We start from the raw sequence: 230,686 nt of genomic DNA on the forward strand, positions 1-230,686 counted from the left end.
AAATCAGTGAAGAAGGAAGTAGCTCAGTTTTTAAAAACAAAACTCCGCCTCACTATCAATGAAGAAAAAGCGGCATCAAAAAACCCGTTCAATTTTCAATGCTTGGATTTCGTTTTGTACCAACTTACATCAAAGGCGACAAAGGTAAATATCAATTGACGGTAGATGAAAAAGCATGGATCAGACTTAAACAAAAACTAAAATCAATCACCCGAAAAACTTCACCACTCACATTTGCAGAACGCATTTCAAAAATAAATGAAGTACAACGAGGATGGCTCAATTATTTTCGAGGTACCAGTATTCATGGAAAATTGCGTGACGCTGATTCGTGGTTAAGAAATCGTCTTCGCTATTGCATTTGGCACGATTGGAAAAAACCTGAACGAAAGAGAAAGAATTTTATTCGTTTAGGAATTGACCACGATCACGCTTACGCGTGGAGCAGAACGAGAAAAGGTGGTTGGGCAGTTGCACAAAGCCCTATCTTGATCACTACAATTACGCTGAAACGCTTAAAACAGACAGTATCCCTAAAAGTGTGTAAGTAGTTCCGGCTACGGTTTAATTCTTTCTCCAAAAATAATCATAAATTGATTTAATATTTCACCCCAACTTCTGATGGGCATGGTCCATCGTTTTGTTGCTTCTCTTATTGCTAAAAAACGGATTTGATTACGGCATCGTCTGTCGGGTATGATAGTTTATTTTTAGTGTACTTTCTGATTTTTCCGTTCAGATTTTCAATAACATTGGTTGTATAAATAATTTTTCTGATTTCAACCGGGAAGTCAAGAAACGCAGTTAGTTCCTCCCAGTTGGCGCGCCAACTTTTAATAGCATAACCGTATTTACCGCCCCATTTTTTTTCAAGGTCATCTAGAGCGATAGCGGCAGCATCACGGTTTGGAGCATTGTAAATATGTTTCATATCAGCTGAGAACTCTTTCCTGTCTTTGTAGGAAACGTACTTGCAAGAGTTTCGTATTTGGTGTACCACGCAGATTTGTTTTGTTGATTCGGGAAAAATAGCACGGATAGTTTCTGTAAATCCTTGAGATTATCGGTAGCTGTGATGAGTATATCTCTTTACGCCTCTGGCTTTCAAGTCAGTCAGTACGGACATCCAAAAGGCAGCAGATTCATTTTTTTCCAAGCCACATTCCAAGCACCTCCTTTTTACCATCAATACTAAGTCCAATAGCAATGTAAACTGTTTTTTCAACCACTCTTGAGTTTTCTCGAACCTTGAAAACAATACCATCCATCCAAACTACGAGATAGACCGGATCAAGAGCACGATTTTGCTATAAGACTCACATCGCTCAATACACGCTCGGTAATGCGAGATATTGTAGATGTTGACACATCAAAATTGTAGAGCTCTCGAATCTGTTCTTCAATATCGCTCACGGACATTCCTTTGGCATACATTGAGACAATAATATTCTCTACACCCTCAACCATGCTCTTGCGTTTTGGAACCAGAATAGGGTTAAATTCTGACTGGCGATCGCGTGGCACTTTTACCTCTATTTCGCCTTCTTTGGTTTTGAGTCGCTTGGTTATGTGACCGTTTCTGGCATTTTTACCATCGGATCTTTCATGTTTTTCATAACCAAGGTGAGCATCCATTTCACCTTCTAATAACTGTTCTATGCCTCGTTTCTGAAGCTCTTCAATAAAACTATTCAAGGCATCTCCTGTCTTGAACTGCTTTAAAAATTCTTTAGTTAATAATTCCTCTTTTTTCATACATTATGTGTTAAAGCCACCCAAAAAGTTATTTCCGAAATTTTTTTTGACTGTTAAAGGTCAAAAAATTTCAGAATAACTTTTGGCCTTACACACTTTTTGAGATGCTACCTTAAAACAAAAAGGCTACGATTCTTTGTTGGATGTTTATTTTAATCTAAACCCATCTCTTTGCGAACCGCCGTATGCGAGACCCGCATCCCGATAGCTATCGGGAGTGGTGTGAGAGCCTAACCCTATTCCCATTTGGGAGTAGGGCGGGCTACTCGATTAGCGGTTCGGTGTTTTTTTCTGCCGCTTGATTGTCTGTCGTTTCGTCCGTGCGGTTGGGCAGGCATACTCTTTTGCAAGCTTTGGTCTGTGCGCTGGCTTGTGTGGCTTGCAAATGTGTATGACTGCGAAGGGTCGGCATAGTTGTCTGTTTATATTATTTTAAGCCATTGGTTTAATCATGCTTTCTATAAAACTAATTTCTTCCTTGGTCAAACGATACTTTTTATAAAGTTGCTTGTCAATTTCCTCGATTGACTTACTCCAATCAATATCTGATTTTGAAGTGAAGTTTTGAAGAGGAACAAATTGATAAGTTGTGGATGTACCATGTTGACTTATTTTTGCTAAACTATGCATGAATCTTGCAAATCTTGTTCTAAGATAGTTTGATAGGTTTTTGCTTGATATTTTATTTAAGCTTAATTCAGCACCTACAACTAAATATGTTTCTGTGCAAATTGTTTTAGGTTCACCAACAATAGAATTTTGGTTATCGTCATTTAACTCAGTACCAATATTATTTGATTCCGGCACATAAACTTTCCAAACGTCAATCCAATCTTTATGCGAATCGACTTCTGATTTATTAACATATCCTATTGCATTAGCTCGACCATAGCAGGCTATTGGTTCTTTAAGCCCCTTAGAACTGCTCCTAAACCTTTTATCTCGTATAAAGTATGTTCTAAAACCAAAAGCTTTTGCAGCAGACACATGCTTCGTTAGAGTTTCAAAATTTGGACTCTTGCTCAATTTTTCGATGATGGAAACTCCGATGCTATGACGGATTAGAATATCTGAATTTGGTGTTTTTAAGCTTCTTTGTTTAATGCTAGGAGTTAAATCATCTTTATATGTATGAACTTTTGTTAAATCATTTCTGTTATCATAATCCTTTTCCCACAAGAAATAACAAATCCCGCCTCTAAGATTTATGTTTTGAAAAATCAATTCAGGTTTAAGAAAATCGTGTAATTCTGAAATATGACTATCATTCAACATCTCATCTCTAAAATCATCTAATCCTCTTCCTCCTGCATACCATCTAGTAGGCATAATTAAAGATATAAAATCAGGATTATGTTTTCTAGCCACTTCCACAAAAAGATTGTAAATGGGTAAGGCTGTATTGCTATTTGCACCACCTTCTTTTTGCTGATAGGGTGGATTTCCGACTATTACATTGAACTTCATTTTCTTTTTATTTATTTTTATGTTTTCGCCTACATTCAATTTATTGTCTTTGATCAAATCATAGGAGGTGTAGTTTTTTTCAATAAGTTTAATATCTAATTCAAGTAAAGTGTAAACTTTTCTTGTAAACTCATAAGCTATTTTTGATGTAGGTATAGAGTAAAAATTGTTGGCTACATCCTTGCCATATTTTTTGTAAACAGCATAAACAAACTCCCCTTGTTTTGCTGCAATATCTAAAAGGATTGTAGAATTATTAATGACTTTGGCTGGCAATCCATTAATGATTTTGTCGGTTACAATTTCAGGGGTTACAATTTCAGAATCTGACAAGCGGCTAAACTTTTTCATAGCATTGCTTGCCCTTTCTATTGGAGTTATTGTTAAATCATTTGCTAATGAATTTATGTTTTGTATTTTATAATCAAGTTCACTTAATATAAATGGATTAAGATGTTTTTGAAATAATTCTAGAATAGCATTATCAAGATTTAAATTTGATGCAATTCGTAAATTATTTGTGTTGTCCTTAATTTGACTGATAACCTCTTGCAGTGATTTAACTCTTGAGTCCGTTAAAAATGAGAAGAATAAAATTCTTGCATAGAACATTGCAAATTGACCTTTATAGTCTACTTCTGCTTCATCCTCTGTGTCATTGGACTTCTTTGTACCTTCATCCGTTTCGTCATCTGTTTCAGTTCCTTCTTCAATATCTAACTCATCACCTTCGCCTAATGATGGCTTAATTTCAATACCTTGTCGAGAGCCAATTTGTCCTTGTTTTTCTATTTCAGCCTTGATTGCTTCAATATCCAATAAAGAATAATCAATTGATATAGTAGTTGCCTCATCAAACACGCTTCTACTACTTGAATATTCTCTAATTGCATCAAGAATGTCGGCTGGTTGTATTTGTACAATTTTATTGTTATTCAGAACAACAATGGGGGATATTTCAAGTTCTCTTTTTATTCTATCTTCTAATTTACTATTCCCGTTTGATTCGGTGTTCACATTATAAATCTGAGATTTATGTTCCTGCATTTGGAACATTCTGTTTGGGTTAAAATCAACCAACAAAGTTTGTGGCTTCATATTGTACTTAACAACATCACCACTTGGCTCCTTGAAAACTCTTATATATTGATTTTGTAAACGAAAAATAGCTTGGTCGTATTCTTGAGGGGATGCCGTGTCTTTGAGGTAAAGCATAGTATCCCATTCATGGACTGTACTACCTGTAAGCATCCTGTTTACTGTTAATGTTATAGTTTTTTTATTTTCACTTTCACATTTTTTTATTTTGGATTTTACAGATTGCGTGTCTTTAAAATTCTTTTCGTTCTCAACTCCTGAAATATTTATGATTTCGTAATTGCTAAGGTGCTTAAATTTTTGTTTCTTAATTAATGCTTCTAATGCATCACAAGATGCACGATAAGGCAAAACACAAACAATATGACGACACATTTTGCCATCTTTTATTTTGTCATAATCTAAGAAGCTTAATAAATTGGCATCTTTTTCAGATCCATCAATTACTTTGAATAAGTCAACTATTTCTTTCTCGTACTTGAATTTTTTATGTAGTTCTTTTTCTTTGTCTATGGTTATAGAATGAGGTTTGAATAGTTCTGAAAAAGCGTAGGTAACACCATTCTTTTTCATTTCTTCCATTTTCTTTCTCGAAGATTCATTAGGATTAAATGCAAATCGAATCATTTGAGGGAAACCATAATAGGGGTTATCCCATTCTTTAATTTCGTCTTTGTTTAAATTTTCTAAATCCCATTGTTCTTGGTCTTCGGCAATATTTGAAAACTGATAAAATGCAATGATATCATCGGCTGTAAACTCGCTATTCATCAATATGCGATAAGGAGTACCAGAAAGGTGAATGCGAATTTTAGCATTAAAAACCTTTGTATTGCTTTCTATATCATCTAAAGAATTGTCATTTAGTTTTAGTTCACTTTTAATTTCTTTTGCACTTAAATTTTCCTCCTTTAAAACTTTGCCATATTCAGTAGCTCTTGCTCCAAAGTGTGTTTCATCAATTAATAATAAGTCAACTTGGCTTTGAAATATTTTTTTATGCTTTGGTTTTATAATATCTCCTTGTAGGTCTTGTAAAGTAAGAAACAAAACAATTTTTTCATTTGCTTTTTGCTTATCAGCTATAATCGAATCGCTTACTAAAAGAGAATTACTATCGAGAAAACAATACCCATCAAATTTTAAATGACTTTCAGTTGTTCTTTTCCATTCTTCTTTAACATCCGCTTTAGCTGAAACAACTATTACAAGTTTTGCATTCATTTCAACCGCGCAGCACATAGAGGTAAATGATTTACCAAAACGCATAACCGCATACATTAAAAGGTTTTTTCTTCCCTTTTTTATCGCCTTCTTAAAATTATTTATTGTTTCTTGTTGGTTAGGTCTTGGGTTGTAATTTTCATTTCTGATGTATTTATGAGTAATTGGAATATGACTTTCATCAAAACGATAATATTGATATTTTGATTCGTTCTTCTTATGCCCAATCTTAATATCGTTTATCGCATCTTGCAGGTCTTTCTCTGTTGCGTTTTTGAAAAATTCATTTGAATAATAAGGGATATTTTTTAAAGCACCTTTTTCTAAACGGATTCTTTTTAATTCGGTTTCTAAAAAATAATGAACTGCATAATCTCTGAAAAACGTTTCATCATCAACCTTTGCCACATTACCAAACTTCTTTTCAAGGTTTGGGAAAAATTTTCTCCATTCATTTAACCTTGTTTCAACGGGACGATATGTGTCACCAACTTTAAGATAATTTGGTATTGTTTCCGTTGTAAATGCGTAAATCTGAGGTTCAACTCTTCCGATAATTAACTCATTAAGAATATCTACATTTATTTTTTTTTACTTCTGACATAGTTATTCTTGTTTATTTGTTAAGTAGGTCAATAAATCTTTTTGCTTTGCCAATTGATCCTGTTTCATTATCCTTTTCATCCCAATCCATAATTTTACAATATTTCCCATTGTGTGTTAAAATGTTTTGCGTTTTACACCCATTGCACTTAACAATTTCATTCACTGTATTTCCAAACAAATCGCTATGCTCTTTAATTACATCTGTGCAACTATTAGGCACAACTCCTTTCAATCCATCCATCTGCCAAACATTCCATGAAATAATATTAGCGATGTTCTGAATTGATTTTAATAATGGCTCTTTCTCGAATTTGTGAGTATAATTTTCAATAAATGTTATAAGCATCGCTTCACGTGCAAGTAGCAAACTATCACCTTGCCATTCAAAAGCGTAAGTGTTTTTATATGCAATTTGAGATGCTTTTAACCAATCTTCTCTTGAATAAACATTTTCATTAATTACTCTTAATTTTCTGTCCAAAATTCCAATTCGATTTTTAACTGGTATAAACTCTCCTGTTGTACTATCATATCTGCTTGTAATGTATGGTGCTTCTCCACAAGAAATTTCTAGACGAGTGTCAAGAACATAATCTTTCCAAGTCTTACCTTTTGGATATGTTATTTTCTCGCTGTTTGTTTCCCAAATTTTAGAACCATCTTTAGCTAATATTTCTGTATTGAATACATTTTCTCTGCCAAACCAAGTATTATCAATTAAGTTGTTTTGAGCATTACATATCCAGGAAGGAGTAAAAACTTCTGCCATTTCTTTGGATCTAGACAGTTGCAAAAGTTTGTCTTTATGCACTCTTGGCATTATAATACTTCCATAGTCACCTGAAATTAGATCGGGTAAAATTTGAGAATGGAAACTGTACTTCTCTCCAATGTGTTCGTAATTCTCGGTAGCCCAAAAGATGTTTTGCTGTGTGGTGTGGTCAAGCAGGAGTGTGTCGAGAACATGAGGATATTTCTCGATTAATTCATTTTCTAATATGTCGATTCCTGTCCGCACTTATATTTTTACTTTGTTAGATTTTAAAAGGTCTTTTACATCAATTTCAAGAATATTGGCTATTTCGTAAAGAATTTCTAGTCTTGGTTGCTGTCTGTTTTGAACATAGGCATTTACCATGTTGTAGCTTTTGCCTAATTGTTCAGCAAGCCAAGTCTGCTTAATACCTTTTTCGTCCAACACTTCTTTTATTCTATTCATTTGTCTAAATGATGTATAGTCGCAAATATAGTTTTTAATTATATGGTATCTCATTTTACAAGATAAAAAGTAATCAAATTATTTTCAACATTCTTGTCGGTGCGATGGGAAAAAAATGGCTCTTTTGGTTTTGCGAAGGGTCGGCTTGTGTGTCGGGCAAAACCAAATGTGCCCTTTTGTGCGGTTGGCTGTCTTTTTACACTGACCGCTAACGGTTTCCAAGCAGGCGTAGTTTTTTGCTAAGTCCAAGTTATACATTTGAGCTTTAATGCGCAAAAAATTACGCTTGCTTGGTGTTAGCGGTTCGTGCTATTTCTTCCATGTTGCAAGGTTTGTTGTCGTCTGTGGTAAACTTTGAATGAATGTGTCGTCAACCTGTCCAATGTTGTTTACTGCTTCGTCAAATTTTTGCTCAAGCCAAGCCGCTGAATTATGTGTCAGTTTAACATACGCCTTTCTCATTAGCGACTTTGTCGGTTTAATATTTTGCTCGCCTTTGTCAAACCTTCGTCTTGTTGAAGGAAAACTGTCATAGTCAAATTTGTGGATTAGGTCTGAAAGCAAAATACCGTCTGCCATTGTCCCGTTGATGAAAACAGGGTCTTTAACTCTAAGATAAATTGGCCAGTTCTTTTTCCATGACCGCTGAGCAATTTCTTGTTTTGAAGCTATGTCCCTTCCCTCTGTAAATTTCAGTGCGGTTGCTTTTCCAAAAATTGCATAGTCGTAAGGGCTCTCTGTCATACGAGCCATAAAAACAATGTCTCCTTCGTTGACTTGTTGCGGCTTTTTATTTAACGGAAAACCACAACCATAATGACAAAGTGCTCTGTCAATTTCCTCTTTTATTGAAAAATCCAATCCAACTCTGTTGTCAGCTTTGCCAAAGAACTTGATGTAATAATTTTTGGTATTGTCAAAACTTGTTGCCGATGCTCCGAAGTCGGGAAGTGTGCTTGCCTTACCTTTTTGAACAACAATCCCAGCAAGTTTTTGCTCCCAATTATCGCAATCCTGAACAGTCAATTTGTGTGACGCGATTTGTTTGAGTTGGATAAAATAATTATGGAGGTCATGAATAACTGTTTTGTCAGTCGTGAAAATGCCGCACTCATAATTGCTTACAAGTCCACCATTTGTCAAGTTGGCGGATGTAACGATGGCGGCTCTTTTGTCAAACAAGTAAACTTTGCTGTGAAGTTCTTTAATACCGTAAATGCTTGCCCCGCTCTCAACGGAAAACTTTAGTCCTGCTAAACTTGAAACTGTCATAGCGAAGTCCTGTAAGTTGTAACGAGTAATTAGTTCAAAGTCGTTGAAGTCAAACTGGCTTTGAACTTTACGTAATACCTGTTCCTTGACGAATGGAGAAATGATTTTCAGCTCCCTTGTACGAGGTAGCTCGTCAAGAAATTTTTTATACCAATTTTTTAAATATAATTCCATTTGTCAGTTCGTTTTTTGTACTCAGTTTGAAGTCGGTACTGTCGTCCAAGCATGACCGCTAACTAGTTTATACCCGAAACTCCATTTCGCTTATCCTGCTAATTTTGGAAGATTTGCGAAGGTTTGTTTCGTTTATTCAAATATATCACTTTTTATAAATCATCAAAGGGTGAATGTATGTTTTGTATGCTTTTCATTGAAACATGTGTGTAAATTTCGGTTGTCTTACTATGACTGTGTCCTAACAGTTCTTGAATAAATCTTAAATCTGTGCCTGACTCTAATAAATGTGTTGCATAACTGTGCCTGAGCCAATGCAGTGTAACGGGTTTATTAATTTTTGTTTTTTGTAATGCTTGTTTTAAAACCATCTGAGCACTTCGTGCGGTATATTGTTCGCCCTCATTTTGACCTTCAAATAAATATACTTTGGGCTTGAATGCAACATAATAATCTCTGAGCAGTTCAAGTATTTTTGAACTTAAGGGTATGACACGATCTTTTTTACCCTTCGATTGTTTAATCAACACAAGGTTTCGTTTACTATCGATATCAGAAGGTTTCAGCGCTAAAAGTTCGCTTATTCGCAAACCACAGCTATAAATTAATGACAACATTACCCGATGTTTTGTATTAACAGGTGCGCTCAAAATCGCTTTCACATCTTCTTTACTCAGTACATTGGGTAATTTTTTTTCACGCCGCGGACGATGAATTAAATCTACCTCAATCTGCTTATGCTCTATAGTTCCAAAAAATAATTTTACGGCATTCACAACCTGATTCTGATAAGCGTGTGACAATTTTTTTGCTAATACATATTTATTCACTATTGTCCGGGGAAAAAGTAAAATATTCAGATAAAGCTTTCCCGGCCATCAAAAAAGATAGGTGATAATTCGCGGCGAATTCTTAGTAAGGACGGGAAGCTCCGTACAGAGAACGTTCCTTCAATTACAAATGTTCCGGAGATCACCCGTCCGCACTTAGAATTTGCAAGAAGTATTGCCTGTCTTTTTTGCGGGCCTTGACTTTTTGCTTCTTTTGGGTCAAGCCAAAAGAAGAAAGAAACTAAATTGAAAAGCGGTAACCATAAGTAAGCCCCAAACGTGATTATGTGTTGGCATCACCTGATATTATTGAGATAACGGATGCTATCAAATGTTTTTATCGGACAGTAGTGATATTCATTGTTAAATGCAATAATATCTTGCTCATTAAAATTTTCTAATTTCTTATTTTCAAAATGAGCAAGAAATGTACGCACGCAATCAGTATAAGTTTTTATGGTAGTGCTTGCGTAACGTTTTGACTGCATGAATTTCACAAACGAGTCAATTGCAAGATTTTTTTCTTCACTCAACCTCAGGTAGGCAGGAATTTTTTCACGGCACAACCGCTTAATTTCAAGTTCCGGAAATTCAACTAGTAATTTCTGGCAATGCATTTCATTGCTTTCAATCAGCCAACAGCGCTGAGAGTAACTCCAGCGCACTCCTTCAATTTTTTTGATTCTCTGAATTAACTGATTGTTGTAAGGAAAATAAATTCCAATCACAGGTTTTCCTTTATGCAGAATTTCTTCTGCGCTCATCTGCTCCATAGCTCTCTCACATTAAATTTGAATTCAAAAGTAGAAAAAAAATGAATTGAAAGGCGTTGCATTAATTCAATGCACAAAATTTCAAATGTCTATTTTATGCCTTTAACAAGAGAAGGATTAAAAATCACCAAATTATTTTATACTACTGACAGCCTTTTTTTTTGATGTTCACCGTTCCATTTTCCCTAACCCCTAACCCCTAACCCCTAACCCCTAACCCCTAATCCCTAATCCCTAACCCCTAATCTCTAACCCCTAACCCCGAGCTGCTTCAAAAAATAATCAGATAATTGTTTAGCTAAAATGATACTGACACCCAATACATAATTCACATGCTCAGTTGATACAAAGCGGTTGAGAATAAAGCCGGTCAGCGCTAGAATAATGGCAGCAACAATTAAATGTTTGTACGTAGATTTTTCTGCCGATGCGGCGGTGTTTTTTTTAAACTCACCTGAAAAAATATAACTGATTAAAAAATCTATGGCGGTTATTGCTACAATGGTATAAAATATTTCTAGGGTGATGTATGCTTCCATCTCTTGCCTTGAGCCATCAAAGTTTTGTCCCATGGCTATCATAATAAGCAAAATGAAAATTGGAAAACAAAGTGTAAACCTGAGGGTGCTGCCTAATTTTGGCCAGAACCCTGACTGCCACGCAAGCCATATTTTTAGTATGGTTTCGGCTCCTGTTAATACCAAATCAATGCAATAATAAAGGAATAAATCACCAATACTCCAGCCAAAAACAAATACGCCAATTAGTGGCACTGCTAATTTAATGACAAGCAATATTTCATTTTTATAATGACTGATTAGTTTCATAAACAAGGTTTATATGCATCACTAGCCGGTGAGATAAATGTTGTACCTGACCATTGCAAATCAAAAACGCAAGATGATGAGTGTTGAATGCAACTGCCTTTATATTCAGAGATGATACACAAGTTGCCAATGTGTTCAATAGATGTTCCATCCAATGTTGTGGCGTTCAACTCATACTCATAAACTCCGTTGAGTGTTTTACTTTGATAGGTGCCATCCCACATAAAGGAAGAACTGTTGGTTGAATACAAAGTTTTTCCAAATTTATCTTTGACAATAAATTCAAAACCGGCAAGGCCTGAATCAATTGGGTAAAGCAGATCATTTGCCCCGTCACCGTCGGGCGTAAATATATTGGGTATGCCTAAATAGGCTGTTTCTGATGAGAAAATGAATGGCGGACTAGCACAGCAATTTTTATCAATATTTTGACGCTTGCATGAAAAAAATATCGGCATAAAAATTAAAAAACCTAAACAAGTTTTACTGAATATTTTTAGCGTGATTGCCGTCATACTTTACTTTATCTTTTTACAAAAATATTTTTTGATTCAGTAAAAAAACGAAGTGCTTCAAAACCACCTTCACGACCCACACCGGAAGATTTTACACCACCAAATGGCGTGCGCAAATCACGCACTAACCAGGCATTAATCCAAACTATTCCACTTTCAATTTGATCAGCCATGCGATGTGCTTTTTTGAGATCAGAGGTCCACAAGGTGGCAGCCAAACCGTATTGTGTTGAGTTAGCCATCATCAAAACTTCTTCTTCACTATCAAAAGGTGTGATGGTAACAACCGGACCAAAAATTTCTTCTTGATTCACGCGGCAATTATATGTTAATCCTTCAATTACGGTGGGTTGTAAATAATATCCATCTTGATATTCACCTTCAAGCAAAACTCTTTGGCCACCGGCAAGTACAGTGCCACCTTCTTGTTTAGCCAATTCAATGTATGACAATATTTTTTCCATGTGTGATTTAGAAACAACGGCACCTAATTTTGCCTTTGGATCAGTTGGATAAGATACCGTAGTTTGTTTTACTTTTTCAACAAATGCATTCTTGAATTTTTCATACAAAGGTCGCTCAATAAAAATGCGTGAACCGCAAAGACAAATTTGTCCCTGATTAGCAAATGATGAGCGCATGGTGGTTGACAGCATATCATCAAAATCACAATCAGCAAAAATGATGTTTGGATTTTTTCCACCCAATTCAAGAGATAATTTTTTAAACATGGGCGCAGCAATGGATGAAATCATTTCTCCTGTTTTTGTTCCACCGGTGAATGATATAGCTTTTATTTCAGGATGTCTGGTCATGGCATCACCAACCTTGTGTCCGAATCCATGTATAATATTTAATACCCCTGCCGGCATACCTGCTTCAATACAAATTTCAGATAATAAATAAGCGGTCATTGGGGTAACTTCAGATGGCTTTGCTATTACACAATTTCCGGCTGCCAATGCGGGTGCAATTTTCCACGTGAACAAATAGAGTGGGAGATTCCACGGAGAAATACATCCAACAATTCCAATTGGTTTGCGCGTGGTGTAATTAAATCCTTCAGATTCCATGTGATGTGATTCAGACGCAAAGTGCAAAATTGCCGTGGCAAAAAATTTAAAATTACTTACCGCACGCGGAATATCAACAGCGCGTGCAAGAGAAAGAGGCTTGCCGTTATCCAATGATTCTGCCTCAGCAAACTTTTCAAGATTTTGTTCAATGAGTGCAGAGACGCGCAGCATAATATCTGAACGCTTTTCTTTTGACATAGATGACCATTCAACAAAAGCTGATTTGGCTGCTTTCACGGCTTGTTCAACATCATCAGCACCTGAATCAGGAATCATTGAGTACACTTTACCACGAGATGGGTCTACGTTTTCTATGTATTGGTCGAAAACCGGATTTTGAAGTTGACCACCGATGTAATTTTTTATAACTTTAAGCATAGTTAGTAGTAAAAACGATACTGCAGGAAACTAAGCACCCAAATTAGCCCGGCGATTGAAGTTACAGGTAATCAGATTAATTCCGCTGCTGTGGGTATAAAGTTAAACATATTATTTATTGCGTTGCTCATTCACGCAGCTGGCTTTACTGAAGAAAAATTTCTCAGCATCAAGGGAGTGGTTTTGGAAGAGGAAACCAAAACAGAAATGACCGGTTATTCTATTAAACTGGTGCAAGATAAATTAGATTCCAATTCCGTTGATTTTTCAAAACCTGAATTTCAGGTATGGGCGCCGGCTAACAGACGTACTATCGTATATTTCAGCAAACCGGGTTACGTTACAAAACAGGTTTATATTGATGCCTCGTACATTCCCTCTATTGCCTTCAAAGAAAAACAGCAAATTGAGTTAGAAATATTTATGACACCCGTGGAGAAAACGGGTAAAAGAAATTTTTCAAAACCCATCATTACAGCTGCGTATGATGCAAGGTCAAATGCATTTACAGTTAAGGAAGAAGATGTTTCAACCAACGGAAATAACAGCGCAGCTAAATTAGATGCAAATTATTTACCCCCATTTCCTGCACCGGTTGACACATATAAAGCAGTGCAACCAACAGCAAATGATTTGGGATTAACCCAGAGTTTTAATAAAGAAAAAACCAAAGCAGGTGCTGAATTGACAAAATTTATTCAGGGAATTTTATTTGCTGATTTGAATTATTGCTTTTTCAATGAGCGTACGAATGATGCTAATGTGATATTGGCAACCCTTGCTGAAATTGACCCGGTAGTTTGGGGTGCACTCAAACCGTTTGATTCACCGGAGTATGGAAAAATTGTGATGCGCACCATGAATCGTGAACAGTCAGCAGATACTTTATTTGCGTTAGGTGCATGCATTGAAACCAGCCGATTGATTTTTTTAAATTTTACCAGTGAAACCAAAATCATTGTTCATTTAAAAAAGATGCGAGAAATAATTTCAAGTTGGCAACCAACGGACTTAACACAGAAACAAAGTGAAATGGTAGATGCTTTACGAAATTTAATTCCGCTTATTGAAGAATTAGAATCAAGATACACGGAGAATTTACGCAACAAAGTGGAGTTTGATTTGCAAACAGATGCATCGTTCCAATCTATTCAACAAGCCAATCAGACAATTTATCAATCATTGATTGAATAATCAAACTAGTATTTCCGTGCGTTTCAATCCGCTGTGGTTGTGCAGGTGCAGTTCTATTATTGCAGACTTCTATCTAAGCCTGAGTCCGTTGATTTTTGTGGAATTATAACCATATTCTGGATTATTCGTACATTTGCACCAGAATACACCAATAAATACGCCATAAAATGGAAAATTTAGCACGCGCCGGAATCATGGGACCATGGCAAATAGTCCTGATCATTGCAATTGTACTGCTCTTATTTGGCGGTAAAAAAATTCCGGAATTAATGCGTGGTATGGGTAAAGGAATCAGAGGTTTTAAAGAAGAGATGCGCGGTGAAGGAGAAGATCCGAAAAAATCAACCGGCGTAAAAACTGAAGAATAATTTCTATGTACCACAGCTTTGATGAGATCAGGGATGCCCTTGACCGTGGGACTTCTGTTGAATCAATTACCCGGTACTATCTGCAAAAAATTGAAGAGAAAAAACATCTCAACGCTTTTCTTGAGGTATTTACAGATACCGCATTAGCACAAGCAAAACTGGTAGACGAAAAATTGAAAACCAAAACAGCCGGTCGGTTGGCGGGTATGGTCATTGGTTTAAAAGATAATCTTGCGTATAAAGATCATAAAGTTTCTGCTGCATCAAAAATATTAGAAGGATTTGTATCTATCTATACTGCCACAGCCGTGCAACGTTTGCTTGATGAAGATGCAGTAATCATTGGACGTCTCAACTGCGATGAATTTGCAATGGGTAGTTCTAATGAAAATTCGGCTTTTGGAAATGTATTAAATCCACACAATGAAAAAACAGTACCCGGGGGCTCATCCGGAGGTTCTGCCGTTGCTGTTGCCGCCGGTTTGTGCACTGCTTCATTAGGCACTGATACCGGAGGATCAATTAGACAGCCTGCTTCATTCACCGGAACTATTGGGTTTAAACCAACCTATGGCAGAATTTCACGCTATGGATTATTGGCATACGCATCATCATTTGATCAAATTGGACCTTTTGCTAATAGTGTAAAAGATATTGCTTTGCTTACTGAAATCATGTCAGGCAAAGATGAGTTTGACAGTACGCTGCTGCAAGAAAATTCAGCCAACTTTTTACCCGAATTTAATGCAGATAAAAAATTGCGCATTGCCTACATCAAAGATTGTATTGACGCAGAAGGGATAGATACTGAAGTTAAAAACAGATTACTTCAACTCATTGATGAACTAAAAAAACAAGGGCATGTTGTTGACGCGGTTGATTTTCCATATCTCAACTACATGATTCCAACTTATTATGTACTAACAACAGCAGAAGCATCATCTAATTATGCGCGGTATGATGGCGTACATTTTGGGTATCATTCAAAAAATGCCATTGGGGTAGAAGACACCTATAAAAAATCACGCTCTGAAGGTTTTGGTGAAGAAGTGAAAAGACGCATTATGCTGGGCACATTTGTTTTGTCTCAGGGGTATTATGATGCATACTATACTAAAGGTCAAAAAGTGCGCAGGGTGATTCAAAATAAAACAAAAGAAATTTTTTCAAATCACGATTTTATTCTTTTGCCAACTACACCAAGCACAGCGTTTGAAGCCGGTGCTGTATCTGATCCAATTCAAATGTATTTGCAGGATATTTTTACTGTACAAGCAAATCTTTCAGGTAATCCGGCAATTTCATTACCTTTAGGCAATCACTCCAACGGTCTGCCGTTTGGAATTCAGGTAATGGGAAAACATTTTGATGAAGCCGGCTTGCTTTCATTCTCTGATTATCTGATGAAAAATTGCAGATAGGTAAAGAGATATCATGAAGCAGAAAGTTAGTTTTTTATTTTTCGTCCTATTTTCTTTTATCGGGTTTTCTCAACCTGATTCAACACGTGCGGTTAATCCTGATTCACTTACCTATCTGAGATTTATTGATGTGGTTGAATCATCCATTTTTGAACATTACAAAGAAGTGTGGGGATCAGAACAAGCATATCACATCATTGACTCTTTGGGTTATGAAGAGGATTACAAACCTACATTCCCTGACTCAGTTTACATTGCCCGACTTGAAGCGCTTGATAAAAAAACATTGATTGATATTGAAGCCAATGCTGTTGTCATTAGCACCATAAAATACTTTGTAAGCAAGCGCAGAAATTTTACAGCTGTTTGTCTGGGACGATCAAAATTATATTTCCCCATGTATGAAACTTATCTGTCTCATCATGGAATTCCAATGGAACTAAAATATTTATCTGTGATAGAAAGTGGATTGCGTCCTACAGTCAAATCTCGCGTTGGTGCTACCGGTTTATGGCAATTTATGTATGCAACCGGACGATCATACGGCCTTGAAAGTGATTCATACATTGATGAACGTATGAACCCTGAACTAGCTACTGATGCAGCTTGTCGGTATTTGAAATATCTCTATGGTTTATACGGTGATTGGAGTCTTGCACTTGCTGCCTATAACGCAGGGCCGGGCAATGTGAACAAAGCCATTCAGCGTTCAGGCGGTAAAATGACGTATTGGGAAATCAGACCTTTTTTACCGGAAGAAACTCAAATGTATGTGCCTAATTTTATTGCCATGTTGTACATGATGACCTATTATGCTGAACACAATATTGTGCCGCAAGAAGTCAAAGTTCATTTTTACGAAGTAGACACTGTTTGCCTGAAACATGCAGTAAGAATTTCTCATATTGATTCTGTTTTGGATATTACGTCAGAAGATTTTTTATATCTCAATCCGGTTTACAAAACTGATATTATTCCTAAAACAGAAGAGAAGCAATGTATTTCTTTGCCGCTTGAAAAAATCAGTTTGTTTTTGCAGTATGAAGATAGTTTGTATGCACTGGATGCAAAACTTGATTCTACCGGGTCACGTTTTGTTACCATGGAAAAAAAGAAAACTCATACCGTTCAACCTGATGAAACTATTGTCACCATTGCTGAAAAATATGGTGTAACCATGGTAGAAATAAAAACATGGAATGATATGAAAACGAGTACCGTTTTTCCGGGTCAGAAATTGACTATTATGGTAAAAGAAAAGAAATATATTGAAGGCGGTGGAGGTACAACAGGATCAACCGGAACAACCACTTCCTCAACAAACAGCACAAGTTCAAGTTCAACAAATTCTGGTTCAAGCACCACGCAAAACACCACTAGTGACGGAAACTATAAATATTATGCGCTCAAATCAGGAGAAAGTTTGTGGACCGTCAGCCAGAAATTTGGCATTCCGTTTGACGAATTACAGGAGATGAATAAAGGGCTTGATCCAAAAAAATTACAGCCCGGTCAGAAAATCATCATCGGTAAAAATTAGGACAAAAAAATTAGCAATGAGCAGGTATTTTTCTTTTTATCAAAGTCTTTCGGTACTTTTTATTTTTGTGTTTTTTTCTTGTGGACAGGATCTTACAAGAGAAGATCTTTTACCTAACGCAATGGGCGCTCATGGTAATATCATCTTATTGATGGAAGATAATATTTGGAATGGCCCACTGGGTGAAGCCGTGATGTATCATCTTGATCAAGACACCAAAGGCCCTGCACTGCGCTCTGAGCCTATGTTTACAGTGACCCATGTAAGACCGGAAGACTTGGATCATCTTGGACAAATGAATCGTCTGCTGCTAAAAGTTATGGTAGTAGATGATACCGTGTTTCAGGAAACTCAAGTATTGGAATTGAAAAATTATTATGCAAAGGGTCAACTTTTTGTTCTTGTAAAAGATTCTGACCCGGATAGATTGTACAGTTATATCGTAAACGAATTTGCTTATGTAACCAACATCATCAACAATTTTGAATTGAATGATTTAATTACTCATTATAAAAAAGATTACAACAAGGCTTTGCATGAACGTGCTCAAAAAAATTACGGCATATCAATTCATGTTCCATCTGATAGTCAAATACGGGTTGACTCTGCAAATTTTACCTGGGTAAAACGTGATCGTTCACGACACGTAATGGCAAACAGTGAACAAAAAAACGGTGCACAAACATACTGGATTCAACAGGGTATTTTGCTTTGGAAAAAACCATACACTGATCCTTCACAACTCACTGTAGATGGAGTTTTACGTGATCGTGATACGGTACTGAAATATCATATACCGGGCAAACTTGAGGGATCATACATGGCTACTGAAATGGATTCAGCCGTTTACCCGGTTGGTAAAATATTTACTTATGAATCTGCTTCGGCAGTTGAAATTAGAGGAATATGGAAACACGCCGGTAACCCCGCTGCGTTTGGCGGTGGACCGTTTGTGCAATATACCTTACATCATAGAGGAAGAAATGAAGTGGTTACCGTGTGCGTTTATATTTACGGACCTAATTTTGAAAAGCGTGAATATATTCGTGAAGCTGATGCCATGTTGCGCACTATTCAGTTTGTTGATTAATGATGAAGTCTGCATCTTCTCTCTTTAAATTTTCAATACTTTATTTTTCAACGATTGTTGTCTTTATAATCTGTTCTTGTAACGGAAATTCAAGCGATCAAAATTCTAACGAAGGTTCTGTGGATGATAGTATTAAAGTTGATACCTTGAATATATCATGGGATGACTTGAAATCAGATACCGCACAAGTTGGTGATGTGATCTGCATTAGAGGGTATATTGGAAACCCGGGGAACTATATCAATATCACCAACGGAAAAATGACCGTGCCTATTTTTGAACGACGCAATCAACAGGCCGGTTTCCGAATCCAACTTTCAATTCCAACGGGTACTGAACCCAATCACGTACATGATTTACCTGAAGAGTTTTTACCTGAAGATTTTAAAATTGTTTCTGCCTCAAATGAAATTCTCTCCATTGGAAATTATGTTTTTATCACCGCCCGAATTCAGTCAGATGATGTCACAAAATCTGCTTGCTATGCTGAAATTATTTCAATTGAAAAGGCAGATAATATAGATCAAATCCCCGCTCTTGACAAGGCAATTGAATTAACGGATGAAATACTATTTGACACTTCAGTGCATGCATTGTTTTGTTTTTTTGATGCGAAAATTGTTTTGCCCGAGTTGATTTTTTCTTACACAAATCAAATTACGCTTGAGCTAAAAGACTGTTCACTTGATTCTATTTCAACGTTAGCTATTCCAATTGGTGATAAACCGGGAACCATGCATGATTTGCCTGATAATTACACGGAGGATGATTTATATATTTTAGATATTCATGCAGTAAAATTGCCATACAATAAATTAATCAGAATTTACGGAACCTGGGAGCGTTTCACTTTTGACTCAAGTTTTCCGGGTTCGTTTTACGTTGAGGAATTTGAGGTTAGGATTTAGGGCTTAGCTCAGAGGGATTAAGGGAAAATAATACATTTTGCTCTAACACTCACACTGCCCTTCACAGCGGGTTCTTGGTAACAGTGCGCTTTTCAACAACTTTTTTGTAAATTTGAATCCGTTAGATAACAAAACAGATGGTTTTGCAGTATAAAGCAGATTGCTAAAGGTAAGAAGCTTGAATTTTGCACCGTCAAAAAAACAGCCCCAAAAAAAAGTAAAAAACATGAGAGTAGTTCAATTCAGAGAAGCCATACGAGAAGCCATGTCAGAAGAAATGCGCCGTGATGAACGCGTTTATCTTTTAGGAGAAGAAGTTGCCGAATATAATGGAGCTTATAAAGTGTCACAAGGCATGTTGGATGAATTTGGTGCTAAAAGAATTATTGATACGCCTATTGCTGAGCTTGGTTTTGCCGGAATTGCAGTAGGTTCTGCTATGAATGGTTTGCGTCCTATTGTGGAGTTTATGACATGGAATTTTGCCATACTTGCGGCAGATCAAATCATCAACAGCGCGGCAAAAATTTTGCAGATGTCAGGTGGTCAAATTGGTTGTCCTATCGTGTTTCGCGGTGGTAATGGAACAGCAGGACAACTTGGTGCTACGCACTCGCAGAGTTTTGAAGCCTTTTATGCTCATGTGCCTGGTTTGAAAGTTATCACTCCTTCAAATCCGTATGATGCCAAAGGTTTGATGAAGGCCGCTATTCGTGATAATGATCCGGTTGTTTTTCTTGAATCAGAAAAAATGTACGGTGACAAAGGTGAAATTCCTGACGGTGAATATATCATTCCAATTGGTGTTGCAGATATCAAACGCGCAGGAACAGATGTTACCATTGTAAGTTTTGGAAAAATTATCAAAGAGGCATATAAAGCAGCCGAGGAATTGGAGAAAGAAGGTATTTCATGTGAGATTATTGATTTGCGCACTATCCGTCCAATTGATTATGGTGCGGTGGTAAATTCAGTAAAGAAAACTAATCGCTGTGTTGTGGTTGAAGAATCATGGCCTATCGCATCAATCGCGTCTGAAATTGCTTATCATTTGCAAAATTATGCATTTGATTATTTAGATGCCCCTGTAAAAAGAGTGATGCAATCTGATACGCCATTTCCTTTTTCTCCAAGTCTGATGCCTGAAGCTTTGCCTAATCCTGCGCGGATTATTGCTGCTGTAAAATCAGTATGTTATAAATAATTTCTAATGGAAAACCGGTTGGCAAACCTGATTCAACACGCCACCGTTCCGCCGGAATCTGTCATTGAATTATTGAAGAATACACTCATTGGTACTGAGGGTTCCAAGTATCAGTTATTGGATACATCAAGTCGCATTCATCAATTGGATTGTCCGCATTTTTTTTATCTTGAAAGAAATAAAAAAGCGATTGGTACAGTCACTATTTGTGAGCGTCAGGTTACACTAGGCCAAACAACAAGAACTGCTTTATATTTGCGCTATTTTGCATTTGACAAAATAGTTCAGGGATCATCAGATAAAGTACGTGAACGCAATTCTGTTTTTGATCAATATTGGAAAAAATTATTTCAAACCGGTCAACTTGGCGATAGCGAAACAGAAGAAAAAAACACCTTTTTTTGGGGATACATTGATCCACAGAATCTCCGATCATTCCGCATGAATGAGCGTTTTGGGTTTGAATCTGCAGGTACATTTACCATCACCGCTTTTTCTAGATTTTACCCAAAAAAGTCAGATCAGGTGAGTAGAATTAAATCGGATGAAAAAGAAGAAGTTCTCAGGCATCTTCTAAATTTTTACAAGGGATTTAATTTCTTCAGTACTGCCCATTTATTTGAACAAGACAATTATTTTGTTCTGAAAGATCAAGGAAAAATTATAGCCGGAATTCAGATATTTCACGCCGGATATAAGGTAGTTTCATTACCCGGTCGTACGGGAAAATTATTGGTGAAAATTTTACCCCGCGTGCCATGGTTAAGGAAGATATTTAATCCTGAAAATTTTAGATTTTTAGCCACGGAGGGAATTTTCTGGTTACCGGGTCACGAAAAAAAAGTTGAAGTTTTACTTGAGGCTGTGCTTGCACAAAATGAGTTGAACACCTTACTCATGTATGAAGATCAACGCGCAGATAAAATTAAATCACTCAGACTAAGAACAGGACTACTTCAAAAACTAAAAAAAAATAATGAGATTCATATTGTAGTCCGTCCAGTTAATTTGAATGAATCAGAGTATCATCATCTCATGAATAATCCGGTTTACCTCAGTGGTTTTGACATGGTTTGAAGCAGGAAGATTATTTTACAGATTCATTTTACGCCATGGCTTTCCTCCCTCAAGGGAGAATTAAGGAGGGTGACAGCAATACTACATTAACAACAATGCTTCAGAGTTTATTCTGCGACATACGGTCACCCTCCTCTGTCCTCCCTCAAGGGAAGAAGAATTTGATTTTTATCTATGCAATTTCAGCGGTAAGGGCAATTTTTTTCAACCGATCGAAATCTTTTACAAGAATAGTTTTATTGTCGGTGTCAATGATACCTGAATGTTTTAAATCTGCAATTGCGCGTATGGTACTTTCATAAGTTGTTACGGCACGGTTGGCATAATCTTGTCGGCTGATGGTGTAATTTAGTTTGCCGGTTTTGTTATTCATACCAAACGCTTCACAATTCATCAAGATGGCATTTGCTACACGATTCACAACAGGAAGGTGCATGGTTTTTTCTTCAGAATGTCTGAGATCTTCTGCAAACAAAGTCATGAGCCGATAACTGAATTCAGGATTATTTTTTGCCATTAATTCAAAGGTGTATCTTGGAATAAAAAGCAATTTCGTGTCTTCAAGAGCGGTGGCAGTTACACGGTAAATCCAGTCTCCGCCAACACCACGATGTCCAAGAATATCATTGTCACCGGCCAGCCGCACGAGTGATTCAGTACCCGTTGAGTCTTTGGCGGTAACTTTAATTTTACCGGAAATAATTTCGTAAATACCTAAAGCCGTATCGCCGGCGTTGAAGATATTTTCTTTGGCCTTCACCGTAATTTTTTTACTCTCACGGTTCAAAAGCTCAAGCCATTGCCCGGTGCAGGTTTCTCTTATCAAACTTCTCATTGTTTAACTCGGATGTAGGGGGTTAACAATTCTATACGCTCTTCAAATTTAAGAAGTTGAGAAACCAAATAAACTGATTTAAATCATCATTCTACCTAACCAAAAATGAGATAGTAAAATTAATGTGACGCAAAAACATCAACCAAGTGCAAGGTTGCAAGTCAAAGAGAAGTAAATTATTTTCCTTCGGGTTAACCTCCAATGCTAGTCATTGTGCGGTTAGCTGAAAGTTTTTGAATGCTCTCAGGATTTTGAAAAGAATCAATTCCTCCTCTTTCTTTCTTTTTATTCAGGATAGCATCAACAATCATTGGCGTAATGTCTTGATTGGAACGCAATGCACTTAAAAGATCAGTTTCCGTTTGTGAGAAAAGACAATTTTTTATTCTTCCATCTGCCGTCAATCTGATGCGGTTGCATGAATCACAAAAAGGATTTGTTACACTGCTGATAACTCCAAATGAGCCGGCAAAATTTTTAATGCGGAAATTTTTTGTGGTATCATGATTTTTTGCGGGTAAGGCTTCAAGTTCTTCTATACCAAATTCAGTGCGCACGGCATCTAAAATTTCACGCAGAGATACCTTTTTTTCCCAGTTCCAATTGTTGCCGTCAAATGGCATAAACTCAATAAATCTAACCTGAACGGGAAAATCTTTGGTCCATTTAATAAAGTCAACAATTTCATCATCATTCACACCGCGCATCACCACGGCATTGATTTTTGTATTGAATCCTTCTCTCACCAGCAATTGAATATTTGACATGATGCGGTCATAATAATTTCTGCGGGATATTTTTTCAAATTTTTCGCGTTGCAAAGAATCCAAACTGACGTTCACATTTTTTAATCCGGCGGCTTTGAAATCATCTATGTATTCATCAACCAATATTCCGTTAGTTGTTATAGCTAATTCAATGGGCAGTTTAGAAAGATCAGCAAGAATAGATCTGAAATTCTTTTTTATTAATGGTTCTCCACCTGTGAGTCTGATTTTTTTCACTCCCATTTGAACAAAGCGTGTGGCAATGGCAACCGTTTCTTCAGCTGACATGAATTCACTTTTTTCACGCAGCGGAATGCCTTCTTCAGGCATACAATAGAAACAACGGAGATTACACCGCTCAGTGAGCGATATTCTCAAATAATCATGCACACGACCGAATTGATCAGTGATCGTGGTGATCGTGGTGATGTGTTTCGTCTGGTTCTGCATGTTTCATTTTTTCGTGAATGGCATTCAGTTCTTCTGTAGTAAATAATTTTTGAGCCATTGGCAATACCGTGTTGTCTTCTCTGAACACATGTAATTTAAGTAGCTCAACCAATTCTTTTCCGTTGTGGAATGCAATGTCAAGCACCAAGTAACGTGAGTGCCCATCCGGTAGTCGTGCGGCTAAACCAAGGAAATTAAAAATGAGCGAGCCCAATTGTATAAATTTCACGTGGTCATCTTCCATCAAATCTACTGCGGTGATATTGTCTATTCCATGTTCACCATCTTTAATCATACGCTCATTTAGTTCAGGGAACAAATAGCGCTCTTCTTTTTTATTGTGAGGTAAAATATGGCTGTCAAAATAATTGAAGAATTTATTAAACACCACGTTAGTTTCATTGCTAAGAATGTATTTAGATTCTTTGAAATGGTTGAGTGCAGCATCAAATTCGTTTAATATTTGAAGTAATTCTTTATGCTCATCAATAAACACGTTGATAACAGGGTTGAGGTTATTCATGTCAACTCCTTTAACTCTTACTCTTTCCAAATTATATGCATCAGGTGGATCCATTGGAGAAAATTCTTCCATGTTTTCATCCTTCACAGCGTTGCGTATGATTGGATCTTCTTCATTAAGTTTTTTCTTAATTTCTTTCTCAGTGGCTTTGCCGTCAATGCGTTTGCCGTCTTTATCAATAATTTTCATACTAAATAGTTGTCCTTAAAGCGTTATGTCCGGCTGTAAATATCGGTACTATTTTTTATATGAAATCATGATTTATATCAGAAAGCTTTTTCAAGGCAAAAAAAAAGGGCCGGCATAACCGACCCTCGTTTGCATCGTAATCTATCGTTAATCTAAGGTTTTTGTTCAAAAAGTACTGGTTTGAAGATTATTGAAACATAAGCCCAATTTGAAATTGCATCTAAATCACCTCCTTTTAAGGCTACCATAGTTTCAGTTCCCAACATATGTGAGTAACCAAAAGCACAACGCACGCCAGGTGTTAATTGTACATTTCCTGTAAAGTCTATTTCAGTTCCCAAATATGGACTCATAGCTGTGTAATTGTAATTACCCAAGGTATCAACATCATTTTTGTCTAATACATTTGACTGCGCCATGAAGATGTGACCGGCTAACTCAAAGCTATATTTCTCTTTTTTGAATTCAACTCCAAAATATGCATCATTCAAACCAACAGAACCAATGTGGTTACCTACATAAAAATAATCCATGAAACCGTTGAATTTGTGATTGGTTCCGAAATAAGGATTGAAAGCGTGTTGTACATTTTTATATGACGTGGTTGTATCAGTTTGGCTGTTTCCTGAAATCATTTCAAATCCAACAAAAGCTTTAATCGGATCTTTGATTTGATAAGCGAAATCAAGATTAGCCAAGTAACCGCTTATAGATTTTGCCGGCCAACCATTGGTACTTCCCATTTGATAATAAAGGTTAGAACTCAAACTGATTTTACCTTTTTTAAATACCGGACGTACCCCTGCTGTCAAAGAATAGTTGTCATGGCGATCAGCTTGACCAAGGGTATTGGTAAAGTTCACTTGCTGTCCAACACCTAACGCCAATACGCTGAAATTAAATGCATCGTTCACTTTATAATTTGCCCAACCATAAATCATAGATTTATAACTTTTTGCAACTGTATAGTTAGTTGTATTATTTTGTTGTGCATCTTGATTGTAGGCACCACCAAAATCAAATTTTAATTTTTCATTTTTAAACTGAATCAACAAAGCGTCATGACTACGTGCTTGTTGAGCCCATTCAACATTCCCTAAAATACGGTGATCATCATAGACTAATTCTTGACGCCCAAATTTTAATGCCCAATGATCATTTAAACGGGCTAAGCCCCATGCTTCATGAACTGACACTCCGTAGTCTTCATTGGTAACTAATTGACTTTGGCTACCCCAAACGCGCACATCTTGTAATGCAACTTTGAATTCAACTCTTTCAGCTTTGTAATCAAAGTTGATTCGTGTACGTTGGTCAACAAATGCCCCGGCATCCATTGCTGAATCTGACAGTGTTTGGAATCCATGTCTGTATTCAAAGCGTGGTCTTACTTCTCCAGAGATTTTAAATTGACCAAATGCTCCTGATGCAGACAAGGTCAGCCCGGCAACCATGGCAGCTATTCTGATTTTTGTTTTCATAGATGTAGATATTAATTGTGTATCGTTGGGACAAAGTTCAGTTGCATGAGTAGGGCAAAACATGAGGAGAAACAGTTTTTTTAAAACCTGATTTTGTTCAGTATTTTTTACTATTAATTCAACCTAATCAAACTCTTGTAATTCGTTGATTAGCGCGGATTGCGCTTTGTTAAACAAACAGATGTCATCTTTTTTTCTGAAAATTATCAGCATCAAGATTTTGTGTGTTGAATGCATTCAATAGCGTTGCATGCTGAACCTGTCATTTTGGGATTAAGGGATTAAGCGCTATCTTTGAAACAATTATTGAGACAACTATGAACAATCAACAAGTATTGACAGAGGGCACAGTTCAAAGCAGTGAACTAGTGAATGAAACATTTGAATTCTGGCTTCATGATCATGAACACATACGCAGTCCTTTTCCGGCATATATTCATAATGATTTGAGAAGAATAGCAACTGAGCGTTTTTTCAATTGGGCAAAAAATCTAAAAGATGCTGCAAAAGATGAAATGAACGATGAGATGATTGGTGAAAAATTTGAAGAAATTATTTTTGATGTTGCCACAGCACTTGTGCTTACTGAAGATGAAAAGGTCACTATTCTTTATCCGTTTCTTCCACGCACGGGTGATAAAATTATGGATGAAAATCAACGTGAGGGAATTGTAACTGACCGCGTAATTGAGCGCACCGGAGATAAATCTTTTTTACGCGTTAAATTAGTGCGTGATGATAATTCATCTTGGACAACCAGTTTTGAATTGCCATTGTAATTTTTTCAATTGTATTGCTGAAATAATAATTCTACACTTCGGCAGATATATTCCTTTTGCGTTATTGCGTGATACCGGTTACTGAAAAAACATCAGCGCCATTTGCACGCATTAATATTTGAGCATCATAATCTCCCATCAAACTATTACCCATGAAGTTGAGATCCCAGCTGGTTGGATTTTTAAACCATTCGGCTACATTCATTTCTAAACTGATTGTCGCATCTTTAGAAAGATCAAATGCTGTAACAGGAATTTTCACCCAAATATGATTTTCGTGAAAAATGGTATCGGTTACTGTAATTTCACGCACTGTACTTCCTGCATGATAGGCGTAAATAGTCGTGTCAGTGCTAGTTTCAATAAACCTTCCTTCTAATTGTAAGTGATGGTATCCACCGCCTAATGATTCTGGCCAGTTCCAGTTAAGTGCATTCAAATCACTATACGCACCTGAAACATTATCATCTTGTGTAAATCCAATATTAAAACCAATGGCATTATACGCATCAAACGGAATTTTTTCTGCAACATTCTGTGATAATGAAGATGTTGAACTGATGTCAACATAATGGTACGCATCAGTCATTACACTATCTCCGTTTGCTTTATAAAAACGCAGATCAGAAATATGATAAATCAGTTTGGTTATGCTCATCACATTGCCTTGTTCATTAGAATAAATCAAATCATCAAATAAAGATGAGTTGACTGCGCCTGCATCAAAAACATGAGAAAAATTCAACGTGATTACTGATCCTTCAGGATAAATACAAGAGCCATCATCTTTCTTTGCTTTTTCACTATAGTTCAGGGCATCAGTATCAGTGCACCCTTTGCGATTGCATGAAGCAGCAAGAATACCCACGATGGAGATTAAAAAAATTCGACGTAACATAAGCGAGTAGTTTTTGCTAAGTTACGAATACAAACGTCAGATTGCAATGATTATTATCAGCGGAGAGAAGGAGTGGTGTCCCAAACGGAGTTCATAAAAAAAAGAAGTTACCCCGTTAACTGCAGCAACCTAACCCCAATTGCTTACAGTGCAGGGTAACTTATCTCTTTTTAATTATATTATTCGTTTATGGTAACGTTGGTTTTATTTGCAGCCTGCAGAATTTGTTCACGGCGCAAAGTGGTTCCTTCGTTTTGTTTTTGCTGATCCAAATGGTAATGTCTGAGGTCATGCTCTTTTTGTCGTGCAGCACTGAAATTAGTTACGCGTTTCAGGTATCCGATTACACGGGTTGCATAGTCCACATCTTTTGAATTACATTTTGTGCAACGTTGTTTTGTTTCTTTATCAATGTGGTTACATGAATTACAGATCGTAATTTTAATGTTGAAGCAGAAATAATTACATCCGGTGCGTGCAGCAATTTCAAGTAATTTCTGAAACTGTTCTTGTGTACCGTATGATTCAAGATTCATGTGTAGTGCAGAACCTCCATCAAGATATTGAATAATTTCTTTACCGTGTAGAACAAATTTATCCAGCATGTTTGTATTATCATCTTCTACTACATAGAAATAGGAGTTGTAACAATCACGTGTCACTTTGTATCCATCTTTGCGATCCCAGGATGCATTTTTTACACCTAGGTTTTCAGCCGGCACAAATTCAGTATTGAACATGTAACCAAATTTTTGTTTAGCTTCTTTGTTACTGTCGTAAATTACTTTTAATTGAGAAGACACAAAGTGTTTGTACTCATCGTTGTTTGAGGCTTCAATTCCAAGACTTTCCGCAGCTTCAACCATTCCATTAATACCAATGGTAAGGAACTGTTTGTCCAGCGAAATTAATCCTGCTGAGTAAACAGGTAACATATTGGCAGCTTCATATTCACCCACCAGTTTTCTGAAGGCCACCTGGTATTTCTGAATTTTTTCAACTTCTTTTTTAAGGTCGCGTTTATCTTGCACCAGACGATTCATGTTGAGAGTAATCACATTGATTGATCCGGTAGAAACTCCACCTGCACCTAAACTATAGCTGAATGTATTGTCGGCAATTTCATTTCTCAAACGACAGCATGACGCTAAACTGTCTGCACTTTCAGACTGATAAACAAAAAACGCATTTCCTTCACTGAGTTCTTTGGCGCAGAACAATGAGAATTGTTTGTCTTTTGGTTTTCCTTCTGCTACCAACATGGCTGCCGTAACAACCGGAAAAGTAAGTACAGCTTTTGTACGTTCTTGATTGAACCAGTTCATGAAAAACTCTTGCAACCCACGCACACTTTCCCATTCTGGTTTAGTCATGTCAGGGAAAACAAAATTTCCAAACATGCTATCAAAATAGTATTGGTCGTAAATAGAGATATTCCAGAAAACAGATTGATAACCTCGGGCAGCCGCAGGTTGATTCACGGCGTACACTACGTGTTGCAAGTGATTTTTAATCTGTTTGCCGTGTGTGTTAATATAATCTGCTCCGTAATCTTTGCGTGCAAAATGATCAAAGTATAAGAGAAATTCAACCGTTGCAAGTGCACCAGCAAACTGAGAACTCACAGCAAAAACAAGGTTTACAAAAGAACCGCAAAAGCTTTCAAGATGTTCAGGTGCTTTGCTTTCACCACCAAGTTTTGTTAAACCATCAAGCAAAAAAGGATACATACTGATAGATGCACAATATGGTTTGAGTGATGTTTCATCATGAACATAAATTTCATGATCTTCAATCTGACGGAGGTATTCATCACCCAGTTCAGGGCCAAAAAGTTCAGTAATTTTATTGTAAACCAAGGTGCGGTTAACTTGCACGTTAATGTCTTTATTCAACTCAGCTTCCATCGTTGCAATATTTTTGGAAGACACGTTGGCATTTGCATCCATGGTAGAACCGGTCGCAGCGTTTTCAGCTTTGATATAGTTGTTGATGAAATTAATTTTGTCTTGAATCTGGTTAGGTGTTAATCGTATCATAGGTGCCTTTATAAAATAAATGATTTAGTTTTTTTCCGGTCTCAGTTTCAATAAACCGTTGGTTTGTGAACGGGTTATTCAAGCCGCCTGATTCTTCTATCCAAGGACCGGTTTTCAGGTAGGTGAGATGTTTTTTAATTCGTGCCGGCACATCATCAAGACCGGTGTACAAACAAGTTTTTAAACCGCGTTCACGTGCAAGCATCAGATATTCTGAAAGCAAATCCTCGTGCCATTCACCACCCATAAACAAAATGCAGGTGATCATTCCGTCATAGGTGTCTAATTTTTGCAGATAGGTTTCTCTGTCTAAAAAATTTCCGGCAGATTCTTTCCACAAAAAAGGTGAGTGACATCCTTCACAGCGCAGGGTACATCCACATATAGAGAAGCATAGGCTGATTTCATCAGGCACTTCTGTTAACACGATATCTGCTTTGTAGTAACGCACGGTTAAAAAATTGGGTTCTCCAAAAATAGATTACTCCTATACAGAAAAAACATGTCTGCATACTGCAATTCAACATTTGCCATGTGTACAAGTTTTGTTGATTTGGCTTATTCTCAGCACCAGCAAAAGAAAATGAGTAGGCCTGTTTTTGCAATCATCGCATGGTATGATTCAGATCATTGACTTGTGTTTTTTGCAGCATTCATAAGTCATGTAGACTGTGTGGTGGAGTACTTGCATTCAAATAAATTATTATCAACAAATGAAGGTTCGTCTGTTGAAATTGAAAGTTGGTAGTTTGGCATGATAGTTTCGGATAATTTATTAATGCGAGGTTAGGGCTTAGGGAATAGGATTTAGGATTTCAGGATTTTGGGAATTGGAATAGCTTTAATATCTATGGGGCATGGGGTACTACTTATGCTTAAAAAAAGGTTGATGAATCATCGCTTCAATTAGTGAAAAGTGAAAATGATGTTCTTTCCTCTCTTTTATAAAAAATCAAAATGTGTATATTCACTTCATGAATAGAGCGTATCAAAATATAGATGAAGGGAGAGCCATCTATAAACCACTAAAAAAATTTGAGAAATTAGATTTCTATTTTTTAGCAGCACTTCTGCTACTGATTTTATTAGGAACATTTAATATTCGTATTGCCGGAATGTTTATGCTGGTTTTTTGCGGCATGTTATCCTTGCTTTATTTTTTTACTTCGATGCTAAAACCTGAGCAGTCAGAGCATGAGAAGTTTGCATCATTCATTACTAAGTTGGGCGGTATGGCTTCAGCTATTTCACTTGTTGGTATACAGTTTGAATATATGTCTTGGGAAATGGCTGACCGCATCTTAATTGGAGGTGGTCTTGCTTTACTTGTGTGGTTAATTTTCAGATTGATGTTCAGAACAACCAATACCAATTTTCAGCAGTGGATGAATAGGGTGAGTCTTCGTGCTATTTTATTAATTGGTCTAACCGCTATGTATTATTTCGTTCCGGATGAAACACTGATTGAAGCCGGTTTGAAAAAAGAAAAAGTTGAGCGGGAAAATTTTTAGGAGCGTATCAAAACATTTCCGTCAGTCAATTCATCCCAAGTTTCCCTTTAATCAAACCGTGTGATGAGTTAACTTCATAAAAATAGACGCCTGCCGGAATGTTCAAATAAATTTTCTGTGTTCCGGTTTCAATTTGACCTTGGTAAATTAATTTGCCATGCATATTATAGAGCATAAGTGAAATTATTTCTTGCTCATCATTATTTACCGTGATTACCCCTGTTTGAAACGCATCTGCAAAAACATCCACTTTAGTTACGTTACTTTCTGAATCAAATCCAACTTGACCAACATAAACGGTATCAGTGATAATACACCCATGAGCATCTTCTGCGGTAATGAGATACAATCCGGTGGTTGATACATCAACAGAATCACCCGTGAAATTTGCCATGTCTCCAAGATAAGTCCATGTGTAATCGTACGGTGCAGTTCCGCCGGATACATTGCAGAAAACACTTGCGTTACCACCCGGCGAATAAGGTGTACTTCCTACCGACGTAAAATAAAATTCACCCGGAAAAAGTGCAATGTCAAATGTACGTGAACAGCCATTCATATCATTTATCGTAAGCGTGTAATCTCCGCCATTAATATTTAAATTTTCGTTTGCACCAATACCATTAATATTGTTCGGGTCAGGATTCCAGTAATAGCCAATACCCCCATAAAGTCCAAAATATCCTGCTACTGTGTCAATCACAATGTATCCATCACCATCATCCCAACAGTTAAGGTTTTGGGTTGAGTAGGTGATATCAATGATGTCCGGATCGTCAACATAAGCTGAGTCGTATCCAATGCATCCGTTATTATCGGTTAATTGAATAAAGTACCAACCTTGAGCAAGCATATGAATTTCAGTAATAATTGGAAGATTTATCTGTGCTCCAGATGCGTTGGTCATAATCACGCTGATTGGATTACTTGCACCTGGCCATGAATTTAAAATTACTGCACCATCACTAAATCCGTAACAGTTGGGATTTGTTACCGTGAAATTTAACTTGATAGGATCAGGCTCCACCACGACAAAATTTTGTGACCATGCACAACCTTCCTGATCTACAACAGCTACAACCCAATTGCCGCCGCTTAATCCTGAAACGGCATCTCCTTGTCCTGCATTAATTATTTCTTGCTCATAAATACCATCTGCATTATACCAGTATACGTCATAAGGTGGAGTGATGCCTCCGTTGGTATTTATAAATTCTGCCCCTGAAGTTGAATCACTAAAACAAGTCAATGTATCTACTGAAGTAAATATAAAATCTGCTGTAACGTTGTTTGTATTCAGTCCGACAAACACTGCAGTATCTAGCACACAACCATTCGTATTTTCTATGTGAACAAAATAATAAATACCTCCGCTTAAGTTTGAGAATGAATTTATACCGGATGGACCTGCAGAATAATCAGCTCCGGATAATGAATAAGTCCAAAGCGGGGAATCAGGTAAAATTTGAATCAATCCATTTGCCCCTGATACAGATGGACAATTTGTTGCATCGGTAATGTTAATTGAAGATGGTAAGATTTCATCTACTTCAATCAAACATGAATCAAGAACCGTGAAACATTCATCTGTTATTTCAAGATAACACCAGACTGTTGTATCCGTAGTCACTTCAATGTTATTATCAGCACCAGAAAAAGGGAACCAATTGTATGATACGTTTCCAACAGAACCAGATACAAACGCAATAGGAAATGCAGTTTCACCCGGGCATATCGTGTAGGTGTTTTGAGTGAATAAAATTACAGGTTCATCATCGCAGTTTTGTGCCAAAGAAAATGCAGAAAGAAAAATTACAACGGAGAATAGCGCAATGCTTTTTTTCATAAGAGGGATTTATTGCAAGACGCAGAATCAGATGAGTAAGTGACGTGAAGTGGTGTTTTTTTCCTCACTCCTCTTTCCTCTCTCCAAAGGAAAGAGGAAGTGACGTTAGTTCGCACTTTTCGGAAACTCGTGTGCAGTGGCCTTCCTCTCCTTTGGAGTGGACTGAGGAGAGGAAATGAAGTGACGTGAGTTCGCACTTTTCGGAAACTCGTGTGCATTGACCTTCCTCTCCTTGGAGAGGACTGAGGAGAGGAAATGAAGAGACGTTAGTTTACCCTTTTTGTAAACCCTTTTGAATTTTTCCTAAGTCCTCTGCCCTAAGCCCTAAGTCCTAACCCCTCAAGAAAGCTTATCACTCAACAAACGGATTTCAATAACAGGAGAAATTTTTTCGTAGATGATATTATTTACTGCCTCAAGAATGGGCATTTCAACAGAATATTCTTTGTTGATTTCAACTACACATTTTGTTGCATAATATCCTTCAGCAATCATATCCATTTCCATTTGTGCAATTTTTACAGAGTAACCTTTGCCCACCATCATACCAAAAGTACGATTGCGAGAAAACTTGGAATAGGCGGTTACCAGCAAGTCACCCAAATAGGCAGATGATTTTACGTCACGGTGAATTGGACTGACTTCATCAATGAAATTTTCAATTTCCTGAATGGCGTTTGCAATGAGAACTGAGATAAAATTGTCACCATAGCCAAGCCCCGAACAAATACCGGCAGCAATGGCATAGACATTTTTCAATACGGCTGAAAATTCGGTTCCAAAAATATCGTCAGACAAAGTGGTTTTGATAAACCGCGTTTCAAGACGGCTTGCCATGTATTTTGCGTGGCGTTCATCTTGACAGGCAATAGTTAGATAGGATAATCTTTCTAAAGCAACTTCTTCAGCATGACATGGTCCACAGATGATTCCAATTTTTTCATACGGCACGCCAAGATGCTCATGATAAAATTGTCCGGGAATTTTATTCAGTTCAGGAATGATACCTTTTACTGCAGAAAAAATGATTTTGTCTTTGAATAATTCTTTAGGCAAATCTTTCAGTGTATTGTAAAGAAAAGCAGATGGCGTGGCAATGATAATATAATCAGCCGGAAAAATTACTTCACGCAAGTCAGTTGAGATATTGATACGATCAACATCAAATTCTACTGATTGCAAATATTTAGGATTGTGTCGGTATTTTAGGATATGCGCTGCCGAACTTTCATTATGCATCCACCAATACACAGGTTGTTGCTGTGATGTAAGCATTTTCATAATGGCCGTTGCCCAGCTTCCGCCTCCTATGACTGCTATTTTCTTTTCCGGTGTGGTCATGTCTGGTAAACAAATTTAGAAAATTCTACCAATTCAGCTATTCTATCAGCCGTATTGATTGAGATATATGGGTTTCGACCTTAGAAACCAATTCTTTAATAAATAGTTAAAGTTCAGATATTTTTTTGCCGACTCAAGGTAGATAATACTTTTGTGCTCATAAAACTTTTACTGCATGAAATTTCTCACCTCATTGTGCCTGATTTTTTTTACTTCTGTCTTTGCTCAAAACATAACTCAAACTGTGCGCGGAACGGTGATTGACAAACAAACTATGCAACCGGTAATTGGCGCTAAGGTCATCGTTGTTGACTCTGACCCGCTGATTGGAAGCGTGACAGACCTTGACGGTGGCTTCAGATTACAAAATGTGCCATTAGGCAGACAAACGATCAGAATAAGTTTTGTTGGTTATGAAACCGTAACGCTAAGTAATTTGGATATATCAGGAAAAGAAATTGTCTTGCAAATTGAAATGATAGAGTCAGTAAATTCATTGAGTGAAGTTGAAGTAACAGCTGAGAAAGAAGGGGAGACTATTAATAAAATGGCCAATGTAAGTATTCGCTCTTTTAGTGTTGAAGAATCTAATCGGTTTGCCGGTGCGCATAATGATGTAGCACGTATGGCGCAAAACTACGCCGGTGTGCAAGGAACTAATGACTCACGAAATGATATTGTGATTCGCGGAAACTCACCTTCAGGTGTGCTTTTTAGAATGGAGGGTATTGATATTCCAAACCCCAATCACTTTGCACGCTTTGGTACAACCGGAGGTCCAATTAGTATGCTGAATAATAATGTGCTTTCAAATTCTGATTTTCTTACAGGGGCGTTTCCGGCTGAATATGGAAATGCTAACGCAGGTGTATTTGATTTGAAAATGAGAACAGGAAATAATGAGCAGCATGAATTTATGTTTCAATTTGGATTTAATGGTGCTGAACTCATGGCGGAAGGTCCTTTCTCTGACAGTAGCAAAGCATCTTATCTTTTCAGCTACCGATACTCAACACTTTTTATTTTTCAATACTTGGGAATAAATATTGGTACAACAGCTGCGCCCGATTATCAAGATTTGAGTTTTAAATTAAATTTTCCTTCAAAAAATGGAACAACAAGTATTTTTGGAATTGGCGGCATCAGCGTTGTGAGTCTTAAAGCTGAAGATGCTGCTGATAGTTCTGATTTATTTGCGCTTGATTACAGCAATACCTATTATAAATCAAACGTGGGTGCATTTGGTATCACACATAAACAACGCATTGGAAATTCCTCTTTTCTAAATATCTCTGCGGGCTTGCAAACAAGTTTGAATTTTATTTTAAATGATACTGTTGATTTGAATTACGAAAACCCGTTTCGCACGTTTGTTAGTAATTCTACCATTTCAAAACAAACCAGTGATATCTATTACAACAAAAAAATATCGTCACAACATACATTCAAAATTGGTTTGCATAATGATATTTATTTTCTGAATCTGAATGATTCAATTTACCGAACAAATGATAGTACCTATGAAGTTTTGCGTTCACATAAAGGAGAATTATTTTTAATTCAACCCTACGCTCAATATCAAATCAGACCCTCCCAGCGAATTACGATGAATATTGGTGTTCACGCACAAATTCTCACCTTGAATAATGAGGCAATCATTGAACCTCGTGCAGGTTTGTCATGGAATCTTTCAGAAAATGACCGACTGAGTTTTGGATATGGTTTGCACAGTCAAATGCAACCCATTGAAATGTACTTCAGACAAATTGAAGAAAATGGCGAAATGATAAACCCGAACAAGGATGTCAAATTTTCCAAAAGTCATCATATTGTAATAGGATATCAACGGAGTTTTCCGTTTGGGATTCAGGCAAAACTTGAAACCTATTATCAGCACTTGTATGATGTACCTGTGGACAGTGATTCATCTCAATTTTCAATTTTAAATTTTGGTGCAGATTTTAATACTGCACTTCCGCTCAATATGGTGAATAGCGGAAAAGGAAGAAATTACGGAATAGAATTAACCCTTGAAAAATTTCTGGATAAAGGGATTTATTTTCTAATTACCACATCGATTTATCAATCAAAATATACTCCTAGTGATGGTAAAGAATATAATACCGCATTCAACGGCAATTTTACTTTTAATGCCTTAGCCGGTTATGAATTGCGTTTTAAACCGGGAAAGAAAAAGCAATGTTCATTAACTTTTGATGTGAAATATACCTTGAATGGCGGCAAACGATACACTGAAATTTTGCTTGCAGAAAGTCAGTTACTCAATACTGAAATTCGTGATGTGCAACACACCAATGAAATGCGATACCCGAATTATACTCGCGGCGATTTGCGCATTGCATTTAAAATGGTAGGTAAAAAAGTTACGCAAGAGTGGGCGGCTGATTTTCAAAATATCACCAACTACAGAAATATTTTCTGGACACAGTATAACGTGAATACCATGCAAATTGAAACTACATATCAAACAGGATTTTTACCTATTGGACAATATCGGATTTATTTTTAGAAAAAGAGTTTAAACCGCTTTCATTTTCTGGTGAAGCAGAATAGAATGTTTGGGTTGATTCCTGACTGCGTACTGCGGAAAAAAGTTTCCAGAGCTTGCGTTGAAGTTACAGCACTTATTGCGAATAATAATCACTGCGCAGTCAACACAATTTTCACCAGTTTTCCGGGATATCCAACAGATTCTTCAGATTCAAACTGAAAACCATACCGGTTGTTTTCTATCACTTTATATTCACCGCTGAAATTTCTGCACTGTGAATAGGCCATGGTGCCGGTATCCGTTTCACCCGGATCAACGAAGAGAGAAAAATTTCCGCCGAGATTGTAAAATTTCCAGTAAAATGTTGTGGTACTTCCGCCTTGATGTTCCCAAATTGCAGTACAATATTCTTCTTGATTTTCACACGCACTGATTGACCATTTTGGCAACTTAGTGAAACTGGTTGTTCCGGCAGTTAATTCTGTTACGCACCAGCGCCCTTCTTTTATAAAACGCTTACCGGCAACGTGTGTTTTATCACATGAGGATACTATGAAAAACAATCCTGTAAGACATAGTAAAATATAATATTTCATCTTTTCCATCACCTCGCTTTTATACAATGTACGCATAACAAGCGTAAAAGGTTGTGTTTACTGCTTGAAAAACAAGGGTTTCTGATCAATATCAGTTGAGCTTTTGAAGTGAATTGTAGTTTCAAATCTGGTTTGAAGTGTGTTCCAAAAACGTATAAAACATAAGAATTTGCTATGAGTGGATTTTAAAATTAACTATTCCGAGTCTGACTTTCATCAATATCTTTGTCTTGTAGAATTTAACATAGAAACATGCCAAAAGAAATAGAATACAAGTACCTGATCAACTTGAACAAATGGAAAACGGTTCAACCTGAAAAATCAATTGAGATAAAGCAAGGTTACCTGAGTGATGATCCTGATAAAACTATTCGAATTCGCACCGCAGATGATAAAGCTTGGCTTACTATTAAGGGTAGAAACAAAGGTGCCGTGCGTGAAGAATTTGAACATGAAATTGAATTAGGTTTGGCTGAATCGTTGCTTGAAAAATTCTGTGACCAATTGATAGAAAAAACCAGACATCTTGTTCATAGCGGAAAACATCGTTGGGAAGTAGATGAATTTCATGGTGAGAATCAAGGTTTACTAGTTGCAGAAATTGAATTGCAACATGAAGATGAAGTGTACACAAAACCTGATTGGGTAGAAAAAAATGTTACGGATGATCCACGGTATTACAATTCAAATCTTGCAAAAAATCCATTTAAAAAGTGGCCTGATTAATCTTCACAACTACACAGCAACGCAGTGATACCATTAGGTGCAGTACCCACGTTGATAGTTTGAATCACGGTCAATGTTTCAGCAGAAATTACAGAAACCGTATTATCGGCCAAATTAGTAACAAAAATTTTCGTTCCGTCATTACTGGTGACTACCCCATGTGCGCCATTACCTACAGTAATAGTTGAGGTTACCGTGTTGGAATCTGTGTCAATTACATAAAGTTTATTGGAAGCAGGATTACCATTTACAATACCTTGATCACACACGTAGATTTTTTTATTGTCAGGCGAAGGATAAAGTTGAATCGGGCCTTGCGCATCTGTCGGTAATGGAATGCGTGTAGTATCTCCGTTGGTGATGTCATATTTAACCACCTCTTTCAAATCATAAATACTCACAAACGCGGCGTTGAGTGTTGGAAGAACAGCAGTTTGAACGGCAATGCCTCCCACATTAATTTTCTCCATTGTACCACTTGCCAGATCAATAATAGCCAGCTCAAATGAATTCATGCAGGCAACATAAAGTTTACCATCCATCATTCGCATGCCGTGTGGTCCGCTGTTTGCACCCAAATCAAAACTTTGTTTCAATTCCATTTTTTCAGCGTCAACCTGAAATACTTTTCCGCTCTCGTTAGCTGTCACATAGACAAATTCTCCGCTTTCATCAGTTACAACATGTGCCAAGTGTTGTTCTTCTCCCAAGCTTAAAGTTTGGACCACTTTTTCTCTGCGGCTATTCATTTTCATCAATAATTCGTCTCCGTGTCCGTGCATGGGAATTGCCGTGACCCATACAAATTCATGATCAGGATTTGATTGAATATTATGTGCCATGTACATCTCATTTTTTATCGTGAGATCTACCGTATTTAATACTTCTCCGTTATCTGCATCAAACACTGTAACCGAACCGGACTCTTCATTGGCAACAAATATTTTTTCTATAGTATCACCTTTGCAATGGTCTTTTTTATTGCATGAAAACGTGAGTGCAATGATGCCGATAAATAAAACAAGAAATCTTTTCATAACACAATAACAGTTTATTAATACAATTTATTGCACGAATAACAGAAAAGATTATCGTAAAAACAAGGATATTGTTCATGTCAGTTGGAAAGCTAACTAATTATTGGATGAAATAGAAACTACGGTAAATTTCCTCTCCCTTAATCCCCCTCAGTGAGGGGGAAAGCCGTAGCGCAAGGGTTTCCGAAGAGTGCGAACTCACGTCACTTCCTCTTTCCTTTGGAGAGAGGAAAGAGGAGTGAGGATAAAAACGTGAACTAACGTCACCTCTTTTCCCTCCCCCTTAATTCCCCTCAGCGAGGGAAAGCCATAGCGCAAGGGTTTTGAAAAAGTGCGAACTCACGTCACTTCCTCTTTCCTTTGGAGAGAGGAAAGAGGAGTGAGGATAAAAACGTGAACTAACGTCACCGCCTTTCCTTTCCTCAGTCCTAAATGCCTAACCCCTTGATCTCTTTGCAAGTTCAAAACAAAAAACCTGTATTGATGAAATTCAGTTAATTTTACACAAATCAATAAAATCTATCTTCATGAGAGCATACGTATTTCCAGGTCAGGGTTCACAGTTTGTAGGAATGGGAAAAGACCTTTATGAGAATTCTGTTTTAGCGAAAGAATTATTTGAAAAGGCAAACGATGTTTTAGGATTCAGAATTACCGATGTGATGTTTAATGGAACTGAAGAAGATTTGAAGCAAACAAAAATTACACAACCTGCTATATTTTTACATTCGGTTATTCTGGCGCATGCACTGCAAGATCGTTTTCAACCGCAAATGGTTGCAGGACATTCAGTAGGTGAATTGTCAGCTTTGGTTGCAAATAAAACTTTGCGTTTTGAAGATGGTTTACGTTTAGTGTCCATTCGCGCAATCGCCATGCAAAAAGCGTGTGAGGCAGTGCCTTCTACCATGGCAGCAATAATAGGATTGGAAGATGAAGTGATAGAAAAAATATGTTCAGAAATTGATGGGGTAGTGGTGCCTGCAAATTACAATTCACCAAGTCAGTTAGTTATTTCAGGCGCCGTTGATGCTGTGAATGCGGCATGCGCAAAACTAACTGAAGCCGGTGCTAAACGTGCAATGTTACTTCAGGTTGGTGGCGCTTTTCACTCGCCTCTCATGGAACCTGCAAAAGAAGAACTGTCAAAGGCTATTGCAGAGATCCAATTCTCAAATCCTATTTGTCCTATTTATCAAAACGTGAGTGCAAAAGCATGTATTGATCCTGTTGAAATAAAAAAGGATCTCGCTGCTCAGGTAACTGCGCCGGTGAAGTGGACACAAATAATGAATCAGATGCTCGCTGATGGTTGCACTTCTGTCACTGAAGTGGGGCCGGGTAAAGTGTTGCAAGGTCTCTTTAAAAAAGTGGATCGTCAATTGCCTTGTGAGAGTGCTTCAATTTAAAACTGATTTTTTGGAATGCATGTAATAAATTCTTGCGTTTCGGAGCAAAAAATTTCTCTGACTCGTACTCATTGGTTCGTGTTCCATTAGCCAACCTCTTCACTCGAAAATTAACGTGATTTCATTCAACCAATGATCTATTTCCTGCGTAAATGGAACATGAAGTCATCCATTCAATCATTTATTTTTAGCATTTTTTTCATGTGGATAGCACTGGCAGAAAATGTTGTTTTGTCGCAAGCTTATCCGCAGTTTGGTGATGAGAAAAAAGTGACTATCGTAGGCTTAACTCATGATGCAATGGAACCATTTCTATCGGCTGATGAGCAAATTTTATTTTTTAATTCACTGAATTCTGGTGGTAATACAAATCTCTATTATGCGACGCGTGTAAACGATACTACGTTTAATTATGTTGGATTGGTTGGCAATGCGTTTGATCCTTCTCCTTCTCATCTTGACGGAGTTCCATCCTTAGATATGAATAATCGTTTTTTCTGGGTTTCACTCAGGGATTATCCTACCATTTATGAAAATCTTCTCAACTCAAATTACAGTGGTGGATCAGTGTCTGACATTAAACATACGTATGGTGATTTTAATGTGTATCTGCCCGGCTGGTTGATTATGGATGCGGCTATTTCATACGATGGAAATTTTCTTTATTATGTCAACGCGTATTTTAATTCATGTGCTTTCGGTATGCCGTGTGAGGCTTCACTTGGTGTAGCTGAAAAAGTAAATGATACCACGTTTAACAAATTACCTAATACTGATGGAATTTTCTCACTCATCAATGATGCAAATTATATTGTTTATGCACCGCAATTAAGTGTTGATGGCAAAGAATTTTATTTTACTCGCATTGAAGACGGAACGGTTAATTCTGAAATTTGTGTTGCCGTAAGAAATTCACCTGCGGATACCTTTAGTTTGCCTATGGTAATTTATTCAAACAACGGTTACGTGCCTGAAGCTGCTACCATTTCAAATGACAAATCTAAATTGTATTATCATCAAAAAAATAGTGTGGGTGTTTTTGAAATTTATTTGCGATATCGCACCGGTACACTTGAAATTTCTCAACCAACAAATCAATTGACATGGAATGTGTTTCCTAATCCGGCGTATGACGTTGTTACGATAAATACATCTGAAATAAATTTTTCTGTCAAATTATTGAATACAACCGGTGAAGAATTAAAATCTTTCACAAATGAAAAAAATATTCCGGTGGCTGATCTCGCACCCGGAAATTATATCGTGCAAATCACTACAGAATTTTCTTGTGATGAAAAATTGATTACGGTGGTGAAATAGGGTGGTGCGTTTGTCATTTTTTATTTAATTCATCGATCACTGATCTGATTTCTAATGCCTTATTTAAAACGATAAAATTAATTAGTGAACCTGAGAATCTGATCTGGTTACAATCATTATCTTTAATCATAACACGGTTAATTTATTTACTGTGAAAAAACGCGAAAGGTATCGAATTCTTGTCATGATGTTCTGGCTGTTTTCAGCTTGGCAAACTTATGCCGGTGATAAACAATTCCAGATTGATTCTCTCAATCAAATTATTGAAACCACAACTAACGATACTGTTCTGGTGAAGGCCTATATGGATCTTGACAATATCATTTATGCCAGTGATCCAAAACTTGATAAGCAGATCAATATCACGGTACTTGGTATCTGCAATAAAAAGTTGGTTGAGACTTCTACGCTTTCAAAACATGAAATTTATTTTTATAAAAAACACAAAGGTGCCGCCCTCAATAATTTGGGTGTTATTGCAAAAACACAAGGCAACTTGGATTCTGCTTTATTTTACAACCAAGAAAGTTTGAAGTTGAAAGTTGAAATCAATGATAAAAAGGGAGTAGGGAATTCATACATCAATATCGGAAGTATATATCATCAAAAAGGTGATTTGGTTACCGCACTGAATTATTATTTTAAATGTCTTGAATTGCGTGAGAGTATTAAAGATGAAAAAGGCATTGCTACCCTGTTGATTAATATTGGCGCAATTTATCACTACCAAGATGATTATGCCAATGCATCAAAATACTATTTTGAAAGTATTGAGCGATTTAAACAATTGGGTGATTCGAAAGGAGTTGCTAACGCCTATTCCAATTTGGGTACTGTATATCTTGAACAAGGTGATTCATCAAAGAGAGCCGGTAATATGGAGTATGCAAATAAAAAATATGATCATGCATTAAGCAATTATGAGCTGGCCTTGCGAGTAGATTTGGAATTGGATTCAAAAATTGGAATTGCCAAAGATTATAATAACATGGGTTCAGCAAATTATAAAAAAGGAAATTTAGATACTGCCCTTGTTTACTTTTTTAAATGCGCTGAATTGCGAGATGCTTTGCAGATTAAATCAGGTTTGGCATCATGCTATTATAATATTGCCAATATTTATTACGATAAAGGAAACTATAACAAATCAAAACAATACGGTGAAAAATCATATGCATTGGCAAAAGAAGTGAATTCAATTCTTGAATTGAACGGAGCATCTGCTGTTTTGCACCGCACATATAAAAAATTGGGAAAATATAAAGAAGCCTTGCAAATGCATGAAGAATGGTATATGTCTGAAGATAGTCTTTCAAGTAAAGAAAGATCAGTGCAAACCATTCAACAGTATTATCGTTATGAATATGAGAAAAAATCTACCGCTGACAGTGTTCAAAATGCAAAAATGCAAGAGGTAAAAGATCTTCAGATTCAAAAACAAGACGCTGAACTTAATGCAAAGAGAAATCAACAAATTGCCTTGTTTGGAGGACTTTTACTCATGCTGGTTTTTGCTGTGATTATGTACAACCGGTTTCAAGTAACGCGAAAACAAAAACACATTATTGAATTGCAAAAAGAAATTGTTGAAGAGAAGCAAAAAGAAATTCTGGATTCCATTCTCTATGCAAAAAGAATTCAACAAGCCATTTTGCCTCCTGATAAAACCGTGAGAAAACACTTACCTGATCATTTTATTCTATACCTACCCAAAGATATTGTTGCAGGAGATTTTTACTGGCTTGAATCAAAACCTGATAAAATATTATTTGCTGCTGCTGACTGCACGGGGCATGGTGTGCCGGGCGCAATGGTAAGTGTAGTTTGCAACAATGGACTTAACCGCAGCGTGCGTGAATTAAATATTACCACGCCCGGAAAAATTCTTGACAAAACACGTGAAATTGTGATTCAGGAATTTGAGAAAAGTGAAGATGATGTGAAAGATGGAATGGACATTTCACTGTGCGCAATAACACCATCAAGTCAAATGCTTGAATGGGCAGGCGCAAATAATCCGCTTTGGATAATTAGAAATGATCAATTGATTGAATTCAAACCGGACAAACAACCAATTGGAAAAATTGAAAATGCGAAAGACTTTACCACCCAATCAATTCAACTTGAACAGGGTGATGTGATTTATGTTTTTACAGATGGTTTTCAAGATCAGTTTGGTGGTGAAAAAGGCAAAAAATTCAAAGCCTCACAATTAAAAGATTTGCTACTTTCAATTTCCAAAGAACCCATGGAGCAACAAAAACATATTTTGCAAAAATCTCTTCAAAGCTGGCGCGGCTCATTAGAACAGGTGGATGACGTTTGCCTTGTTGGGGTTCGGGTTTAGTTTTATGCACAAAACACAATGATTGAACCTATCTCGGTAGTTGCGCAATTTAATACTAAACCGCCTGTACAGATTTAATTTCAGGAATTGCATTTTTCACCGCTTCTTCTATTCCGGCTTTTAGAGTCATTGCACTCATTGAACATGATTCACAAGCACCAATCAAACGCACGCGAACGATGTTGTCTTTTGTTACTTCTACCAATTCTACATCACCACCATCTCTTTGTAAAAATGGGCGAATAGAGTTGAGTGCAATTTCTATTTTTTCAGTTTGATCCATTCAATCTGCAATGCAATGTTTTGACACCATGAAAGAAAAACCGAGTTAATCTTTTGGAAGTCCTTCTACAAATTTACGCACAAATTCTTCAAAAACCTTCGCTGACAAAGTATTATCCTGTAAAACCGCCGGACGGCCAACATCTCCGGCCTCACGCACGCTCTGAATTAGCGGAATCTGAGCCAGCAATGGAACATGCATAGCTGCCGCTAAATTGCTTGCTCCGTCTTTTCCAAAAATATAATATTTATTATCAGGCAGTTCTTCAGGCGTGAACCAGGCCATGTTTTCTACTATGCCAAGTACCGGAACTTTAAGTGAATCCATGCGGAACATATTAATTCCTTTGCGTGCATCAGCTAGTGCAACTTCTTGCGGTGTGCTGACCACAACCACGCCGGTAAGTGGAACATTTTGCACTAAAGTTAAATGTACATCACCTGTTCCCGGTGGTAAATCAACAATCATAAAATCCAAATCTCCCCAGTCAGCATCTTTGAACATCTGATTGAGCGCTTTAGTTGCCATTGGACCGCGCCATACAACTGCTTGTTCAGGGTCAGCGAAAAAACCAATAGATAATATTTTTACTCCGTATGATTCAATGGGCTGAATTAAAGTTTTTCCATCTTTTTCAATGCCAACCGGACGTTGCCCAACCAAATCAAACATGGTTGGCATAGAAGGGCCATAAATATCGGCATCTACTAAACCAACACGGTATCCCATTTTTGCCAAACCCGCAGCAAGATTTGCCGTAACGGTTGATTTTCCAACCCCCCCTTTACCGCTGGCTACAGCAATGATGTGTTTTACATTAGAAAGTATGGCGCGTATTTCAGGCTCTTTGTCTTTTGGTAAAGGAATGAGTGAAATTTTTGCGTTTACATCTTTTCCAAATGCTCTTTCAAGTTGAAATTGCAAGGCTTCTTCCATGCGTTTTTTTGCATGCAAAGCTGGATTATACATTTTAACCGTGAATGAAATTTCTTTATCTTGAATTGAAATATCTGAAACTAAATCTAGTGTTACTATATCTTTTTTCAGATCAGGCTCAATTACTTTAGCAAGTGCGTTGAGAATATTTTCTTTGGTGATTTCCATGTGAATGAATAGTCTGCAAAATTATATTTATTTTTTTGTCTGAGCGCTATTTTGATTTAAACTGATTGATGGCATTGCGCGTAAATTCTGACAATACCAATTCACCACTCATCCCCGCACGAACCTTTAACAAGTTGTCCCAGTTTTCTGTTCCCTCCCAGAATATTTTTTTGAGTTTTGCCATGGCTTCAGGATTTGATGCTGCCAATTTGTTGGCAAGCACGTCAATGGCTTTATCCATTTCTTCAACCGTGTCAAACACTTCTGCAAAGAGTCCTTTTTGTTTTGCCCATTCGGCTGATTGGAATTCAGTTGCATTAATTGTGAGTTGAGACATGGCACTCAAACCAACTTTTCTCTGCACGGCGGGTCCCACAACAAATGGTCCAATTCCAACTGCCAATTCTGAGAGTTTTACTTCAGCATTTTTTGTTGCAAAACAATAATCTGCAGTGGCTGCCAAACCAACTCCGCCGCCCACGGCTTTGCCTTGCACTCTTCCAATAATGAGTTTGGATGATTTTCTGCAGGCGTTGATTACCATGGCAAATCCTGAGAAAAACTGAGTACCGCTTTTTAAATCTTTGATGGAGATTAATTCATCAAAACTAGCTCCTGCGCAAAATGCTTTTTCACCGGCAGATTTTAATACTATTACTTTAACTGAATTCATGGCGCTCACATCAGAAATTGTTTTTGCCAATTGCGCCAGAATTTTTCCCGGCAGTGAATTACTCATTGGATGACCAAACTCAATCGTAGCGATTCCTTTTTCGTTGATGTCGTACTTGACGTGTCCTTGGTTTATTGCGTTCATAGTTTTTAGGTTTTGGGGATTAGGTTTTGGGGATTAGGTTTTGGGGATTAGGTTTTAGGGTTTAGGGGTGATTGTTATTTTAATTTTTTTATTCACAAACTGAGCATCTTTCCTATTTCTTCAAATTTAATTTTTATATCTCTCTTTTTTCCTCTTTCAAATAAATAAGCATCCAACAAATTTTAGAATTTCACCAACCCCTAACTTCTATTCCCTAACTCCTAATCCCATTTAGCTTTTAGAAATTAGGTTTTAGGGCTTAGCGGTGATGAGCAAATTATTATAATTCTCCCTAACTCCTAAACCCTAACTCCTAACTCCTAACTCCTAACTCCTAACCCCTAACTCCTATTAGGTTTTTGGCATTTGGGGTGGTTTTTTTTGTTCTAATTTTTTTATTAACGAACGGAGCATCTTTCCTATTTCTTCAAATTTAATTTTTATATCTCTCTTTTTTCCTCTTTCAAATAACTAAGCATCGAACAAATTTTAGAATTTCACCAACCCCTAACTTCTATTCCCTAACTCCTAATCCCATTTAGCTTTTAGAAATTAGGTTTTAGGGCTTAGCGGTGATGAGCAAATTATTATAATTCTCCCTAACTCCTAAACCCTAAACCCTAACTCCTATTAGGTTTTTGGCATTTGGGGTGGTTTTTTTTGTTCTAATTTTTTTATTAACGAACGGAGCATCTTTCCTATTTCTTCAAATTTAATTTTTATATCTCTCCCATTATCTTGATTAATGTATCCAAGCATTGAACAAATGGTTAATTGAGTTTCAGTTTCGCAAAGTGACCCATAAGCAATTCGCAGGAATTGAATATAGTTTCCGAGACTATTCCTGCCCCAGCCTTCAGCAATATTAGACGGAACCGATACAGCGGCTTTGCGTATTTGTGCTGATAATCCAAATTTTTCGTCCGGTGGTAGTTCATTCGTTAAGGCATAAATATCTATAACCAATTGCATTGATTTTTGCCAAACCAACAAATCACGATAAGATTTAATCTCTCCGTACTGAGTATAACTTTCTTCAACTATTTCAAAATCGCTATTCATTCTTTCAAACTAGATTTTTTTCCCTTCTAATAGAGGTTATGGTTTAGGTTTTCATTCGTTTAATTACTAAATTTTTCCCCCAACCCCTAACCCCTAACCCCTAACCCCTAACCCCTAACCCCTAACTCCTAACTCCTAACTCCTAACTCCTAACTCCTAACTCCTAACTCCTAACTCCTAACCCCTAACTCCTAACCCCTATCCCTGCTCCAACTTCTTCACCATCGTCAATATAGTTGCAATCCCTACCGTTTCTCCTGTCTCATCATAAATGTCTACCAAAAATTTTACAATGCCTTTTGCAACATCTGATTCATTGCGTTTTTCTTGATTTATTTTTTCTTTTACCGTAAATCTTACGCCAATAGTTGCGCCGGGATAAACCGGTTTTGTAAATCGTGCTTCATCAATTCCGTAATTCAAAAGTACCGGACCTTTTTTTGGGTCAACAAATAAACCTGCTGCTTTTGAGAGAATGAAATATCCGTGAGCAACTCTGCGTTCAAACAAAGTTCCTTCCAGAGATGTTGCATCCATGTGTGCATAAAAATTATCACCGCTTACATTGGCAAAATTTACAATATCTGCATCAGTCACTGTGTGCTTGTGTGTGAAAACAGTTTCTCCAACTTGTAATTCTTCAAAATGTTTTCTGAATACATGTGGAGTTGCTTCTGGCATATCTGCACCAATCTGAAACTGTTCAGTAATTTTTGTAATTGTTTGCGGATGCCCTTGAATGGCGGTGCGTTGTAAATAATGAAGCACGCCTCTTTTTCCTCCCATCTCTTCGCCACCGCCGGCACGCCCAGGGCCACCATGAGTTAGCATAGGCATGGGTGATCCATGTCCTGTACTTTCATCTGCACAACGACGATTTAATACATGTATTCTACCATGTGATGTTGATGCGCCTAATACATATTCTCTTGCAATTTCATCATCTGCAGTTATAATGGAAGAAACTAATGAACCTTTACCCATGCGCGCAATTTCAATAGCATCATCTAATGTTTTATAAGGCATAATGGTAGACACCGGTCCAAAACATTCTATATTATGTACTCCTTGATTTTTAAACGGATCATCATTTCTGAAAACGATTGCAGGAAAAAATGCTCCCTTATTTTTATCTGCACTAATCACATCAAAATTATCCAAATCACCAATGACAATTTTCTGCTCTTTCATTAATAATTCAACGTTGTGTTTTACACGCTCAACTTGTAATTTGGAAGCAAGAGAACCCATGCGAACATTCGCATCAGCAGGATCTCCCATGGTGTTTTTTGCAAGGCGAGATGCCAATGCTTTCTGTACATCATCAATTAAATTTTCAGGGACAATGATACGGCGTACGGATGTACATTTTTGTCCTGCTTTTATGGTGATTTCTTTTTGAACTTCTTTGACAAAAATATCAAACTCAGGCGTGCCGGGAACTGCGTCAGCACCAAGTATTGCAGCATTCAACGAATCAGCTTCAAGATTAAAAGGGACAGAATTTTCAACGATGTTTGGCGAAGCTTTTAATTTTTTTCCCGTTGCTGCTGAGCCGGTAAAAGTCACCACATCTTCATGTGTTACATGATCTAAAATACCACGCCCTAAACCGCAAACTAATTGCAGGGCGCCTTCAGGAACAATACCGCTGGCAACAATATCACGCACCACTACTTCAGTAAGATAACACGTAGATTCAGACGGTTTCACAATAGCCGGAACACCGGCAAGAAAATTGACAGCTATTTTTTCAAGCATTCCCCAAACCGGGAAATTAAACGCATTGATATGAATGGCAACCCCTTTTTTAGGCACCATGATGTGATGTCCAATAAATGAACCTGATTTAGAAAGATTCACTGCGGTTCCATCAACGTAATAAGGTAAATCAGGGAACTGTCTGCGCAGTGATGCATTGGCAAATAAATTTCCGCAACCACCTTCAATATCAATCCATGAATCAACACGCGTGGCGCCTGTCCAAGCACTTACTTCATAATATTTCTTTTTATTTTTCATCAGAAAAAGTGCCAGTTCTTTCAGCATTAAACCTCGCTGTTGAAATGTCATTTTACTGAGTACTTTACCGCCTGTTGATTTTGCATATTGCATCATGGCGGCATAATCTAATCCTGCTGATGAACAGGTACCAATTTGTTCTCCGGTTATGGCATGGAATAATTCGGTTTCTACACCATCACCATGTACCCATTTACCCTGGGCATAATTCTGATATACTTGCATGTGTTGTCCAATTAATGAGGGATAAAGTTAGGGAATTTTTCAGTTTCTGGTATGCAGTTCATATTGTTGTGAACGGCAGGTCATTTCTGCCTATTCCTCATTGTTATATGCGTGCTAAACAATAGAAGTTATTCTTATTCTGTCAATGAAAAATAAGTTATACCTTTTGCAATATACACCGATGTCGTATAGGTATTGACGTCCAATGGTAAGACGGTATAAATTAATTCGTGATCGAAAAAATGACAGCGGAGCTAATGACGAGTTAAGTTGAAATTTAACTTGATTTTTTCTTGTAAGAATTACGAACCTATATTAATTCTCCAAAATCCCTTTTTATCGCTTCCAGCTCGTTCAAGTTTAGCTTCACTTTTAAGTTCTCTTATTTTTCGTTTTATCGTGCTGGTACTTACATTTAACTTTGTGCTTAACATCTCGATAGTTATATTTTTATCAGCGAGAATTAATTTTATCATGGCAGTTTTTACTGGGTCATTTACAGGGTCATATACAGGGTCAATATCTTTTGTAACGGCTGCTACGTGAAGATTTCTATTTTTAAGCGTGTGATTTTTATTTTGAAGAAGGTTGTCGAAAAATAGGAGCAGAAATTTATTTGTTTTGTAAATTCCTTTTGAAAGATCTTCATAATTTGCGCGGACTAGTGCGTTTCTAAAGTACAGAGAATGGTTTTCGAACAAATCATTATTTACATCTTTAAAGCCAAGCTTTCTAAGATACTTGATTAAAAAAATTGCCGTCGTTCTTGTATTGCCTTCACCAAATAGGTGAATTTGCCACAAATTAGAAATAAAACTTGCAACGTGTTCAATGATATTATTCAAATTCATGCCTGAATAGTTGAATAATTTCTCTTCTTTGAAGTCAAATTCAATAGTTGATTTTAAGCTATTCGCACTGCCGTATAAAACAGTTTCTCCGTCAAGAACCCATTCTTGTTTTGTGATATTATATTTTCTAATTTGCCCGGCATGCTTATAAATTCCACTGAACAATCTGCGATGAATGGACATATATTCAACCGGTGAAAATGTGAAGGTTTTTTCACTTAGAATTTCTGTAATTCGTGCTGCAACTTTGTCCGCTTCTTCTGTGCGATCTTCATCACTTTTTGGAGGGTGTTGTTTGTAATAGTTATCAAGACGTTTTTTTACTTCCTCAATTGTGATGTCGCCCTCAATATTTTGACTGGCAGTTTGTAGTAAGTACTCAGAGGTTTTTAAACCATCAACTTGTTGCAAACCAATTGCAACTTTCCAAACTTTCGCTTTTTCTGCTTTGTTAGGTTCTCCCTGATGTAAATATTCTTCAAAATGATTCATTCAATGAATGATACTAGTGATGGTTTATTCCCATTTAATTCTTTGGTGCAAATAAAGATAATGCAATCAAATCATTCCGTCAATAAATACCCAACATTTAATCTGTACTCAGTACCTGACCAATCGTTTAATGAATCAAGCATGTGACTTATTTTTTGATCCCAAGTTGTTTGAATTTCTTTGTTTTTTGAATGATCTGTTTCTGCATCATATTTATCTTGCATCTTTTCACAGTCATCAAAATTAGTTTGAAAAAGTTTACTTATTTCGTCATCCAGAGTTTCGTATTTCGAGAAATTTTTTTCAAGCAGATCTTTGCGTAAAATGCGTGCAAAAACTTCTGTGATATCAAAATGCCTTTGTTCATGATTGAGTATATGATCATTCACATTTTTTGTTTTCCAGGATTGTTTTGGATCAAAAATAGTTTCTACGGTAATGTTCAATTCATCTCCAATTCCGCCGTATGAAAATCTAATGGCTGACCATGTGATTGCTTCATAAGGACTTGAAGAAGGAACCTTTCCTTTAAAATCATCCCAGCTTACTTGACGCTCATCCCAATAAACGTAATTTTTGTCTCGTTCAGTACCTTCATCTGTTTTTTTATTTATTGAAGATATCAACGCAACCGAGGTAATAATCAGAAGCGAAACAATTGGAAAAAACTTTTTCATGATCCATTGATTTGATGATACAAACCTAAACAAATTCCGTACCTGAATACATGAGGTTGTATATTTTATGCTACTCGTGTATGTATGCCAGAAAGATTCTGTGCGCTATTAACGGTTAACCATGTGGTTGGCCACAGCCGGAAAACAATTGTACAAGGCAATTTGTAACTGAGGGTCATCTACGCTTTGTTCAATGGCAGCCTTCATTAAACGCAACCATTCATCTCGTGCCTCAGTATTGATTGGGTGGGCTAAATGACGCTCACGCATGCGTGGATGACCATACTTTTCAGTGTACCGCAAAGGGCCTCCTAAAAATTGGGTAAGAAAACAATACTGCTTGTCTAATATCTCGTCTTTACTGGTTTTGGTGAACATGTGACCGATCACAGAACTAGTAAAAACCTTGTCGTAAAAATTACGTAAAAGTAGCATGAGAGTGTCATCTCCTAATTGTTGATAGATTGTTTGATGGTTTTCCATAAGCTCAATTTGGCATGAATTGTGAGGAATTTTGGTAAAATTAATGTAACTTTATCGGAAGTGTTGAAAAAGGTTTGCTCAATATTAATACTGCTCCAAGGATTTTTTGCTTTTGCACAAGGTTTCAAAATGCATTATTCCAGCTCGTTTGCTGATTGTTTTGGCGCGGTTGAAGTATATGACTATACCGTAGAATCGCAAATTCAGTTCCCGGGCAATTACGGGCAACGGGATGATTTTATTAATATGTATCCTGATTTTCATGAGGTGAATTCTGTTTGGCTGCGTCTTGAACCAAATGTTGACGGCAAGTTTGAATTTGAAATTTATACTGAAAATAATGTGGATTTCAGCTATCTCCTTTTTAGGGCAGATGACAATACCTTTTGTGAAAAACTTGAAGCCAATCAGGTGACCCCCATTCTCACAGACATGTCTATGTATTATGAAAAAGGTGCTGAAGATGAACCACGGCAAGAAAATTTCAAACCAAGTGTTGCCGCATCTATGGGTGATGTCTTTTATCTTTTGATTCATACCAACTCAACCTATACCGGAAAAGTGCGAGTAAAATTTAATCGCATTGGTCAGGTGGGTACCACAAAATCAAAAGTGCAGGATTTCAGAAAAGACAAATCAGATCATTTTGTCCGATTAAAAATTCGTGATAAAGACACCGGTGAGCCGGTAGAGGCAAATCTGATCATTAACGGCGTTAATCAAGATAATGCATTGTTCATGGGTACTGATTTTATTTTTAGTGCAACCTCTGCAAAAACCTTGCACATAGAATCTAACACGCAGGGATATTTTATTTATGTACGTGATATTACGATGGAAAAAGATCCGGATACGGATACAGAAATTGTAATTGAATTAGAACGATTGGCACCGGGTAAAAAACTCTTGTTAGAGGATATCAAGTTTTCTCAAGATTCAGATGAATTTTTACCCATATCAATGCCTGCGTTAAAACGACTACTTGATTTTTTAGCTCTAAATGAAACGGTGCGCATTGAAATACAAGGTCATGTGAATGATCCGGGAAATAAAGATCCAAAACATTCACAACAGCTTTCTGAGAATCGCGCAAAGGCGGTTAAAAAATGGTTGAAGGATAACGGAATTGATGAATCTCGTTTAGAAGCGGTTGGTTACGGCGCAACAGAAATGGTATACGAAAAACCAAAAAATGCCGAAGAAGAAGAGGCGAATAGAAGAGTAACAATTATGATCATTGAATAATGTCACTCATCTTACATCTTGAAACCGCTACCAAAACTTGTTCTGTTTGTCTTTCACAAAACGGTAATTTGCTTGCACTTAAAGAAGAAACTACCGTTGAGTTTTCTCATGCTGAAAATCTTAATGTTTTCATCGAAGAGGTTTTAAAACAAGCCGGAAAAAAATTGAATGATCTGAATGCTGTTGCCGTAAGTGAAGGACCCGGTTCATATACCGGTTTGCGTATTGGAACATCGTCTGCCAAAGGCCTTGCTTATGCATTGGATATTCCTGTCATTGCGGTGAATTCATTACTCTCTCTTGCTGCATTAGTTAAAACAGATAAAGATTTTATTTGTCCCATGTTTGATGCGCGGCGCATGGAAGTTTTTGCAGCGGTGTATGATTCGTCATTGAATGAAATAAAAGCTACAGAAGCTGTAATTCTGGATGAACATTCGTTTACTGATTTACTTGAAAATAAATCGGTGCTTTTTCTTGGACCTGGTGCAATGAAATGTAAAGATGTACTTCAACATGCTAACGCATTTTTTGATACCGATACGTTGGTCTCATCTCGCGGAATGGTGCAACGTGCAAATGAAAAATTCAGCCAAAAAGATTTTGTCAATTTGGCGTACTTTGAACCCTTTTATCTGAAAGATTTTGTAGCCGGAGAAAAGAAAAATAAGGCTTAATTAATAAGTACCTTACCGGTCATTTCAGCCGGAATTTCAAGACCCATCAAATGAAGAATTGTTGGCGCAACATCTGCTAAAATTCCGTTTTGTACTTTAGTTACACTGTTGTCAAGTACAATAACCGGTACCGGATTCAACGAATGGGCTGTGTTAGGGCTTCCATCCGGATTAATGCAAAAATCTGAATTACCATGATCAGCAATGATGATGAACGAATAACCAAGTGACTGTCCTTTTTCAACAACTTGTTTTACACAAGTATCAACACATTCTGCCGCTTGTAATATGGCAGCATAAACTCCGGTGTGACCAACCATGTCTGCATTGGCAAAATTCAGACAGATAAAATCAGGGGCATTTTTTTCCATGTCATAACAAACGGCATCAGCCACTTCGTGCGCACTCATGGATGGTTTTAAGTCGTACGTAGCTACTTTTGGTGACTGAATAAGAATGCGCCGCTCTCCTTCAAATTCTTTTTCACGTCCGCCTGAAAAGAAAAAACTTACATGCGGATATTTTTCAGTTTCTGCAATTCTTATTTGTGTTCGCTTATTTTTTGAAATGATTTCTCCCAACGTATTTTCCAAATTATCTTTTTCAAAAATTATCTGCACATTTTTAAATGTCTCATCATAATTTGTCATAGTGACATAATGAAGATTCATTTTTTTCATGTTGAATTCCGGAAAATCTTGTTGCGTTAATGCCATGGTGATTTCACGGCAGCGATCAGTTCTAAAATTGAATGAAATTACCACGTCACCTTCTGCAATTGTTGCAAGCGGCTTACCATCTGACACTATAACAAATGGTTTAATAAATTCGTCGGTGATATTTTGTGCGTATGATTTTTCAATTGCTTCAAGGGCAGTTTCAACTTTCTCACCTGTACCTGAAACTAGAAGATCATAAGCCAGTTTAATGCGCTCCCACCGTTTGTCACGATCCATTGCGTAGTAACGTCCGATAACTGATGCGATTTTTCCGGTTGAGTTGGCAAGACGTTTTTCAAGATCACGGATATGACCCATGCCGGTTGTTGGGTTGCAATCACGTCCATCAGTGAATGCGTGAATATATAAATCATTCACTCCCTTTTTTTTGGCCAGATCACTCAATGCATAAATATGATCTTGTGATGAGTGAACACCGCCGGTAGAAACAAGCCCGATGAGATGAATTTTTTTCTTGTTCTGAAGGGCATAATCAAATGCCTGATTCAAAATTTTATTTGTCTGAAATTCGCCGTCACGAATTGCTTTATTAATACGGGTGAGTTCTTGATACACTATTCTACCAGCACCAATGTTGAGGTGACCAACTTCTGAATTGCCCATTTGTCCGCTTGGCAAACCAACATGTTCACCGTCAGTTAAAAGTTCAGCATTTGGATAATTCTTTTCAAGTTGATCCATGTATGGGGTATTGGCATTGAAAATACCATCAGCTTTAGAGTGATCACCATGACCCCATCCGTCTAAAATGAGAAGTGCAAGTTTTTTGGCCATAAATCAGAATTATGGGTATAAAGGTAAGGCAAAATTTACATGTCTTTTAAAATGAATGAACCAATATGGTGTGCGGTTGTATTATACTTTGAAATTCGTCATGAAGTGTGAATAACCTGATGGGATTTGAGAATTAAAATAATAGATATGAATAAAATTTCAAGCCTAATTTTACTGCTTAGTCTGCACATGCATGTGCATATATTTTCACAAATAAAATCATTTGAATATACCGGAAGTTCACAAACCTATGTTGTACCCGATGGTGTGTACAGTTTGAAATTTGATGTGTACGGGGCAAGCGGAGGTTGGAATGATTACAGCGGTACACGATATGATAAATATGAGCCCGGCAATGGAGGGCATGTTCAGGCAGTATTATCTGTGCGTCCGGGTCAAACCATTTTTATATATGTTGGAGGCAGAGGAGAAGATGCCCTGTCAGGCACCGGTGGTAAAGGAGGTTACAATGGAGGCGGAGATGGAAATACTTCAGGTGTTTACAGTGGAGGAGGAGGTGGTGGCGCAACCGATATAAGAATTGACGGCACCACATTGAATCATCGTTTGCTGGTTGCAGGTGGTGGCGGAGGTGCAGCATATAATTATCCTGATGGTGGTGATGATGGCGGTCATGGTGGTGATTTAATTGGCGGTGATGGTTTTTCAAATTTCAAACAAGAAGATGAATCTCGTGGGCGCGGAGGTTCTCAAAATGAAGGTGGATTAGGTGGACAATGGCCATCTTATGAACGGGCAACCGATGGAACATTTGGTATTGGTGGATCAGGTCCTGCCGGAACGTGCGGTACCGGTGGCGGTGGTGGATACTACGGCGGTGGCGGCGGTTGCTGGTCTGGCGGTGGCGGTGGAAGCAGCTATACGCATCGTGATGCAAAACAAGTTAAACATGAACAAGGTGTGCACTCCGGAAATGGAAAAGTGATCATCACCATCGGTAATAATTTTACACAAGAGGAAGATTGTACGAAACCGCTCATTTATGTCAACGGCAACACAACACTGTGTGAAGGAGAGTATCTTTCTTTAAACGCTATTTCTAATTATCGCGCCAGCTTATCTTGGGATCATCAAATTTTGAATAATGTTTCTTTTTCTCCGCCGGTTGGTACTACAACCTATACTGTAACAAGTGATGATCGGCGTGAATGTGCTAATTCTATAACCATTACGGTTATTCCCGGCACAATCAAAGCAACTACCACAAACGGTATAATTTGTGAAGGAGAATCTACTACACTGATTGGGTATGGTGCTGATCAATATGTTTGGGATAAAGGGGTGCAGAATGATGTTCCGTTTAATCCGCCTGTTGGTGTAAATAATTACACGGTACACGCTGTAAGTGATGACCCAACCAGACAATGCGGGAATTCTGCATCGGTTTTTGTTGTGGTCAATAAAGTAGATGCTGTTGCACAAGTATCTGAGGGAAATTATATGAAACCCGCAGGTATTGATATTACACCAACCGGTGGAACATATCCATATAGATTCGTTTGGACAAAAGATGGAAATGAATTTGCAAAATCTGAAGATGTATTTAATCTTGCATCGGGTAATTATGAAGTGATGATTGTTGACGCAATTGGCTGTTCCGTAAAAAAATCTTTTCAAATAGGGTCGGTTCTTTATCAGCCTCAAACTAATAACCTAACTGCGCAGTTAAGTAGTGATCAACTCTTTTTACATGTTAAGTACAATGGAATTTTTGAATATAAAATTCTGAATGAATCAGGTGAAATTATGATTACCGGTACTGTACAAAATGAAGGAAATATTGATGTGTCAACTTTACCATCCGGCGCTTACCGAATTTGTTCTGTACATAATTACACATCTGATAATGTCAATTTTATTAAGTGGTAATCAAGTGATTTTTTTGGTCTGCAATTTTGCGAATCTGTTGTGTGATTATGTTCCCTGAAAAATTTCAGTGAGCATGATTACAAGCTCGTCTTGATGTCTTGTGTAAGGCGGCTGCAGCGTAATGTGAATTCTTTTTGATCTTACTTGTGCTTCAAAAACCGGACTTGATTTTTCAGCTAATTTGAAAATTAAATGTCCACCGTAGGGTTGTTGATAGTGTCCGGTATCATAGGTGTACAATTCATAATAAACTGACAAACCGCTTTCTGATGTTTTTTCAATTCGGGTAAAATCTTCATGCGTGTGAATACGATTTTCTGTTTTTCTGTCTTGATATCCAAATTCAGGAGACCTATTTTCAGTAATGAGTCTGCATGCTTTGTTCATGGCAGCAATAAATCGCTCTTCAAATTGATGTTCACTCTCAAATGAAATAGCATATTCAAAAGGATTGTTTGGATTGGCAGCAATTGCTTCAGCTGAATTTGAAATGGTCACAATGGGTGTTGCTGCTTGATCCTCTTGTTTTTCCAGTAATGGCTTAAACTGCATATCTATGAAAGCAGCCAATGTTTCAGATTTTTCATCAAGCCATTTTATTTGAAACTGATCTTGTAAATTGATGGTGATATGCAAAACCAATTCACCTGATTTGAAAAGTTTGTATTCAATTAAACTACTGTCTGAACTCAATGTGAAGCTAAAGACACTAGCTGATCCAATAGTTTTTTTGTGAAGATTTTTATAATCAATGGTAGAATCAATTTTAGGTCCTGCAAAGACAGAAATCACATCTGAAATTTCTTGAAAAATGCGAATGTGATCATCCTGCTTTTGTCTAAAAATTCCGGGTATTTGTTTTGATTTCTGAAGCATGATTTTAATGCCCGTAGAAAGGGGATATCATGATATAGACTGCCACACCTGAAATTGCAACATACAACCAAATGGGAAAAGTTTTACGCGCCCATTTTTTATGACTTGGGTAGTTGCCTGCAAATCCTTTTAAATAGGTAAACAAAACCAGCGGAATTACCACGATGCTCAGTACAATATGTGAAATCAACAATAAAAGATAGAGCAAGCGACTTGATTGAAATTGCGTTCGCTCATCAGGTTCTAGAAAATGATTGTGATTCAAGTCTCCGTATAAAACATGTTCAGAGGTAATGTGATAAGTAATGTATCCACATAAAAACAATACACTGCACAGCAAAGCAAGTTTGATTAAATTCTGATGCAGATTGCGATTTCCTTTTTTAATGGCAATCACTGCCGCAACTAAAATGATTGCGGTTAATGCATTAATGCTTGCGTAGATAGGTGGTAAAAATGAAAAATCATACCCTTTGATTTTCACTCCAAACAATGCAGCAACCACAAGTGGTATAACTACTGAAGCTACAAAAACCCAAGGGCGGTATTTTTTTTCAATATCAGTTTGCATACTCTTCTTTGAGTAGTTTGCGAATATCTTTTTCAAGTTGATCTACTTCTGCAACGTCAGTACCAACATACATTCCTCTGATATGACCTTCACGGTCTATCAGCACAAATTGTTCTGAATGTAAAAATCCGCCATCAGCTTTTTCATCTTCCATGGCGCTCAGCAAATAACCATCCATGCCTAAATCATAAACATATTGCTGTTCCCCGTAAAGAAAAAACCAATTGCGCGTATCCAATTGTCTATCGTTAATATATACCTGTAATTTTGGAACAGTGTCTCTTTTTGGATCAACAGTATGTGAGAGAAACATAATTTCTTCTATGTCTTTTGTGTTCTCTTGTAATCTTTTCATTTGCTCTATCATGGCGGGACAAATAGAAGGACATGTGGTAAAGAAAAAATGAACCACATGAATTTTGTTTGCCACGCGGTCATTCGTGAATGTTGTGCTGTCATGTGCAAGTAATTCGTATGAGGGCACGGTGTGGTAAATAGTGTCAGCACCTACAATTTCTGACTCACCTAAATAGGGCAGCGGAATTGGTTTGGGCTGTGTACTCACTTCAGTGTTTTCACTTCCTCCACAGGATAACATTGAACAACTCAATGCAAAAATTCCTGTAATTAATTTTAACGAACGCTTATTCTGCATGTTCTGAATTTTTTTCTGCTTTTAATAATGATACAATGATGCCGGTTATGAGTGAAACGGCAATAAATGGCAATGACATCCATTCCATAAAATGGAAAAACTCAATTTGGATCAGCAATAATTTCAGCGCTACAAATAATAGAATGGCAAAGACGCTGTACTTGAGAAATCTGAATTTTTTCAGCATGTTGGCAAGGAAAAAATACATTGAGCGTAAACCCAGTATGGCAAAAATATTAGAACTGAAAACAATGAATGGATCTTCAGTAATTGATATGATGGCGGGGATACTATCTAAAGCAAAAAGCAAGTCAGTCAACTCAATCATGATGAGCGCAGCAAATAACGGTGTTGCCATTTTTACACCATCTTCAATTATCCAGAATTTGTCACCGTCACTTTTAGTACTGATTTTAAAAATACGATGTAAACGACTCACGCCTTTTTTCTCTTCTTCCTCTTCTTCGTTTTCAGGTTTCAGCATTTTGAATGCGGTGTATAATAAAAATGCACCAAATATCCAGGTCATCCACTCAAAATTCTCTATCAGTTTTACACCAAGAATAATGGTAACCCCGCGCAAAACAATGGCACCAATAATACCCCAGAATAATGCTTTGTGTTGACTATCTTGTTTAATTTTAAAAGATCTGAATATCATAGCAATCACAAAAAGATTGTCTACACTGAGCGACAGTTCAATTAAATATCCGGTGATATAATTATACCATGCATGCAAAGGCCCTTTGGTGTGCTGATGCTGCATAATTTGTGCATCATATAACCAATACAATACTCCTGAAAAAATAATAGCGATACTTACCCAGAAAACCGTTTCAATGGCCGCTTTACGGTTAGAAACATGTTCTCCTTTTTTATTCAAAACAAAAAGATCAAACAATAATAAACCTAGAACTAAAGCAATCAGGAGAACCCAAACCATGGTATGAAAAATTTATGCGAAATTAATGCAATCACTTCAGACTGAGTGCACGAATTATTTATTTCTTTTTTGACGATTTGCGTCAAATTCTTCTTTTTTCAACAGCTTGAGAATGTCAAAAAAATTGCGCAAATGCGTATCGCTGCGCGCGTTGCTCACCCCACGAATATAACCTTCCTTATCAATCAATACCAAAGAATTTGTAAACGCATATTTACCAATTTCATAATCTTCAGGTGTTGATGGGTGATGATTAAATTGATCACCATAATAGTTGAATGAATAAAATGGTGATGGGTCACCGGTGGTCATCCACCACAATTTCTGATCATATTCTTTCATCTCTTCAACAAGTAGTTCTGATGCCGTTGAGTCAGCATTGCCGTCCTGATCTGTTAATATGGATAGCACGCGTACGTTGTGGTATCCATCAGGATGCTTCAACATCACTGAATAAATAATTTCATTGAACAAAACAACACCCAAGCCACATTCTTTTTGTGAAGGGCATTCATCTTGAAGTGTTGTTACAATGATAAACTTGTTGCGAATAGAATCACGATTGATGATTTTTCCATCAAAGGTAATTAGCTCAAAGTCAGGGATAGTGTATGCTGCAGAGTCTGTTATATTGCCGCTTTCATCACGTGTATACTCCCAACCCAAATAGGGCGGCTTTATAAAATGATTTGAAATGGTATTGGCAATCCACCAGATAACAAACCCGGGACCCAGAAAAACCAATAATACAACAAGTAGTTTACCTGTCCGGGACATCTCAGAAATTAAGTAAAAGTAATTACCTGATTATTTCAGGAATTGCCATGCTTCATTCACGTAAACACCCTCTAAGTAGAGAATGAAAACAGTGTACAACATGAACACGATGTATGGAACCAAAATCATGTAACGCAAACTTTTGTTCTCATCACCCAAGTGCATAAACACCATGACAATATAGCCTGCTTTTACAACTGTAAGTAAAATGTATCCAATTTTAATCATGGTCCAAGCGTAACCTTGAACACTGTCTTTTGGAAAAAATATACCAACAACTACTTCAAGTGCTGTGATAATAGAAAGGATAGCAGTTACTTTCCATATTTTTTTGCGAACAAGTTTACCTTGCTCTTCATTGTGGTGAGTATCTAACGAATACTCATAAATATCATCTCTTACCATACCAGTAATTTTTTTTCAGTTAAACAAGATAGAAGAAGGTAAATACAAATACCCAGACAAGGTCAACAAAGTGCCAGTATAAACCAACCTTCTCAACCATTTCATAATGTCCGCGTTTATGATAAACTCCGCGGTTTACCTGACGAAGCACCAATAAGTTGAACACCACACCGGTCAACACGTGAAAACCGTGGAAACCTGTAATGAAGAAAAAGAAATCAGCATATAAAGTTGGTCCGTAAGGATTATGCGACAAGGTTGCATTGTCAGCCCAAGTGCCGATGTGGCCATCAGGTCCGGCAATAAAAGTTGACCATTCCCAAACCTGAGACAAAAGGAAAATCAAACCACCCACTACGGTAAGGGCAAGCCATTTAATCACGCCTTTTTTATCCATGCGGTGTCCGGCTTCAACAGCAAGCACCATAGTAACTGAACTCACGATGAGTATGAATGTCATGAACGCTACATAAATAAGCGGCATATGACCATGTGTGAAAGGGAAGTGGAAGAAAACATCTTCACCAGATGGCCACGGGGTAACCCATTCAGGATTTGAGAACTTTGCAAAACCGAGGGCGCAAAGCAAGCCGCCAAAGGTTAATCCGTCAGAAACGAGGAAAATCCACATCATGAGTTTTCCGTAACTGGCTTTGAAAGGAGAAGTTTTTCCACCCCAAGCTGCTGATGCGTCTAAAGTTTGTGCAGATGCTCCGGCCATAGTTTTAGTTTTAGATGTGCAAGTTTAATGATAAAAAATCAAAAATAAATACAAATAAATCCACAATAAGCCCAAAAAGTGCCAATAGATTGAGCCTAACTGAATTCCAAGGTGATTTTCAGCGGTATATTTATTGCGCAATGATTGTGAAAAAATAACCATCAAGGCAATTAAGCCACCCACCCAGTGCAACATGTGAACCAAAGTAAATACCCAGATATACGAACTGCTTTTATTGCGGCTTCCTCGTAGATCATTGTCTTGCTTAGCGCTCAAACGCTGACCATTCATAAAAAATGACCGGTTGGTGTATTCTACTTTCTTGCCTTTATAATAAATTTCAAAATCTTCTCCATATCTGCCCGTCATCATAAAATCACCCCGGTTGTTGACAATACATTCAGCAAAACGATACACTCTTTCATGCGCCTCAACAGGCAGCATTTGCCCATTCAGTGTGAGTTGTTGGTTTGCATAAGAAACCGGATTACCGCCTGAGTACAATGTAAATTGTGTTCCGTAACCGGTCAAATTATAGGCGTGTTCTTTATTAGTATATATTGCCCCTTCCATCAGAGCACGACTAAATTCTTTCATCTGCTCATGCAAGTTCTCGCTGATTACGTCACCTTTCCAGTAGAAATCATATCCGTCAAAAGTTATTTCACTTTCTTCATAAGATAAAGAGTAGTATTGACCATATCTTCCGCTCTGATTCAAAACATGATCACGCAAGGTATTTCCTTTACTAAACAGATCTGTCCATCCGGCAAATTGAAAGTAGCCAAACAAAACGGCAAAAATAAGTGCGGCTCCTAATGATAATTTGGTGAGTAATGCGTTCTGTTTTTTTACAAAAGATTTTGAAAGAATGAGCGCAATACTGCCGGCAACAATCATCAAGGTGCTATATAGAAATGCATCAGGCAAGGTGATTTTTACCCAAAACTCAGATCCGTTTGATACAATATAAGCGCTGGTGAGTCCGGCAAAAATCATGATGATACTGAAAATGCCAAACCACAAGAGTGATTTTTTAACTCGTGTGTTGAGTTTCAGGTTGTCTTGTTGTTGCTGGGTTGATTCTTCTTGTTCTACCATTATATCTTATCAAATACGTATAAAAACTGAATGATGGGCAAATAAATAAACGAGGCAAACATCAGTGATCGCGCAGCTTTATCTTGAAGGTTGAGGTATAATCTGTACGACGTGAGAAAAAACCAGAAACCTGCTATGGTGCCTAATATTAATGAGACATCTCCGGTAAATCCAAAAAACCAAGGCAGAATTCCAACCGGAATCATGAGCAAAGAATAACCGGCAATTTGAAAAGCAGATACTTTGTTTTTACGTCCTTTTGAAGGTAACAAAGAGAAACCTGCACGGGCATAATCATCATCCATTACCCATGCTATGGCCCAGAAGTGAGGAAATTGCCACACGAACTGAATCAAAAACATGATGCCCACCAGGAGATTAAACTCACCGGTAACAGCAACAACACCAAGCATTGGTGGAATAGCACCTGGAAATGCTCCAACAAAAACCGCCCAGGGACTAATACGTTTCATAGGCGTATACAAAAACACGTACATCACTAGGGCTAGTACACCTAATATTCCTGCAAAATAATTGAGATAAAATAACATGAGCGCACCTGTGATCGCACAAAAAGATGAAATAATAAATGCTGAAGTAACACTCATTCGCCCCGCCGGAATAGGTCGATTTTTTGTGCGGTTCATGAGTTTATCCAAATCTCTTTCCAGTATCTGATTAAATCCGTTTGAAGCACCGGTGATTAAAAACCCACCAACCACAAGTAAAACAAAGTGATGATCAAATTTTCCCTTCAGCAAAAAAATATCCTGCAGTGGCTGACAAAACAACCAGCGAGGCAAGTCGTAACTTTAGCAATAGCGCGTAATCTTTCCAACGTGGTACTGCAATTTCCTGAACCAAAACCTGATCTTTTGAAAGCATTTTCTTAAATAAGGCGCAAATTTAATAATAATAGAGCAGGAATTGAACAGGTGTTATTAAGCGCCTGATATATTTCTCAACTACATGAATGAATCGCTAATAATCAGCGTAGATATTCCATAATCTGGTTCTTATACCCACCGTTACAAAGTGTTGATGCAAGGTTTCTGTTGATGACCAGCTCATGCGATACTGATACATTGCCGTGATATAAAGATCAATTTTATTCAGTAAAGGATACTCTGCTATGAACTGTTCGTTGAAAATGGTCATGCGGTTTCCCTGCATAATTTTGTGACCGTAATTACCGTTGCGATCTGAGTAAGATCTGAAAATATTTTGCCCCTGATTAATACTGTCTTTGTCAACTCCAATACCCAAAAAAGTGATTTTATTGGTGAACATGATTTTTTCTTTTCGGAATGAAACAATATTTACTAGTTCGTAAAAATTAGCTCCGGCCGGATGCGCCACCGCTGAATTGAAATGCCCGTAACTCTGCACGGCATATTTGTGAGCGTAAGTGAATGGCCTAACCATATTGAATTCAAGTTGCAGATAGAGATTGTCAACAAAAAATTGATTTGATTTATAGCCCACCTGAATAGCGTATTTATTGCCCCACCAATTATTGCCCGCTTTTAATTCTGACAGTAAAAATTCATCCAACAAAAGTTGAGAATAAAAGCAGTGGTGCTGATCAGGTTTGTAATTGAGGGATGCTCCTAATAACACGTTATCAGCTGAACCCAACCCATATTCAACAGGACGAAAAAACACAACCGGATTTAAATAATTAAAATCAAAATTGCGTTGCGCCAAACTGTCTTTTGCCTGCCACACTACCGTCTCAAAAACTCCAATATTTAATCCGGGAATGATATTCCAACTCAGATAATGTGAACTTGAAAACTTCATTTTATCCATCGTTCTGTCTGATGGAAAAGCAGAATTGTCATTCCAAACAGCATAAAGATTCACGTATTGAATGCTACCAAATGATGTTTGAATTTTAAAAAAGGGATATGGCGCTGCATGGTCTGATAAAAATACGGATCGGTATCCTTCTCCAAAAAAATGTTTTCCATATCCGGTGCTCAAGGTAAAAATTCGGTGTGGTTTGTATGCCAGAATAAATTCACTACGCTGAAATAATGAGCCGGTGATGGGGCGTGTTGTGCCAGCGTCTATGCCAAAATTTTGTCTGACAGAATCAAGGGTGAATATTTGTTCTGATACATAAGGTAAAACCTTGAGTGAACTGTACCATTTTTTACTGCTGAATTCTGTTCCTATTCCAATACCTGCTGTATAACGGAAAGGACTTGCCTGCATGGTTCCGCTTTCAAGGCCTCCCATCAAATCAGTAATAGGATAGATGCGTGCAGAAATACCGTCCTTATTTTTTTTTGCTGGGTGAATTGTCAATTGACCGGGCGTTTTTTCAAGGGCTGATTCTGATTCAAAAAACAAGGGAAGAATTGCCGTGTGAATGTTATCTTCAGTCGTAAAATATCTTTCTGAAAATTGAATACGATGTTTATATTCCAGCAAATCAACGCGCATTTGTGATGATACATTGTAGCTGAAAAACAGCAGTGTTATATAGAAGAATTTATTCAGACTCATCTGTAGTTTTCTTTTTATATCCAAGAAAAACGTAGCCAACAAATAATGCAGCAACTCCAAGACTAATTACAAAGCTGATATTTGGATTTTCAAATTGTATAAAATACGTTTGCGCAATAATGATGATGCTGAAAATATAAATGGTAATCACTGTTTTTTTATGGCTGTGATTTTTTTCCATCAGCTTGTGATGCAAGTGATTTTTGTCTGCACTCATGGGTGATTTTCCTCGCGCAGCACGTATGGTAAACACACGTAAGGTGTCAAGTAGTGGATAAGCAAGAATAGCCATGGCTGCGACAGGCGTAGAAATATTTCTGAAATCAGGCGGAATAAAATCAAGAGGTGATTCAATCAATTTAATTGCCAGAACGCTGACAATAGCGCCAATGATGAGTGAGCCGGAATCACCCATAAAAATGCGCGCGGGATTAAAATTAAAAACCAAAAATCCAATCAATGAACCGGCAAGAGAAAATGAAACCAATGCCCAGTGTTTATCTCCGTTGAATGAAAACCACAAACCAAACGCCACGCTTGCAATCAAACCAACTCCTGCGGCTAAACCATCTACCCCATCAACCAAATTAATGGCATTCACAATGACAATATAAATGAAAATAGAAATTAAAATACTGGCATATTCGGGTAGTAAAATATCCATGCCAAGGAGACCGTGAAAACTGGTTACACGAATTTCTCCCATCACGCATAAAATAAAACCAACCATGATATGTGCCATAAGTTTTTTCATGGGTGACATACCAATGATATCATCTTTAACACCAATAAAAAAAAGTAAAATCAAACTTGCCATCAGGTACATGAATTCACTCAGTGATGATTTAACTGTGTCGTTGTGCGATGGAAACCATAAGAATACGCTGAAGATAAATGCGCTGAAAATGATTATTCCCCCAATGGTTGGTGTGCTGCTTTTATGAAGTTTACGTGCTTCTTTAGGTTCATCAACCAGGTGTTTTATTTTTGCCACTTTGATCAGCGCTGGTGTGGCAAGCAGAACCACGCTGAAGGAGGTGACAAGGGATAATATCAGATGATAATCTTTCATTAAGCAATGTTTTTTAATAATCAAATCGTTTATTTCTTAGTCTTGTTCTTACAGTTAGATAAACGTAGTCAGTCAAGTTATTGCTCAGGCTGCGGGTTGATTGACGGTGAATATAACCTGCTGCAATTTGTAAGTTGTATCGTTTATTAAATTGAAATCCTGCTTCTGTCTGTGAGTAAAAAATTTTATTGCGATCAAAATCTGTGGCGTTGATATTTGAATAGGCTTGTAATATGTTACCGCCTGTGTTGAGACTATCTGAATAAAGTTGAGCAGAGTAGGTGATGTGCTGACTGAAAAACCAGCGTTTGTATTGATAATTTATTTTAAAAACCAGTTCGTCAAACCCACTTCCCAATGGATGCGCAAGTGAAGAATTGTAGTGTGAATAATTGTACCTCCGTTCATTTGCCAAATAGGCGTTTTGCTCCGCGTGATTGTACTCTGCAAGAAAGTCAAGTTCAGGTATAAATAGGTTGTAAGATTTAAATCCAATTTGATAACCGGCTATTTTTCCATGATCAATTAAAAGTTGACTGTAAATAATATTGCGTGCTAACTGAATGCAGAGATTCATTCCCGCAACTTGATTATAATTGCTGTCTTCAATAAATAACGAGTTCAAGAATGGCACCGGATTTAGCAAAGCACCGTTCATGGGATGTGTTCCAATTGAATCTGTATGTCTCCATACACTTCCTTCAAAAAATCCTAAGAGTATGTTTTTTGTAACAGCAATTTCTGCAAAATGAAAACTTCCCCACTTACGCTCATAGGTTGCTTCGGGTGTATTGAAATATTCTAGTCTGAACAAATTGGTTAGTTGCGTATACATAACATGAAACTGAACACGATCATTCCAGAAATTGGTTTCTAACTTCAAAAAAGGAAAATTAATTGCATTGTCTGATAACAGTAGTGAGCGATATCCGTTGCCAATAAACTGGCTGCCATTTCCAAAATCTAATTTGAAAAATCGTGAAGGAGCAGCAGTGAAATATCCTTCAGCAAATGCAAAATCATAGCCTGTTGATTTAAAAGATTTGGTGCGGGCATATCCCGGTACAACGGCATTCACTTGTTTATACGTTGTTCCTCCACCGGCTAAAATATATTCACCGCGCGATTGAAAAATATCTGACTGATAGCCTGGAACCATTGCCTGATTTTCATAGAACGTGGTAACAAAGCCAATTTTATCAAAAAATTTTGCCTGTACTCTGATGCCACGTGTATTCCAATAATTTGTCATACTTGAATCTCTGGCAAGATCTTTTCCTCCTTCAATGTCAATGATGGGATCAACAGCACACCAGAAATCATCTCCCTTAAAAATCAGAAAATTTTCTTTGAATAATTTTTGAGTAATCCAATAGTATTGTTTTGAATTATCAAAGAAAACAGAATCTGGATATGACCGCTCCTGAAGTATTGGTTTGCTGGTGAGATGTTGTTTGTAAAAATCATGTTCAGTTGAATCAATTAAAAAAAACCGATCAGCGCTGCGATGATAAAATTCTTCAACAGGAAAACTCAATTGAGCCCTGGAAAGAAAAACCGGGACCAAAAAGTAAATCAGCAATATGCCTTGAATAACGCGCATCAATTGATAAGATACGCAAAAACCGGGCTTTTAGTTACGGGCTAAGCTTACTTGTAGCAAGGGCGTCTTGATAGGCTAATTGAATTCCCTCTTCCAAAGAGGTGGTGTAGTGCCAGCCCGCTTTGTTTAAGCGTGTTACATCCATGAGTTTACGAGGTGTTCCATCTGGTTTGCTGCTGTCAAAAGTTAAATCACCGGTATAGCCCACAATTTTTTGAACCAGTTTTGCCAAATCATGAATGGTGATATCAACACCTGAACCTACGTTTATGAATTGTTTTTCATTGTAATGTTGCATCAAGAAAACGCAAGCTTCTGCTAAATCATCTACATATAAAAATTCACGAAGCACTTTTCCTGTTCCCCAAATTTCAACGTTAGGTTTATTTTCTGTTTTTGCAAGATGAAATTTTTTAATCAATGCAGGTAATACATGACTGTTTTGGAGATCATAATTATCATTTGGACCATAGAGATTTGTTGGCATCGCTGAAATGAAGTTACAACCATATTGATCTCTGTATGCTTCACATAATTTTATACCTGCAATTTTTGCAATGGCGTAAGGTTCGTTTGTTTGTTCAAGATATCCGCTCAACAAATAATCTTCTTTCAAGGGTTGAGGTGCAAGCTTTGGATAAATGCAAGATGATCCAAGAAAAAGAAGTTTAGTTACTTTGTTCAGATAGGCTGAGTGAATGATGTTGGATGCAATCATCAAATTATCGTAAATGAACTCAGCACGATAAGTATTGTTAGCCAAGATACCGCCAACCTTGGCCGCCGCCAGAAATACAAAGTCGGGTTGATGCTTTTCAAAAAAAGTATTTACTGCCTGTTGATTTTTCAAATCCAATTCTTTGGATGTTGCTGTAATCAAATTGACAAAACCTTGTGATCTGAGATGTCGTTCAATGGCTGAACCCACCATGCCGCGGTGACCTGCAATATAAATTTTTGAATTTTTTTCCACGGTTAATTTTATTCGTGATAGTTGAAAATTTTATGACCGCCTTCTCGCAAATATTTATCTCGTTCAAATAATTTAATATCGGCTTGAACCATTTCTTGAACTAATTGATCAAATGAATAGGTATGTTGCCAACCTAATTCTCTTTTTGCCTTGGTTGGATCACCCAATAATAATTCTACTTCAGTTGGTCTGAAATATTTGGGATCAACTTCAATAAGCACCTGATTGTTGGCTTTATTAATTCCTTTCTCGTTTACTCCTTCTCCTTCCCAACGCAATTCAATGCCGGCTTCACGAAAGGCTTTTTCAGCAAACTCTCTTACTGGATGTGTTTCACCAGTAGCTAAAACAAAATCATCAGGCGTGTTGTGCTGTAATATTTGCCACATGCCATGCACATAATCTTTAGCATGGCCCCAGTCTCTTTTGGCATCCAAATTTCCCAGGAAAACTTTTTGCTGCAAGCCTAATTTGATGCGGGCTGCTGCGCGGGTTATTTTTCTCGTTACAAATGTTTCTCCACGCAACGGACTTTCATGATTGAATAATATACCATTGCATGTAAACATGTTGTATGCTTCACGATAATTTTTAACTATCCAAAAGCATAAAGTTTTGCAACTGCATAAGGACTGCGCGGGTAAAATGGGGTAGTTTCACTTTGGGGTGTTTCAACCACTTTACCGTACAATTCACTCGTAGATGCTTGATAGAATTTCACTTTCTTTTCGAGTTTCAATAAGCGAATGGCCTCAAGTAAACGCAAGGCACCAATACCGTCAGCGTTAGCAGTGTATTCAGGTGTTTCAAATGAAACGTGCACATGTGACATGGCAGCCAGATTGTATATTTCATCCGGATTTATTTCTTGCACTAATCTGATCAAGTTGGTTGAGTCTGTCAAATCTCCATAGTGCAGAAAAAAGTTGACATTAGTTTCATGTTTATCTTGATATAGATGATCAACCCGGTCAGTATTAAACAGTGAAGCACGGCGTTTGATGCCATGTACCTCATATCCTTTTGACAATAATAATTCTGCAAGATAAGCTCCATCTTGTCCGGTCACGCCGGTTATCAGGGCAACTTTTTTTCCCATATTCAGTCAATTTTTAAATTCGCCGGTTTGGCAATGAAATTCGGATTTCTCAAATCTTCTTTGTTGTAGCGAATGGGTTCAAAGTTAGTGAAATCAAGGACTTCTCCACCAACTGCCCTATAGATTGCGTCTCCCGCTGCAATGTCCCATTCCATAGTAGGCGCCATGCGCGGGTAAAAATGTGCATCGCCTTCAACCAGATTGAAAAACTTTAAGGCGCTTCCTTTTTTAATGAGTCGCAGTAATCCGTAGCGTTCTTCTAATTTATTTACCAAGACACTTACTTCATTCGTAAAATGTGATCTTGAAAAAATTAATCCTCTGCTTTTTTGATTGTTTTTTGGTCGTACTATAAAGTCTGGTGAAAATATTTTTTTTTCTTGCAGAGATTGACAAAAAATTCCGGTGCTGATTCCGCCATAGAGTATTTTCTGATTTACCGGATCAGCAATAAGTCCAAAAATGGGTTGCTGATTTTGGATCAGCGCTATGTTGATACAGAATTCTCCGTTGCGTTTAATAAATTCTTTGGTGCCATCTAATGGATCAACCAACCAAATATATTCTTCCAAGGTGCGCCTAGCATAATCAGGTATTTTTGATTCTTCTGATACTACCGTGATATTAGTTTTAGTTAATACGTCGAATAAAATTTCTGACGACAATAAATCTGCCTTAGTAACGGGCGATTTATCTTCTTTGAGTTGAACAGAAAAATCATTTTCATAAACAGCCATAATTTCATCTGCCGCTTTGCGTACGGCTTCAAAAACTGGTGCAATGAAATCAGGCCTTATCACCATTTTTCAATTCATTGATAATGGCTGAATAGAGTGAGCTGGCACCAATTCTGAACAATGAGGGTTGCAACCAAGTTGAGCCAAGTTTTTTCTCCACGATATCATAATAGGTGACTGCTGATTCAATGGTTCTGATTCCGCCTGATGGTTTGAAGCCAATCTTTTTATCAGTGCGTTGTGCATGTGCAGCAATCACATCACACATAATTTCTGCTGCCTCAGGTGTTGCTCCAACAGCACATTTTCCAGTGGATGTTTTGATAAAATCTGCTCCGGCATCAATGGCCATTTCACTTGCTTTTTGTATGGCTTCTTTGGTGTTTAGCTCATCGGTTTCAAGAATTATTTTCAGCAATTTGCCGGGCACCGCATTACGCATTGCCTTCAGTTCATTAAATACGTATTCATAATTTCCTGCTAAAAATTCTCCGCGGTTGATAACAATGTCTACTTCATCCGCAGAGCTTGTATTTATGGCTTCAAGTTCAGAAATTTTTGCTCGAGTCAATGTTTGCCCGCTTGGAAATGCGCCTCCAACAACGGCTGTTTGAATTGTTTTTAGAACTGATTGGGCAACAAAGTTTCCAAAATTAGGGTAAACACAAACTGCCGCCGGGTGAACACCTTTATACCCTTCATTGGCTTTGCGCACAAGCTCAGTAATCGTAGTTTCATTGTCTGTTGATTCAAGTGAAGTCAAATCAAGAAATGAAATTAATTGCAGTAATTTTTCTCTTTTTTCCATGCAAAAAAAATCCGCCAACTGTGGTCAGTGGCGGATATAAAGATAATTTAAAATTTAAAGTCTATCCTGAAATTGTAAATTTGATTGGAATACGGAAACGCACGCGAATTTTTTTACCGGCTTGTTCTCCAGGTGTCCATTTTGGCATGGCTTTCACCACACGCATGGCTTCTTTATTTAACAGGTCAGAAACACCTTTGATAACTTCCACATCTTGAATTGAGCCGTCAGAGTTAACAACAAACTGCACATACACTGTTCCTTGTTCACCCATTTCACGGGCAAGTTCAGGGTATTGAACATTGTCTCTAATGAATTGTGCCATGGCCGCATCACCACCTGGGAAGGAAGGCTCAACTTCAGCAAAGTCTACAATTGGTTCTTCTTCAATTTGAACATCTTCAGGACCGTCATCAACAGGTAAGTCTTCAGGCTCAATATTGGTCAAGTCCAAGTCAGCAATTTCCTCTTCGTCATCCACTACTTCAATTTCTTCTAAGTCAGGTGGTGGTGGCGCTTCTTGAGTTTGCGGTGGTGGCGGAGTTTCTTGCTCTTGTACCTCATACACCATTTCTTCATCTAATGATTCTATGTCCTCTTCTTCAGCTACTTTTTCAGCAACAGTTGCTGTTGTAGCAGAGAAAGCCATTGCAACCAAGGCAGCTGCCATGGCTAAACCGATAACCCGGAAAATTTTTGATTTTCCTTCAAGGTCAGCTTCTTTTGATTTCTTAAGTTCCATAAGAATTCTTTATAGGGTGCTAATTTAGAAATTAATCTTTGTTCAACGAGCACCGGTTTATACTATTTTTATACCTGTCCGTTTTGCTAGGATTACACCAAATATTGTACCAATTGAGTTTGCAACAATATCAGCATATTCAAAGCAGCGCCGGTAGATATAAAATTCCTGAACCAGTTCTATGCAATATCCAAACGATATTCCAACTGCGATCACCCATATATACAACCACTCTTTTGAAAGGTTCAACTTTTTTTCAAACTGAGCTTTAATCAGGCTAAGCGAAAGAATGAGGTACATAACAACATGCACCAGCGTGTCAGGTGAAATAAAATTCCAGGAAATAACCGGAAAATGGTTACCGGGTATACAACTCAGCACAGCTACCAGAATTGCCCATGCAAGAGCAAACCAGCGCCAAAGTGCAGAATTATCCCACCAATTTTTTATAGTCGTCAGCAGAAAGAAGGGAGGCTACTTCTGATGCGTCAGAAAGTTTTACCTTAATCATCCAGCCTTTTCCATAAGGGTCTGCATTTACAGACTCAGGATTTGACTCAATGCCTTTATTCATTTCAACTACCTCACCACTCACCGGCATAAACAAGTCAGATACGGTTTTAACGGCTTCTACAGTGCCAAATACTGCTTCACGGGCAAGGCTTTCACCTACGGTTTCAATTTCTACATATACGATGTCACCTAATTCGCGCTGAGCAAAATCAGTGATGCCAATTACTGCTGTATCGCCTTCAACACGAACCCACTCGTGTTCTTTGGTGTACTTAAGGTCTGAAGGAATATTCATGTCTTTACACGGTTTTTGATTATTAGACAAAAGTAGAATAAAATTGATAGAATTGAACAATAGTGTTACATAAAAACAAACTTGCAGGTAAACAGTAAAAAAAATCGCAATTTTGCATCATGGTTACACAAGATCAACTGAAAGATTTTGAACGAAGAGTCAATGAGCTTCATACCTATCTGAAAATTGAAGAGAAAAGAACAGAGGTACAGGAAGATGAGTTGAAATCGCAGGATCCGGCATTTTGGGATAAACCCAAAGAGGCTGAGGCTTTGCTAAAAAAAATGCGCGCCAAAAAATTCTGGATTGAAGCGTATGAAATGCTAAAATCGGAATTGGAAGATATTAAAGTGCTAATTGAATTTTACAATGCAGGTGAAGCGCCTGAAGAAGAAGTTGAAACAGCCTTCAATCAATCTCTACAAAAATTAGAAGAGCTGGAATTAAAAAACATGCTTTCGGCAGAAGAAGATGCTTTGAGTGCTGTCATACAAATTACAGCCGGTGCCGGCGGAACAGAAAGTTGTGACTGGGCATCTATGCTGATGCGCATGTATATTATGTGGGCTGAAAAACACCGTTATAAAATTCAAGAGTTAAATTATCAAGCCGGTGATGTTGCCGGTGTAAAAACTGTTACGCTTCAGTTTGAGGGTGAGTTTGCTTTTGGATATTTGAAAGGTGAAAATGGGGTGCACAGGCTGGTGCGTATTTCTCCATTTGACTCTAATGCAAAAAGACATACATCGTTTGCTTCAGTATATGTTTATCCCTTGGTAGATGACACTATTGAGATTGTAATCAATTCGGCTGATATTTCGTTTGAAACTTTCCGCTCAGGTGGTGCCGGTGGACAGAATGTAAACAAGGTAGAAACCGCGGTGCGTTTGCGACATGCACCCTCTGGTATCATTATTGAAAACTCTGAATCACGCTCTCAACTTGCCAACAAAGAAAAAGCCATGCAGTTACTCCGTTCTCAACTTTACGAATTGGAGTTGAGAAAAAAACTGGAGAAGCAAAATGAAATTGAAGCCGGTAAAAAGAAAATTGAATGGGGTTCTCAAATTCGCAACTACACCATGCAACCTTATAAATTGGTGAAAGATGTGCGCACCGGACATGAAAGTTTTGATGTGGATGCGGTGATGAATGGTGAAATTGATGAGTTTCTGAAAGCATACCTCATGCAGTATTAATTCTTGCACAAATACTAAACCGTTACAGAGATAGTATCTCAATGAATGGTTCAATTTTTGTGATCGTTTGAGGAAAATTGGATGTATGAAAAAACTTTTCCTCCCGCTGCTGACGCTTGTCTTATTGTCATGCAATAATAACGCGCAATTAAATCATATTGAGAAAAAAATGTTGGGCTCATGGCATTATTCAAAGGTTGAGTATAAACCCAATTTTGGATTTAATCAAAATTTTACTGACACATACAGTGATATCACGTTGCAGTTCAATAGTGATCTGACTGTTACTCTAAACAATGATAAAACGCTGGAATCTTATTCCGGTGTATGGGAGGTGAATGATGTAATGGTGCCTTCATCTGACGGTTCTACTGAATTTTGTTATGAACTCATTGCCTCATTAAGTGATGATATTTCAGGAACAGCGATGTTGATTATCTGGGAAAATCTTAACGTGACATCTTCAAAAATTACCGCCACGCACAATACGCAAGATGGTTGGTATACCTATAAATTAAGGAAAGATTAAAGCCAAATTCTGTATTTTATTCGTACTTAAAATAAGCGACATCCACAAAAAGTAATGAATAAGGTAAAATGATTAACTTTGCGCTCCATTTTACTGAACAATGCTAGTAACGGTAATTAAATCAAAACTTCACCGGGTTAAAGTAACCCAGGCAGATCTCAATTATATTGGCAGCATAACCATAGATCCTGATCTGATGGAGGCTGCAAACATGATTGAGGGTGAAAAAGTACAAATCGTCAACGTGAATAACGGTGAACGTCTTGAAACATATATTATCACAGGCAAACGCGGCTCAGGCGAAATTTGCATGAATGGCCCCGCCGCCAGACGAGTTGCAGTAGGTGACATAATCATTGTAATTACTTATGCCATGATGGAATTTGAAGAAGCAAAAACCTTCAAGCCAGTTTTGGTTTTCCCAAATACCGAAACAAATAAATTGAAGTAGCTTCAAATAAACCGGTAGAAATGGCGTTATCCATCATTATATAAGAATTAACTACCGGTGAAGAATAAGCTTTTTGCCATCCTGAAACTTCTCATACCGCTTGCTTTTGGGCTTTTTCTCATTTGGCTATTCTATGACGCCTTGTGTGAGAAAGAAAAAATTCAATTGTTCAATGCTTTTGGCCAAGCCGATTATATGTGGGTGGGCATTTCTTTGATTTTTGGATTTGCCAGTCATATCTCACGTGCTTATCGTTGGAAATATATGTTAACTCCAATGGGTTATCAAGTTAATTTCTGGAACTCATACCATGCCGTGATGATTAGCAATTTTGTAAATCTTGCGTTTCCGAGGGCAGGTGAAATTTCTAGAGCAGCAGTGATTTCTAAAACTGAAAAAATTCCTTTTCAAAAAGGGTTTGGATCCATACTGGCTGAGCGAGCTGTAGATGTGGGTATGTTGGGTTTGGTTACCATCATTGGTATCGCTTTTCAATTTGATAAGTTTGATTTATTTCAGCATAAACTAGATGTTCTCAAAGAGGGTGCTGTTGGTAGTTGCGGAAATTTGTTCCTCTTCAACCTTTTTGCAAAAGTGGTGATGTACGGTATCATTCTGGCAATTGTTGCCGTTATTGGAGTCTACATTTTTAGAAAAAAATTCAGAGAACGCATTCGTCATTTTGTCAAAGGAATTATTGAAGGGGTGATTGCTATTTTCAAGATGAAGAAAAAAATGAAATTTATTTTTCACACCTTCTTTATCTGGGCCATGTATATATGCATGTTCAGTATTTGTTTTTTCTCACTTGATTCAACCGCAAATTTAGGACTTGATGCCATGTTACCCGGTTTTGTTGCGGGTACGGTGGGTATCATTTTAGTACAAGGGGGTATTGGAATTTATCCTGCCGCTGTGGGTATGATCATCACAATTTATATGGATCCAACCGGCACTATGAATATGCACCCTGAAGCGCTGGCTTTAGGATGGATAATCTGGACATCACAAACAGCCATGATGGTAATACTCGGCCTCATTTCTATGGCACTGAATGGTAAAAATGTTACCTTTGATGCTGATGAATCACTGGTCTCTGCTTCAGAAAAAGATAGTATCACGGAATGATTTAATCACTCAGGTGAAACTGTTGCAATCACAACAGAAAAAAATTGTTTTTACAAACGGCTGCTTTGACATTCTACACAAAGGTCATGTACAGTATTTGAATATGGCGGCAGATTTGGGTGATGTGCTGATAGTTGCTGTGAATAGTGATGCATCTGTGCGCAGACAAGGTAAGGGAGATGATCGTCCGGTAAATGATTTTCAAGCAAGAGCAACTGTATTGGCCAGTTTGGGTTGCATTAATTTTGTTGTTGAATTTGATGATGATACCCCGCTGGCACTGATTGAAAATCTCATTCCTGATGTGCTGGTGAAAGGCGGAGATTATGATCCTCATGAAAAAAATCCTGAATCAAAAAAATACATTGTAGGCAGAGAAGTTGTTCTTGAAAACAACGGAAAGGTAGAAGTGATTGATTTGGTACAAGGATATTCAACGACAAATCTTATTCAAAAATTAAAACGATGACCATTGCAGAAGCACAAAAATTAGTTGACGATTGGATCAAAACATATGGTGTCCGCTATTTCAATGAGCTAACCAATATGGCACAACTTACTGAAGAGGTTGGAGAAGTAGCCCGAATAATTGCACGGAGGTATGGTGAACAATCAGAAAAAGAATCAGACAAAGCAAAAGATTTGGGAGATGAAATGGCTGATGTGCTTTGGGTATTAATTTGTCTTGCTAACCAAACCGGTGTGAATCTAGAAGAAGCTCTCAAAAAAAATCTGGACAAAAAAACAAAAAGAGATCATTCAAGACATCATGAAAATGATAAACTGAAATAGTCATTCATTTTCTTCTGAACATTGGAAATACTGAAAACCTGATTGTGGTGATTGTGGTGATGCGATTAATCGCATCACCACAATCACCACCTACAATCACCAATGATGAGGTAGCATCTCAAAAAGTGTAAGGCCAAAAGTTATTCTGAAATTTTTTGACCTTTAACAGTCAAAAAAAATTTCGGAAATAACTTTTTGGGTGGCTTTAACACATAATGTATGAAAAAAGAGGAATTATTAACTAAAGAATTTTTAAAGCAGTTCAAGACAGGAGATGCCTTGAATAGTTTTATTGAAGAGCTTCAGAAACGGGGCATAGAACAGTTATTAGAAGGTGAAATGGATGCTCACCTTGGTTATGAAAAACATGAAAGATCCGATGGTAAAAATGCCAGAAACGGTCACATAACCAAGCGACTCAAAACCAAAGAAGGCGAAATGGAGGTAAAAGTGCCACGCGATCGCCAGTCAGAATTTAACCCTATTCTGGTTCCAAAACGCAAGAGCATGGTTGAGGGTGTAGAGAATATTATTGTCTCAATGTATGCCAAAGGAATGTCCGTGAGCGATATTGAAGAACAGATTCGAGAGCTCTACAATTTTGATGTGTCAACATCTACAATATCTCGCATTACCGAGCGTGTATTGAGCGATGTGAGTGCCTGGCAAAATCGTGCTCTTGATCCGGTCTATCTCGTAGTTTGGATGGATGGTATTGTTTTCAAGGTTCGAGAAAACTCAAGAGTGGTTGAAAAAACGGTTTACATTGCAATTGGACTTAATATTGATGGTAAAAAAGAAGTGCTTGGAATGTGGCTTGGAAAAAATGAATCTGCTGCCTTTTGGATGTCCGTACTGACTGACTTGAAAGCCAGAGGCGTAAGAGATATACTCATCACAGCTACCGATAATCTCAAGGGATTTACAGAAACTATCCGTGCTATTTTTCCCGAATCAACAAAACAAATCTGCGTGGTACACCAAATACGAAACTCTTGCAAGTACGTTTCCTACAAAGACAGGAAAGAGTTCTCAGCTGATATGAAACATATTTACAATGCTCCAAACCGTGATGCTGCCGCTATCGCTCTAGATGACCTTGAAAAAAAATGGGGCGGTAAATACGGTTATGCTATTAAAAGTTGGCGCGCCAACTGGGAGGAACTAACTGCGTTTCTTGACTTCCCGGTTGAAATCAGAAAAATTATTTATACAACCAATGTTATTGAAAATCTGAACGGAAAAATCAGAAAGTACACTAAAAATAAACTATCATACCCGACAGACGATGCCGTAATCAAATCCGTTTTTTTAGCAATAAGAGAAGCAACAAAACGATGGACCATGCCCATCAGAAGTTGGGGTGAAATATTAAATCAATTTATGATTATTTTTGGAGAAAGAATTAAACCGTAGCCGGAACTACTTACACACTTTTAGGGATACTGTCAATGATGAACTAAATAAACTTTAATTTCCTTTACCTACCTAAGGACAAGTAGTAACCGGATTACCACAAATCCATTCATTACTGATCCATCCTTCAACAGCACCATCACACGTTTCACATTTCACTTTGACAAAATCAAAATATGCGGAGAGAATTCTTATAGAAGATTCTGTTTTTATTTCGCCTACTTTGAATTCATCATTTTCTTCTGGATGTTTATACACCGGAATTTTCTGATCTCCATAATTTCTTGTCATTGCTCCTATCACGCTGTGGTGAATCCAGCCTGAAGTTTTGTCAAGAGGAGTTTCGTTGAATGAAACCAAATCATCAAATTCAAACCAGCCATCTTCAACTTTTTTGAGCGTTATCATATAGTCATCACCTTTGGATAGTTTTTGAATTATTTTGCCGTTTGGCTTATTCCTAACGTTGGTAGGGCCATTGGGATCTGGGTCGTTGACATAAGCGCGAAGTTCAAAATTTTCAAAGCCTGTGCTGTCATAGTTGAATTCGGCTTCTGTTACTGTTTCAGTAATTTGAACAGCAGTATCAGTTTGTGATTCTGTGTTACTGTTTTGTTGTTGGGCAGATTCTGTTGGACTTGTTTGAGCATCATTTCCGCAAGAAAACAAGAAAGCACTCATGCTGATTGTTGAGATCAATAATTTCAATTTCATAGAATATAGGTGAAGAGGTTCAGACCAAAGTACGAAAAAAATCAAGACAAATGACGGCAATTCTTTGTCAGACATAGGCTGACGGAATGAACCTGATTTTTACTCAATTCTGACGATATGTCACATGTTCAGCCCTTTATTGACGGCTTATCTGACAAAAACCAGCGTTTGAATGCGTGTTTTATCACTGGCATGCCAATTGAGAATGACATGCGGGGAATTAAAAAAACCAAAACGAAGTAAAAACAAAAAACACGTTTAATATGAGTAAGATTATTGGAATCGACTTAGGAACTACAAACTCTTGTGTATCTGTGATGGAGGGTAATGAACCAGTTGTAATTACTAATGCCGAAGGAAAAAGAACAACACCTTCCATTGTTGCATTTGTTGATGGAGGAGAACGCAAAGTGGGTGATCCGGCAAAGCGTCAGGCTATCACAAACCCTACGAAAACGATTTATTCAATTAAACGTTTCATGGGTATTTCATTTGATCAGGCATCTAAGGAGGTTGCCCGTGTGCCTTATGAAGTAGTAAAAGGAGACAACAATACACCGCGTGTAAAAATCGGAGATAGACAATATACCGCCCAGGAAATTTCTGCCATGATTCTTCAGAAAATGAAAAAAACAGCAGAAGATTATCTAGGGCAAGAAGTGACAGAAGCGGTAATTACCGTACCTGCTTATTTCAATGATGCTCAGCGTCAGGCTACCAAAGAGGCAGGTGAAATTGCTGGATTAAAAGTGAAAAGAATCATCAACGAACCAACTGCCGCAGCGCTGGCTTATGGTCTTGACAAAAAAAATAAAGATCAGAAAATTGTAGTGTTTGACTTTGGTGGTGGTACGCATGACGTATCTGTACTTGAATTAGGTGATGGTGTATTTGAAGTATTGTCAACTGATGGTGATACACACCTTGGGGGTGATGATGTGGATGATAAAATTATCAACTGGCTGGCTGAAGAATTTAAAAAAGATGAAGGCATTGATCTGAGAAAAGATCCAATGGCATTGCAACGTTTGAAAGAAGCGGCTGAAAAAGCAAAAATTGAATTGTCATCTTCTTCAACAACTGAAATCAACCTGCCTTACATTATGCCGGTTGATGGAATTCCAAAACACTTGGTGCGCACTTTATCACGAGCCATGTTTGAACAGTTGATTGATGATTTGATTAAAAGAACAATTGAACCATGTAAATCAGCACTGAAAAATGCAGGTCTTTCTACTTCTGATATTGATGAGGTAATTTTAGTAGGTGGTTCTACCAGAATTCCGGCGATACAAGAAGCGGTTAAAAAATTCTTTGGAAAAGAACCTTCAAAAGGAGTGAACCCGGATGAGGTAGTTGCAGTAGGTGCAGCAATTCAAGGTGGTGTATTGACCGGTGAAGTGAAAGATGTTTTGTTACTTGATGTAACTCCACTTTCATTAGGAATTGAAACAATGGGCGGTGTGATGACAAAATTAATTGAAGCCAACACAACTATTCCAACAAAAAAGTCAGAAGTATTTTCTACCGCTGCAGATAATCAAACAGCAGTTGACATTCATGTGCTGCAAGGTGAACGTCCAATGGCGGCTGATAACAGAACACTTGGAAGATTTCAGTTATCTGACATTCCACCGGCGCGCAGAGGGACACCACAAATTGAAGTGACTTTTGATATTGATGCAAACGGAATCATGAGCATTTCAGCAAAAGACAAAGCAACCGGAAAACAACAATCCATTAAAATTGAATCGTCATCCGGATTATCACAGGCTGAAATTGATAGAATGAAAGCTGAAGCAACTGCGAATGCTGACTCAGACAAACAGCGTCGTGAAGAAGCAGATAAATTGAACGCGGCCGATGCATTAATTTTCCAAACAGAAAGACAATTGAGTGAATACGGAGATAAAATTCCGGCAGATAAAAAGGCACCGATTGAAACTGCATTAGCTGATTTGAAAGCTGCACATCAAGCAAAAGATTTCGCCAGAATGGAGACCGCTATGCAAACCTTGAACAATGTTTTCCAGGCAGCAAGTCAGGATATGTACGCCAATACCGGCGGCACTGAAGGAGGACCAGAAGCTGGAGCAGATACCAATACCGGTTCAGGTAACAGCGCAGAGGCTGAAGATGTAGATTTTGAAGAGGTGAAAGACAAATAAGTATTTCCTTGGTTTACTTACAATAATTAGCACAAAAAAAACCGCCCGTTCTGAAAAGAGCGGGCGGTTTTCATTTTCTAGTTCCACCAGAAATTTATTCAATCACCACCTTCATCACCGAAATAGAATTTTCATTATCAAAGACGGTTGGCACAAGTGAAATTTTTACGGGGAGTTTGACCGTGGTTAGGTAAAATCAGCGTGAGTGAGAGAGTGAGAGCGTGCAATAAAGCCAATAGGTTAAATTTGTATTTATTACAACGACCAATACTCAATACCCTTAATTTTATTGCGGTAAATACCTTTGAGGTCAACAATTAAACCTTTGTCACCGCGCAGCATTTTTCTCAAATCATTTTCAGAATAATTTGAATACTCTTTGTGATTTACGGCAATGATGATGGCGTCATAATCATTAGATGGTTTTTCACATAAGTTGAATCCGTATTCATGATAGACTTCTTTTGAATCAGCATGCGGGTCAATTACGTCAACCTTGCAGGCAAACGATTCCAATTCTGAAATCACGTTCACTACTTTTGAATTGCGTATGTCTGATACATCTTCTTTGAATGTTGCACCCATGATCAGCACTTTAGATTCCATTGGATTTTTACCTTGTGCAATCATTTTTTTTACGGTTTGTTTACCAACATAAAATCCCATGCTGTCATTTACATAACGACCAGAGTTGATAATTTTTGCGTGGTAACCCAATTGTTTTGCTTTGTGGGTAAGGTAATACGGGTCAACGCCAATGCAGTGTCCACCCACTAAACCGGGTTGAAATTTCAGAAAATTCCATTTTGTTCCGGCTGCCTCTAATACATCGTAGGTGTTAATGCCAAGGCGGTTGAAGATAATGGAGAGTTCATTGATCAGTGCAATATTTACATCACGTTGTGTGTTCTCTATAATTTTTGCAGATTCGGCAACTTTGATTGAAGCAGCACGGTGAACCCCGGCCTTAACAACCAGTTCATACACCTTTGCAACTTGCTCTGCTGATTCTTCACTACAACCTGAAGTTACTTTTACAATGGATGAAAGAGTATGCACTTTATCACCCGGATTAATCCGCTCAGGTGAGTAACCAACTTTGAAATCTGATCTGAATTTTAATCCTGATTCTCGTTCAAGAATTGGAATACAATCTTCTTCAGTACAGCCGGGATAAACGGTTGATTCGTACACAACATAATCACCTGCTTTGAGCACTTTACCAACGGTGCGGCTTGCGCCAATCAATGGAGTAAGATCAGGTAAATTACTTGCATCAATGGGAGTTGGAACAGCAATGATAAAAAAAGTAACATCACTCAAATCATGAATGTTTTCTGAAAATTCTATATCACATCCTTCAAAATCTTTTGATGCTAATTCGTTGCTGGGATCAATTTTATTGCGCATCATGTCAACGCGTTTTTCATTGATGTCAAATCCAACTACTTTAATTTTTTTAGCAAACTCAAGTGCAATTGGAAGACCTACATATCCTAAACCAATCACGGCTAATTTGGTTTCTTTTTTTACCAGTTTTTCGTAAATGCTGCTCATAAATTTATCTGACAAAATAATTATTTCTGATTTTTCATGTGTGTATCGCGCACTTCATAAATGCGCTGAATAATTTCAACCACTTTTAATCCTTCCAAGGCATTGGTTGTCGGTGTTGTTCTGTTTTTCAATGAGTCAACCACGTTTTCAATGATGTGATGGTGATTGGCTGCAGATCCTTTGTAAGCCCCATAATCATTGGCCGGATTTGAAGGACGAAGTGTAGGCATTGTATAATCTTTTATGTTGCACACTTCAATTTCGTTCATGTATTGACCACCAATTTTTACGCTACCGTTTTTACCAATAATGGTCATTGAACTTTCTAAGTTGGTATTCCAAATTGCGGTAGAATAATTGATACAACCCATTCCTCCGTTTAAAAAATCAAAACTTACAAATCCTGAATCTTCAAAGTCGGTAGTGTCTTTATGATTGAAGTCTGCAAATTTTCCCTGAATATTTGTGATATCACCAAACAACCAGTACATGATATCAATGAAGTGAGAGAACTGTGTAAAAAGTGTTCCACCATCAAGATCTGAAGTTCCTTTCCATCCACCTTTTTTATAGTAGCGCTCATCACGGTTCCAATAACAATTCAATTGCACCATGTAAATTTCACCCAGTAATTTATTGGTGATAATTTCTTTGATCCATTCTGACGGAGGTGAGTATCTATTTTGCATTACACAGAAAACCTGTTTGGAATGCTGAAGTGCAGTATAAATAATTTTCTCACACTGATCTTTGGTTAGTCCCATGGGTTTTTCACAAACTACATGGTGTCCGGTCTGCAGGGCTTTGATACTTTGTTCAGCGTGCAAACCGTTGGGTGTACAAATATTTACAACATCAAATTTGAGATCAGATGCCAACAGTTCATCCACCGAATTAAAAAACGGAACGCCTTCAAAATCTTCCATACCGCCACATTCATTTTTTGGACGGCTATCAGCCATGGCAATTAATTCTGATTCATCATTGCGTTGAATCATGGTGGCATGTCTTTTACCAATGTGTCCGCAACCAACCACGGCGAATTTTATTTTAGTTGAATTTCCCATTATTTGATACGGGTTACTTTATTGTTTTCTAATTTATAAACTTCTCCACTTTCAGGGCAGGTGGCAAGGTTTTCTTTAAATTCAAGTCTGTGTCCGTAGCTGCTCATCCAACCAATTTGTTTTGCCGGATTTCCAACCACTAAAGCATAGTCAGGAACTTCTTTCGTCACTACTGCGCCTGCACCAATAAAAGCAAAAGCACCAATTGGATGTCCGCAAACAATGGTGGCATTTGCCCCAATTGAAGCTCCACGTTTTACGATAGTTTGAAGGTATTGGTTACGTCGGTTCACTGCACTGCGCGGGTTAATCACATTGGTAAAAACCATAGATGGCCCTAAAAAAACATCATCTTCACAGACAACGCCGGTATAAATTGAAACATTGTTTTGAACTTTTACATTATTCCCTAAAACAACATCAGGTGATATCACCACGTTTTGTCCAATATTGCAGTTCTCACCAATTTTGCAATGAGGCATGACATGAGAAAAGTGCCAGATTTTTGTTCCTTTTCCAATTTCACAACCTTCATCAATGACGGCCGTTTCATGCGCAAAAAATATTTTTTCCTGATTTGTCATGCGATTATTTGATGATGTATTTATCAAAATTATGATGATCAACTTCTTTCAATTCATCCGGGGTCAGACTTTTAAAATAGGCGTATGTTCTCTTCAATCCTTCAGCGCGATTTATTTTTGGTTCCCATCCCAATAAATTTTTAGCCAATGTAATGTCCGGTTGACGTTGTTTTGGATCATTTTCAGGCAAAGGTTTGAAAACAATTTTCTGTTGTGTTCCGGTTAATTTGATGATCTCTTCTGCAAATTCACGTATAGTAATTTCGTCAGGATTACCAATGTTTACCGGTTGATGATATGTGGTATGTAAAAGTCTGAAAATACCTTCAACCAAATCGTCTACGTAGCAGAATGATCTGGTTTGAGAACCATCGCCAAAAATTGTCAAATCTTCACCGCGTAATGCCTGACCGATGAATGCCGGTAAAACGCGTCCGTCATTCAACCGCATGCGAGGACCGTAAGTATTAAAAATTCGTACAATGCGCGTATCCAATCCATGAAAATTATGATATGCCATCACCATGGCTTCTTGAAATCTTTTTGCTTCATCATACACTCCGCGTGGTCCAATTGGATTGACATGTCCCCAATAAGATTCCGTTTGCGGATGCACTTGCGGATCACCATACACTTCTGATGTAGAAGCAATCATTAAGGTAGCATTTTTTGCCTTTGCAAGTCCCAAGCAATTGTGAATACCCAACGAACCAACTTTTAGAGTTTGAATTGGAATTTTCAGGTAATCAATTGGACTGGCCGGAGATGCAAAATGCAAAATGTAATTTAATTTTCCGGGAATGTGAATGAACTTTGTTACGTCATGATTGTAAAATTCAAAATTTTCCAGCGGAAAAAGATGTTCAATATTTTTAAGACGCCCCGTGATGAGGTTGTCCATAGCAATAACATGAAAACCTTCTTTCACAAAACGGTCACATAAATGCGAACCTAAAAAACCGGCAGCACCTGTAATCAATATTCTTTTCTTATCGTTGGTCATTAAGGTAAAATTGTTTTACGTCCAATACTTTCGTAATAGAAGCCTTTATCTTTCATTTCATCCAAATCAAATAAATTTCTGCCATCAAAAATTACCGGTTCATTCAGATTTTTTTTCATTAAATCAAAATCAGGATTTCTGAATGCAGACCACTCAGTTGCTATCATAAGTGCATCTGCTCCTTCAAGTGTTTGGTATTGTTCAGTTGCGAAAATTATTTTACCGTCATACAATGTTTTCACATTTTGCATGGCTTCAGGATCATACGCTGTAACACTTGCTCCTTTTGCCAGCAGTTGATCAATGATATAAAGTGATGGCGCTTCACGTATGTCGTCTGTATCAGGTTTGAATGCCAAACCCCACAGCGCAATTTTTTTTCCTTTTAGATTGCCAAAATAATTTTCAGCTTTTTCAACCAGACGAATTTTTTGTCCTTCATTTACATCTAGTACGGCAGATATAATTTTAAAATTGTGCCCTGCTTCTTTGCCTGATTTAACAAGTGCCTGTACATCTTTTGGAAAACAGCTTCCGCCAAAACCAATACCCGGGAATAAAAATCTTTTTCCAATGCGTGAATCAGATCCAATTCCTATGCGCACATCATCTACATCTGCTCCCACTTTTTCACAAAAATTGGCAATCTCATTCATGAACGTAATTTTAGTGGCCAGAAAAGAATTGGCGGCGTACTTTGTTAATTCAGCAGATTTTTCATCCATGAAAATGATCGGGTTTCCCTGACGCACAAATGGTTTATATAATTCACGCATTACATTTCTTGCTCTGTCTGAGCTGGTGCCAATTACCACACGATCAGGTTTCAGGAAATCATCTACTGCAAAACCCTCACGTAAAAATTCAGGATTTGACACCACATCAAAATCAACTTTAGCATGTTTTGCAATGGCTGCGCGAACTTTTTCAGCTGTACCTACGGGCACCGTTGATTTATCTACGATGACTTTATAGGATGTGATTTTTTTTCCAAGATCATCTGCAACACCAAGTACATATCTCAGATCAGCTGAACCATCTTCACCCGGAGGCGTAGGCAAAGCAAGAAAAATAATTTCTGCTTCTTTAATTGCTTCATCTAAACTGGTTGTAAAACTCAGACGATTTTCACGAATGTTTCTCTCAAAAATAACATCAAGATGAGGTTCGTAAATTGGTACTTCACCATCGCGCATCCGTTTGATTTTGTTTTGGTCAATATCAACGCAAATTACTTTGTTTCCTGTTTCGGCAAAACAAGTACCGGTTACAAGTCCAACATAGCCTGTTCCTACTACTGCAATTTTTTTCATGTGTTAAATAGATTGATGCAATTATTTAGAAGCAAGATAATCTTTCACTGAGTTGCAAATTAAATCAAGTTGTTCTGAGGTTAGCTCAGTATGCATAGGAAATGAGATAACTGTTTTGCACAAGTGATTAGTAACCGGAAAATTTTCGTGTTTAAAATTTTCAGGCCCGTATGCTTGTTGGGTGTGAATAGGCACCGGATAATAGATCATGGCAGGCACACCTTTTTTCTGTAATGCTTCTTGCATTTCAAATTGGTTGATGCCATCAATCTGCAAAGTGTATTGATGAAAAACGTGAGTTGAATTTTTTGCTCTTGCCGGAATTTTCACACCCGGAATTTGTTTGAAAAAATTGTCATAATGTGCAGCTGCCTGATTTCTGCGTGATGCGTAGGCATCCAGTTGTCTAAGTTTAATGCGTAGAATAGCAGCCTGAATGGAATCCAATCTTGAATTTACACCAATACGCTCATAGTAATATCTTTTACCCATGCCGTGATTGACAATAGAGCGCATGAGGCCTGCCAGCTCATCGTTATTGGTAAAAATGGCACCACCATCACCGTAACATCCTAAATTTTTTGAAGGGAAAAAAGAGGTTGTACCAATATCACCCATGCAGCCGGCTTTTACTTTTTTTCCGTTGCTAAACGTGTATTCGGCTCCAATAGCCTGCGCAGTATCTTCAACAACAGCAATATTGTGTTCTGCTGCAAGTTTGAGTATGGGTTCCATGTCCGCACATTGTCCAAATAAATGTACCGGAATGATCGCTTTTGTTTTTGGTGTTATGGCTTTTTTAATAGCATCAACTGAAATGTTCATGGTGTCAGCATCTACATCCACAATGATGGGTTTCAATCTTAAAAGACCAACTACTTCAACTGTTGCGGCAAAGGTGAAATCAGATGTGATTACTTCATCACCGGGTTGCAAGTCAAGTGCCATAAGCGCAATCTGAATGGCATCAGTTCCGTTAGCGCAAGGAATCACATGTTTAACACCAAGATATTTTTCAAGATCAATTTGAAAATCTTTTACTTCTGGTCCGTTGATGAATGTGGCAGTTTGAATGACCTGATGAATGGCCTGATCAACTTCAGTTTTGATGGCTTCGTATTGCGACACGAGATCCACCATTTGAATTGGTTTCATGCGTTTAAAGTTTTCGTTTTTTCCTAACTGATTCGGATAAAAATCTGAATCGGTAAATTTCTTCCGCAATTGGCGGTTTGATTCGTTTTCTAAAAATATCTGCGAATATAACCAATAATACGTGGTTTGAGACGTTTATTTGGTCAGGTTTTTTTAAGTTTGTGCCATGCAACGTCTGTTCTATCTCTTTTTTTTAATTCCTTTTTCACTTCATGCCCAGTTGAATGTGCGTGATTCATCTATCAATCAATTCTTCAGCGGAGTTAATTATAAGTTTAACTTGACTGCAGGTGATGTGGCTGACCGCTGGGGTTTTAACAGTCTTGTTGGTGGTGATATTCAATATAAATTCAAGTCTGGTTTGACCATGGGTTTTGATGGTGGGTTTATTTTTGGAAATCAACTGAAAGATTCAACCATATTTGATGGGGTATATAATTCGTATGGAACTATTACCGGAATGACAGGAGAGCCGGCGATTGTATTATTTCTGATGCGTGGTGCAAGTGCAAATTTTTCAGTTGGATATCTTTTTAATAAGCTTGGTCATAACCCCAACAGTGGTTTGTGGATCAATATTGGCGCAGGTTACCTGATGCATAAAATACGCATTGAAAGTATTTATGATGTGGTGCCGCAATTGGAAAGTGATTATATGAAAGGGTATGATCATTTAACCATGGGCTTTGCTACCAAACAATTCATTGGATACTTGTACCAGGCCAATTACCGATTCTTGAATTTTTATGCCGGACTTGAATTTATCCAAGGCTTTACCTACAGTCAACGCAGTTATCTTTTTGATTTGGAAGGACCTGATCCGGGTATGAAACTTGATTTTTTTCACAGCGTTAAATTCGGTTGGATGATTCCAATTTACAAAAGACAGGCAGACGAAATATTCTACGATTAATGAAAGTATTTTATTCCATTGGCGTTTGGACTTATACCTTGATGGTACATGTTTTCGCGTTATGGAACGTGAAAGCCCGCAAATGGGTGAGGGGCAGACATGAATCTTGGAAAAAAGTTGAAACATTTTGCCGTGATAAACGTGACAGAACTGTGCCGCTCTATTGGTTTCATTGCGCAAGTTTGGGTGAATTTGAACAGGCGCGCCCTGTTATTGAAGCCATGAAATATGAATCAAAATGTCAAATTGCCATCAGTTTTTTTTCTCCATCAGGGTATGAAATAAGAAGGAATTATGAATTGGCTGATTTGATTTTTTATCTGCCAACTGATTCTGTAAAAAACGCTAAAAGATTATTGGTCATGCTGCATCCTTCACGTATATTTTTTGTGAAGTATGAATTTTGGGCAAACTATATTCTCACTGCATCTAGGCATAAAGTACCTTTCTATTCTATTTGTGCTGTGTTCAGAGAAAAACAGATTTTTTTTACATGGTATGGCTCATACATGCGCAAAGTTTTAAAGGCGGTTACTGCTATTTTTGTGCAAGATGATGCATCAAAAGAATTGTTATCAAAAATTGGAATTCAATCTTTTGTTTCAGGTGATACACGATATGATCGGGTGATGAAAAATTCACGCGCAGCAAAAAGATTTGAGTTGATTGACCGATTTGCTGAGGGGCATCGTATTTTTGTTTGTGGATCATTGTGGAGTCCTGATTTGAATGCGGTTTCTACCGGTCTGAATAATTTGGGAAAAGGATGGAAAATCATACTGACTACTCATGAAATTCACGAGTCGGAATTGCGCATGGCTGAATCATTTTTCAAGAATAAAAAATTGGTGAGATATTCACAGCTCACGGAAAAAAATTTGGATGCTGAAATTCTTTTGATTGATAATATTGGCATGTTGATGCATGTGTATGGTTATGCTGATCTTGCTTATGTTGGTGGAGCTTTTAAAACAGGACTTCATAATATTTTAGAGCCTGCCGCGTTTGGTTTGCCGGTTATTTTTGGACCTCACCATGCAAAATATCCTGAGGCAGAATTATTCATTCGTAACGGAATTGGTTTTTCTGTTTCTGATGCGATGTCGTTTGAAAACACCTTGCAAAGTTTGATCAAAACTGATTTGCGTGATCAGGTTACCACCTTTATGCAATCACAAACCGGGGCAACTGAAAAAATTTTGCACCGGGTTTCGTTTGGCGGTTAGCGCTTCTGAACATGGGTTTATTTTAATACCTTTACACCATGAATAAACCAATCGGAATTTTTGATTCAGGTATCGGTGGGCTCACGGTTGCAAAGGCTATTGCTGATGCACTACCCAACGAAACCATCATTTATTTTGGTGATACCGCCCACTTACCTTATGGTGATAAATCAAAAGAATCTATCATCATGTATTCAAAACGCATTACCGGATTTCTTCTTGCAAAAGGATGCAAAGCCATTGTAATTGCATGTAATACTGCCTCAGCTCATGCTTATGCTGATTTGAAAAAGTTTTATCCCAAAGTTCCAATCATTAACGTGATTGATCCAACGGTTGAATATTGTTTATCAAAATATAAAAAAGGAAAAATTGGTGTGATAGCAACACGTGGAACAATCAAGTCACGTATTTATCCACGAAAATTAAACAAGGCAAATCCCGCTCTTGAAGTCCCGCAAACAGCAACGCCTCTTTTAGCTCCCATGATTGAGGAAGGATTTTTTAATAATAAAATTTCAAAAACTATTATTCACTCGTATCTCACAACCAAAAACTTTGAAAAAATTGATGCGCTTATTCTTGCTTGTACTCATTATCCTTTAATTAAAAAAGAAGTGACTGCCTACTTTAAACGGCCGGTAGAAGTGATTGATTCAGCAACTGTGGTAGCAGATTATACCCGTAAGACATTAAAAGAACTGAATTTACTCAACAAGAAAAAAGGTGGAAAAAATTTGTTTTTCATTTCTGATTATACTGAATCATTTGAAGAAACTTCTAAACTATTTTTCGGCAACGTGATTGAATTAAAAGAAGAACGTATTTGGGATTAAAATTAATTGTCCTGCTCTAACGGTTTGGGCAAAAGTTGTGCCTTAGAACTAACTTCACGAGCCGAAACTTTACCGAATGCTTTTTAGGTTGTTTTATCATTTAATACCATTAGCTATTAAAAAAAGGGCGGTTTATAAAAAAAAAATTGCCAATTTTTTTTTCCTAAATAAAATAAAAAAAAATGTAAAATTTATATATTGAGGTATGGCAAATGCACTCTCTTACGGTGAAAGAATCGCTTAAGGACTTAAGAAGTCTCTTAAAAAATCTGCAGACCACACGGTCCGAAAATAAAAATGCTTATTGAGATCAAGCGTTCTGATCGGCCTTAGGCAAGAATGATAGGGGGAACTGATAGGTGTAAATCACAACAGTATTCAGACATGGCGGACTAAATATCAAAAAGGGCGGTATATCCGAATTATTAAAGGATGGTAGAATTGGATTTAAGCCCTCCATAATAAGTAAGTCTGTGCATAAGAAAATTAAATTGAAGCTTTGTTCAGGGGATGCCGCATTTTCAAGCTACAAACAATTACATGCGTGGGTGGAAAATAATTTTATTAAAGGAGTTAATTACAACAGCTTGCGTCATTATGTTAAAAGGCACTTTGGCGCATCGTTAAAAGTACCCCCAAAGAGTCATATTAAAAAGGATAAAGAAGCGGTTGCTACTTTTAAAAAACTTCAAACGAATCTGTAAAGACAAAGTAAAACCACTATTGGGATGCTATAAGCATTAATATATATGGGGGAGTCGATTTGGCACAAAACAGGGGGGGTTCTAACAGCCAAGGGGGTAAACCTTTGTACTTATCAACACAAATTCAAAACACATACCTATATGGAGCATCCCACCAAAGGGGGGAGCTTTTGTTGGCTGCCGTTAGTAACAATTGCTTTCAAATTTTATTCAAGAATTATCAAAGCGAATCCAAAAGAACTTAAACAATCGCTGACACGAGCCTCCCAAGGCAAAAAAATCATAAATATTTTTTCCTTTTCAAGAATTGGACCCAGAGTTCCTTTACCAAAACCGAAATTGGGCAAACCAGGTGGGGAGGGGAAAAAAAACCCCAAAAAGGTAAAGAAAATTTGTTCCTTCAAATATTTATTATGCTCTTTTTAGACTAAATTATATTGGCTAATGGTATAATATGGTCAAGTTAAACATTGTTTATGCAAAAAACACGCAAGAAACGACAATAAGATGTATATTTGTGTCAAAATAACACGCTATGCTGATAGAATTTAAATTCAGAAATTTTCTTTCATTCAAGGATGAAATGTCATTTCTAATGACAAATGTTAGGACATTTACCGAGCATCTGGATAAAAACATTATTGTTACCGGAAAAGAATTTGATCTTTTAAAATCTGCTGCGGTATACGGAATGAACGCTGCTGGGAAGAGTAATTTTGTGTCAGCACTTTCTTTTATGGTGATGCGTGTGCATGAGTCATTTTCAGATTCGCTGAAGAAGGAGAGTGATAGACCAACTCCAGATTATTACTTCAAGCTAAACTCCAAAACTGAAAAGGAACCATCTATGTTTGAGATCTCCTTTTTGTACAATGATAACATATATCGTTATGGTTTTGAAATTAAAGGTTTTGAAATAATAAAGGAATGGCTATTTAGAAAAAAAGAGAGAGAAATTCTGTTGTTTCAGCGCTCAAAGATGTCTTTTGAAATTAATGCAAATTCATTCAAAGAGGGATTGAAGTTCAAAAAGGAGGTTAATGAGAATGTTTTGTTTTTAAGTCATCTAGCGCAAAACAATCAGAAAATTTCCAAAGAAATTGTAGGATGGTTTAAGGGTGTAAATGCTATCAATAGTTTGACGGATGACCATTACTCAACATTCACAAAGCACTTGATGAAAACTGATCCTATTTTTAAAAAATGGATTTCGAGTGCCTTGAAGTTTCTTGAAATTTCTGATGTTGAAGCTGGAGAAGATGAGGGAGAAATAATCACATATCATAACAAGTACGATGAAAATAACCTTTTAGTGGAGTCCGTTCCATTTTCCATTGAAAAGAATGAATCTTCCGGTACAGTCAAATTGATCTATTTGCTCGGACCACTATTTCATACATTGAGAAACGGACATGTACTTTTTATTGATGAGTTTGATGTGAAACTTCATGTGCAATTGACAAGGAAATTGATGAAGTTGTTTAATGAATTTAGTCAGAATGGCGCTCAAATCATTTTTACAGGCCACGATACCAACTTAATGGATAAGAATTTGGTAAGGAGAGATCAAATTTGGTTCGTTTCAAAAGATCAATACGGCGCCTCTGAAATGTATTCACTATCTGAATTCAACTCAGATGTAGTTCGGAAAGGGGCTTCATATGATAAATACTATCTGGAGAATAAATTCGGCGCTGCAGAAGCATTCGAAATAAATGATGAATTAACTAATGCTCTTTATGGCAAATAAAAAGAATAGGGAACGCCGTGACCCTGCCTATCAAAGAGAGCAAGGAAAAAGAGAAGCATATAAAAAGCCCGAAAGAAAGATTACCTTTAGTATGAGTTTGCATATTAAAGGAGAGGGCGAGACAGAAAAAGAATGGGAGACACTTGGATTACTTTCTCAGCTTTATATTCGAATGAAACAATGTGGTCAACTATCAATTCACCAGATAAAGCAGAATAAATGGATAAAGGAATATCATAAAGTTACGTTCCCCCCTAAATCTGGATTTAAAGAACCTAAACATGTAACAGGTGTTACTTGGGCTGTTATGCATATTACCAACAATAGCAAAGAAGTCGTAGTTGGATTTGTAGAAAATGATATCTTCTACATCGTATTCTTTGATAAGGAGCACAAATTTTGGCCAACAGAGAAAAAGAGCACCTAAGTCAATTAAAACAAAAATCAAATCAATTAATAAATTATTTATGCGCATTTATATTTCAACACTTATTTTATCACTTCTCTTTATTTCTTGTAATGGTGAAAATAAATTATCAGATGAAGATCAGATAGAGAAAAATGTGAGAGAATATTTTTTTATGGGTGATTCAGTTAGTCTTGAGGTGACTTTAACTGATACCATTTTTGTTGACGAATTGGATGCTATGATCACCAATGCAGAGGACAATAACAGACTAATATCTGCAGAGATTGACACTCTACAATCACTGGTTGATATGTGGAATTATAGTGCACTTGATTTTGAAAAAAATAATCAAACAGATTCAGCAAGTATAGCAAAAATTAAAGCACTGGAGTATACCTTAAAATTGCGCGATACGGAGTTTCATCAAGCCGCATTAGCTCAAAGCGTACGCATTTTTATGCGGTTAAAACGCAGTACCTGGGCAAACATCACCGGCTTTGAAGCCAACGTGCATTATGAGCTTGAAGATGAATCAAACGATATCATCATTCTCATGGATGCTAACTATGAAGTGGTAGATTAATTTTTTTCCGTGTTGTGGGTAGGCGCAGGTCGCGACCTGCGCCTACCCACAACGCAAGAGATTTACCCCATACAAACCGCCTGTTCTTGCGGTGTTTCAAAAAATATTTTATCCCCTTGCAACCCTTTTGCAACTGTTTTCATCAGTAGGAAAAATTGATTGATGTTCAGCATTCATTTTTCCGGAATTTGAAATCTGATCATCCATTAAAAATTAAAAACTACTTAATGCTTTAAATATATTATTATGAAAAATGCTCTCATCATTCTGTCATCCATTTTACTGGTTGCAGCTTGTCATGACAAGGTAACTAATAAGTACATGAGTTGTGTGCCTGTGTATACTGATTATGAAACTTTCAGACAACCGGCTCAATTTCTTGCTCCGCAAACTATTTCAAACAATGGTTCAATTTATATCAAAAATCAATACCTGTTTTTAGTTGAGCCTGATAAAGGAATTCATTTCATTGACAATAACAATCCTTCATCACCGGTGAATCTTGGATTTTTAAATCTAATGGGTTGCACCGGCATGTCAATCAATGGAAATTTTCTGTATGCAAATTCTTTTATTGATTTAGTTGTTTTTGATATCGCTTCTATAACTAATCCAACTGAAATTGCCCGAATGAAAGATGAGTTTCCACAGGCTGTTCCGGTGGTTGAGAAAAATTATCCAATGGCTCCAATTGATAAAAATTTGGGTGTAGTTACTTCATGGAAATATGAAAAAGTAAAAGAAGAATCTAATTCAGTTCCTATCTGGCAAAATTGTATGAATTGTGAAGAAATTGCCATCACCAGTTTTGATACACAAAATCAATCAGGCGGAACAGGAATTTCAGGATCAATTACAAAACTTACCATTGTTGGAGATTATTTATACGTGGTTGATTACGGACAAATCAAACCATTCAATATTGCCAATCCTAATTCACCGGTTGCGCATACAGCTGTTGATACTTGGCGAGATGTTGAAACACTTTTTCCGTACAATAATTATTTGTTCATGGGTACAACTACGGGTATGTTAATTTATAATACCACTAATCCTTCGGTGCCTGAATATGTGAGTTCTGTTAATCACATGACTGCTTGTGATCCGGTGGTGGTTAAAGACAACTATTGTTATGTTACCGTGAGAACCGGAGCAACCATGTGTGCAGGAGAACTCAATCAATTAGATGTCATTGATATTTCTGACATCACCAATCCGTTTACCGTGAATTCGTTTTCAATGACTAATCCACATGGTTTAGGTATTGACGGCACCACACTTTTTATTTGTGATGGTATAGATGGATTGAAAATTTTTGATGCAACTAATCCGGCAAATGTTGGAAATGAATTATTGCACCGTTTCAAAGATATCAATGCCGTTGATGTGATTCCATTCAATAATACAGCAATTGTTATTGGTGAAGATGGCATCAGACAATATGATTATTCTGATTTGTCTGATTTGAAATTGTTGAGTGAAATTAATTTCTAAACTGAATCAGGAATGAAAATGAAAATTGGAATTGCTTTGCTGATCTTAGTGATATTAGCAAGCTGTGAGAAGGAAACCTTAAATCCAACTGAGGTATATCGGTCACGAGATTTGAAAATTGAATTTATGGATTATACTGATTCTCGTTGCCCCTTGAATGCAAATTGCATTTGGGAAGGTCAAGCGGAAGTGTATCTAGGTGTAGAATCAGGCAAAGATAAAACTGAATTCATGATGACTGGCATTGGTTCAGATACTACCGTGTTTGGGCACAACATAAAATTTGTTGATTTGTTGCCATATCCTGAAGAGGGTGTTGAAGAATCATTCAAAAACAAAGAATTAATTATTCAAGTTTCAAAATTATAAATCATGCGATTATCACTTTTTATCATCAGCATTTTACTTTCGCTGTCTGCGTTTAATCAGCTGAATAGTGTTGTCTATTTGAAAAATGGATCAGCGGTACGCGGTGAAGTATTGCAGAATGATTCAACCGTAGTTCGTCTCAGAACAAGAGATGGCAGTTACTGGAATTTTAACCCCGCTGAAGTTGAATCAATTCAAAAATATGAAGCAGAAATTCCTGCCCGTGGATTTTACAACAGAACATCCATTGGAATTTTATCCGGTGAAAGTTTTGATGCATCGCTGCGCGTGGTGAATGGTTTTGCGTTGAACAGACACTGGGAATTGGGTCTTGGCCTTGGGCTTGAATCCATGCGCTGGGATGCTTATGTACCCGTTTTTCTTGAAGCAAGATATTCTGTTTTCAAGGGATCAACAAGACCATACCTTGGTGTACATGCGGGTTATGAAATGCCGGTGAGAAACATGCAGTTTGATAAAGGAGGTTTCAGTGGAGGGGTTGAATTTGGCGTTACCAATTATTTTTCACGACATATCGGTATTTCAACTTCTATTGGATACCGCTACAGCTATATGGTTCAGAAGAATTCTTGGTGGGATGATTTTGTGACAACAACACAAATGAATAGATTTGAGATACGACTTGGCTTTGTTTTTCGTTAATAGCATAGCGCATCGCTGTCTGAAAATAAAAACAAATCATTTCAGACCTCAGATGAAGGGAGTTTGGAGCAGACGGAAAACACCTTTTAAGACCATTGATTTATTTCAGATTTTAAAAAACATACCGATGTTGAACTGGTTAAGGCTTGTTGTAAAAATGTACGACAAGCGCAACGTGAATTGTACGACCGATTTGTGTATATGATGAAAGGAATTTGTTTACGATACGCAAGCAATGAAACAGAAGCAGAAGATGTTTTGCAGGAAGCTTTTATTCGTGTATTTAAAAATTTGAACAACTGGTCAGGTGAAGGTCCGCTTGGCGCATGGATCAGACGCATTACCGTGAACATGGCACTTGAACAATATCGCAAAAACAAAACACAAAAAAATTTGGCTATTGTGTATGATATGAAAGATTCAAATCCACTAGTTGATGATAACGCCATTGAAAAATTAAAACTGGATGATTTACTTCAGAAAATTCAGAAACTGCCAACCGGTTTCAGAACGGTGTTTAATCTATACGCAGTGGAAGGTTATAATCATATTGAAATTGGAGAAATGCTTGGTATTTCTGAAGGAACATCAAAATCACAATACAGCAGAGCCAGAGTTTTGCTAAGACAAATGATAGAAGAGGATTTTAAAAATGATAATCAGGGAATGAACTATGCAAACTAATCAACCGGGATCGTTGAAAGACCGTTTTGAAAATTACGGTTCGGCTCCATCTGATGGTTTGTGGAATGCTATTGAAACATCTTTAGGTGGTGAAAAGAAAAAGAGACGTGGTTTTTTCTGGTGGTGGTTTAGTGGAATTGCAGCAGGATTATTAGTCATTTTTGGATTTTATCAATTGGGTTATCAGCATGGAAAATCTGACGAGGACAATAAACAAACAAATCAAAATGTTCAGCATGAAGAGACGATTGTTGCCACAGATTTGGATCAGCAAGATTCAGTTGTAACTTTAGATCAAATTACAAACTCACCATCAGAGTTGACACAAAATACTACTGAAAAAGATTACCATGAATTGCGTGGAGATGATAAACCGGAAAATAAAGTAACAGTTCAATATCACAAAAAAAATAGTGATAGTGTGAACACCGGATTTGCAAATAATATTTCTTTAAATCCTGAACAGACAAAAGAGGAAGAGACAAAATTTTCAATGATAAGATTACGTGGTGAGGTAATTTGTCCGGTGCCGAATCAGCTTAAATTTCCACATCTTGAAAATCCAATTATTGATGTTAACAGAGAAGATGGCAAAACCGGTTCTTGGGAATTTGGTATCTCAGGTGAGTACCTTGCTACTGCGTCGCATTCAGCAGACATGATGTTGCAACCAAGTTCGCTTACGTTTGACAGCGGTGCAAATACTACCCTCATCAACGGAACAGAATCATTGAGCACACCGGCAATTGAATCTAACAATACCATTTATCGTCCGTTTGATTTTAGTTTGAACGTGGCCAGAAAATTTAATCAGCGAATTAGTTTGAATAGCGGAATCGTATTTCATCGTCTGATTGAAAAAAACAGGTATTATAGTGGTGATATTTCACTTGCGCATTTGAAATTTACTACGCTGGGTATTCCCTTGTCTATAGAGTTTGATTATGTCAGTTCCAAACGATTTGAATTGTCAATTGGAGCAGGCGTGATGAACGAATTTCCTTTGCTGGTAACAACGCGCACCAGCTATTATAGCACTGCTTTGGCGCAAGGCAAATCAACACAAGTTTCATCAGGATATTTTGGCGCAGCGCTCCTTAATTTAAAATTTGATTATAAATTTTCTGATAGCATGAGACTTGGATTAGCACCTTCAATGCGTTATTATTTTGTTCAGCGATTGAATAGCCCACACCCGGTGCTTGAAAGAAAATTCTGGCTTGGCATGCAAGCCGGTATCACGTTCTGTTTGTGATGAGAGAATATATTTTTTCTTGAAACTGAATCTCAATGACCAAAGCGAAACGGAATTCTATTTGCTTAAATTATGCAATAAAATAAATATTGAGCCAAACTGGTTGCAAATCAAATTTATCACGTAGGCGCAGGTCGCGACCTGCGACCATACGATGAATTTGATTTGCAAACATTCAATTGACGTCAAGTTTCTTTTGCTTAATTTAGAATTCTGAATATCTTGGTTATAGATTTATCTCATGATTACTTTCACAAGAAGAAGTTTATTGCTTTCTACCATTGGTTTGTTTGTGCTGGTTCATTTTGTACGACCCATGACGGAGTACTTTTTTTATTCAGTGACAGAGGGCATTATTTCTGAAGTGGTTACTGTAGAAAGTCATTATAGAGAGCGAAATTGGCGCCCGTCTAACCACTATCCAGAGAGTTATCATCCGCACGCAGAATTTGTTGTGGATAATAAACTCTATCGCTTTGTTGGCCCAACATATTACGACTATCAAACCTGCCCTTTGGCAGGAGACCGAGTGAAAATAATTTATAATCCTAATAATCCAAGCGATGCGCAATTCTATAATCTCTCCGGATTTTGGTTTAAGGGATACCTTTGGAAAATCATGCTTTTGATTGCTTGTATAGTCTTCATTGTTTCATGGATTAAAAAAGATCAAAAAGTAATGCTCAGATTCAGACCCAAACTAAATGAAAAAATGGTAGAAACTACTCCATCTGCTGAAGATGCCAAGATGAAAAAAATTCGAAATTGGGCACTACATAATCAAATGTTTGGCAAGAGAAGAAGATAAAAACTGTATCTCTTTTTGATATAATTTTTCACTACCTCACTTGGAAATAAATTTTTAAGACGATTATAAAACGGATACTTCAGCGGATAAAATCGTGTAAATACTGATGACGGTGAAAATGACGTAATCCATATTGTCACATGGAAAAAGATTGTAAATTAGTGTTGGATAATTAAGGTTCTGAACTGGTATTCCAAACTTTAAAATAATTTAATTTCCCTATCGGTATAATACGTACCGGTAGGGTTAATTTTTTCTTTATGAAATTCAAGTATTTATTAATAATGTTGATTTCGCTTAATGTTGGCGCCCAGACTATTTCAATTCAGGAGCAACTAACATATGGTGGCGATAATTTGGATTTTGGACAATCGCTATTATTACTTTCAGATGGTTCAATAATTATACACGGTTGGAGTGCTTCTGGAATTTCTGGTGATAAAACTTTGACATCCTATGGAGGCAGTGATTTATGGATGATTAAACTCAATTCAGATTATAGTCTTGCTTGGCAAAAAGAATTTGGAGGTAGTGGTTCAGAATCCGGAACAATGGTTATTGAAACTAGCGATGGAAACTTGTTACTTGCTTGTTCTTCGGATTCTCCTATTTCTGGAAACAAATCAGTTTCAGGTTATGGTGGTAGTGATATATGGGTTGTAAAAATTGATATAGATGGGAACATCCTTTGGCAAGATGTTTACGGTGGATCTGGTTCAGATGAGTTTAGTAGTATCACAGAAGATAGTATTGGAGATGTTGTTTTTTGTGGGTCATCGAATTCATCAATTTCAGGAAATAAGTCAGAAAACTCTTTTGGTTTAAAAGATTTTTGGATTGTTAAAATTGATCAGACAGGGAATATAATTTGGGATAAAACCATTGGAGGATCAGATCAAGACAAAGCCTATGATATTTCATTAGATTCTTTTGATAATATATTTGTATCTGGAGATTCATTCTCAAACATTTCTGGAGTTAAAACTCAAAATGCATTTGGACTTAATGATTATTGGATTGTTAAATTGAACCCAAATGGAAATTATCAGTGGGATCAAACTTTTGGGGGTGATGATGCGGAATATGCTCCAACAACGGTGTTTAATCAAGCTAGTATTTATATTGTTGGTTATTCACTTTCAGGTGACACCGGAAACAAAACTGTAGTTGGATTTGGATCAGCAGATATGTGGATATTAAAATTGGATATGACTGGTGCGATCATTTGGCAAAAGACTGTGGGAGGAACTGGGATTGATTCATCTGGTGATTTGATTTTGTCAAATGATGACCAACTTTTACTTTTTGGAACCTCAGATTCAGATATCTCAGGTTTAAAATCAGAAAACTCGATTTCTGGCAGCTCCGATTATTGGATTGTTTCTCTGGATACAAATGGGAATTTCATCTGGGATAAAACATTGGGAGGTGACCAATTGGATGGAGCATATAGTATACTTGAAAAATCTGACAACAACTATCTTCTTTTCGGCTACTCTGAATCAAATATATCTGGTGATAAGGATGAAAATTCTAGAGGTCTATCAGATTATTGGATCGTAGAGATTACATCTAATGTCGGTGTTGAAGTAATTGAAAAAAATGATATCATAGTTTATCCTAATCCTACAACAGGTATTCTGAATTTTAGTCAGTCGGTTAATGATTTTCAAGTTCTAAATTGTACGGGTGAAATAGTATTAAAAGATTCAAATAATAGTACTACAAGTGTCAATCTTGAAATGCTTGCCCCCGGTTTGTACTACGTCAGTTTTATCTATGACGGCAATACATATCTGCAGCGAGTTATAGTGAATTGAAATAATGCGTTTGGTATGATAAGTTGCAATCCACTATTGATACGAGGAAATCAATATCGGATAGATACTCGTCAAATGTTTGGCAAGAGAAGAAGATAAAACTATCACAACAAATATTTTCTGATATAATTCAATAGGGTTGAGGTTTGAATTTTTTCTAAGGGGTGAATAGTGTTGGGTAATATTTCTAACGCTGCAGATCTAATCAAGGTTTGAAGTTTTTTTGTTTCTTCTAATGACACCATTTTGTCTTGGTCTCCAATTCCAATGATACAGGGTACGTTCACTTGGCCAAAGGTATTGTCATCTGTTTTATCTCCTGAGCCCATACTGCGCATCAAGTCTGCCGTTTTTTGAACTACTTCTTTCCACCGTTCGTATCCGTGGAGTGATGATAGTGCAGCTGCAAAAGCCGGAACTTTAGTTTCAATTTTTATTGGATCCATCAAGGCAGCTTCTTTATCTGCTGATTCTTGTGTCCACTCATACTTTGTTCCAAGCGTAATGATTTTACTAAAATAGTGAGGAGAGTTTGCTGCTAGCGTGAGAGCAACATAGCCCCCCATACTATAACCAAATACATTTACTTGTGAAAGCTGATTTTCTTCAAAATAGTTTTTTAGATCTTGTGCAAATTGTTGAATGGAAAATGGATTAATGGAATTGTTTGACCCATGCCCACTCAGGTTGAACCGGTGAATGATAAATTCATTTTCAAGTTCTCTTGCCAGGCTTTCAAATTGTGTGGCTGATCCAAGAGCGCCATGCAATAAAAGTAGATTTGGTTTCATGGGGCATTTTCTGTTTTGATCTCAAATTAAGCAATATAAACTTGACGTAATTGAAGGCTAAACCCTGTTTACCCAATAGTACAATACACCCATCGGGGTTGCAAAATAAAAAAAACATGCTGTAGGCACAGGTCGCGACCTGTGCCTACGTGGAGAATCTAATTTTGCAACCCGAAGATACATCTTATTCTATTGCTTAATCCGAGCTAAATCAAAATTCATCACGTATGCGCAGGTCGTGACCTGCGCCAACAGAACGTTATTGCTTGCAACCCGTGGTGTTCATTCTTCCATTTGCTGAATATGATTTTATTATCGCCTCAAAAAAAAATCCCTCCAAAAATTTCAGAGGGATTTTTTTATTTATTATGTAGATTAAGGGGTCATCTTTATTGTTCTATCCAGAACACATTTGTCAACTTTGCTTCGCTTGTTGCGAATGTGCTCTATCCAGAGCACATTTCACAATCATCTTTATTGTCAATTGAACAAGCAATTTCTGCCATTTTTTCTTCTTGTGATTTTGCTGCAATCGGAACTGAGGCGGCTTCTTTGTCTAGTGTAAATTTAATGGCATCAGTAGCTGCTTTAGTTCTCAGATAATACATGCCTGTTTTTAATCCTTTTTTCCAACCGTAAAAATGCATGGAAGTAAGTTTTGCAAAGTTTGCATTTTCCATAAACAGATTGAGTGATTGAGACTGGCATACATACGCTCCACGATCTGCTGCATGATCAATCAATACTTTTTGAGATATCTCCCAAGCGGTTTTGTAAAGCGCTTTAATATCATCCGGAATTTCATTGATGTTTTGAATTGATCCGTTTGAAGCCATCAATTTATTTTTCATGGATGTATTCCACAATCCTAAACGCACCAAGTCTTTTAGTAAATGTTTGTTCACAACAATAAATTCACCTGACAATACACGACGTGTATAAATATTTGAAGTATATGGTTCAAAACATTCGTTGTTTCCAAGAATTTGTGCCGTAGATGCAGTTGGCATTGGCGCAAGCAAAAGTGAGTTGCGTACACCATGTTTCATCACTTCTTCGCGCAGTACATCCCATTCCCAACGAGTGGTTGGAGCGGCATTCCACATATCAAATTGGAAAATACCTTGTGATATTGGTGACCCGCTGAAGGTTGAATAAGGTCCGTCTTTTTTAGCAAGATCTTTTGATGCAGTAACTGCGGCGTAATAAATTGTTTCAAAAATTTCTTTATTCATGGCACGCGCTTCATCAGAATCAAACGGGAAACGCATCAGAATAAACGCATCAGCCAAACCTTGAACACCAATACCAATAGGGCGGTGGCGCATGTTTGAATTACGTGCTTCTTCAACCGGATAATAATTCTCATCAATAATGCGGTTGAGGTTTACCGTAAGTTGGTAGGTAACTTCAAATAATTTATTGTGATCAAAGGTTTGTGCATCTGCGTCAATAAATTTTGGCAAGGCAATAGAACCTAAATTACATACCGCTACTTCATCCGGCGCAGTGTACTCCATTATTTCAGTACACAAATTAGATGATTTTATGGTGCCCAGATTTTTTTGGTTTGATTTCAAGTTAGCCGCATCTTTATAAACCATGTAAGGTGTACCGGTTTCAATTTGCGATTCCAGAATTTTAAACCAAAGATCTTGCGCTTTTACCGTTTTTCTACCTTGTCCTTCTGATTCATATTTGGTGTACAAAGCTTCAAACTCTTCTCCGTAGGTATCAGACAATCCCGGGCATTCGTTAGGGCACATGAGTGTCCAGTCTCCGTTTGATTCAACACGTTTCATGAATAAATCCGGAATCCACATGGCGTAGAATAAATCACGCGCACGTTGTTCTTCTTTTCCGTGATTTTTTTTCAAGTCAAGAAAATCAAAAATATCTGCATGCCAAGGTTCAAGATAAATGGCAAAAGATCCTTTTCTTTTTCCACCACCCTGATCTACATAACGTGCAGTATCATTGAATACACGTAGCATGGGAACAATACCATTAGATGTACCGTTAGTGCCTTTGATATAAGATCCTTTTGCACGGATGCCATGAATTGATAATCCAATTCCACCTGCTGATTGAGAAATGCGAGCACATTGTTTCAGTGTATCATAAATACCTTCAATGCTGTCTTCTTTCATCTGCAATAAAAAGCAAGATGACATTTGTGCTTTTGGTGTACCTGAATTGAATAGTGTAGGGGTTGCATGTGTAAACCAACCCTCTGACATCATGTTGTATGTTTTAACTGCCGCTTCAATATCATGCTTGTGAATACCAACAGCTACACGCATTAACATGTGTTGCGGACGTTCTACAATTTCACTGTTGATGCGCAAAAGATACGAGCGCTCTAATGTTTTAAATCCAAAATAATCATATTTAAAATCACGGTCATAAATAATGGCTGAATCAAAATATTCTGCATTATCTTTTACAACCTGATACACATCATCAGCAATCAATGAAGCATTCTCATTGGTTACAGGATCAATGTAACGATACAAATCTTCAACGGTATCAGAAAAAGATTTTTTAGTATTCTTATGCAGGTTGGAAACTGAAATACGAGAAGCCAACAAAGCATAATCAGGATGCTCAATAGTTTTTGACGCAGCTACTTCAGCAGCCAGGTTATCAAGTTCAGAAGTGCTTACACCATCGAATAAACCTTCAATCACTTTCATGGCAACCAATTCAGCCTGAACAATGGTGTCTAATCCATAACAGAGCTTTTTAATGCGGGCGGTAATTTTGTCAAATTTTACCGGCTCTTTTCTCCCGTCTCGTTTTACTACATACATAGGTGCACTTCGTTTTTTATTGCACAGCCTGAGGGTCGTGGCAGCCTGTACAATGGGGTTTGTTGGTTTTCTTAAAAATCTGCGTCAAGTGAAAAATCTGCGCCTTTGGTGTCAGAGCTGTTGAGCACTCCGGCTTTTTGATATTCGGCAACACGTTTTTCAAAAAAGTTTGTTTTTCCCTGAATACTGATCATATCCATAAAGTCAAACGGGTTGGTTGAATTGTACACTTTGCTGCATCCAAGTTCTGCCAACAGACGATCAGCTACAAACTCAATGTACTGTTTCATTAAATCTGCATTCATGCCAATTAATTTAACCGGAATGGCATCTGTGACAAATTCTTTTTCAATTTCAACCGCATCAGTGATAATTTTTGTTACTGTTTCTTTTGACAGCTTGTTAACCAGGTGATGATTATACAAGAGGCAAGCAAAGTCACAGTGCAATCCTTCATCACGTGAAATTAATTCATTGGAGAAGCTAAGCCCCGGCATCAGTCCTCTTTTCTTCAACCAGAAAATAGAACAGAATGAGCCTGAGAAAAATATTCCTTCAACAGCAGCAAAGGCAATGAGTCGTTCAGCAAAACTTCCTTCGTCAATCCAACGCAATGCCCAGTCTGCTTTTTTCTTCACGCAAGGAATGTTGTCAATGGCGTGAAAGAGATAATCTTTTTCTTTTGAATCTTGAATATAGGTATCAATCAACAGAGAATACGTTTCAGAGTGAATGTTTTCAATAGTAACTTGAAAGCCGTAGAAGAATTTTGCCTCAGTATACTGTACTTCAGATAAAAAATTCTCAGCCAAATTTTCGTTGACAATTCCATCTGATGCTGCAAAAAAGGCAAGTACGTGTTTAATGAAATGACGCTCATCATCATTTAGTTTCTCACTCCAGTCAACTAAATCTTGAGCCAGATCAATTTCTTCTGCTGTCCAAAAACTAGCTTCAGCCTTTTTGTAAAATTTCCAGATATCATCATGCGCAATTGGAAAGAGTACAAAGCGGTCGTTATTTTTTGCTAGTATTGGTTCGTTCATGGTTATTCGTTTTGAGTTTGGTTGTTCTTTAATTGTTTTGTTCTGAAATGTTTTTACTCCGTTTCAGACTTCAATTTTCTGACGCCATTTTTTCAGTTCGGCACAGGGGCACAAAATTTGTCAAAATTTGAAGAAGTATCAAACCAAATTAATTCACAAATGATTTGTAGTTTTCAACAAGAAATTTCTTCCAAAATTTTAAACCCCTCTGTTTTCAGCGTTTTAAAAAAAATAACGACTTATTGTAGTTTTGTTTCTGCCAAACTTTTATATTCTACGACAAATATTTTTTCAGCCTTTCAAATCAACTGAAATTTTTAAGCAGATTTTTTTTGTCTGACAGGACTACCAATTTACGTTTAAAATTATCTACCAGTCAAGTTTATTTTTAATTGAATTTATTCACCCTTTGGTGTTTAAAAATAGCCTGCGGTTTGCGTTTGAGAGAATGAATAATTTGCGATCTGTGAAATACGGTTCACTGGTTTTAGTAACGGTGAACACTCGGTTTCATTGATTTTTTTCAGGATGTAGTGAACGATCCCCATAATCTGATCCGAAAAATTACAATACATTTGGCAGCTGCCTGTAAAACAGTGTAATGAAAGTTTCAGATCAACTATCTTTTCTTGCTTCATCAGCAGTTGGAGTGCTTTACCCTGAGCATTGTCTTGCCTGCTCACGTGATTTAGTGCGACATGAAAAACATATTTGTTCGGCTTGTGCTTTTGATTTGCCTTATATAACAGATAGTGAGGCTGACCGTGATAAATTGAATAAATTACTCATTGGACGGGTGCCGGTTGAACAAGTGTATTCGCTATTCAGATATCAAAAAGGCAATCAGGTACAAACCATTTTACACGCTATTAAATATAAAGCCAAGCCAAGGGTAGCGTATCATTTTGGAAAAATATTAGGTGAAAAAATTTCTACAGATCACGCTATCACCGGCATTGTTGCTGTTCCGCTCCACCTTAAAAAAATGGCAAAGCGCGGTTATAATCAAGCGGCGGCTATTTCTGAAGGACTTGCTACGGCGCTCAATGTGCCCTTAATTCAATGTATAAAACGGAATACCAATAATGATTCGCAAACCCGCTTCTCAAAATATGACCGGTATGATAATGTGCGATCTATTTTTACACTTACTCATCCTGAGCGCATTCAACACAAGCATATTTTATTGGTTGATGATGTACTCACCACCGGCGCAACCATTGAAGCATGTGCAGCAGAATTATTAAAAGCTGATCAGGTTAAGATAAGTATTGCCACACTGGCTGCCAGAGTTTGATGTAGATGTGAATTAAAATCTGAGACCCCTGTATCCTCAACTCCCGCAGTTGTCAAACTCAAAACTGAAAAGTAAAAAAGATTATATTTGACAACGCACTCAACCCATCCAAAACGACAACAACAAATTACATAGAATTTTTTTACGACCCATTTGGCAACCGTGTGGCTAAAAAAGTTGTTCAGTTAAGCGGAGAAATTGACGAAACCATTTACACGCATGATGCATCAGGCAATGTAATGGCAGTGTATGATTATTTTGATGACGGCATTGATGCAACTTGTTTTTTAACTGAGAGTCATATTTACGGAGGCAAACGGTTAGGTATTTACAACAGAAATGTTGACATGGAAACCACCTACACACCACCATCAACAGAAACCAGAATTTTAGGTGAACGTGATTACGAACTTTCAAATCACCTGAACAATGTATTGAATGTAATTTCAGACAGACTTTTAACGGTTGATGGTAACTCTGATACCTATGTTGATTATTATAGCGCAGATGTTACATCTTGGTGTGATTATACGCCTTATGGCATGATCATGCCCGGCAGGAACGCCACCAACGCAAACTACCGCTTCTCCTTCCAAGGCCAGGAAAAAGACAACGAAATAAAAGGTGACAACAACTCAATCAACTACAAATACCGCATGCATGACCCAAGGATTGGGAGGTTTTTTGCGGTGGATCCGTTGGCGGCAAAATATCCGCATAATTCAGTTTATGCTTTTAGTGAGAATAGGGTGATTGATGCGATAGAGCTTGAGGGATTAGAGTTGTTTTTTATCAGTGGTTATTTAGGTTATTGGGTAACAGATATGGCGACCGAGCAAGAAATGATTGATTATTGGGATTCAGAGACAGATTTTGTTGTTACCGTCGCCAATTATTTTGGACAGTCCGATGTTAGGTATGTAGATGGAAATCTGTCTAATAGTGGTTCATTTGGTACTCCTTATACATGGTGGTTTGAAAGAAGCGACAAGGGGTATGCAGAAACATGGGATAAATTGCTGTCAGGTGAATTGGTACTAAGTAATGATGAGCCAATCACAATTGTCGCCCACAGTCAAGGGAACGCCTACGCATATGGTATGGTACTTGCAATCAAGGCTTATGAAAAAATGCATAATGACAATTACGAGAACCGGAATGAGCCATGGGCTCCGTTAGAATATAAAAACTATAAACCACTAAATGTAAAGATAAATGTCGTCTGTTTGGCCGTGTTTCAGGGGGAAGAATTTTCTTTCGCAAATATTGAGGGTGTCAATGTAATTCAATTTACATATGAAAATGACCTACTCGATTGTAATCCTATGGAAGGTTGTGCTGATGCTAATAGTGAAAACATTGTTGACGTTGATAACGATGGATTTCCGACGCCACCTTGGGTGGCACACTCTGATGTAATTTCAAAGCAAGAAGCCTTTGCAGAAATTATTAAGGAAGATAAAGAACAAGAGATTTATTACAAAAAATTGAAAAAGGCAAAAGCAGATAGTGGAGGCACAAAGTCTGGTGCATCAGGTGTGGGGGCAGGCGGGGGGGCAGGCTTAACGACAGGTTCAACTAATAAACCTTAAAATAAAAAATGAATTACATACTACTATTAAATATTGCTCTTTCTCTTTTCACTGTAGTGCGTCTACTATTACTTAGCAGTCCACCAAAATCCTCAATTGGTTGGTATCAAATCATTTTAGCTTTGGCGGTGATTATCGTGAGTTTTTCTACATATTCGCTGTATTGTTTGCTGAGATCAAAAATTCGTCGCGCTAAATTTTATTTTTTAATAGGATTGTATCAGGTATTATTTCTTATTCCATTATACTTTCTGAATTGGAAATTGAATTTATTGGTGATAGCCGTAATAACTACTAATATGTTAATTATTAAATTTCAAAAAATTAGCGATGAATTTTTATTCACTATCGGGATTGTTGATATTATCATGACCACTATATACTTGGTTGTGTTATTCTGAAATGCTAATTCACACCAGTTCCAAACTAACCCTGCTACTTCCACAACGATTCCGTAATACAAACCTCGATATATCGAATTAACTGAAATTTACTTCAATGAAAACGGTCTTAGTATTTATAAAACAAAAGCTTCAATAAGTTGAAAAAACCAGTTATACTTTTCATTGAAAAACTGAACAGTTAAATCAGGTTTTTGTTTTCATGAATTTTATTTTTTTCATCGCTACTTCCATGACAATACCGTGTTACAGACTTCGATACATCGAAGTTTGTAAAAATCAACAGGTTAGAAATTTTATTCAAAAGACCAAGATTTTTGATTGAGTTTTTACTGAAATAAAAAAAGTAAAGGTTATTATACCAGAACTGATTGAAACCAATCTTCGTTTGATTTTTGAATTCTATTTTCCGTTGCAATTTTCACAATTCACTTTTCGATTTTGTTGAATTCGATTTACTTTGGCTTTGGTCCCCCGCTGGCGCGAGCGTCACGCTCGTGCCTTACGTAAATCGTCATTGAATTACTTGGGCAACTTTCACAACCCGTCCCAAATTCACTTCAACGAAAACAGTCTGAATATTTATATAACAAATGCTTCAAACGGAGTTAATGCCATGTAAAAAAACATGCCGGCGTTTTGTTGAATAGTTGTGAAATAAAAATTGATTATCTTGCCTCAATCAATGCACACTTTAAAAACATTTGAAGAAAAACGAAGATGGTAAGTGGGTAATTACAAATGAACCATTTCAGAAAACGGGCGATGGTCATCAAAGAAACACTCAGGTTATTTTTATAGGTAGGTCTGGATTGAATATCCAAAATGAATTTTTAAGGTAAACGGGTACCGGAAACTGACCATCCCCAGGATTTTCCCATGTATGAATCATGTGCTTCAATACTAAAAGTTGTATCGCTCGTGAAGCTGCCATGTCCAGCACCATAGTATGAATATTCAACCACGTCTGCACTTCCGAGAATGAAATTTTCTTTATGAAAACGTACAGTTCCCAATCCGGTTATTTCTAAATAATCTTCGTCAACAGCTGTCGAAACTGTCCCGCTATAAAAATAATTTGTGTTTGAATTGTATTCAGGTGGGCATTCACCGCAATTATAATATGAATGTTTTTTAAAAAGGTAATCTCCAACAAAAATTAACCTCAGATCAGTTTTGTCTTTGCGGCAAGCCGCCACAATTAAAACCACCATGATTAAAATAAGTGAACGAATCATACACCTATTACGAATTCAGTTGGCAGAAGGTTTGTTTACGGGCCGTGAACCAGACTCATTGCGATTGGCACAGGAAAAATATCTTGCGCATTGAGGTATTTTGCTAGAGATTATTTTTATCAATACCGGCTTGCTTTAGAATAGCATAGAGCGTACCTTTTTTTAGATCTTTATTGTGAATAGGAACAACAGTAATCTTTTTTGATTCGTCATGATAAAAGTAATGATGACTGCCATGGATACGCTTTAAAACAAACCCATGTTGTTCAAGTATTTTAGTAAGCTCTTTAGGCGTTAATGAAGGAATAGTTCCCATTGAATCAGGATGCCATTGTTAAGGAATATTCAAATGTGTTGCTGTCGTCAGGAATGTCCTCGCCCATTTCTTTTAACAAAAGAATATAACCTTCAATTGCCTCTTTGCCCATTCGCAATGCATGTTCAAGGCTATCACCATGTGTAATACAGCCAGGTAAAGCAGGCACGGTAACAGTGAATCCGCCATCAGGTTCTGCAGCAAGTATCAGTCTATATGTTCGATTTGTCATAAGCGACTATTTATTATAACAAATATACTAAAAAAAGTGCGTTAGTGGTTAACGGTTCGTCCTTGTCTGAAACGCACATGTGATGATTTGGCTGAGATTTTTGACAATTCATTGTAACAAAATCATTGATGATGCGGCATTTTTTTTAACTGACCGACGACTCTTCACAAAATCCCAGCGGCGCTACGTTTTTCTAAAATTTCGTCAACTACTAATATGTTGTGAAGGATATTCATGCAGGTTACAAAATGTAATTCATGACATCAATAAAAAAACAATTTCATGCATTACTATTTTAGACTTTCAGCGGCCTTGATTCTTGTCTGCATTTTGTCTCTCTTGTCTTTATTTTCATACGCACAGAATAATCATTTTTGTCGCGATCTTACCATTCTTGTTCATGAAAGTCCATCCGGAATTCCTTTGTCTGGGGCTCAGGTGACCATAGAGAGAAATGATAGTATCACGCTAAAAAAAGTCACCAATGAAAATGGCGTCTTAGTCATTTGTGATTGTACTGATTCCAATTTTTTACTCGCCGGCTTTAAATATCAGATTCATGTTTTGTATGAGCAAGATGAAGAAACAGATGAATTTTTTTATTCGAAATTTGGTATGCCAACACGGATGATTCGTGAAATTAAATTTTATTCTAATGCGGTTCCGCAAGAATTTTCTACAGTTATGTTTCCGGCGTTTACGCCACTTTTAGATAGTACAGAACGCGCGTACAATATTAAAATTCCTAAAATAGACCTTGACATTATTTTAACCGACCAGGAAACAGGTGAGCCAAAAGTTGGTGAAAATGGATATATCATCAAAGATCAAACGGACACCCTTGCCATAATCACCGACCAGAATGGTAGAATAACCCTGACCAATAATTCTCACCCGGGGTTTATTGTTTATGGCGCGCGGTACGAAATAATTTTTCCGCAGATAAATAAATTGCATACGGGTGCGCACGATTTTTTTCACACCGAGGATATTTTTGTAAACACGAGAATAATTCGTGATTTGAAAGTAATGCACGTGCACCGGGAAAGTCGGTTTCCACAGTTAATATTTTCTCCAACTTCATACGTTTTGGATTCTAGTGCAATGACAAATGCTGATTTTATTCTTGATTTGCTTGCTGGACACCCCAACTTGACATTGAACATCATTGGTTATTTTGATGATGAACAAGGAGAGTCACTGGCATTAAAAAGAGCAACAGCAGTTTACTATTGTCTTGTTGAAAAAGGAATTGATCAAAACAGACTCACCATTGAAGCGCAAAAGAGACCAATACCTGCGGAAACTCAAGATGAATTTTGTGTTGACCGTCTATCAAATGAATATTACACTGATGTGATTATTAAGATAACATCATTTGATTTTGTTTCGGTAGAGGAATAACTAAAATTACTTTGTTCTATCGATTTTTTCAAGCAAGCAACTTCCGCATATTCACCTTCTCATCAATAATACGATGTAATTCTGATATAGCAACGCGCTCTTGTTTCATGGTGTCACGGTCACGTATGGTTACTTTATTATCAGTTAAAGAATCATGATCAACGGTTACTGAAAACGGAGTACCAATAGCATCTTGTCTGCGATAGCGTTTACCAATTGAATCTTTTTCATCATACTGGCAATGAAAATCTAACTTGAGTGAGTCAATTATTTCTCTTGCTTTTTCAGGCAGGCCATCTTTTTTTACCAGTGGCATCACAGCAACTTTGTAAGGCGCAAGTGCCGGCGGAATAGAAAGAAGAACACGTTCTGATCCGTCTTCTAATTTTTCATTTTTGTATGATTGTGATAAAATTGCCAAAAACATTCTGTCTAAACCAATAGATGTTTCTACAACAAAAGGTATGTATGATTCATTGGTTTCAGGATCAAAAAAACGCAATTTTTTACCAGAAAATTCTTCGTGTTGCTTTAAATCAAAATCAGTGCGTGAGTGAATGCCCTCCAGTTCTTTGAAACCAAAAGGGAATTCATGTTCTATGTCACAAGCAGCGTTTGCATAATGCGCAAGTTTAATATGATCATGGAAGCGATAATTTTTTTCACCAAAACCTAAAGCCTTGTGCCAATTCATTCTGAAATTTTTCCAGTACTCATACCACTTCATTTCTTCACCGGGTTTTACGAAGAATTGCATCTCCATCTGTTCAAATTCACGCATACGGAAAATAAACTGACGCGCAACAATTTCATTTCTGAAAGCTTTTCCAATTTGCGCAATACCAAACGGAATTTTCATACGACCGGATTTTTGCACGTTGAGAAAGTTCACAAAAATTCCCTGCGCAGTTTCAGGACGAAGATAAATTTTAGAAGATTCACCCGACACAGAACCCAATTCAGTAGCAAACATAAGATTGAATTGGCGCACTTCAGTCCAGTTTTTTGAACCGCTGATTGGGCACACAATTCCTAAATCATCTATCAGACATTTGAGTTCATCCAGTTTGCTGTTCTCCAAACAATCACGCATTTTATCTTCAATGCCTTTTATTTCAGCATTGCGTCTCACCACATTTGGATTGGTGTTTACGAATGTTGCTTCATCAAAAGCATCACCATATTTGGCACGTGCTTTTTCAATTTCTTTTTCATTTTTCGCGCGAATTTTTTCAATGTGTTCTTCAAGCAAGACATCTGCACGATATCTTTTTTTAGAATCTTTATTGTCAATCAGCGGATCATTGAATGCATCAACGTGACCTGATGCTTTCCATGTGGTAGGGTGCATAAAAATTGCTGCGTCAATACCCACAATGTTTTCGTGCATGTGCACCATGGCTTTCCACCAATAGGTTTTAATATTGTTTTTTAGTTCGGCTCCTAATTGACCGTAATCATAGGTTGCGCTTAAACCATCATAAATTTCACTTGACGGAAATACAAAACCATATTCTTTGGCGTGACCGATAATGTCTTTGAGTTTATCTTCTTGTACTGACATGCACTGTTGTTTTTGGAAGGCAAAGATAGTGAATATGGTTGATTTTGTTAGTTCATGTATTATCCGTTATAATGTTCGCACAGCCGGAAAATTTCAATATAGGTAGGGTTTCTTGTTCTTTGTAGAAACAAAAACCGCCTCTGAAAATTTCAAAGGCGGTTGTCAGAAAATTTTATTGATCAGAAATTATTTTTCTTTTAGTAAAGATGCTTTCAAATATTCACGATTCATGCGCGCGATATTTTCTAGAGAAATTCCTTTAGGACATTCCACTTCACATGCGCCGGTATTGGTGCAGTTTCCAAAGCCTTCCAAATCCATTTGATGAACCATGTTCAACACGCGGTCTTGCGCTTCAACTTTACCTTGTGGCAATAAAGCTAATTGGGAAACTTTAGCAGAAACAAACAACATGGCCGATGCATTTTTACAAGTTGCAACGCAAGCTCCACAACCAATGCAAGTAGCAGCTGAAAATGCTTTATCTGCATCATTTTTAGGAACAGGAATATTGTTTGCATCCTGCGCAGCACCGGTATTTACAGATACATAACCACCGGCCTGAATCACGCGGTCAAACGCACTGCGATCAACAGCCAAATCTTTAATCACCGGAAAAGCGTTAGCTCTGAATGGCTCAATATAAATGGTATCACCGTCATTAAATGAACGCATGTGTAATTGACAAGTTGTAACTCCGGTTTGTGGTCCGTGTGCACGTCCGTTAATTACCAATGAACACATACCGCAAATTCCTTCACGGCAATCATGATCAAACGCAACGGGCTCTTCTCCTTTTTCTACCAGATGTTCATTTAACACATCAAGCATTTCAAGAAATGACATATCCGGAGATACATGATCAACAGGATAGTCAACCAATTTCCCTTGGTCGTTTGGTCCGTTTTGGCGCCAGATTTTTAGTGTTAGTTTCATAGTCGTATTCGTTTAGTGAAGAGACCTAAGCCAAAAAGTCCGCAGCCTTTGTTCTTCCGTATTTTTTAATTTTTTTATTCAAGTCTTGCAATAAGTACCCTCAGTAATTATTATAAGTTTAGTTTCTAATAGTTGTTGGATTTTTATTCAAACCCCTAACTCCTAATCCCTAACTCCTAATCCCTAACTCCTAATCCCTAACTCCTAATCCCTAATCCCTACTTATAACTCCGCTGTACCAATTTAATATTTTCAAAAATCAACTCTTCCTGATGACGTACCGCATCTGCGTTATCACCTTTAAATTCCCATGCAGCCACGTGAGCGAATTTGTCATCATCGCGCAGCGCTTCACCTTCTTCAGTTTGGAACTCTTCTCTGAAGTGACCACCGCATGATTCATTTCTCATCAGCGCATCTTTACACATCAGTTCTCCCAGCTCAAGGAAATCTGCAACGCGACCTGCTTTTTCTAATTCTTGATTGAATTCTGTAGCTGTTCCTGTTACACGAACATTAGCCCAGAAATCAGCGCGAATAGCTTTGATCTCTTCAATAGCTTGTTTCAATCCTTCAGAATTACGAGCCATTCCGCATTTCTCCCACATCACTTTTCCAAGTTTTTTATGGAAATAATCAACCGGTTTGGTTCCTTTATTATTCAGCAGTTTTTCAATTCTTTCTTTGACAGTTTTTTCTGCTGCATCAAATTCAGGAGTATTGGTTGGAATTTTTCCGGTGCGAATATCGTTTGCCAGAAATTCTCCAATGGTATACGGTATAACAAAATAACCATCAGCCAGACCTTGCATAAGTGCAGATGCACCAAGACGATTTGCGCCATGGTCAGAGAAATTAGCCTCACCTAAAGCATAACATCCGGGAATGGTAGTCATCAAATTATAATCAACCCATAATCCACCCATGGTGTAGTGCACAGCAGGATAAATCATCATTGGTGTTTCATACGGATTTTCACCGGTGATTTGTTTGTACATGTCAAAGAGGTTTCCGTATTTTTCTTTGATCACTTCTTTACCTAATGAGGTGAGTTGTTCTTCAGTCGGATTTTGAATACCTTTTTTAGTGGCTTCAATTTTTCCGTACTTATATTTCATGTTGAATGCAAAGTCAAGATAAACTGCTTCACCGGTTGCATTCACTCCAAATCCTGCATCACAGCGTTCTTTTGCAGCACGTGAGGCTACGTCACGCGGAACGAGATTACCAAATGAAGGATAACGACGCTCCAGATAATAATCACGATCTTCTTCTACAATTTCTGTTGGTTTTTTTCTTTTTTCGCGAATGGCCAACACGTCTTCTTTTTTCTTTGGCACCCAAATCCGTCCGTCATTGCGGAGTGATTCAGACATCAAGGTAAGTTTTGACTGGTGATCACCTGAAACCGGAATGCAGGTAGGGTGAATTTGTGTGAAGCAAGGATTTCCAAAATAGGCTCCTTTTTTATATGCTTTCCATGCCGCTGTTGCGTTGCTGCCCATTGCATTGGTTGAAAGGAAAAACACGTTTCCATATCCACCGGTACACAATAAAACAGCGTGAGCTGAATGTCTTTCAATTTCACCGGTAATTAGGTTGCGTGCAATAATTCCGCGCGCTTTTCCGTCAACAATAACAAGATCAAGCATCTCATGGCGAGCATACATTTTAACTGATCCTTTTTGTACTTCTTTGCTGATGGCTGAATAGGCACCTAAAAGAAGTTGTTGCCCTGTTTGACCTGCGGCGTAAAAAGTACGTTGAACTAATGTTCCTCCAAAGGAACGGTTATCTAACATTCCGCCGTAATCACGAGCAAACGGTACACCTTGTGCTACGCATTGGTCAATGATGTTTGCAGATACTTCAGCAAGACGATGAACATTTCCTTCACGCGCACGGTAGTCACCTCCTTTAATGGTATCATAGAACAAACGGAAGGTAGAGTCACCGTCATTTTTATAATTTTTTGCTGCATTGATTCCGCCTTGTGCAGCAATTGAGTGCGCACGACGAGCAGAATCTTGAAAACAAAATGCTTTTACACTATAACCCATTTCAGCCAGTGAAGCTGCTGCTGATGCGCCGGCAAGTCCGGTACCTACAACAATCACATCAATGGATCTTTTATTTGCCGGGTTAACAAGATTGACGTGGTCTTTATAGTAAGTCCATTTATCTTTCAAATCGCCTTTTGGTATTTTTGAATCTAATACTGACATGTCTTTCTTAGTTTAACTGTGAAACATAATGGAATAAAGCAATTACAATAAATCCAAGTGGAATAAGGACAGCGTATAGCGTACCTAATTTTTTAATTGCCGGTGTATATCTGTTGTGATTAAAACCTACCGATTGAAACGCAGATTGAAAACCATGCATCAAGTGAAGTGAAAGAAAAACAAAGGCAACGCAATAAATAATAACTCTTACCGGATCAAGAAATTTTGCTTGAAGTTCACCAAAGTATCTGGTTGGATCTTCAGTAGCAAAGTGTACATATTTATGTGAAATTTCAGGAACCCAGAAATCATAAAAATGTAGACCAAGGAAAAGAAGAATCATCAAACCGGTAATTACCATGTTGCGTGACATCCAACTTGCATTGGCTGATGCCCCACTCACGGCGTATTTTGCAGAGCGGGCTCCGCGGTTTTGAAGATCAAGTTTTATTCCCATAGCCAGGTGAAACAAAACACCAAAAATTAAAATGGGTTGTGCCACAAATTGCACAATAGGGTTGTAACCCATGAAATGTGATGCAGCGTTAAATGCATCAGAACTTAGCACAGATAGTGAGTTGATCACAAAGTGCTGGAGTAGGAAAAATAACAGGAAAAAACCTGATAATGCCATGAGTATTTTCCTGGCGATGGATGTTTTCATGCGTGTGAAATTTGTTTGGTGAATTTTTTTGTTGACGCAAAGTGCACCGGAGCAGTGTATTGATAGAGAACTGCAAAATTTTGAAGCACAGGGTAGTAAGTTTTGCTGTGCGCTTTCAACCGATTTGGCTGATTCATTTTTCTGTTCAGGTTTGGTTTGCACAGCAAATGTAAGAGTCATTTTTATTTGTTCGACGTCATCAGGCTCAGAAACTTTGAAAAGAGTTTGTTTAGAATGAATCTAAATAATAATATCTTGTAAAACTCAGTAAAACAAGGCTATAACAATTGCAATACCTTTTTTATGTGATTAATTGAACAAGATTGAAGTGCAAGGCTGATGAAATGCAGTAATTTTGTGTTGTTGCGGTATTATTTAAAACAATTCTAAAGAGAGAAGACATGATTAAAGTAACTGATTTTGCAAAGAAAAAGGCAGTTGAATTAATGGAAGACGAAAATAAGTCCGGCTATTTTATACGTGTGGGTGTCACCGGTGGTGGTTGCTCCGGTTTGATGTATCAGCTAAAATTTGACAACCAGCTAAACGCAGATGATAAAGAATTCGAAGATAACGGAATCAAAGTAGTTGTGGATAAAAAAAGTGTACTCTATCTTGTTGGAACAATTTTGGATTTCAGCGGAGGACTGAATGGCAAAGGGTTTATTTTTACTAATCCCAATGCTGCAAGAACATGTGGATGCGGAGAAAGCTTTTCATTGTGATGAGAACGAACTTAAAAAAGAATTTCAAATGTTGATTTTTAACAATCAGATAGAAATGCAATTAAAAAATCAATACGTGGCAAGAATTAATACCAGACATCTGTAAACAAAAATGCTTGATCCTTGTTGCCATATCAGCGAGGAAAATTATGAATTAACATGGGCTACACAGAAGAAGAATTTAAAAAGGATTTAAAATCAAAGGAGTATGAATTTGGTTTTACTTCAGATATTGAATCAGAGAAATTTCCTGTTGGATTAAACGAAGACGTTATTCGCAAAATTTCTGCAAAAAAAGAAGAACCTGAGTGGTTGCTAGAATATCGTTTGAATGCATTTAAAATTTGGCAACAAATGACAGAGCCTGAGTGGGCGCATGTTTCTTATGCAAAGCCAAAATTTCAGAACATTTCATATTTCGCAGCGCCTAAAAAAAAGTATGAAAGTTGGGATGATGTAGATCCGGAAATGAAAGCCACCATGGATAAACTAGGCATCTCCATGGATGAACAAAAAAGACTCACCGGCGTAGCAGTTGATTTTGTGATGGACTCAGTTTCTGTTGCAACTTCATTTAAAGAAAAACTGGGTGAACTCAATATTATATTCTGTTCGTTCAGTGAAGCGGTGCATAAACATCCTGATCTGGTGAAAAAATATTTGGGCTCAGTGGTTCCTTCTTCTGATAATTTTTATGCTGCGTTAAATTCAGCCGTTTTTTCTGATGGCTCATTTTGTTATATTCCTAAAGGCGTGCATTGCCCAATGGAATTGTCAACGTATTTCAGAATTAATGAATCGGGTACGGGACAATTTGAACGCACGCTGGTGGTAGCAGATGAAGGAAGTTATGTGAGTTATCTTGAAGGGTGTACCGCACCGCAGCGTGATGAGAATCAATTGCACGCAGCCGTGGTAGAATTGATTGCCTTAGATGGTGCTGAAATAAAATATTCTACCGTTCAAAACTGGTTCCCTGGTGATAAAGACGGACACGGCGGCGTATTCAATTTTGTGACTAAACGCGGTATGTGTCATACCAATTCTAAAATTTCATGGACACAGGTTGAAACAGGTTCAGCCGTGACATGGAAATATCCTTCATGCATCTTGAAAGGAGATAATTCTGTAGGTGAATTTTTCTCCGTAGCGGTGACTAATAATTTTCAACAAGCTGATACCGGAACAAAAATGGTTCATCTTGGAAAAAACACTAAAAGCACTATCATTTCAAAGGGAATTTCAGCCGGAAAATCACAGAATTCGTATCGTGGCTTGGTGCATATTTCAAAGCGCGCTGAAAATGCACGAAACTTTACGCAGTGTGATAGTTTGCTTATGAATGACACATGTGGGGCACATACATTTCCGTACATTGAATGCAATAACAACAGTGCTAAACTTGAGCATGAGGCAACCACGTCAAAAATTGGTGAAGATCAAATTTTTTATTGTCAGCAACGTGGCATATCAGAAGAAAAAGCAATAGGCTTAATAGTGAATGGTTATTGCAGAGATGTCTTGAATAAATTACCCATGGAATTTGCGGTGGAGGCACAAAAATTATTAGCAATCTCATTGGAGAATTCGGTAGGATAACAAACAAAAAAATTGGAAGAAATAAAATAGAACATGAGTACATTACTTGAAATAAAAAACCTTCATGCAAAGGTTGAAGACAAAGAAATTTTGAAAGGATTAAATCTCACGGTAAAAGCCGGAGAAGTGCATGCCATCATGGGCCCAAATGGTGCAGGAAAATCTACCCTGGCTTCTGTTCTTAGCGGTAAGGATGGTTATGATGTAACAGACGGATCAGCTAGTTTTGATGGTGTGAATCTCTTAGAACTTGAAGCTGATGAGCGTGCGAAAGAAGGATTATTTCTGGCCTTTCAATATCCTGTTGAAATTCCGGGAGTTTCCAACATCAATTTTTTGCGTACTGCGCTGAATGAAATTCGTGAGTATCGGAAATTAGAACCCATATCTGCAAAAGATTTCATGAGTATGGTGCGCGAAAAATCAAAATTAGTTGAGCTTAAAGATGCACTTGCTGCCCGTTCAGTGAATGAAGGATTTTCAGGTGGAGAAAAAAAGCGGAATGAGATTTTTCAGATGGCAATGCTTGAACCTAAGCTGGCTATTTTAGATGAAACTGATTCAGGTTTAGATATTGATGCGTTACGCATTGTTGCAAACGGTGTAAATAAATTAAAAAACAAGGACAACGCGGTGGTAATAATCACCCACTACCAAAGATTGTTGGATTATATTGTGCCTGATTTTGTGCATGTATTGGCGGATGGAAAAATTGTCAAAACCGGTGATAAAACACTGGCGCTTGAACTAGAAGAAAAAGGATACGATTGGATAAAGACAAATTAGAGCGCAAGAATTTATTACACGTGATTATTCACAAAAATTAATGGCAGGAAAGTAAAGGGTAATAAATCTGAATCAGTAAACTTTCAGGCAAAAAAATAATTATGAAAGGTATTATATGACAACAACAGAAATATCTGATAAAATGATGGAGTTTGTTTCATCCTTGGGCGTGCCTGAAAATAAAATTCAGCGTAATGCGTATGATGAACTTATTCAATTTGATTTTCCAACAACAAAAGATGAATATTGGAAGTACACCAGATTGACAAAAATTTCAGGATTATCTTTGCATCGTTCGTCTCAATCATTCACTGCAAAATCAGATATAGAAAAATACATCAGAGAAAAAAATTATGTAGTGATTGAGAATGGTAAATGTAGAGCTGATTTAAGTTCATTGTCTTTGCCCGGAATCAAATTCACTGTAGTTGCAAGTGAAGTTTTTGCAGACGAGAATAAAAATCAAAAACAAGTTGGCAAATCACATGTTTTTACCCGTATCAATGAGGCATATTTTCAAGAAGAAATTATTTTTCAAATTTCAACCAACGCAATTATTGAAGAGCAAGTTCAACTCGTTTTTCTGACAACCGGAGAGAATGTAATATCAAACCCGCGTGTGAAATTTGTTAGTGATAAATCATCATCATGCGGTTTTAATCTTGTTCATATTTCAACTAGTGAGCATTGTTTTACCAATCCGGTTATTACGGCTTATCTTGGTGAAAATTCAAGACTAACGCTTGATAAAATTCAAATGGAAAATGAGAACTGCAGACACATTTCTACAGAGCAAATATTTCAGTCAGCGAATTCATTCTTTCAATTGAACACCATGGTTCTTGACGGTGGTTTGGTGCGCAATAACGTGAATGTTTCAGTAGATGGCATGAACGCGGAAACGCATTTGAACGGTGCAATTATTACAACCGGAAAAACCCATACAGATAATCATACGTTTGTGTCACACAACGTGGCGCAATGTTTCAGTAATGAAAATTATAAATACGTACTTGACGGTAGTGCTACCGGTGTATTTAACGGACGAGTGATTGTTCAGCAAGATGCTCAGAAAATTAATGCGTATCAGAAAAATGCAAATATTCTTTTAACTGACGCAGCGCAAATTTATTCAAAACCTGAACTAGAGATTTATGCTGATGATGTGAAGTGTTCACATGGATCAACAACCGGTCAACTGGATGATGACGCAATTTTTTATTTGCAGGCCAGAGGCATCTCAAAACTAAAAGCCACAAAGATTTTGGTTGCAGCTTTTACAGAAGAAATTATTGGTCAATTTAAAAATGAAAATATCAGATCATTGATTCATGAAACGCTGGTGGAAAAACATGGCTGGGATGAACCTTTATCCTGATTTTTTGATGTCGCGAATCAGCAGTTGTAATTCGCTTTTTCCGTTCCAGCTATTTTCTTCAAGAGTATAAACGAGGTCAACTTTTTTACCTTCAATTTCAGACCATTTGGCAGCGAGTCCGAACCCTACGGCATCCAAAATAATTTCAGGATATTCATCTTGCTGAAGGCGCAGTTTTAAATGTTCTTCTTTCAATATACGGGAGTTATCAAGCAATCTCACATTCCGTGTAATAAATACCGGACGCATATTGTCAGGCCCGAAGGGTGCCATTTGGTTGAGCACACGATAAAATTTTGGAATACCTCCGGGTTGACTTTCGTAAATATCTCTGAAATCAATTTCTGCATCAATTTCAATTACCGGTTTGAGTAATTTTTTGTCAAGCGTTGCAACAACAATCTGATCAAATTTTTTTCTGAATAAATCAACATGCTCTACGGGCAAAGAGAGACCAGCGGCAAAAGAATGACCTCCAAATTGATCAAGCAAATCATCACAGGCTTCAATGGCATCATAGATATTAAAACCTCTTATGCTTCGGGCTGAACCAACGGCGCGTCCATTAGATTGTGTAAGCACAATGGTTGGGCGATAATATACTTCAGTTAATCTGGAAGCCACAATACCAACTACCCCCTTGTGCCAATCGGGATGATACACCACTGTTGACGATGCAGTTTGCAGAAACTCATCTTGTTCAATTTGTGCAAGTGCTTCAAGGGTAATTTCACGGTCAAGTCCTTTTCTGGTTTCATTGTGCAAATGAATTTCTTTGCTCACGTTGTCAACCTCATCAAATGTTTTTGCGAGTAATAATTCAACTGCCTGATTTCCGCTGGCAATGCGTCCTGCAGCGTTGATGCGCGGTGCCAATATGAATACAACGTCTGTAATATTCACGACATCATTTTTACCTGCCAGTTCAAGTAATTTTTTAAATCCCGGGCGCTGTTTTTTATTGAGTTCTTCTAACCCGTGAAAGGCAAGCACGCGATTTTCATCAGACATAGAAACGATATCTGCAGCGATGCTAACAACAACTAAATCCAGTAAATTTGTAATGTCTTCACCATTGCCTCCGCGTATTGAATTGAGTGCTTGTACAAGTTTAAATCCAATGCCACATCCTGATAATTCTTTAAATGGATATTTACACAAAGGTTGTTTTGGATTGAGCAAAATAGCATCAGGTAATTCATTTGCCGGTGTATGATGATCACAGACAATAAAATCAATTCCATTTTCTTTAGCTCGTGCAATTTTTTCAATTTCTTTTGTTCCGCAATCCAATGCAATCACGAGACTAAATGAATTGTCAATGGCAAAATCTACGCCGGCATCTGAAACTCCGTAGCCTTCTTTATATCGGTCAGGAATGTAGTAACCAACTTGTTCATACTCTCTGGTGAGATATTGAAATACCAGTGTTACTGCCGTAGTACCATCTACATCATAATCACCATAAATTAAAATATTTTCACGTGCGGCAATTGCGCGTTCAATGCGGTCAACAGCTTCTGACATTCCTTTCATTTTAAAAGGGTCATGGAGGTGATGCAGGTTAGGTCTGAAAAATTCTTTTGCTGAATTAAAATCTGTGATTCCTCTTTGCGCCATGATTCTGGCAATGGGTCCACTTACACCAACTTCTTCTATCAACCTTGCTACCACCTGTTCGTTGGCCGGCTTTTTGATAAGCCATCTTTTATCCATATATTAGATCATTATTTCAATGAAAAGGGCTTTAAAGATAATTTTATTCTTGTCTACTACAACAGTTTTCGCACAGGAAATTTCTGAAACGGTGTATTCCGTCTATTTCAGGACAGAGGCATTTGCCGCTTTAAAAAAAGCAAATGGTGTATCAACCGGTTATCACGGCAGCTATGAACCAGAAAATACAGATGAAAATGCCTTGAGGCGTTCAGCCGGTGAATATATCAAGGTTGATGAAACGGGCATATATCTTGAAAAAAATAAATTACTTTTTATAACGCGTGAACAGGTGCGTGAAGATAGTAAGTATCAAGTGCGCAACGGGTACATATTTGGTGTTGTTGAAAATGATTCTCTGCCAACTGCGCTTGAAGGGGAGAATTATTATTTTTTAGTGCCTTCCAAAACGTATATCTACCAAACGGGTTCAGCAAATAGTTTTTTATATGATGCGTTTAGTTCAGGTGTTTATTTTTTAGCGCAACCTGAAGATAACGGACACTTTACCGTAATTGTTATACACTTTACCGGTAGCGGAATTGACATGAAGGAACTGGTATTAAATGACGAAAATTGTTCAGCCCAAAAAATAAAAAAATGTGAAATAATCAAGGGCGATTTCAATACGTATATCTTAAGTCCGGTTATTAAAGAATGGGAGCAACTTGCAACTTGTTTTGAGGTGTATGACAGATTTGTGAAGGAGTAAAATTTTACGTTTCAATCACACCAGTTCAATGAGTGTGATTTCTGGCCAAATACCAATTCTTCCGGGATACCCTAAAAATCCGTAACCCCTGTTTACGTATAAATATTGATTGTCTTTAGAGTATAAGCCCGCCCATTTATCATAGCGCAATGAAATGGGACTCCATTTAAAACCATGCGTTTCAATTCCCATTTGTGCACCATGCGTGTGGCCGCTGAAGGTGATATCAATGTCTCTATAGTCTTTGACCACTTGCTCGTCCCAATGAGTTGGGTCATGTGATAACAACAATTTTACCGGTGCATTGACTCCTTGATACGCTTTTTTTAGGTCACCAATTTGTTGAAATCCTGAACCCCAATTTTGAACACCGATAACAGCTATTTTTTCTTGGTTTTTTTCAAGATAGATATGCTCATCAAGCAATAATTTCCAACCCAGTTGCTCATGCGTTTTTTTTACTCGCTCAAGATTTTCTTTTTTATCTTCTTCTGAATTCCATTGTCTGTATTCTCCATAATCATGATTTCCCAATATTGAGTATACACCCATTGGCGCTTGTACTTGCGAAAATATGTCCATGTACGGTTCCATTTCAGATGCGCTGTCATTCACCAAATCACCGGTAAAAAAAATGACATCGGGTTTTTCTTTGGTTAACATGTGTATGCCTCTTTCAACGGCTTGCTTGTCATAAAAACTTCCGGCGTGAATATCTGAAATCTGCGCAATTTTAATTCCCTTGAATGCAGATGGAAGATTGGCAAGTTGTATTCGCTCTCTGCGCACTTTATAATTGTATGGCCCAATGAACATGCCCAGCGGATACGAAATTGCGGGCACTGCTGCAGCAAGAATTCCGGCACGGACAAGAAAATCAGAGCGTGATATTTTTTCGCCTGAAGTTTCAACTTGTGGTTTTAATTTTTTACGCACAAATATTATTCCTCTCCTCAAATCATCAATGAATAGAAAAATTGCCATGGCTAATTTGACAAAAAAATTAATCATCACAAATCCAAAAAAGAAATTACCGATGTTGCGAGGCACAGCATTAGTTGCAGTGAGCATCAATATAATTGAAATAGCTGCGGTGAAAAGAAAAACAAAATAACTGATTTGCAAAATGCGTTTAGTTATTATATGGTATGTATTCCATTTGCTTTTTAACCCCCGATAGGTATACCATTCAAGGCTGCCTCCAATGAGAATTACAATAACCAAGAATAGTAAAATACGCATGATCAGATTTTTTTCTGAAGACGTATTGAGAAGTAGAATATTTTAAATCAGCTAATTAATTTCAAGAAAGATGCTGCTGAAAAAATTGTGTAGATCCTATTCAGGGGTTAAAAACAATAATTATCAGATGCAGTTAACAAAAAAGGTGTTAATCAGCAATTACCAATATTATTTTGAGCAGGCTTTTTTTTCTTTCGCAAACTCACTCGGCGTTTTCGTTGGAATTTTTTTGTTTTTTGGTCAGCAAGCAAATCATTGTATTTTTCCAAGATATTCAGATAGCGATCTTTCCAATACTCTGCGGTGTTTTTTTCTGAATATTGAGCAATGGGCTCTTCTGCTTGACCAACTGCATTAATTGATTTTCTGAGTTGCGTCAAATCATGAGCGAAATCATATCGTATTATGCTTCCTATCTCATAGATGGTATCTAATGACAAGGCAGGATTTTCAAAGGCGTAGTACATCCATCTTCGGCTTTTGCCCAATTTTGCTGCTAAACGGGTAATCGAGTACCCGGTTTCACGTACGGCCTTTTCTACTATTTCACCACGGTGTTTCACCTCCACAAAATTGCGTTCTATTGTGAGAATTTCACTGCACAAATATTGCACAGTTCCGTGTATAATACTATATTTGGGCGCATTACCTTATGTGGGTCAGTTCATTACACGATATGATCCAAGCAATGATAAGGGCTGATGTAAGATATTGTTTTTTTACCAAAGTTTGCTTAAACCATGACAGCGGAAAAGAGTGTTGGTTTGATAAAATTGACGAATGCGCATAGTATAGATGAGCAAATCTCTATTCATCATAATCAGGTTGTTTCTGTTGCAAGAGATTCAGAAAACCCCGCCTTTGTTAGAGTAATCTGTTCTGATGGTCAAGAGTTTTGTGTGACAGAATCTCTTGAAGAAGTTTACAATTTGCTTAGAAATTGCATGTGAGTTTTATTCTGTTATCAGTATTTTTTTCTGATGCAGATTTTCTTTTGTTGCCACTTGCACAATATAAATTCCGGTTGAAATATTTTCAGGAATAAGATACACTGAACCTATTTGTATTATTTCAATTTTTCTTCCTTGATCATCTATTAAAATCACGTAAGCAATTTCTTGGGCAGTTTTGATGGAAACTTGATGTGTCAGCTGATCAAATAGGATGTGAAAATCTTCTGAACCGGCATCATCAATGCTTGCTGAAAATGTATCAACATGCACGCAGGCTGAGGTGTCTGTGCATCCGTTTTCTGTAATAATAACGGCATAATCACCGGTCAAAGAAGCAACAAAAATTTGATCAGTTTCACCCGGAATAATCAGGTCAGTTTCACAATCAATCCATTGATAAATTGCGCTTGACGCCTGTGCGGTAATATAATTGTCATCTTGATTAAGCGCTGTGTTAACCGGAAGTTGAACCGTTAGATTAGTAGTTACCACGCTGTCACAAAAATTACTTGCTGTAATGATATCGGTATATACTCCACTGACACTATAAGTACTGCTGCCAATGGTATACGTATCGCCATAACAAATGGAAATATCATGAATGGCTGTAATTTGATTTTCAATAGTAAGATTGGTGTATGCTGTGCTGTCACATCCATTACTTGCTGTAAAGATAACAGGATAAACCCCGGTGGTAGTTTCGTAATTTCCATCAATCCAATATCCTGTACCAAAACATACGGTAACAAAATTTGAACTACTTAACTCCGGTGCAATAGTAAGAGTTGTATTTACTGTACTGTCACAACCATCTATACTTTGCAATAAATCAGAATAGTTGCCTGATGCAGTGTATGTATTTGTACCAACCATCAAACTTTGACCAAAACATAAATCAATAGTTTGGTTAGTGATTAATACCGGACACGATTCATTGCTGAAGAAATATGCTGCTCCTGCATCTGCCATAAGATTTGTTCCGGTCTCATCATAATCTTGCATAAAAGCACCAATAATTATGGTGTGATTTGAAAGACCAACATCAATTCCAAATTCATCAAAAGCTTGTCTGTCTGAGGCATCAATTTTTTGAGATTGTGTCCAAACCCCGGCGTTTTTTTCAAATATATACGCTGAGCCGGCGTCATCAGCTAATGCACCACCAAACTCATCATGATCATCTGAGTGCGTGCCAACAACCAATAAAGTATCTTTTAAAGCAAATGAATACCCAAAGTGATCTCCTGAGTTTCGATCATCAGGTACAATTTTCTGAGTGAATACCCACGTGCCTCCGGTATTACGTTCAAATAGATAAGCAGAACCCGGGTTGGTTAGTTCATTGCTGACACCATCTTCTTCTTCATCTTCTGAATATGCACCTACAATTAAAACATTGGTGTCTATCTCTACAGCGCAACCAAAACGATCCCATGATTCACGATCAAAATTTTGAATTTTTTGTACTTGTGACCATGTACCTGCATTGCGTTCAAAAATATATGCAGCACCTGAAGACCACATAATACCTGATGGCGGTGATACAACGGCATAATCATGATGCAGCGCACCAACAACAATATAATCTCCTGAAATAGATACTGCCCAACCAAATTGATCACCTAAATCTTCACCTGAATAACCACCCGGGTAATTGATATCCGCTGCACGATCTGCCGCACAAATTTTTTGTGTTTGATTCCAGTTTCCTCCTAAGTCTCTTTCAAAAACATATACTGAACCTGCACTATAAATATAACTTCCGCCTGCAACATTGTGATCTTCAGCACGGGCACCTACAACTGCAGTAGAACCACTTATGTCAACGCTCCAGCCAAATTCGTCATCGTCTTGCCGATCAGATGCAACAATTTTTTCTACCTGTACCCAATTACCGCTTCCGTCATTTTCAAAAATATAAGCTGAACCTGAATTTGATAATGAATTTGCACCGGATGCATCTTCATCTTCACGGTATGCACCAATAATGGCATAGTCTCCTTCAATAGCAACTGACCAACCAAAGCGGTCATAATCTTCTTGATCAGATGGAATTAATTTTTGATGTTCTACCCAATCATTCACTCCAACACGTTTGTAAATGTAAACTGAACCATGATTTTCACTTCCGCCAAAATTATCGCTGTATGCGCCAACAATTGCCCATATTCCGTCAATGTCAACTGCGTATCCAAATTGATCATCAGCAGCGCGATCAGCGGGTACGGCTTTTTTAAATTCAGTAAAATTTTGCGCAGAAATATCTGAATTAATCCAGATAAAAATTAATAAAAGAAGCAGTGATTTTTTCATGTTCAGTTTTTTAGAAATCATTTTTGAATGATCAGTTGAATTACTTCATTTTTATCTGAAACCAAAATGTAAATTCCATTTGAGAGTGATCCTAAATCAGCAGATTCACAATTTTCAAAGTGAAGCAATTTTTTACCATGCATATCAAAAACAGCAAATGTTGATTTTTCAGACAAGTGAATTATGCCGTTTGAAGGGTTAGGGTAAACCTGCAATGATTTCAAACCATGCTCACTTAATTGTGTTGTATTGTTGTTTTGTAATGGGGTTGGTCCGTCAAACACAGCAAATGTATTAGATCCGTTAGGGTAGCGTCCAAATGAATAGTTTGAAGATGTTGCCGGGTACATTAATTCATCCATTAGTATTCCTTCAGATGTTTTCAGGTAAATGGTATTGATTGCGTTAGTAAGGTCACCTGAGGTATGATTTTCACCTTGATATGCTTCACCATCAAACCAGAAAAGTAAATATCCGTTTGCAGGTATGACCGTGCCGTTAGGAATTGTCCAGCTGTGCGTGCTCCATTGGAAAACACATCCTGAAAGGTTCATTGGCTTGTCATTTGGATTGAACAATTCAAGCCAATCATCATGCTCTTCAAAATTGTCTTCAAGATGATTTGTGTTTGATGCCATCAATTCATTAATGACTACAGATTGATATGTGTCATCTGTTTCAAAAATGGCGGTGAATACAGAGTCACCTGATGGATTCCAAAGAATTGTTTCATCGGTAATTCCACTCTCTTGCCATTCAACAAAACGATATCCGGGTTTAGCAATTGCGGTTAACGGCAATTCAACGGTGTTCATATAATATCCATTCCAAGGATAAACCGGATTATTCACCGCTGGAAGATTCTCATTGATCAGAATAGAATTAACTTGTACCATTCCCATGGTGGGGTCATTAACTTGCACGGTTACCATGCTTGAATCAGGATATCCCCATTTAATCATCATGTGATCTCTTACCTTGCGTTGTCTTCTGTCAGCAAAAACCTGCAAATAGTAAAAGTTAAGATCCCATTGGGTGAGGGTAGGGGTTTCAGATTGTCTGGTATATAGGGTGGTTGCTGTTGATGGGTATCTCCACCGCTCAACATTTTCAAGCATAGAAGGTGTAAGTGCGTTATATATTTCAGTTACTTTTTGACTCACTCTGTTTTTTCTGTATTGTGAATTGAGAAGGTCACACATCCGGTTGACAAATTTTTTCTTGAAAGTTTCGTTCTCAAGCATGCCTCTGAAAAAACGTGTGTATGAAGCAAATGTTCCACTAGCTACGGTAGCAGCATTTAAGGTGTTGACCGTGTAATATGCATTGCTGCAATCTCCGCCAAATGCTCCATCAAAATCATAAAATACCCATCTGAATTTGCCATCATGCGGTTTTGTTTTTTGAGGATTAAATGGCCCTGTTTTTCTCCATATAACCACGTTTGAATAAACCCAATCTACGTTGCTGAGAAAAATTTCAGAACACATATAATCAATGTAATTGTCTTCATCAATTTTTTCAAGGACATATTGATAGTGCTGATCAAGTGACATGTCATTGGCAATGATATAATCTTCAAGACTTGACATTTCATCAGCATCTACCTGAAATCCGTCTTGCACATCATATTCCTGATCAAGTATAGTGATATCGTTGTCATCAACTCCATATCTGTTTTGAATAAAATATTTGTCTACTCTTTCTTTAATAGTATGGATGCCCCAATATTCTCCGTTGATGAAAAGGATAAGATGACGCACGTGTTGTTGATCAACAGCAAGTCCTTCAGTTATCATGTTTGCTAAATCATCTCTTGGAAAACAACTTGGGCTATGTCCACCACCACGCAGAATAATGCGTTTGTATTTATCTAAAGCGTAGTTATCAAATAGGGGATAATTGAAATTGGTTTCCGGATCAGTATCTCCATATAAGCGCAGATTTTTTTTGCATGAAGATCTGCTTCCTCCACCATGAATTCGTGCTCTGACTTTTTTTGATAAGACAAGATTTCCACCGGCATCAAAATATTCAAGATTAGTGATGCGTTCCCAGGCAACTCCTTTTTCTGAATAGTTTCCATCCGGGTGATTACCGTAAACATAAATTCCACTTTCTTGAGAAAACATATCTACGCTGTCAACAACTAGAGATAAAACAGGCAGTGCATATCTAGATGCGCCCATTGGATCAATCATAAAAGTTTGTGTCACCGTTTCACTTGGAGCGTATCCCGGCTTGAAGGCTTTAAAACGAAGCACATTGATTTTATACACTTCACCATACGGAGGAAGCCAGCCACGGTCATTTGCTCTGTCTAAATCATACGCTCCCATCGGGTAATCAAATGATGGATTGGTAGGAATCATGGAATAAGAGTTAGGTTCACCGTTACGATTACTCAACTCAATTGGGCCTGTATAAATATTGTCTGAAGTGGTAGGTTCGTTCCCGTTAAGTGTATAGAAAATTGTTACTCCGCTCAGCTCATGATTCAAAGTAACAGCTACATCACTTGTGTAAATTCCTGATGTTTGATCTGAATAAGGCAAAGCAAGTTGTTGTGACATCAATGAAGTGCCAAAACAAAGTGCAAACACAATAATCAGAAAATTTCTCATTGCTTCAAATTTATGAATTTCAATTATTTGTACAAAGTTTTAACATGCATGAGATCTAATAAAAAGTCAGGATCTTCTTCTATTTTATTTCCGATAACAATAATATCTGCACCGGCATGGAAAGCCATTTCAACCTGGTCTGAAGTTTTGATACCTCCGCCAATAATTAATGGCACCTGAATTTGTTTTTTAACTGTACTGATCATGTCAGGCGAAACCGGATTCAATGCGCCACTGCCTGCATCTAAAAAAATTGCCTTTACTCCAAGCATTTCCCCTGCCAATGCAGTATTTGCGGCTATGCTATATTGATCAGGCGGAATTGGCGTAGTTTGACTCACGTATTGAACTGAACTGTTTTTTCCGCCGTCAATTAATAAATATCCGGTTGGTATTATTTCAGTTTGCATTGATTTTAATACAGGCGCTGCTTCAACATGATGTCCTATCAAATAATCTGGATTTCTTCCGGAAATCAATGTTAAAAATAATAGCGCATCTGCCTTTGGATGTACTTGATTATATGATCCCGGAAAAATCACGACCGGTATTTGGGTGTGCTCTTTAATGTATTGAATGCAGCTGTTGAAAGAACCTATATTTACTGTACTTCCACCAACAAAAATATAATCTGGTTTCAGTGCATTGATGCGCACTAATAATTCAGCAAGTTGTGATTCATTGGATGTTTTGTCAGGATCAACCAAAACTGCTAATTGCTTTTTACCTGAATTTATTTTTTCAGAAATTGTCATGGTATAATTCTTAAATAACCCGTTGTAATTTGGTTTTGATTTGTGGTGACAACTAAAATATAATTACCTTCTTTAAAATTAGCTATACTAACTGATGCATTTGAATCAGACAGATTTTTATTCTCAACTAATCTGCCCGACAAATCATATATAGCTAGTTGCATTGGGTATGATTCAGGCTGAAATCCGCTAATAAAAAAATGTGTTTTACAAGGGTTGGGATAAACAGCAACACCATCATCAATCGTTAATTCTGCATTACTTAAAAGAGGAATGAATGCCCAGAAATCTCGTAGATTGGTACCTGTGGTTCCGGTTCCGCAATAAGCAATATCACCAATGGTAAATGAAACCATATACCTTCTTGCTTGTCCGTCAAAATCTGCAATTTGAATCCAGCTGTCATTGGTGAAATCATACTTCCAGAAATCATCAAAATTTTCAGTGCCTTCATTATTGTTACCGGTGCCTATATAGGCTTCACCATTTAATACAAAACCTGTTGCATCTTGGCGTGGTGTTATACCAACGTCTGCTTTTTGGATCCAGGAATTGGTTGTTGGATCATACTCAAAAAAATCAGCTCTATCATCACCAAACACGTGACCTGTGCCAACATAACCTTTCCCGTTGTGCGCAAACGCTACTGCTGAGCTGCGTGCTTCACCGGTGAAATCTGCAATCTGAGTCCAGTTGTTAGTGGTTGGATTGTATGCATAAAAATCAGCAGCATATCCTGATTCGGTTTGTCCTGTTCCGCAATATCCTATATCGTCAATCATGAATGCACATGCCCCGCGACGAGGCACCCCGGGAAATGAATCAACCTGAACCCAAGTATTTATTAAGGGAATATATTTCCAAAAATCATTGCAATATTCACTATTGTCGTTTTCGCCAAGTCCAACATAAGCATAGCTGCCAATAGTGAAAGCACTTGAGTGATATCTGTAGCCTCCGCCATAATCTGCTATTTGTGTCCAGCTATTGGTGCCCGGGTCATACTCCCAGTAATCTTTGAAATAGGCTAGTCCGCCTGAATTGGTATGGCCCCCACCTATGTATCCTTTATTTCCAATTGAAAAGCCGGTACAACGGTGCCGCGCATCTCCTCCAAACGAGGCTTTTTGTATCCACATACCGCTTACGTTAAAGCTAAGCAAATGAATCAATGCTAAACTTACTATCAAATATAAAATATAACGGTGCATGGTACCCAATCTAACTGTTTACGAAAAAGAATGTCAGAAAGTTGTATTAATTATAGGTTAAATTTCAAAACACAGATTTGCCATTCATATCTTCATGTGAACACCAGCAAATAACAAATTCTCCTAAATCATGATAACGAAATATGTAATGGTGTAATTCTTTGTCTTTGATTACATCTGCATAAACTTCTTGGTTTCGAATTTTCAGCCTGATATTGTCTTTGAGGCTCAACCCTTCGGTATTTTCCATTTTGTAAATAGCCTCTTTGATGCTCCACGCAAGGGTTATCTGGGTGAGATCAAGTATATTTAACTCTTGAAGTTCTGAGTTTGAAAGAAATTTCTTTGATATTCGTATAAGTTTATCTGATTTGAATTCTGCATCTATTCCCACCTCATGTGTTGGATGATAGGCAATAGCAACAATATTACGTGAATGTGAAATGCTGATGAACCCTCCATTTTCAAGATATGGTCTTCCTTTCGTATCATAAGAAATTATTCTGCCAGAGTTAAATGAATGCCAAAGTACGCGTGTGTAAAGGAATTCAGCCTTGCGTTTGACTGATAGAAAGGAATTGTAGCGCATTAATTCATTTTCAGTTAATGCGTTTAGGGTTTCAGCAGGTAATGTCTTATTATCAAACTGAATATATTTTATCACGCTGCCGTTGTGTGATGCTAAGTGATGAATGGTGTACAATTGACAATCAGTTTAATTATGGTGCAAATTACAAAGGAGTTTTGTACTTTTGCAGCCTTATACTAAAGAAAAATTGACGATGAGCACTACAGAACAAAAATTAAAATACAAAGTCAAAGACATTAGTCTGGCAGAATGGGGAAGAAAAGAGATCCGCCTAGCAGAAGCTGAAATGCCCGGTTTGATGGCTTTAAGAGCAGAGTATGGATCAACCAAACCTCTCAAAGGAGCACGCATTGCTGGTTGTTTGCACATGACTATTCAAACAGCAGTATTAATTGAAACCTTAGTTGAATTGGGCGCTGAGGTTACTTGGTCATCATGTAATATTTTTTCAACTCAAGATCATGCAGCGTCTGCAATTGCTGCTGCAGGCATTCCGGTATATGCTTGGAAGGGTATGAATGAACAAGAATTTGACTGGTGCATTGAACAAACTCTTTTTGCCTTTGAAGGTGGTAAACCTCTGAATATGATTCTAGACGATGGTGGTGATTTAACGAATATGGTTTTTGATCGCTATCCTGAGCTGACAAAAGATATCCGTGGATTATCTGAAGAAACAACCACCGGTGTGCATCGTCTTTATGAGCGTGTGAAAAATGGTACTTTGGTGATGCCTGCAATCAATGTGAATGATTCTGTTACTAAATCAAAATTTGATAATAAATACGGATGTAAAGAGTCACTAGTTGATGCAATACGCAGAGCTACTGATGTGATGATGGCAGGCAAGGTTGCCGTTGTTGCCGGTTACGGTGATGTAGGTAAGGGATCAGCAGCTTCGTTAAAAGGGGCGGGTGCCCGTGTGATTGTGACTGAAATTGATCCTATTTGTGCATTGCAGGCCGCAATGGATGGTTTTGAAGTAAAGCCAATGGATAAAGCCGTAATGGAGGCAGACATTGTTGTTACCGCTACCGGTAATAAAGATATCGTGCTTGGTCGTCATTTTGAAAAGATGAAAGATAAAACCATCGTGTGCAACATTGGTCACTTTGACAATGAAATTGATGTAGCATGGCTTAACAAAAACTGGGGAAAAACCAAGTTAGAAGTTAAACCTCAAGTTGATTTGTATACCGTGAATGGAAAAGACATTATCCTTTTAGCTGAAGGTCGTTTGGTTAATCTTGGTTGCGCAACCGGGCACCCTTCTTTTGTAATGTCAAACTCTTTTACAAATCAAACGTTAGCTCAAATTGAACTGTGGAATAATTCTGCTGCATATAAAAATGATGTCTACACACTTCCAAAACATCTAGATGAGAAAGTTGCGCGTTTACACCTTGCTAAAATTGGGGTAGAACTGGAAACTCTCTCTGAAGAACAAGCTAAATATATTGGTGTTACTGTGGCCGGTCCGTTCAAAGCAGAACACTACAGATATTAATATTTTTAGAACGAAATTAATTTCAAATCCTGCCTCTTTAGAAGGCGGGATTTTTTTTAATTATAGATACTTACCGTGTAGGCGCCGTCCCAGGTAGTGTAATATTTTTTTAGTCCAAATTGAGCTGGCCCTGCAAGTACCTGTCCGTTTTGAATGCTAAATCGTGAACCTGAGCAAGTATCTATCAACTCAAAAATATTATCCGGATTTACCATGACAATAGCACATGCGTCGTCTGAATTATAAGTGGAATGTCTGTCAAAGGCTACAAATTCTGAAAAATTGTTGTAGACTACGATACCTCTGGATCCCCCATTAACATAGCTATATCCCCCTGGTGCATTCAAAGCCTGATAGGCAGGCAAATCTAAGTTAATAGTCACGTTAACAGGCACATTAGGAATTGGGTATTTCTCTTCCTTACATGAAATTGTCAACAATGCCAGAAAGAGCATTGCAATAATTCGTTTTCTTGAATATATTTGAAACATGAAAGTGAATCTTCAAAAACTATTAACGAAATTATTAATAATTATTTCAGTTACGCTCATTTTACCTTCTGAGGGGTTTGTGCAAGATAAAGGAGCGAAGTCTATTAAATCAGGCGGTGGTGGTTCACGCAATAAAAGTCGTGGCTTGAGAAGCAGCTACAGCTCCAGAAAAAGATCCGGTCGCAAACACTGGAATAATCAAGACAAAGAAACCAGAAAACGTATGAGGCGTGCAGCTCGCAACGCAAAAAGACGTCAAAAGGGAAAACCAATGAAGAATAACAGACTGGTATAATAAACTCAGTTTTCGGTTTTATTTTTCTTTATCCTTTAGTTCTCAGTATCTAAATTTGTCAGTGAGTAAAAACGGTTAAGATTTTGTTATTTTTTTTTGCTCGACCAGATTTTATTTACCTATATTTACCCGCTATTGTATTTTAGGAATATTTAACAAATACGCTTACTTATGCTGAAGTCTCTACGATTGGTAATTACAACTTTCTTGTTGTCAGCTGGTTTTGCCTACGCGCAAACCGGTACAGGTTCTATCAAAGGAACAATTACCGATAAAGTATCTGGTGAACCCCTTCCCTTTGTTAAGGTGATTGTTTTTTCGGGTGACCAGCAAAAAGGTTATGCCGCAACTGATTTTGACGGCAAGTTCCTTATCAGTTCTCTCGCTCCCGGTTCCTATGATGTGGAATTGAGATTTGTCGGTTATCAAACTGTGAGACAAACCGGAGTTATCGTGAGTTCTGATAAATACACCATTTTGGATGATCTTCAAATGGGACAAACCGCTGAAATGCTTGATGTGGTTGAGGTAATTACGTATTCAGTTCCTCTTATCAATAAAGACGGGGGTGCTTCTGGTGGTACGGTAACTCGTGAAGATATTTCCAAAATGCCAACTCGTGATGCAACCGGGATTGCTACTACCGTGGGTGGTGTCTATAACGCAGAAGGTTCAGGAGCATTGCAAATTCGCGGTGCACGTGCTGAAGATTCATATTATTATATTGATGGTATTAAAGTGCGCGGTTCTTCTTCTTTGCCTAAAGCGGCTATGCAAGAGGTGTCGGTTATTACTGGTGGTGTGCCAGCAAACTATGGTGACGTAACGGGCGGTATTATTTCTATTACTACTCGCGGTCCTTCTGCCCAGTATTTTGGATCGTTTGAAGGCGTAACTTCTGGATTCTACTTCAATGGTCAAGATCCACTAGGTTATGACGGCAAAGTGTTTGGTCTTGATAAATACGGATATAATCTGTTGGAAGGAATGATCTCTGGTCCACTATTAATGAAAAAGGATTCTACCGGTGCAAAAACAGATCCCATTTTAGGTTTCTTCATTTCTGCCAACTTTACTGATGAGCTTGACAGCCGCCCACTTACTAATGGCGGTGCATGGAGAATAAAACAAGATGCTCGTGATTCTTTGTTGCTGAATCCTTTGCGTCCAACAGGTATCGGACAAGGTACTTATTATAATGCCAGTTATTTGAGAAATGATACTGAAAATCCTGAAAATTCAGATTTCGAACAGGTTCCTTGGAGAATGAATGCTCGTGGTCGTTCTGCTTCTTTCGCAGGTAAAATTGACGTGAATGCGGGACCTTCAATCAACTTGACTTTTGGTGCCTCGGCTGCATATTATAATGGAAGAGGATATTCTTATCAAGGTTCATTGATGAACTTCGAAAATTTTGGCCTCAATACATCATTCGACTGGCGTGTGTACGGTCGTTTCACTCAACGATTCGCGAACGATGATGCAAACTCTGCTTCAAAAGTTAAAAATGCTTTCTACTCTATCATGATTGATTACTCTCAGTCTTATGACAGATCTTGGGATGCTACTCATCAAGACCGTATTTTCAACTATGGTCATGTTGGTACATTCACTACCTACAGAATTCCAACTTATGAATTCAATCAAGATGGGGATAGCTTGATACATAATGGTTATCAAGATGTTTTGGTGACTTTTGATCCAAATTATACAGTTTCGAAAGACGGTGATACTGCGCTTACTGCATTATCGGCGATAACAAATCAGTACTATCAGATTTATGAAGGGAATCCTTTTGGTAATTACGAAAATCAATTCCAGATCCAACAAGGTGGTGGCTTGAGAAACGGAGACGTACCTGATAATGTATATGGTATTTGGGATAACCTTGGAACTCCATATAATTATTATGGATATTCACAGGCTGATCAGTTCCGTATTACTGGTTCTGGTACTGTTAACCTAAGCGATCATGCTATTTCACTTGGTTTCGAATATGAACAGCGCTGGGATAGAAACTTCGGCGGCGCACCAATCGGTATTTGGACAATTGCTCGTCAGTATATGAATAACCATATTCTTGAGTATGACAAATCAGTTGCAGGTTCTACTTATGATTTTTATGGAACCTTTCCGCGTGTCACCTATGACAGATTGAATGCTGCACCTGGTGATTACGGTGGACAACAATCTAATGATGCTCAATATTTCTTTGATTATAATGTGCGTCTCGGTCAAGGTCTGAATCCTGACGGAACTGATTTTGTTGACATCGATGCTATTGATCCTAATTTCTTCACATTGGATATGTTCAGCGCAGATGAATTGTTGAATTCAGGAAATAATATTTTTAGCTGGTATGGGTATGACCATGTTGGTAATAAAGTGAAAGGCGCTACAAACATCAATGATTATTTTACCGAATTTGATGAGAATGGAAATTATAAACGCCATATTGGAGCTTTCCAGCCAATCTATGTCGCGGGATACGTGATGGATAAATTTGCATTTGATGATATTATTTTCAACGTAGGTGTTCGTGTTGACATGTTTGACGCAAATCAACCGGTATTGAAAGATCCATACTTATTATACACTGCTAAAACCGTAGGTGAAATATCGCAATTTGACAACGGTACGGCCATCACTCACCCTGATAATATGGGCGATGATTATGTAGTTTATGTCAATGATGTAAACAACATCACTGCTATTAACGGTTACCGTAACGGTGACACTTGGTATGATGCCAATGGTGTTGAGGTGTCTGATCCTACTGTCATTTCTGGAAGTAAAGGTATTGCACCATGGTTAGTTGATCCATCGCTTACAAACCCAACAGCTGATGCATTTGAAGATTATAAACCACAAATTAATGTGATGCCTCGTATCGCATTCTCGTTCCCAATCTCTGATGAGGCTTCATTCTTTGCACACTACGACATCTTGACAAAACGTCCTACAACCGGTAATCGTTTTGACCCTATTGATTATCAATTCTTGCAAACGAGAAATGAAATCATTAATAACCCGAATTTGAAACCTGAAAAAACCATTGACTATGAGCTCGGTTTCCAACAAGTATTGAGTCGTACCTCATCATTGAAAATCTCTGCTTTCTACAAGGAACAAAGGAATCAGGTTCAGTTGATGAACGTACTGATGGCATATCCAAACACCTACCGTACATACGGCAATCGTGACTTTGGTACAGTTAAAGGGTTGACGATCATGTATGACCTTAGAAGAACCGGCAATGTCCGTATGACAGCTGCTTACACATTGCAGTTTGCTAACGGTACAGGGTCTGATCCAAATTCTGCTCTTGCACTTGTAAACTCAGGTTCTCCAAACTTGCGTACTATTTTCCCTTATTCTTACGATCAACGTCATGCATTCTCAATTGTGTTGGATTATCGTTACGGAACAGGGAAAGATTACAACGGACCAAAAATTGGAAATTTTGAGGTATTTGGAAACACTGGATTAAACATTGTAACTAACATTGGTTCTGGTACTCCTTATTCAGGTTTGAAAACTCCAGTTGGTGATGGTTTGATTTCTCCAAATAGCTCACAATTGGAAGGAACAGTAAACGGTTCAAGAAAACCTTGGACTTATCGTATAGATCTTCAATTAGACAGAAATTTTGATTTGGAATTTGGCAATGATGAAAATAAAAAGAAAGCGGCATACCTGAATGTATACTGCCGTGTTACAAATATTTTCAACTTCCAAAACGTACTTAATGTATATCGTGCAACAGGTAACGCATCAGATGACGGATATCTTGCTGCTGCACAATATCAGACTTCAATTCAAAGTCAATTGGATGAACAAGCATTCAGAGATTATTATCTGATGAAGGTTGCAAACCCTTTCAACCTTGGTTTCCCAAGAACAATTCGTATAGGTGTAAAATTTGATTTTTAATCAGACATAAATTCAAATTCAAAAGATTATGAAGCGAATAATCGTAAGTGTTGTAATGATGGGGATAGCCGGATCAGTTCTGGCTTATAAGGACATGAACAGTCATGGCCCTGTTACCCCTTCAGGTGGAGATGATCGCGCAGCCGGCTGTGCTCCGGCAAATGAAAGACTCTTCATGGAGTTTAATAATGTGCGTGCATTGATTGAAACAGGCGGTAGCTTGTGGCAAGATCGTGCCAATTCAAAAGCATCTTATGAAGTACCAGTTGGAGGTGATAACCACGTCTTGTATTCAGGTGCGCTTTGGATGGGTGGTGAAGATATCAATGGACAATTGAAATTAGCTGCACATAAATTTAGAACTGGGAATGACTTCTGGCCGGGTCCTTTGGGAGGATTAATCGCCGGTTCTGGTAATTTCAATCCTTTCGTTGTGCAAAATGCAGATATGATTTTGGTGCGCGACAATGGTGCCGCTGACATTATCCCATCTCAATGTACCAAGTATGATAAATTTTTTACCATTCGTAAAGCAGAGGTAATGCAGTTCATCACATGGTGGAATTGCCAGAATGGAGTACTTGATCCGGAAGATTGCGAAGAAGTGCTTGAAATGGATCAAGAAGTGTTAGACCGTATCGTAAACTGGCCTGCTCATGGTGATCCAAGTTTAGGAGAAGATTTTTACTTAGCTCCTTTTTATGACAATGCGCCTCCGGGCCAATCGCCTAATGGAATCTATGATCCTATTAATGATGGTGATTATCCATGGTATGATGTGCGTGATGAAATTGATTGCCGTAACGATCGTCGTGTAACCTTGTTTGGTGACGAAACGCACTGGTGGGTATTCAATGACAAAGGAAACATTCACACTGAATCTGGTGGTGACCCAATTGGTATGGAAATTCGTGCGCAAGCTTTTGCCTTTGCAACCGACGATGCGGTGAATGATATGACTTTTTATAACTACGAATTGATTAACAGAGGAACTCAAACTTTGTATAATACCTATTTCGGACAATGGGCCGACCCGGATGTTGGATTTGCAACCGATGACTATGTAGGTTGTGATGTTACTCGTGGTTTGGGTTACGCTTATAACGGTGATGCTGTTGACCAAGGTGGTAACGGTCAACCTGGTTATGGTAACAACCCTCCAGCTGTTGGTATTGACTTTTTTGAAGGCCCATATCAAGATGTTGACGGGGTTGATAATGCCAAAGGGATTGGACCCAATGAAGCATTGAACGGAATTGGATATGGCGATGGTATCGTTGACAACGAGCGCTATGGAATGAGACGTTTCGTCTATTACAACAACTCAAGCGCTCAAAACGGTGAACCAGATAATGCAACGGATTATTACCGCTATATGCAAGGTATTTGGAAAAATGGCTCTCCAATGCGATATGGTGGAGATGGATTCAATACCGGTACAACTAGTTTGGAAGCTGATTTTATGTTCCCGGGTGATTCAGACCCGCAAAATTGGGGAACTGATGGAGTAGATCCTGGTTTTGAATGGACAGAAATCACTGCCGGTAACCCGCCTGCTGACCGTCGTTTTATTCAGTCTGCCGGACCATTCGTACTTTCTCCAGGTGCGGTAAATAACATTACAGTTGGTGTTGTTTATGGACGTAGTGACGAAACTGATCTTGAAGCATCTGTGCGTGCAATGAAAACTGCTGACACAAAGGCTCAGGCTTTATTTGATAACTGCTTTGAATTAGTTGAACCGCCTGTGGCGCCTACTTTAACTATTCAAGAAATGGAAAATCAATTGATTCTTTATTTAACTGACCCTCCAGGTGTAAACATTGAGTCATATTATGAGCGTGATAAAATCAACATCATTACTCCTGATGAATTGATTGATCAAGGGATTTATTATGATGATACTTTCTGGTTTGAAGGTTATCAGGTCTTCCAAATGCGCGATGAGCTTTCTGCGGTTACTCAATTGGATGATATTGAACAAGCACGTTTGGTTGCACAGTGTGATATTGTCAACGGTGTATCAAAATTGGTGAACTATACTTATGATGAGGAATTAGATATCTCGATTCCTGCTGTTATGGTTGAAGGAGCTGATGAAGGATTGAAACATTCATTTGTAATTACTGAAGACCTTTTTGCAACCGGTGATCGTAAACTGGTAAATCATAAAAAATATTATTACATCGCTGTAGCATACGCTTACAATCAATATAAGGAGTATGATCCGAATGATCCGCAATTATTGGATGGACAAAAAAATCCATATTTGAGATCTCGTATTTCAGGAACAGGTAAAGGAATTGAGTCAGTGGTTGGTATACCGCATGATCCAACTCCTGAAAATGATGGAACAATTTTTACTACAAGCTATGGTTACCAACCTGAAATTACTCAGATTGAAGGTGAAGGTAATGGGGGAACATTCCTTGAATTAACTGATGCTTCAGTAAGCACGATTCTTGCAAATGGTAAGATTGATCATCCAACCTACAAAAGTGGATACGGTCCAATTGACGTAAAAGTAATTGACCCGTTGAACCTTCAAGAAGGAACCTATACCGTTGGTTTTGGAAATGATGAGCCTAAATTAAATAATGATATCTGGTGGATATGCCGTGACTTCAACGGTGTGAAAGATACAGTTTGGTCTGACTACACAATTGGTGTTTCTAATGAACAGTTGATTTTGGATTGGGGTCTTTCTGTAACTATCAGTCAGCAATTTTATACTGGAAATCCCCCAGAAACCAATTATTACACAGATCCGATTGATGCGGTAATTTCTTATGCTGACTCATCTAAGATGTGGTTGTGGGGTGTCCCAGATAATGACAGTTATTATCCTACTAACTGGATTCGATCAGGAACAGCAAGTGAAAATGCTACTGATAATACTGAGTGCGTTGCTACTGCTTGGATTCAAAATCCATGTTTCTACAACGACAAGGCGCTAGATGATGAATCGAAATATGAAAAACTATTGAATGGTACTATTGCACCATATAACCGCGTCGGTTATGAATGTTATGGAATGCCTCTTGGTCGTCCGGGACATACGTATGTTGATCCTGATCCTGCCGGATGGTGGACTACCATTTCTGCATCACAAACTAAAGCAAGTTTCTATCAATTACATGATGTAGACATTGTGATTACCGCTGATAAATCTAAATGGACTCGTTGTCCGGTATTAGAAATGAATGATAACCCTACACAGTGTGAATACTCATCTGATGATGTTATGTATATGCGATCAGACGAATCGGTTGACAAGGATGGCAATCCTGATGGCACAGGAACAGGAATGGGTTGGTTCCCTGGTTATGCAATTGATGTAAATACCGGCGCCAGATTGAACATGGCTTTTGGCGAAAACTCATGGCTAGCAGGGGATAACGGCGATGATATGATCTGGAATCCTACCTCGTCATTTGCTGATAATGTTGGAAATCCTACATTTGGTGGTATGCATTATGTTTATGTTTTTGGAGAAAACGTTGACGACAGTGGTTGCCCTAGCTATGATGAAGGAACATGGCTTGCTTCAAAATGGGATACTTCGTTACCTTCAGGAACCAGAAATACAAACTTCCTGACTTCTTGGAAAAACTGTTTCTGGGTATTTGAACCATTATTGCTTTTTGATCAGGAACTGTTGCAAACAGATGTTAAAATCTCTGCGCGAATCAACAAACCGTATAAAGAAAGAGAAGTTAATGGAGAGAATGATGGTTCACCAATGTATCAATTTACAATTACAGAGCCAACTCGCACCATGAATAGCGATCAGTTGATTTCTGTATTGGATAATATCAATGTGGTTCCTAATCCTTATTATGCATACAGTTCTTATGAAACCAGCAAATTGGACAACCGTATTAAAATCACCAATTTGCCAGAGCGTTGTACAGTAACTATTTTCAATATGCAAGGTGCTTTGGTTCGCAGTTTTGAAAAAGACGATCCACTGACTTCACTTGAATGGGATTTGAAAAACCACAAAGGAATTCCTATTGCCGGCGGTGTTTATCTGATACACATTGAAGTTCCAATAGTAGATGCGAGCGGTAATCAAATAGGCACTGAGGAGAAGGTATTGAAGTGGTATGGTGTATTAAGACAGGTAGATTTAGATAACCTGTAGATAGTAAAAACGACTTTTGAAGACTTATGAATAAATTTTCGAAATCAATTCTAGCCGGATTTGCAGTGATTGCTGTAAGTTCAATGGCTATGGCAGGAAACGGAGATCGTGTTGGTTCAGCCGGTGCCGGAGAATTGCTAATCAATCCTTGGGGTCCCAGCGCAGGTTGGGGTGATGCAGGAGTATCTTGTGTAAACGGGGTAGATGCAATTTATACTAATATCGCTGGTTTGGCATTCACATCCAAAACGCAGATCAGGTTTGATCGCACTAGCTGGCTTGGTGGTTCAGGTGTCAATATTAATTCAGCCGGTTTGGCTCAACGTATTTCTGACGCTAGTGTTATCTCTATCTCTGTTATGTCAATGGGATTTGGTGATATTCAGATTACAACAGTTGATTTGCCGGAAGGTGGAATAGGTAACTTTAGACCAACCTATTCAAATTTCAATGTTGGTTATGCACGCGAATTTTCCAATTCAATTTACGGTGGAATCAATTTCAAAGTAATCAATGAAACCATCTCAAATTTGCGTGGTACAGGTGTTGCAATTGACGCTGGTATCAGATATGTGACAGGGGAAGAAGATCAAATTAAATTTGGTATTACGTTGAAGAATGTTGGACCTACCATGTCATTCAAAGGTGACGGGTTGGCAATCTCAATGATGTACCCTGAAACAGGTGATCTTGCCACGCTTGAGCAACGCTCTTCAGCTTTTGAAATGCCGTCTCTGCTTGCCATTGGCGGATCGTATGATTTTAATTTCTCAGAGATGTATAGACTGACAGCTGCCGGATCTTTTACAGCTAATTCATTCTCAAATGACCAATTCAGATTAGGGTTGAATTTCCACATGGGAAGTGAAAAAGCTCAGTTTGATATGAACGTTGGATATGTTTATGAAAAAGGTATTTTTTCCAAAGATTATATGTTCAACGGACGTGTTACTGCACTCAGTGGAATAACCGGCGGAGTTACTGTAAATGCCATTGTAGGTAAAAACAAAAGCATGTTAGGTATCAACTATGCATACCGCCATGCTGCCCCGTTCAATGGTTGTCATACCGTTGGGGTGACTATTGATTTAAAATAAAATTTTCTTAAATTTGTTGACAAGGGAGTCCTTACAGGGCTCTCTTGTTATTTTTTATAATGCACTATGTCACAGTTAAGATATTATACTGAAGAAGGATTGAAAAAGCTCAAGGATGAACTTTATCAATTGAAAGTAGTTGAACGGCCAAGAATTTCACAACAGATTGCTGAAGCTCGTGATAAAGGTGATTTGTCTGAGAATGCCGAATACGATGCGGCTAAAGAAGCACAAGGTTTGCTTGAAGCGAAAATTGCAAAGATGGAAGATATTGTTGCTAATGCGAGAATCATTGATGAGTCTCAGATTGACAATTCTAAGGTGTTAATTCTTTCAAAAGTAAAAATTAAAAATACCGGCAATGGAGCTACCATGATTTACACGCTGGTTGCTGAAAATGAAGCTAATCTAAAAGAAGGCAAAATATCTATTGATTCACCAATTGGAAAAGGATTGTTGGGAAAAAAGGTAGGTGATACGACTGATGTTAAAGTACCAAGCGGTACAGTGAAATTTGAGATACTTGAAATAACCAGAAACTGATGGCTACTATTTTTTCAAGAATCATTACCGGTGAAATTCCTTGCTATAAGGTTGCAGAGAACGATAAATTTCTGGCTTTTCTAGATATCTCACCGCTGCGAAAAGGTCACACCTTGGTTATTCCAAAAATAGAGGTGGACTATATTTTTGATATGGAGGATGATCTATTGGCTGAGATGATGTTGTTCTCAAAAAAGGTGAGTCAAAAAATAAAGGCAGTTTTTCCTTGTAAAAAAGTTGGGATTGCTGTGATTGGCCTTGAAGTGCCTCATGCACACATTCATTTAATTCCGCTGAATTCAATGCGCGATATTGATTTCTCTCAACCAAAATTAAATTTAAGTGCAGAAGAACTCAGAACGATTTCTGCCAATTTGATGAATGCGTGAAAAGGTTGTACTGATCAACTTTTCAGGGTTAATTAAGCTATTTAATTCTATCAGGATTTTGAGAAAGAAATGATTTCCAGTTTCCTGATTTTGCTTTGTTGTTGAGTCCAACTCCTTTTTGATAATAATGACAAACTGCTGCTGCAAGCGCATCGGTCGCATCTAAATAATCAGGAACTTCTTTAATACCCAATTGACGCATGAGCATAGCAGCAACTTGCTCTTTACTTGCATTTCCGTTTCCTGTAAGAGATTGTTTGATTTTTTTTGGCGAATATTCTTCAATTGGAATGTTGCGCTGAAGTGCTGCGGCAATGCACACCCCTTGTGCTCTGCCAAGTTTGAGCATGGACTGAACATTTTTGCCAAAAAAAGGCGCTTCAATGGCCATTTCATCCGGATGATATTCTTGAATGAGTTGATCAACCCTTGAAAATATCCGCTTTAATCTGTCAGGTTGATTTTCAATTTTACTCAGTTTTAAAACTCCAAATGTGATGAGTGAAATACTGTTGCCTTGAATGTGAATCAAGCCATAGCCCATTACCACAGTACCGGGGTCAACACCAAGAATTATTTTATCTTCACTTTTCATCAGAAAGAAACAACGTCAGGAGTAATGACTTCAATAAGATTTCCGGTGTTTCCTGAAATTAAATTCCAATCGTCAAACGGAAATTCAATTACCGCACATTGGCATGTAGCCAGTGTTGTTTGTTTACCAGTTAGCCATGACACCAAATCAGAAATGCCATTGTTATGACCTATATACAAAAGGTTTTTTCCTTTTCCTGTTTTATGGATGCGATGCAGAATGACAGATCGTTCGGCCAAAAACAAATCAGCATGATATTCAATGGAAGTTCCATCCAGATGGTGTCTTACAATTTCAGCGGTTTGCGCTGTTCTCACAGCCGAGGAGGCAATTATCTGATTGGGTTTATAATTTCTTTGTTTTAAAATATAACCTAGTACGTTGGCTTGCGCGGTACCTTGTTTGTTTAAATGTCTCTGAAAATCAGATGATTCATCTGTGAATTTCACGGCTTTTCCGTGTCTGAGCAAGTGAAGCTGAAGCATGTTTAGAAAAATCTTTTATACAATTCCAACCCTAAGTTAAGCAAACTCGTTATACAGGTAAGAAAATGTTTATTATAGTTTTTGGGTTTGCTGTAATGAACTACTTATTCGGACCAACCAGCCGAACTGCTGGTTGGTCTTTTTTAGCTAAACTTGCTGTATGATAGATGAAAGGCTAATTGAGGCATGCAGAAAAAATGATCGAAGAGCGCAAGAAAAGCTCTACGAGTGGTATTATGTAAAAGTAATGCCTACCTGCATGCGCTATCACCGGAATGAGGAGGATGCACGAAGCGTTCTCAATATTGGTTTTGTAAAAATTTGCCGCAATCTTGATAAACTCAAGCCTGATACACCATTTGAAGCTTGGGCAAGACGAATTCTAATGAATACCATTATTGATGAATTCAGAAAAAATAAAAACTATCTGCAATTAGTAGATGCAAAAGAAACTGATCGTGAGCTTGAGATAAAAAGTGAAGTAATTGAGAATGATGTATGGTCTAAAATGGAAACGGATGTTTTGATGGGATTGCTGAAAAAATTACCGGATGTTTCCCGCAAGGTTTTCAATCTTTACGTGATTGACGGCTATACACACAAAGAGATAGGAGAGATGCTTGAGATTTCAGACGGAACATCAAAATGGCATTTGTCCAACGCGCGCAAATTGCTTCGCGATATGATATTAAAAATTCAAAAATCAAATAATCTGGAAATCTGGGCATAAAGAAGTGAGTGTTGAGGATAAAAATATGGATGATATTTTCAGAGCTGCCGCTCAAGACCAAAAATTGAATTATAAGGCAGATTACTGGAATGAGATGAAAGCAAATCTTGATGATGCTGCTTTGGATGACGCTTTTCGCTATGCGGCTGACAAGTTCATGGTTACTGCGCCTGCAGATGTGAGTAATTCACTTGACGACGCTTTGCTTGATGGTACATTTCACAACGCGGCTTCAAATCAAAACTTGACATATAGCGCTGCTGCATGGACTGAGTTTTTGCAACAAGAAGAAATTTTGTTTCAAGATGAAGCGTTCCTTGCTGCATCTAATTTGATTACTGCAGATTATCATCCTGCATATTGGACTGAGGCTGATACCGCATTGCAAAATGAAGGATTACATTTTGAATATAAATCTGAATATTGGGATCAAGCGCGCATATTGCTTGATAAGGGAGATCGCAGTGTGTTCTTCTATCGCTGGGCATCTGTTGCTGCTATTCTTCTGTTGATTTCTGGTGGTGCATTTTTCTTTGTGAATGATTCACATGTCGGGTTTGCACGAAATCAAAATCATCATCAAGAATTGAATCGTAACTACCATCAAACTAATCTGAATAATCAAACTCTTACCGTTTCAAATAACAATACTGAGTCTGAATCAAACAATCACCGCATTGAACAAAATTACACTGATCAATTAAATCATGAATTCAAACACAATTCAGACAATGAAAAACTTTCAAATGGAGATTTAACTCTACCGGGTGATAATCATTCAGTCAATGGTTCTGATATGCCTGATCATGGAACCGGAATATCAGATGATAGCGATAATGCAATTGCAGGCGGCCAACCGGTAATTGACATCAACAATGAGCATAATCAAGTTGAAAATTCTGAAAATGTTCATGAAATATTTACGTCAGATTTCACTTCAACACCAACTAAATTTTCTGCAGCAACAATCAATAAAATTCAGCGAGAAGATGATGCATTCAATGTGCCTCTGATAGAAATTGAAAAATATACCAATTTGCCTGATCATTCAGTGTCATTTATTGGACAAGCCGGGCTTGGCAACAAATATGGAGAATATGAACTGACGCCATCATGGAGAACATCCGTAGGATTTGAGTATAAAAGAACTTCACATGACAGATTCAGAAATTTTGAATTTGGAGGACAGTTTTCATTCAATCATGTGAGACAAAATGATTTTGGAACTGAGCGTCGCGTAACTGTTTTCAATCATACCGGCGGAGTTGATAAATTCTGGTATAAATTACAACTGAAAGACATGATTTATGCAAACACGTCTTTGGTGATGAGTTATAAAATTGATCGCAGACAAAACTTAAGATTCACTTTAGGTGCAGATTATCTTGTGTTTGTTCAATCCAATATGTCATATCAAAATGAGCCTGATGCTGGCATCACCACAGTGAACAACAATTGGGGAGTAAAAGATGGAATTAAAAAATTTGATTTGCGAATGGGTATCGGTTATGAGTTTGAATTAAACCAACGATTTGCACTTCAATTAAATGGCAGTGCCGGATTATTTGACCGCTCTGATGATGAATTTATTCATGACGAATTTAAGGATCGTGAAATGAACGTAACACTTGGAATTAAATACACATTTGTCAATTGTATCAGATGAAAAACGGTTTTGTACTAATTATATTCATGGTCATTTTTTCTGCTTGTAAGAAAGAACCTTTGCCGGTATTGCCTGATGAAAATGAACCGTATTATTCAATCAGAGGGGATGTAAATGATGATTCAATCAACTGGATTGTTGGTCTTGATGACGCCACTTTTACATACGGTGTTGGTGAGATGAACGGTATAAATACCTACTACGGGCAAATCAATGCAGGTACTGGTGACATGGCTGTCAAAATTGAAATACTTGAACCTGAAATTTTTTACAATGGATCATCTGTTGCTGCTATTTCATCTCAGACTTTGAATTATTTGGTGCATGAACCTGGAGCAATAAAATTTAACTTCGGACTCAACTATAGTCAGTTTAATTACATTCTAATTAAAAATGAATCAGGTGATTTTGAATATATGACTCAGGTTAATTTCACTGAGTTTGGAATACATCCTCTTACCATGAAATTTACTGATTATAGTTCATCAGAAAGTTTTAATATTCCGGTTTGTTTTGGTTTTGAAAAGGAACAGATTTCTGCTGAGTTCACCTCGTCAGGGCAAGGTGATACCTTACACACGCAGCCTAGCAATTTAGAAGGAACACATGCCTGGTATCTTAATAACGAATTGGTGAGTAATGAAGCTCAATTAGTCAAGCCAATGCAAGACGGAATTTATTCACTTAGACATGAGTATACTGATATTAGCGGTAACCAAGCACGTTATGAAACACTGATCAGATTTTTAAATGGCGAACATTATTGGCAGATGAAATATTATTATTTGATTCCGGAAGATCCAACATCTCATTATGGCAACGTAATTGTTTCCATGAAAAAGGACGGTCAATGGTATAGCAGTGAGCATTGCCCCCTCAATCTTGAGCAAATTTTTCATACCGCAAATATTTCAACCTACGTAAATTCTGATCTTCAACCTGAGTCTACCAAATTTGATTTTTCTTTTGAGTCTGTATTATATAATGATAATCAAACAGATTCATTACATTTGGATGATATGACTGGCACTATCAGTGTTGGAATAAAATGAGTATAATCTTTTACTCCAAATCTGACTGACTTGCTGCTTTGCATACATTGAGAACATAAAAATTTCTAAACCAAAATAAACCATGAATAAACTTTTACTTTTATCTGCATGTGTACTTTTTGTCTATCATGCCGATGCACAAATTACAATTGATCAGTCAGATTTTCCGGGTGCAGATGACACTGCGCTTGTGAGTGTTTCAGATGATACATCACTTGATTTAACACAAACCGGAACTGATTTCACCTGGGATTACAGCACGCTACACATCATGTCACAGCGTATTGATACTTTTTTCAATTTATCAGATGCAAGCGCCTTGTATCAGTTGCAGTTTAATAATTTCATTTTGCAACCTGATTATGCTTCAGATTATTATTATGATTTAATTGGATTTGAATTGGCCGGTGCTGAAGATGTAGGTATTGCTATTTCTGATCCGGTTGGATTCGTAAAAATTACCAGTTCAGTTGTTCAGAATGTAGGTTTGGGTCTCAATCTAAACGGATATGAAGTTCCTATGGCTTCTGATACTATTGACACAGAATATGAATTACCTATGTCTTATGGTGATGCTTGGACATCTGACTCATACATTTATGTTGATTTGAATCCGGCTTTCAATGGAATTTTTCAACGGTACCAATATCGCACATCTGAAGTTGACGGATGGGGAACAATCACTACCCGTTTTGGAACATTTGATGCTATCAGAGTGAGATCAGAATTGATGTATGATGATTCAGCTTACGTTGATTTTGGATTTGGTGGAACATGGCTTGAGTTGCCAACTCCTGATGAGGTTCATTACACTTGGTGGTCTGAAGGAAATAAAATTCCGGTGATGAAAGTAGTTGCACAAATAGTTGGTGGCAATGAGGTAATCACACGTGTTGAATTTAAAGATCAAGAGAGAAATCTTGCAAGCATTGAAGAGTCTGAATCTTTTGCCGGAGAAATTTATCCAAACCCGGCAAATGGAAATGTAACCGTTGTTGTTGAACCAGGTGTGCAGCAGATTGAAGTTTATTCTGTTTCAGGACAAATCATGTTGACTGAACAAGTAAATTCAAATCAAATTCAGTTAAATGTGGCTGATTGGACAACCGGTGTATACGTAATTAAATTATATAGTGCTGACGGAATTTCTGCAACAAAACTCATTGTTGAATAAAAAATATTCATTTAAAAAATTGAGAGACTGTTCTAATGAGCAGTCTTTTTTTTTATGCTGAAAATTGCGAGAAAAAACTGTCATGCAAAGGTTGAATCATTGTCTTGCATTAGCCCAATCAAGCACTAGAATCTGAACGTCAATTGAAGGGTTAAATCAAATTCATTGCCTAGGCGCAGGTCGCGACCTGCGCCTACGGGACGATCATAAATTGCAACCCGTTTTTGTTCAATATTCATACAATTGCATAATTTGAGATTAAACAGAGTGCCTTGACTTGATAATCTGAAAGACATAATGCCTTATCTTTGTATTTGCAAACCGTCTTGTCGCTGTGCATGAAAATTGTGCAGAGGAAAGTCCGGGCAGTGCAGAGCATCATGCTTCCTAACGGGAAGGCAGTTCACCTGAAAAGGTTTATTGACAGAAAGTGCCGCAGAAACTTAAACCGCCAACTAAAGTTTATACTTTGGATGGTAAGGGTGAAAAGGTGAGGTAAGAGCTCACCGCGGTTGTAGTGATATAACCGGCAAGGTAAACCTCATGAACTGAAATATCACGTATACCGGGGTCAGGTCTGCTCGGCCTTGGCTCATTGAGCAACCCGGAGGGTAGATAGATAGACTTTGTCAGTGATGACTGAGCCAGATAAATGACAGGAGTTCGCCCATGGCGAATACAGAACCCGGCTTACAGGTTTGCTTTTTTAGTCTAAATGGTCTTGAGTTATTTTTCATGCATTGAAAAATATCCTGACAAGAAATAAATAATGAAATGCGCAAATAAAAAATGGCGGAACAGGAAAAAAATAAAAATAAAAAATTACAACTTCTGCTCGATGATTTGTCATCAGAAAACATAGATAAACAACTTGCTGCTGTTGATGCCTTGCGTGCGCATGGAAATGAAACAATCATCAGAAATTTGCTTGATGTTTACAAAACAACTGGTTCTGATGAATTGAAAAATGAAATAAGTGATTTGCTTAATACCATCAAGTCAGAAAAAACACCGGCTGTGGTCATGAAGTATCTTGCAGATAAAAAATATGCTGATCAGAAAATTATTTTGCTAACCTCAGCTTGGAGTTCTGGGTTAGATTATTCTCCCTATGTTGCGGGGCTTGTTAACCTAGCAATTGATGGTGACTTGATGGAAGTTTTTGAAATTCAAACAATCATTGAAAATCTAGAAACTTTACCTTCAGATGAAGTGATTAATGAAGGTTTAATAGTGCTTGGAAATTATCTTGCAGAAAATAAAAATGAATCATCTCCTCGCATAGATTTGTTGATGCAAATTGGAAATCATTTGAAAAAATTAAATGAAGATTAAAGCATGAGTGCAAAAAAAAAACTCCAGCGATTTGCTGAAGTGAAAAAAATGCCCTGCGTTTTTGAACCTTCCATGGATGATTGTTTTCATCGCACCTATTATATGAAGGGAAAATGGAGATCAGATTATTTTAAAAATGAGCATCCTCTTATTTTGGAATTAGGTTGTGGCAAGGGAGAATATTCAGTTGGTTTGGGAAAACAATTTCCTGAACATAATTACATTGGTGTTGATATCAAAGGCGCACGCATTTGGTACGGCGCAAAGGAAGTGACAGAAAGCAATATGCACAATGTTGCTTTTTTGCGCACGCGAATTGATTTTATTGATGCTTTTTTTGATCAGCGTGAAGTGGATGAAATCTGGCTGACATTTTCTGATCCGCAACCTCAAAAACCAAACAAGCGATTAAGTTCAAAACACTTTGTTGAATTGTATCGCAAGTTTTTAAAACCCGGCGGCATCATTCATCTCAAAACAGATAGTGATTTATTATTTGAATCAACGCTTGATCAAATTTCAGAAAACGGATACAAATTACTGGAGAGCACCTGGGACTTGTATGGTAGGCCATCAGCAGATTATGACGAGCAAACACGCAAAATTTTACATATCAAAACCTATTATGAACAACTTTTTTCATCTCGAGGGCATTTGATTAAGTATTGTAAGTTTCAGATAGACTGATATTTAACATTGCCTGTTTGAAAATCATGGGCTAAAACCATTGAAAAAAGTTAGTTTGGTGCTAAATTAGAGGCAACGCTCACAATTGGAAAGCGTACTATAAGAAACGAAGATTTTGAAATTAGCAAGATTTTATAGAGACGGAGAGCTTTCAGACATTCGGGTATCGAGTGCTGATGATGTGTTGTTTGAGGTACATAATTTATTTGCCGGAGAAGAACTTTCAGAAGATGCGGTGCGTGATATGATTCTTACAAAAAACACCGGACAAATGAGTCATGTTGATGAATTGCGTCTTGATTTCAATCGTATTTTCAGAAAAAGAGATATTAGGCATGCCCGTCGGTGGGGAGCTTACGCGTTCAAAGATTCATTTGAATATTGTGGAAAATTTTCCACTGAAACCATCCTCAATATTAAAAATGAGCAACGTTATCTTGCAGCTTGCTTCAGTGATTACATGGTACTTGTTCCAAGATTAGGATCATCAGGCAAAGAACCTTATTTGTTTGCTTCACTAAAAAACGGTTATTACTATTTGTTGAATGCAGATGAGTTACCACCGTCAAATCCGCTTTGGGCATCTGTAAAAAAATTAGGCGGATGGATTCAAAAAAAGATTTCTTTCAAGACGTCTACCAAGTAGTTCGTCTAATTCCTTTTGGCAGAGTTACATCTTACGGGGCTATTGCTAAATATCTTGGCGCAGCTAAATCAAGTCGGCTTGTGGGGTACGCTATGAATGGTTCACATCATTTACAAAATCCGGTGCCGGCGCATCGGGTGGTAAACCGCAACGGAATGCTCACCGGTAAATTTCATTTTGATTCGCCTGAGGCTATGGAAAAGGCGTTGGAAAAAGAAGGAGTCGTGGTAAAAAATGATCAAGTAATAAATCTCAAGGATGTATTCTGGGATCCTAGTTGTGAATTGAATCTATAATCAAGATAGAAATGAATTAGTTCATATCAGATTTACATGTTGAACAGAATCAGATTATCCTAATTAAGCAATAGAATCTTGAGGTCAATTGAAGGGTTGCAAATCAAACTCATCGTATAGGCGTAGGTTGCGACCTGCGCCTACAGAAAGATAAATTGTAACCCGTCTCGTTTAATACCCATTCAATTGCTTAAAATGAGATAAGTGGTGAGCCACACGCGTTGAAAGATCAGATAGTCCCGCATACACATGCTGCAACCTGCGCCTGCAATTGCCAACATGCTTTCGGTATTATTTTGTAAATTTACCGGTTCAAATCACCAAACATGTTAGAAATAGCGCGCATCAGAGAAGAAAAAGATCAGGTCATTGAAGGTCTGAAAAAAAGAAATATTGATTTTACTGAAAAAATAAATGCCATTCATGCCACCGATGCAGCATGGCGTGAAACGAAGAAAGAGTTGGATGATATAGCAGCAGATTCAAACCGCATTGCTAAAGAAATAGGTCAACTTTTTAAAGAAGGTAAACAAGCTGAGGCAAGTGCAGCAAAAGAAAAAACAGCTTTACTAAAAGAGCGCGAGAAAACTGCTCGTGAAAGAGAAGCGCAACTGGCTGATGAACTACAAAAAAAATTGTATGAAGTTCCAAACGTACCTTGCGCAAAAGTTCCTAGCGGCAAATCAGCTGAAGACAATGAAGTAGCCGCAACCGGTGGTATTATGCCAACACTGTCGTCAGATGCTTTACCTCATTGGGATTTGGCAAAAAAATACAACCTCATTGATTTTGAAATGGGCGTAAAAGTAACCGGTGCCGGTTTTCCGTTTTATTATGGAAAAGGTGCTCGATTACAACGTGCGTTGATTAATTTCTTTCTTGACCAAGCGCGTGAAGCAGGTTATCTTGAGGTAATTCCGCCTCATGTGGTGAATCAAGACTCAGGTTATGGCACAGGTCAGTTGCCTGATAAAGAAGGGCAGATGTATCATTGCACTGTAGACGATTTTTATCTCATTCCAACTGCTGAAGTGCCACTGACTAATATGTACAGAGATGTGTTGTTGCAGGAAAATGAATTGCCCATTTGTGTGACAGGTTATACACCATGCTTCAGACGTGAGGCAGGCTCGTATGGAAAAGATGTACGTGGCTTGAATCGTCTGCACCAATTTGATAAAGTTGAAATTGTCAGAATTGAACATCCTTCAAAATCTTATGAAACTTTAGATGCTATGGTGAAATACGTGGAAGGACTTTTACAAAAACTTGAATTGCCTTACCGTGTGTTGCGTTTATGTGGAGGCGATATGGGTTTCACATCTGCACTCACGTATGATCTTGAAGTATATTCTGCAGCGCAGCAAAAATGGCTTGAAGTAAGTTCTGTTTCAAATTTTGAAACCTATCAGGCAAATCGTCTGAAGTTAAGGTATAAAGATAAAGATGGTAAAAATAAACTGGCACATACTTTGAATGGTTCTGCTTTGGCACTGCCACGCATTGTTGCAGCGCTGCTTGAAAATAATCAGGATGAAAACGGAATTCGTATTCCGGCTGCACTGATTCCGTACACCGGTTTTGAACGCATTTAATACTAAACTGTACTTTCTTGAGTTATGAAGAATAGCATGAACGGTTTCAATTTTTGGCGTATGAAAAAAATGAAGAAAGGCATATTTCTAATGCTTGCCGCAAGTTTGTGTGTAACTATTTCTTCCTGTGATCCTGCAAAAAAATACGCTAATGAAATTGAAAAAATAGACTCCTGCCTGACAGTAATTGATGAGTATGATTCTTTGTATCACACCATACAGTTTGACAGTTTGCAGTGGATGGTAAATCACGTATTGGAAAATGAAAATGCCATCAAACAATATGGTGTATCAGATACAGTGCCTCAGCTGTTGGGTTCATGGATGAATAATTGTAAAGGTGTTCGCAAATCATTGAAAGATATCGGCGGAAATAAAATGAAATTCAACGACGAAATATTTTTCATGCGGAGGCAATTTACCAATTTGAAAACTGATATCATCAATGGGGTTTATGATAAAGACGAAATAGAAAAATATCTGAAAATTGAAACTGAAGCTCTGACGAATTTTGGAGTAATGTTTGGTGATTTTTATGATCTACAAAAATCACAATCAGCAATTTTTTACGATGCGGTGCCTAATGTTGATGCGTATGTTTTATTAATTAAAAATGAACATGGTGATACGATGCCTTAAGCTCATTTTCTTGTTTCAGGTTTTTTGTCTGCCACTTAATGCAGATGCACAGCCCGTAGACAATGATGCAAAACTGGCTGCGTATTATTATGATAAAGGTGAATTTGCCAAGGCAGAGATTTATTACGAAAAACTTCATAAGCAATACAAATCAAAAACCTATTTTGAGCGGTATTTCATGTGTCTGTTCTATCAACAAAAATTTGATGATTGTGAAGATCTGGTAGAGAAGCAAATTAAACGTGACCCCTATGATATAGATGCAAAATTTTTGCTTGCCATGGTTTATGAAGAAACAGATAGGCAAAAAGATGCAGATGCAATCTATCAAAAATTAATTGATGATCTTGAAGCCGTTCAAACGAGAGTTGAATATTTAGGAACAGCATTCAGACAGCGCGGTAAACTTGAATACGCATTACAAACCTATCTGAAGGGTAAAGAAATGCTAAAAAAAGGTTACGCTTTTCAGTTAGAGCTTGCTGACATTTATAGCCAAATGAATGAGCCGGCAAAAATGATTGAAGAGTATTTGAATTTGCTTGATTACAGCCCGAGCTATTTGAAAACAGTACAAACTTATTTAACGCGCGCAATTGATTTTACTGAAGAACCTGCAAAGGTTGAAATGTTGCGCATTGAATTGCTTGAGCGTGTTCAAACGTATCCTGATGCTGATCATTACAGTGAAATGATGATTTGGTTTTATTTGCAGAAAAAAGAATTTTCAGGCGCTGTTATTCAGGCTAAAGCCTATGATAAAAGAAAAGGCCTGAACGGTAAAAAAGTTTATGAAGTTGCACAAATTTGTCAGTATAATAAAGCGTATGATGCTGCTGTGAAAGCTTATCAATACATTGTTGAATTGGGCAAAACAAATCCGTATTACAGTCTGGCCATTGAAGGCGGACTTAAAATTGAATTCATTTTATTAACTGATAAGGCAAATTATACTGATGCAGAATTAGAAGCATTGGCATTGCGTTATGAAGAAGCGTTGACCAACCTTGGAAAATCACAACAAACGCTTGGCTTAATGATTCAGTTGGCAAAAATTTATGCCTTTTATCTCAACCAGCCTGTGCAAGCTGAGCGCGTTATAAAAGAGGCTTTGGCATTACCGCTCAATCCAAAACAAAAAGCTGAATTGAAAGTTTTATTGGGTGATATTTATGTTGTAAGCAATAGAATATGGGATGCATCATTATTGTACATGCAAGTTGAAAAAGATTTTTCTGAAGACATAATCGGACATGAAGCAAAGTTTAAAAATGCATGCGTTTTTTATTATGACGGTGAATTTGAATACGCCAAAGCTCAATTAGATGTTCTTAAGGCATCAACCAGTAAATTAATTGCCAATGACGCTATGCAGTTGTCACTTTTATTGCAAGATAATTTAGGTATTGATACCACGCGTGCACCTGTTCAGATTTTTGCACACGCTGATTTATTTATTCAACAACATAAATATGATTCTGCTCTGTTTATGTTGGACTCATTGACCAGACAATATCCTTTTCATAATCTTGCTGATGAAGTACTTTTCAGAAAAGGGGAGATCATGGAAAAACAACATAACTGGACAGCAGCAATAGAATATTATATTGAAGTGTATGAAGCCTACGGTCATGATATTCTTGCTGATGATGCCGTTATACGCATTGCGCGCATCTATGATTTTAAATTAGAAGATAAAACTAAAGCGGCAGAATTTTACCGTAAAATTTTATTTGAATTTACTGCCAGTATTCATGGAGCTGAGGCGCGTGAACGGTATACAGAAATACAACAAGCCCAATGATAATTTACAATGTAACAGTGAATGTTGATCATGATGTTCATGATGACTGGTTGCAGTGGATGCAAGAAACTCACATCCCTGAAGTAATGGCAACCGGTCTTTTTCTTGAGGCAAAAATCTCTCGCATTTTGGCTGAAGAGGATGGAGGAAAATCTTATGCCATACAATATCTTTCACCTGATATGGCTACGTATGAAAAGTATCGTGATGAGTTTGCTCCTGACTTGCAGCAAAAACAAACCAGTCGATATGCAGGTAAATTTGTTGCGTTCAGAACTCTGCTGCGTGTAGAAAATAGTTTTTCAAAATGAACGTAAGGCCAAAAAAACATCTCGGGCAGCATTTTCTAAAAGATGATGAAGTGTGTGAAAAAATTGCCAATGCTATTCAACCAAATGGCGCTTATCAACACGTGCTTGAAATTGGTCCGGGTACCGGCGCACTGACAAAACATTTGTTGACAAGAACTGATTTTGAAACTTCGGTGATTGAAATTGATCAGGAATCAGTTACCTATTTGCGTATGCATTATCCGCAGTTAGATAAACATATTTATTCGCAAGATTTTTTATCAGCAGATATCACCTCATTAATGGGTACTAAACCATTTGCGGTGGTAGGTAATTTTCCATACAATATTTCAACGCAGATTGTTTTCAAAGTGCTTGAAAATAAAAATCAGATACCTGAATTGGTAGGGATGTTTCAGAAAGAGGTAGCTGAACGTTTGGTGAAAGGTCCCGGCACAAAAGATTACGGCATTGTATCTGTTTTTGTGCAGGCGTTTTATTCAACTGAATATCTTTTTACGGTAAGTGAAGACAAATTCATTCCACCACCAAAAGTGAAGAGTGGAGTTATCAGACTCAGAAGAAATTCAGTAGAAAAGTTGAATTGCAATGAAGAACTTTTTAAGAAAGTTGTAAAAATGGCATTTAACCAGCGACGTAAAACGCTGCGCAATTCACTAAAATCATTTGAACAAGGCTTTAAACCACTATTTGAGGCGCATCCTGATTTTTTTAGTCGTCGCCCTGAAACTTTAAGCGTAGACGAATTTGTCTGGCTAACTCAACAATTCCAGGTTTAAAACGTTCATCCTAGGGTAAATTACCCAACCATTTTTGAATTAAATTCGTTAATTTGGTACCCTGGTGAAACCGTGATCCCCTCATCTGCGTATGATTTTACAATGAAAAAACTGCTTTCATGCTTGATATTGTTGGTTTTTGCAGACTTTGCAAATGCCCAAGCCTGGCGTTATGTGCGGCATGAAGTGCAGTTTGGTGTTGGTGCATCTAATTTTCTAGGTGATTTGGGCGGATCAAAAGGAATTGGAACGCATGGTGTAAAAGATTTACGTGTAAGGCCAACCCGTCCAACACTGACAGCCGGATATAAATTCATGATAACACCCGCTTTTTCAGTTAGAGGTATGTTTGCTTGGGGATATCTTTCAGGTGATGATGCCAATACCAAAAACGTAATCAGGAATAACAGAAATCTAAGTTTCAGATCAATGATTGGTGAAATTTCTGTCATGGCAGAGTATTATCCAAACGGTGATCGCGTTGCACCAAATTATAAAGTAACTGGTATTGCCGGTACACAGTCAATCACCTTTATTCCATATTTCTATACCGGTATTGGCTTGACTTTTTTTAATCCAAAGGCAAAGTTCAACGGAGATTGGGTTGCACTTCAACCATTGGGAACAGAAGGGCAAGGGCTTGCCGGAAGACCGGATAAATACAAACGATATACATTATGTTTTCCTGTTGGAGCAGGATTAAAATATATGATAGACAAACAATGGAGCGTAAGTTTGGATATGTCATTGCGTTATACTTTTTCAGATTATATTGATGATGTCAGTACTTCGTATTATCGGGCAGATGTAATTGAAGCCAATTATGGCACCACTGCTGCAGCGTTGAGTGATCGTTCCGTTGATCCCTCATTGGGGTATACAGGGGCTGTTCCAATGGGTGATGGCAGTTATAATTATCTGCAAAGAGGTAACCCAAAATACAATGATGCTTATATGTTCGCAATAATTTCTGTACATTACCGTTTTAAAAAGGGACAGACATTTATTCCGAAATTCTGATGGGGCATTTTTGCAGACATATTTTTCTCACCATTTTTATTTTTGTCTCAGGGGCAACGGTTTTTGCACAAGGTTTTAAAACTGCGGCCGAATTTGGTTTTTATGGTGGTGGTTCCTATTATCTTGGAGATCTGAATCCGGCAAAACATTTTGTTTACAGCAAACCTGCATTTGGTGCCATTTTCAGATATAATCTCACGCGCCGTTATTCACTCAGATTTACCGCATCTTATGGAAATGTTTACGGCAATGATGCTGATGCAGATGATGTTTTTCAGGTGCAACGCAATTTGAGTTTTAAATCAGATATTCTTGAGTTGGCTTTTGGAATTGAGCTTGATTGGTTTGAGTACAATATCAATAACATGAAACACCCCATTACGCCATACTTTTTTTATGAGATCGCTTTCTTCAAAATGAATCCAACCGCTGAACTCAATGGTGAAGATTATACGCTGCAAAATTTGGGAACAGAAGGGCAGGGAACAACCTTATCAGACAAGGAACCTTATAAACTAAATCAAATTTCTGTTCCGCTGGGTATTGGATTAAAATTTAATTTGCGCCCTCGTATGGCAATTTCAATTGAATACGGAATCAGAAAAACATTTACAGATTATCTGGATGATGTTTCAGGAAATTATGTTGATCCGGACATCTTATCTGCATTTAATGGTTCACTTGCAGCTGAATTTTCTGACCGCAGTGTCAATGGTTCTGAACTATCAAACGTTGGTTTCAACCGTGGCAATTCCAGCAACAAAGACTGGTATGCCTTCTACGGCATCATGTTTACTTTTAAGCCTTTCAAAGAAAACGTGTGCAATATGCGCGGGTGGAGATAAGTGCCGTTTTTTTTTTCAATACCTGATTTTTTAATTCCCAACACCAACCTGCAGTGATTATGTCACCCTTTCAGGGTTATACGTATTTCATCCCTTCGGGATTTTTTTTTACATGAGATTAAAATATTTCTTGCGGAGAAATAGTTAATAAAGACACCGCTTTTGCATTCAACGTTCTTACAATGTGATGAGCAAAGTTTATCCAACGTTCTCTGTGTTACAGGTAAAGCTTGAAATAAGAATTATCTTTATGGAGTATCGTCTACCTTTATGCACTTAGAGGTACTTGTGGTGGCATAATATTTACAGAGGCTTATGTTTTTTGAATGGCAAAATCAATAGAAATTATAATAGTCTTATTGCTAATTCCTGTAGTAAATATTTGTCTCGTCGGTTTCACTTACGACTGGATGAACGATTATTATCCACTTCAAAGACGAGATTTGCCGTGGTCTCTTACGGTCTATTACGGTGCAAGATTCTATGCAGTATTTGTTTTTGCGATCTGTTTGTTACACTATTTATTCAAGTACAAATTAATAGCTATAATTTGTAGTATACTTCTTTTGGCTTTATTTGATTGGTTTTTTCTTAAATCTCTTTCATCACGACCGAATCGTGTTGTATTTATTATTGGACTATCAAATTCAGCTGTGATTTTGTCAGTTCTCATGAGCTTCATTATTGTTAGGTTGTCAAAGAAGCAAAAATCGCGCGAGTCAAACGATAACCTAGTTGATGATGTGTAATTGTCATTCCAAAAAATTACCTATTTTCGAATAGTAGAAAAGACATCCTAAAAATCAGCATAATATTCAAGGTTTAACCCATCATTTGAAGCGGATTGATTTCTGAAAGATTGGCGATAGGTGTAGGATGCCGGTCGATCTGTGTCATGCTGAAAAAAAAAATTCTGTGAAGCGGTTTTTTGATACTAATGTAAAATAGTTTGAAAAAAATTTGCTTTTTTAATTAGATAATTAGATATTTGTCTAAATAACGAATTAAATGAACCGATTATTTAAGGCATTAAATGATGATACACGCAGAAGAATTTTGGAGTTATTGCGTGAGCGAGATATGACAGCGGGTGAAATTGCAGATCAGTTTAACATGACTAAGCCAAGTATTTCACATCATTTGGATTTGCTCAAACAGTCAGATTTGGTGACAACAGAGAAAAGAGGACAATTTGTAGTTTACAGTATTAATACTACCATCATGGATGACCTGTTAAAATGGGTAATGAAATTGAAAAATAAAAAAAAATAGAATTATGAAAACGAATCGTTTGCTGAAAGAAATCATGTTTATAATAATACACGTGATGCCTGTAATTTATTTAGTGATGATATATGACGCATTGCCGGCTGAAATCCCCATGCATTTTAATTTAGAAGGAGAGCCGGATTCATACAGCTCAAAAGATAAATTATATTGGCTCGTAGGATTGATGAATGGACTTGGGTATATTCTCTTTTTGGTGATTCCGTTTATTGATCCAAAAAAATTTGCTGAAGAGCATGCAAAAATATATTTCAGGTTGCGGGTTGGATTAACAATCATATTTGCCGGTCTTAGTGCAATAGGTGTTTATCTGGCCTATGGTGATGTGCACACCGGCTTACAAATGATGGGATTATTGCTGGCCTTGATATGTTTGTTCTTGGGTAATTATATGCAAGCGGTTAGAACCAATTATTTTATTGGAATCAGAACGCCGTGGACATTGAGTAGTGAAACTGTGTGGAAAAAAACGCATCTACTTACCGGTAGAATGTATTTTTATGGTGGATTGGCAAGTTTACCGGTGATATTTTTTGTAAGCTTCAATCTTGCGCCATTTGCACCTGCACTGGTGCTTGTAGCTGCGTCTCTCTTTGGTTTGATTTATTCATTTGTCTTATACAAAAAAGAGAAATCAACCGGAAAATAAATTGATGAGCTGGTAATTGAATTGTAACTGATCTAACAAAAAAAGTGTTTAGCTAACTGCAACTTATTTTATTTTATCCATGATCGCAAAGGCAATTTCATTTGCTTTTTGTTCTGAGCTTGATTCAGAATAAATGCGAATGATAGGTTCTGTGTTACTTTTACGCAAGTGCGCCCATTCAGATCCGAAATAAATTTTTACTCCATCTGTTTTGTCAACTTCATAATTGGCGTACTCTTTGGCAACTGATTCCAAAATAGCATCTACATTCATGGATGGTTCTAACTCAATTTTATTTTTTGAGATAAAATAGTTTGGATAGTGTGCTCGCATTTCTGAAACGGGCAATTGTGCAATGGCAAGCTGTGATAGAAACAGGGCAATTCCAACCAAAGCATCTCTTCCGTAATGCAATTCAGGATAAATCACACCGCCGTTTCCTTCACCACCAATTACGGCATTTACTTCTTTCATTTTAGTCACCACATTCACTTCACCAACAGCAGCAGCGTGGTATGAACATCCTGTATATTTTTCTGTAACTTCTCTCAATGAAATGGTAGATGAAAGATTAGAAACCGTATTTCCGGGTGTATGTTGAAGCACATAATCTGCAATTGAAACCAAGGTATATTCTTCACCAAATAGTGAACCGTCTTCACAAACAAATGCCAAGCGATCAACATCTGGATCAACTACAATTCCTAAATGTGCATTGCTGTCTTTCACTTTTTGAATGATATCTCCAAGGTGTTCAGGCAGCGGTTCAGGATTGTGAGGAAATTGTCCGGTAGGCTCACAGTATAATTCAATGACATCGGTTACACCTAATGCGTGCAATAATGCGGGTACAAATAAACCTCCGGTAGAATTTACTCCGTCAACTACAATTTTAAAATTGCAACGTCGTATTAAATCTGCGCGCACCAATTTCAAATTCAAAATGGCTTGTATATGTTTTTGAATGTACGTTTCAATTTCAGTTACCTTGCCCAGTTTATCTACTTCAGCAAAATTGAAATCTTCTTGTTCAGCAATAGTTAATATTTCTTTTCCATCAGCGTCTGAAATAAACTCACCTTTTTCATTTAAAAGTTTCAGTGCATTCCATTGTTTTGGATTGTGACTGGCAGTAATAATAATACCTCCCTGTGCGTTTTCAAAAGGTACTGCAACTTCAACGGTAGGGGTTGTGGAGAAATCAAGATCAATAACATCAATTCCCAATCCTTGAAGTGTATAAATGACGAGGTCAGAAATCATTTTACCTGAAATTCGCGCATCACGACCGATAACAACTTTTACTGTGTTTGCGTTATTTCTTTTCAAAAGCCAAGTTCCATAAGCTGATGCAAATTTTACGGTATCAACCGGTGTAAGGGCAGTTCCAACTTTACCACCAATTGTTCCGCGTATACCTGAAATAGATTTGATAAGAGTCACAATGTTGCGTTTTAATTTTACACGTCAAAGTTAATTTATTTTTAATGATACCAATTCCAAAGCCATGATATGACTGTATTATACGCAGGGAAAAGTGCTAATTTCCCTACGCATCTTGCCTTCAAACAAAATTATTTCTACCTTTAAAGTATGGTTCAAGATAAAACAGATATCACAACACATCTGGTTGAAACAGACAAATACATTATACGTGAGCTTGAACCGGGCTTGCTTGAAACGGTGGTTAAAAATAATGCAACTATTGAGTCTCGTGACGCTTGGGAAATTAAAAAGTACAATTTGAAAATTTCCAACAACAAGCCTTATGTAGTTTTAGTCACTTCTGGTCATCTATCATCTGTATCACGCGGAGCAAGAGAAGTGGTTGCAAGCAAAGAATACGTCGGAAATACAATAGCAAAAGCCCTTTTGGTTGAATCGCTTGGGCATCGTATTGTGGGTAATTTTTACCTTGCAGTGAACAAGCCTTTCATTAAAACCAGAATGTTTACTGAGCGTGAAGAAGCGTTATCATGGCTGCGCAAAGAATTAAATGCCTAATCAATTTTTGCAACTGAATTTTATCATGGTTTATAATTGAATGATTAATTAATTTAGTCAAAAACTAATTCAATGAACCAGATCAAACTTCAATTTTTAGGCGGTGCAGGTACAGTTACCGGTTCAAAAACGCTTGTTGAATTCAACAATTTTTCAGTGATGGTTGATTGTGGTCTTTTTCAAGGACTCAAAGAACTGCGCTTGTTGAATTGGAATGAATTTCCCATTGATCCAGCAACTATATCTGCCCTCATTCTCACACATGCTCACCTTGATCATGTTGGATACTTGCCGGTGCTTGTAAAAAATGGATTTAAAGGTCAGGTGCATTGTACCAAACCAACCGCTGAACTAGCTGAAATTATTTTAAAAGATAGCGCTAAAATTCAAGTTGAAGATGCTGACAGAGCAAATAGAAAATCTTATACCTGTCATGAAAAAGCAAAGACACTTTACAAGCCTGAAGATGTAGAACTGACCATGAAACATTTTGTCACGCATGAGCTGAGTGAATGGGTTATATTGAATTCTGATTTTAAATTTCAATTCCTTAACAGCGGTCATATTTTAGGTTCAGCCTTTGTTGATATGAAAGTAAATCAAAAGAGAATTTTATTTTCAGGTGATATTGGCAGATCAAATCCTATGCTATTGTATCAGCCAAAAAGAATTGATCAAACAGATTTTCTGGTGATGGAATCAACCTATGGTGACCGTATTCATGCAACGCAAAATATTAAAGAAGAATTGTTGCGTATTATATATGAAACGCTTGAACGAAAGGGTATTCTTATGATACCGTCATTTGCAGTTGAACGTGCGCAAGAATTAATTTATCTCTTATATCAATTGCGTGAAGAGGGACGTTTGCCTGATATACCGGTTTATCTTGATTCACCAATGGGCATAAATTCAACAGCGGTATACGATCGGTATCCGCAGTGGCAAAACTTGTCGCATACGCATTTTAATGAGATGTATAATGACGTGCATTTCATTACAGATTATGAAACTTCAAGGGCAGTTGTGCATGATAAAAAACCAAAAATTGTTCTAGCCGGGAGTGGAATGTTAGAAGGTGGACGCATTTTGCACTATCTCAATAATCATATCGAAAATCCAAATAACACCATTTTGTTTTGTGGTTTTCAGGCGGCAGGTACAAGGGGTCGCTCCATATTGCATGGTGAATTGGAGATTAAATTTTTTGGTGAGTATAAAAAAGTGAAATGTCATGTTGAATCAATTTCATCCATGTCAGCACATGGTGATCAACAAGAAATGCTTGACTGGATGAAAAAATTTAAACTCGCACCACAAAAAGTATTTCTCAATCATGGTGAACCGCATCAAGCCGACACTTTTCGCGTGAAAATAAAATCAGACTTGGGTTGGGATGTGGTCGTTCCGCAAATGATGGAGTGTTTTCATTTGTAAAAAATCTTTCTCGATTTATCTGGCGAATGCAGTTTTTTACGAAACAAATCCACCGGTAATCATACAACGCACGCTTCCTCCACCAACTTTTTCAATTACAGGTATGTCAAAATGAAGGATAGTGGAATGTTTACCAATGATCGTTTTCTGTTCTTCTGTCAATGAAGTAAAAGCCGTGGTGCTCATCAAGAGATGCGATATGTTATTTTGATTGTGCACTTCAATGCAGTTGGCAGCAAACTGATTCATTTGCTGATATGAGATATCAATAATATCATGCACGGTTTCACGCAATTTTATTTCAAGCATTTTGCGTTCTACTAAATCGTGAATTGACTCTAGACAAACAATGGCAAAGCGATCTGCAATGCATAACATCACATTGGTGTGATAAATGGGTGAGCTGTTTAAATCAGTGCTGCGGAATGATACTGCCTCGTAACCAATCATCCGGCAATATTTTTCAAATAGAGAGATATTGGTTCTGGGTGATTCACATGCATAAGCAATTTTGTTTCGATAATCGAAGACAATACTTCCGGTGCCTTCTAAAAATTTTTGATCAATGCTATAAACACGTAGATCAATGAGATGTTTTATTTTGGTGTTTATTCCAAACCATTCAACCACATCTGCTCTTACCTCAGCTCTGCGATTCGGTGTAAGCATTGGAAAAATGGTAAATATGCTTTCAGGTAAATGACACATCCAATTATTGGAGAAAACTGAATCAGGCAAATTATCAGAAAGGTCATCAAAAATTTGAACTTGAAAATTATTTGATTGGAGTGCCAAGATCATTTTATCAAACTCAGCTAATGCTAAGGATGAAACATCCTCACCGAGCTCATTGTGCTGAAAAGAATTGCTTTTTGCTGTTTCAGCATTATAGGCAAACGCACGCGGCCTTATCATCACAATCAAATTTGGTATCTTTGCTGATGATGCGTAATCTTGTTCCATTTGGGTTGGTTTTGTTTTTGGGCTCCTGCAAAGATAGCACAGTTCCGGCTGAGATTCAAGACCTCCCTGTTGATTCTCTTCAGGCTGTTGTTGATACTACAACTGTGTTAACCAATGATCCTTATATTATGGATTCATTAGAACTGTCTTTAATTGAATCAGGATTAGTTAATATTCAAGATATTATTCCCGGTATTTTAGTTGATGTGCGTTACTCTGATACCAATAATTTTATGCATCAGGATGTCTATGGACATTTGAATAGAATTTATCTACAGCCGGATGTTGCGCAGGATTTAAAAATTTGTCAGGAATATCTTAAAAAATTAGACAGCACACTAACCTTGTTGGTTTTTGATGGGGTGAGACCAAGAAGTGTTCAGCAATTCATGTGGGATATTTTGGATATGCCGTTGAATGAAAAGACAAAATTTGTTTCCAATCCAAAAAATGGATCAGTGCATAATTATGGTGCGGCTGTTGACATAACTATTGCTCACCTGAATGGCACACCCGTAGACATGGGTGCAGATTATGATGATATAAGACACATTGCGTATCCGCGATATGAGCAAGCCTATCTTGATTCAGGAATGTTATCCTTGGAACAAATTGAGAACCGAAAATTGTTGCGTGAAACCATGCGCGCCGGTGGTTTTTCAGGTATTCAAACAGAGTGGTGGCATTTCAATCGCTATTCTCGTGATGTGTGCAAAACTAAGTATGAGATTGTGGAGTAAGGACGCTAATTTTTTCGATTTATTCCTCAGTTAATATTTAATAACCACTTGAAAACATTCAAATGCTGAACACCATTTCGGCTTTGCGTGAAAGAATCTGTTGTGAGTAAATATTTTGGATAGTTATCGTTAATTTTTTGCAAAGCATTAAATTCCCGTTCAGCAGTATCTTCATCTGTTATCTGCCAAGCGACCTGATAATATGTTATTTCTCCTGTGGGTGTTTTGCAAACGAAGTCAACTTCCCTATTTCTAGAAGTACCGGTCCATACTTTATGTCCACGGCGTAACAGTTCCAAATAAACGGTGTTTTCAAGTATGTGCCCGCGGTCAGTGTTGCGGTCTTTCCCTACCAAAACATTCAGTAAACCTGCATCAACTATGTAATACTTCTCTAACGTAGCAAGTTGTTTTTTGCCTTTTAGATCAAAGCGATTTACTCTGTAAAAAATGAACGCCGCTACGAGATAATCAAGATATTTTTCGATGGTAGCATGGTGGGTGGTCTGACCGTCTTGCTTCAGTGCTCTTGATATATTGCCCGGTGAAAGTGGACTACCGATATGCGAAGCTGTATATTTAATGATGTTTGCAAAAGCTCGTTTATCATTTATCTGGTGTCTTTGGGTGATGTCCTTTTCAATGATGGTTGTGTAAATCGCCTCAAGATATTCGTGGATTTTGTCATAGCCACCACTGCGCAATTCAACACCTTTTGGCAAAGAAGTTTCGTTAACGTAATCAAAAAATAGTGCCTCAAAATTCAAATATTCATTTTGGATTTCAATTCTTCTTGTCGTTAGATATTCTTTTAAAGAAAATGGTAGAATAGAGATTTCAATATATCTTCCGCTCAACAGTGTCGCTAGTTCGCTACTCAGCAAAAATGCATTGGAACCGGTAACATAAACATCCGTATTTTCTGTTGCAAAAAGTCCATCTACCAGTTTTTCAAATTGTGGAATATTTTGAACCTCATCCAACATGATATAGTTGGTTTTTTCAGGTTGCATTTTCTGCTTTATCTCAAAATATAAATCGCTCCATGTTTTATTAAGGTAATTTTCTGGCAACTCAAAATTATAAAACTGGATTTGTTTCTTACCAATCCCCTGCTTTAGTAATTGTTCCTGGTATAACTTTAAAAGGGTACTTTTGCCAGAACGCCTTAATCCACTCACCACTTTAATTAATTGAGTGTCTTTGTATGAGGCTAACTTGCTTAGATATTCTGATCGTATCGTATACGTTGACATGATACTAAGGTATAGAATAAATTATCAAAACTTGCACAATTTGCAAGTTTTGATAATTCACAACCTTTTTTCAAAAACATAAATAGCATAAAATCAGATGAATAAGCTGTAATGCTAAAATAAAAACATAAGTGTTAATAAAAAATGAGTCAAAAAACGTAAATGAAAATTCATGTATACAAGACAAAAAAATAACCCCACTAATTACAGTGAGGTTACCTTTTATAAGTCAAGAAATATTATTCTTTGATGTTATCCAATTTGAATCCTTTGTCGGTTTCAACTTTAGCTAGTGCATCTGATTTGTACTTGCCTGATTTCAATCCCTCTTGTAATATTTTAAAAGTATCAATGGTATATTGTACATCTTCCAACGTGTGAACAGCAGTAGGAATGATACGCAACATGATCACATCTTTAGGCACAACCGGATATACTACAATGGAACAGAAAATTCCATAATTTTCTCTCAAGTCAAATGTCAAATTTGTTGCTTCAGCCAACGAACCACTCAAGAACACAGGAGTAACCATAGTATTTGTGCGGCCAAGATTAAAGCCTGCATCTTTTAATCCTTTTTGCAATGCAGATGCAATTTTCCAAAGATCATTTTTTAATTCAGGGCGTGTTCTCAATAATTCAAGACGTTTGCGCGCTCCAACAACAATTGGCATTGGCAGTGATTTTGCAAACATTTGCGAACGCATATTGTAACGCAGGAATTCAACAACATCTTCAGTAGATGAAATGAAAGCGCCAATAGATGCCATTGATTTTGCAAATGTTCCAAACAAAATATCAATTTCGTCTTGACAACCCTGCTCTTCACCTGTTCCGGCGCCGGTTTTACCCATGGTACCAAATCCGTGAGCATCATCAACAAAAAGGCGGAATTTATATTTACCCGATTTACGGAATTCTACAATTTCTTTCAATACACCTTGGTCTCCTGCCATTCCGAAAACACCTTCAGTAATTACGAGAATACCTCCACCGGTTTCTTCAGCAAGACGAGTTGCACGTTCCATTTGTTTGTCAAAGCTGGTCATATCATTGTGTTGGAACACAAAGCGTTTTCCTGCATGCAAACGCACACCATCAATAATACAAGCGTGTGATTCACTGTCATAGACAATTACATCTTTGCGGTCAACCAGACTATCAATTGCTGACAACATACCTTGATAACCAAAGTTTACAAGTATAGTATCTTCTTTTCCTACAAAATCTGAAAGTTCTGCTTCCAGTGCTTCGTGTTCTGCCGTTTGCCCGGTCATCATACGTGCACCCATTGGATATGCCATTCCCCATTTAGCTGAGGCATCTGCATCTGCTTTGCGCACCTCAGGGTGATTTGCTAATCCAAGATAATTATTGATACTCCAGATCAGGCACTCTTTGCCGCGGAAAGTCATTTTGCGTCCCAAGTCTCCTTCTAGTTTCGGAAAAGTGAAATATCCATGCACTCCTTTTGCGTGCTGACCAATTGGACCGCGGTTTGCTCTGATCTTTTCAAAAATATCTAATGCCATAGTGTTTATTATTTATCCCGTTTGGGAATTTGGTTTAAATGCGAAATTAGATTGAAAAACGGGATTTTCTATGAGAACCGTTAAATTTTATCCACAATTTTTCGCACTGACATAGGTTTTACGTCAAGCCGACCTTGAAATATTTTGTTCATTTTGCCGTTCAGGTCATTATTCTGAATGATTGAGTTAAAAAAGTGATTCTCCCTCCTGAAAGGTAAATCATGAGTTTTGCCCAACAACATCTGCAGCAAACATTCAGTCACAGGGTTGTGTGTTTATGCTATTTTAACATTTGAAAGATTATCTTTGTCACCATCGTCTATGAAATTTTTGAAATTTATTGGATTATCCATCATTCTTTCTGCACTGTTGAGTGCTTGTTCTGAGTATAATAAAGTCCTCAAAAGCAATGATTATAATTTGCAAAAAGAAAAAGCACTTGAATATTATGAACAAGGTGATTGGGTTAAATCTCTTGCTCTGCTTGAAAACGTTATCCCGTTTTATAAACTAACGCCTGAAGGAGAAAAGCTCTACTTTTATTACTGCATGGCCAATTATAAATTAGGTGATTATTACTTGTCAGGCTATTATTTTAGCAGATTTGTAAGGCAATACCCAAAAAGCCCATACTGCGAAGAGGCCATGTTTTTAGCCGCACTTTGTTCTGTTCATAATTCGCCTCAATATAGTTTGGATCAAACTGAAACATACAATGCGCTAGATGGCTTACAAATTTTCATTGATATGTATCCAAATAGTTCTCGTATTGATACCTGCAATGTTATCATGGACAACTTGCGGGCAAAGCTTGAGCGCAAACAATTTGAATATGCAAAGCTTTATTATCAAACTGAAAACTATAAGGCTGCAGTGGTAGCATTGGAGGCTACTCTTGAGAAATTTCCTGAATCCAGATATGAAGAAGAGGTTCGTTACCTGCTGGTTTTGAGCAACTATTATCTGGCAATCAATAGCATCTCCAGTAAAAAATTGGATCGTTTGCATGAAACTTTGAAAAGTTATAGTAAATTTGTCGCCGAATTTCCGGAGTCTGAAAAGCGCAAAGAACTTGACGCAATCAAAGAAAAAACAGAAAAAGAAATTGAACTGATTAACGGATAACCGGGACAATAATACCAGCAATATGAGCTTGAATTACAAAACAACCAACGCAGAACGCACTACAGTGACAAGAGATTTAGAAAATATCGCCGAAAAAGCAGGCAATATCTATAAAGCTCTGAATGTTATTTCTAAAAGAAGTAATCAAATCAGCGCTGAAATGCGTGAAGAACTTACCAAAAAACTGGCTGAGTTTGCTTCAAGCACTGATAATTTGGAAGAAATTTTTGAAAATCGCGAGCAAATTGAAATTTCAAAATTCTATGAAAGCCTTCCAAAGTCCGTTTCTATTGCCATTCAAGAGTACCTTGAAGGTAAAATTTATTTGAGAGAAACAGCAGAGGCAGACGCTTCGGCTGATATTTAATTCTATCCACTGTGCTGACAGGAAAAAAAATCCTGGTTGGTGTTACTGGCAGTATTGCCGCTTACAAATCTGCTTTTTTAATCAGAGAATTAATCCGTGAAGGTGCTGAGGTGCGTGTTGTGATGTCTCCATCAGGGCGCGAATTTATTACCCCGTTGACACTGGCAACCTTGAGTAAAAACCCCGTTGCTGTTGAGTTCATTAAACCTGAAACTGAAAAAGGAGCAGGTGAGTGGGAAAATCATGTTGAGTTAGGTTTGTGGGCTGATTTGTTTGTAGTTGCCCCGGCATCTGCAAATACCTTGGCTAAATTAGCGGGCGGTACTTGTGATAATTTATTAATGGCCGTATTGCTGAGTTCTCGCTGCCCTGTGTGGGTTGCACCCGCAATGGATCTTGATATGTTCAATCATCCTGCTACGCAAGAAAATATTAGCAAACTCAAACAACGTGGTGTAAGTATTTTAGAACCAGGAACAGGAGAATTGGCAAGCGGTTTAGAAGGAAAAGGCAGAATGCAAGAACCTGAAGAAATTGCTCAGGCAGTGATTTCATATTTCAATCCGCAGCAAAAATTAAAGGGAAAAAAAGTTCTCATCACCGGTGGTCCAACCTACGAAAAAATTGATCCGGTCAGATTTATCGGAAATCATTCAAGTGGTTTAACCGGTGTATTATTAGCTGAAGCTTGTGCACAAATGGGAGCTGAGGTTTATCTGATCTCAGGTCCTACACCTTACAAGCCGATGCTATCAGGCATCCATTTTCTGAAAGTAAATACTGCATTAGACATGTTTGAACTGGTTCAGAAACATTGGAATGATTGTGCTGTTGGAATTTTTTCTGCCGCCGTTGCTGATTACCGCCCTGTTGAAGTTTCGCATCAGAAAATAAAAAAATCAGAAGATACCTTAACAATTCACTTAGTTAAAAATCCTGATCTGCTTTCATGGGCAGGTCAGCATAAATCTGACAAACAAATTCTGATTGGTTTTGCGCTTGAAACAGAGAATGAATTGGTTAATGCACAAGCCAAATTAGATAAAAAAAATTTAGATCTTGTGGTACTAAATTCGCTCCGTGATGAAGGGGCAGGGTTTGGCCATCAGACAAACAAAGTTACTTTCATTGCAAAAGGCAATAAAATAATTAATTTTGAGTTAGAACAGAAAGTTGAGTTGGCTAAAAGAATTGCTGAATTTGCATCTGATCTGTTAAAATGATAATTGAGATTAAGTGAAAAGATTGATAACCATACTGAGTTTTGTTCTTTGCCTGAATCATATTTCAGCGCAAGAGTTGAATTGTCAGGTGAGTGTGATCAATGCCCCTGCGCTTCAAGTGGGCCCGGTTGAAAAAGAAATTTTTGCTGAACTTGAAGCAGCTATCACTGAATTCATGAACAATACCAGATGGACTGCTGACATGTTTGAAATTGAAGAAAGAATAAATTGCAATTTATTTTTTACCATCAATAGCATGCCAACCACTTCAACATTTGAAGGCAAGGTGCAGATAAAGTCTGTGAGACCGGTATATAATTCTGCTTATTCAACGGTATTATTCAATTTTGAAGATAATGATGTAACCTTCAGCTATGCCAGAAATACGGCTTTACTTTTTTCTATTGATCAGTACCGTGATAATCTTACGTCATTGCTTGCTTTTTATGCGTATATGATTTTGGCGTATGACTATGATAGCTTTGAATTAAAAGGCGGAACAAAATATTTTAATAAGGCACAAACCATTGCTAATAACGCAAAAAATTCCGGTGATCCCGGCTGGTCAACTTCTGCCGGAAAAAAGAATAACAGATACTGGATGGTTGACAATGCGCTGCAATCAGTTTTTGAGCCTATCAGAATTTGTTATTACAACTATCATCGCCTTGGCTTTGATATCTTATACGATGATATTATTGGTGGAAGAAAAGTGGTGCTTGAAAGTTTGCAATTGTTAGATAAGGTTCAAAGAGCTCGTCCAAGTTCACTGAATCTACAAATTTTCCTCAGCAGTAAAAGCGATGAACTCGTTAATTTGTTCTCACAGGCTGAAATAGCTGAGAAAAATGCGGTGGTGAGTGTACTTAAAAAATTAGATCCAACCAATTCTTCAAAATATCAGGAAATACTAAATTAGTGGCATGTTGTGCCGATTAGAAATTTCCAACTTTGCGCTGATTGAAAATGTCAGTCTGAATTTTCAACATGGTTTTAGTGTTATTACCGGTGAAACCGGTGCCGGAAAATCAATTCTGCTTAAAGCGCTTGGTTTGGTTTTAGGAGACAGGGCTGATGCTTCAGTTTTGAAGCAAAATGAAAACAAGTGTTTTGTTGAGGCGGTTTTTAATGTTGAATCGCTTAATCTTGAAAATTTCTTTCAAGCACACGAGCTTGATTTTGATAATACATGCATTTTGCGTCGTGAATTTAATCATGCCGGAAAATCACGCTGCTTTGTCAATGATACTCCCGTTCAGCTTCAGGTCTTGAAAGATCTGGGTGAACAAATTGTTTCTTTGCATACCCAACATGAAACATTATCTCTTTTGAATAATCATTTTCATTTTGAAATGTTGGATGCATTTGCGGGGATACAAACAGAGACCCTTCTATATCAAAAACATTTTTCTGAGTATAAAAAAAGATTAAATGATTTGGCATTACTGCGTGAAACAGATGCAAAAAACCGCAAAGAAAAAGACTACAAAGAATTTTTACTGAACGAACTGAATGCTGCCAATCTGCAACAAACAAACATTGAAAAATTATCAGATCAATTGATGCGAATTCAGAATAGTGAGAAAATTGCCGGGCTGCTTTCTAAAATAACCAATAATCTTAGTTTGGATGAGTCAAATATTGTATCACAATTAAAACAGATTGCCAACTGGGTTGACGAATTGAAAAAACTTGATCCCTCTATCACTGCAATTACTGAAAGACTTGAGGTTTTGCGCATTGATTTGGCTGATATCGCCCGTGAGTTTGATGATCTCTCCGAGCAATCTGAAATTTCTGAAGAGTCTGTGCAAACCATCAAAGAAAAGATGGATGTTTTTCACACACTCTCTTATAAACACAATGTAAAAACAGTTGAAGAATTGATTCTTTTAAAAGACAAACTTGAGAAAGAATTATCACAAATTGAAAATATTGAAAACTCAGTTCTTCAAACTGAAAAAGAAATTGAAAAGTTATACCAAAATCTGATCAGTCTTGCTCAAAAGATTAGTCAAAAACGCGAGAAAAAAATTTCTGATTTCTGTAAAGCAATTCACGGGGTATTGTCGGATCTTCTCATGGTAGATGCAAAAATTCAGCTTGATTTGAAGAAGGCAATGGAATTGAATAAACACGGCCTGGATGAATTAGAATTTTTATTCAAAACAAATAAAGGAGGAGAATTTCTGCCCTTGAAAAAAATAGCATCAGGCGGAGAATTATCTCGTTTAATGCTGGCAATATTGTCTGTTATTTCAGCTTCAAAAAAATTACCGGTTCTTATTTTTGATGAAATTGATACAGGAGTGTCCGGTGAGGTGGCCTCACGCATGGCTACTGAATTTCAACGCATCGGAAAATCTTTGCAACTCATTGTTATTACCCATTTGCCTCAGGTTGCGGCTAAAGGGACAATGCATCTTCACGTCTATAAAGAATCAACTGCAAATAAAACGCATACCTTTGTCAAAGATCTAACCAAAGACGAGCGTATTGAGCAGTTGGCCAGAATGATGAGCGGAGAGAAAGTTACCAAAGCTGCACTTGAAAATGCAGGTAACCTGTTAAATTTTTCCTAAAAACATTTTCTGGCACAAACGTTGCCTAAACCCGTTGTTAAACTTTAAATAATTTATACTATGAAACATTTATTACTCTTATTTTTTGCATTCGTCAGTTTTACTATGATTGCGCAACGTTCAGGTCAAGTGGTGATCTACTCTAATTCAGGTGAAAAATTTTATGTGGTACTTAATGGTGTCAGACAAAATATAAACCCTGAAACCAATGTGAAGGTTACCGGATTGACCAGTGAATGGTATGGATGCAAAATTATCTCAGCCAACAATTCATTTGAATTGGAAAAAAATATTGCCGTAAAAATGGACACCCTAGTTACCTATCAAATCACCGGTAAAAAAGGCAAATACAAGTTGAGATATTTTTCTGAAACACCCTTAAAAGATGTAACTGCCAACACCAATCAAACGGTGGTTGATTATTCTCCCACCACAACCACAACAACGGGTAATAGTGGCGGAACAACTACCACAACAACTACAACAGGTACAACAGGAGTAACTACAACAACAGGCACAACGAACGGCAACACCGGGGTAACAACTACCGTTGGTACAACTGGGGGCACTACAACGGGAACCACAGGCGTTACTACTACTGTTGGTACAACCGGAACAACGACCACCGTAGGTACCACCGGAACTACGGGGAGTGAAACAACAACTGAAAGCGTAAACATTAATATCAACGTATCTGAAAATGGTATGCAGATGAATATGAGCGGTACAACAACAGGTACAGGTACTGAGGCAGTAAATACTTCTACTCAGGTTGGAGGTAATGGAACCATGACTACCTCTACAAGTACCAACGGAACTACCAGCGGAACAAACGGTACTACTACACACTATGAGGAAACCACTACCACAACTACCACTACCACCACTACTACAAATGGTGGAAATACTTTGTATACTGATCCTGATATGACAGTAGTTATTAATACCAACGGAAACACAGGTACCACAACTGGCACTACCAACACAACAACAACAACAACTGGTAATTCTGGCTACAGTGGTAGCGGTTCATGTTATATGAGTGACACTGATTTTGCGGCGTTGAAGAAATCTATAACAGCTGAAAGTTTTGCTGATGATCAATTGAGAGTGGCTAACATGGCGGCAAATAGTAAATGCATGAGCGTAGCTCAAATTAAAGAAATCATGCAACTCTTTGCTCACAGTGATGATCAATTGGCCTTTGCAAAAGCGGCGTACACAAATTGTACAAATAAAGGGGACTATTATTTGTTGATGGAAGTTTTAACTTTCTCAGATGACAAAGAAGAACTTGAAAATTTTATTAATGCAAATAAATAATCCTGACTTTAAATCAGTAAATGCCTGAAGTAACTTCATTAAAAATTTTTTTAATGGCAAGATCATATTGAAAAAAGGGAGTGAGAAATTGCTCCCTTTTTTTATTTCCTTAAATTATGATTAAGCATAAGCCTTATTGAAATATTTGTGCTCTGCCTATCACGTTAGATTTAGAAATGCTTACACCAACGAATGATCTTCTGACTACTAGCTAAATGGTTAGGTTTATTCTGAAAAAAATACTGAATAATCGCGTGATGGGATCTGTTTAGTCCGAAAAAAAAAAGCGCCTCTGAAAATCAGAGACGCTTCTTTCAAACAAGAAGTTTGATTATTTTGAGATATAAATTTTTTGAGAAAGATTTGTTTGTGCACCTGACAACGTAACAACATAAATTCCGCTGGCAACACTTGAAACATCAAAATCAGCTTGTGTTTCTTGTGTGTTCACTTCAGATGAATGAACAATTTTTCCGTTCATATCCAATACAGTTGCAGAAACTTTTTCATCTTTCAAACTATGCCAGATAATGCGAACAGTTTCAGCATTTGGTTGGTAAGCATTGAAAAACGGAGTAGAAGTTTCCAGTTCTTCTGTTCCGGCTAAATGCCAGCTAGAAAAGGAAATAACTCGTGTGCGGCGAGTTCCTGATGTACCCAAATATTCACCTGTGTACCAGAACGTCATGTCATCAGAAGGGTCCATAGTCATTTGAGCGTAATCACCATAACGGTTTCCGCCTGTTTGTGATCCAGTTCCTTCAACACCAATTTGTTCTTGTACGGTCATTTGACCAAGTGGGTCGTTTTTGAAACGTCCTGTATAGCGGATTCCAGGGTAATCTCCAGGTCCGCAAAACGAATAAGCTAATGCAATATTTCCTTGCGCATCCATTGCAACATTACCCATCCAACGGCTGTTGTCAGAATCAGGAGAGTAAGTTCCTTGTTGATAAATGTACCAAACACCATCGTTGTTGTCTCTCAATTCATACCATCTTACACCGGCGCGGTTTGTATTGTCAACATCAACTGTGTGACAAAGCATAACTACGTTGTAATCCGGGAATCTGCGATACTGGGCGCGATACATAAAAATTCCGGTAACGGCATCAATTTTCTGTGATGTACCAGGTTGTGCAATATCATCCCAGCTTGATGTAAAAACAGAATTAAATGCAGCCGTGTGCAAGGTGTCGTAGTTTACAACTGAACCTGTATTGGTATCCCAATTCACGGTTGCTTTTAAAATTTTAATGTGGTCAGCTGTGATACTTCCCCAAGAATTGTCTTGCACAGCAAAGAAATAGCATGGCTCATCAGCATCCGGTTCTGTTGGTCCTTCAGCATAAGCAGGAGCAACACTGTTGAAGAATTGATAAAAAGCAGGGAAAGACATATTTATTTTTCCGGCAGTTTGATCACCCAACAACATTTTTTCGCGTTCAAAAGCAACACAGTCATTTGAAGCTGTATTGGTAGTCATGAAATAGGCATTAGACCATACACCAAATTTTGGATAATCAGGGAACGATGGGAATGTGAATTCATAAGTATAATAAGAACCAAGCGGATCAGAACTTTCAGAAACAGCAATTAAAATACCGTTGTTTGATACTTTAAATTGACTGATAAACCATCTGTCAGCAAAGCGGTCATACATCACAATTGGGTCACCATCACTGGTTGAACCCCAGAGTGATCCGAGTGAAGCAGGAGATGAGGCGCTTGAACCATCTTTATTATAAATACGGTAAGATGAGTTTACAGCTTGAACAAAATGATCTGGTCCTGCGGCACCGGTAGGGTCAGGAGGAAATGCACCAGATTGAGCTTGCCAATTTGCTTTCATCATGCCTTCACCTGAGCGCGAACCCATAGTGGTTTGGGCAACTGGGTCAATGCCGCCTGTTTCAGGAATGCCCCTGTCATCAATCATTTCCCAGTTTGGCTTTTGTTTACGGTCTTTACAAACTGCATTATCAAAAGCGTGTTCGTCTACCGCAGGTACATTCTGAAGAAGCTCACGCAGTGGGGGAGTTTTAGTAAATCGAATACATTCTTCGTAGGATGACTTAACCTCCATTTCATCTTGCTGTGCTTGCAATACAACAGGAACGGTTATCAGAGCAAGTGAAAGCGTAATTAATTTTTTCATGTGCAAAAGTTTTATTTGTTTTAAACTCACACGTTATGCTCCATTTTCACTACCCTGGCTGATGGGTAATTAGACCGGTGCATTTCATGGTTTTGAGAATTTTAATCCATTAAAGGTACAAAAAAAATCAGAGAGTTCATACAACCGTTCATCACAAGCAAGGCTGAAGGCAAGGGATAATTAGCTTGAGATCGCACAATATCACTATATTTGCGACACATAGAAAGCCTATGCCTTTATTCAGAAAAAATGTATTTAACCAATCCATTCTCCTTAAAAAGGCGACGATTCGTTTTTTCGGCACGGTAGTATATTTTAGGTTTAATTTCCGATACAAAGTGCGCATTGAAGGTGCTGAGGTTTTTCAGAATTTGCAGGATAAAAACGTGATGATCATTTCAAATCACCAAACTTATTTTGCTGATGTGTCATTTTTTCTGCATGCAATTCACGCCGCTATTACCGGTCATCCAAACAGTATTCGGTACCCAGGTTTTTTAAAATGCAAGAAGCATAATATTTATTATGTGGCGGCAGAAGAAACCATGAAGGCGGGTTTTCTTCCAAAATTATTGGCAATTTCAGGTGCAGTTACAATAAACCGTACTTGGCGCGCAAATGGTCAGAATGTGCGACGCAAGGTTGATAGAAAAGAAACTGAGAATATTGATAAAGCGCTAAATGACGGTTGGTTGATTACTTTTCCTCAGGGCACAACAACTCCTTATGCACCGGGCAGAGTTGGCACGGCTATAATTGCGAAAAAACATCAGCCCGTGGTAATTCCGGTAGTGATTGATGGATTCCGAAGGGCATTTGACAAAAAAGGAATTCGCCTTAAAAAAACAAATACTGAATTGCGCATGCGTGTTAAACCACCAATAGATATTGACTATTCAAAAACAGTTGAAGAAATCATGCAGCAAATGATGTCTTCTATTGAACAGACAAAAGATTATAACGTGCTTGAAAAAATAAAAAAGCAGGAACAATAAAGTCCCTGCTCTTTGTCCCTCGCCTCATTTTCCAGATCTAATAATAAGCAAGGTTAACGTTTTTTGTTTTATCGTACTTGACAGTATAAACCAGATTGACAGTTTGTGATTCTGAAGGTTTCATTCGCATATTCCATTCTGTTATTCCGGTGATTGGATCAGTGATTCCTTTACTGATATCTATTACCTCTACTTCAATTTCAGAATTTCTGCTGATTGGCAATTGATCTTGCATAATCAACCGAATATTTTTTGCTTTTTGATTTTTTATCGTGATATGATATGAAACCGTTTTTTCAATTTTATCACCTACCACTTTTTCTTTTGATTCATCTTTCATTAAAGTACGTGAAACAACAATGTTTTGATCTTTTCCTAAACTGATATTCATAGTGTCTTCTAGTGTTGACGGATTTAAATAGGTCTCTCCAATATATGCCCCATCATGAAATAAATTTGCTTTACCCGGAACCAAATTCAATTCACCAAGATTTGTGATGCGCGCAACCATGTATACTGAAAGGTCAAGTTTTGGCACAGCGTAATACAAGTAATCAGTATTCAATGATTTTGTATTAATGAGAACCATGTTTTTCTGGTTGTCAGATTTGATCGAGTAGGGAAGATCAATGGCATATTCTACTGACAAAAGATGACTGATCATGGTGCTGTAGTTGATAGATGTTTCTGCATCTGTATACTCTTCACCATCCTTAGTTGAAATACTGCTCTCTGAAAGGCTAGGCATGGCTGTTCCATAACCATTCAAATTACCTGATGTGGTTGAGTATGTCTTTTTTTGCTGATCGTCGTAATTTCCATAGTAGGTGTAGTAGTCAAGATACCAAGGTTGCAGTTCAGGTTTGGTTTTGTTTGCATAAGGATTGTTGGTTGACAGACTAAGTTTTACATCGTTCCAGTCAATACCGGTATTTTGATAAACATGGGCTTTATAGGTAAGTTCAATTGAGTTTGTTGAAGCGGTGCTTCTGAAATCATACATGGGTACCCAGCCGGCATTGTTGGCCAAATAGGTTGCTTCTATTTTTCCGGTGGCCGCCTCTTCTGCTGAAATTGTGACTTCAATGCGGTGAATAGGCTCCATGTTTTGCTGATATACCAGGTTATTGTTTGCATTGTAATTATAAAGTTCATTCAACCTTGTTTGCATTCGGGTTTGTTTTTTTGCCAGTAAATATTTTTGTCTGTTTAAACTCAATAATTCTTTATTTATCTGATTCATTTTTTCATGATAAAATAACAATGCGTCTTTTAATAAGGGAATTGAATCATTCACTTTACCCTGTCCTTTGATGGTGCCATTGTTTTCAATGATGCGTTTTTCACTGTTCAATACATCAATTTGATTTTGGATAGTTGCAATTTCATATTCAAGTTCAAATAATGAATCTTGCAACAGTGAAATTTCTTTTTGTATTTTGACAGGAATTTCATTGTTTGGATTTTCTACCGGATCAGGTTCAGGATAATGAATTGTGTATTTTGATTCAAGTAACACAATACTACCCGTAGCATTTATCTGAATGCTGTTTGGATCAATGCTTGGACTGATGCCTTCAAGTATTAAGGTGGTAATTCCTTTTTGAACACTGTATGTTGCTTTTTGTTGTATCTGTGCTCCTTGTTGATACACGGTTACTTTTGAAATTGACGATTTGATTACGGTTCCTTTGTCTGCTGCAAATGATATTGCAGATACTAAGCAAAGAAGAGACAATATTTTTTTCATAATTCATGTTATTTGATCTGAAGTACAACACGAGAAAAAAAAGGTTCAAAAAAAAAATCCTGCACCAAACTATGGGCAGGATTTTTTACAATCAATTAAATAATTTCTATCTATATCTTCCTAAACCTTTAGGGCTTCCAAGACGATCCATCGCACAGCGGAAACCGATAGTACAGTTTGATTGATCTTCATCTAAGAAGCGACGGTTAGATCCAACAATCCAGTAAGCTCTGTCTTTCCATGAACCACCTTTGTACACACGTGATTTATCTGAAACCAATGTGGTAGGCCAACCTGTTCTGTCGTTTGGTCTGATTTGTCCTCCAACTAAATCATACGCCTCATGATCATTCTGATACATTACCAATGATTCATCACGTACACCGGAATTGATATCTCCTTTGCGTTGATCATCTCCGTAGAATAATGAAGATTCAAAATCACCATCAATATAATCACGGTAATCAGAGTTTTTATAGTTGGTACGCTCTATGTTTTCTTCTTGCGTAACTTGTCTCCATTTCAAATTTCCCGGTGTATTTACGATATAATCAGAAATTCCTTTTCTCAACATTGGAATAATTTCTAATGGATATTCGTTACCAAGCTCATCAGTGCGGATAAATCTTGGATCAACTCCATCAAATAATCCGTCAAAAATATTGGTTTGAATAATTTCAGATGCCTCCATGTAGAACTGATCATTTGCCGCCTCAATAGCGAGGTCAACAACCCTATTCAATTCTCTTAAAAGCATCAACTCCATAGAGTCTTTTTCTTTACTTTTTGTCAGGTAAACTTGTTCTGGTGGGTTATTGTAATATTCAATGTCATTACGTGATTTCACGTTAGTTCCCATTCCGTTGTAATACTGCTCTAAACCTGATGCTGCTGAAGAGTCAGTTGAATCTCTTTCAATCAAAACAGGAGCGTGATCTTGTGCAGAAATACGTTGGAAACGCACGCGTTCAAATTCATGTAAATATTCTTTAATACCATACACGTCATACAATACCTGAGAAGTTTTCTCATCAATCACTCCGTCATTTCCAAGAACTTTAGTGGTGAAAACGTTACCTCTGAAAGGTCTGAATTCATCAAAATCTTCGTGAGAAAGTGGACGATAAACATCCATAACCCATTCTGAAACGTTACCAGCCATGTGATACAAACCGTAATCATTTGGCCAGTATGAATCCACTGGAGCAGTGATATCAGCGGCATCATTCAAAGCACCTGCAACACCCATGTAGTCACCTTGTCCACGAACAAAGTTTGCACGAATATCTCCCTGGAATTGTTCATCATCTTGACGAACCCAGTGACCTGTCCAAGGATAAGTTCTTCTGTTTTCAATTACGCCCGGGTCAGCTTCATTAGTCATTGATCCGATCAAACCATAATAAGCAAATTCCCATTCAGCTTCTGTTGGGAGGCGATAACGCGGTAGAAGAATACCGTCTTCCATTCTAACAATACGTTGTCCTAAATCAGATTTTCTTCCGCTCCAACCTTGTTTTGGATCAAGATCCATCAGTTTTTGTTCTTTATCTTCACCAGGGTGATATTGATCAGCCAAATATGTATCAGTAGTAAAAGGATCTCCGGATTGATCAGGATTCCAAGTAAGAACACCCTCACGAATCAAGATGAATTCATTCACCCGATCAGTGCGCCATTTGCAGAAATCATTTGCTTGAGTCCAACTTACACCAACAACAGGGTAATTTTGATAAGCTGGGTGACGCAGGTAATATTCTACATAAGGTTCATTGAACGCCAAAGGAGTTCTCCAGCAATTGGTATCTGGTAAAGCATTTTTGTAAATCATTGGAAATTCTTCATAAGTACGGCGTACCCAATAAAGATATTCAAGCCAGTTGAAGTTAGTAACCTCAAATTGATCAAGATAAAATGAAGAAACCGTTACACGACGAGGTGTATTGTTCCATTCATAGGTAACATCTTGCTCACCGCGGCCCATGGTAAATGTTCCACCTTCAACAAGGATCAGACCCGGACCAGTTTCTTGGTCGTAGTAAGGCACCTTTTGAAATCCTCCGTTTTCAGGTCGGTTATACTCCCAGCCTGTTGCATTTGAGCGCTCATGAGCACAAGAAGCCATTATGCCGGCTATACCTAAAGTGACTATTACAAGTTTACTCCCTTTCATGGTATTCTAGTTTAAATTTTAATTTCTTGCTTTATAATCAATCTTTCTAAAAAGGTTACAAACATAATTAAAAAGAAGGACATGATATCGTTCTAAACTTTTGAGGTTTTTTAGAACAGTTAAAATTAAGGCCTAAAGAAAGCTCATGCGACCCTCCTGAGGCATTGGTAAGCGGTGATACTGTTACATCATAGCTATAACCAAATTTAAATGTACCTGAATCAACACCTACGGTCATGATAAACGCATCTCTTGGTCTAAGCCAGACTCCTGCGGTAAAAACACCGTATTTAATATAGGTTCCAATATTTAGTTGCATAAAGCCATCTTGATAAGTATAGATGACATTAGGAGAAATAGAAGTTACATTCTGATATTGCGATCCCTTACCAAAAGGAATATTAGCACCAATGTGTCCGGTAAAGCGCATAGGAAGTTCAGACAGACCAAGAATCAGTGATTCATCAGGAGTATTGAGGTGTCTTGCGGCAAAACCAAAATAGAAATTTTTTGAAAATCCTACGAAGCCTGCAGAAACGTCAAAGAAACCTCGTGTTCCCCAACCATTATCCATGAGTGTTCCGCGAGGTTGATCACCGGTTTGGTAAATAAATCCACGGCGAGGGTCAATCATATCTCCAAAAGTTAATTTGCTCCAATCAAGAAACTTTTGATTCCAGGTTGCTTGAGCACCAAATAACATGGAGAATTTTCGGGTAACATTAAGGTGGTAAGAATAAGCTAAACTAAGTGTAGACCAGTTGATGGTGTTTTTTCCGGCCATATCATTAGTTACCATAAAGGCAATACCGCCCTGCAATACTTCAACAAATTGGTCGTACGAAATAGAATTGGTAATAAATGAACCTGAAATAGATGGCCATTCATTGCGGTGATTCATGTTTATGCGTGGGCAACCATGCGTGCCGGCCATGGCAGGGTTAAGATAAATGGGATTAGCGTAAAACTGCGTGAACTCAGGATCTTGAGCATGCGCAAACCTAGCTGAGCACATCAAAAGTGATAAGCTGAAAATCCTTAAAAAATTTTTCGTACAACTTCCCATAATCCAGTTAATCGCCCTTCTGTTACGATAGTTTAAATCTAAGGTTTCAAGCATTGATAATTTTTTTGGTTGAGCCATGCGTTGTTTAATTATTTTTTTGTCTCGGTTTTTCAAGCAAAAATGCGGGGTTCAAATTTCTAAAATTTTCCGGCTCATCTGCAATAATACGTAATTTTAGCCGTTTTTTCAACAATATTATTTAGGTCTGTTTTATTTATGGGGTATCGTTTTGATCCAAAAGTGTTGATTTTATTCAGTTTTTTACTTGTTACAAGTGGTCCGCTACTATTTGGACAAAAAAAACTTATTGAAGTACATACCAGCTGGAATGCGCAACAAGCCCGTTGTATCCCTTGCGGATTTGATCCTGTTGGTCCCGGTATTTTCTCAAGTCAGGCCATTTCATTAAACGATCGCGGAATAAAAAGTTACACGTACCAAATTAAACAGGTTGTTTATGAAAAAATCGGCAATCAACAGTTAGTACCGGCAAAACAACTTGTTTTTAAATCACAACACGATGCAGATATCCGGTTTGAAACCGCCCGAGGTGAAAATTATCTTGTGGCAAGGTATAATCCAATCATTGAACAAAATGGTGAACTGGTCATCGTGAGTAAAATGGTGATTGAAGTAGAAACAATTGGAACTCAAATCACAGGTGATCGGGCTGCAACCTTTGCAAGTACTTCAGTTCTCGCATCAGGTTTCTGGTATAAAATTGGGGTAACTAATTCAGGAATTCATAAAATGGATGCTGCCTTTTTGGGATCACTTGGAATAACCACCTCAGGTCTTAACCCTAATCACATTAATATTTACGGAAATCACACCCCAAAACTACCTACGCAAAACAGTACCCATCGTCCGGATGATTTGTTGAAAAACAGTATTTACATTGAAGGAGGAGGAGACGGATCTTTTGATGCAAGTGACTACATTTTATTTTATGCAACCGGACCAGATGTGGTAACCGTTGGCGGAAGCGATTTTGCAGCAAGTAGAAATAATATTGATACTATGCTGTATTATTTTATACATATTGATGCGAGCGATGCGCCACAACGAATTACATCAATTGGCAATTCTGCAGATGCTGTTACGCACACAGTAAATTCCGGCGCTGACTATTTTTTGCATGAAAACGACAATGTCAACTTACTTAAATCAGGTGATGGTTGGTATGGTGAACATTTTGACATTGAATTGACGCATAACTTTTCTGCCGATCTCGGTTCAGTAAAATCAGGTACCGGAATCAAGATGACTACCGCGGTGGCATCTACAGTGAAGTCTGGCACAGCATCACTCAGTGTTGTTGTCAATGGTACAACGCAGGATGTAGTTACCTGTTCATTGGTTACGGGTTCTTATACTGAAGCAAAATATAATACGTCAACCATCACGTTTAACAGTGCAGCATCAACAATGAATTTCAACCTTAGTTTTCAAAGATCAAGTGCGGCAAGTGAAGCATGGCTTGATTATATTTTGCTGAATTATGAAAGAAATTACATCATGGGCAGCAACCAATTGCATATTAGAAATCTCGCTTCTGTTGGATCGGGAAATACAGCGGCCTATACCATTTCAAATACAACATCATCCTTACAAGTTTGGGAAGTAACAGCACCCTGGGCAGCAACCAAAGTGAATGGCAGTTTCAGTGGTTCAGATTTTCTCTTTACTCAAAACAGTGATTCGCTGCGCACATACATCTCTTTTTATGCCACGCAGACGTTCACACCTATTGCAATGGGATCAGTTTCAAACCAAAATTTACACGCTTTACCACAGGCTGATTATATACTTGTTTCCCATGCAAGTTTTATGACACAGGCTGAGCGTTTGGCAGATTTACACAGAGATAATGGATTGGATGTACATGTGATAGAATTGCAGAAAGTATATAATGAATTCAGTTCAGGTGTGGCTGATCCGGTTGCGGTAAGATGGTTGATGAAAATGTTTTATGATCGCGCGGCAGGAGACCCGAATGAGATGCCAAAATACCTGTGTTTGTTTGGCGACGGAACGTATGATCCGCTGAACCGAGTGGAAGCAAATAATTACCTGATGCCAACTTATAACAGTGAAGAATCTGGTGATATAGATTTTATTTCATCGTATACCGCGGATGATTTTTTTGGATTTTTAGATGATTTAGAAGGCATGTCTGCTTTTAATTTATTAGATATTGGAGTAGGACGCATACCAGTGACAACCCTTGATGAAGCTGAAGATGTTGTCAACAAAATTGAACACTATATGAAGTATGGTTCATATCTGTACAGCAATGCAAGTGGCGTGCAATGCAATTCTGACGGTTACTCGTCATCTTTTGGAGACTGGAGAAACCGGTTGGTGTTGATGGCAGATGATCAGGACAACGGTCAATTTGTCAATGATTGTGAGGCACTGGCTGATTCTGTGAGAAAAAATTATCCTGAAATGAATGTCGTCAAAATATACCTGGATGCATACCAACAAGTTGTTACTTCGGGCGGACAACGTTATCCTGAAGTTGAAGAAGCAATAAATCAAAACATCAATAAAGGAGCCCTGGTTTTTAATTACGTTGGACATGGCGGTGAAACAGGTTTATCATTAGAAAGAGTGGTAACCGTGCCTATGATACAGGCCTGGACCAATATTAATAATCTCACCATGTTTATTTCGGCAACTTGCGAGTTTAGTCGTTATGATGATCCCAATCGAGTATCTGCCGGAGAAACTATTTTACTCACACCACTTGGAGGCGCTGTAAGCTTGATGACAACAACACGGCTGGTGCAGGTTTCAGTGAATACAGAATTGGTTCAAAATCTCTATACCTTATTATTTGATGAGATCAATGGTGAAGGTTTGGCACTGGGAGAAATTTTAAGACAAACTAAAAATCTTTCTGCAGGATCAGATAATATCAGAAGCTTCACACTACTGGGAGATCCTGCTTTGCAACTTGGAAAACCACAACCATTTATTGTAACGGACAGCATTAATGGAGTATCTGTTGCAATGCCTACTGACACCCTGAAGGCATTGTCTAAAGTTACATTCTCCGGACACATAGAAGATGTAAATGGAAATATAATGACCGGATACAACGGCATAGTTTATCCAACAATTTATGATAAATGGAAAACCAAATACACCCTTGGTCAGGATACGGATTCACCCATCAAGCCATTTCAAACTCAGAACAATATAATATACAAAGGAAAGGCAACGGTGACCAATGGATATTTTGAATACACTTTTGTCGTTCCAAAAGATATTGATTATGCTTACGGGCGGGGCAAAGCAAGTTATTATTCTCAAAACACCATCAGCCATTCTTATGGTTATGATACCAGCTTTGTAACAGGCGGTGTTGACCCTGACGGAATAAATGACGCTATTGGACCGGTGATTAATTTATATATGAATGATGAAAATTTTGCTAATGGTGGAATAACGAATTCGCGCCCACTGTTAATCGCAGAAATTTCAGATGAAAACGGAATTAATACCACAGGTAATGGAATAGGCCATGACATCACTGTCATACTTGACGGCAACACGGCGAATCCAATAGTGCTGAATAATTTTTATGAAGCAGATTTAGATACCTATCAAAGCGGAAAAGTGACTTATCAATTCACTGAGTTGTCTGAAGGAGAACATACCGTGACATTTAAAGTTTGGGATGTAAATAATAATTCATCTGAACAAACACTTGAATTTGTTGTTGTAGAAGAGGCAGAACTTGGGTTGAGTCATGTCCTGAACTATCCTAATCCATTTACAACTTACACAGAGTTTTACTTTGAACACAACCAATGTTGTTCATCGTTAGAAGTGAAGGTTGAGATTTTTACGGTATCAGGTAAATTGGTTAAAACCTTGTTTGAAACCGTGAATACTATTGCATATCGCAATGAAGGCATAGCTTGGGATGGAAGAGATGATTACGGGGATAAGTTGGCGCGTGGTGTTTATGTATACCGCATCAGCGTTAAAACTGCTGAAGGGCTAAAGGCTGAAAAGGTTGAAAAACTGGTAATTTTATAAGCTACACAATAATAAGAACGCAATTACGTATATTTGTGACAATCGTACGAATGAAAAAATTAGGATTTACTCTCACACTACTTGGAACAGTATCCTTGGTAAATGCACAAAATTTATCCAAGGACGAAACCGAATTTGATATTCAATTGAATACTATCACCACCGCTGTTCCGTTTTTAATTATTGCACCAGATTCACGTGCCGGAGCTCTTGGAGATGCCGGCGCTGCTACATCTCCGGATGTTAACTCTTTCCATTGGAATACGGCTAAACTTTCTTTTTCAAAAGAGAAAGCAGAATTTGGCGCGTCATACTCTCCTTGGTTAAGACAATTGGTTGATGATATTCACCTATCTTATTTGAGTGGATATTCAAAAATTGGTCGCAGCCACGTGGTTGGAGGTTCGTTGCGTTATTTTTCATTAGGGAATATCACATTCACTGACAATTTGGGTAATGTAATTATGCCATTTTCTCCTAACGAGTTTGAGGTTGTTGGAGGTTATGCATTTAAGTTGAGTGAAAGAAATTCCGTTGGGATGAACGCGAAGTTTGTTTATTCAAACCTGACAGCCGGTATAAATGTTGGAAGTGCTGGAACAAAACCTGGAGTTGCCGGTGCAGTGGACATTTCTTATGCATATCGTAATGAGGATATCCGCTTAGGCAATACTGATGCTACCTTATCTATTGGAACAACTATTTCAAATATTGGAAACAAAATTTCATACACTACAGATTCTCGTCGTGATTTTTTACCAACTAATCTGCGCTTAGGTACGGCCTTGAATATGCGTTTTGATCAATACAATTCACTTACAGCTACTGTTGATTTTAATAAATTATTAGTGCCTACTCCTCCTGAAATGTTTGGTGATGAAATTATTTCAGGCATGGATCCTGATGTTGGTGTTGTTACCGGAATATTACATTCATTTTATGATGCGCCGGGTAATGTTTTTGTGAATGCTGATAGTACTTATTCAGTTGAAAAAAATTCTCGTTTTGGAGAAGAGTTGCGTGAAATAAATATTGGCGGTGGTTTGGAATATTGGTATTCAAATCTACTTGCCGTGCGCATGGGATATTTCAATGAACATCCCTCAAAAGGAGCAAGACAATACTTGACTTTTGGCGCAGGAATTTATTATAGTGTGTTTGGCATTGATGTTTCTTATCTTGCTGCGTTTACACGTACAAATCCACTGGCTAATACCATTCGGTTTTCTATTAAATTCAAGTTTGGTTCAGGCACCAAAGACTCTAATCCGCGTGAATAATTTTCCGGCCATCAGAATTGGTTTTGGCGTTGACATTCATCAACTGCAAGAAGGTTACAAACTTTTTATTGGAGGTGTTCAGTTAGAAGCACCTTTTGGCGCAGTTGGCCATTCTGATGCTGATGTCCTTTTACATGCTATTTGTGATGCGTTGTTAGGTGCTGCCAATTTGCGTGATATTGGTTTTCATTTTCCTGATACTGATCCTAAATATAAAGGGGCAGACAGCAAAATTCTTTTGCGTGATTCATTTTTGAAAATCAAAGAAAAAGGATACGCTGTGATCAATATTGATTGCACCGTCATGTTGGAATTTCCAAAAGTGAATCCGCATATTCCTCAAATGCAAAAAATTATTGCTGATATCCTTGAGGTGACAATTGATGAAATATCTATTAAAGCTACCCGTGGTGAAAAATTGGGTTACGTGGGTGAAAGCAAAGGAATTCAGGCGTATGCTACAGCATTGATTGTAAAAGGCTAAGTTGATTTACTTCACGGCCTCTTCTACTTCTTTTTTATCCGAATCAAAATTTATGGTTTGCTGAATTTCAGAAATTGATCTAATGCTGATAGTTTTTTGCGTTACCACAGAATTAGGAATAGTAATTTTCTCACCCTTTGGTGTTTCAATGTGCATAAAAAACATGGAGATATCTTTGATCACACCTTCAACAGGAGTGTCTTTATCAATGATGGAAACATAGTCACCAATGTGCAGCGGGTGATTGAAATAAAGCAAAAGACCTGAAGTAATATTGCTCAAAATAGACCAAGTTGCAAAAAAACCTACTCCCAACACCGTTAGTACTGAAGTAAGAAAAACAAATAACTGTTTTTGATCTACTCCCCAAACACCCATAAGAGCAACAAAACCAATCAGTGTGAGTAATAAATTGACTATTTTGGTGGTAATGCGTCTGCGTTCTATTCCAAGCTTAAATTTTTGCGCAATGCGATAACTCCATTTCCGCATGGTAAAATTAACCAGTATCAACACCGCAACAATGATGAGTGTTTCAAGGATCTGAATTTTATATTCTTCAAGAATTTCCATGGTGATACTAAATAATTCAGGTGCAAAGTTAGTAATTCACTCACTAAAGCAATAAAAATATAGCCTTGGATAGTGTCAAATTTATTTACCAAGCAATTTAGCTATGCGTGAAAGCATCACCAGTTCTGATTTATTTTTTCCGCTGTGAGATGAAGCAATCTCTTCACAAGTATGCCAAATCATATCATTTACTTTTTGTGAAAACAGGCTATCATGTTTTTTTCTGAACGCTGCAAAATCACCATAACAGTCTTCAGCAGATAATTTTTCTTCAACCAACCAGTCAAAAACAATTTCAATTTGGTGAGCGGCATCAGAGCCAAAAAAATCTGTTGAATCTTCTAAGTCAAGCCAATTTTTTGTGACGTGTTCTTTTAGTCGCTCAATTTCGTCATCACTCACATGCTTGTCAGCATTGGCAACAGCAAAAAATAATTTTCCCAAATTCTGGTAAAAATGATTCATAGTTTCAGGCGTATTTTTCATAATGGTATTTTTTTGAAGTAATTTTTTCTTTGGTCAAGAGTGTACAAATGATTGTTCCTCACGATAAAGGTGCAAAATTTGTTGATACAATAAACAGCTTGTAGAAAATATTGTGAGAGAATTAGAGGTATTCCAGTAGGCCGCAGCTTCACACAAATTAAGCACTAGCATAAATATTAAGACAAATGGGTTGCCTAAAATGATCGTTCTGTTAGCGAAGGTCTTGACCTGCGCCTGTGTGTTCAAGTTTAATGCAAGCCGTATTTTTTATCTTCAAGATTCTATTGCTTAAGAGACCACAAAAAACAACATGAGTAGATGATAAACTCCTGTAAAATATTTTTTATGCGGCAAGGGAGATAAATATCATGAAACTATTCGCCTTGAGCCATTCTATAATTGGCCGTTTGTTTGCCGGTTTCAATCATGCGTGAGTAAATAACATCTTCCAATAAGGGATCAATATTTTCAAGTTCACTTTGGGCAAAATTAAAAATTTGTAAACCGTTGTTAATTCTAGTTTCATCAAAAGGGCCATTGATATATTTCCACCCAAGGTCAATGAGATTGTTGAGGTATTTGTGCTGTTGTTGTTGTTCAATAAATTCACTTTTGCAGATAATCATTTCATTGATGTATCTCTGCCGCTGAAGAAGAATATTCAGTGAATCAGCAATTGCATAATTTTTTATACAGATATGTTTTGATTGCCCCCAGAATTCGCGAGCGGATAAAGGGTTTTGAAGCATTTGCCAACGTGGATCATTGGGGTAATGGGAAATTGAAAAATCTTCAGGTTCACAAAATATCCAGTTCAGGTTTCCGGTTTGGTTGAAGTCACCGTGTTTCATTTCATTGGCCGCCCATGTTACATCAAGTATTTGCCATTTTCCGTTGCAGTAAACTGCATTCCATGCATGTCGCATATGAGCCCTGTTGAACATTCTTTTGATCACGTTTCCATAGCCGTGCCCATACACTACGAAAGCGGTTATACCTGCATCTTCACATAATTGCTGAAACAGAATTGCATATCCTTCACATACTGCTTTTTTGTTGCGCAGCACTTCGTATGCAGTTTTATCTGTGCGATGAATTTCTTTTGCCTCTCTCAAAGAATAGCGAATATTTTTTGCAATCCAATACGAAAAAGCTAAAACAGTTTCTTCATCATTCGCACAATGTGATGAAATATATTCGCTCAATTTTTTATGAGAAATTTCTGCTTCTTTTGGAATTTCTTTTACCAATTCAACAATATGATCAGGAATATGCGCCGCGTGCAGCAAATACATATTCAGAAACAATAGCAATATAAAAATCTTTTTGATCATACTTGTTAGCTTAAACAATGATGAACCAAAAAAGTTACAGTTGATCACGGAGTAATCAAGATTCCATTTGGTTTTGACGCCGTGAACAATGTATTTGTCACAGTGAGTGAAAGTACGTTTACCACTGAAAGGGTATTATCATTTTGATTTGTAATGAAAGCAGTTTTTTCATCTTCACTGAAGGCAATTGCATGTGCATTATTTCCGGTGGCTAAAAAACCCATTTCAATCCATTCACCAGCTATTTGTTCAAAGTATCTCACACCACCATGTTCAGCATCAGTAACCCACAGCTGATTCATGAAATCATTATACGCTACATAGGCCGGAGTAAAGGTTAGAGTAATAGTATCTGTCACGTTAAGTGTAGTCACATCAATTTCATAAATTTCTTTTGATACTTCACAATCAGCATACATTTTATTATTGGCAGCGGGCCATGCGCCAACTGGTTCATCTCCAACCTGAATAGTCTTCACCACCGTTGCGTCGGTTGCTGAAATTACACTCACGGTATTGTCATACCCATTACAAACAAAATAATAGGCAGCATTGGCTGACATGGTGATTTCAAGTGGTTCTGAACCCACAGAAATCTGACCAAGTTCTTTCATGTTATCAGCAGATAACCGAATTACATATCCATCGGTTGTCAACTGCGGCACCCAAATTTCTTGATCATTCATCGCATAAATAGCATTGTGTGCCACATGATCCAGCTTTTTAAAATTCAGCACCTTTAATTCTTTTGCACTGAGTTCAAGAATATATGATTTTGTTTCATTATCATGACCGGCATGTCCGCTGCTCATATCTGTTCCGGTTATTGATATCAGCAGTTTGTCTTTATTCATATTGGTATTGATGTGGTGAGCCCAACTGCCTTTTTGTATGGCAACCTCTTCAACTAATTCTAGCGTGGCAGTATTGTACATGGTTATGCTGTTGCTTTCTCCATTTACTACATACGCCACATCATAATCAATAAGATTGTCAAGTTTCTCAACCTTGCGACATGCTGTGAAGATTATTAGAGCTCCGATGGTCAATAAAAAAAATCGAATTATTTGATTAATCATGATGAGGTGATTTTAGAATGAACGATGTCTGAATGGGATAGAAAATTTTACTTTCTGAAAATAAAATATACGGCCAGAATTAAAAAAATAAATCCTACTGCATGATTCCATTTAAAAGTTTCTGTTTTAAAAACTACCAGTGTGAAAAGTGTAAAAACAACCAGCGTGATGACTTCTTGCATAACCTTAAGTTGCATGAGCGAAAAGGGGCCTCCGTTACCGCTGTATCCAATTCGGTTAGCCGGCACTTGAAAACAATACTCAAAAAAAGCTATGCCCCAGCTGATCGCAATGATGGAAATGATGCCCAATTGCTTAAACCATTTCATTTCGTGAAACTTCAAGTGTCCATACCATGCAAGCGTCATGAATACGTTGGACATTACGAGTAATCCAATTGTTAGTACAGATTTCATAGCATGAAAATTTGAAAGAAATTTAATTTATGAAAATTTGATCAATAATTTATACGGCAATTCTGACCACACCAAGTTAAAAAAAATGAAAATCTGAAGATGCTAATAGTTCAAAACTCTTGCAATTCCATCTCTGACTTTTTCAGTACTGTTGAGCATAGCGGCTTCAAGAATACTGTTGAGAGGAATTGCGGGCGTATCCAAAGATCCAATCACTTCAACCGGTGCATCTAAATAGTGGAAACAATTTTTCTGAATTTTTCCGGCTATGCCTAAAGTAAAAGATGCTTCACAATTTTCTTCCGTAACCAGAATACACTTGTTGTGTTTTTTCACTGCATTGAAAACCATTTCTTCATCCCATGGACTCAGCGTGCGAAGGTCAATAATTTCAATTTGTCCTGCAAACTCTTGCGCAGCTTCAAGTGTCCAATAAACGCCTCTGCCGTATGTAACCACAACCAGTGATTCTCCTTGTTTTATTTTTTGTTCGTCAGCTTCAAGTACGCATCTTGCTTTGCCAAGCGGAATAATATAATGTTCATCCGGCTCAATAGACATGGCTCCTTCAGTGCCTTTAATTTTACTCCAATAAAGACCTTTGTGCTCAAGCATGACAACCGGATTTGGATCATAGTAAGCAGCTTTCATCAATCCTTTCAAATCTGCTCCGGTTGAAGGATACACAACTTTTATTCCTCTGATATTTGTAACAACAGATTCAACACTTGATGAGTGATAAGGTCCACCACTGCCATAGGCACCAATTGGCACACGTATGATTGCACTGATCGGCCATTTTCCATTGGATAAATAATATGATCTGCTCAGTTCAGTAAATAATTGATTCAATCCCGGCCATATATAATCTGCAAACTGAACTTCAACAATAGGTTTCAATCCAACAACAGACATACCAACTGTACTGCCAATTATAAATGCTTCTTGGATAGGTGTATTAAAAACACGATCATCACCAAAACGTTCAGCCAGCGTTGCAGCCTCTCTGAAAACACCCCCTAAGCGACGACCAACATCTTGCCCGTAAAGTAGAGCCTCAGGATGTTTACTTAAAATTTCGCGAATACTGAATAAGGCGCAATCAACCATCACGGTTGGTTTTTTTCCGGCGGGTGAACGTTCTCCTTTTTCTTCAGTAATTGGTGTAGGTGCAAGACAAAAATGCTGAACTGATTCCGGATCTGGTTCCGGTGCGTTCAATGCTTTTTCAAAAGCCTCATCTATTTCATCTTTGATGCGCTCTTCAATCAATTTCAATTCGCGTTCTGCAATGCCGTTTTGCAATGCAAGTTTTCTCAGTTTGGGATAAGGATCTCTTTTTTTGTGATCTTCCAAATCATCTCTGTACCATTCCATTCTCACCCCTGAAGTGTGGTGACCAAGCAAGGGAACTTTGGCATGAACAATAAACGGTCGTCTTTCTTTGCGAACGATTGAAATAACTTCTGCAATTGTTTTGTATGATTCTTCAAAATCACTTCCGTCTATGGTGCGTGTTTCAATTCCGTTAAAACCTTGCGCGTAAAAAGAAATATCTTGTGCTCTTATTTCTTTTGCGTTTGCTGAAATATCCCAACCATTATCCTGCACTAAATAGATAATTGGAAATTGTTTGAGCGCAGCCATTTGAAAAGCCTCAGACACTTCACCCTCAGTACATGAGGCATCACCTAAAGAACAAACCACCACCGGATTTTCACCTTGATAATCTGCTGAAAGACCGGTTAATTCTTTATATTTTATTCCCATCGCAACACCTGTAGTAGGAATTGCCTGCATACCCGTAGCTGATGATTGATGCGGAATTTTAGGCATATCATCTCGGTTGAGACTTGGATGAGAATAATAGGTACGACCACCCGAGAACGGATCATCTTTTTTTGCAAAAACCTGCAACATAATTTCGTAGGGCTGCAGTCCAATACCCAATAAAATACTGTCATCACGATAATACGGTGCTACCCAATCTTGCGGCTTCAGTTGCATGCCTAGCGCCAGTTGAATGGCTTCATGTCCGCGTGAAGTGGCATGAACATATTTGGATGTAAGTTTTGCGTTTGACTCATATTTATCTGACATGCTTCGTGCGGTGCAAATCAATTCAAATGCTTTGCGAATACCTGATACATCAGGTAAAAAGGATTCTTGCTTTGAAGCGCTGCTTTTTTTTGAAACGGTTGCAGACATAATGTTTGTTGTAGTCAGAGTGTTGGTTGTTGTGTTGCCAGTAATTCAAGTCTCAAATATACGAATTAACCATAAATGCATCCGGCATCAGGTCATGTTATTCGACCGTCAATCCTAATCAGGTATATAATTGCTATTTTAGGACCGATATTTGACCTGACATCTTAGTCATAGTTGTAAAAATTAAAACACATGAAAAGAATTTTTGTTTTATTGCTGGTTGCTCTGAGCAGCACTTCAATTGCACAGTTAAAAGAGTTTACGCTGAAAGAAGCGGTGATGCAGCAATACCGCAATTTTTACCCAAAACATACTAATATGGTACAATGGATTACTGGCACTGATACGTATTCATTTGTGAGTGATGACTACACTACTCTGATGAAAAACTCAGCCAAGGCAGATAATCCGGTGGCATTATTGACCACATTAGAAATTTCCACGATGACTGGTGCAAAATTTTCATATGTCAATGTGTTGGGTTGGAAAGATGCGAATAGTTTTTTTACAACGGCTGAAGGCAAATATTTTTTGATTGATATTACGCAGAAAAAATCTACGCTATTGTCTGAATTACCTGATGAGGCTGAGAGCGGAGAATTATGCCAAGCTAATCATTATGTTGCCTACACCATTGCAAATAATCTTTTTATCAGATCAGATAAGAATAGTGAAACACAAATTACCAATTTTGATTCTACTATAGTTTCAGGTCAGGCTATTGCGCGCAGTGAATTTGGAATACATGACGGAATTTTTTGGTCACCAACAGGAAATTATCTTGCATTTTATCAGAAAGATGAATCAGAAGTTGCAGATTATCCATTGCTTGATATTACTACGCCAACAGGCAGTTTGATGAGTATTAAATATCCAATGGCAGGGCAGGCAAGTGAGAAATCTGCTGTTGGAATTTACAATGTGAAAACCGGAAAAACGGTATACATCAAACCAACAGGAAATGCAGATGATTATCTCACAAATGTTGGTTGGGGTTTAGATGATAAATATCTTTACATTGCTGAAGTGAATCGCGGACAAAATCACATGAAGCTTTTGCAATATGATGCTGAGACCGGTGCGCTCGTAAACGTGTTGCTCGAAGAAAAAAATGATAAATGGGTAGAACCTGAACATGCACCCTATTTTATTTCAGCTGATCAATTTATTTGGATGAGTGAAACAGATGGATTCATGAATCTTTATCTGTATTCTATTTCAGGTAAACTCATCAACCAATTAACCACAAACAAATGGGTTGTGCAAGGTATTTCAGGTCATGATTCAAAAGGGAATATTTATTATTACGGAACTGGAGATTCACCCATTGAAACACAATATTACTCGCTTAATCTTAAATCAGGAAAACAAACAAAATTGACTACTGAATCAGGCACGCATGATGTACAATTTTCTTCTGATTATGCGTACTATTTTGATACATACGAAGCACACAGCGTGCCATGCGTTGAGCAGATAAAATCAAGCAGTGGAAAAGTGATAAGAACAATACGCGCAGAAAAAAATCCGTATGAAAATTATAAAATGGGTACAGCAGAAATTGGAACCATCAAGGCTGCAGATGGAACAACTGATTTATATTATCGTTTAATCAAACCAAGTAATTTTTCGGCTGATAAAAAATATCCGGTATTAGTATACGTGTATGGTGGACCACATGCCCAACTGATTACCAATTCATGGTTAGACGGTGCCAACTTATGGATGTACTGGATGGCAGAGCAAGGCTATTTGGTATATACTGTTGACAATCGCGGATCAGAAAACAGAGGATTTGCATTTGAAAGTGTTATTCACCGACAATTAGGTACCGTTGAAATGCAAGATCAGATGAAGGGCGTAGAGCATTTGAAATCTATGTCATTCGTTGATGGTGATAAACTGGCAGTACACGGTTGGAGTTTTGGTGGATTTATGACTACTTCCCTCATGCTTAGAAATCCTGGTGTATTTAAAGTAGGTGTAGCAGGTGGACCGGTTACTGATTGGGCATATTATGAAGTGATGTATGGTGAACGGTATATGGATACTCCTCAAGAAAATGCAGACGGATACAAAGCAAATCGGTTGATGAATTATGTGAAAAATTTGCAAGGAGAATTATTACTCATACACGGCACTATTGATAATGTGGTGGTGATGCAACACAACTATGCTTTAGTAAAAGCTTTTGTTGAGGCCGAAGTTCAGGTTGATTTTTTCCCTTACCCAATGCATGAACACAATGTGCGCGGTAAAGACAGAGTGCACCTGATGACCAAAGTGCTTAACTATGTAATTGAAGAAATGGAGTAAAGTTTTTTTCTTGCCATTCTAATTCGCCAAAATAATCAGCTTAGTTTTTCACGAATTGTATTATTTGCCATCCGGTTTTAATGTAATAAATACCGGCAGGTAGATTTGTAATATCCATTGTCATTTCATCTGATGTTATTACGGTTTCTTTGACTGTTTCTCCGGCGGCATTTATAAAAATTAATGGTTCATTAATTCTGTTTTCTGTTAATATGGTAATTGAAGATGACGAAGGGTTTGGGAAAATAACTAATTTATCTTCATGAGAGGTTACCAGTTCACCAAGTATATCAGTTGAGTTTAAATAAATCAGGTAGACATCTCCATCCTGAAAATTTGGAATAGTGATAGAAATTACTCCGGCAGTCACAGTGGCGTTTCCGGTGTAAAATGGAAGCGGGCCGGCCAAAGGTGAATTCTGAAAATCCATATCTCCTTTTGGAATTTTTTGGATGATCAAAGGCACGGTACCGTTTGTCAAATAAGGATAATTGTTGATTGTGATGGTAACATTTGAACTGTCTTTTCCAATATCTGAAGCAAGGTATGTTCCGTTATCAACTGAATAAAATCTACCTACTAAAATTTTCATTTCACTTAGTGAGTCAGTTTTACTTGAGAGGGCTAAAGTTTTTGCGTCAGAATGTGTACAAAAAATGCGCTTGCCGGTGAGCATTTTTGCATAGGCAAGATTTAACCAGAAAACAGGCAGCGGACTTTGCTCATCATGCCAGAATAAACCGTTGAGACCAACCATACAATTAGACCAGGTAGTACTGCCATCATTATTATCCCAGCAGGCTGTGTTTGCCCAATCAACATCATTTTGCTCAAGATGATAAAACCAACCTAAGCGATATGCCGGAATTTGATTTGTTTGCTGAGGTGAATATTCGTTGATATGAATTTCTGGATTATTCCAGGATGGATTCAATAATTTTCTATTATTAAAATCATTCGCGTGAACTGCGAGTGAATCAGGTAATCCGAATTCATGCCATGAAACGGCATCCATAGTGATGCCCGATGCTGCTAATGAATCAAGAATGTATTCAATACCTGCCCCGTCATAACTGTTAAGGCTAGGACCTACCATTTTGATTGCCGGATTTATTGCATCCAAAACTTGCCTTGTTCTTTTAAAACATTCAATTAATTGAGAAAGATTACCTGACCAGTAATAGGCATCATTGGGTTCATTCCACACATCCCAGTAATCAGGTGACTGACCGTTGGCAGCATAGTTATTGACCAAGGTAGCAACAAAACTTTCGTATTCTGCCCAATTTAACCAAGGCTTTGCGTTGCTATATCCACCTTTGAAATTGGCATAAAAATCACTGATCACCATGGTAGTATGTACTGACAAATCTGTTGCCAATTCTTGTGTTTCAAACCAATCAGAATTACGCCAGAAATTTGGTTTTAATGACAAAAGCAGATTGAGCGTGGCAGCATGAGATTCAAGATCTGTTTCACCATGTATAAATCCTGTATAATTTTTGAATGACCCATCATCTGTTCCGGCATCAATGGTAATAGTTTCTTGTGAAAAAATGACGGCATCATGGATCAGAAACAAAAGAAAAAATGCGCTGATAAATTTCATACGTTCAGAGAGAGAGAGTGAGTAGTTTAATTTGATTCACCTCTGACAAGGTGTTTAGAATTTGTCATTGGAAATCAGATCAAAGATAAAATTAAAACGTTGTCTAGGCGTATCGGATTCTTCGTTTTTTTATTTCTTCGGGCTGATCTAGGATAAATAGACAAGGTATTTCGAATTGGCACTGAATGTAATTTGATTTAATTTGAAATTCTTACACACAACATGTTCTGCTGTGGCATGTTGGCCGCATTAAATTCTTCTAAAACAACAAAACAAAAAGTTTTGAATGGTGTCAAACGGAGTTTTATGATCAATACTCAAACATTTAATTTTTTCAAAACCGTCTGAAAAAGTTTTGGTCATGTCTTGCTCGTTATATTGTTTTATTTCAATACCACTGCATTTTTTTGGACCATTTTCTGAAAAGGTACCAAGTATAAACACACCATGAGAGGCAATGCCTTTATTTGCAGCATTCAAGTATGATTCAATATCTGCGTTGTGAGTTAAAAAGTGGAAAGCAGCTCTGTCATGCCAGATAAAATATGTACGTTCAGGAATAAATCTTCCTGCATCTTCAACAATCCAATGCACTTTGTCAGCGCGGTTTCCTAGTCGTTTCTTTGCGCGGTCAATGGCCGCTGATGAAATATCTAGCACGGTTATATCGGTGTATCCTAAATCAAGCAGATGATCAACTAGAAAACTGTCACCGCCTCCTATATCAATCAAGGGGAATGTTTTATCCTTTGCAAATTCCTGTATGAGTGCAAGAGATGTTTCAGGTGTTGGTTGGTACCAACTTACTTCATGCAACTGTTTATTCTGGTAAATATTTTCCCAGTGTGATTTTCTATCAAATGCTTCTGTTGACATAATCAAATTTTTGTAAAGGTAGGATTTACTCGGATTATCAAATGTATCAGAAATCACCGATGTCTGTTGGCATAATCTTATGTGCGCATTAGATTTGAATGGATGTATGAGATATTTCAGCCTCTGTTTTAATCCGTTTGAAGGAATAATCGGGTGATTTATAATTAAAATCAGACTGGCTTAAAACTTCTTGTTATTTTAGTGTCCGCAAGAAAATCAAAAGTACAAATCCTATAATCAGGATAAACATGAAAAGTTTACCTGTGATGATAAAATGAAAAGATAATCTATGAAAAAAATTCTTCTAGTTCTTGGCGTGTTTTTAGTAAGTGCAGGCGTGTCAGCACAGAAAAAGAATAGCACTCAAACGCAGGCTAACAATTCAGCACTGAATTCTGGATTGGTTGCCGGATTACAATTCCGTTGTATTGGGCCGGCTATGGCATCAGGTCGTATTGCAGATATTGCTGTGAATCCTGAAAATCCGAGCGAATATTATCTTGCAGTTGCATCAGGAGGTGTATGGAAAACCGTGAATCATGGTAATACCTATGAGCCGGTTTTTGACAGCTACGGTTCTTATTCTATCGGCTGTATCACCATTGACCCCAACAATACCAATGTGGTTTGGGTAGGTACCGGAGAAAACAACAACCAACGCTCAGTAGCATATGGAGATGGTGTCTACAAATCAGCAGACGGTGGGCAAACTTGGTCTAATGTTGGTTTGAAAAATTCAGAACATATTTCCAAAATCATTGTTGATCCGCGCAATTCTGATGTTGTTTATGTTGCAGCATACGGGCCACTTTGGTCAGCAGGTGGAGACCGAGGAGTATATAAAACTACTGATGGAGGAAAAACTTGGAAACAAATTCACTTCATTTCTGAGAACAGTGGTACGTGTGATTTAGTGATGGATCCCACCAATCCGGATGTGTTATATGAAGCAGTGCATCAGCGCCGTAGACATGTGTACACTTACATTGGCGGGGGTGCTGAAAGCGGAGTATATAAAACTACCGATGGTGGCGCAACCTGGACTGAACTTACCAACGGGCTGCCAAGTTCAAATATGGGAAGAGTGGGATTAGCTATTTCGCCGGCAGACCCAAATTATGTCTATGCAATTTGCGAAGCTGAAAACGGACAGCAAGGATTTTACAGATCAACAAATTGCGGAGCAAGTTTTGAAAAAAGATCTTCGTATGAAACAAGTGGAAATTATTATCAGGAAATTATTTGTGATCCGTTGGATGTAAATAAAGTTTTCAGCATGGACACTTGGTTAAGTCATACTGAAGATGGTGGACTTACTTTTAAAATGACCGGTGAAAATGATAAACACGTAGACAACCATTGTATTTGGATTGATCCGCAAGATACCCGTCACTGGCTTGTTGGATGTGACGGAGGTGTTTATGAAACCTGGGATCATGCTTCACATTGGGAGTTTAAACAAAATTTGCCGGTTACTCAATTTTACAAAGTTGCGCTTGACAATGATTATCCTTTTTATAATGTATATGGTGGAACTCAAGATAACAATTCAATGGGTGGACCATCACGCACAATTAATAATGCAGGCATTCTAAATTCTGATTGGTTTATTACCAATGGAGGAGATGGATTTGAATCACAAATTGATCCATCAGATCCCAATATTGTGTATGCACAGGCGCAATATGGCTGGCTTGTGCGTTATGATAAACAAAGCGGTGAAGCGATAGGAATACAACCTATGCCGGGAAAAAATGAACCTGCTTACCGTTGGAATTGGGATGCTCCATTGGTGATTTCTAATCACAATAATCAACGCATTTATTTTGCAGCAAATAAAGTTTTTAAAAGTGATGACCGCGGAAATACTTGGCAGGTAATTTCTCCTGATTTAACTCGTCAGTTAGACAGAAATGAATTTGAAGTGATGGGAGAAATTCAATCTCCTGATGTGGTGATGAAAAATAAATCTACCTCTATTTTTGGTAACATTACCGCTTTGGATGAATCTCCAAAAAATCAAAATTTATTGTATGCCGGAACAGATGATGGCTTGATTCAAATTACAAAAGATGGTGGTGCAACTTGGGTAAAAAAAGAAAATTTTCCGGGTATTCCGGCAATGACTTACGTGAACCAAATTGTTGCTTCAAAACACGATGAAAATATTGTTTTTGCAATTTTTAATAATCATAAAAACGGAGACTTTAAACCGTACATTTTAAAAAGTTCTGATAAAGGAGAAACATGGGTGTCAATAGCCGGTGATTTGCCTCAGCGCGGAACCGTGTATTGCCTTGCACAAGATCATGTGAATCCTGATTTATTATTTGCCGGCACTGAGTTTGGTTGCTTTTTTACATTGAACGGAGGCGCAAATTGGATTCAACTTAAAGCCGGTTTGCCAACCATTGCAATTAAAGATATGGCAATTCAAACACGTGAAAATGATTTAGTACTTGCTTCGTTTGGGCGTGGATTTTTTATTCTGGATGATTATTCTCCACTACGTTATTTAACTACAGAAAATTTGAATAAAAAAGCCATGATTTTTCCGGTGAGAACATCGTTGGAATATATAGAATCTGCACCACTTGGATTAACCGGCAGATCTATGCAAGGATCACAATTTTATCTGGCACCTAATCCTGCATTTGGAGCAACGTTTACCTATTATGTAAAAGATGTTCCCCAATCGCCAAAATCAATCAGACAGGCAGAAGAAAAAATGAAAAGAGACGCAGGTCAGGATATTGAATATCCAACGTATGAAGAATTTGTTGCAGAAGATAATTATGAAGATCCATATCTATTGTTCATCATACGAGATGCGCAAGGCAATGAAGTGAATCGCATAAAAACCGGTGCAGGACAAGGCATTAACCGTGTTACTTGGAATTTGAGATACCCTCCAACCACGCCGGTAACTTTGGGTAAAAATGATCCCGGACGATATGGTATGGCTGATGAAGGGCCACTAGTATTGCCCGGCACCTATTCAGTTGAACTTTACATGAATGTCAACGGTGTCTTTGAGAAATTGACTGAGGCTGTAACTTTTGAAGTGAAAGCGCTTGAGAATTCTTCGCTCGCCAGACAAACAGCGGAGACCATTGCGTTTAAAAAAGAATTATCTGAACTGCGCAGATTATTCAGAGGTACTGCGGCAGAATATGATGAACTACGCAACAAATTAAGTTATATTAAAACAGCTATCAGTGCATATCCAAATGCTGACATTACTCTGATGAATGAAGTGCAGGCACTTGAAAATCTTGCTGAGAAAATCTATATTTTAATGTGGGGTGATTATCACAAAGCGTCTCGTGATATTGAAACCGGACCAAGTGCAGGCGAACGTATTGAAGGAATTGTTGGTCAAACATGGTATTCAACAAGCAACGTGACAACAACACATCGTGAACAATACAAAATTGCGACTGAAGAATATGAAATTATCAGACAACAAGTAGAAGAGTTTCAAAACCGAATTGAGACACTTGAACAAAAATTATCCGCAAACAGTATTCCGTACACACCGGGAAGATCTGACTGGAAACAAGAATAGAATAAATTCAATTATCCATTTACATAACACCGGACCGGAGAAATTCTGTCCGGTGTTTTTTTGTTTGGTTCCTTGCATTTTCATGCCAGATTTATGAATTCAGGATTACAAGAATGAATAAATAAATTATCAACCTAACTTTAAACCTATTTAAATCTACAAACGTTACTGATAAAGACACATGGCATTGTGTGACGTAATGAATTTAGCACACAGCACGACGGGTTAAATTATGTATCTTGGTTGTGAATTCATTGAAATCCTAAATGACAATGCAAGGACAACAAATGATGTGTGAAAAGTAGAATGAGGTAATAAACGAGTATCAAACAATAAAAAAAATGAAACCTTCAACCGAACTCTTCAGTTTGATCAAGTCTCTTACAAAATCTGAAAAACGATTTTTTAAGTTGAATTCTGCCCTGCAGTCCGGGGATAAAAACTACTTGAAAATTTTTGATTTCATTGAACGGCAAAAAAAATATGATGAGGAAGAATTGAAAGATGAATTTAAAAATGAGACGTTCATTCAACATCTTCCTTCAGAGAAAAATCATTTGTATAAATTGATTCTGAAATCACTTCGTTCTTATTATTCTGAACAATCAGTAAGTTCAATTCTCAAGCAGGAGATAAAAAATGTTGAGATATTGTATAATAAGGCTTTATATCGTGAGTGCAATAAATTTGTGAAGCGAGCAAAAGCGCTTGCCGCAGAGTATGAAAAGTTTTATTATCACTATGAATTAATTAACTGGGAGAAAAAATTATTGGAAGAGGCATTTGAGTCTGGTGTCTTTGATCATAATTTGGATGAGTTGATAAAAGAAGAGTCAGAAGTAATTGAAAAATTGCGGAATTTGGCCGAGTATCAGATATTATATTCAAAAATAAATTATGTTTTTCGCAGTGGCGGATTCACGCGCAACGAGCATGAACGAAAGGTGGTGAATGAAATTGCCGATTATCATTTGATCAAAGGAAAAAACACGGCGCTTTCTACCCGAGCAACGACTATTTGTTATTACATCAAAGGGCTGTGCAGTGCCAGTACGAGAGATTATGAAGATGCCTTGATCAATTTCAGAAAAGCAAAATCAGTAATGGATCGTCAGCCAAAAATCAGAGATGATATTCAGCAACGTTATATTTATACTTTGAGTTTTCTGTTGAACTGTTATATTGATGTGCATGATTTTAAAAATGCAAATGATGTCTTATCAGAATTAGAACAATTGAATGAAAATTCTGCTTACCAGTCACCTGATTCTGCCGTGCGGATATTTGCTTCAACCTTTATTGGACGAATGCAGATGTATAACCGTCAGGGTGAATTTTCAAAAGCCCTTGCCCTGATTCCTGAAATTGAAGCAAAACTTGACCATTTTGAAGACAAAATAAATAAAGAGAAAATTCTCTTATTCACTTACGCAATGGCATACGCATACTTTGGAACCGGTGATTATCACAAGGCCCTCAAGTGCATCAACAGTCTGCTCAATGACAATGAAAAGCAATTGCGTCAAGATGTTTACTCTTTCTCTCGCATATTTAATTTAATTATTCACTTTGAACTCAATAATCATGATTTCATTGAGTATGATATCAAATCAGCCGCACGCTTTTTAAATAAGCATGAGAAAGATTATGAAGTGGAGAATTTATTCGTGAGTGAGATGAAAAATTTGGCAAGAGTAAATTCCGTTGCTGAACGAAAAAAAATACTTGAACGATTTGATGAACAACTTTCTGATTTATTCAAAATAGATCGTGAAAATGTGATACAAGAATATTTTGACCTGCGCGCCTGGATCAAATCAAAATTAAATGGTAAAGAATTTGCTGAAGCAGTAAAAATTGGAATCAGCCCAGTTTTGAAAAAGGAATAACTTCTGTCACATCTAAGCCATAAGCATGAATGACAGATTGATTTTGTGCAGGATTATTAGAAATTAACCTGAGCTTTTTTATCCCCATTGAACGCAGAATTTGCGCTCCAATTCCATAATCTCGGTTGTCAGCTTTCGTTTGGTTTGAACCGTTATATGATTTCAGTTTTTCTATTAGTCCAATTTGTTTTTCCTCTTGTTGCATAAAAAGTAAAACACCTTTGCCTTCTTTTTCAATCATCTGAAGTGCTGCACTCAAGTTAGATTGTTTATCAGCGCGAATTGCATCCAATAAATTATGTGTAAACGGACTTGATTCAACACGCACCGTTATACTTTCATCTTCTGTCCATTCACCTTTTACAAAAGCAAGATGCTCTTCATCTGTAGTTGTTTGTCTGAAAGCAGATAGTTTGAATTTTCCCCACAGGGTATTTAAATCAGTTTCAAGAATTTTTTCAATGAGTGATTCATGTTTTAATCTGTATTGAATCAAATCAGCGATAGAAACAATTTTCAGGTTGAATTTTTTTGCAATTTCCAATAGCTGAGGAAGACGAGCCATAGACCCATCTTCATTCATGATTTCAACAATAACTCCTGCCGGTTCAAAGCCTGCCAAGCGTGATAAATCAATAGCTGCTTCAGTGTGCCCTGCGCGGCGCAATACCCCGCCTTTTTTTGCGCGCAGTGGAAATATATGTCCGGGTTTTCCTAATTCTTCAGGACGAATGGCGGGATCAATGAGTGCAAGAATTGTTTTGGCACGGTCATGAGCTGAAATGCCGGTTGTACAACCGTGACCTATCAAATCAACAGAAACGGTAAAAGGTGTTTCATACGTGGCACTGTTTTTTTGTACCATCAAATCTAAACCTAGTTGATCACAGGTATCTTCAATCAATGGAGCGCAAATCAATCCTCTGCCATGCGTAGCCATAAAGTTGACAATTTCAGGCGTGATGTTGCGTGCGGCTGTGAGAAAATCTCCTTCATTTTCACGGTCTTCATCATCAACAACAATGATGATTTTTCCGTTTTTTATTTCTTCAATAGCCTCTTGAATTGTGTTCAGTTGTGAACTCATGACAAATATATGAATGTGCAAAGTTACCGGTTTTTCATGAACGAAAAACGCCTTCTAACTTTTCTACTGCCTTTGCCCAACTGAAAGTGCTTGTGACATACGCTTTTCCGCTTGATGCAACGCACTGTGACAGTGAAGTATCAGACATTAATCGCGCAATACAATCGGCAAATTCACGTGCGTTAGATGCCAGCAAAATAGATTCTCCATCTGTGGCACCTAATGCATTATTCACCAGCGGGGTGGTAACGCAGGGTAGTTGAAGAGCCATGGCTTCAAGTAATTTGTTTTGTAAACCGGTGCCAATGAAAAGCGGCGCAACAAATATCCGCCCGCTGCAATAATAATCACGCACATCTTCTGTCCAACTTTTGATGGTGACCTGATCTGATTGTAGGCTCAGTACCCGGGCATGTGGTGTGGCACCGGCAATCAGCACAGACGGTTTGATGTTTTTTTTCAATAATTCAGGAAGTACTTCTTTGACCAAAGTTTCTGACCCTTCAATATTTGGTGCGTAATTTAAATTGCCAACAAAAACTAAATCAAATTCTTTTTTTTGCGTACAGGTATAATTTAAAAACTGTTCTCCAATTCCATTTTCAATCACGTGAATTTTTTCTGAATCAGGATGCTGTATACATTTCTTATCTTGTGATGAAATGATGACGTGATGATTGAAATAGTCAAAAATACGATTTTCATAAACGGCTAGTCTTTTGCCTTCACTGAGGTACATTTTTTTTACCAGACCTTTGGCAATTTCTCCGCGTCTGAACATCCCTCTGCCTAAGGCGTCCATGTAATCTATGGTTTTGGGTATGGCATGAAAATTTTTCACATACTCAGCCGTGCGTATGAGTTGACAAAAAATATGATCCGGTTGTATGCGCTGAATCAGTGCATTGATTTTTTTCTGAATACTGCGCTGATAAAAATATCCTTTTTGATAGGGTTTATCTGTAAAAAACTGAACTGCAGTATTGAAATATATTAGCGGTTTTGACTGATGAAAAATGTGCAATTCTTTTGTTAATGGTTTTATTTTTTGAATCTGATTTTCATTCACAGGTTGATCACTCAGGCAGCAGAGATAGATTTCATGACGCTGTGCCAATTCTTGAATGAAATGAAATGCACGCAACTTATCGCCTTTTTCAAGCGGATACGGAAAACGGGATAAGAGCACAAGTAATTTCACAAGGTATTGAGTGAATGATAAAAACTGATGAGTTTGTCTGTGATGTTTTGATTGTCATATTTTTCCTCAGCCAACTTTCTGGCGTTGCGCGATATGGTTTTGAGCAGAACCGGATTTTCACACAGTGTTCTGATATGGCTGCGAAATTTTTCAGGCGTGTCAGCAATGAGTAAATGTTTGCCGTCAACATAATCAATCCCTTCAGCACCAACACGTGTAGTAATCACAATTTTGCCCAATGCCATACCTTCAATTATTTTCACCCGCATACCACTGCCTGACAAAAGAGGCACCAGCATGACATCAAATTGTTGCATAAATTGAATGGCTGAGTCAACTTCGTCTTGCACAATCAACTTTGATGTGGCTTGTTTTTTAATTGACTCCGGCATTCCTCTACCTGCCAAATGTAATTCAACAGGTAAATCTTCAATCCCCGGCCAAATGTCATCCAGAAACCAATGGATGGCTTCAAGATTTGGTGACCAGTTCATGGCGCCAAGATGAAATAATTTCAATGGTGACTGATCAGAAGGAGCTTGATCAGGATATTTTTCAAGATCAACTCCAAACGGAATGGTGATGAGTGGCACACTGCATTTTAAATCCTGAAATCGTTTGGTGTCTTCAAAACTGATTGCCGCAATTCCATCTACCTCATGAATGGTTCTTTTCTCATATTTTTTGAGTTTTGACGCAAGATGTTTGAGGTATAATTTTTTTGCCTGGTTGCCTGCAGAATTTGCCAGCCGTTCCCAAATCAAATGTTCAAGATTATGGCTGCGCAAGACAATGCGCGCATGACTATTTCTGCGAATAGTAGAAATATATGGAGTCATAAATAAACTTTCAAGCTGAATCACATCGTATGGATATTGTTTCAGTCGTTGTTCAAGCATCCTGTCAAAATCCGGTGAAAAAAAACGACTCACGTTGTAAGAATCAGCTGTCACCAAAGCAGAAAATGCATCAATGATATTCACCCGTGTATCAACAAAAACTGCATCAAGATGCGTGCTGTTGAGAAAATCATCAGAATAAGCAGAACGGATGAATGGATGTTTCTCCGTTGAAAGTGTGAGCATGTGAAATACATCGCACTTTTGATTAAGTCCTTCTGATAAATTATTGATAGCAATGCATCCGCCGTCAATTTTAGGTAATGGGGGTTTATGACACAACTGAAGTACGCGCATATTATTCAAAGATACGGATAGCCGCCATACTTGCGTGCGGTTTAATCAAAAACCCGGAAATTATTTTTGTTTCCGTCTGAATAATCTTGCAAACCATTTTTTATAAACTTCTTTATCAAATAATGGTGAATCATTAGCGGCCTTATACGTGAGAAAGGCTCCGATAGGTGCAAGTAAAAGCGTACTCATCCAAATTCCTTTCCATGGTTCAATCACTCCGGACTCAACCATGTTTTCACCTGCTACGGTGAGCATGTAGTAGAAAATAAAAAAGAGGGTAGCAAAAACTAATGGAGCCCCTAATCCACCTTTGCGAATAATAGCACCTAATGGCGCACCAATAAAAAACAAAACCAATACAGCAAATGACAAAGTAAATTTTCCATGCCATGCCGTGCGATACTCATTCATGTTGGTATCACGATGTTCTTTCAACAAATTCTGATGATATAATTGGTCTTTCACTGTACGCAATTCTGATTGGGCATCTGCTAATGCGCTTTTGAGCGATGAGCCTCTGATTGAATCCAAATGAACCAGTGTATCAATTTGTTTCAATGGTGTTAGTTGCATCTCATGCAGACTTGAATCTGCAGGTACAGCCGGGTTGTTTAGTTGATCATTCAGCACAACAAAATTTGTTTTCATATTTTGAGCAAATTTATTGTCAAGTGAATCATTCAGAATAAGAAGAGAATCAAGTGCATCATCCAACTGAACAAAATTCATCATTTCAAAATCTTGTTTGAATAATTCTTCGTCAGATCGCTTAAGATCAAAATCTATCAGGTCAAATTTAATGACCGCGTCAGTGAAAAATGATTTTTGAAAATCAATGGTCACTTTTTCAAGCCGACTTGCTGTCACTTTTTCATAAATAACACCTTGGTTGAGTTGCAGAAACAAGTAATCATCATTGTCAGATTTCAGCATCATGCCATTGCGCGCTTTGATTACACGACGGTTAAACGTTGAGGTAAAATCGTAAATAAGAACACCGGTGAGTGATCCGTCATTATTCTTTTTGTCTACTTTGATATGATAATTTTCAATGTCTTTATAAAAAACACCTTCTTTGAGCTGAAATGCAGGTTTCTTTTCAAGGATATCGTAATAAATGGTTCTCCATTTTAGATTTGAGATAGGCAAAATATAATTGGAGAAATAGAATCCGGCAAAGCTCAAAAAGATTACAAAAATCAACATAGGTCGCATGACTTTGAGCAAAGAAATGCCGGCAGATTTTAATGCGGTTAATTCATTTTTTTCTGAAAGATTTCCAAAAGTCATGATAGACGAAAACAGCACCGCAAGTGGCAAAGCCATAGGAATCAAACTGGCTGAAACATAAAAGAGCATTTCCAGAATGATTGATATTTCAAGACCCTTACCCATTAAATCATCAATGTATTTCCACAGAAATTGCATGATGAGAAAGAACATAGCAATGGTAAAGGTTACCAAAAATGGACCAATAAAAGATTTTACAACAAACCAATGCAGGCGTTTCATTCTATGCGGCTTAATTTTCAGCGTTTTTTGGTTGTCACTTTTTAAAATGGGACAAGACCAAATCAGCACTGATATTTTTCAGTGAACGCAAAATTAGTCAAATTGGTATAGCTTAAGGTTGAAAGCTTAGAAAGAACCGATGGTAGTTTTCAAATCCTGAATTTGATTTTCCCAAAGGCGTTTAGCTTCATCCACTTCATCAGCGTCTGCAAAGTCAGTAACCAGCAAGGCTACATCATTGGTAAGCTCATCAACTTTGATGGTGAATTCGAAATAATTTTTATTTCCCTCTTCTATATCATCCAGCCACTGAAATTTCACAGATTCGCCTTTCTTTTTACCAATGATTCGGGCTTGTTGTACGCTGCCGTCCCAAATAAAAGTAAAAAGATCATCTTTAATATTTACGTCATCGGCAAACCACTCACTCAGTCCACTGGGAGTACTGATCATGTTAAACAATACTGATGTCGAGGAGTTCACCTCAAATTCCATCTCAAATTTTACTTTCTCTGACATGTTCTGATTTTTTAGATGCGAGAAATATACTAAAATTTTGTCGATGAATAAAAGTATTTTGTCGATAAAATTTCAATTATTGTGATTTTCACGGCTCAGCACACCTTGATTCAACTGATTAATGAGCTTTGCGTTGAAATTTTTATATTTTTTATTAGAATTAAACGTCAGAGGGGGATTGGGTTTTTGAAGGTGTTCAAATTATACTTGAATGAAGTAAACTGCTTGTAATTTTAAACTGATTTTTATTGCAGAGTTTTTTAACGCTCATTTTTTTGTGGAACTTTTGGAACTCAAGTGACATTTCTGTTAAAGTCCCTCAAGTCACTTATGTCCAACAAATGAAAATACATTGCCTTTAAGGTAAATTATGCCTCGATATTAGATTTACCTTACATGCCTAGTAAACCTGCTACGAATAGAAATAATTTTATACCTTAGACCAGTGATTGCTTCTACCAATCATTAAACCCAAATCTTGTTATACTGAATTCTTTGATTGTAAAAACAAATAGCAAACTGCTTAATATCTGCACGTCTCTGTTGGCGTTTAACCGGTATTGCCTTAAAAAAATACTTGGGCAACCGTTGATTAATTTATTGGTGGTGATACTTCTCTTGCCTTTTGGCGTTCATGCACAGCTCACAGCAGAACAAGAGAAAAAGGTAGATTCATTAAAACAGGTTGTTCAATACGCACCGCATGATACATTGAAAGTGAATGCCATTCTGGCCTGGGGAAAAACTATTCGTCGGGCAGACGGAGAGACATATCAAAAATTATTGGATAAGGCAGATAGTATATGTGACCTTAATTTGACAGTAAATCAATCCAGCTCTCTTCAAACATTTTTTATTAAGAAGAAAAGTAAAATCATCAATTTGCGTGGTGACTTTCATCGTGATCACGGGGATTATGATACGGCACTTGGTTTTTATACCCAGGCGCTTAATCTAATAAAACAAACCAATGATCAAATTGAACTGGCTGCAACTTACAACAGCATTGGAATTGTTTATGGCATGCAGGCAGATTACAAAACCTGTGAAGAATGGATGATGAAAAGTCTTGCCATTTATGAGCAACTTGATGATAAAGATGGGATGGCCAGTACATATAATAATTTAGGGAACATACATTATTACCAAGGTGATTATAAACCAGCCATAGACTTTTGGTCACAAAGCCTTAAAATGAAAGAAGAGACAGGGGATAAAAGAGGTATGGCAAATACACTCAATAACATTGGAAATATTCACAAAGCTCAAAATGATAATGAAAAGGCAATTGACTATTACAATCAAAGTTTGGCTCTTTATGAAGAGTTGGATGCGCCTGACGGAATGATTACTACTTCATCCAATCTTGCCGGCATATATTTGGATTTGGGGCAAATTGAAAAAGCGCAAAGTCTCTACTGGATGTGCTATGAAACAAGCCTGTCTCTTGATGATAAAAAAGGAATTTCAGATGCATACAATGGATTAGGAATGGTGTACAAAACCCGCGGGAATTTAGATAGCGCTGAAATTTATTTTAACCATAGCTTGTCTTTGCGCGAAGGCATGGGTGATGCAAAAGGAATCGCAGAAACATTGAATCATTTGGCCGGTATTTATTTTGAAAAAGGTAGAATCAAAGATGCTATACAACTCTCTGAACGATCAATGAATTTAGGCAGAGAAATGAATTCACTCACACATATAAAAACCGCCGCAGAATTATTGTGGAAAATCAATAAAAAAATAAATAATCCGGCAAGGGCACTAGAGATGCACGAACTATATATTCAGATACGTGATAGTTTACAAAGTGAAGAAAATAAAATGGAAATTATTCGTCATGAATTTGAATATCAATATGAGAAACAAGCTGCCGCAGATAGCATACTGGCTTCAGAATCTAATAAAATAAAAGATGCTCAGATACATGCTAAAAATTTGGAAAGTAAACAGCGCAAATTAGAAAACTACGTGCTATTGGGCATTTTGGCGATCACATTGGTTTTAGGTGGAATTATTTTTCATCGTTTCAGAGTCACCAAAGTTCAAAAAGGTATAATTGAAACTCAAAAATTACAAGTTGATCAGGCTTACGGAATTCTTGAAGTAAAAAACAGAGAGATTACTGATTCTATCAAATATGCGCAACGCATTCAAAAAGCGATATTACCCACAAACAAACGAGTGAATGAATGTTTGAAAGATTCATTCATTTTGTATCAACCCAAAGATATTGTTGCCGGAGATTTTTATTGGTTAGAAGAGCGAGACGGAAAAATACTTTTTGCTGCAAGTGATTGCACCGGACACGGTGTTCCTGGTGCAATGGTTTCAGTTATTTGTGTGAATGGTTTAAACCGCGCTGTGCGTGAAAACGGGTTGACAGAACCCGGAAAAATTTTAGATAAAACACGTGAATTAGTCATTGCCGAGTTTGAAAAATCTGACGACGAAGTAAAAGACGGAATGGATATTTCACTTTGCTCACTTTCATGGCAAGATATGCAGATGCAATGGGCAGGTGCCAATAATCCGCTGTGGATTTTCAGAAAGGACAAACAAGAAATTCAGGAAATAAAGGCCGATAAACAACCTATTGGAAAAGTTGAAAATCCGGCTTCCTTTAAAACTCATCAAGTTGCAGTAAATAAAGGAGACATTATCTATTTAATCACGGATGGATTTAAAGATCAATTTGGCGGTAAAAAAGGTAAAAAGTTCAAAGCTTCTCATCTGAAAAACTTGTTGTTGTCCGTTTGTGATGAATCTATGGAAACGCAGCGTAAAATTATTTCTGAAGCATTTGAAAACTGGAAAGGAAACCTTGAACAAATTGATGATGTGTGTATTTTAGGTGTGAGAATTTGACGAGCAGATTTATTTTTTAGCCACACTTTATTGTAAATCAAATTTAAAAATTCAGGGAAAGACAGCGTGGTGCCAGCTCATTGGTTTGTCTATCTACATCGGATATAATTTCAATGGCGCATAATGAGCGGTGCCTACAATTGATTATCATAGAATTTTTTCAGTTTTCTATTGATTCATGAATTGAGTATATTTAGAAATTATATTTTTCAAAATCAATTTTTATGTTGGGTAGATTATTTTTAATTCTGATGAGTTTAATGGTTGTTTGTAATGCGGCTACTGCGCAAACAGATAAGTATACTGATAAAATCATGGATTTATACAACGAAAGGGAATATTTAGAAGTTGTGAACTATAAATCCAAAAAGGAATCTGAAATGGGATCAGCAAGTCTCTTCATGAAAGGACTTTCTTGTTTCAATTTGAAAAATGAAAATAAAGCCATTTCATATTTTGATAAAGCAATTGAAAAGGGCCCTGTTGATGCAGATATGTATTACTATAAAGGGGTGTGTCATTTGATACGTGAAGAATACGATGAGGCAATTCAGGCACTCACACATGCTGTAAATATCGAGGCTTATGATGATATGTATTTTAGAATGTTTGGGCACGCATATTATTTTCAGGAAAAATTTGACTCAGCATTGGTTTGGTATGAAAAATCTGTTGAGATAAACAAGAAAGAAGGTATTGTGTATTACTACATGGGTGAGTGTCACAAAGGTCTTGACCAATTTGATGAAGCGGTTGCAGATTTTTCTGTGTATCTAGAATTATCTGAAAAAAAGAGTGAGAAAAAGGAAGCTGGTTATTTAATCGCATCGTGCCAATATCTTGGAAAAAAATATACCGATGCCAAATCAACTTCACGCAATCTAATCGCTAATTACGCTAAAGATTACCGCTTATATTCTCTGCTGATTCAATCACACATTTCACTGAATGAAATGGATAGTATAAGTCAGTATATAACTGCTTTGAATGATGGTAAAAAGAACGATATTTTATTCCCTTCAGGCATGCGGGGTAAATTTCAGATTGATCAGTTCGAAACAGAATTGTACACGGTATGTGTGTTCCAAAGTTATGATGATAAATCAGATCAATATTATAGTTGGAATCATTATTTTGAAGTGCAAGATAAAGAAGGAACAACCTTATTCATCATGGAAACACAACTTGATTCAACGGCATCTAGCGAAAACACCTATGTGTTGTATAAAATTCAGGGTGATTCACTTTTTAAATATAATCAGGTTGTGTATGACGAACAATTTTCCTATCTGGCATTCAGAGAATATGTAAAAACGGTTATCAATGGAGATATACCTCATGAGATGATGACAGTGGGATACAAGACTTGGCTTCAAAATCTTAAAAAGCAAAAGCACGGAGGCAATGGAATGTCATTTGAAACCGCCATTATGGTCAACAGTATTCCTGAAGAGTATGAATACGTGCGTGAAACTTATCCCGGCTCAACATTTATGATGCAATCACTGGTATTTCATGAAAATACACCGTATGATATTTTACATATAAAAACAGAAGATGGCGTAGAGTTAGATATCTATTTTAACATTGAAAGTTTTTTTGGAAAGTACTAATGAGAGCACCGCTAGGATATAAAATATTATATGGCCTGTTCTTTTTTTATATAAGTTGCTTTCCTTCTTTTGCACCTAAGAAGAAATTGTTGAAAAATATTTAAGAAAAAACAAAACCCGCAATCGTTAGTACCCTTCACATTCAGCAAGCGGATATTTACTTGTGTCAACTGTGTAGAACGAATTTGTACCGGGTGAAATGCCCCAGTGACTTTCTATATCACTTTCGCCGCGTTTGCTTATAAACCGGATGTAGGTATCATTCCCAAGATATCTGTCACCACTGGTGTTGGCCTCAAATTTTTCAGAATAGCCAAACACTAAAGTATATTGTGTTTCCTGTTCAAAAATGCATAATAAAACATTATTTCCTATCCCCCCGGTATTGTCACCTGGTATATAATAATTACTCCCGTAATCATCTGAAAACGGATATAAAACAAAGTGTTCCGGTCCGCCGGCATGACAGTTTTCCAGAATTGCATACCCTTCATACTCTTCACTCAAGCGAAAGCGTGGTTTGCTGAATTCATCAATTGCTGACTTGCAGTTTTCATAGTTTCCTTTGAAAGATGTTTCCCATTCAGGAGCACCCCAGTCAGAATCTAAACTCCACTGCCAGGTGAGGGTATATTCAAAATTTCCAATTCCGGTTTGATAACTTGGATCAGGTTTAAAATCATGTTCTTTGTGCGTGAGAATAATTTGTGGAAGATTTTTGCCTTTTTTCTTAAACTCAAAGTTTTCCATGATCCCGGAAAAATCATCTAACTCACCTGCAACACAATTTGTACGTGCTGTAATGGCTGTCTTTTCCAATCCATTATTACCGTCGTACAGCACAATAGTATGGGTGATATGAAAATCAGTGCGGTAACTTTCATCCATTGTAAGTTGAAAATCCTCTGATCCGTCTCCTTTGAGATCATAATAAATTGGCGCAAGATTTCCTTGATACAAATTCATCGTAAAATTATTATTGGTGATTATTTGTTGCACCTCATTGAATGTTTCATTGTCTGTATTTTCAGTGATAATTTTTTCAAGAGGATTCATGACAATACAATATTCACTTGAATAATTTCCCATTGTCTCACTGAAGTTGATGATTCTGAAAAATCCGTTTTCTAGAATGCACTCACCGCTAATTTCAAAATCAGAAGGATACATTGATATTCTACTCTCATTAAATGTGCTGATGAAAGCCTCAGCGGATGATGTGTCATAAGTGAAAACCTGGGTGGTATCTGCATTACCGGAAACATCCGATTCAGAACTGCCAACACCTGATTCAGAACTGCCGCTACAGGCAGTGATTATGGCAACCGGAAAAAAGAATAATAAAGTACGTTTCATCTGACCAAATTAAAAGAAATAAACGCGCAAAGAATTGTCATTGGGTTAATTTTGAATTTTTTTTACACGAATATTTTGCAGGCATATAATAAACAATTAGCCCGTAAGGGAAGCTTGGTAATGCCCTTGGCTTTAATTGAATGATCACTACAGAAATTACTAGGTGCTGACAGACACAAACTTCAAAAGAAAATAAAATCAGATCATTCAGCTCAACAAAAGATTTCATGAGGATTTGAAATTAATGCAAGCTTAAAAGTGGCGCGGGGGAGAGTTGAACTCCCGACCTTAGGGTTATGAATCCTACGCTCTAACCAACTGAGCTACCGCGCCGGCATTTTTCTTTTGCGGGTGCAAATATAATTGATTTTCTATAATCTTGAACATTCTTTCTTTTTCATTCTCTTTTTTATGGCCTGCCGCCCTTTCTGCCGGTGGATTGCTGTTGTTTGAGTTTTTCCTTCACTTTTTGCTCAATGGGCTTATCTTCTATCTTACTGTCCAGGTAGGAGATAATATCGAAATAATAGAATGCTCGACGCTCATAAATATTTTTTTCAAGCGGAACCAATTGCCGTTTTAATGCACTGAATTTTGCAATGAGCACTTCACGGGTTACTGCGTCTCCGGCTTCACGCAAGAATTTCAGAATGTATGATTCGTATTTCCCAAATTCCTTTTTGCGCAATAAAAAACGATAAGTAGCTCGGATATTCATCTCAATCATATTGGTGTCATTCAATTCATAGTAGCAGATTAATCGCAGAATACGGGCAAAGGCGTGCAGGTCTTCACGCAATGAGGTATCCGGTTCGTATATAACAAGGTTTAGATAGCGGATTGCCGTTTTAAAATTGCTACTACCCACATACAGGCAAGCAATTTTGTAATAAAAAATCAACACGGTGTGTTTGTCTAATAGGTGGATAATATTATTGAGTTCATCCTGAAATTTTGAAACTATTCTGGTGCCGCTCCGATATTCACCCAGCATAAAGTGGCGGTTGATTTCATGAATATAAATGGTTTTGAAAAGATTGAGATTGAGGTGTTTTGTCAAGGTGATTTTTGTGTTTCGTTTAATAGCGGTGAGCTGGCGGTGCATTAACATAAATTCTTCATACAAATCAAGCTTGTTGAGACATACCAATATGGTGTTGAGCGCCCTGATGTAAAATTCAGTATGGAAGGATTGCATCTCTTCATGTTCAACAAAAAGGTTCACCCATTTTCTGGAATACCTAAGTGCTTTTTTGAAATCTTGTATAAAAAGATAATATCCGCATAGCGTGTTGTAGAGATGAATTAATTCTGTAAAACTTAATTTAGATTCAGAAAATGGTGGCAAATTTTGATCAAGATATTTTTTAGTTCTTTTTAAGTCATCGGGGTTACGAATAAATCCTTGTTTCTGATAATATGAATTCAGTTTGAGCGCAAGATTTGAAAAGCTGTTGATGTTGTGAATGGCATGGTTCGCCAATTGTGATTCATGAATAAGATTGTCAGTGCGTTCTGAAATATTTTGCCTCATTCCTTGTCTGAGCGCATTTTTTTCAAGCTCTAATAGTTCAGGCATTAGGGCAAAATAATCCGCTTGTCTTGCTTTTGCTTTTGCCTTGTCAACCAATGAGAGTGCGTCAGCATACAAACATTTTTCATAAAGTATGCGAGCATTTTCAACCAAATGAACAATCTGATGTGACATAGATTTTTTTGGTGCGTTTATTCGCAGACTTCTCAAAATCTGATCATACAGGTGTGCTTTCATGTTGGGAATTTGCGTATCAGAAATCTGTGGAACTTTTTTTCTCAGCACTGCTTCATCATAAACGTGCATGCTGTCTACCACATCAAACATGCTGACAAATTTTTTATTCTCCTCCGGTGAAATACGTTTGGTAAATAATTTAAAATGCCTTTTCTCACTTTTTGAGAGACTCTTTATCAGATTAAAAAGTTGTTGTGAAGCAGGTTTAGACATCGTATTAAAATAAAGTTAATAAAGGGTTAAAAATAAGCATAAAATGGGACATTTAGCGCATACATATAAAATTGAACATCGTATAATGGATTTGATTTTGGTTTGGTTTAAGGTGGATACCGGACTTAAATTTGAGACTCAAACAAAATCCATGAATAAAAAAATCACCGCATCAATTACCGGGGTTGGAGTTTATCACCCTGAATATATTCTGACAAACGAAGAAATGGAAAGCATGGTTGATACCACCAATGAGTGGATTGTAACCCGCAGCGGAATTTCAGAACGCAGAATATTGAAAGATTCAACAAAAGCATCATCGTATATGGCTTTTAATGCAGCCAAAACACTGCTTGATAAGAAAGGAATTAATCCGCTGGATATTGAATTGATTATTGTAGCTACGGTTACTCCTGATCATCCCTATCCGGCAACCGCTAATATTGTTGCAGACCAATTGGGTGCAACCAATGCGTGGGGATTTGATTTGCAAGCCGCTTGCTCAAGCTTTATTTATGCCTTGCAAACAGGAACAAAATTTGTTGAATCAGGTACGCATAAAAAAGTGTTGGTTATTGGTAGTGATAAAATGTCAAGTATAGTGGATTATACTGATCGTCGTACTTCCATATTATTCGGTGACGGTGCAGGGGCTGTGCTGCTTGAACCTTCAACTGATGACACCGGAATATTGGACGCACGCATGTATGTTGACGGCAGTGGAAAAAAATATCTCTATCAACCTGCCGGTGGTAGTATGATTCCTGCCTCTTTTGATTCTGTTTTGAACAAGCAACATTTTGTGCACATGGATGGTCAGGCAGTTTACAAAGTGGCTGTTACAAAAATGGCAGATGTTTGTGAAGAGATGATGTTGAGAAATAAATTAACTGCTGATGATGTTGCTTTTCTGGTTCCGCATCAGGCAAACAAACGTATTATTGAAGCGGCAGCTGATCGTATGGGAATTGGCATGGATAAAGTAATGCTCAACATTCACAAATTCGGCAACACAACCAGTGCAACGTTACCACTCTGTTTGCATGATTGGGAAAGTCAGTTGAAAAAAGGAGATAATATTATTCTCACAACCTTTGGTGCAGGCTTTACTTGGGGAGGTATGTATGTGAAGTGGTCGTATGATAGCAATTAGCCTGTTAGAATCAGTTATCTAACAAACTATTTCTTTATAAAACTCTGCGTATACAACGCAACCCAGTCTTTTGGCTTCATTTTGGCTGCAAGTTCACCAATTAATTTTAAGGGAACATGCTCTGCCTTTTTAAAACGGATACAACTTTTACCCATGTCTAATTTCACGGTTTGAGTTTTCTTGTACTCATTTGTAAACCACGTGTACAACGCAGGATCAGCGTAGATACCCATGTGGTATAAGGCAATGAAATTTTTCTGATTTGCAAGGCTCATGAATGGTAATGGCAGTTTTGGATCACAGTGATATCCCGCCGGGTAAATGTTGTGTGGAACTACCCAACCTGGCATACCATAACCCATACATTCTTCAAATCCTTTGGGAATATTCTTCTGAATCATTTTTCGAATTTCTTGCATTATTTTTTTTCTCTCCTCAGGGAGTTCAGCATAATACTGATCAGGTGTTTTAGCTTTTGAGTTCATGGGCTCCACTATTTGGTATTAATTAGTTGCAAGGCCTCAGTGCCGGTTGCGAAAATTCAAGATTGTGATTCTACAAACTTTTTAAATGCAGACAAATTTTTAAGGGATTGTTTTTTAAATATTCCGCTCATCAGTGGTGCAAGTATTTTCATGATACCAACAAATTGAAAATCTTCAGTACTATAATAAGTTGTGTAGTTTTCATTTGTTTTTTCAAACCGCGCTTCAATGATGTTGTGTACACCTTTTGATTGGTAACTGGCTTTAAAAACTGTAGGCAGATTACGGTCAAGAATTGTTTCTGTCAAAATTATTTTTTTTCCGTTGACATTAAAAGTGAGTTTTGATTTCGCTCCTTGTTTTCCCGGCTCTCCATCAAGATGTTCAAGCTTTTCCAATCCTTCCATCCAACGATGCAGATTGGTTGGATCATCAAATAATTGAATGACAAAATCAATTGGTTTTTCTATTACAGTTTGAACGGTGTACTTCATGTTGTCCGAATGAATTACCTATCAAAATTATATAATTTCAACAACTTAATGCTTCACAAACCGCAAGTTGATGTATTCATTTTCATTTGTTAATCTGACAAAATAAATACCTGATTGCAGCATACTGACATCAATAATTTGTTTGTGGTCACCATTGCTCAGCACGCCGGTAGATACCGTACTTCCATTCATGTCTACTATTTGATACGTTGCGTTTTGGATAGATGCTCCGTTTTGGCAAACCAGGTAGAGTTCATGTTGTGCCGGTGACGGATAAATCATAAAGTTTTCATGATCAGTGCCATTCACAGCGCTCATATCAACAACAAAATAGGCTGTGAAATTTACTGTTGCATTAGTTAGTGTATCCAAAAAAGTATCGTTCAACGGATCAATAATTAGTGCATCCGTTCCCCAATGATCAAAAAGCCAACCGAAATTGTGAATAGCTTCAACCTGAATAGGCACCCCGTCAAAATAAATTCCATTCCACGGATAGGTATCAGGAGTAATAGTGCTGATTTGTATTTTACCTGCTCCAGCAGGATACACATCAAGCGTCACATCAACTTGTTGCGGCAAGCTAAAACCAGACTGAATATCATCACGCACTTGTTGTCCACGACAAGCTAATTCATTTTGAAATGTGATATGATCATTATAAAAATCCAGCATTTCTCCTGGCACATCCCACCAATCTCCCCATCTTGCAAATTCATTTGACATCTCAGGATATACTTGATCAAAAATACCTTGTTCAATTGCAAGCAGACGATCAGTTTGATAAGCCGTGTTCATCACATCTGCATAACGATTGATGAAATAATTTTTGAATTGATCATTTTGAATTCCCTGCAGCCAGATATTAATATATGGAATACCGGTAGATTGCCCCATCATGTATCCAATCATATCAGAATAGCAATCGGTCCATCCGTTCGGTTGAAGTGAAAGTTCAAGATCAATGGTACAAAAACGCCATGCATAATTTGTGGCGTCTGCACGGTAGGCTTTGATATTATTCTGCGGCCAATCAACGTTGCCCATCCATGATTCACCAATGATATAATCAACATAATGTTCCATATCAAAATGCACGTCAGCCTCATCCCAAAAAGTAGGTGATGCTGGATCAATAGTAAGAAACTGATCGTATGAATTCCAGAAATTATTGACATCACCTTCCGTAGCGCGGAGAATTAAATTATACCAATAACTGAGGCCGACAATTTCAATGGTTGAAGGGTCAGCGGTATCTTGAAATTCAAACATCTGCGCATCATATTTTTCACGCAGTTCATATAAGCCAAAATAATCCCCATTGATATAAACAGAAACCGGACGCCAAGTAGAATAATATGCATTCAAACCGCTGCACATCATTTTAACTTGTGAGGCATCTTTATAGGGTAAAGTGAGATATTGATTTGATCCGTTGCGTAAATAAAATGTGTTGTATTCTGTTCTGCCTGCGCGGTCAGGAATTACTCCATGCACAATAGGTTCATCACCCAAAACACCATTCGTCCATTCAACCCTGAATGAGTGTTGTGGTTGAGAGCGTGAACCGCCAGCACCGCCGTCAATCATGATACCTGTATGTTGTGAAAATACCAGCGGATGAGTTGACATAGAATCAAAATATTCAACATGTGCAGGTCTCAGCCAATCTTCCCACCAATTATCAAACATTCCATTTGCACCATACAAATTTGCATCATCGGTGATAACTGAAATAATAGGCGTAATATGATTGACTCCAAAAAAATATGATGCCGAAGTAACAGCACTTGGTAAACTGTCGCTGTCAAAAACACGGGCTCTCAAAACGGTAGTAGCTGTGATGGGTATTCCGCCCCCGCTATACACCGTTGATGTTCCGGTTGGTTCACTTCCATCTGTTGTGTAACGCACCGTTGATGGCAATGCATTTGGATTGGTAATGGAGACAGTGAATGGAGTAGAGAAGAAGCCTGAATTAACTGAGAATACTGGTGAATTCAAATATCCATTATAGGTAGATGATCCATTGTTGCTGGCGTTTGGAGTAGGAGTTCCAAATATTTTTTTAGTTATGGATGCATCTGGGAAACAACCATAACTATCATCATAACCTTCTGTGTGTACGGTTAAATTACTCATCACTGACAGACCCGGTGTCATTAGAAAAATAGTTTCTCCGTCACCATCAATACTAAAATTGGCGTGATTTAAATTTCCTGAAAGTGGAAAAAAATCATTGGTCATTTCTGTATCAGGCACTGCCTTCATGCTAATTTCAATATAATCATATAGCACCGGATCGGTAGAAACCACATCAAAAGCGAGAGAAGTAATATTGCCTGCTGTTAGTCCGGCAGCAGTTAGTTCAGATGCAGGAATGATCATTTGTGTGCGAGAGCTCCAATACCAGTTTCCATAAGGTGCAGGGTAATCATACGGAGAATTTTGTATCGTGCCGGTTCCAATTTGCATTCCGTTGAGCAACATGTTAGGTCTGAGTGCTGCTGTATTACCGGTTGTTGCAGAGCATGATGCAGGGCTGCCGTCATTGAATGCAAAAGTAGTTGACTGGTAGGGTGTAGTTGATTGATTAAATACACTGTTGGTAATATATCCGGTGCTGCTGTATGAACAAATATTTACTACAATACTTGAAGTGCCATCCCAATAAAAAGGTGTGGTAAAGTTATGTGTGTTCCATCCGGTGGTTGGTGTGAATGCTCCGGTATTTAATACCGTTACAAAACCCGGTGAGGCATAACGATCTTTGCTGCTGCAGTAAATGATTTCATAATCTCCCGGATTCATGATCAAATGAGGCAATAACCATTTAGTAGGTTCTGATAAATTATCGGTAAGAGAATAATTATACAAATCAAGGGTGGTTGAACCAGCATTATATAGTTCAATCCAATCTTCAAATTCTCCGTCTTCATCAACTAAAACACTGTAATTTTTATTACATCCTTCGTTGATGATTACTTGTGAAAATGTAGCTATTCCGGTCAACGAAATCGCTATTCCGAGGGTCAATTTTTTAATCATACTTTCGCTTTCTGAGAATTCTAAGGTATGAATAATAATGCACACTTAGATAAAATCGTTTTAACTATACACCCGAGTGCTGATTTGTTTCTACATGAAATGGCAGCAATATTTATTAAATTAGAAGCCGCAAACATTTACCAGATCTGTGAAATTACCTGAATCTATAATATCAAAACTAAGACAACGAAAAGAGCAGGATGCTTATCGTGAATTAGTGATTCAGGGAAACAAAGTTGATTTTTTTTCAAATGATTATTTGGGTGTTGCCAGGTTGCCGTTTGAAGGGAATTTGCAATTCGGCAGTACAGGTTCACGATTAATTTCAGGCAATACAAAATTTACCGAACGACTTGAAACGTATCTGGCTAATTTTTACGGACACGAAAGTGGATTGATTTTTAACTCAGGTTATGATGCTAACCTTGGTTTTTTTTCTTGCGTGCCGCAAAAAGGAGATACCGTTTTATATGATGAGTTGATTCATGCTTCAATTCGCGATGGCATAAGACTTAGTTTGGCAAAATCATTTTCATTCAGGCATAATGATATGACTAGTCTGAAAGAAAAAATAAAACATGCTGAAGGTTCTGTTTACATCGCAGTAGAATCTGTGTATTCTATGGATGGTGATCAGGCACCCTTGGATTTACTAACGGAAATTTCACAAGCATACAACGCCTATTTGATAGTAGATGAAGCTCATGCCGGTGGAGTTTTTGGAAAAGGTGGAAGCGGCTTGGTAACTGAAAAAAAATTGGATCAGTTTGTCTTTTGTAAACTCATCACTTTTGGTAAAGCATACGGCAGTCATGGTGCAATTTTATTAGGGGCGAATGATTTGAGAAATTATCTCATCAATTTTTCACGACCATTTATTTATACCACAGCATTGTCGTTGCATGCGCAAGAGCGAATTGAATTTGTTGTAAACCGGGTTGCAACAATGGATCAGGAACGGAACAAACTTTTTGAAAATATTCAATTTTTCAGATCACTTATCAATCAATATCATCTTAATTGTATCAATAGTGAATCAGCCATTCAAAGTTTGATTATACCGGGCAACAAACAAGCGCGCGCACTGGCAGAAAAAATTTTAAACTCAGGTTTTGCAGTGAAGGCAATATTGTCACCAACTGTACCTGCCGGGCATGAGCGAATCAGAATATGTTTACACAGTTATAATTCAAAAGAAGAAATAAGCGGATTAATTTCAGTCAT

General features: G+C 37.5%; 194 protein-coding genes, 1 tRNA gene, 1 other RNA gene and 4 pseudogenes (2 of these 200 only partly in view). 96 read left to right on the forward strand and 104 right to left on the reverse strand.

The window, feature by feature from the left end; all coding sequences use genetic code 11:
• Nucleotides 1–551, forward strand: a pseudogene (ltrA, locus tag IPH66_01365) (group II intron reverse transcriptase/maturase); it begins 697 nt to the left of the window's first position.
• A gap of 6 nt (nucleotides 552–557) precedes the next feature.
• Here the strand turns inward: ltrA and IPH66_01370 are convergent.
• The 10 genes and pseudogenes from IPH66_01370 to IPH66_01415 all read right to left on the reverse strand — a co-directional run bounded on the left by IPH66_01370 (nucleotide 558) and on the right by IPH66_01415 (nucleotide 13,214).
• A pseudogene (locus IPH66_01370) lies at nucleotides 558–1,755 on the reverse strand (IS256 family transposase).
• 432 nt (nucleotides 1,756–2,187) lie between these two features.
• Nucleotides 2,188–6,129 (reverse strand): Eco57I restriction-modification methylase domain-containing protein, encoded by a 3,942-nt coding sequence (locus IPH66_01375; GenBank protein MBK7128002.1) that lies wholly within the window; start codon nucleotides 6,127–6,129, stop codon nucleotides 2,188–2,190.
• A 31-nt stretch (nucleotides 6,130–6,160) separates the two neighbouring features.
• On the reverse strand, nucleotides 6,161–7,168 hold the full coding sequence (locus tag IPH66_01380) for a restriction endonuclease subunit M (protein MBK7128003.1): 1,008 nt from the start codon (nucleotides 7,166–7,168) through the stop codon (nucleotides 6,161–6,163).
• A complete protein-coding gene (locus tag IPH66_01385; GenBank protein ID MBK7128004.1) occupies nucleotides 7,169–7,369 on the reverse strand; it encodes a helix-turn-helix transcriptional regulator in 201 nt (66 codons plus the stop codon).
• 309 nt (nucleotides 7,370–7,678) lie between these two features.
• Complete coding sequence (locus IPH66_01390) at nucleotides 7,679–8,815, reverse strand: hypothetical protein (GenBank protein ID MBK7128005.1); 1,137 nt, start codon at nucleotides 8,813–8,815, stop codon at nucleotides 7,679–7,681.
• A 152-nt stretch (nucleotides 8,816–8,967) separates the two neighbouring features.
• On the reverse strand, nucleotides 8,968–9,675 hold the full coding sequence (locus tag IPH66_01395) for a tyrosine-type recombinase/integrase (GenBank protein ID MBK7128006.1): 708 nt from the start codon (nucleotides 9,673–9,675) through the stop codon (nucleotides 8,968–8,970).
• Nucleotides 9,676–9,941: 266 nt separating this feature from the next.
• The gene (locus IPH66_01400) at nucleotides 9,942–10,418 is read right to left on the reverse strand and encodes a phage integrase N-terminal SAM-like domain-containing protein (GenBank protein MBK7128007.1); all 477 of its coding nucleotides are present in this window, start codon (nucleotides 10,416–10,418) and stop codon (nucleotides 9,942–9,944) included.
• Between the two features lie 248 nt (nucleotides 10,419–10,666).
• Nucleotides 10,667–11,245, reverse strand: coding sequence for a hypothetical protein (locus tag IPH66_01405; protein ID MBK7128008.1), 579 nt, complete (start codon nucleotides 11,243–11,245; stop codon nucleotides 10,667–10,669).
• The gene (locus IPH66_01410; GenBank protein MBK7128009.1) at nucleotides 11,242–11,703 is read right to left on the reverse strand and encodes a gliding motility-associated C-terminal domain-containing protein; all 462 of its coding nucleotides are present in this window, start codon (nucleotides 11,701–11,703) and stop codon (nucleotides 11,242–11,244) included. The genes IPH66_01405 and IPH66_01410 overlap by 4 nt, the downstream gene beginning before the upstream one ends.
• 65 nt (nucleotides 11,704–11,768) lie before the next feature.
• Nucleotides 11,769–13,214, reverse strand: coding sequence for an aldehyde dehydrogenase (locus IPH66_01415; GenBank protein ID MBK7128010.1), 1,446 nt, complete (start codon nucleotides 13,212–13,214; stop codon nucleotides 11,769–11,771).
• A 90-nt stretch (nucleotides 13,215–13,304) separates the two neighbouring features.
• Here IPH66_01415 and IPH66_01420 point away from each other — a divergent pair, with 90 nt between their 5' ends.
• The 8 genes from IPH66_01420 to IPH66_01455 all read left to right on the forward strand — a co-directional run bounded on the left by IPH66_01420 (nucleotide 13,305) and on the right by IPH66_01455 (nucleotide 22,016).
• Nucleotides 13,305–14,408 carry a hypothetical protein gene (locus IPH66_01420; GenBank protein MBK7128011.1) on the forward strand — a complete coding sequence of 368 codons (1,104 nt, stop codon included), beginning with the start codon at nucleotides 13,305–13,307 and terminating at the stop codon, nucleotides 14,406–14,408.
• 167 nt (nucleotides 14,409–14,575) lie between these two features.
• Complete coding sequence (gene tatA / locus IPH66_01425) at nucleotides 14,576–14,776, forward strand: twin-arginine translocase TatA/TatE family subunit (GenBank protein MBK7128012.1); 201 nt, start codon at nucleotides 14,576–14,578, stop codon at nucleotides 14,774–14,776.
• Nucleotides 14,777–14,781: 5 nt separating this feature from the next.
• On the forward strand, nucleotides 14,782–16,197 hold the full coding sequence (gene gatA / locus IPH66_01430) for an Asp-tRNA(Asn)/Glu-tRNA(Gln) amidotransferase subunit GatA (GenBank protein ID MBK7128013.1): 1,416 nt from the start codon (nucleotides 14,782–14,784) through the stop codon (nucleotides 16,195–16,197).
• A gap of 13 nt (nucleotides 16,198–16,210) precedes the next feature.
• On the forward strand, nucleotides 16,211–17,737 hold the full coding sequence (locus tag IPH66_01435) for a LysM peptidoglycan-binding domain-containing protein (protein MBK7128014.1): 1,527 nt from the start codon (nucleotides 16,211–16,213) through the stop codon (nucleotides 17,735–17,737).
• Nucleotides 17,738–17,753: 16 nt separating this feature from the next.
• Complete coding sequence (locus IPH66_01440; GenBank protein ID MBK7128015.1) at nucleotides 17,754–18,827, forward strand: DUF4837 family protein; 1,074 nt, start codon at nucleotides 17,754–17,756, stop codon at nucleotides 18,825–18,827.
• A 119-nt stretch (nucleotides 18,828–18,946) separates the two neighbouring features.
• Nucleotides 18,947–19,735: a hypothetical protein gene (locus IPH66_01445; protein ID MBK7128016.1), complete on the forward strand. Its 789-nt coding sequence runs from the start codon at nucleotides 18,947–18,949 to the stop codon at nucleotides 19,733–19,735.
• Nucleotides 19,736–19,961: 226 nt separating this feature from the next.
• Nucleotides 19,962–20,939: a pyruvate dehydrogenase complex E1 component subunit beta gene (locus IPH66_01450; protein ID MBK7128017.1), complete on the forward strand. Its 978-nt coding sequence runs from the start codon at nucleotides 19,962–19,964 to the stop codon at nucleotides 20,937–20,939.
• 6 nt (nucleotides 20,940–20,945) lie between these two features.
• Nucleotides 20,946–22,016 (forward strand): hypothetical protein, encoded by a 1,071-nt coding sequence (locus IPH66_01455; protein ID MBK7128018.1) that lies wholly within the window; start codon nucleotides 20,946–20,948, stop codon nucleotides 22,014–22,016.
• A 172-nt stretch (nucleotides 22,017–22,188) separates the two neighbouring features.
• Here the strand turns inward: IPH66_01455 and IPH66_01460 are convergent, their stop codons facing one another.
• The 4 genes from IPH66_01460 to IPH66_01475 all read right to left on the reverse strand — a co-directional run bounded on the left by IPH66_01460 (nucleotide 22,189) and on the right by IPH66_01475 (nucleotide 26,261).
• Nucleotides 22,189–22,851 carry a Crp/Fnr family transcriptional regulator gene (locus tag IPH66_01460; protein MBK7128019.1) on the reverse strand — a complete coding sequence of 221 codons (663 nt, stop codon included), beginning with the start codon at nucleotides 22,849–22,851 and terminating at the stop codon, nucleotides 22,189–22,191.
• A 191-nt stretch (nucleotides 22,852–23,042) separates the two neighbouring features.
• On the reverse strand, nucleotides 23,043–24,068 hold the full coding sequence (gene moaA, locus IPH66_01465) for a GTP 3',8-cyclase MoaA (protein MBK7128020.1): 1,026 nt from the start codon (nucleotides 24,066–24,068) through the stop codon (nucleotides 23,043–23,045).
• Nucleotides 24,022–24,780 carry a hemerythrin domain-containing protein gene (locus IPH66_01470; protein ID MBK7128021.1) on the reverse strand — a complete coding sequence of 253 codons (759 nt, stop codon included), beginning with the start codon at nucleotides 24,778–24,780 and terminating at the stop codon, nucleotides 24,022–24,024. The genes moaA and IPH66_01470 overlap by 47 nt, the downstream gene beginning before the upstream one ends.
• A 152-nt stretch (nucleotides 24,781–24,932) precedes the next feature.
• On the reverse strand, nucleotides 24,933–26,261 hold the full coding sequence (locus IPH66_01475) for an alginate export family protein (protein MBK7128022.1): 1,329 nt from the start codon (nucleotides 26,259–26,261) through the stop codon (nucleotides 24,933–24,935).
• 317 nt (nucleotides 26,262–26,578) lie between these two features.
• Between IPH66_01475 and IPH66_01480 the strand changes: the two genes are divergently transcribed.
• Nucleotides 26,579–27,040 (forward strand): hypothetical protein, encoded by a 462-nt coding sequence (locus IPH66_01480; GenBank protein MBK7128023.1) that lies wholly within the window; start codon nucleotides 26,579–26,581, stop codon nucleotides 27,038–27,040.
• A 61-nt stretch (nucleotides 27,041–27,101) separates the two neighbouring features.
• Here the strand turns inward: IPH66_01480 and IPH66_01485 are convergent, their stop codons facing one another.
• From IPH66_01485 to nrdG, 3 genes are all read right to left on the reverse strand, one after another.
• Nucleotides 27,102–27,938, reverse strand: coding sequence for a hypothetical protein (locus tag IPH66_01485; GenBank protein MBK7128024.1), 837 nt, complete (start codon nucleotides 27,936–27,938; stop codon nucleotides 27,102–27,104).
• A 179-nt stretch (nucleotides 27,939–28,117) separates the two neighbouring features.
• A complete protein-coding gene (gene nrdD / locus IPH66_01490) occupies nucleotides 28,118–29,977 on the reverse strand; it encodes an anaerobic ribonucleoside-triphosphate reductase (GenBank protein ID MBK7128025.1) in 1,860 nt (619 codons plus the stop codon).
• On the reverse strand, nucleotides 29,958–30,428 hold the full coding sequence (gene nrdG, locus IPH66_01495; GenBank protein MBK7128026.1) for an anaerobic ribonucleoside-triphosphate reductase activating protein: 471 nt from the start codon (nucleotides 30,426–30,428) through the stop codon (nucleotides 29,958–29,960). The genes nrdD and nrdG overlap by 20 nt, the downstream gene beginning before the upstream one ends.
• 523 nt (nucleotides 30,429–30,951) lie before the next feature.
• Between nrdG and IPH66_01500 the strand changes: the two genes are divergently transcribed.
• Nucleotides 30,952–31,488, forward strand: a complete 537-nt coding sequence (locus IPH66_01500; protein ID MBK7128027.1) for a hypothetical protein — start codon at nucleotides 30,952–30,954, stop codon at nucleotides 31,486–31,488.
• A 25-nt stretch (nucleotides 31,489–31,513) separates the two neighbouring features.
• Here the strand turns inward: IPH66_01500 and IPH66_01505 are convergent, their stop codons facing one another.
• Complete coding sequence (locus tag IPH66_01505) at nucleotides 31,514–33,334, reverse strand: T9SS type A sorting domain-containing protein (protein MBK7128028.1); 1,821 nt, start codon at nucleotides 33,332–33,334, stop codon at nucleotides 31,514–31,516.
• Nucleotides 33,335–33,673: 339 nt separating this feature from the next.
• Entirely contained in the window at nucleotides 33,674–34,675 is a 1,002-nt protein-coding gene (locus IPH66_01510; protein ID MBK7128029.1) for an NAD(P)H-dependent glycerol-3-phosphate dehydrogenase, read from the reverse strand.
• 175 nt (nucleotides 34,676–34,850) lie between these two features.
• Here IPH66_01510 and IPH66_01515 point away from each other — a divergent pair, with 175 nt between their 5' ends.
• Nucleotides 34,851–37,205, forward strand: coding sequence for a TonB-dependent receptor (locus tag IPH66_01515; GenBank protein ID MBK7128030.1), 2,355 nt, complete (start codon nucleotides 34,851–34,853; stop codon nucleotides 37,203–37,205).
• 131 nt (nucleotides 37,206–37,336) lie between these two features.
• Here IPH66_01515 and IPH66_01520 read toward each other — a convergent pair whose 3' ends face one another.
• Entirely contained in the window at nucleotides 37,337–37,792 is a 456-nt protein-coding gene (locus tag IPH66_01520) for a hypothetical protein (protein ID MBK7128031.1), read from the reverse strand.
• Between the two features lie 243 nt (nucleotides 37,793–38,035).
• On the opposite strand from IPH66_01520, the gene IPH66_01525 reads away from it, so the two are divergent.
• Nucleotides 38,036–38,509: a CYTH domain-containing protein gene (locus IPH66_01525; protein ID MBK7128032.1), complete on the forward strand. Its 474-nt coding sequence runs from the start codon at nucleotides 38,036–38,038 to the stop codon at nucleotides 38,507–38,509.
• Here the strand turns inward: IPH66_01525 and IPH66_01530 are convergent.
• Nucleotides 38,506–39,546, reverse strand: coding sequence for a YncE family protein (locus IPH66_01530; GenBank protein MBK7128033.1), 1,041 nt, complete (start codon nucleotides 39,544–39,546; stop codon nucleotides 38,506–38,508). The genes IPH66_01525 and IPH66_01530 overlap by 4 nt on opposite strands.
• 527 nt (nucleotides 39,547–40,073) lie before the next feature.
• On the opposite strand from IPH66_01530, the gene fabD reads away from it, so the two are divergent.
• The 3 genes from fabD (at nucleotide 40,074) to IPH66_01545 (ending at nucleotide 44,622) form a co-directional block, all read left to right on the forward strand.
• Complete coding sequence (fabD, locus tag IPH66_01535) at nucleotides 40,074–40,955, forward strand: ACP S-malonyltransferase (GenBank protein MBK7128034.1); 882 nt, start codon at nucleotides 40,074–40,076, stop codon at nucleotides 40,953–40,955.
• Nucleotides 40,956–41,087: 132 nt separating this feature from the next.
• Nucleotides 41,088–42,275, forward strand: a complete 1,188-nt coding sequence (locus IPH66_01540; protein ID MBK7128035.1) for a T9SS type A sorting domain-containing protein — start codon at nucleotides 41,088–41,090, stop codon at nucleotides 42,273–42,275.
• A 151-nt stretch (nucleotides 42,276–42,426) separates the two neighbouring features.
• Nucleotides 42,427–44,622: a tetratricopeptide repeat protein gene (locus tag IPH66_01545; protein MBK7128036.1), complete on the forward strand. Its 2,196-nt coding sequence runs from the start codon at nucleotides 42,427–42,429 to the stop codon at nucleotides 44,620–44,622.
• A gap of 55 nt (nucleotides 44,623–44,677) precedes the next feature.
• Here the strand turns inward: IPH66_01545 and IPH66_01550 are convergent, their stop codons facing one another.
• The 8 genes and pseudogenes from IPH66_01550 to IPH66_01585 all read right to left on the reverse strand — a co-directional run bounded on the left by IPH66_01550 (nucleotide 44,678) and on the right by IPH66_01585 (nucleotide 52,638).
• Entirely contained in the window at nucleotides 44,678–44,905 is a 228-nt protein-coding gene (locus tag IPH66_01550; protein MBK7128037.1) for a NifU family protein, read from the reverse strand.
• Nucleotides 44,906–46,009: pseudogene (locus IPH66_01555) on the reverse strand (Mrp/NBP35 family ATP-binding protein). It lies immediately after the preceding gene.
• 46 nt (nucleotides 46,010–46,055) lie between these two features.
• Nucleotides 46,056–46,826, reverse strand: a complete 771-nt coding sequence (locus IPH66_01560) for an enoyl-CoA hydratase/isomerase family protein (GenBank protein MBK7128038.1) — start codon at nucleotides 46,824–46,826, stop codon at nucleotides 46,056–46,058.
• 630 nt (nucleotides 46,827–47,456) lie between these two features.
• Entirely contained in the window at nucleotides 47,457–47,888 is a 432-nt protein-coding gene (locus tag IPH66_01565; protein ID MBK7128039.1) for a four helix bundle protein, read from the reverse strand.
• 198 nt (nucleotides 47,889–48,086) lie between these two features.
• On the reverse strand, nucleotides 48,087–50,135 hold the full coding sequence (paaZ, locus tag IPH66_01570; protein MBK7128040.1) for a phenylacetic acid degradation bifunctional protein PaaZ: 2,049 nt from the start codon (nucleotides 50,133–50,135) through the stop codon (nucleotides 48,087–48,089).
• A 302-nt stretch (nucleotides 50,136–50,437) separates the two neighbouring features.
• Nucleotides 50,438–51,478: a Fic family protein gene (locus tag IPH66_01575; protein MBK7128041.1), complete on the reverse strand. Its 1,041-nt coding sequence runs from the start codon at nucleotides 51,476–51,478 to the stop codon at nucleotides 50,438–50,440.
• Between the two features lie 71 nt (nucleotides 51,479–51,549).
• Nucleotides 51,550–52,155: a DUF922 domain-containing protein gene (locus IPH66_01580; protein MBK7128042.1), complete on the reverse strand. Its 606-nt coding sequence runs from the start codon at nucleotides 52,153–52,155 to the stop codon at nucleotides 51,550–51,552.
• Nucleotides 52,156–52,263: 108 nt separating this feature from the next.
• Complete coding sequence (locus tag IPH66_01585) at nucleotides 52,264–52,638, reverse strand: globin (GenBank protein ID MBK7128043.1); 375 nt, start codon at nucleotides 52,636–52,638, stop codon at nucleotides 52,264–52,266.
• Nucleotides 52,639–52,767: 129 nt separating this feature from the next.
• On the opposite strand from IPH66_01585, the gene IPH66_01590 reads away from it, so the two are divergent.
• Both IPH66_01590 and tsaB read left to right on the forward strand, forming a co-directional pair.
• A complete protein-coding gene (locus IPH66_01590) occupies nucleotides 52,768–53,883 on the forward strand; it encodes an OmpA family protein (GenBank protein MBK7128044.1) in 1,116 nt (371 codons plus the stop codon).
• Nucleotides 53,883–54,560, forward strand: coding sequence for a tRNA (adenosine(37)-N6)-threonylcarbamoyltransferase complex dimerization subunit type 1 TsaB (gene tsaB, locus IPH66_01595; GenBank protein MBK7128045.1), 678 nt, complete (start codon nucleotides 53,883–53,885; stop codon nucleotides 54,558–54,560). Before IPH66_01590 ends, tsaB begins: the two co-directional genes overlap by 1 nt.
• Here the strand turns inward: tsaB and IPH66_01600 are convergent.
• Entirely contained in the window at nucleotides 54,557–56,074 is a 1,518-nt protein-coding gene (locus tag IPH66_01600; GenBank protein MBK7128046.1) for a 2,3-bisphosphoglycerate-independent phosphoglycerate mutase, read from the reverse strand. The two genes, tsaB and IPH66_01600, sit on opposite strands and share 4 nt — an antisense overlap.
• 147 nt (nucleotides 56,075–56,221) lie before the next feature.
• Here IPH66_01600 and IPH66_01605 point away from each other — a divergent pair, with 147 nt between their 5' ends.
• Entirely contained in the window at nucleotides 56,222–57,964 is a 1,743-nt protein-coding gene (locus IPH66_01605) for a hypothetical protein (GenBank protein MBK7128047.1), read from the forward strand.
• Nucleotides 57,965–58,009: 45 nt separating this feature from the next.
• On the opposite strand, the gene IPH66_01610 is transcribed toward IPH66_01605, so the two are convergent.
• From IPH66_01610 to gcvH, 19 genes and pseudogenes are all read right to left on the reverse strand, one after another.
• Nucleotides 58,010–58,840, reverse strand: coding sequence for a hypothetical protein (locus IPH66_01610; protein MBK7128048.1), 831 nt, complete (start codon nucleotides 58,838–58,840; stop codon nucleotides 58,010–58,012).
• Nucleotides 58,841–58,844: 4 nt separating this feature from the next.
• Nucleotides 58,845–59,411 carry a DUF420 domain-containing protein gene (locus tag IPH66_01615; protein ID MBK7128049.1) on the reverse strand — a complete coding sequence of 189 codons (567 nt, stop codon included), beginning with the start codon at nucleotides 59,409–59,411 and terminating at the stop codon, nucleotides 58,845–58,847.
• On the reverse strand, nucleotides 59,401–60,066 hold the full coding sequence (locus tag IPH66_01620) for an SCO family protein (GenBank protein MBK7128050.1): 666 nt from the start codon (nucleotides 60,064–60,066) through the stop codon (nucleotides 59,401–59,403). The genes IPH66_01615 and IPH66_01620 overlap by 11 nt, the downstream gene beginning before the upstream one ends.
• Nucleotides 60,056–61,009, reverse strand: a complete 954-nt coding sequence (locus IPH66_01625) for a TerC/Alx family metal homeostasis membrane protein (protein MBK7128051.1) — start codon at nucleotides 61,007–61,009, stop codon at nucleotides 60,056–60,058. The genes IPH66_01620 and IPH66_01625 overlap by 11 nt, the downstream gene beginning before the upstream one ends.
• Before the next feature lie 54 nt (nucleotides 61,010–61,063).
• Nucleotides 61,064–61,786, reverse strand: coding sequence for a hypothetical protein (locus IPH66_01630; GenBank protein MBK7128052.1), 723 nt, complete (start codon nucleotides 61,784–61,786; stop codon nucleotides 61,064–61,066).
• 30 nt (nucleotides 61,787–61,816) lie between these two features.
• On the reverse strand, nucleotides 61,817–62,191 hold the full coding sequence (locus IPH66_01635) for a cytochrome C oxidase subunit IV family protein (GenBank protein MBK7128053.1): 375 nt from the start codon (nucleotides 62,189–62,191) through the stop codon (nucleotides 61,817–61,819).
• A gap of 19 nt (nucleotides 62,192–62,210) precedes the next feature.
• Entirely contained in the window at nucleotides 62,211–62,912 is a 702-nt protein-coding gene (locus IPH66_01640) for a cytochrome c oxidase subunit 3 (protein MBK7128054.1), read from the reverse strand.
• Between the two features lie 24 nt (nucleotides 62,913–62,936).
• Entirely contained in the window at nucleotides 62,937–64,013 is a 1,077-nt protein-coding gene (locus IPH66_01645) for a cytochrome c oxidase subunit 3 (GenBank protein MBK7128055.1), read from the reverse strand.
• On the reverse strand, nucleotides 64,013–64,771 hold the full coding sequence (cyoE, locus tag IPH66_01650) for a protoheme IX farnesyltransferase (protein ID MBK7128056.1): 759 nt from the start codon (nucleotides 64,769–64,771) through the stop codon (nucleotides 64,013–64,015). The genes IPH66_01645 and cyoE overlap by 1 nt, the downstream gene beginning before the upstream one ends.
• 223 nt (nucleotides 64,772–64,994) lie before the next feature.
• A complete protein-coding gene (locus IPH66_01655; protein MBK7128057.1) occupies nucleotides 64,995–66,527 on the reverse strand; it encodes a hypothetical protein in 1,533 nt (510 codons plus the stop codon).
• Entirely contained in the window at nucleotides 66,514–67,599 is a 1,086-nt protein-coding gene (locus tag IPH66_01660; GenBank protein ID MBK7128058.1) for an undecaprenyl/decaprenyl-phosphate alpha-N-acetylglucosaminyl 1-phosphate transferase, read from the reverse strand. The genes IPH66_01655 and IPH66_01660 overlap by 14 nt, the downstream gene beginning before the upstream one ends.
• A 13-nt stretch (nucleotides 67,600–67,612) precedes the next feature.
• On the reverse strand, nucleotides 67,613–69,136 hold the full coding sequence (locus tag IPH66_01665) for a hypothetical protein (GenBank protein MBK7128059.1): 1,524 nt from the start codon (nucleotides 69,134–69,136) through the stop codon (nucleotides 67,613–67,615).
• 100 nt (nucleotides 69,137–69,236) lie between these two features.
• A complete protein-coding gene (locus IPH66_01670) occupies nucleotides 69,237–70,175 on the reverse strand; it encodes a GDP-L-fucose synthase (GenBank protein MBK7128060.1) in 939 nt (312 codons plus the stop codon).
• Between the two features lie 8 nt (nucleotides 70,176–70,183).
• A pseudogene (gmd, locus tag IPH66_01675) lies at nucleotides 70,184–71,274 on the reverse strand (GDP-mannose 4,6-dehydratase).
• A 2-nt stretch (nucleotides 71,275–71,276) separates the two neighbouring features.
• The gene (locus tag IPH66_01680; GenBank protein MBK7128061.1) at nucleotides 71,277–72,077 is read right to left on the reverse strand and encodes a 3'(2'),5'-bisphosphate nucleotidase CysQ; all 801 of its coding nucleotides are present in this window, start codon (nucleotides 72,075–72,077) and stop codon (nucleotides 71,277–71,279) included.
• Entirely contained in the window at nucleotides 72,061–72,819 is a 759-nt protein-coding gene (gene deoC / locus IPH66_01685) for a deoxyribose-phosphate aldolase (GenBank protein MBK7128062.1), read from the reverse strand. The genes IPH66_01680 and deoC overlap by 17 nt, the downstream gene beginning before the upstream one ends.
• 61 nt (nucleotides 72,820–72,880) lie before the next feature.
• Nucleotides 72,881–73,561, reverse strand: coding sequence for an energy transducer TonB (locus IPH66_01690; protein MBK7128063.1), 681 nt, complete (start codon nucleotides 73,559–73,561; stop codon nucleotides 72,881–72,883).
• 57 nt (nucleotides 73,562–73,618) lie between these two features.
• On the reverse strand, nucleotides 73,619–73,942 hold the full coding sequence (gene vanZ, locus IPH66_01695; GenBank protein MBK7128064.1) for a VanZ family protein: 324 nt from the start codon (nucleotides 73,940–73,942) through the stop codon (nucleotides 73,619–73,621).
• Between the two features lie 49 nt (nucleotides 73,943–73,991).
• Nucleotides 73,992–74,369, reverse strand: a complete 378-nt coding sequence (gcvH, locus tag IPH66_01700) for a glycine cleavage system protein GcvH (protein MBK7128065.1) — start codon at nucleotides 74,367–74,369, stop codon at nucleotides 73,992–73,994.
• A gap of 119 nt (nucleotides 74,370–74,488) precedes the next feature.
• On the opposite strand from gcvH, the gene prfB reads away from it, so the two are divergent.
• The 7 genes from prfB to IPH66_01735 all read left to right on the forward strand — a co-directional run bounded on the left by prfB (nucleotide 74,489) and on the right by IPH66_01735 (nucleotide 79,884).
• Entirely contained in the window at nucleotides 74,489–75,568 is a 1,080-nt protein-coding gene (prfB, locus tag IPH66_01705) for a peptide chain release factor 2 (protein MBK7128066.1), read from the forward strand.
• 85 nt (nucleotides 75,569–75,653) lie between these two features.
• The gene (locus IPH66_01710; protein MBK7128067.1) at nucleotides 75,654–76,097 is read left to right on the forward strand and encodes a hypothetical protein; all 444 of its coding nucleotides are present in this window, start codon (nucleotides 75,654–75,656) and stop codon (nucleotides 76,095–76,097) included.
• A 100-nt stretch (nucleotides 76,098–76,197) separates the two neighbouring features.
• Nucleotides 76,198–76,548 carry an aspartate 1-decarboxylase gene (locus IPH66_01715; protein ID MBK7128068.1) on the forward strand — a complete coding sequence of 117 codons (351 nt, stop codon included), beginning with the start codon at nucleotides 76,198–76,200 and terminating at the stop codon, nucleotides 76,546–76,548.
• Between the two features lie 57 nt (nucleotides 76,549–76,605).
• Nucleotides 76,606–77,676, forward strand: a complete 1,071-nt coding sequence (locus IPH66_01720) for a flippase-like domain-containing protein (protein MBK7128069.1) — start codon at nucleotides 76,606–76,608, stop codon at nucleotides 77,674–77,676.
• Nucleotides 77,630–78,145, forward strand: coding sequence for a D-glycero-beta-D-manno-heptose 1-phosphate adenylyltransferase (rfaE2, locus tag IPH66_01725; GenBank protein MBK7128070.1), 516 nt, complete (start codon nucleotides 77,630–77,632; stop codon nucleotides 78,143–78,145). Before IPH66_01720 ends, rfaE2 begins: the two co-directional genes overlap by 47 nt.
• A complete protein-coding gene (locus IPH66_01730; protein ID MBK7128071.1) occupies nucleotides 78,142–78,468 on the forward strand; it encodes a nucleotide pyrophosphohydrolase in 327 nt (108 codons plus the stop codon). Before rfaE2 ends, IPH66_01730 begins: the two co-directional genes overlap by 4 nt.
• Nucleotides 78,469–78,687: 219 nt before the next feature.
• The gene (locus tag IPH66_01735; protein MBK7128072.1) at nucleotides 78,688–79,884 is read left to right on the forward strand and encodes an IS256 family transposase; all 1,197 of its coding nucleotides are present in this window, start codon (nucleotides 78,688–78,690) and stop codon (nucleotides 79,882–79,884) included.
• Nucleotides 79,885–79,956: 72 nt separating this feature from the next.
• On the opposite strand, the gene IPH66_01740 is transcribed toward IPH66_01735, so the two are convergent.
• A complete protein-coding gene (locus IPH66_01740; GenBank protein MBK7128073.1) occupies nucleotides 79,957–80,598 on the reverse strand; it encodes a hypothetical protein in 642 nt (213 codons plus the stop codon).
• 263 nt (nucleotides 80,599–80,861) lie between these two features.
• Here IPH66_01740 and dnaK point away from each other — a divergent pair, with 263 nt between their 5' ends.
• Nucleotides 80,862–82,766 carry a molecular chaperone DnaK gene (dnaK, locus tag IPH66_01745; GenBank protein ID MBK7128074.1) on the forward strand — a complete coding sequence of 635 codons (1,905 nt, stop codon included), beginning with the start codon at nucleotides 80,862–80,864 and terminating at the stop codon, nucleotides 82,764–82,766.
• 255 nt (nucleotides 82,767–83,021) lie between these two features.
• On the opposite strand, the gene IPH66_01750 is transcribed toward dnaK, so the two are convergent.
• The 6 genes from IPH66_01750 to IPH66_01775 are packed head-to-tail and all read right to left on the reverse strand — an operon-like array spanning nucleotide 83,022 to nucleotide 89,445.
• Nucleotides 83,022–84,323, reverse strand: coding sequence for a nucleotide sugar dehydrogenase (locus IPH66_01750; protein ID MBK7128075.1), 1,302 nt, complete (start codon nucleotides 84,321–84,323; stop codon nucleotides 83,022–83,024).
• A gap of 20 nt (nucleotides 84,324–84,343) precedes the next feature.
• Nucleotides 84,344–85,390 (reverse strand): Gfo/Idh/MocA family oxidoreductase, encoded by a 1,047-nt coding sequence (locus tag IPH66_01755; GenBank protein ID MBK7128076.1) that lies wholly within the window; start codon nucleotides 85,388–85,390, stop codon nucleotides 84,344–84,346.
• Nucleotides 85,390–85,956 (reverse strand): N-acetyltransferase, encoded by a 567-nt coding sequence (locus IPH66_01760; GenBank protein MBK7128077.1) that lies wholly within the window; start codon nucleotides 85,954–85,956, stop codon nucleotides 85,390–85,392. The genes IPH66_01755 and IPH66_01760 overlap by 1 nt, the downstream gene beginning before the upstream one ends.
• Before the next feature lie 22 nt (nucleotides 85,957–85,978).
• Nucleotides 85,979–86,977, reverse strand: a complete 999-nt coding sequence (locus IPH66_01765; GenBank protein ID MBK7128078.1) for an SDR family oxidoreductase — start codon at nucleotides 86,975–86,977, stop codon at nucleotides 85,979–85,981.
• On the reverse strand, nucleotides 86,977–88,290 hold the full coding sequence (locus IPH66_01770; GenBank protein ID MBK7128079.1) for a UDP-glucose/GDP-mannose dehydrogenase family protein: 1,314 nt from the start codon (nucleotides 88,288–88,290) through the stop codon (nucleotides 86,977–86,979). The genes IPH66_01765 and IPH66_01770 overlap by 1 nt, the downstream gene beginning before the upstream one ends.
• Before the next feature lie 21 nt (nucleotides 88,291–88,311).
• Nucleotides 88,312–89,445: a DegT/DnrJ/EryC1/StrS family aminotransferase gene (locus IPH66_01775; GenBank protein ID MBK7128080.1), complete on the reverse strand. Its 1,134-nt coding sequence runs from the start codon at nucleotides 89,443–89,445 to the stop codon at nucleotides 88,312–88,314.
• A 166-nt stretch (nucleotides 89,446–89,611) separates the two neighbouring features.
• Between IPH66_01775 and IPH66_01780 the strand changes: the two genes are divergently transcribed.
• The 15 genes from IPH66_01780 (at nucleotide 89,612) to IPH66_01850 (ending at nucleotide 102,959) form a co-directional block, all read left to right on the forward strand.
• Nucleotides 89,612–90,358, forward strand: coding sequence for a hypothetical protein (locus IPH66_01780; GenBank protein MBK7128081.1), 747 nt, complete (start codon nucleotides 89,612–89,614; stop codon nucleotides 90,356–90,358).
• The gene (locus tag IPH66_01785; GenBank protein MBK7128082.1) at nucleotides 90,358–91,584 is read left to right on the forward strand and encodes a 3-deoxy-D-manno-octulosonic acid transferase; all 1,227 of its coding nucleotides are present in this window, start codon (nucleotides 90,358–90,360) and stop codon (nucleotides 91,582–91,584) included. Before IPH66_01780 ends, IPH66_01785 begins: the two co-directional genes overlap by 1 nt.
• A gap of 38 nt (nucleotides 91,585–91,622) precedes the next feature.
• Nucleotides 91,623–92,420, forward strand: a complete 798-nt coding sequence (locus tag IPH66_01790) for a glutamate racemase (GenBank protein MBK7128083.1) — start codon at nucleotides 91,623–91,625, stop codon at nucleotides 92,418–92,420.
• A 473-nt stretch (nucleotides 92,421–92,893) separates the two neighbouring features.
• A complete protein-coding gene (locus tag IPH66_01795) occupies nucleotides 92,894–93,124 on the forward strand; it encodes a winged helix-turn-helix domain-containing protein (GenBank protein MBK7128084.1) in 231 nt (76 codons plus the stop codon).
• A gap of 141 nt (nucleotides 93,125–93,265) precedes the next feature.
• Complete coding sequence (locus tag IPH66_01800; protein MBK7128085.1) at nucleotides 93,266–93,550, forward strand: hypothetical protein; 285 nt, start codon at nucleotides 93,266–93,268, stop codon at nucleotides 93,548–93,550.
• A 109-nt stretch (nucleotides 93,551–93,659) separates the two neighbouring features.
• On the forward strand, nucleotides 93,660–94,874 hold the full coding sequence (locus IPH66_01805; protein ID MBK7128086.1) for an ATP-binding protein: 1,215 nt from the start codon (nucleotides 93,660–93,662) through the stop codon (nucleotides 94,872–94,874).
• Entirely contained in the window at nucleotides 94,864–95,301 is a 438-nt protein-coding gene (locus tag IPH66_01810; protein MBK7128087.1) for a hypothetical protein, read from the forward strand. Before IPH66_01805 ends, IPH66_01810 begins: the two co-directional genes overlap by 11 nt.
• A gap of 40 nt (nucleotides 95,302–95,341) precedes the next feature.
• The gene (locus tag IPH66_01815; protein ID MBK7128088.1) at nucleotides 95,342–95,866 is read left to right on the forward strand and encodes a hypothetical protein; all 525 of its coding nucleotides are present in this window, start codon (nucleotides 95,342–95,344) and stop codon (nucleotides 95,864–95,866) included.
• Nucleotides 95,867–96,112: 246 nt separating this feature from the next.
• Entirely contained in the window at nucleotides 96,113–97,360 is a 1,248-nt protein-coding gene (locus IPH66_01820; protein MBK7128089.1) for a hypothetical protein, read from the forward strand.
• 12 nt (nucleotides 97,361–97,372) lie between these two features.
• Nucleotides 97,373–97,729: a hypothetical protein gene (locus IPH66_01825; GenBank protein ID MBK7128090.1), complete on the forward strand. Its 357-nt coding sequence runs from the start codon at nucleotides 97,373–97,375 to the stop codon at nucleotides 97,727–97,729.
• Between the two features lie 3 nt (nucleotides 97,730–97,732).
• Nucleotides 97,733–98,392 carry a hypothetical protein gene (locus IPH66_01830; protein ID MBK7128091.1) on the forward strand — a complete coding sequence of 220 codons (660 nt, stop codon included), beginning with the start codon at nucleotides 97,733–97,735 and terminating at the stop codon, nucleotides 98,390–98,392.
• 201 nt (nucleotides 98,393–98,593) lie between these two features.
• Nucleotides 98,594–99,076 carry an RNA polymerase sigma factor gene (locus tag IPH66_01835; GenBank protein ID MBK7128092.1) on the forward strand — a complete coding sequence of 161 codons (483 nt, stop codon included), beginning with the start codon at nucleotides 98,594–98,596 and terminating at the stop codon, nucleotides 99,074–99,076.
• A complete protein-coding gene (locus IPH66_01840; GenBank protein MBK7128093.1) occupies nucleotides 99,066–100,331 on the forward strand; it encodes a hypothetical protein in 1,266 nt (421 codons plus the stop codon). Before IPH66_01835 ends, IPH66_01840 begins: the two co-directional genes overlap by 11 nt.
• A gap of 241 nt (nucleotides 100,332–100,572) precedes the next feature.
• A complete protein-coding gene (locus IPH66_01845) occupies nucleotides 100,573–101,139 on the forward strand; it encodes a DUF3592 domain-containing protein (protein ID MBK7128094.1) in 567 nt (188 codons plus the stop codon).
• Nucleotides 101,140–101,399: 260 nt separating this feature from the next.
• Nucleotides 101,400–102,959: a T9SS type A sorting domain-containing protein gene (locus IPH66_01850; protein ID MBK7128095.1), complete on the forward strand. Its 1,560-nt coding sequence runs from the start codon at nucleotides 101,400–101,402 to the stop codon at nucleotides 102,957–102,959.
• A 104-nt stretch (nucleotides 102,960–103,063) separates the two neighbouring features.
• On the opposite strand, the gene IPH66_01855 is transcribed toward IPH66_01850, so the two are convergent.
• From IPH66_01855 to IPH66_01865, 3 genes are all read right to left on the reverse strand, one after another.
• Nucleotides 103,064–103,750 (reverse strand): alpha/beta fold hydrolase, encoded by a 687-nt coding sequence (locus IPH66_01855; protein MBK7128096.1) that lies wholly within the window; start codon nucleotides 103,748–103,750, stop codon nucleotides 103,064–103,066.
• A gap of 446 nt (nucleotides 103,751–104,196) precedes the next feature.
• Entirely contained in the window at nucleotides 104,197–106,563 is a 2,367-nt protein-coding gene (locus IPH66_01860; GenBank protein ID MBK7128097.1) for a ribonucleoside-diphosphate reductase subunit alpha, read from the reverse strand.
• A 71-nt stretch (nucleotides 106,564–106,634) separates the two neighbouring features.
• On the reverse strand, nucleotides 106,635–107,615 hold the full coding sequence (locus IPH66_01865) for a ribonucleotide-diphosphate reductase subunit beta (GenBank protein MBK7128098.1): 981 nt from the start codon (nucleotides 107,613–107,615) through the stop codon (nucleotides 106,635–106,637).
• A gap of 595 nt (nucleotides 107,616–108,210) precedes the next feature.
• Here IPH66_01865 and IPH66_01870 point away from each other — a divergent pair.
• Nucleotides 108,211–108,906 (forward strand): ComF family protein, encoded by a 696-nt coding sequence (locus IPH66_01870; protein ID MBK7128099.1) that lies wholly within the window; start codon nucleotides 108,211–108,213, stop codon nucleotides 108,904–108,906.
• 239 nt (nucleotides 108,907–109,145) lie between these two features.
• A complete protein-coding gene (locus tag IPH66_01875; GenBank protein MBK7128100.1) occupies nucleotides 109,146–110,498 on the forward strand; it encodes a hypothetical protein in 1,353 nt (450 codons plus the stop codon).
• A 1,234-nt stretch (nucleotides 110,499–111,732) separates the two neighbouring features.
• Here IPH66_01875 and IPH66_01880 read toward each other — a convergent pair.
• The 3 genes from IPH66_01880 to IPH66_01890 form a co-directional block, all read right to left on the reverse strand.
• A complete protein-coding gene (locus tag IPH66_01880; GenBank protein ID MBK7128101.1) occupies nucleotides 111,733–112,137 on the reverse strand; it encodes a hypothetical protein in 405 nt (134 codons plus the stop codon).
• Nucleotides 112,138–112,240: 103 nt separating this feature from the next.
• Nucleotides 112,241–112,453, reverse strand: a complete 213-nt coding sequence (locus IPH66_01885; protein ID MBK7128102.1) for a type II toxin-antitoxin system HicA family toxin — start codon at nucleotides 112,451–112,453, stop codon at nucleotides 112,241–112,243.
• Between the two features lie 4 nt (nucleotides 112,454–112,457).
• Complete coding sequence (locus IPH66_01890) at nucleotides 112,458–112,685, reverse strand: type II toxin-antitoxin system HicB family antitoxin (GenBank protein MBK7128103.1); 228 nt, start codon at nucleotides 112,683–112,685, stop codon at nucleotides 112,458–112,460.
• A gap of 282 nt (nucleotides 112,686–112,967) precedes the next feature.
• Between IPH66_01890 and IPH66_01895 the strand changes: the two genes are divergently transcribed.
• Nucleotides 112,968–114,089 (forward strand): OmpA family protein, encoded by a 1,122-nt coding sequence (locus IPH66_01895; GenBank protein ID MBK7128104.1) that lies wholly within the window; start codon nucleotides 112,968–112,970, stop codon nucleotides 114,087–114,089.
• A 28-nt stretch (nucleotides 114,090–114,117) separates the two neighbouring features.
• Here IPH66_01895 and IPH66_01900 read toward each other — a convergent pair whose 3' ends face one another.
• From IPH66_01900 to IPH66_01915, 4 genes are all read right to left on the reverse strand, one after another.
• Nucleotides 114,118–115,653, reverse strand: coding sequence for a glycine--tRNA ligase (locus tag IPH66_01900; GenBank protein ID MBK7128105.1), 1,536 nt, complete (start codon nucleotides 115,651–115,653; stop codon nucleotides 114,118–114,120).
• A 186-nt stretch (nucleotides 115,654–115,839) separates the two neighbouring features.
• The gene (locus IPH66_01905; protein MBK7128106.1) at nucleotides 115,840–116,589 is read right to left on the reverse strand and encodes a succinate dehydrogenase/fumarate reductase iron-sulfur subunit; all 750 of its coding nucleotides are present in this window, start codon (nucleotides 116,587–116,589) and stop codon (nucleotides 115,840–115,842) included.
• Between the two features lie 218 nt (nucleotides 116,590–116,807).
• Complete coding sequence (locus tag IPH66_01910) at nucleotides 116,808–118,814, reverse strand: fumarate reductase/succinate dehydrogenase flavoprotein subunit (protein MBK7128107.1); 2,007 nt, start codon at nucleotides 118,812–118,814, stop codon at nucleotides 116,808–116,810.
• A 7-nt stretch (nucleotides 118,815–118,821) separates the two neighbouring features.
• Nucleotides 118,822–119,478 carry a succinate dehydrogenase cytochrome b subunit gene (locus IPH66_01915; GenBank protein ID MBK7128108.1) on the reverse strand — a complete coding sequence of 219 codons (657 nt, stop codon included), beginning with the start codon at nucleotides 119,476–119,478 and terminating at the stop codon, nucleotides 118,822–118,824.
• Between the two features lie 401 nt (nucleotides 119,479–119,879).
• On the opposite strand from IPH66_01915, the gene IPH66_01920 reads away from it, so the two are divergent.
• The 4 genes from IPH66_01920 (at nucleotide 119,880) to sufD (ending at nucleotide 123,966) form a co-directional block, all read left to right on the forward strand.
• Nucleotides 119,880–120,203, forward strand: coding sequence for an iron-sulfur cluster assembly accessory protein (locus IPH66_01920; GenBank protein ID MBK7128109.1), 324 nt, complete (start codon nucleotides 119,880–119,882; stop codon nucleotides 120,201–120,203).
• A 159-nt stretch (nucleotides 120,204–120,362) separates the two neighbouring features.
• Nucleotides 120,363–121,802 (forward strand): Fe-S cluster assembly protein SufB, encoded by a 1,440-nt coding sequence (gene sufB / locus IPH66_01925; protein MBK7128110.1) that lies wholly within the window; start codon nucleotides 120,363–120,365, stop codon nucleotides 121,800–121,802.
• A gap of 33 nt (nucleotides 121,803–121,835) precedes the next feature.
• Nucleotides 121,836–122,588, forward strand: coding sequence for a Fe-S cluster assembly ATPase SufC (gene sufC, locus IPH66_01930; GenBank protein MBK7128111.1), 753 nt, complete (start codon nucleotides 121,836–121,838; stop codon nucleotides 122,586–122,588).
• A 115-nt stretch (nucleotides 122,589–122,703) separates the two neighbouring features.
• On the forward strand, nucleotides 122,704–123,966 hold the full coding sequence (gene sufD / locus IPH66_01935) for a Fe-S cluster assembly protein SufD (GenBank protein ID MBK7128112.1): 1,263 nt from the start codon (nucleotides 122,704–122,706) through the stop codon (nucleotides 123,964–123,966).
• On the opposite strand, the gene recJ is transcribed toward sufD, so the two are convergent.
• Nucleotides 123,958–125,682: a single-stranded-DNA-specific exonuclease RecJ gene (gene recJ, locus IPH66_01940; GenBank protein ID MBK7128113.1), complete on the reverse strand. Its 1,725-nt coding sequence runs from the start codon at nucleotides 125,680–125,682 to the stop codon at nucleotides 123,958–123,960. The two genes, sufD and recJ, sit on opposite strands and share 9 nt — an antisense overlap.
• Nucleotides 125,683–125,701: 19 nt before the next feature.
• On the opposite strand from recJ, the gene IPH66_01945 reads away from it, so the two are divergent.
• The gene (locus IPH66_01945; GenBank protein ID MBK7128114.1) at nucleotides 125,702–126,394 is read left to right on the forward strand and encodes a hypothetical protein; all 693 of its coding nucleotides are present in this window, start codon (nucleotides 125,702–125,704) and stop codon (nucleotides 126,392–126,394) included.
• Between the two features lie 15 nt (nucleotides 126,395–126,409).
• On the opposite strand, the gene IPH66_01950 is transcribed toward IPH66_01945, so the two are convergent.
• Together IPH66_01950 and IPH66_01955 are read right to left on the reverse strand one after the other, a co-directional pair.
• Entirely contained in the window at nucleotides 126,410–127,639 is a 1,230-nt protein-coding gene (locus IPH66_01950) for a metallophosphoesterase (GenBank protein ID MBK7128115.1), read from the reverse strand.
• Between the two features lie 149 nt (nucleotides 127,640–127,788).
• Entirely contained in the window at nucleotides 127,789–128,250 is a 462-nt protein-coding gene (locus IPH66_01955) for a hypothetical protein (protein MBK7128116.1), read from the reverse strand.
• A 126-nt stretch (nucleotides 128,251–128,376) separates the two neighbouring features.
• Here IPH66_01955 and IPH66_01960 point away from each other — a divergent pair, with 126 nt between their 5' ends.
• Nucleotides 128,377–128,586, forward strand: coding sequence for a hypothetical protein (locus tag IPH66_01960; GenBank protein MBK7128117.1), 210 nt, complete (start codon nucleotides 128,377–128,379; stop codon nucleotides 128,584–128,586).
• A gap of 3 nt (nucleotides 128,587–128,589) precedes the next feature.
• Here IPH66_01960 and IPH66_01965 read toward each other — a convergent pair whose 3' ends face one another.
• The 5 genes from IPH66_01965 to IPH66_01985 form a co-directional block, all read right to left on the reverse strand.
• On the reverse strand, nucleotides 128,590–130,902 hold the full coding sequence (locus IPH66_01965; protein MBK7128118.1) for a hypothetical protein: 2,313 nt from the start codon (nucleotides 130,900–130,902) through the stop codon (nucleotides 128,590–128,592).
• Nucleotides 130,903–130,919: 17 nt separating this feature from the next.
• The gene (locus IPH66_01970; protein MBK7128119.1) at nucleotides 130,920–133,526 is read right to left on the reverse strand and encodes a CotH kinase family protein; all 2,607 of its coding nucleotides are present in this window, start codon (nucleotides 133,524–133,526) and stop codon (nucleotides 130,920–130,922) included.
• A 23-nt stretch (nucleotides 133,527–133,549) separates the two neighbouring features.
• Nucleotides 133,550–134,281 (reverse strand): geranylgeranylglyceryl/heptaprenylglyceryl phosphate synthase, encoded by a 732-nt coding sequence (locus tag IPH66_01975; GenBank protein MBK7128120.1) that lies wholly within the window; start codon nucleotides 134,279–134,281, stop codon nucleotides 133,550–133,552.
• Entirely contained in the window at nucleotides 134,278–135,492 is a 1,215-nt protein-coding gene (locus IPH66_01980; protein ID MBK7128121.1) for a T9SS type A sorting domain-containing protein, read from the reverse strand. Before IPH66_01980 ends, IPH66_01975 begins: the two co-directional genes overlap by 4 nt.
• Nucleotides 135,493–135,556: 64 nt before the next feature.
• Entirely contained in the window at nucleotides 135,557–136,156 is a 600-nt protein-coding gene (locus IPH66_01985; protein MBK7128122.1) for a 4'-phosphopantetheinyl transferase superfamily protein, read from the reverse strand.
• Nucleotides 136,157–136,274: 118 nt separating this feature from the next.
• Here IPH66_01985 and IPH66_01990 point away from each other — a divergent pair, with 118 nt between their 5' ends.
• The gene (locus IPH66_01990) at nucleotides 136,275–137,588 is read left to right on the forward strand and encodes an adenosylhomocysteinase (protein MBK7128123.1); all 1,314 of its coding nucleotides are present in this window, start codon (nucleotides 136,275–136,277) and stop codon (nucleotides 137,586–137,588) included.
• A gap of 56 nt (nucleotides 137,589–137,644) precedes the next feature.
• Here the strand turns inward: IPH66_01990 and IPH66_01995 are convergent, their stop codons facing one another.
• Nucleotides 137,645–138,079, reverse strand: coding sequence for a hypothetical protein (locus IPH66_01995; GenBank protein MBK7128124.1), 435 nt, complete (start codon nucleotides 138,077–138,079; stop codon nucleotides 137,645–137,647).
• On the opposite strand from IPH66_01995, the gene IPH66_02000 reads away from it, so the two are divergent.
• The 6 genes from IPH66_02000 to IPH66_02025 all read left to right on the forward strand — a co-directional run bounded on the left by IPH66_02000 (nucleotide 138,078) and on the right by IPH66_02025 (nucleotide 148,483).
• On the forward strand, nucleotides 138,078–138,374 hold the full coding sequence (locus IPH66_02000) for a hypothetical protein (protein ID MBK7128125.1): 297 nt from the start codon (nucleotides 138,078–138,080) through the stop codon (nucleotides 138,372–138,374). The two genes, IPH66_01995 and IPH66_02000, sit on opposite strands and share 2 nt — an antisense overlap.
• A 171-nt stretch (nucleotides 138,375–138,545) precedes the next feature.
• Nucleotides 138,546–142,307, forward strand: a complete 3,762-nt coding sequence (locus IPH66_02005) for a carboxypeptidase regulatory-like domain-containing protein (protein MBK7128126.1) — start codon at nucleotides 138,546–138,548, stop codon at nucleotides 142,305–142,307.
• Between the two features lie 28 nt (nucleotides 142,308–142,335).
• Nucleotides 142,336–146,454: a T9SS C-terminal target domain-containing protein gene (locus IPH66_02010; protein MBK7128127.1), complete on the forward strand. Its 4,119-nt coding sequence runs from the start codon at nucleotides 142,336–142,338 to the stop codon at nucleotides 146,452–146,454.
• A 26-nt stretch (nucleotides 146,455–146,480) separates the two neighbouring features.
• Nucleotides 146,481–147,551, forward strand: coding sequence for a PorV/PorQ family protein (locus IPH66_02015; GenBank protein ID MBK7128128.1), 1,071 nt, complete (start codon nucleotides 146,481–146,483; stop codon nucleotides 147,549–147,551).
• Nucleotides 147,552–147,617: 66 nt separating this feature from the next.
• A complete protein-coding gene (greA, locus tag IPH66_02020; protein MBK7128129.1) occupies nucleotides 147,618–148,094 on the forward strand; it encodes a transcription elongation factor GreA in 477 nt (158 codons plus the stop codon).
• Complete coding sequence (locus tag IPH66_02025) at nucleotides 148,094–148,483, forward strand: HIT family protein (GenBank protein MBK7128130.1); 390 nt, start codon at nucleotides 148,094–148,096, stop codon at nucleotides 148,481–148,483. Before greA ends, IPH66_02025 begins: the two co-directional genes overlap by 1 nt.
• Nucleotides 148,484–148,520: 37 nt before the next feature.
• Here IPH66_02025 and ruvC read toward each other — a convergent pair whose 3' ends face one another.
• Nucleotides 148,521–149,078: a crossover junction endodeoxyribonuclease RuvC gene (gene ruvC, locus IPH66_02030; GenBank protein ID MBK7128131.1), complete on the reverse strand. Its 558-nt coding sequence runs from the start codon at nucleotides 149,076–149,078 to the stop codon at nucleotides 148,521–148,523.
• Nucleotides 149,078–149,563 (reverse strand): histidine phosphatase family protein, encoded by a 486-nt coding sequence (locus tag IPH66_02035; protein MBK7128132.1) that lies wholly within the window; start codon nucleotides 149,561–149,563, stop codon nucleotides 149,078–149,080. The genes ruvC and IPH66_02035 overlap by 1 nt, the downstream gene beginning before the upstream one ends.
• 160 nt (nucleotides 149,564–149,723) lie before the next feature.
• Here IPH66_02035 and IPH66_02040 point away from each other — a divergent pair, with 160 nt between their 5' ends.
• From IPH66_02040 to IPH66_02125, 18 genes are all read left to right on the forward strand, one after another.
• Complete coding sequence (locus IPH66_02040; GenBank protein ID MBK7128133.1) at nucleotides 149,724–150,293, forward strand: sigma-70 family RNA polymerase sigma factor; 570 nt, start codon at nucleotides 149,724–149,726, stop codon at nucleotides 150,291–150,293.
• A gap of 25 nt (nucleotides 150,294–150,318) precedes the next feature.
• Nucleotides 150,319–151,959, forward strand: a complete 1,641-nt coding sequence (locus IPH66_02045; GenBank protein ID MBK7128134.1) for a hypothetical protein — start codon at nucleotides 150,319–150,321, stop codon at nucleotides 151,957–151,959.
• Nucleotides 151,956–153,011 carry a hypothetical protein gene (locus IPH66_02050; protein MBK7128135.1) on the forward strand — a complete coding sequence of 352 codons (1,056 nt, stop codon included), beginning with the start codon at nucleotides 151,956–151,958 and terminating at the stop codon, nucleotides 153,009–153,011. Before IPH66_02045 ends, IPH66_02050 begins: the two co-directional genes overlap by 4 nt.
• An 82-nt stretch (nucleotides 153,012–153,093) precedes the next feature.
• Complete coding sequence (locus IPH66_02055) at nucleotides 153,094–154,185, forward strand: T9SS type A sorting domain-containing protein (GenBank protein ID MBK7128136.1); 1,092 nt, start codon at nucleotides 153,094–153,096, stop codon at nucleotides 154,183–154,185.
• 313 nt (nucleotides 154,186–154,498) lie between these two features.
• Nucleotides 154,499–154,894: RNase P RNA component class A (gene rnpB / locus IPH66_02060), an RNA gene on the forward strand.
• Between the two features lie 80 nt (nucleotides 154,895–154,974).
• A complete protein-coding gene (locus IPH66_02065) occupies nucleotides 154,975–155,520 on the forward strand; it encodes a hypothetical protein (GenBank protein ID MBK7128137.1) in 546 nt (181 codons plus the stop codon).
• A gap of 3 nt (nucleotides 155,521–155,523) precedes the next feature.
• Nucleotides 155,524–156,207 carry a tRNA (guanosine(46)-N7)-methyltransferase TrmB gene (gene trmB, locus IPH66_02070; protein MBK7128138.1) on the forward strand — a complete coding sequence of 228 codons (684 nt, stop codon included), beginning with the start codon at nucleotides 155,524–155,526 and terminating at the stop codon, nucleotides 156,205–156,207.
• Between the two features lie 115 nt (nucleotides 156,208–156,322).
• Nucleotides 156,323–156,853, forward strand: coding sequence for a hypothetical protein (locus IPH66_02075; GenBank protein ID MBK7128139.1), 531 nt, complete (start codon nucleotides 156,323–156,325; stop codon nucleotides 156,851–156,853).
• The gene (locus IPH66_02080; GenBank protein ID MBK7128140.1) at nucleotides 156,811–157,149 is read left to right on the forward strand and encodes an MGMT family protein; all 339 of its coding nucleotides are present in this window, start codon (nucleotides 156,811–156,813) and stop codon (nucleotides 157,147–157,149) included. The genes IPH66_02075 and IPH66_02080 overlap by 43 nt, the downstream gene beginning before the upstream one ends.
• 326 nt (nucleotides 157,150–157,475) lie before the next feature.
• Nucleotides 157,476–158,744: a serine--tRNA ligase gene (gene serS / locus IPH66_02085; protein MBK7128141.1), complete on the forward strand. Its 1,269-nt coding sequence runs from the start codon at nucleotides 157,476–157,478 to the stop codon at nucleotides 158,742–158,744.
• A gap of 60 nt (nucleotides 158,745–158,804) precedes the next feature.
• The gene (locus tag IPH66_02090) at nucleotides 158,805–159,383 is read left to right on the forward strand and encodes a hypothetical protein (protein ID MBK7128142.1); all 579 of its coding nucleotides are present in this window, start codon (nucleotides 158,805–158,807) and stop codon (nucleotides 159,381–159,383) included.
• Nucleotides 159,364–161,187: a tetratricopeptide repeat protein gene (locus IPH66_02095; GenBank protein MBK7128143.1), complete on the forward strand. Its 1,824-nt coding sequence runs from the start codon at nucleotides 159,364–159,366 to the stop codon at nucleotides 161,185–161,187. Before IPH66_02090 ends, IPH66_02095 begins: the two co-directional genes overlap by 20 nt.
• A complete protein-coding gene (locus IPH66_02100) occupies nucleotides 161,184–161,498 on the forward strand; it encodes a DUF4286 family protein (GenBank protein ID MBK7128144.1) in 315 nt (104 codons plus the stop codon). Before IPH66_02095 ends, IPH66_02100 begins: the two co-directional genes overlap by 4 nt.
• Nucleotides 161,495–162,277 (forward strand): 16S rRNA (adenine(1518)-N(6)/adenine(1519)-N(6))-dimethyltransferase RsmA, encoded by a 783-nt coding sequence (rsmA, locus tag IPH66_02105; GenBank protein MBK7128145.1) that lies wholly within the window; start codon nucleotides 161,495–161,497, stop codon nucleotides 162,275–162,277. Before IPH66_02100 ends, rsmA begins: the two co-directional genes overlap by 4 nt.
• 102 nt (nucleotides 162,278–162,379) lie before the next feature.
• Nucleotides 162,380–163,297, forward strand: a complete 918-nt coding sequence (locus IPH66_02110; protein ID MBK7128146.1) for an outer membrane beta-barrel protein — start codon at nucleotides 162,380–162,382, stop codon at nucleotides 163,295–163,297.
• Nucleotides 163,297–164,142, forward strand: a complete 846-nt coding sequence (locus IPH66_02115; protein MBK7128147.1) for an outer membrane beta-barrel protein — start codon at nucleotides 163,297–163,299, stop codon at nucleotides 164,140–164,142. The genes IPH66_02110 and IPH66_02115 overlap by 1 nt, the downstream gene beginning before the upstream one ends.
• Nucleotides 164,143–165,150: 1,008 nt before the next feature.
• Complete coding sequence (locus IPH66_02120; GenBank protein MBK7128148.1) at nucleotides 165,151–165,414, forward strand: winged helix-turn-helix transcriptional regulator; 264 nt, start codon at nucleotides 165,151–165,153, stop codon at nucleotides 165,412–165,414.
• A 4-nt stretch (nucleotides 165,415–165,418) separates the two neighbouring features.
• A complete protein-coding gene (locus IPH66_02125) occupies nucleotides 165,419–166,078 on the forward strand; it encodes an SdpI family protein (protein MBK7128149.1) in 660 nt (219 codons plus the stop codon).
• Nucleotides 166,079–166,141: 63 nt separating this feature from the next.
• Here IPH66_02125 and glmM read toward each other — a convergent pair whose 3' ends face one another.
• Entirely contained in the window at nucleotides 166,142–167,521 is a 1,380-nt protein-coding gene (gene glmM, locus IPH66_02130) for a phosphoglucosamine mutase (protein MBK7128150.1), read from the reverse strand.
• A gap of 150 nt (nucleotides 167,522–167,671) precedes the next feature.
• On the opposite strand from glmM, the gene IPH66_02135 reads away from it, so the two are divergent.
• On the forward strand, nucleotides 167,672–168,082 hold the full coding sequence (locus IPH66_02135) for a hypothetical protein (GenBank protein ID MBK7128151.1): 411 nt from the start codon (nucleotides 167,672–167,674) through the stop codon (nucleotides 168,080–168,082).
• Between the two features lie 72 nt (nucleotides 168,083–168,154).
• Nucleotides 168,155–169,519: an MBL fold metallo-hydrolase gene (locus IPH66_02140; protein ID MBK7128152.1), complete on the forward strand. Its 1,365-nt coding sequence runs from the start codon at nucleotides 168,155–168,157 to the stop codon at nucleotides 169,517–169,519.
• Nucleotides 169,520–169,555: 36 nt separating this feature from the next.
• On the opposite strand, the gene IPH66_02145 is transcribed toward IPH66_02140, so the two are convergent.
• Entirely contained in the window at nucleotides 169,556–170,482 is a 927-nt protein-coding gene (locus IPH66_02145; protein ID MBK7128153.1) for an amidinotransferase, read from the reverse strand.
• A 128-nt stretch (nucleotides 170,483–170,610) separates the two neighbouring features.
• Between IPH66_02145 and IPH66_02150 the strand changes: the two genes are divergently transcribed.
• Nucleotides 170,611–171,222, forward strand: a complete 612-nt coding sequence (locus IPH66_02150) for a M15 family metallopeptidase (GenBank protein MBK7128154.1) — start codon at nucleotides 170,611–170,613, stop codon at nucleotides 171,220–171,222.
• A 26-nt stretch (nucleotides 171,223–171,248) separates the two neighbouring features.
• On the opposite strand, the gene IPH66_02155 is transcribed toward IPH66_02150, so the two are convergent.
• Together IPH66_02155 and IPH66_02160 are read right to left on the reverse strand one after the other, a co-directional pair.
• Nucleotides 171,249–172,478 carry an ATP-binding protein gene (locus tag IPH66_02155; protein ID MBK7128155.1) on the reverse strand — a complete coding sequence of 410 codons (1,230 nt, stop codon included), beginning with the start codon at nucleotides 172,476–172,478 and terminating at the stop codon, nucleotides 171,249–171,251.
• Nucleotides 172,479–172,717: 239 nt separating this feature from the next.
• Nucleotides 172,718–174,010: an aminotransferase class I/II-fold pyridoxal phosphate-dependent enzyme gene (locus IPH66_02160; GenBank protein ID MBK7128156.1), complete on the reverse strand. Its 1,293-nt coding sequence runs from the start codon at nucleotides 174,008–174,010 to the stop codon at nucleotides 172,718–172,720.
• Between the two features lie 321 nt (nucleotides 174,011–174,331).
• Between IPH66_02160 and bamD the strand changes: the two genes are divergently transcribed.
• From bamD to IPH66_02190, 6 genes are read left to right on the forward strand one after another with little or no spacing between them, the layout of a single operon-like run.
• On the forward strand, nucleotides 174,332–175,135 hold the full coding sequence (gene bamD / locus IPH66_02165; GenBank protein ID MBK7128157.1) for an outer membrane protein assembly factor BamD: 804 nt from the start codon (nucleotides 174,332–174,334) through the stop codon (nucleotides 175,133–175,135).
• Nucleotides 175,136–175,163: 28 nt separating this feature from the next.
• Nucleotides 175,164–175,502, forward strand: coding sequence for a DNA-directed RNA polymerase subunit omega (locus tag IPH66_02170; GenBank protein ID MBK7128158.1), 339 nt, complete (start codon nucleotides 175,164–175,166; stop codon nucleotides 175,500–175,502).
• Between the two features lie 11 nt (nucleotides 175,503–175,513).
• Nucleotides 175,514–176,725 (forward strand): bifunctional phosphopantothenoylcysteine decarboxylase/phosphopantothenate--cysteine ligase CoaBC, encoded by a 1,212-nt coding sequence (gene coaBC, locus IPH66_02175; GenBank protein MBK7128159.1) that lies wholly within the window; start codon nucleotides 175,514–175,516, stop codon nucleotides 176,723–176,725.
• Between the two features lie 13 nt (nucleotides 176,726–176,738).
• Entirely contained in the window at nucleotides 176,739–177,644 is a 906-nt protein-coding gene (locus IPH66_02180) for a DUF4835 family protein (protein MBK7128160.1), read from the forward strand.
• A 4-nt stretch (nucleotides 177,645–177,648) separates the two neighbouring features.
• Nucleotides 177,649–179,307 carry a DNA repair protein RecN gene (gene recN / locus IPH66_02185; protein MBK7128161.1) on the forward strand — a complete coding sequence of 553 codons (1,659 nt, stop codon included), beginning with the start codon at nucleotides 177,649–177,651 and terminating at the stop codon, nucleotides 179,305–179,307.
• A gap of 60 nt (nucleotides 179,308–179,367) precedes the next feature.
• Entirely contained in the window at nucleotides 179,368–180,630 is a 1,263-nt protein-coding gene (locus tag IPH66_02190; GenBank protein ID MBK7128162.1) for a DUF4476 domain-containing protein, read from the forward strand.
• 331 nt (nucleotides 180,631–180,961) lie between these two features.
• Here the strand turns inward: IPH66_02190 and IPH66_02195 are convergent, their stop codons facing one another.
• On the reverse strand, nucleotides 180,962–182,788 hold the full coding sequence (locus tag IPH66_02195; GenBank protein ID MBK7128163.1) for a T9SS type A sorting domain-containing protein: 1,827 nt from the start codon (nucleotides 182,786–182,788) through the stop codon (nucleotides 180,962–180,964).
• A gap of 230 nt (nucleotides 182,789–183,018) precedes the next feature.
• On the opposite strand from IPH66_02195, the gene IPH66_02200 reads away from it, so the two are divergent.
• Entirely contained in the window at nucleotides 183,019–183,783 is a 765-nt protein-coding gene (locus IPH66_02200) for a 1-acyl-sn-glycerol-3-phosphate acyltransferase (GenBank protein ID MBK7128164.1), read from the forward strand.
• Between the two features lie 37 nt (nucleotides 183,784–183,820).
• On the opposite strand, the gene IPH66_02205 is transcribed toward IPH66_02200, so the two are convergent.
• The 3 genes from IPH66_02205 to IPH66_02215 form a co-directional block, all read right to left on the reverse strand.
• A complete protein-coding gene (locus IPH66_02205) occupies nucleotides 183,821–185,533 on the reverse strand; it encodes a DUF4139 domain-containing protein (protein MBK7128165.1) in 1,713 nt (570 codons plus the stop codon).
• Nucleotides 185,534–185,639: 106 nt separating this feature from the next.
• Nucleotides 185,640–187,706, reverse strand: coding sequence for an SUMF1/EgtB/PvdO family nonheme iron enzyme (locus IPH66_02210; GenBank protein MBK7128166.1), 2,067 nt, complete (start codon nucleotides 187,704–187,706; stop codon nucleotides 185,640–185,642).
• 67 nt (nucleotides 187,707–187,773) lie between these two features.
• On the reverse strand, nucleotides 187,774–188,850 hold the full coding sequence (locus IPH66_02215; GenBank protein ID MBK7128167.1) for a type IX secretion system membrane protein PorP/SprF: 1,077 nt from the start codon (nucleotides 188,848–188,850) through the stop codon (nucleotides 187,774–187,776).
• A 138-nt stretch (nucleotides 188,851–188,988) separates the two neighbouring features.
• On the opposite strand from IPH66_02215, the gene porU reads away from it, so the two are divergent.
• The 3 genes from porU to IPH66_02230 are packed head-to-tail and all read left to right on the forward strand — an operon-like array spanning nucleotide 188,989 to nucleotide 194,589.
• Nucleotides 188,989–192,825, forward strand: a complete 3,837-nt coding sequence (porU, locus tag IPH66_02220) for a type IX secretion system sortase PorU (protein MBK7128168.1) — start codon at nucleotides 188,989–188,991, stop codon at nucleotides 192,823–192,825.
• Nucleotides 192,826–192,875: 50 nt separating this feature from the next.
• Nucleotides 192,876–194,105, forward strand: coding sequence for a type IX secretion system outer membrane channel protein PorV (porV, locus tag IPH66_02225; protein MBK7128169.1), 1,230 nt, complete (start codon nucleotides 192,876–192,878; stop codon nucleotides 194,103–194,105).
• Entirely contained in the window at nucleotides 193,993–194,589 is a 597-nt protein-coding gene (locus tag IPH66_02230; GenBank protein ID MBK7128170.1) for a 2-C-methyl-D-erythritol 2,4-cyclodiphosphate synthase, read from the forward strand. The genes porV and IPH66_02230 overlap by 113 nt, the downstream gene beginning before the upstream one ends.
• A gap of 6 nt (nucleotides 194,590–194,595) precedes the next feature.
• Here the strand turns inward: IPH66_02230 and IPH66_02235 are convergent, their stop codons facing one another.
• The 6 genes from IPH66_02235 to IPH66_02260 all read right to left on the reverse strand — a co-directional run bounded on the left by IPH66_02235 (nucleotide 194,596) and on the right by IPH66_02260 (nucleotide 200,685).
• A complete protein-coding gene (locus tag IPH66_02235) occupies nucleotides 194,596–195,162 on the reverse strand; it encodes a mechanosensitive ion channel (GenBank protein ID MBK7128171.1) in 567 nt (188 codons plus the stop codon).
• Between the two features lie 81 nt (nucleotides 195,163–195,243).
• Complete coding sequence (locus tag IPH66_02240) at nucleotides 195,244–195,648, reverse strand: TerB family tellurite resistance protein (protein ID MBK7128172.1); 405 nt, start codon at nucleotides 195,646–195,648, stop codon at nucleotides 195,244–195,246.
• Between the two features lie 374 nt (nucleotides 195,649–196,022).
• The gene (locus IPH66_02245) at nucleotides 196,023–196,982 is read right to left on the reverse strand and encodes a hypothetical protein (GenBank protein ID MBK7128173.1); all 960 of its coding nucleotides are present in this window, start codon (nucleotides 196,980–196,982) and stop codon (nucleotides 196,023–196,025) included.
• A gap of 44 nt (nucleotides 196,983–197,026) precedes the next feature.
• Entirely contained in the window at nucleotides 197,027–198,061 is a 1,035-nt protein-coding gene (locus IPH66_02250) for a YncE family protein (protein MBK7128174.1), read from the reverse strand.
• A 47-nt stretch (nucleotides 198,062–198,108) separates the two neighbouring features.
• Nucleotides 198,109–198,477 carry a DMT family protein gene (locus tag IPH66_02255; GenBank protein ID MBK7128175.1) on the reverse strand — a complete coding sequence of 123 codons (369 nt, stop codon included), beginning with the start codon at nucleotides 198,475–198,477 and terminating at the stop codon, nucleotides 198,109–198,111.
• Nucleotides 198,478–198,579: 102 nt separating this feature from the next.
• Nucleotides 198,580–200,685: a tungsten formylmethanofuran dehydrogenase gene (locus tag IPH66_02260; protein MBK7128176.1), complete on the reverse strand. Its 2,106-nt coding sequence runs from the start codon at nucleotides 200,683–200,685 to the stop codon at nucleotides 198,580–198,582.
• Nucleotides 200,686–200,877: 192 nt separating this feature from the next.
• On the opposite strand from IPH66_02260, the gene IPH66_02265 reads away from it, so the two are divergent.
• Complete coding sequence (locus IPH66_02265; GenBank protein ID MBK7128177.1) at nucleotides 200,878–203,001, forward strand: DPP IV N-terminal domain-containing protein; 2,124 nt, start codon at nucleotides 200,878–200,880, stop codon at nucleotides 202,999–203,001.
• 40 nt (nucleotides 203,002–203,041) lie between these two features.
• Here the strand turns inward: IPH66_02265 and IPH66_02270 are convergent, their stop codons facing one another.
• Nucleotides 203,042–204,610 (reverse strand): T9SS type A sorting domain-containing protein, encoded by a 1,569-nt coding sequence (locus IPH66_02270; protein ID MBK7128178.1) that lies wholly within the window; start codon nucleotides 204,608–204,610, stop codon nucleotides 203,042–203,044.
• Between the two features lie 249 nt (nucleotides 204,611–204,859).
• Nucleotides 204,860–205,486, reverse strand: a complete 627-nt coding sequence (locus IPH66_02275; protein MBK7128179.1) for a class I SAM-dependent methyltransferase — start codon at nucleotides 205,484–205,486, stop codon at nucleotides 204,860–204,862.
• Nucleotides 205,487–205,775: 289 nt separating this feature from the next.
• Here IPH66_02275 and IPH66_02280 point away from each other — a divergent pair, with 289 nt between their 5' ends.
• Both IPH66_02280 and IPH66_02285 read left to right on the forward strand, forming a co-directional pair.
• A complete protein-coding gene (locus IPH66_02280; GenBank protein ID MBK7128180.1) occupies nucleotides 205,776–209,054 on the forward strand; it encodes a glycosyl hydrolase in 3,279 nt (1,092 codons plus the stop codon).
• A gap of 446 nt (nucleotides 209,055–209,500) precedes the next feature.
• Nucleotides 209,501–210,943, forward strand: coding sequence for a hypothetical protein (locus IPH66_02285; protein MBK7128181.1), 1,443 nt, complete (start codon nucleotides 209,501–209,503; stop codon nucleotides 210,941–210,943).
• Here IPH66_02285 and ribB read toward each other — a convergent pair.
• From ribB to IPH66_02310, 5 genes are all read right to left on the reverse strand, one after another.
• Nucleotides 210,918–212,030 carry a 3,4-dihydroxy-2-butanone-4-phosphate synthase gene (gene ribB, locus IPH66_02290; GenBank protein ID MBK7128182.1) on the reverse strand — a complete coding sequence of 371 codons (1,113 nt, stop codon included), beginning with the start codon at nucleotides 212,028–212,030 and terminating at the stop codon, nucleotides 210,918–210,920. The two genes, IPH66_02285 and ribB, sit on opposite strands and share 26 nt — an antisense overlap.
• Before the next feature lie 34 nt (nucleotides 212,031–212,064).
• A complete protein-coding gene (locus tag IPH66_02295; GenBank protein MBK7128183.1) occupies nucleotides 212,065–213,231 on the reverse strand; it encodes a glycosyltransferase in 1,167 nt (388 codons plus the stop codon).
• On the reverse strand, nucleotides 213,228–214,427 hold the full coding sequence (locus IPH66_02300) for a glycosyltransferase (GenBank protein MBK7128184.1): 1,200 nt from the start codon (nucleotides 214,425–214,427) through the stop codon (nucleotides 213,228–213,230). Before IPH66_02300 ends, IPH66_02295 begins: the two co-directional genes overlap by 4 nt.
• Nucleotides 214,428–214,487: 60 nt before the next feature.
• The gene (locus tag IPH66_02305) at nucleotides 214,488–215,939 is read right to left on the reverse strand and encodes an LptF/LptG family permease (GenBank protein ID MBK7128185.1); all 1,452 of its coding nucleotides are present in this window, start codon (nucleotides 215,937–215,939) and stop codon (nucleotides 214,488–214,490) included.
• Nucleotides 215,940–216,065: 126 nt separating this feature from the next.
• Nucleotides 216,066–216,458, reverse strand: a complete 393-nt coding sequence (locus tag IPH66_02310) for an SRPBCC domain-containing protein (protein MBK7128186.1) — start codon at nucleotides 216,456–216,458, stop codon at nucleotides 216,066–216,068.
• A gap of 495 nt (nucleotides 216,459–216,953) precedes the next feature.
• Here IPH66_02310 and IPH66_02315 point away from each other — a divergent pair, with 495 nt between their 5' ends.
• Together IPH66_02315 and IPH66_02320 are read left to right on the forward strand one after the other, a co-directional pair.
• Nucleotides 216,954–219,329 carry a tetratricopeptide repeat protein gene (locus tag IPH66_02315; protein MBK7128187.1) on the forward strand — a complete coding sequence of 792 codons (2,376 nt, stop codon included), beginning with the start codon at nucleotides 216,954–216,956 and terminating at the stop codon, nucleotides 219,327–219,329.
• Nucleotides 219,330–219,553: 224 nt separating this feature from the next.
• The gene (locus IPH66_02320; GenBank protein MBK7128188.1) at nucleotides 219,554–220,942 is read left to right on the forward strand and encodes a tetratricopeptide repeat protein; all 1,389 of its coding nucleotides are present in this window, start codon (nucleotides 219,554–219,556) and stop codon (nucleotides 220,940–220,942) included.
• 126 nt (nucleotides 220,943–221,068) lie between these two features.
• Here the strand turns inward: IPH66_02320 and IPH66_02325 are convergent, their stop codons facing one another.
• The 3 genes from IPH66_02325 to IPH66_02335 form a co-directional block, all read right to left on the reverse strand.
• On the reverse strand, nucleotides 221,069–222,298 hold the full coding sequence (locus IPH66_02325) for a hypothetical protein (GenBank protein MBK7128189.1): 1,230 nt from the start codon (nucleotides 222,296–222,298) through the stop codon (nucleotides 221,069–221,071).
• A 259-nt stretch (nucleotides 222,299–222,557) separates the two neighbouring features.
• Nucleotides 222,558–222,631, reverse strand: a tRNA-Met gene (locus tag IPH66_02330).
• 76 nt (nucleotides 222,632–222,707) lie between these two features.
• Entirely contained in the window at nucleotides 222,708–224,282 is a 1,575-nt protein-coding gene (locus IPH66_02335; GenBank protein ID MBK7128190.1) for a hypothetical protein, read from the reverse strand.
• 151 nt (nucleotides 224,283–224,433) lie between these two features.
• On the opposite strand from IPH66_02335, the gene IPH66_02340 reads away from it, so the two are divergent.
• On the forward strand, nucleotides 224,434–225,435 hold the full coding sequence (locus IPH66_02340) for a ketoacyl-ACP synthase III (protein MBK7128191.1): 1,002 nt from the start codon (nucleotides 224,434–224,436) through the stop codon (nucleotides 225,433–225,435).
• Between the two features lie 26 nt (nucleotides 225,436–225,461).
• Here IPH66_02340 and IPH66_02345 read toward each other — a convergent pair whose 3' ends face one another.
• Genes IPH66_02345 through IPH66_02355 form a run of 3 tightly spaced genes read right to left on the reverse strand, consistent with a single transcriptional unit; the run spans nucleotide 225,462 to nucleotide 229,462 of the window.
• Complete coding sequence (locus IPH66_02345; GenBank protein MBK7128192.1) at nucleotides 225,462–225,920, reverse strand: DUF1801 domain-containing protein; 459 nt, start codon at nucleotides 225,918–225,920, stop codon at nucleotides 225,462–225,464.
• Nucleotides 225,921–225,976: 56 nt separating this feature from the next.
• Entirely contained in the window at nucleotides 225,977–226,414 is a 438-nt protein-coding gene (locus IPH66_02350) for an SRPBCC family protein (GenBank protein ID MBK7128193.1), read from the reverse strand.
• A 45-nt stretch (nucleotides 226,415–226,459) separates the two neighbouring features.
• Nucleotides 226,460–229,462 (reverse strand): CotH kinase family protein, encoded by a 3,003-nt coding sequence (locus IPH66_02355; GenBank protein ID MBK7128194.1) that lies wholly within the window; start codon nucleotides 229,460–229,462, stop codon nucleotides 226,460–226,462.
• A 148-nt stretch (nucleotides 229,463–229,610) separates the two neighbouring features.
• Between IPH66_02355 and IPH66_02360 the strand changes: the two genes are divergently transcribed.
• Nucleotides 229,611–230,686 carry the 5' portion of an aminotransferase class I/II-fold pyridoxal phosphate-dependent enzyme gene (locus IPH66_02360; protein MBK7128195.1) on the forward strand. Its footprint extends 22 nt past the window's final position, so the window shows 1,076 of its 1,098 coding nt (coding positions 1–1,076); the start codon lies at nucleotides 229,611–229,613; its stop codon lies off the right edge, out of view.

The organism is Crocinitomicaceae bacterium (assembly GCA_016708105.1).
In the GTDB taxonomy this organism is placed as follows: domain Bacteria; phylum Bacteroidota; class Bacteroidia; order Flavobacteriales_D; family Crocinitomicaceae; genus JADJGJ01.

Coding starts and splice junctions, on each gene's coding strand:
- IPH66_01385 (MBK7128004.1), bottom strand. CDS start 7,369: ATGAATAGAATAAAAGAAGTGTTGGACGAAAAAGGTATTAAGCAGACT.
- IPH66_01390 (MBK7128005.1), bottom strand. CDS start 8,815: ATGGAATTATATTTAAAAAATTGGTATAAAAAATTTCTTGACGAGCTA.
- IPH66_01400 (MBK7128007.1), bottom strand. CDS start 10,418: ATGGAGCAGATGAGCGCAGAAGAAATTCTGCATAAAGGAAAACCTGTG.
- IPH66_01405 (MBK7128008.1), bottom strand. CDS start 11,245: ATGAAACTAATCAGTCATTATAAAAATGAAATATTGCTTGTCATTAAA.
- IPH66_01410 (MBK7128009.1), bottom strand. CDS start 11,703: ATGCCGATATTTTTTTCATGCAAGCGTCAAAATATTGATAAAAATTGC.
- IPH66_01415 (MBK7128010.1), bottom strand. CDS start 13,214: ATGCTTAAAGTTATAAAAAATTACATCGGTGGTCAACTTCAAAATCCG.
- tatA (MBK7128012.1), top strand. CDS start 14,576: ATGGAAAATTTAGCACGCGCCGGAATCATGGGACCATGGCAAATAGTC.
- gatA (MBK7128013.1), top strand. CDS start 14,782: ATGTACCACAGCTTTGATGAGATCAGGGATGCCCTTGACCGTGGGACT.
- IPH66_01435 (MBK7128014.1), top strand. CDS start 16,211: ATGAAGCAGAAAGTTAGTTTTTTATTTTTCGTCCTATTTTCTTTTATC.
- IPH66_01440 (MBK7128015.1), top strand. CDS start 17,754: ATGAGCAGGTATTTTTCTTTTTATCAAAGTCTTTCGGTACTTTTTATT.
- IPH66_01450 (MBK7128017.1), top strand. CDS start 19,962: ATGAGAGTAGTTCAATTCAGAGAAGCCATACGAGAAGCCATGTCAGAA.
- IPH66_01455 (MBK7128018.1), top strand. CDS start 20,946: ATGGAAAACCGGTTGGCAAACCTGATTCAACACGCCACCGTTCCGCCG.
- IPH66_01460 (MBK7128019.1), bottom strand. CDS start 22,851: ATGAGAAGTTTGATAAGAGAAACCTGCACCGGGCAATGGCTTGAGCTT.
- moaA (MBK7128020.1), bottom strand. CDS start 24,068: ATGCAGAACCAGACGAAACACATCACCACGATCACCACGATCACTGAT.
- IPH66_01470 (MBK7128021.1), bottom strand. CDS start 24,780: ATGAAAATTATTGATAAAGACGGCAAACGCATTGACGGCAAAGCCACT.
- IPH66_01475 (MBK7128022.1), bottom strand. CDS start 26,261: ATGAAAACAAAAATCAGAATAGCTGCCATGGTTGCCGGGCTGACCTTG.
- IPH66_01480 (MBK7128023.1), top strand. CDS start 26,579: ATGAACAATCAACAAGTATTGACAGAGGGCACAGTTCAAAGCAGTGAA.
- IPH66_01485 (MBK7128024.1), bottom strand. CDS start 27,938: ATGTTACGTCGAATTTTTTTAATCTCCATCGTGGGTATTCTTGCTGCT.
- nrdD (MBK7128025.1), bottom strand. CDS start 29,977: ATGATACGATTAACACCTAACCAGATTCAAGACAAAATTAATTTCATC.
- IPH66_01500 (MBK7128027.1), top strand. CDS start 30,952: ATGAATAGAGCGTATCAAAATATAGATGAAGGGAGAGCCATCTATAAA.
- IPH66_01505 (MBK7128028.1), bottom strand. CDS start 33,334: ATGAAAAAAAGCATTGCGCTATTCTCCGTTGTAATTTTTCTTTCTGCA.
- IPH66_01510 (MBK7128029.1), bottom strand. CDS start 34,675: ATGACCACACCGGAAAAGAAAATAGCAGTCATAGGAGGCGGAAGCTGG.
- IPH66_01515 (MBK7128030.1), top strand. CDS start 34,851: ATGAAATTTCTCACCTCATTGTGCCTGATTTTTTTTACTTCTGTCTTT.
- IPH66_01520 (MBK7128031.1), bottom strand. CDS start 37,792: ATGGAAAAGATGAAATATTATATTTTACTATGTCTTACAGGATTGTTT.
- IPH66_01525 (MBK7128032.1), top strand. CDS start 38,036: ATGCCAAAAGAAATAGAATACAAGTACCTGATCAACTTGAACAAATGG.
- IPH66_01530 (MBK7128033.1), bottom strand. CDS start 39,546: ATGAAAAGATTTCTTGTTTTATTTATCGGCATCATTGCACTCACGTTT.
- fabD (MBK7128034.1), top strand. CDS start 40,074: ATGAGAGCATACGTATTTCCAGGTCAGGGTTCACAGTTTGTAGGAATG.
- IPH66_01540 (MBK7128035.1), top strand. CDS start 41,088: ATGATCTATTTCCTGCGTAAATGGAACATGAAGTCATCCATTCAATCA.
- IPH66_01550 (MBK7128037.1), bottom strand. CDS start 44,905: ATGGATCAAACTGAAAAAATAGAAATTGCACTCAACTCTATTCGCCCA.
- IPH66_01560 (MBK7128038.1), bottom strand. CDS start 46,826: ATGAACGCAATAAACCAAGGACACGTCAAGTACGACATCAACGAAAAA.
- IPH66_01565 (MBK7128039.1), bottom strand. CDS start 47,888: ATGAATAGCGATTTTGAAATAGTTGAAGAAAGTTATACTCAGTACGGA.
- paaZ (MBK7128040.1), bottom strand. CDS start 50,135: ATGCAAGTATATCAGAATTATGCCCAGGGTAAATGGGTACATGGTGAT.
- IPH66_01575 (MBK7128041.1), bottom strand. CDS start 51,478: ATGAATCATTTTGAAGAATATTTACATCAGGGAGAACCTAACAAAGCA.
- IPH66_01580 (MBK7128042.1), bottom strand. CDS start 52,155: ATGAAAAAGTTTTTTCCAATTGTTTCGCTTCTGATTATTACCTCGGTT.
- IPH66_01585 (MBK7128043.1), bottom strand. CDS start 52,638: ATGGAAAACCATCAAACAATCTATCAACAATTAGGAGATGACACTCTC.
- IPH66_01590 (MBK7128044.1), top strand. CDS start 52,768: ATGCATTATTCCAGCTCGTTTGCTGATTGTTTTGGCGCGGTTGAAGTA.
- tsaB (MBK7128045.1), top strand. CDS start 53,883: ATGTCACTCATCTTACATCTTGAAACCGCTACCAAAACTTGTTCTGTT.
- IPH66_01600 (MBK7128046.1), bottom strand. CDS start 56,074: ATGGCCAAAAAACTTGCACTTCTCATTTTAGACGGATGGGGTCATGGT.
- IPH66_01605 (MBK7128047.1), top strand. CDS start 56,222: ATGAATAAAATTTCAAGCCTAATTTTACTGCTTAGTCTGCACATGCAT.
- IPH66_01610 (MBK7128048.1), bottom strand. CDS start 58,840: ATGCTTCAGAAATCAAAACAAATACCCGGAATTTTTAGACAAAAGCAG.
- IPH66_01615 (MBK7128049.1), bottom strand. CDS start 59,411: ATGCAAACTGATATTGAAAAAAAATACCGCCCTTGGGTTTTTGTAGCT.
- IPH66_01620 (MBK7128050.1), bottom strand. CDS start 60,066: ATGCAGAATAAGCGTTCGTTAAAATTAATTACAGGAATTTTTGCATTG.
- IPH66_01625 (MBK7128051.1), bottom strand. CDS start 61,009: ATGGTTTGGGTTCTCCTGATTGCTTTAGTTCTAGGTTTATTATTGTTT.
- IPH66_01630 (MBK7128052.1), bottom strand. CDS start 61,786: ATGTCCCGGACAGGTAAACTACTTGTTGTATTATTGGTTTTTCTGGGT.
- IPH66_01635 (MBK7128053.1), bottom strand. CDS start 62,191: ATGGTAAGAGATGATATTTATGAGTATTCGTTAGATACTCACCACAAT.
- IPH66_01640 (MBK7128054.1), bottom strand. CDS start 62,912: ATGGCCGGAGCATCTGCACAAACTTTAGACGCATCAGCAGCTTGGGGT.
- IPH66_01645 (MBK7128055.1), bottom strand. CDS start 64,013: ATGGTAGAACAAGAAGAATCAACCCAGCAACAACAAGACAACCTGAAA.
- IPH66_01655 (MBK7128057.1), bottom strand. CDS start 66,527: ATGAGTCTGAATAAATTCTTCTATATAACACTGCTGTTTTTCAGCTAC.
- IPH66_01660 (MBK7128058.1), bottom strand. CDS start 67,599: ATGAAAGATTATCATCTGATATTATCCCTTGTCACCTCCTTCAGCGTG.
- IPH66_01680 (MBK7128061.1), bottom strand. CDS start 72,077: ATGGTGATAAGGCCTGATTTCATTGCACCAGTTTTTGAAGCCGTACGC.
- deoC (MBK7128062.1), bottom strand. CDS start 72,819: ATGGAAAAAAGAGAAAAATTACTGCAATTAATTTCATTTCTTGATTTG.
- IPH66_01690 (MBK7128063.1), bottom strand. CDS start 73,561: ATGGAACTTAAGAAATCAAAAGAAGCTGACCTTGAAGGAAAATCAAAA.
- gcvH (MBK7128065.1), bottom strand. CDS start 74,369: ATGAATATTCCTTCAGACCTTAAGTACACCAAAGAACACGAGTGGGTT.
- prfB (MBK7128066.1), top strand. CDS start 74,489: ATGGTTACACAAGATCAACTGAAAGATTTTGAACGAAGAGTCAATGAG.
- IPH66_01710 (MBK7128067.1), top strand. CDS start 75,654: ATGAAAAAACTTTTCCTCCCGCTGCTGACGCTTGTCTTATTGTCATGC.
- IPH66_01715 (MBK7128068.1), top strand. CDS start 76,198: ATGCTAGTAACGGTAATTAAATCAAAACTTCACCGGGTTAAAGTAACC.
- rfaE2 (MBK7128070.1), top strand. CDS start 77,630: ATGAATCACTGGTCTCTGCTTCAGAAAAAGATAGTATCACGGAATGAT.
- IPH66_01730 (MBK7128071.1), top strand. CDS start 78,142: ATGACCATTGCAGAAGCACAAAAATTAGTTGACGATTGGATCAAAACA.
- IPH66_01735 (MBK7128072.1), top strand. CDS start 78,688: ATGAAAAAAGAGGAATTATTAACTAAAGAATTTTTAAAGCAGTTCAAG.
- IPH66_01740 (MBK7128073.1), bottom strand. CDS start 80,598: ATGAAATTGAAATTATTGATCTCAACAATCAGCATGAGTGCTTTCTTG.
- dnaK (MBK7128074.1), top strand. CDS start 80,862: ATGAGTAAGATTATTGGAATCGACTTAGGAACTACAAACTCTTGTGTA.
- IPH66_01750 (MBK7128075.1), bottom strand. CDS start 84,323: ATGAGCAGCATTTACGAAAAACTGGTAAAAAAAGAAACCAAATTAGCC.
- IPH66_01755 (MBK7128076.1), bottom strand. CDS start 85,390: ATGGGAAATTCAACTAAAATAAAATTCGCCGTGGTTGGTTGCGGACAC.
- IPH66_01765 (MBK7128078.1), bottom strand. CDS start 86,977: ATGACCAACGATAAGAAAAGAATATTGATTACAGGTGCTGCCGGTTTT.
- IPH66_01770 (MBK7128079.1), bottom strand. CDS start 88,290: ATGAAAAAAATTGCAGTAGTAGGAACAGGCTATGTTGGACTTGTAACC.
- IPH66_01775 (MBK7128080.1), bottom strand. CDS start 89,445: ATGAAACCAATTCAAATGGTGGATCTCGTGTCGCAATACGAAGCCATC.
- IPH66_01780 (MBK7128081.1), top strand. CDS start 89,612: ATGCAACGTCTGTTCTATCTCTTTTTTTTAATTCCTTTTTCACTTCAT.
- IPH66_01785 (MBK7128082.1), top strand. CDS start 90,358: ATGAAAGTATTTTATTCCATTGGCGTTTGGACTTATACCTTGATGGTA.
- IPH66_01790 (MBK7128083.1), top strand. CDS start 91,623: ATGAATAAACCAATCGGAATTTTTGATTCAGGTATCGGTGGGCTCACG.
- IPH66_01800 (MBK7128085.1), top strand. CDS start 93,266: ATGGAGCATCCCACCAAAGGGGGGAGCTTTTGTTGGCTGCCGTTAGTA.
- IPH66_01805 (MBK7128086.1), top strand. CDS start 93,660: ATGCTGATAGAATTTAAATTCAGAAATTTTCTTTCATTCAAGGATGAA.
- IPH66_01810 (MBK7128087.1), top strand. CDS start 94,864: ATGGCAAATAAAAAGAATAGGGAACGCCGTGACCCTGCCTATCAAAGA.
- IPH66_01815 (MBK7128088.1), top strand. CDS start 95,342: ATGCGCATTTATATTTCAACACTTATTTTATCACTTCTCTTTATTTCT.
- IPH66_01820 (MBK7128089.1), top strand. CDS start 96,113: ATGAAAAATGCTCTCATCATTCTGTCATCCATTTTACTGGTTGCAGCT.
- IPH66_01825 (MBK7128090.1), top strand. CDS start 97,373: ATGAAAATGAAAATTGGAATTGCTTTGCTGATCTTAGTGATATTAGCA.
- IPH66_01830 (MBK7128091.1), top strand. CDS start 97,733: ATGCGATTATCACTTTTTATCATCAGCATTTTACTTTCGCTGTCTGCG.
- IPH66_01835 (MBK7128092.1), top strand. CDS start 98,594: ATGATGAAAGGAATTTGTTTACGATACGCAAGCAATGAAACAGAAGCA.
- IPH66_01840 (MBK7128093.1), top strand. CDS start 99,066: ATGCAAACTAATCAACCGGGATCGTTGAAAGACCGTTTTGAAAATTAC.
- IPH66_01845 (MBK7128094.1), top strand. CDS start 100,573: ATGATTACTTTCACAAGAAGAAGTTTATTGCTTTCTACCATTGGTTTG.
- IPH66_01850 (MBK7128095.1), top strand. CDS start 101,400: ATGAAATTCAAGTATTTATTAATAATGTTGATTTCGCTTAATGTTGGC.
- IPH66_01855 (MBK7128096.1), bottom strand. CDS start 103,750: ATGAAACCAAATCTACTTTTATTGCATGGCGCTCTTGGATCAGCCACA.
- IPH66_01860 (MBK7128097.1), bottom strand. CDS start 106,563: ATGTATGTAGTAAAACGAGACGGGAGAAAAGAGCCGGTAAAATTTGAC.
- IPH66_01870 (MBK7128099.1), top strand. CDS start 108,211: ATGAAAGTTTCAGATCAACTATCTTTTCTTGCTTCATCAGCAGTTGGA.
- IPH66_01875 (MBK7128100.1), top strand. CDS start 109,146: ATGGCAGTGTATGATTATTTTGATGACGGCATTGATGCAACTTGTTTT.
- IPH66_01880 (MBK7128101.1), bottom strand. CDS start 112,137: ATGATTCGTTCACTTATTTTAATCATGGTGGTTTTAATTGTGGCGGCT.
- IPH66_01885 (MBK7128102.1), bottom strand. CDS start 112,453: ATGGGAACTATTCCTTCATTAACGCCTAAAGAGCTTACTAAAATACTT.
- IPH66_01890 (MBK7128103.1), bottom strand. CDS start 112,685: ATGACAAATCGAACATATAGACTGATACTTGCTGCAGAACCTGATGGC.
- IPH66_01895 (MBK7128104.1), top strand. CDS start 112,968: ATGCATTACTATTTTAGACTTTCAGCGGCCTTGATTCTTGTCTGCATT.
- IPH66_01900 (MBK7128105.1), bottom strand. CDS start 115,653: ATGTCAGTACAAGAAGATAAACTCAAAGACATTATCGGTCACGCCAAA.
- IPH66_01905 (MBK7128106.1), bottom strand. CDS start 116,589: ATGAAACTAACACTAAAAATCTGGCGCCAAAACGGACCAAACGACCAA.
- IPH66_01910 (MBK7128107.1), bottom strand. CDS start 118,814: ATGTCAGTATTAGATTCAAAAATACCAAAAGGCGATTTGAAAGATAAA.
- IPH66_01915 (MBK7128108.1), bottom strand. CDS start 119,478: ATGAAAACATCCATCGCCAGGAAAATACTCATGGCATTATCAGGTTTT.
- IPH66_01920 (MBK7128109.1), top strand. CDS start 119,880: ATGATTAAAGTAACTGATTTTGCAAAGAAAAAGGCAGTTGAATTAATG.
- sufB (MBK7128110.1), top strand. CDS start 120,363: ATGGGCTACACAGAAGAAGAATTTAAAAAGGATTTAAAATCAAAGGAG.
- sufC (MBK7128111.1), top strand. CDS start 121,836: ATGAGTACATTACTTGAAATAAAAAACCTTCATGCAAAGGTTGAAGAC.
- sufD (MBK7128112.1), top strand. CDS start 122,704: ATGACAACAACAGAAATATCTGATAAAATGATGGAGTTTGTTTCATCC.
- recJ (MBK7128113.1), bottom strand. CDS start 125,682: ATGGATAAAAGATGGCTTATCAAAAAGCCGGCCAACGAACAGGTGGTA.
- IPH66_01945 (MBK7128114.1), top strand. CDS start 125,702: ATGAAAAGGGCTTTAAAGATAATTTTATTCTTGTCTACTACAACAGTT.
- IPH66_01960 (MBK7128117.1), top strand. CDS start 128,377: ATGACAGCGGAAAAGAGTGTTGGTTTGATAAAATTGACGAATGCGCAT.
- IPH66_01965 (MBK7128118.1), bottom strand. CDS start 130,902: ATGAAAAAATCACTGCTTCTTTTATTAATTTTTATCTGGATTAATTCA.
- IPH66_01970 (MBK7128119.1), bottom strand. CDS start 133,526: ATGAGAAATTTTCTGATTATTGTGTTTGCACTTTGTTTTGGCACTTCA.
- IPH66_01975 (MBK7128120.1), bottom strand. CDS start 134,281: ATGACAATTTCTGAAAAAATAAATTCAGGTAAAAAGCAATTAGCAGTT.
- IPH66_01980 (MBK7128121.1), bottom strand. CDS start 135,492: ATGCACCGTTATATTTTATATTTGATAGTAAGTTTAGCATTGATTCAT.
- IPH66_01990 (MBK7128123.1), top strand. CDS start 136,275: ATGAGCACTACAGAACAAAAATTAAAATACAAAGTCAAAGACATTAGT.
- IPH66_02000 (MBK7128125.1), top strand. CDS start 138,078: ATGAAAGTGAATCTTCAAAAACTATTAACGAAATTATTAATAATTATT.
- IPH66_01995 (MBK7128124.1), bottom strand. CDS start 138,079: ATGTTTCAAATATATTCAAGAAAACGAATTATTGCAATGCTCTTTCTG.
- IPH66_02005 (MBK7128126.1), top strand. CDS start 138,546: ATGCTGAAGTCTCTACGATTGGTAATTACAACTTTCTTGTTGTCAGCT.
- IPH66_02010 (MBK7128127.1), top strand. CDS start 142,336: ATGAAGCGAATAATCGTAAGTGTTGTAATGATGGGGATAGCCGGATCA.
- IPH66_02015 (MBK7128128.1), top strand. CDS start 146,481: ATGAATAAATTTTCGAAATCAATTCTAGCCGGATTTGCAGTGATTGCT.
- greA (MBK7128129.1), top strand. CDS start 147,618: ATGTCACAGTTAAGATATTATACTGAAGAAGGATTGAAAAAGCTCAAG.
- IPH66_02025 (MBK7128130.1), top strand. CDS start 148,094: ATGGCTACTATTTTTTCAAGAATCATTACCGGTGAAATTCCTTGCTAT.
- ruvC (MBK7128131.1), bottom strand. CDS start 149,078: ATGAAAAGTGAAGATAAAATAATTCTTGGTGTTGACCCCGGTACTGTG.
- IPH66_02035 (MBK7128132.1), bottom strand. CDS start 149,563: ATGCTTCAGCTTCACTTGCTCAGACACGGAAAAGCCGTGAAATTCACA.
- IPH66_02040 (MBK7128133.1), top strand. CDS start 149,724: ATGATAGATGAAAGGCTAATTGAGGCATGCAGAAAAAATGATCGAAGA.
- IPH66_02045 (MBK7128134.1), top strand. CDS start 150,319: ATGGATGATATTTTCAGAGCTGCCGCTCAAGACCAAAAATTGAATTAT.
- IPH66_02050 (MBK7128135.1), top strand. CDS start 151,956: ATGAAAAACGGTTTTGTACTAATTATATTCATGGTCATTTTTTCTGCT.
- IPH66_02055 (MBK7128136.1), top strand. CDS start 153,094: ATGAATAAACTTTTACTTTTATCTGCATGTGTACTTTTTGTCTATCAT.
- IPH66_02065 (MBK7128137.1), top strand. CDS start 154,975: ATGGCGGAACAGGAAAAAAATAAAAATAAAAAATTACAACTTCTGCTC.
- trmB (MBK7128138.1), top strand. CDS start 155,524: ATGAGTGCAAAAAAAAAACTCCAGCGATTTGCTGAAGTGAAAAAAATG.
- IPH66_02080 (MBK7128140.1), top strand. CDS start 156,811: ATGGATTCAAAAAAAGATTTCTTTCAAGACGTCTACCAAGTAGTTCGT.
- serS (MBK7128141.1), top strand. CDS start 157,476: ATGTTAGAAATAGCGCGCATCAGAGAAGAAAAAGATCAGGTCATTGAA.
- IPH66_02090 (MBK7128142.1), top strand. CDS start 158,805: ATGAAAAAAATGAAGAAAGGCATATTTCTAATGCTTGCCGCAAGTTTG.
- IPH66_02095 (MBK7128143.1), top strand. CDS start 159,364: ATGGTGATACGATGCCTTAAGCTCATTTTCTTGTTTCAGGTTTTTTGT.
- IPH66_02100 (MBK7128144.1), top strand. CDS start 161,184: ATGATAATTTACAATGTAACAGTGAATGTTGATCATGATGTTCATGAT.
- rsmA (MBK7128145.1), top strand. CDS start 161,495: ATGAACGTAAGGCCAAAAAAACATCTCGGGCAGCATTTTCTAAAAGAT.
- IPH66_02110 (MBK7128146.1), top strand. CDS start 162,380: ATGAAAAAACTGCTTTCATGCTTGATATTGTTGGTTTTTGCAGACTTT.
- IPH66_02115 (MBK7128147.1), top strand. CDS start 163,297: ATGGGGCATTTTTGCAGACATATTTTTCTCACCATTTTTATTTTTGTC.
- IPH66_02120 (MBK7128148.1), top strand. CDS start 165,151: ATGAACCGATTATTTAAGGCATTAAATGATGATACACGCAGAAGAATT.
- IPH66_02125 (MBK7128149.1), top strand. CDS start 165,419: ATGAAAACGAATCGTTTGCTGAAAGAAATCATGTTTATAATAATACAC.
- IPH66_02135 (MBK7128151.1), top strand. CDS start 167,672: ATGGTTCAAGATAAAACAGATATCACAACACATCTGGTTGAAACAGAC.
- IPH66_02140 (MBK7128152.1), top strand. CDS start 168,155: ATGAACCAGATCAAACTTCAATTTTTAGGCGGTGCAGGTACAGTTACC.
- IPH66_02145 (MBK7128153.1), bottom strand. CDS start 170,482: ATGGAACAAGATTACGCATCATCAGCAAAGATACCAAATTTGATTGTG.
- IPH66_02150 (MBK7128154.1), top strand. CDS start 170,611: ATGGATTCATTAGAACTGTCTTTAATTGAATCAGGATTAGTTAATATT.
- IPH66_02155 (MBK7128155.1), bottom strand. CDS start 172,478: ATGTCAACGTATACGATACGATCAGAATATCTAAGCAAGTTAGCCTCA.
- IPH66_02160 (MBK7128156.1), bottom strand. CDS start 174,010: ATGGCATTAGATATTTTTGAAAAGATCAGAGCAAACCGCGGTCCAATT.
- bamD (MBK7128157.1), top strand. CDS start 174,332: ATGAAATTTTTGAAATTTATTGGATTATCCATCATTCTTTCTGCACTG.
- recN (MBK7128161.1), top strand. CDS start 177,649: ATGTTGTGCCGATTAGAAATTTCCAACTTTGCGCTGATTGAAAATGTC.
- IPH66_02190 (MBK7128162.1), top strand. CDS start 179,368: ATGAAACATTTATTACTCTTATTTTTTGCATTCGTCAGTTTTACTATG.
- IPH66_02195 (MBK7128163.1), bottom strand. CDS start 182,788: ATGAAAAAATTAATTACGCTTTCACTTGCTCTGATAACCGTTCCTGTT.
- IPH66_02200 (MBK7128164.1), top strand. CDS start 183,019: ATGCCTTTATTCAGAAAAAATGTATTTAACCAATCCATTCTCCTTAAA.
- IPH66_02205 (MBK7128165.1), bottom strand. CDS start 185,533: ATGAAAAAAATATTGTCTCTTCTTTGCTTAGTATCTGCAATATCATTT.
- IPH66_02210 (MBK7128166.1), bottom strand. CDS start 187,706: ATGAAAGGGAGTAAACTTGTAATAGTCACTTTAGGTATAGCCGGCATA.
- IPH66_02215 (MBK7128167.1), bottom strand. CDS start 188,850: ATGGCTCAACCAAAAAAATTATCAATGCTTGAAACCTTAGATTTAAAC.
- porU (MBK7128168.1), top strand. CDS start 188,989: ATGGGGTATCGTTTTGATCCAAAAGTGTTGATTTTATTCAGTTTTTTA.
- porV (MBK7128169.1), top strand. CDS start 192,876: ATGAAAAAATTAGGATTTACTCTCACACTACTTGGAACAGTATCCTTG.
- IPH66_02230 (MBK7128170.1), top strand. CDS start 193,993: ATGTTTCTTATCTTGCTGCGTTTACACGTACAAATCCACTGGCTAATA.
- IPH66_02235 (MBK7128171.1), bottom strand. CDS start 195,162: ATGGAAATTCTTGAAGAATATAAAATTCAGATCCTTGAAACACTCATC.
- IPH66_02240 (MBK7128172.1), bottom strand. CDS start 195,648: ATGAAAAATACGCCTGAAACTATGAATCATTTTTACCAGAATTTGGGA.
- IPH66_02245 (MBK7128173.1), bottom strand. CDS start 196,982: ATGATCAAAAAGATTTTTATATTGCTATTGTTTCTGAATATGTATTTG.
- IPH66_02250 (MBK7128174.1), bottom strand. CDS start 198,061: ATGATTAATCAAATAATTCGATTTTTTTTATTGACCATCGGAGCTCTA.
- IPH66_02255 (MBK7128175.1), bottom strand. CDS start 198,477: ATGAAATCTGTACTAACAATTGGATTACTCGTAATGTCCAACGTATTC.
- IPH66_02260 (MBK7128176.1), bottom strand. CDS start 200,685: ATGTCTGCAACCGTTTCAAAAAAAAGCAGCGCTTCAAAGCAAGAATCC.
- IPH66_02265 (MBK7128177.1), top strand. CDS start 200,878: ATGAAAAGAATTTTTGTTTTATTGCTGGTTGCTCTGAGCAGCACTTCA.
- IPH66_02270 (MBK7128178.1), bottom strand. CDS start 204,610: ATGAAATTTATCAGCGCATTTTTTCTTTTGTTTCTGATCCATGATGCC.
- IPH66_02275 (MBK7128179.1), bottom strand. CDS start 205,486: ATGTCAACAGAAGCATTTGATAGAAAATCACACTGGGAAAATATTTAC.
- IPH66_02280 (MBK7128180.1), top strand. CDS start 205,776: ATGAAAAAAATTCTTCTAGTTCTTGGCGTGTTTTTAGTAAGTGCAGGC.
- ribB (MBK7128182.1), bottom strand. CDS start 212,030: ATGAGTTCACAACTGAACACAATTCAAGAGGCTATTGAAGAAATAAAA.
- IPH66_02300 (MBK7128184.1), bottom strand. CDS start 214,427: ATGCGCGTACTTCAGTTGTGTCATAAACCCCCATTACCTAAAATTGAC.
- IPH66_02305 (MBK7128185.1), bottom strand. CDS start 215,939: ATGAAACGCCTGCATTGGTTTGTTGTAAAATCTTTTATTGGTCCATTT.
- IPH66_02310 (MBK7128186.1), bottom strand. CDS start 216,458: ATGTCAGAGAAAGTAAAATTTGAGATGGAATTTGAGGTGAACTCCTCG.
- IPH66_02320 (MBK7128188.1), top strand. CDS start 219,554: ATGTTGGGTAGATTATTTTTAATTCTGATGAGTTTAATGGTTGTTTGT.
- IPH66_02325 (MBK7128189.1), bottom strand. CDS start 222,298: ATGAAACGTACTTTATTATTCTTTTTTCCGGTTGCCATAATCACTGCC.
- IPH66_02335 (MBK7128190.1), bottom strand. CDS start 224,282: ATGTCTAAACCTGCTTCACAACAACTTTTTAATCTGATAAAGAGTCTC.
- IPH66_02340 (MBK7128191.1), top strand. CDS start 224,434: ATGAATAAAAAAATCACCGCATCAATTACCGGGGTTGGAGTTTATCAC.
- IPH66_02345 (MBK7128192.1), bottom strand. CDS start 225,920: ATGAACTCAAAAGCTAAAACACCTGATCAGTATTATGCTGAACTCCCT.
- IPH66_02350 (MBK7128193.1), bottom strand. CDS start 226,414: ATGAAGTACACCGTTCAAACTGTAATAGAAAAACCAATTGATTTTGTC.
- IPH66_02355 (MBK7128194.1), bottom strand. CDS start 229,462: ATGATTAAAAAATTGACCCTCGGAATAGCGATTTCGTTGACCGGAATA.